Below are 194,783 nucleotides of genomic sequence, written 5' to 3'. Positions count from 1 at the left end.
GGCCTCCCACACATGTCGGATAGGCCGAGCAGGCAGCCCCTGCTCGGTAACCCACGAATCTGTGTGCGTGAGGCCCCGGCCCGCAACCCCGTCACCACGACGGCGTCACGTCATACCGTCTAGCCCCCGCGGCCGGCCTCTTGCGGCGCCCAGGTGGCAACCTGGGCGCCGCAAGGCGTTTCCGCCACAACCACGAAGCCGGCGGGCCCGGAAATCGCTCTCTGAAGGCGATCCGCGCAGTAGCATGCGGTGATGACTGAGCAACCCCAGGCTGGGGGACGGGGCTGGAACCGGTGGCTGACGACCGCGACGGTGGGCGCGGGTCTGCTCGCCGTCGGGCTGGTCAGCTGCGCCCTGGTGTCGGAGGACGAGGGCCGCACAGGCGCCCTGATCGCCCCCACACCGAGCAGTACGCGCGGACCGACGGGGACCCCTGGACCTCTCGGCACGCCGGGACCGACCGGTACGCCGGGACCCCCCGGTACGCCTGGTACGCCCGGTACGCCGACGCCGACGCCCGGCTGTGGCGTCACCGAACTGCTGGTGCCGAAGTGCGGCGTGTGGTTCGGCGCCGCGGCGAACCCGATCGGGAACGAGTCCTGGGACGAGGCGCTGCCCGCCTTCGAAAAGGTGATCGGGCAGCCCGTCGACATCGCGCACTACTACAACTCGAGCCCGGGCCTCTTCCCGTCCGCGAACATGATCAAGCGGGCCCGTGAACCCGGCAAGAAGCGGATCCTGCTGCTCAACTGGAAGCCGGAGATGGGCCGCACCTGGGCCCAGGTCGCCGCGGGCGACCCGGTCGTGGATGCCGCGATCGATGCCGAGGCCTCCTATCTGAAGACCAGCTTCCCGGAGAAGTTCTTCCTCACCATCCACCACGAGCCGGAGGAGGAAGTCCGGCCCGCGGAGGGTTCGGGGATGACGGCCAAGGACTACCGGGCGATGTTCCGGCACGTGGTCGAGCGGCTGCGCTCCAACGGCGTGACCAACGCGGTCTACGTGATGAACTACATGGGGACGCCGCACTGGGGATCCCAGCCGTGGTTCGACGATCTCTACCCCGGCGACGACGTGGTGGACTGGATCGCGGAGGACCCGTACATCTTCAGCGACAACCCGGAGTGGTCCAGCGGGCTGGGCCGCGCGGTCGACCGGACCCAGCGGATCTACCCGAACTGGCCCGGCTTCTACACCTGGGCGGCCGCGAAGCACCCGGACAAGCCGATCATGCTGGCCGAGTGGGGCGTCGACCGGAAACTCGGCGAGCCGAAGCGGAGCGCGGTGTTCGGCACGATGGCGAGCCAGCTGGCGGCCTACCCCCAGCTGAAGGCGCTGGTGTACTGGAACGAGACGGAGTTCCGAACCGTCGGGGAGACCCTGCTCGGACCTGACGACCCGTCCGTGGCGACGCTCCGCAAGGCGATCGACACGCCCCCGCTCAAGCCCCCCGCAGTACCGAAGAAGTAGGCGGCTAGCGCAGGGCGATGAGGAGGTGGCGGCGGCCTGCGCCGACGGCGGTCACCCAGCTCGGCGGCGGCACGCCGTTCTCGACGGTGACCGGCCCGGGCTTGCTCCGGTCGGCGCGATCGCTGGTGGCCAGTTGGCCGCGGCCGTTCGCACCCCAGGTCATGATGGCGCCGTTCTGCAGTACTGCGACGCTGTAGCCCTCACCGGCCACGATGTGCTGCACACCGAGGAGTTTCGGATCCTTGGCGCGGCCCCGGACCGTGGTCGCGAACGCGCGCGTCTTCAGGTTGCCGTCGCCCAGCTGACCGCCGTTGTTGCGACCCCAGCCGACCATCGAGCCGTCCTTGAGCAACGCCAGGGTGTGCTTCTCCGCCGACGAGATCTCGATCGCGTCCGTCAAGGGCCGTCCTGGCCCGATCAGCACCTGCTGGGGCACGTTGCGGCCGGTCGCGGTCCCGTCGCCCAACTGATTGACCTCGTTGCGCCCCCACGCGACGACGTGGCCGTTACCCAGCAATGCGACCGAGTGCTGGCCGCCGATCGCGATGCCCCGGACCCTGGTCAGCGGGGCCTTGCCGGCGCCGGTGATGAGGACGGGCAGCTTCGCCACCGGGGGAGCCGACGTGCCGAGCTGACCGAAGGTGTTGTCGCCCCAGCCGAGCACCGTGCCCTGATCAGTCAGCGCGAGCTCGCTGCCGCCGTCCACCGAGATGGCCCGTACGCCGGTCAGCGGGCCGGTACCGCCCGGGTTCAGGACCACGCTGGGCGTCATCGGATCGGCGGTCGTGTCGGCGTTGCCGCGCTGGCCCGAGTTCGCCCTGCCCCAGACCACGATGGTGCCGTCCTTGCGCAGGGCAACGGATGTGTTGGAGTCCGCGGCGATGTCGATGACACCGCTCAACTCACCGGGTGCGCCGTCGGGTGCCCGGACGAACTGCGGAGAAGCCGACGGAGCCCGGGTGCCGTTGCCGAGCTGGGCGTCATCGTTGGCTCCCCAGGCCAGCACCCGCCCGTCGTGGCTCAGTGCCAGCGAGTGCTGCTCGCCTGCCGCCAGGTCCACCACACCGACCAGGTTCGCCCCGGCGGAGTCCAGGACCGGCCCGAAGCTGGTCCGGATCCCGGTCGGTGCCGAACGGCCCAGCTGGCTCGCGTCCGAGAAGCCGCTGGACAACACCAGACCACCCGTGGTGGCAGGACCCGGCGCGCTGGGTGCAGCGAGCGGCCGCGCCTTGGCGCAGCCAGTCAGCGCTGTCAGGGCCGCCAGAACCAGTACTGCGACGGCCACCCGCGGCCGCCTGGACGAACAAGAGCTCATGACGTCTCTACCGGCTTTGCTTCTGCGGCCGGCAGTACGCCGGCCAGGTCGGGTTTGCGACGGCGGGTCAGCAACGCGGTGAAGGCCGTCAGCGCCAGTTGATCGCGCAGCTTCCACAATGCGGCAACGTACATGACAGCACCCGCCGCTAGAACGGCGACAAGCGGGCCGTCGGTCGGGTCTCCGATGAGCTCCATCAGTTGGGCCGGGACAGCGAAGCACACGAGCGCCAGCCCACCGACGTACACGGACAGCCGGCTGAACGGCAGCCAGTGCAGGGTGGTCGACACCTGGACCATGCCGAGGACGTTGCGCACCAGGATCGCGGACGCCCATGCGATGGCCGCGCCGATGATGCCCAGCGGCGGGATCAGCAGCAGGTTGATGGCCAGGTTCACCCCGAGGGCGACCAGGCTGTTCAGCAGGCTGAGCCCACTACGACCGGCCATCAGCAGGATCAGGTCCACCGGACCACCGGCTGCAGCAAGCAGCGCAGCCACAGCCAGTACTACGACCACGCCGTGCCCGCTGCGGTACGTGGAACCACCGAACAGGTGCAGCAGGAACGGCGCGAGCGACAGGCAGGCCAGGAAGAACGGCCAGGTAAGCGACATCGTCCAAGCGGTGATGGTCTGGAACACCCGCTTGGTGCCCTTGTGGTCGCCGGAGGCGAGAAGGGCACTCGTGTGCGGTGCGGCGACCTGCTGGATCGCCTGCGTCCCCAGTTGGCCGATCACGAACAGCCGCGTCGCGACCGTGTAGACCGCAGCCTCGGCTGGTGAGCGGAGTGCCGCGACCAGCACGATGTCCGCACGCTGCAGGATGCTCTGGCTGATCCGGGAGATCACCCGTGGCCAGGTGTAGAGGGCGTACTCGCGCCAGAGCGCCTTGCGGGACAACGCGGGCCGGCCTGGTCCGCTGCGGGCGACCAGCCGCCGCTCGATCACCAGGAACCAGCCAACGGCAACGATCGCGCCAACGGCGTACGGGACGGCCCAGGCGATCGTCAGCCCACCGAGCCCGGCGCCTGCGGCGACGGCCACGATGATGCAGCCGACCTGCAGCAGAGCGCGGCCGATCTTGTCGACCAGCACGGTCGGCTTGATGGAGGCCAGCCCGCGGGTCGCGGACAGAGCGGTGTTCATCAGGGCGGCCAGGGGGATGCAGATCGCCAGTACTACGACTGCTCCGTTCCCCGCGGTGGGGTCGGCGGCACCCAGCAGGGCATCCGCCACCTCGTCACGAAGCACGATGAGCACGACGGCCACCAAGCCACCACCGCAAAGCGAAACGAGCGCCGCCATTCGGGCGGTGGTCCGGGCATCCGCCAGCCGGTCCTCGACCAGGAAGTGCGGCAGGAACTTCGACAACGACACGTCCGAGCCGAGCTCCGCGACGGCCGCCACGATCAGGAAGACCGAGGTGAGGGCGAACAGACCACCGGCCACGGTCGCGTCGGTGGCACGGGTGACCACCCAGGTGAGCAGTAGCGTCAGGACCGCGCCGCCCGCGGTTCCGACCAGGTTGGCGGAACCACCGCGGGCGATCTTGTTCAGGCTGGGCGGGTGTGCGCCCGCGGTCTCGGTGAGCGGAGCGGCCACTACATCCTTCTCCGCGAGCTCGCGAGGTCGTCGGAGTCGTCCCCGGCATCCTGGAACCATGGCGTCGCAGCCGGTGTGACCGGGTTCGGGCTCGCTGCCGGTGAGCCGTTCGCAGCTGTGCCGTTTGCAGCTGTGCCGTTCGCTGCGGGACCGTTCTTCGGCGTGCCGTTCTGCGCAGTGCCGTTCTGCGCAGTGCTGTTCAGGGCCGTGCTGTTCAGGGCCGTGCCATTGAGGGCCGAGCCGTTGGTGGCCGACGGCAACCGAGCGTCGATCTTGGGCAGCTCCTCGGTCTGGGCGTCCACTGAGACAACCACGGGCGCCGCAGCGGCCGCCGTCGGCGGCGAAGGCACGATCTCGACGACCGCGGGGCTGTCGTTCTGGTCGTGCTTGGACTCGTCGTGCGTGGAGCGGTGGAACAGGCCGTGCTCCTCCGGCGAGTCGAGCACGATGCCGGCGAGCTTGGCGCCGCCTCGGGTGACGGCCTCGGCGGCGTGCTGGAGCTCAACGGAGGTGGTCCGCCCGAGGCTGACCAGGATCGCTACGTCGGTGCACAGGTCGGCCAGGGTCAGGATCTCCGGTGCCGAGGCGATCGGGCCGGCGACCAGCAGCCACCGGGAGCCGGGGACCAGCATGTCCAGGAACGTGCGCATCTGCGGCGACGCGAGCTTGTCGACCGAGCCGCTGTGCTGGATGCCGACCGGGACGAAGCGCAGCCCGGGCTGGTACTCCTTGGCCACCTCATACGCGTGGGCGCCGTCGCTGAGCACCTCGGACAGGCCCTTGATGCTGGTCAGCTGCGCAACCCGGGTCAGTTCGCCGTCCGTGTCGACCAGCGTGACGCTCTGGTCCGCACGGGCCAAAGCGGCCGCGAGAACCAGGGGAGTGGTGGTGTGGGACTCGACAGCACCGGCCGGAACCAGCAGCACCGCGCCGCCGTCGGGGCTGGTGACACCCAGCACGCTGCGGAGCAGTCGAGCGCCTTCCGGCAGCTCCGCGGCGACATCGGAGAGCAGCAGTTCGGGGTGCTCCACAGCCGTCGTGGTGACCGTGCTCAAGACGGGGTAGCCGAGCGCCTTGACGTCGTCGGCGGTCCGCAGGGTGCGGTCGTTCAGCGCCCGCCAGATCGCGAACACGAGACCAAGCAGCAGGCCGAGAGCCGCACCGGCGGCCGGCATGATCCAGTCCGGCAGTCCGGCCGCACCGGTCGGCACCGTGGCGGGCGACAGCACCTGGCCGGGCTCACCCTGGAACAGCCGTAGGTCGCTGATCTGGCTCTCCAGCTTCGAGGCCTCGGTGGTCGCGGCCTGCACCCGCTGCTCGGCCAGCGCCCGGGCGGGCGAGCCGGTCGTGGTCTTCGCCAGCGCGGCGACGTTCCGCTGCAGGGCGGACTGGTTGGCCGTGCGAGCCTTGGTCAGGTTGTTGATCTGTGCCTGCACCGACTGGGCCGCACGCCTCTCCCGCGCGACCAGGTAGGCGTTCGCGAAGGCATTGGCGCCGTTCCGCGCGGCCGTCGGCGTGATGTCGCTGTACGCCACCTCGAGGACCTGGGAGTTCGGCGGGTTGGTGACGGCCAACTGCTCGACCAGGGCTGCGACCGACGCGTTGCTGCGCAGCGTCGTTTTGGCGATCTGCGCGACCGCGTCCGAGCTGACCAGTTGGGCTTCGGTGCCGAGGTTCGCCAGGTTCTGGCCGCGGGTGCCGGGCGCGTACGGGTTGCCGTCGGCCGGCTCGACCAGCACGGTCGCGGTCGCGGTGTAGGTGGCCGGCTGCTGCCTCGCGGCAAGGAAGCCCAGGCCGGTACCGACCACCAGCAGCAGTACTACGACCGGCAGCCTGCGTGCGAGCCCCGACCAGCTGAACCGGCTGATCGGCGCCGGCCCTGTCGTCTCCGTCATCGTGCTGCTCATATTCCTCGCCCTCTCGCGTTCGCCCACTGCAGAACTCTGTTCGCCGGTACGACCCCGGATGCGATCGCCAGCGCGAGATATCCGCGCTTCTCACCAGGTGCCAGCCGGAGGGCTCGCAGAGCCCACCGCGACGAGTCCGAGCGGCGCCGCAACGCCGCGTACGCCACCGCCTTCTGACCGTAGATCCGGGCCAGGCCACGGGGGCTGTTCCGGATCACGGCATGTTTGTCGACCATATAGTCCAGCGCTTCGATGATGACGGCCCAGCGCGCGGTGTAGAAGGAGCCGGGGTGCCAGAGCACCTCGACCAGCGGCTTGCTAACCACTGCCACCTTCTCCGCGGCCAGCGCCCGGAGCATCCAGTCGTAGTCCTCGGCGTACCCGCCGGGCAGGTCCTCGTCGACCCAGCCGATCCGGTCGAACGCCGTCCGTCGGACCAGCACGGTGGAGGGATGAGCCTCCATCACCCGGCGCCGGGCCAGCTCGTCCACGGTCACGTCCGCCGGGGTCGGGACCCGGACGTGGGTCTGGTCCCCGATGGTGATCACGATCCCGCAGACCGACAGTCCGGCGTCCGTTGCCGCCAGCATCGATACCTGGTTCCGCAGCTTGTCCGGCCGCCAGCTGTCGTCGTCGTCGCAGAACGCCAGCAGTTCGCCGGAGGACCCTGCCACGCCGCTGTTGCGGGCACCGGCCAGGCCGGGCGTCCTGGTGTTGGTGATCACCCGCACACTGCGTTCGCCGGCCTGCCCGGTCAGCGGCAGGCCCGCGGCCAGGCCGGACTCGGGTTCGCTCTGGTCGTAGACGACCACCAGCTCCACCGGTCCGTCGTACTCCTGGACCGCGATCGAGGTGAGCGCCTTGCGGAGCAGCTCCGGCCGGTTCCGTGTCGCGACCACGACGCTGACCGCCGGAGCCACAATGCCGGTCGGCACGGGGGATGTACTCATCAGGTGCTCCTTCTCAGCACTGCGGGCACGAACCGGCGCGCCGGTAAGGCGAACCGGGTCAGGAGAACGACTCCTTGAATGGTGGCGCCGACCTCGGCGATCCGGTGCACGGCCTCGGCCAGTGCCCGTTGCCGGGTCCGCGGGGTGACGACCAGGACGACCTGACCGGCCTGGGCAGCGAGCACGGAGCCAGGCTCAGTGGTCACGCCGCCGCTGGTGACGAGCACGGTGTTCGTCCTCGTCCGACCTTGTGTAAGGGCGACCAGGTCTGCGGACAGCGCGGTGTGGTCGACCACGCGTGTCTCCCGCCCATGGACGCGCAGGGCCGCGGACAGCTGGTCCGCGGCGGCGCGTCCGCCCTCGGTCGGTTCGTGGTCGGGGGGTGCGATCATCACCGTCCCGGAACCGCGGTCCAGCACCCCGGCGATGATCGGGTCCCAGGTTGTGCCGGCCGGCCGGCCGATCCAGCGTCTCGGCAGCGTGACGACCGAGCTGCCCGGCACCAACCGGGACACGTCCGAAGCACGACCAAGCCGGGAGGACCGGATCGCGGCCAGCAGCACGCCGGCCAGCCCGCCGAGCATCAGCCCTGCCACCGGTGGCACGAGCGGGTTGAGCCGCTCGGCGGTTGTGGTGCCACCGATCCGCACCTGTTCGCCGGGGTAGGCGCTGGTGGTGCGGACCTGTCGCGACTCCGCCTGCCGCGCCGCGATCTGGCTGGCGATCGCCTGGCGGCTGGCTCGCTGCTCGGCCACCTTGCCGGCGGTCAGGTTGCCCTTGATCACGGTCTCGTCCAGCCGGGCGTTCAGGGTCGCGATCTGCTGACCGATCAGCTCCACCCGGTTGTCGCGGCGCTTCTCGAACTCGTCGCGGCGCAACTGCAGGTAGGTCGCGGTCATCGTCGCCGCGCCCTTCTCGGCGGCCACCTTGCTGGTGGACTGGTACGTCACCTTCAGCACCTTGGTCGTCGGCACAGCGGACAGGTGCACGTGCGCCTCGATGTCCTGCTCGCCGGTCGCAGTCCGGGTCGCGGCCAGGACCGGCGCCGAGACCAGCCGCGCCGCCTCGGTGTCGATGGTGAACCACTTGGCGCTCTCCTCGCCCTGCCGGGCCAGGTAGAGCGGCGCATCCGCGACCAGGACGGCCGAGGTGGACGAATAGACCCGGGGGGTCCGCACGAGCCACCCGATCCCGATCACAGTGCCGACCAGAGCGCAGACGCCGACAGCCACCAGCCCCCTGCGCACCGCGCGCAGGTAGCTGGACAGCTGGATGGCGTCGTCGCGCGCCGGCCGGCCGGGCTTCACCGGCGCCAGCTCGGGGTGGCTCCGAGGAGCCGGGTGAGTTCGGTGTCGGACGACTCGAAGGTGTCCAGCAGGGTGGATCGCAGCGAGTCCGGCATCGGCGCGCTTGGCCGCGCGTTGGCCTGCTCGACCTTGGCAGGGTTGCGGACCGGGAGCCCCAGCCACTCCTGCAGCCGGGCGAACTGCTCGACCGGCTGGTCGAAGAACCGGTTCGCATCGATCACGAACACCTGCTCCGGGGACAGCGCCTCCTGCAGCCGGACGATCTGCTCGGCGTACCGGCCGCGGCCGACGTACGCGTGGTGGCGGTGATGGAAGCTCTGGTACGACGGGTCGGCGTGCATCCGCTCGACCTCACCAGCGAGCCGCTCCGGTTCGAGCGCCAGCGCGGTCTCGAAGTCCTCGGTCTCGAACCCCCGGGCCAGTTCGTGCTTGTACGCCGAGAACGCGCGCTCGACCGGGTCCCGGACCAGGGTGACGACCTTGACGTCGGGCAGGCGCTGCGCGATCCGGCCCGCGGCCAGCGGGTGGAACATGTAGTAGCCGCTGCTGTCGAACGTCATCGGCCGGCCGACCTTCCGGGTCCGGGCCGCGGCCACCGGAGCCACCGGGAAGTGCCCGTGGTACCAGGACCAGGGGTTGTCGTAGCCGACGTCGAAGTACCCGATCCCCTTGTGGAAAAGGGGCCGCACGATCGCCGGGTGTTCCACCAGCAGTCGGTAGAGCGTCGTTGTACCGCAACGCTGGGCGCCCGCAACGATGAAGTCCGGCAGCATTCGCACGCCCGCGGTGGCCCGTCCGACCGCGCGGGTGGCCTTGCGGATCGCCTCCTGCGTGCCGTCGGGCATGACCTCGCGGGTGGAACGCAGTACGGCGGTGCGTTTGGCGGTCAGCCCGGTCTTGGCGGTGGTCATCGGGTGGATCCCTTCGGCGCCCGCGCGCTGATCCGCCGGCTGTGCCGGGTCAGCGCGTCGAGCACGGTTTCGGTCGTCGGACGGAGCACCTCGCCCTGGGCGCCCTGGCTGCCGACCAGGTAACGCGCGGCGATGGACGCCAGGTAGAGGACGGCGAGCAGGTCCTGGGCCGGCGGGGGACAGGCCGGGTGGTGGGTGTGCGGGCTGGCCAGCGCGGCGTCGATCACCTCGGCGGAGAACCCGGCGGCGCGGGTGCTCGTGTGCAGCACGTAGTGAATCCGGTCCAGGCCCGCCGGTACTCCGGTGGCGAACCGCTCCCAGTCCCACAGTTGCAGGCGGCCACCGCGCAGGCCGAGGTTCCACGGCGCGAAGTCACCGTGCCAGGCAGTCAGGCGGACCTCTTCGTCACCGTGACTCTGCGCGAGCCGCGCCAGCGCCTCCTGGTACGCCGTGCGCTGCCGCACGTCGTCGACTTCACCCGCAGTGCTCACCAGATTCTGCCAGTACGCCGATGCGCTGAGCGCGGCCGATCCCTCGTCGAAACGGTCGTACAACTCGTCGAGCGCGTCCAGAGGTGGTTGCAGCAGCGGGCCACCCGCCGGACGGATCGCAGTGTCGACCGCGGAGATCACTAGCAGTTCTAGGCCTTGCCAGTTCCCCAGGTGGAGCAGCGCGGGGATCTCCAGCAGCCGCCAGTCGCGTTTCGCGAGGTCGGCCAGCGCGGCACCTTCCTGTCCGACCAGACCGGCAGTGAGGTCGGAGTCACCCACCTTCACATAGGCGATACACCGTCCACGCTGGTCGAACGCCTGCAGGATCGGCTTCTGGTTGGCCCGAAGGGATCCCACGCCCAGGCCGACCACCACGGCAGTACCGAGGACCTCGGACAGGTGCTGCTCGATCGAGCCCTCGGCGGCAGCCCGCGGCGTCATCCGGATCCGGTCGGTGAGCAGCCCTTCGGCGCCGGCTCGCAGGGCGACCGAACCGACCAGGCGGACGGCACGTTCCTTGGTCGACAGTGCCCGGCTGAACCGGCGCAGCCCACTGGATGCGGCTGCGGGCCGACCTGCCGGCACCAGCAGACGCGGTGAGGACATGGACGGCACGAAGATCAACTCACGCGCGGACCGGTCCCGCCGGCGGTTGCGCAGCAGTTGTACGTCGTGGCCTGGCCAGAGCCGGGCAACCGTCCGCAGCAGGCGGTCGGTGTTCTGCTCCGCTGCGGCCGTCATGGCGCGACCTCTGCCTTCGGGGCGTCGCGATCGGTCCGCCACATCAGGCCGAGCGCGATCATCAGGGTGAACAGTGGAGAGCCCAAGGTGTCGTAAACCACGATCTCGATCAGGAAGAAGATGAGCAGAGCCAGACCGATAATGGTGATCGGCTCGCGACTGCGGACGTGTCTGGCGAAGCGGACCAGGAAGAAGGCGAGGAAAAGTACCGTGCCGAGCAGTCCCTGGGCGAACACCACCAGCCAGAGGTGGCCCTGGGTTCCGAACGGCGGGACGGCACAGGCCGGGCAGCCGAGTGTCGCGCCACCGGCGATCGAGCCGAAGCTGCCTTCCACGTCCCGGGTGTTGCCGAAGCCGATCAGCGGTGAGCCCTTGATGACCGACTCGACCGTCTTGATCGCCAACTCGCCGCGGCGGTCGTTGCTGTGCTGGTGGGAGAACCGCTCGCTGACCATGTTCGGCAGCGGGGACAGCAGCGCGCCGACGATCGCCAGCACCGCGACCGGTGCCAGCCAGGCCACCGCGTTGAAGCCGCGCAACCGGATCACCTGCACGACGGCGTACAGCGCGCCTATGACCAGGACGCCCCACAGTCCGCGGTTCAGCGAGTACACGACCGGGACCGCGGCGATCACCAGGATTGGCCAGCCCGCCAGCCGCCGCCAACCGCCGTCGCGGCCGAACCAGGAGTACAGGAAGAACGGGAGATAGAACGAGAGGTTGGCACCCCAGGAGTTCGCATAGGCGAACGGCGCCCGCGGTCGCGGCTGCGCGAAGCCCAGCACGCTCTGGATGTCCGCGGTGGCCGGATGGATCAGCGCGTGCAGGAAGCGGTTGTCCGCGATCGACTTGGGCAGCACGATCTCGAGCAGCGAACTGAACTCGAAGTGCGGCGCGAGCACACCGAGCAGACCGCCGACCGCGGTGACCACGAACATCCATGCGAGCAACCGGACAACCTTGGCCGTGGGCAGTTCGGCCTTGTCGGTGTTGCCGATGTACAGCAACACGATGGTGGCGACCAGGTACCAGATCAGCCGGTAGGTGAAGGTGAGCAGCGTGCCGCCGAGGGGACCGGTGTTGCTGAACGGCGCGTCGGTGGAAAGCATCGTGCCGCTGAGCAGGACGACGGCCAGGAACCCGAGCCACCAGCCGAAGCCGCGCGGCGCGATCACCGTGCGGCGGCTGATCAGCGACCAGCCCATCGGCACCGCGGCCAGGAAGAACGCGAACTCGGTGATGCCGAGGACCCACCACAGCGGGAAACCCAGGAAGAGAACGGACAGCGGCCACGTCGCCGGCCAACGGCGACGCCGACGCGGCAGGACAGCAGTGGCCGTGCCGACGCCTGCGCCGACAGTGTGTGGCGACAACTGGATTCCCCCACCCGATCTGTGAGCCAAGCGTTCCGCCCCCCGGAAACCGGCTCCCCCCGGGAAGAGAATAGGTGCACGGCCCACGGATCGCCAATGATCGGTGACCAGTTCGCCAGCTGTCCGTGACCACCGGGTGTCCGGCAGGTGTCCGGCAGGCGGCATCGCGATCTCGCATTCCGGTCACTGTCGGTGAGATCCGAGTGGCCGGAGGTTCTCTGTAACGCGACTTCGGGCCCTCGGCAAGCGATTCGTGGACGAATTGGTGCAGGGATTGCTTCCGAGGGTGTTTACTGTCCGACCAAGGGGACCTGCCTTACCACTGGTAAGGCGGGCAAGGGTGTGTCCGGCGGCCTTCTGAGTGCCGCCCGGGCCGGGGAGGAAACAACTGTGCGCAAGTCCGTTGTCTGTCTGCTCGTCGCGCTGGTCACAGCGCTGGCGGGCTTCGTGGTCTTCCTGGCGCCGTCGGCCGATGCCGTGCACGTCAGCCAGGATCATCTCGTCAGCGACGATCCGGCCAACTGGACCCCGAACGTGCTGGACGGATCGGTCAAGTCGATCCAGCAGTTCGGCGATCGGATCATGATCGGCGGTGACTTCTCCCAGATCCAGTCCCGTGACGGCACGACCACCTATGTCCGGCACAACCTGGCCGCGTTCAACGCCACCACCGGCGCGATCGACACCACCTTCGTGCCCGATCCTGACGGTGAGGTCAGCACGATCATCCCGGCCGGCGACGGCACCACGGCGTACGTCGCGGGGTACTTCAACAACATCAGCGGCGGTGGCTCGCCCAGCCTGGCGCGGATCGACGTCACCTCCGGCGCCCGGGTCTCCGGCTTCAAGGCGCCGAAGCTGGACGGCAGGATCAAGGACCTGCGGTTGTCCAACGGACGGCTGTGGATCGCCGGCCTGTTCACCACCGTGGCCGGCAACGCCCAGCCCGCGCTGGCGACCGTGAACCCGACCACCGGCGCCTACGACCCGTTCATGTCCCTGCAGATCGCGGGCGTGCACAACGGCGGCATCACCACCGTGATGAAGATCGACATCACCCCCGACGGCAGCGAGCTCGTTGCCATCGGCAACTTCGACACCATCTCCGCGGTGAAGCACCACCAGGCGTTCATGCTGAACCTGACCGGCGCCTCGGCGGCGGTGGAGAACTGGCAGACGAACTTCTACAACACCGCCTGCTCGAAGAGCTTCGAGACCTACATGCGAGACCTCGACATCTCGCCGGACGGCTCGTACTTCGTCATCTCCACCACCGGCGCGTACGGCGGGTCGATGATCTCGTGCGACTCCACCGCGCGCTGGAACATCGGCGCCCGCGGCTCCGGCCTGGCCGCCAAGTGGATCGACAACACCGGTGGTGACACCACCTACGCGGTCGCCATCACCGGCACGGTCGTGTACACCGGCGGTCACGCCCGCTGGCAGAACAACCCGTTCGCCGCCGACACCCCCGGCCAGGGTGCGGTCTCCCGGCCCGGAATCGCGGCGCTCGACCCGGTCAACGGCCTGCCGCTGTCGTGGAACCCGACCAGGGACCGCGGTGTCGGTGTCTTCGACCTGCTGCCCACTCCGGCCGGTCTGTGGGTCGGCTCGGACACGGACCGGATCGGCGCCTCCGAGTACCACGCCCGGATCGCGTTCTTCCCGTTGAACGGCGGTGGCGTGATCCTGCCGAACAACACCCCGAACCTGCCGAACAACCTGTACGTCGCGGGGCGGCGCAGCGGGAGCATCACCGTCTCCTGGGGCAACACCGTGAGCAGGTCCTCGTACAACGGGACCACCGCGACACCGCTCGCCTCGGTGCCGAACGGGGGACTGACGTGGAGCAACAACCGCGGGGCGTTCATGCTCAACGGCCAGTTGTACGCCGGCTGGTCCGACGGCAGCTTCAACCAGCGCAGCTTCGACGGCACCACCTTCGGTGCGCCGACGCCGGTGAACACCGGTGACCTGCTCACCACCATGTCCACCTGGCACGGCGAGGTGCAGACGATCACCGGCATGTTCTTCGACGCCGGGCGGATCTACTACACCCGCTCCGGCAGCAACTCGCTCTTCTACCGGTACTTCACGCCGCAGAGCAACGTGGTCGGCGCGAACGTCTTCACCGCGACCGGCAACCTCACCGGGATCAACTTCTCCCAGATGAACGGCATGTTCCTGGCCGGCAACACGCTCTACTGGGCCCAGTCGACCGACGGCACCCTGCGCAGGGCCACCTGGAACCCCGTGACCGGCGCTCCGGTGTCCGGCACGGCGCAGACGTTGTCGACGGGGATCGACTGGCGGTCCCGCACGCTCTTCCTCTACCAGGACCCGACCGGCCAGGGACCGAACACGTTGCCGACGGCACAGGCCGCTGTCACCTGCTCGGACCTGAACTGCACGTACTCCTCGACCGGCTCGACCGACCCGGACGGCACCATCGCGTCGTACGCGTGGACCTTCGGTGACGGCGGGACGAGCGCGGACGCCAACCCGTCGCACCGCTACGCGGCGGCCGGCACCTACTCGGTCGGGCTGACCGTCACCGACAACCGCGGTGGCACCAACACGAAGACCGTCAGCAAGGTCGTCACCCACGTCAACACGTTGCCGACGGCCACCTTCGGGGAGTCCTGCAACAGCCTGGCCTGTTCGTACGACGGGTCCGCCTCGAGCGATCCGGACGGGCCGATCACGGGCTATGCATGGAACTTCGGTGACGGCACGACGGGCACCGGGGCGACACCGTCCCACACCTACCCGTCCAGCGGCACCTACACAGTCAGCCTCACGGTGACCGACAACGAGGGCGGCACCAAGACGACCTCCCACCCGGTGACGGTGACCAGGATCAACCAGGGTCCGACGGCGAGCTTCACCAGCAACTGCACCGACCTTTCCTGCAGCACGGACGCCTCGGCGTCGCAGGATCCGGACGGCACACTGACCGGCTATGCCTGGGACTTCGGCGACAGCTCGACCGGCAGCGGCGTGACGGCATCCCATACCTATGCGGTGGCCGGGACGTACACGGTCAGCCTGACCGTGACGGACAACGACGGCGCGACGGCATCCACCACTCGGTCGGTCTCGGTCGTCGACCCGGCCCGATCGGTGGACTTCGTCGGGTCCAGCCGGGTGAACGGCAACGCCTCGACCTTCACCACGACGGTGCCGGCCGCAGTCGCCGCGGGGGACACCCTGCTGCTGTTCTTCGGCGACAACGACCCGGCTCCGACCATCAGCGGTCCTGCTGGCTGGACCCTGGTCGAGACGGTCGGATCCACCAACCAGGCAGCCAGGTTGTGGCAGAAGACCGCCACGGCGGCTGACGCCGGCAGCGCGGTCGTGGTGACCACCTCGGCGCTGACCAAGGCAGATGCGACCCTGCTCGCCTATCGCGGAGCAGCAGCGATCGCCAACTCGGCCACCGGTAGCGAGACGGTCAGTCAGACCGGGCACACGACGCCGACGTTGACCACCTCGACCGTCGGCGGCCGACTGGTCAGCTACTGGTCCGAGAAGTCGTCGGCCACCACGACGATGGCAGCGCCGGGCGGGACCACCTCCAGGGCGAGCAGCACCGGTGCCGGCTCCGGCCGGATCACCGCGCTCGCGGCTGACAGCGACAGCCCGCTGGTTCCGGGGACCGTGGGCGGCCTCACCGCGACCGCCGACACCGCGTCCGCCCGGGCCTTGATGTTCTCGGTCGTGCTCGCACCGAGCTGATCGATCGACACCACAGCCGCCGGCCTCTTCGGGTCGGCGGCTGTGCACTTCGTGCCATTTGTGGATGAGTTGCTGACCGACAGCGCGTTTGGGTGTTTACTCCCCTCTGGGGAGTCGCGCCGAATCCGGGCTGCGACATAGGGGGATGCGTCCGCGGTCGTTGTCGCGGGCAAGTGGAGGATCTGTGCGCAGGAAGTCTTGTGCCGTCATGCTCGCGGTTGCCACGGCGATCACCGTCTGGCTGGTGCCGGTGCAGGCAAGCCAGGCCGTCCAGGTCACGCAGGACCGGGTGGTCAGCGACGACCCGGCGAACTTCACGCCGGGCGGGTACTTCGACAACGTCATCGGGTGAACGCGACTACCGGCGCCTACGACCCGTACATGGGGCTGGCGATCACGGGTGTCCACAACGGTGGCATCCCCACTGCGATCAAGCTGGACGTCAGCCCGAACGGCAACTCCCTGGTTGCCATCGGCAACTTCAATAACACTTCTGCTGGGTTCTCGATGTGCGGATCATCGGTTCGCGGGCACTACGCTTCGGTCAGGAGGTGGCGGATGCCACGCAGGACGAGACGGTGGACAGCCGTCGGTACGACGATGGCTGTCCTGGGCTGCCTGGTCGCCTGTGACTCGGCGGCGGGGGCCCAGATCGAGGGTCCGGACCCGCTGGCACCCACCGCCACGCCACCGCCGGAGCCCCAACTGTTGCTCACCTTCGACGACCAGGAGCCGGGGTCGTCCGAGGGACGCGAGATCCTGGGTGAGGGATCCGCGGCCATCGAGGTCGCCGTGCTCAGCCGGAACAAGCCGAAGACGACCTTCCAGCCGGGCCACGAGGGCGGCATCGCGCTGCGGTTGCCGGCCTACTCGGGCGAGGCCAAGGGCTCGTTCGGGGCACTGCGAGTCGAGCCGGAGGAGTGGCTGTCGCCCGGTGAGTCGGAATTCAGCTTCGGCGCCGACATCCGGCTGGACGCGCAGTCCAGCGGAAGCGCGATCGACAACGGGGACAACGTGATGCAGCGCGGCCTGTTCGCCGATGCCGCCCAGTTCAAGATCCAGGTCGACAAGCACCACGCGTCCTGCGTGGTCCGGGGCACGGACGGTGCGGTGGTGGTGAAGTCGAAGGTCGCACTGGCCGCGGCCAACTGGTACCGCCTGACCTGTCACCGGCTGGACAAGACCGTGACGCTGACGGTCGAGAACCTGGGCTCGACCCAGCAGCCGGCCGTGGTCTCGAAGACCGGGGCGATCGGGCCGCTGGAGCTGACCGGCGCGGAGCCGCTGTCGATCGGCGCGAAGACCGGAGCCGACGGCGAGATCATCAAGTCGTCCACCGATCAGTTCAACGGCTGGATCGACAACATCAGCTACCTGCGGACCTGAAGACCTTCTCGATCAGCCGATCGGACGCGTGCCCGTCGTCCAGGTGGCAGTAGCGCTCCCGGAACGCTTCGTACGCCGCGGCGTACCGGGTGCGCAGACTCTCCGCATCCTTCAGTACTCCGGTCAGCTCGGCGGTCGTCGTCACCAGCGGCCCAGGTGCTTCCGCCTCCAGGTCGAAGTAGAACCCGCGCAACTGATCGCGATAGTCGGCCAGGTCGTAGGTGTAGAAGACCATCGGCCGCCGCGTGACCGCGAAGTCGAACATGGTCGACGAGTAGTCGGTGATCATCACGTCGGAGGCGAGGTAGAGCGCCTGGATGTCGGGGTGATCGCTGACGTCGACGACCCGGGGATGCCGCGGCACGGGTGACGACGCCGCGACCAGGTGATGGAAGCGGAACAGCAGCACGGTCTCGTCAGGCAACCCGCCGAGCACCTGCTCGAAGTCCGCGGCGAGCGGGTTGGGCTCGGCAGTCGCGGTGAGCGCGTCATCGCGCCAGGTCGGCGTGTAGAGGACTGCCCGCACGGACGGCCCGAGTCCCAGCTCGGCCCGCGTCTTGTCCCGCAGCTCCACCGCGCCCGGACCGGACAGTACGTCGTTGCGGGGATAGCCGATCTCCAGCACAGCCCCGTCGTACCGGAAGGCCTGCCGGAACTTCTCAGTGGAGAAGTGGTTCGGCGAGACCAGGTGGTCCCACCGCCGTACGTCCTTCGCGAGCCGCCGCGCGTAGACGTCAGCACCGGCGTACTGCGCCTGCGGTACGTCGAAGCCGATCCGCTTCAGGGGAGTCCCGTGCCACAGCTGCACATACGTCGTCCGGGAGGTCTTGAGCGGGTACCTCGGCATCATGTCGTTGGACAGGAAGTACCGCGCTGTGGCGATCCGCCGGAAGTACGCCGGTGTGTTCCGTACGACGCGTTCGACGTCGTGCGGCAGTTCGACGGACTCGTCCGCGACCACCCAGATGCGGCGGAGCTCGGGCCGGAGTTCCCCGAGCCGTTCGGAGATCGCGCGCGGGCTGTCGGAGTACCTGCCTCGCCAGCTCTCGAAGACCACCGTGTCACCGCTCATCGACCGGCACCTCCTGCATCGTGTCGGGCCGGCCCGCGCTGGTTGGGACCCAGCCGCCGATGGCGAGGTAGTCGGTGATGACCGCGAGGGACTCCGGCAGCGACGTGCCTGTGGTGTCCACCCGCAGCTCGGCGTCGAGCGGTTCGTCGTACGGGTCGCTGATGCCGGTGAACTGGGTGACGACGCCGGCTCGGGCCTTGCGGTAAAGGCCTTTGACATCTCGCCGTTCACACTCGGCCAGCGGCGTCGCGACGTGGACCAGGACCAGGTCACCGACGGCTTCGACCAGCTCGCGGACGGCGGCCCGCGATTCCGCGTACGGCGCGATCGGGGCGCAGACGGCGATGCCCCCATGCCGGGCGACCTCGGCGGCGACGAAGCCGATCCGGCGGACGTTGAGGTCGCGGCCGGCCCGGTCGAAGCCGAGTCCGGACGACAGCATCCGCCGGACGACGTCGCCGTCGAGCAGGGTGACCGCGCGATCTGTGGCGAGGTGATCCGCCAGAGCCTTCGCCAGGGTGGACTTGCCGGAGCCCGAAAGGCCGGTGAAGAAGACCACCAGACCGCGCTGGCGGCGCGGCGGACGCCACCGGGTGAGGATCGGCATCACCTGCTCCAGCAGGGAATCCGGGCTCTGGGCTGGAGCGGTTGTTGCCTGCTGCAAGCTCTCCAGAGTGTCCGCCCAGAGGATGTTGCCTGACTCGGCAGGGAGGCCGCCGCCTGACTCGGCAGCGGAGGTGAGTCGATGCAGGTGGGTTCCGTCGAGGCCGGTCGTGATCGCCCTCGCCACGTCTTCGTCGACGGTCGTGCCGCGCCAGCTCACAGGCAGGGGGACAAGGGTGAAGTCCGACGGTGCTGCCTGCTCCAAGCACTGCCTGAGCACCGCCGCCGGCAGACCGTCCGGGCCGGTGCCTGCGGTCGGAACCACCAGCACGATGTCCTCGATGTCCAGCGCGCGCAGGTGCTCCACATCCGCCGCCGTGAGCGGGCGCGCCGGAGCGACGACGACCCGGGTCTCGCCCTTACGCACAGGCAGCGCGGCAACATCGGGGTCGACCGGCAGCAACGCCCCCTCGATCCAGCCCGCACCCGGCCCCGGCGTACCGGAGACTGTGCGGCCGGAGACTGTGAGGCCGGTGAGTAGGGCGACTGGATTGGACTCGCAGTCGCCGATGACTGTCTCGCCGACGGTCAGTGCCTGGGCGAGCTCCGCCGTCGTGGCGGGGACGCGCACCCGGCCGGCCGCGGGTGGTTCACCGGCCGCGGCATCGCCCAGAACGGCGAACGGCAGCCGGATTCCCAGCAGCGACAGCCTCACGTCGGCCATTGTCCGGTCGCAGGGACACAGCACCGGCGAGGCCGGGCGTGGTTCCCTGACTGCGCGCAGCGGCATACGAGTAACGTCCTCCAGCACGACCAGCCCCCCAGCTGTCAACGCCCGCATTCTCGCAGGCCCCATCGATCTCCCCCTGGTGACCCTGGGTCACCCGCCATAGTCTGACCTATTCGCCGCCCCGATGCCAGCAGACCGGGCGCGAAGGAGCCGCACCGAAGGACCCGCGCCAGGAGCCGGTGGGGAGCCGCGCCAGGAGCCGCAGGGGAGCCGCGCCAGGAGCCGCGGGGGACCCGCAGGGGAACCGCCGGTCAGGGGCGGCGGGCATAGGTGTCGGCGGCGAGGTTGTAGGCGAGGTCCTTGGCGACACGGAAGGCGTCGTCCTCGTCCAGTCGGTGTTCCACCACCAACTTGGCCAGATAGCCGGCATCGATCCGGCGGGCCAGGTCGTGCCGGGCCGGGATCGACAGGAACGCCCGGGTGTCGTCCACGAAGCCGGAGGTGTTGTAGAAGCCGGCCGTCTCGGTGACCAGTTCGCGGAACCGGCGCATGCCGTCCGGGCTGTCCAGGAACCACCAGGGCGCTCCGAGCCGGACGCTCGGGTAGACGCCGGCCAGCGGAGCGAGTTCGCGGGAGTAGACGGTCTCGTCGACGGTGAACAGGACCATCCGGAAGCCCTCGGCGTGACCGAAGCGCTCGAGCACCGGCCGGAGCGACCGGGTGAACTCGGCGGCGACCGGGATGTCATGTCCCTGGTCCGGCCCGTACGTCGCGTGGATCGCGGGGTCGTGGTCCCGCAGTACGCCGGGGTGGAGTTGCATGACCAGGCCGTCGTCGGCCGACATCGCCGCCATCTGGAACAGCATGTGACCCGCGAAGATCTCCGCGTCTGCTGCTGTGACCTCACCACGCAGCGCCGTGTCGTAGATCCGGCGCGCTGTGGCGTCGTCCAGCGGCACAGCCGCCGCACTCAAGTGCCCGTGGTCCGTGGCCCGCGCACCCGCGGCGACGAAAGCCTGTCGCCTCAGTCGCAGGCCTTCCAGATAGCCGTCGTACGCCGAGGTGTCGGTGCCGGCGAGCTCGCCCAGCCGGCGGGTCAGGTCGCTCCACCCGGAACGGGCGAGGTGGACCAGTGCGTCGGGGCGGAAGGTCGGGATCACCCGGCCGGGCAGATCCGCGGCGAGCTTCGCGTGCTGGGCGAGGTCGTCCGTGGCCGCGTCGGTGGTGGAGATGACCTCGATCCCGAACCGGTCGAGCAACGCCCGGGGGCGGAACTCGGGCTCGGCCAGTCGCGCGCAGATCTCGTCGTACAGGACGTCGGCGGTCTCCGCGGAAGGCGCGACCGTCAGCCCGAGCACCTCGGCGAACTCGTGCTCGAGCCAGTAGCGGCTCGGGGTGCCGAGGAAGAGGTGCCAGCGCGAGCAGAACTCCCGCCAGATCTCGCGCGGCTCGGCCGTCCCGGTGCCGTCGAGGCGGGGGAGGCCCAGGCGGTCCGCCGGGACGCCTTGCGAGATCAGCATCCGGGTGACGTAGTGGTCCGGCACGACCAGCAGGTCGGCCGGGTTGCCGAACGCCTCGTCGGTCGCGAAAAGGGCGACGTCGACGTGGCCGTGGAAGCACAACAGCGGAAGGCCCCGGGTGGAGTCGTGGATACGCCGGGCCACCTCCCGAGCCTCGCCGGCGGGCAGCGCACGGTCCGGGTGGGGCTGCAGAGCCTTCGGCATGAGTCCTCCGTGAAGGGGTCGGCTGAAACAGTCGCTGCAAAGGATTGCAGTCATCGCAGCCCCACACAACCCCAAGTAGACAACGAGGATCCTTCAGCGGCATGCCAGTCGGCAGTGCGGCCTTGACACAGGACTGCAATCGATTGCAAACTCAACCGACAGTCCCGCTGCAGGCTGCCGCGACGGAACGATCTGGAGGTGGAGGTGCCCGCAACGATCCGTGATGTCGCCCGGCTCGCAGGCGTGTCCCCGTCGACGGTCTCCCGGGCGCTGTCGATGCCGGCAGTGGTCAACGCCGTCACCCGCGCTCGGGTCCAGGCAGCTGCCGAGCAGCTCGGCTATGCGCCCAACAGGGCCGCCCGCGGGCTGATCACCGGCCGAACGGGCACCATCGGCCTCGTCGTACCCGACCTTGCGAACCCGTTCTTCCCGAGTGTGGTGAAGGGTGTCCAGGCAAGGGCGCGGGCGTCCGACGTGGCGGTGTTCCTTGCCGACACCGACGAGGACGCGACGGCCGAGGTCGGCCTGGTGCGAGCGCTGGCCAAGCAGGTGGACGGCTTGATCTTGTGCTCCCCTCGAGCCGGCCAGGACGAGTTGGTCTCGGTCGCGCAGGAGACCACGGTGGTGCTGGTCAACCGATTGGTCGAGGGCGTCCCCGCGGTCACCTTCGACAACGAGGGCGGCATGCGCCAGGCGATCGCCCACCTGGTCGCGCTCGGCCACCGCAGGATCGCCTGGGTCGGTGGTCCGCAGACCTCCTGGTCCAGCGCGCACCGGAGCCTCGGCCTCAACGCCGCCGCGGCCGAGCATGGAGTGGAACTGGTCGAGGTCGGCCACTTCGCACCGACCTACGACGGGGGTATGGCCGCCGCTGACCAGGCCGTCGCCACGGGTGCCACCGCGGTGGTGACCTACAACGACCTGGTCGCGATCGGGCTGCTGGCCCGCTTGCACGCACGGGGAATCGCGGTGCCGGAGGCGCTCAGCGTGGTCGGCATCGACGACATCGCCATGTCCCGGATGTCTCGTCCCGCCCTGACCACGGTCCGGCTGCCGAAGCAGAAGGCCGGTGAGATGGCGGTCGAGTTGCTGCTCGCCCTGCTCGACGATCCGGACTCCGACTCCCGGACCCAGGGTCAGCTGCTGCTCGGCGAGCTGATCGTGCGGGACTCCACCGGCGTGGCCCAAGACCCCGCAAGACCTTGAAATCAGATGTGGCAGCAGCGTCGCTGTCGGTCGGCGGACTGGGTGGGACGGGCCACGTCGCCACTCTCGAAGAGACCCGGGCTCATGCGGCCCGTGGAACAGCGGAGGTATCGGCATGACCGAGCGACTCAATCTGGCGAATCTTCCGAAGGAGCACGCACCCGCGGTGGATCCGCGCGAGCTGACCGTCGGCATCGTCCACCTGGGACTTGGCGCCTTCCACCGGGCACACCAGGCCGTCTTCACCGAACAGGCCGTGGTGGCGACCGGCGACACCCGCTGGGGAATCTGCGGAGTGAGCCAACGGTCCGCTGCTGTGCGGGACCAGCTCGCACCGCAGGACGGCCTGTACTCCGTGCTGACCAAGGGCCGCGATTCGCCATCTATCCGGGCGATCGGGAGCATCCGCGAGGTGCTCACCGCGCCGGAGGACCCGGACGCGGTGGTCGCGCGGATCGCCGATCCGCAGGTCGCGGTGGTGACGTTGACCGTGACAGAGAAGGGCTATCGGGCTGCCGCGGGGGGCGGGCTCGACCTGACGGATCCGGAGATCCAGGCCGACCTGACCGGGCGATCACCGAGAACGGTCGTCGGTCAGCTTGCGGCCGGACTGGCTCGGCGTACGGAGACCGGCGCCGGGCCTCTCACCGTGCTGTGCTGCGACAACTTGGTTGCCAATGGCTCCTTGCTCCGGCGGCTGATGGAGGAGTACGCGGCTGCTGCCTCGGTGCCAGGGCTCGCGGAGCAACTCGACGCGGCGAAGTTCCCGTCGAGCATGGTGGACCGGATCGTGCCGGCGACCACCGATGCCGATCGGGAGGAGGCCGCCGGGCTGCTCGGCGTACGGGATGAAGCCCTCGTGGTGGCCGAACCGTTCATCCAGTGGGTGATCGAGGACGACTTCGCGGGGCCGCGGCCGGCCTGGGAGCAGGCGGGCGCGGTGCTGACCCATGACGTCGCGCCGTTCGAGCAGGCCAAGCTGCGGATGCTGAACGCGACGCACTCGATGCTGGCCTATCTCGGTGGTCTGCGCGGCTACGAGACGATCGCGGAAGCCGTGCGCGACGAGGAACTGGCCGGACTCGCGCAGGAGTTGATGACCCGCGATGTGGTGCCGACCCTGACGCCACCGGACGGGCTGGATCTCACGGCGTACGGGGCCAGTGTGCTGGAGCGGTTCGCGAATCCGGCCCTGAAGCACCGCACGGCCCAGGTCGCGATGGACGGTTCGGTCAAACTCCCGGTGCGCCTGCTCGGAACGGTCCGCGACCGTCTTGCCGTCGGAGCCGAACCACGCCTTGCCTCGCTCGCGGTCGGGGCGTGGATGGTCTACGTCGCGACCGGACGAGACGTCAACGGACGCGAGTTGCCGCTCGACGACCCACAGGCTTCGCGCGTGCGGGCGGCGGCCGGATCAGCTGCTCCAGGCGCCGCCGGTCTGGTCGATGCCATGCTCTCGATCGACACCATCTTCGACGGCGAACTGGCCGCGGACAAGGTGTTCCGGGCCTTGTTGGTCGATGGGGTGGCGAGGCTGCAGAACCCCTGACGGTGACTGCAGCGTCATGTTGTAGGCATTGCGTAACCGTATCGACGCGGTCCGTGACGGCGTCCCCTGGATCCAGGTCCCTGTCCTAGGCAATCGGTGTAGGCCTGTCCTACTGTCGGAGTTCAGCGTCCGTTCAGTGTCGAGCGGGCGGGGGACGGGCTGGGGGATCAGGTATGAGAATTCTGATCAGCGCGGTCAGGTGTGACCCTGGCGATCGCCGGGGATCCGGAGCCGCGTGGGCCTGGTGCAAGGCCGCGGCGCGCGATCACGACGTCACGCTGATCACCCGCGGCGATTCGGCCGACCGCATCGACAAGGACCTGACGGTGCGCCCTGTCCCGGGCCTGACCGTGGTTCGCCTGGACCTTCCCTGGCGGCGCGACTACTGGTGGTCCGACTCGCTGTGGGTGCGACGCGCGGAACTGACCGCGCAACGACTGCACGCCGAGCAGGAGTTCGACGTGATCCATCACCTCACCGTCGGGCCGGCCGGAGTCCCTGGGGGTGTCGCGCACCAGGGCGTGGTCAAGGTGATCTGGGGACCCGTCGGCCTGTCGACTCCGGTGCCGCTCGGCCTGATGCATTGGCTTGGCGCCGGTGGTCTGCTGGCCGAGTTGGTCCGCCGGGCCGGCGCGGCGGTGACCCGGCGGCGTTTCAACCGGCGGGCGGCACGTCAGGCCGACCTGGTGGTTGCCCAGGACAACGATGCGGCCGCGCTCCTCGACCGCGCGGTGGTCGAGCCGGTCGTTGCCATCCGCCCGGTGACCAGCGGCGGTGGGGCCGGCCACGGATTCGGTGCCTCGGGCACCAGAACCGCGATCTTCGCCGGCCGGCTGGTACCGGACAAGGGACTTCTGCTCGCCATCAGCGCACTCGCCCGGCCGCAGGCTGCGAGGTGGGAGCTGCGCGTGATGGGGGATGGGCCGGACTGGCGACGGGCAGAACGCCTGGCAGACAACCTCGGAGTACGCGACAGGGTCGAGTTCCGCGGCGACGTGCCGCGGGAGCAGGTGCTTTTGGCGTTGCTGCGGGCCGATGCGCTGTTCGCGCCCTGGTTGCAAGCACCGGCGGCCTGGACGATCGCGGAGTCGCTTGCTCGCGGCTGTCCGGTGGTGTGCCTGGATCGCGGTGCGGCGGCGGCGCTGGTCGGGCCGGGGGAGGGCGCGGTCGTGGCGTGGCGTGGCGATGTGGTCGGAGCACTCGCCGATGCCCTCGGCAACGTGACGTCCCGGGTCGAGCCCGTCAAGCGCTGGACGCCGGACCGTCTCCCCGGCATCCTGGCCGGCTGGTACTCCGCCGAACCCGCCCGCCACTGAGCACGTGGTCCGGCACTGGCCCGCTGGAGGGCCGATGCCGGACGTTGCCTTGAGCTAGTCGCGGTTGGAACGGCCCGGTAGGGCCAGCATCCGGTCCAGTGCGATCTTTGCGTACTTCTCGGTCTGGGCGTCGACCTTGATCGGGTTGACCACCGTGCCCGCGACCAGGTTCTCCAGCGTCCAGACGAAGTGCGGCAGGTCGATCCGGTTCATCGTGGCGCAGTAGCAGACGGTCTTGTCCAGGAACACGATGTTCTTGTCGGCGTGCTGCTTCGCCAACCGCTGCACCAGGTTGAGCTCCGTGCCGACCGCCCACGATGTGCCGGGCGCGGCCTCGTCGATGGTCTTGATGATGTACTCCGTCGAGCCGACCAGGTCCGCCTTCAGGACGACCTCGTGCTGGCACTCCGGGTGCACGATCACGTTGACGCCGGGGACCCGGGCGCGCACGTCGTCCACCGAGGCCGCGGTGAACCGGCCGTGCACCGAGCAGTGCCCGCGCCACAGGATCATCTTCGCGTCCGCGAGCTGCTGCTTGGTCAGACCGCCGCCCGGCTTGTGCGGGTCGTACACCACGCACTCCTCCAGGCTGATGCCCAGCTTGAGTACTGCGGTGTTCCGGCCGAGGTGCTGGTCGGGCAGGAAGAGCACCTTCTCGCCCTGCTGGAAGGCCCAGTCGAGCGCGGCGTCCGCGTTGCTCGAAGTACAGACCGCGCCGCCGTTGCGGCCGCAGAACGCCTTGATGTCGGCGCTGGAGTTCATGTAGGTGACGGGGACGGTGACGTCGGCGACACCCGCGTCGGCGAGCGCGTCCCAGGCCGCCTCCACCTGCTGGATGCGCGCCATGTCCGCCATCGAGCACCCCGCGGCGAGGTCCGGCAGGATCACCGTCTGGTTCTCGTTGGTGAGGATGTCCGCGGACTCGGCCATGAAGTGGACCCCGCAGAACACGATGTACGGCGCGTCCGGGCGGCCCGCGGCGTCGCGGGCCAGCTTGAACGAGTCACCCGTGACGTCGGCGAACTGGATCACCTCGTCACGCTGGTAGTGGTGGCCCAGCACGAACACCTGGTCGCCGAGCGCGGCCTTGGCGTTGAGTGCGCGCTCGACCAGGTCGGGATCGGAGGCAGGCGGGAGCGAGCCCGGGCACTCCACCCCGCGCTCCGAGTGCGGGTCGGTGTCGCGGCCGAGGAAAAGCAACGGGAGAGATCTCGAACCCTCTGCGATCGTCGTCACGTCGCCCATCGTGCCACGGCGCGGCGCTCGGACCGCATGGTGCAGGTCACTGCCCGGAATGCGAAATCAACGGGAATTCTCCCAGTCTCGGGGTGGTTCATTCGGGCGGCTCATTCAGGGCGGTTCATTCAGGGCGGTTTCGGGCCGGGCGGTTGAAGTAGGGCTCTTCGGAGCCGTACGCCGTGGGCAGCAGCGGGAGGTGATTCGCGATCAGCGTCAGCCGGGCGGCTTCCTCGGCCGTGAACCAGCCGACCTCGGTGACCTCGTTCGAGAGTCCCGCGGTGCCCGCGACGCACTCCGCGCGGAAGAGCACGCCGACGACCTGCACGCGGTTCCCGTCCGGGTAGACCACCACCACATCGGGGTTCGAGTAGACCCCCAGCAGTTCGGTCACCCGAACCGTCAGCCCGGTCTCCTCGAGCACCTCCCGCTCAGCGGTCTCGGCCGGCCGCTCACCTGGATCGGTCCCGCCGCCCGGCAGACACCACTCGCCGTTGTCGCTCCGCTTGGTCAGGAGCAACCTGTCCCCGTCGAGCACCGCCGCCGTCGCCCCGATCCGGAGCACCGCCGTCGCCCCGATCCGTTCGCCGTACTCGTGCGTCGTGTGCCCGGCCACCCGCGGTGAAGTGTCAGTCATTCGCCCGATCATGCCTCCCGATCGGTTCTCCCATGGCCTGGCGGTGATCAGCCGCCGGTTGTCTCAGGCAGCCGGTACCGCGGGCTCAGGACAAGCGCCATGGCGGTATCCAGGTCGACGCGATGCCCCACCGACACGAGGACGAGCTTTACGTGGTGCTGGGTGCGGAGCCCTGCCCGGTCGGCGGTTGTAGGTGCGGGTGGTTGGGCGCCGGTTGTAGGTGCGGGTGGTTTCCACGCGGGAGTTGTAGGTGCGGGTGGTTGGCGTCCCCGGGCTGCGTGAGTGTGCTAGTCGTGCTGGTGCGCGTCAAGAGCGCCTCCGGCGTCCCTTCGGGATCGAAACGAGTTTCGACTCCTGACCCGCACCACCCCGACCAGGGACAAGGACGCAGCTATCCCGGAGCCGCTCAGAGGTGTGGCACGTGGCGGGGTGATACGTACGGCTCAGGCCCGGGTGGAAATCGGCGACCTTGTGCACGGGCCAGTCGTTTCCCGCGGCGCGAAATGGCTGGGCCGTGCACAAGGTCGCGGGCCGGGGGCCGGTTTGGGGGTTGGGGTGTACCGACGGACAGGACGTGGTCGCCGGCCGAGGCCGGCGTACCGCTTGAGGCGGCGGCGCGAGCGCCGGATCGGGGGACTACGTCCTGTTCGTCGGTACGGCCAGGCCCGCCCCAGGCCCTTGGTCGCCCACTTGGCCGGGTCCAGCCGGCCCGATGCCGGTGCCCCAGGCCAGGCTGGGCTGTCCGGGACGTGGTTCTGGTGGCGCCGGGGGAGCGGGTGGTAGGGGAGGATGTCCGGTATGCGCGTGCTGATTGCTCCGGACAAGTTCGCTGGGACGTTGACCGCTGTGGAAGCCGCGGCTGCCATCGAGGAGGGCTGGCGACGCCGGGATCCCGATGCCGAGGTGCTGGTCGCCCCAATGGCTGACGGCGGGCCCGGGTTCATCGACGTCCTCGAGGCTGTTGTCGACGGCACCCTCCTTTCGGTGACCGTGCGCGGTCCGCTGGGTCACGAGGTGCCCGCGACGGTGCTGCTCGCCGGAGAGACCGCGTACGTCGAGACTGCCCAGGCGTGCGGCTTACACCTGGTCGAGCCGAAGGAACGCCGGCCCGAGGACGCCAGCACGTACGGCGTGGGGCAGTTGATCGCGGCGGCGGTGGACGCCGGGGCCAAGCGGATCGTCCTCGGTCTCGGCGGGTCCGGCACGAACGACGCAGGCGCGGGTCTCCTGGCAGCCCTCGGAGCCACGGCGACCGGGGGTGACCTGGCCGCCGGCGCGGCCGGGCTGGCCGGGTTGAGCGAGGTCGATCTCGAGCCGGCGCGGAGCCGCGCGGCCGGGATCGAGTTCGTGGCCGCCAGTGACGTCGAGAACCCGATGCTCGGGCTGCGCGGCGCCACCAACATCTTCGGCACCCAGAAGGGGATCACCGACGACCGCAAGCCGGAGGTGGACGGCTGGCTGACCCGGTTCGCGGAGCTCGCCGGGCGGAAGACGGCCGACGCCAAGGGTGCGGGGGCCGCGGGCGGTCTCGGGTACGCGTTGCTCCTGCTCGGTGCGGAGCGGGTGTCGGGGATCGACCTGGTGGCGGACCTGACCGGCCTCCGGGACAAGGCGGGGCGGGTGGATCTGGTGCTGTCCGGCGAAGGGGCGTTCGACTTCCAGTCGCGCGACGGCAAGGTGATCGCCGGGGTCGCGAAGGTGGCGAACGACGCGATGCGGCCGTGCGTAGTACTGGCAGGCAAGGTGCTGATCGGGTCCCGCGAGATGCGCACGATGGGGGTGGAGTCGGCGTACTCCCTGGTCGACGCTGTCGGCGAGGAGCGCGCGTTCGCCGACCCCCACGGTTCCCTCGCCGCCGTCGCCGAGCGGGTCGCCCGCACCTGGGCCCGCTGACCCCCGCGCCTGACCACTTGCGTCCGAAGAGGGGTGGGGCGGGACCCTCGCTTCTTCGGACGCAAGGTGGTCAGGGGGTGTCCGGTCGGCGGGTGAGGTGGTTGAAGCTGGGAATTGGTGTGCGACCATGGGAATTGTTCCGGGTCGGCGGTTGTTGGTCCGGATGACAGCGGAACTTCCGCGCGCGGCCTTCTGCCCAAAAAGCGGCCGGGCGCTCAAGCAGATGACTGGAGTCAGGAATGACTGAAGCGCAGACCGAGCAGGCTGTAACCGCGGCCACCGGCATCCTGTTGACCGACGGGGCTGCCGCCAAGGTGAAGGCGCTGCTGGACCAGGAAGGTCGCGACGATCTCGCACTGCGTGTCGCCGTGCAGCCGGGCGGTTGCTCCGGTCTGCGGTACCAGCTGTTCTTCGACGAGCGTCAGCTCGACGGCGACGTGGTGGCGGACTTCGGCGGTGTGAGTGTGGTCACGGACCGGATGAGCGCGCCTTACCTCAAGGGTGCGGCGATCGACTTCGTGGACACGATCGAGAAGCAGGGCTTCACGATCGACAACCCGAACGCGACCGGCTCCTGCGCCTGCGGCGACTCGTTCAACTGAGCTGAAAGCAAAGCCCCGCTCGCCCTGACGGCGAGCGGGGCTTTGTCATGCCCGGACGACACCACTCGGTGTTCTCAAGGCCGGAAACCTGCCCGATCAGGCGCCTCTATGGTCCCGGTCGAAGACTGACCGGAGTTGTCCTGGAATTGCTTGCTGTTCACGATCAAACCTGGCTAATGTTCGGATTGTCAACAAAAGTACGACCTGAGTCCGCGATGTGTGCGAGGCAAGTCAAGTGGGCACCGCCGGACGCAGTACCGATGCTGCCCGCCACCCCGGTCAGACGTCGATTGACAACGAGGAGGACCTCGTGAGCTCTGAGCATCCGCAGCAGCCGACTGTAGAGAACGAACAGCCCCCGGCTGTGCTGAAGAAGGCGATCGCAGCCTCCGCCATCGGGAACGCGACCGAGTGGTTCGACTACGGCATCTATGCCTATGGCGTCACCTACATCTCGGCGGCGATCTTCCCCGGTGACACCGAGAGCGCGACCTTGCTCGCGCTGATGACCTTCGCGGTCTCGTTCCTGGTCCGCCCGCTCGGCGGACTCGTCTGGGGACCGTTGGGGGATCGCCTCGGCCGCAAGCACGTGCTGGCGATCACGATCCTGTTGATGTCCGGAGCCACCTTGTGTGTCGGACTCGTACCGACGTACGACTCGATCGGTATCTGGGCGCCCGTGCTGCTCGTGCTGCTGCGGATGATCCAGGGGTTCTCGACGGGTGGCGAGTACGGCGGTGCCGCGACCTTCATGGCGGAGTACGCGCCGAGCCGCAAGCGCGGCTTCCTCGGCAGCTTCCTGGAGTTCGGCACCTTGTCAGGCTTCGCCCTCGGTGCGTTGCTGATGCTCGGGTTCTCGCTGCTGCTGGGCGACGATGCGATGCATTCGTGGGGTTGGCGGTTGCCGTTCCTGGTCGCCGCGCCGCTCGGCCTGGTTGGTTTCTATCTGCGCTCGCGGCTCGAGGACACCCCGGTGTTCCGCGAGTTGGAGGAGAAGGGCGAGAAGGAGGAGCAGACCAGTTCCCAGTTCAAGGATCTGCTCGCCGGCTACTGGAGGCCGATCCTTCGGTTGGGCGGCATGGTCGTCGCGCTGAACGTGGTGAACTACACGCTGCTGACCTACATGCCGACCTATCTGGAGAACCAGATCGGCCTGTCGTCGGACGAGTCGCTGATGGTGCCCATCATCGGGATGCTCGCGATGATGGTCTTCCTGCCGTTCGCGGGGCGGTTGTCCGACCGGGTGGGCCGCAAGCCGCTGTGGTGGTTCTCGCTGGCCGGGCTGTTCGTCGCCGGGGCGCCGATGTTCCTGCTGATGGGGACGTCGCTGACCGGCGCGATCGTCGGGTTCGCAGTACTGGGGCTGCTCTACGTGCCGCAGTTGGCGACCATCTCCGCGACGTTCCCGGCGATGTTTCCGACGCATGTCCGGTACGCCGGGTTCGCGATCGCGTACAACGTGTCGACCTCGCTCTTCGGCGGCACCGCGCCGGCCATCAACGACTGGCTGACTACGAAGACGGGCAATCCTCTGATGCCTGCCTACTACATGATGGCCGCGTGTGTGGTCGGCGCCATCGCTCTGCTCAAGGTTCCCGAGACGACGCGTTGCCCGTTGAACGGAACGGCTACACCGGGCACCGAGGAAGCGCTGCCGCCGGTGGAGCTGGAGCCCGCTCGCAGCTGACGACGCCCTACTCGATGGGTTCCTGCAGTTCGGTGACCCATCGGCTGAGGTCCTCGGGGCAGTCCAGGTAGAGCTCGCGGGCGGGTCCGCTGGTTCGGTGGCCGTTGTCGTCGATCCAGCGGGCCAACGCCTGCCAGGCAGGCAGTACTTCGTCGATGGCTCCGCGATGAACCACGGTCGCCGCCCGGGTGGCGGGGTGATCGACGACCGTCAGCCCGTTGAGTTCGCCATCGATCTCGACCGAGGCGGCCAGGGCAGCGTGTACGGCGACCTCGTCGCCGGCCGCCTCGTAGTAGCAGGTCAATCGCCCGGCCGGGGTGACTCCAGTTGCCTCAGGCAACCGTCGGCCCAGTTCCGCGCAGAGCGGGCGAATCACCGGCCCGATGTCGTCCGGCGTGAAGCTGGCCGCGGTACTGGACAGCTCGACCATCCGTACTGCCGGGAGTTCCTTCAGGACGACGTCGACGGCCGGTGGCCGGCCTTCCTGCTCGATACTGCGGAGCCGGGACTCGACCTGCACCAACCGGGCAGCACCCTCGGCCAACGCGGACTCGAGCTCGGCCCGCCGGAGCGCCAGCATCGCTCTCACCTCGACCACGCTGACCTCGTCCGCGAGCATCGTGCGCACCTGCTCGAGAGAGAAGCCGAGATCCTTCAGCGCGACGATGCGGTTGAGGTCGGCGAGCTGGCCCGCGTCATAGCTGCGGTAGCCGGTGACGGCATCCACGTGGGCGGGGCGGAGCAGGCCGATGCTGTCGTAGTGCCGCAGCATCCGGACCGACACCCTGCCATGCCTGGCGAAATCGCCGATCGCGAACATCCCCGCTCCCATCGTTGTGAGGCAGAGTCAACCAGCTCTTGGCGTCAGGACGCGACGAGCTCGGCGAAGGTGATCGCGGTGTCGTCCTCGTGCCACGGGCCGATCACCTGCGCGCCGACCGGCAGTCCGCTGGGACTCTGACCGATCGGCAGGTTCAGGGCGGGCAGCCCGGTCAGCGACGCGTGCGAGATCCAGAAGACCTGCGTGTCATATGGCTGCTCTCCCGAGGAAGTCTTGATGGTCCGCTGCTCGAACGGCCGGTCGTCGTGGGGAAAGGCCGTCGTGAAGCTGGTCGGGCAGAGGAACACGTCGACCTCACCGAAGTACTGCTGCCACCTGGCTCGGGCAGCCATCCGCCGCCGCTCCTGCTCGATCACCTCCGCCAGACTGGCGAAATCCGGATCTCCGCCGCCATGCAGTGCGAAGAACAGTCCGAGCTGAAAACCGAAGGCCTCCAGCTGATCCGTCGGCGAGACGCCTTCCGGCCAGCCCGCCACGATCTTGGCGCCGCCGCGACCGAGGGCATCCACGGTGTCGGACAGGGCGGCACCGACCTCGCTCGAAACCGGAGCCCGCTCGTGGTCGAGAACCACGCCGACCCGGAAGTCCGCCAGCCGCTGATGCCGTGGCGGAGCGAGCTTCCACGAGAGGGCTCCGGCCGTCGGGCCGCCGGTGACTCGAAGGGCGGTCCGGAGATCGGCCGCCGACCTGGCCAAGGGCCCGACAGTGGAGGGATTCGGGAACTCGGTTGCCGGTGGCGGCGGGCCCGGGGGCTGGAAACCGTCCAGCGGGACCACGCCTGCGGTGGGCTTGAGGCCGTACACCCCGCAGTAGCCGGCGGGGAGCCGGATCGACCCGACCAGGTCCGAGCCGTACTCCAGGTAGGTCATCCCCGCGGCCAGAGCTGCGGCGCCACCTCCGCTCGAGCCTCCCGGAGTACGGGTGGGATCGTGCGGGTTGTTCGTCCTGCCGTACACCTCGTTGGCGGTCTGTCCGTAGTCGGCGAGCATGGTGTGCACGTTGCTCTTGCCGTAGACGATCGCGCCGGCGCCTGCGAGCCGTCGTACCAGTACTGCGTCCTCGTCGGCCACATAGTCCGCGAACTCCGGGTTACCCCACGTCGTGTGCAGGCCTGCGACGTTGAAGGCTTCCTTGACGGTCATCGGTACGCCGTGCAGCGGGCCCACTTCGGCGCCCGCCGCAATCGCTTCATCGGCCGCGGCGGCTGCCTGCCGGGCGAACTCGGCCCGGATCTCGACCACCGCGTTGACGGTGGAATCCGCCTCGACCCGGGCGAGCAGTACTTCGGTCACCTCGCGCGACGACACCTTGCCCTGCTTGATGTCCGCCGCGATCTCCCCTGCTGTCCTGAACTCGATCTCAGTCATAGCGCCAGGTGTAGGCCCTGACACAGTGTCAGGGTCAACACCGGTCGGCGGCGCATGCGTTCTCGCTGATCGACAGCTACATCTTCGGCTTCGTGCTGCAGGAGGTGAATCTGCCGTTCGACGACTCCTCGCCTCGGACCTGGAGGAGGTCGCCGGGTCGCGGCGTCGGCGTCGGCTCAGGAGGTGACGGCGGCGACTGTGTCGGCCCAGAGGTCGGCGGCTTCGTCGATCTGATCGGCGTCGACCACGAGCGCGGGGATGAAGCGGACCACCTGACTCCACGCGCCGCACGTGAGCAGCAGCAGTCCGCGGCGGGCGGCCTCCTGCTGGGCGGCTGCGGCGGTGATCGGGTCAGGCTTGCCGGCCGCGTCGCGGAACTCGTTGCCGATCATCAGGCCGAGTCCGCGGACGTCGGTGATCTGCTCGTGCTTGTCGGCCACCAGTTGCAGGGCCTGCTTCAGCTGGGCTCCGCGTTCGGCCGAGTTCTCGACCAGGTGCTCGTCCTGGATCACGTCGAGTGTTGCGAGAGCAGCCGCGCAGGCGACCGCGTTCGCGCCGTAGGTGCCGCCCTGGGAACCAGGCCAGGCCTTCTCCATCAGAGCTGACGAAGCGGCGATGGCCGACAGTGGGAAGCCGGAGGCGAGGCCCTTGGCGGTGACGAGGATGTCGGGCCGCGCGTTGAAGTGGTCGCCGCCCCAGAACTTGCCGGTCCGGCCGAAACCGGTCTGCACCTCGTCGACGACCAGCAGGATGCCGTGCTCGTCGGCGCGTTCCCGCAGACCGGCCAGGAAGCGTTCGTTCGCGGGCACGTACCCGCCTTCGCCGAGGACCGGCTCGACGAAGAACGCGGCGGTGTCGGCCGGAGTACTGAGGGTCTGCAGCACGTAGTCGAGCTGGGCCAGCGCGAAGTCCGTCGCCTGCTCGACCGGCCAGCCGAAATGACCGGGGTCCGGGAACGGCGAGACGTGGACGCCTGCCATCAGCGGGCTGAAGCCGGAGCGGAACTTGGTCCCGGAGGTGGTCAGCGAGGCCGCGGCCACGGTTCTGCCGTGGAAGCCGCCGTGGAACACGATCACGTTCGGCCGCCCGGTCGCCTGCCTGCTGAGCCGAAGAGCTGCCTCGATCGCCTCGCTGCCTGAGTTGGCGAAGAACATCCGGTCCAGGCCCTGGGGCAGGACCTCGCCGAGCCGCTCGACCAGATCCAGCAACGGCCTGTGCAGGACGGTCGTGTACTGCGCGTGGATGAGCGTCCCGACCTGGCGCTGGGCCGCCGCGACCACCCGCGGGTGGCAATGACCCGTGCTGGTCACGCCGATCCCCGCGGTGAAGTCGAGGTACCGGCGGTCGTCCTCGTCGTACAGGAATACGCCCTCACCGCGGGCGGCGATCACCCCGGTCGCCTGTTTCAGAACCTGCGAGAGCTCAGCCACGGGCTTCCCCTTGCGCATCAGTTGGTAGATTGTCGACAATCAGCGTATCTCAGGTGTCTGGACTGTCAACGGCCGTCCGTCTGGAGGTTTCCGATGACCGAGCTGGATCTCGCCGCCGAAGCCAAGGTGGTCGATGCCGTCGAGAAGCGGCTGTTCATCGACGGCAAGTGGGTCGAAGCGGCGGACGGCGCGACGTTCGGCGTCGTGGACCCGTCGACCGGCGAGATCGCTTATGCGGCCGAGTTCTGCCGGCACTTCGCGGGCGAGGCGGTCCGGATCGACGGCGGCTACCAGACCGCTCCGGCGGGCAACGCGCGGTTCCTGATCGCCAGGCAGCCGGTAGGCCCGTGCCTGCTGATCACACCGTGGAACTTCCCGATGGCGATGGGGACCCGCAAGCTCGGCCCGGCACTCGCGGCCGGCTGTGCGAGCGTGATCAAGCCGGCGCACCAGACGCCGCTGTCGATGCTCGCGCTGATGGAGATCCTGGCCGAGGTCGGCGTACCGGCCGGTGTGGTCAACTGCGTCACGGCGATGGACGCGGGTGGCGTGATGGAGCCCTTGATCCGTTCGGGGCTGGCTCGCAAGCTGTCCTTCACCGGTTCCACCAGGGTCGGGCGGATGCTGCTCGAGCAGTGCGCCGAGAAGGTGCTCCGGACGTCGCTCGAGCTCGGCGGCAACGCGCCCTTCATCGTGTTCGAGGACGCCGACCTCGACGAGGCCGTGGACGGCGCGATCGCGGCCAAGATGCGCAACATGGGTGAAGCCTGTACTGCGGCCAACCGCCTCTTCGTGCACGAGTCCGTCATCGGCGAGTTCGGGAAGCGCCTGGCCCAGAAGATGTCCGGGTTGTCCGTGGGTCGCGGCACGGGCGACGTCAAGGTCGGGCCGCTGATCGACGAGGCAGCCCTGGCGAAGGTGGAATCGCTGGTCGCGGACGCGGTGGAGCGCGGGGCCACCGTTCTGACCGGGGGAGAAGTTGTGGCCGGCAACGGGTACTTCTACCCGCCGACAGTGCTGACCGGCGTACCGCGGGACGCCCTGATGGCGGACCAGGAGATCTTCGGGCCGATCGCCCCGCTGAACCCCCTTCGCCGACGAGGCGGAGGTGGTTGCCGCGGCCAACGACACGGAGTACGGGCTGGTCGCCTACGTCTTCACCAACGACCTGCGCCGTGCACTCCGTGTCGCCGAGTCGATCGAGACCGGCATGGTCGGTCTCAACCAGGGAGTCGTGTCGAACCCCGCGGCTCCCTTCGGCGGCGTCAAGCAGTCCGGCCTGGGTCGCGAGGGTGGTTCCCTCGGCATCGACGAGTTCCTCGAGACGAAATACATCGGCATCGCCATGGCCTGAACCACGCCATCACACGCCATCACCACCCAACGCGACTGATCCCCGGCATCCTCCTGTCCGGAAACTCCACCGGCCTGATGCGCTGACCGGCTAGAGTCGTTCCCGATGCAAACCAACTCCTGAAGACGTGCGCAGCACCCAGGCACCCCTGCTGATCCGGTAGGGCGCGTGCCGCTGCCCGCATGTCGTGTCGCTTCCCGACCGCATCCGGCGCTCTTCAGGAGTCACCTTCATGTCCCACCCTGCCCTTGGCCTGCCCTCTCTCGACCTCACCCACCCTGTTGAGGACCTCGTCGTCCTCCGGACCGTCCAAGGGGGTGAGGATCTGCTCGTCGGGCTCGACGTCGTCGCCCGGTCCGCCGGCCGCCTGACCTGTCGCGTCAGCGGAACCCTGCAGCAGTTGCACGACCTCAAGCTCTTCACCTCACTCGCCGTACCGCTGATCGATCTGGCTTCGGTACGACGATCTGCCGAGCGCGGGCTCATCTCCGCGCTGCGCTGTGCCGGTCCGCCACGGTTCAGGATCGCCCCCGGTACTCCGGACACGGGCCTGCTGCGGACTGCTCTGGCTTCGGAGCTCGGCTGGATCGAGGATCCGGGCGACTGGGCTGTCAACTTCGTGGTCGCGCCGAACGGGTGGGAGGCGGAGATCGGACCGTTGCACTGGTCCCACCGCTTCGGCCGGCTCGAACGGTTGCCCTGGTCAACCACGCCGGTCGTCGGTGAGATCCTCGCCAGACTCGCGAAGATCCGTTCCGGTCAGCGCGTCGTCGACCCATTCTGCGGGACCGGCACGCTGCTGCTCGCGGCCGCTCGGAGTGCGCCCGACCTGGCTGTGTTCGGGGCCGACCACGACCCGTCGGCGATCGCCCTCGCCAAGGCCAACCTGGACCGCTGCGGTGTGGCTGCGAGCCTGACCGTTGCGTCGGCGGACCAACTGCAGCACGGCGACCAGAGCATCGATCGCGTGCTGGCCAATCTTCCGTTCGGCAAGCTCGTGGGCACCCATACCGGCAACGCCCACCTCTATCCGGCGGCGCTCCGCGAGGTAGGCCGTGTGCTCCACCCTTCCGGTCGGGCAGTCCTGCTCACAGACGACAAGCGCCTCTTTCGTGCCTCGGTTGCCGCCGTGCCCGGTCTGAAGATCGTCAGGGAGCGGAGGCTCAGCTACGGCGGGGTCACTCCGACCGTCTTCTGTCTGGTCCACACCCGCAGCAAAGGACGCGACCCGAGGTGTTGACAAGATTTGCACAGCGTATAAATAATTCGAACTGTGTTAAAGAAGCCGGTGGCGGGGAATTGGCGCGAGGCGCGGCGGGAGAGTGCGCGGGCGGCCGTGCTGGCGACCGCGTGGCAGATGGTGCGCGAGGACGGCCTGGCGGTCTTGTCGCTGCGCGAGCTGGCGCGGCGGGCGGGGATCACGACGCCGACCGTGTATGCGTACTTCGCGTCGAAGAACGCCATCTTCGACGCGATGTTCGCCGAGGCCGCGCAGAGTTTCGTCGACCTCAAGGCGTCGCTGCCCGTCACCGACGACCCGCGCGCGGACCTGCTGACCGAGGCCAGGGCCTTCATCGAGTTCTGTGTGTCCGACGTGGCCCGCTACCAGCTTCTCTTCCAGCACTCGGTGCCCGGCTTCACGCCGTCGCCGCAGTCCTATGAGCTCGCCGTGAGTGCCCTGGAGGTCACTCGCGAGCTCCTCGCACGCAACGGCGTGCACGATCCGCGGTACCTCGACATCTGGACCGCCGTGACGACCGGCCTGGTCGACCAGCAGGTTTCCAACGACCCGGGCGGCGACCGGTGGAGCCGGCTCATCGACGACGTCACCCAGATGTTCCTCGCTCAGTTCGGAAAGGACTGAGCCACCGATCGAAGGGGGCCCATCATGCCCACTGTCACTCAAGCCAGGCTGCACCATCTCGCGCTCACCGTCACCGATCTCGACGCCAGCGTCGAGTGGTACGGCGAGGTCTTCGACGTCCACCCGCTGATGGATGTGCCGCACGCCGGCGGCGTCGGGCGGATCCTCGCCGACGCCGATCGCCAGTTGATGATCGCGCTGCACCGGCACGACACGAACGACGGCGGACTCTGCGCCGAGACGACGACCGGCCTCGATCACGCAGGCTTCGCGGTCGCCACCCGGGCCGACCTCGAGAGCTGGCAGGACCACCTCGAGGCCCACGGCGTCGTCCGCAGCGACACAGCCGACAAGCCACTCACCCAGTCGCCGATCGCCGACGAGCCGTACGCCGCCGTCCTCGTCTTCCGGGACCGCGACAACATCCAGCTCGAGCTATTCGCACCCGCGCAGCACTAGGCACGAGGTCTGGTCCCACGTCCGGACGGACGTAGGACCAGAGCCCCTTCAGTCAGTCGTGCCCTTGAATCAGTCGTGCTTCGGGATCAGTAGCGCGAGTCCTTGCAGATCGAGCGCGGGTCGCTCGTCTTGCAGTCGTTGTCCTTGAACTCGATGTGCCTGCCCTTCCTGTCCCAGTAGATGTCCAGCCGGTTCTTCTTGAACTTGTTGTCGACGACCTTGACGTATGCCGGGTCGCCCCCGCCGAACTTCTTGGAAGTGACCACTGCGAGACCTGATGACCGGAATTCGCCCTGCCTGGACGCCTTGTGCCCGGTGATCTTGTTTTCCTTCACCAGCACATGGTCGGCGCCGGCTACGACGATGCCGTTACCAGACAACTTGGGCACCGGCGGATGCGCCGGGCAGAAGCGGTTGTTGTCCCGCACCTTGTTGTCCACGAGCGCCCAATCGCCACCCTTGACCTTCTCCGCGGTGTCGAGGACGAGCGCACCGACGCAGTTGGCCTTCATCAGGTTGTCCTTCAACAAGCCGTTGCGGGAGTCGCGCATCAACATCCCGAACGTCCAGCCCTTCATCACGTTGTCCGCGACGTAGGCCTTCGCGTTGGCCGTGTCACCGACGTACAGGCCTGCCTCGCCACCGTCGCCGATCTCGGTGTTGTGCGTGAAGACGATCCCCTTCGACTCGAAGGCGGCCGCGCCGTACTCATCGTGCCTCAGACCGGTGTGATGAGACACCTCGACGCCGTGCTTGGCCTGGAAGGCTATGACGCCGAAACCGGGGTGATCGACTGTGGTCAGGTTGCTGACCTTGGCTTTGCGGTCGGGAGCGTTGAAGGCGAACGCCGATACCTCGGCCTCGGTCTGCCAGCAGACGGTCTTCTTGAACTTCTTCGGTGGCTTGATCACGGTCTTGCCCTGGCCCGCGCCGACGAACGTCAGTCCCTTGTGGTTGACACAGACCGCGTCGTGGAACACGCCCCGCTTCAGCTTGATGGTGTCGCCGGACTTGGCCTTGTCGGCGACCTTCTGGATCGAATGGCCCGGCTTGACCTCCCAGGTCCGCGACCTGTGCTTCCCGGTTGCCGACGCTGCTCCCGCGCTGACGGCCATCAGGCCGAGTACAGCGATCAGCGCGACGAGCAACCGCCAGACTCCTCGTCGCGCTCGAACGCTCCCGTGCGAGGTGCGACGTGTACCGATAGTGCCTTGCGACGAACGAATGCTCTGGCTGCCCATGGTTCCTCCCTCAATCGATGGGCATCGTTGTCAACCAGGTCCGAGCCTGGTGACCAGCAGACGGAGCGCCGCGAACGATCGGCTGACGGCGGCCCTGTCGTCGCCCGGCTTCGAGGCCGGGCAGCCGTTGCGGCATCGCAATCGTCGAGGAAGGCAGCAGTGAGGTTGAAGGAAACCGTCCCCCGGCCGTATGCGATGGTCGCCCACCCCCCACCGCGGACACTACGCAGCGAGGTCGCAAAGTCAAGTGGTGAAGGGGATTCGGGCCCCGATGGTGCCGAACGCGACGGGTGTTGTGACTCTGTGCTGGGCCTGCGCGGCACACAGTCATGCCGCGGAAGCTCGAACGGAAGCCCGCCGATCAGCGGGTGGTGAGGCGGGCGATGGCGTCGTCCATGTGGGCGATCAGGAGGTGGTCGGCGAGGGCGGTGTCGCCGGTTTTGATGGCTTCGGCCAGGGCCCGGTGTTCCTCGACGCGGACCTCGGCGGCAGCGTAGGTCTCCTCGAGGGCGTGGATGCACATCCGGGTCTCGGTGATGAAGGTGCGGTGCATCCGGCTGAGGCGCGGGCTGCCGGCCAGCGCGACCAGGCGTTCGTGGAAGGCGATGTCCACCTCACTGACCTCGGCAGGATCGGTCGCCGCCGCCATCTCGGCGACCAGTGCGAGCAGTACTTCGCCGGCCGCCGCGTGATCGCCCTCGATGATCTTCCGGGCGGCCGCGCGTTCGATCGCCTCGCGCGCAAGGTACATGTCGCGCACGTCGTCCGCGGTCATGTCGACGACGAACAGCCCGCGGTTGCGGATCGCGATCAGCAGACCCTCCTGGGTCAGCCGCTGCATGCCTTCGCGCAGCGGTCCGCGGCTGACGCCGAGCTTGCGGGCCAGGTCGGCCTCGCCGAGTTGCATGCCCGGCTTGAGTTCGCCGTGGCCGATGGCCTTGCGCAGTCTGTCGGCGATGATGCTCGGCGTCGACTCCTGGACCAGGGGCTCGATGTAGTTCGTCACTTGCGTTCTCCAGGTGCTGCTGCTGGTGCGGCGAAGAGTGTGCCGAGCGCCTCCAAGGCGGGCACCGGTCCAAGGAGGTGCAGACCCTTCCAGACCGTCACCTGGTTCGCGGTGAGGACCGGCTTGCCGATGGCGGCTTCCAGTTCGTCGACGATCGCCAGCGTGTGCATCGCGGTGTCAGGCACCAGCACCGCCTCGGCGTCCGGGTGATCGGCCGCCTTGACCATCGCGATCACCTGGGCGGTCTCCAGCGTGCCGACCTCGGCTGCTGTGATGATCCCGTGGCTGCCCATCGACACGACCTCGGCGCCACCCGCGGTCAGGAACCGGACGAAGTGCTGCGCTACGTCCTCGGGGTAGGACGCGGCCACCGCGACCCGTCGTACGCCCAGAGCTTTCAGGGCATCGACGAACGCGAGCGACGTGGAAGAAGCTGGTACGCCGAGCGCTGCCGCGACGCCGGAGGCCTGGTCGCGGGCTCCCCGCGGGCCGAACACGAAGCTGCCCGACGTGCACGCCCACATCACGGCGTCGGGCTGGGTGGCGGCGAGTTCGAAGGCACCGTCGGCGAGGCGTTCCGCGCGGCCGAGGTCGAGCAGGGCGTCCACCCGGTGCGCGTCCTCGCCGACCGAGGTGATGACCACCGGCAGCTTGATCGCACCGTCGAGCCGAGCCTCGAGCGCGGGGTAGTCGTCCTCCGCGCTGTGACCGGGGTACAGCAGCCCCACCGTGACCATCTGTCCTCCTGGCTGAGCTTCACCGGCATGGGTAGATTGTCGACAATGCTAACCCCACCCAGGAGCGCCCACCGATGACCGCGGAATCCCGGCACGCGGCCGGGCAGTCTCAGCCGGCTGTACGCCGCGCGGCGGGACCGGAGTACGACGTCGGGCGGCTGGCGGCGGAACTGCAGCGGGAACTGCGCGGGGTGGTTGCGGCGGATGCCGGGAGCCGGGCCCTGTATGCGGTTGACGGGTCGAATTACCGGGTGATGCCGGAGTTGGTGGTCGTGCCGGCGGATCGGGAGGAGCTGGCGGCGGCGGTCGCGCTGGTGGCGGGTGCGGGGGCTCCGGTGACGTTGAGGGGCGGCGGGACCTCGATGGCGGGTAATGCGATCGGCGGTGTCGTCATCGATGCGTCGCGGCACGTGAACCGGATCCTCGACCTCGACGCGGAGGCACGGCAGGCGGTCGTCGAGCCGGGAGTGGTCCTCACGGACCTGCTCGCCGCGGCCAAGCCGTTCGGGCTGGCGTTCGGCGCCGACCCGTCGTCGGGCAGCCGCGCGACGCTCGGCGGGATGATCGCGAACAACGCCTGCGGAGCTCATTCGGTCGCCTGGGGTACCACTGCCGACAATCTCCGCAGCCTCGACCTGATCCTCGCCGACGGCACTACGCTGACCGTCGAAACTCCCGGGACCGAGGAAACCGCGGTCAGGCGGGCCGCGGGCGCCGGGCGGCCGGGGAGGGAAGGGGAGTTGCATCGGGCGCTGCAGGCGTTCGTGGACCGGAACGAACTGCTGATCTCGAGAAGGTTCGGGCAGTTCAGCCGGCAGATCTCCGGCTACGCGTTGCACAGGTTGCTGCCGGAGAACGGCTACGACGTCGCCCGGCTCCTGTGCGGCAGCGAAGGTGGTTTCGCCGCCACCTTGCAGGCGACGGTGGCCCTGACTCCGTTGCCAGCGGCAAAGGTTCTCTGCGTGCTCGGCTTCGGCAACTCGATCACCTCGGCCGACTGCGTGCCCGTCGTCCTGCGCCATCGGCCCCTGACGATGGAGTCGATCAACAGCGACCTGGTCGAACGTCTTCCGGCCGAGGTCCGCGACGCGGCCGTACGAGCGGGTCTCCCCGCAGGCCGCGCTTGGTTGCTGGTCGAGCTCGGTGGCCCCGACCAGGCTTCCGCGGCGATCGCGGCCGAGAAGATGCTGGAGGAACTCCGCGACTCCGGCTCGCCTGCGACTGCCTCATTGGTGACCGAGCCCGCGGCTCAGGGAGTGCTCTGGCGATGCCGGACCGATGCGGCCGGTCTGGCGACCCGCCGTGCCGACGGCGCCGAGGCCTGGGGTGGCTGGGAGGACGCCGCCGTTCCGCCCGAGCGCCTCGGCGCCTACCTGCGCGGGCTCGAGGAAGTCCTCGCGCGGCACGGATTGTCCGGCGCGTCGTACGGGCATTTCGGTGAGGGCTGCATGCACATGCGGATCGATTTCGACCTGCTCAGCCGACGCGGGGTCGCGACGTACCGGGAGTTCGTCGAGCAGGCGACCGACCTCGTCGTCGAACTGGGCGGGTCGGTGTCGGGCGAGCACGGCGATGGACGGGCGCGATCCGAACTGCTCAGTCGCATGTACGGCGCTGACGGTGTGCGGTTGTTCGCCGAGCTGAAGCAGATCTGGGATCCGACCGGAGTGATGAACCCCGGCATGATCGTCGATCCGCCCCGGTTGGACGCGGACCTCAGGCACGACGGCCCGGCCAAGGACCGCAAGCTGCTGACGGTCTTCAGCTATGAGAACGACAACCACGACTTCGCCCAGGCGCAGCGCAGGTGTGTCGGCATCGGCAAGTGCCGGCAGAGCTCCGGGGGAGTGATGTGCCCGAGCTATCAGGTGACGCGCGAGGAGCTGCACTCGACCCGCGGGCGGGCGCATCTGCTCTGGGAGATGCTCGAAGGTGACGTGGTCACCGATGGCTGGCGATCGACCGAGGTACGCGACGCGCTCGATCTCTGTCTGTCTTGCAAGGGGTGCCTGTCGGACTGCCCGGTGAATGTGGACATGGCGACGTACAAGGCCGAGTTCACGCATCACCACTACGCACGCAGGCCGTGGGCGCGTCCACTGTCGCACTGGTCGATGGGCTGGCTGCCGCTGTGGTCGCGACTGGCGAAGCGTGCACCGCGACTCGCCAACAGGTTCTCGCGCTTGAGGCTGGTGAAGCGGTTCGGTGGGATCGCGACGGAGCGCGATGTCCCGGAGTTCGCCACCCAGACCTTCACCGACTGGTTCGTTGCCCGCAGCAAACAAAGTAGGGGCCCGCGCGGCAAGGTCGTGCTCTGGCCGGACACCTTCACGAATCACCTGTCACCGGAAGTCGGACGAGCTGCCGTCGAGGTGCTGGAGGCGGCAGGCTTCGACGTTGTACTGCCGGACAAGCCGGTGTGTTGCGGCCTCACCTGGATCTCGACAGGTCAGCTGGGCGTCGCCAAGCGCGTCATAGAGCGCTCTCTGGCGATCTTGGCGCCGCACCTCGCAGCCGGTACGCCGATCGTCGGTCTGGAGCCGAGTTGCACGGCCGCCTTGAGGCAAGACGCGCCGGACCTGCTGGCGGGAAACCCCCTGGCCACAGCAGCCGCCTCGTCGACGTACACGTTCGCCGAGTTCCTGTCGCGGTCCGGCTGGGAACCACCTCAGGTCGGGGGAGAGGCGCTCGTCCAGACACACTGCCACCAGCACGCCGTGCTCGGTTTCGACGCCGACAAAGCACTGATGGCGGCCGCCGGGATCAACGCCTCGATCCCGGACTCCGGCTGCTGCGGCCTGGCCGGCAACTTCGGCTTCGAACGCGACCACTACGCCATCTCCAAGAGCATCGGCGAGCGCGTCCTTCTCCCCGCCGTACGGGCAGCTTCTCCCGCCACCGCAGTCATCGCCGACGGCTTCAGCTGCCGCACCCAAATAGCCCACGGCACCACCCGCCGCGCCACTCACCTCGCTGAACTCCTCGCAGCAACCCTCCGCGACGCACCGGACCGGCCGCAGCGGGCGCCGGAGTAGGTGCGATCCGCCGCGGACTCAGCCGAGCAGTCGCAGAGCGGTCAGGGCGTAGGCGCGGGCCGCTGTGAGGAGCTCGTCGATGGCTACGGACTCGTCGGCGCGGTGGGCTTGGGTGGTCACTGAGCCGGGGCCTAGGACGACGACTGGTACGCCGAGGTCGCGGGCGATGAATCCGCCGTCGCAGGCTGCGGTCCACCCGGCGAGGGGGAGACCGGGGCCGCCGGCGTCGGCGAGGGCGGTGTCGGTGATGCGGACCAGCTCTGCGTCCGCCGGGGTTTCGAAGGCGGGCATCTCCATCGGCAGCTCGAGGTCGACCGACAGCCCGCGATCTTCCAGCCGTAGCCCGGCCACCCGCGAGCGGAGATCGTCGAGCACGATCTCGGGTGATTCCCCTGGCAGCAACCGTCGATCGGCGATCACGACGCAGTCCGCGGGCACGATCGAGCCGCCGGTGCCGCCGTTGATCTGGCCGACGCTCCAGGTCGCGGGTCCGAGCAGGGGATGGGGTTTCGCGGCCAGTTCAGCGTGAAGGCGTTCGATCTCGGCGACGACCGCGGCGGCTCCGTAGATCGCGTTCGCGCCGTCGTCCGGATTCCCCGCGTGGCAGGCGCGACCGTGGACGGAGACCCGCAGGTAGGAGTCACCGCGAGCGCCGGTGATGGTCTGGAGGTCCGTCGGCTCGGCGGTGATGCAGCCGAGGAACGACCGATCCACCGACCCGACGTACGAGCGGATGCCCTTGCCGGTCTCTTCCTCGTCCACCAGCGCCGCCAGTTCGACAGGTCCGCTCAAGGGCACTCCTCGGAGCGCGGCCAGGGCGACCAGTGCCGCGGCCAGGCCGCCCTTCATGTCGGAGGCGCCTCGGCCGTAGATGCGTCCGTTTTCCACTGACCCACCGAAGGGGTCTTTGGTCCACCCATCACCGATCGGTACGACGTCCGTGTGGCCGAGCAGGAGCAGCCCAGGACCGTTGCCCCCGGCAAGGGTGATGCAGAGGTTGTCGCGTCCGGGCTGCACCGCGCTGCCGACCACGTCCAGTCCGAGCTCGACGGCGGCATCGCTCAGCGCGGTGACGGTGGCAGCCTCCTCGCCGGGCGGGTTCTGGCCTTCTGCCCTCAGCAGGTTCTGGGTCAGCTCGATCAGCCGTTTCTCGTCGATCCGGTCGAGAACGGCCTGCTCGGCGGCGGAGATGGTCACTGGCTGCCCTTTCGCGTCGACGAACCCACGGCCAGGCGACTCCTCCGTGGAGCCGCCCGGCGAGGGGCCAGCCTAGGCGCGGTCGAGGAACGCCCGCCAGCTTCCGAGGTCGGTGATGTCCCGCCCGGGGTCCGCACCGTCAGCCGTGCAGACGAAGCCCAGGACCTGGTCGCCGTCGGACAGTTCCAGCGGACCGAGCGCAAGCGGCGGCGCGATGGTCGCCGCGAACCCGGCGAGCTCGGCCGAGGGCAGGTTCCAGATCTCGACCTCGACTCCGCGCCCGGAGGTCGGCTCGAGCGTCCGCGTCAGACCTGGCCGGGGAAGCGACCCCTCCAACAAGAACATCCGGTAGTCGCCCGCGGTCCGGGCCCCCCGCGCCAGCGTGGCGCCACGGCGTACGAGCTGGTCATTGAGGGGCTGACCACTGAGGTGCGCACCCGCGACCGCGAGCTGGACAACTGCCGCCGGCTCAGGCAAAGCCCTGGACGGTTCTCCACACCAGACGGCCGCCAGTTCGATGACCGCTTCGTCGTGACCGGCGGGCGCGATCAGCTGTACTCCGAACGGCAGGCCGTCGTCGCGAGCCGGTCCCGGGAAGGCGACGGCACAGAGATCCAGCAGGTTGACCATGTTGGTGAAGCGGCCGAGCCTGCTGTTCACGCCGATCGGATCGGCGGCCACCTCCGTCAGCGTCGGATGCGTCTCCGTCACTGGAAGCAACAACGCATCCACCTCGGTCCACAGCGGCTCCGACGCACGGGCCAGCGCAGCCAACCGGTCGAAGCCCGCGAACGCGTCCGAGGCAGTCAGGGCCGCGCCTTTCCGCACGATCGCGCGCACGGTTGGATCAACTTCCCCGACGTCGTCGAGCTTGTCGCCGAAAGCCAGCCACCGCTCAGCGAGCCAGGGCCCCGAGTACAACAAGTCAGCCGCTTCGAGCAGCGGACCGATGTCCACCGGCACCACGGTGCCCAACTTCTGGGCCTGCTCGACGGCCTGCTGCCATGGCTTCTCATACAGCGGATCGAGATCCAGCGGCCGATCCGGCACACCGATCACCACAGCTCCGGACCCTGACCTGGCCCGCGGCAAGGACGAAAGACGCCGGGAGTAGGGATCGTCCGGGTCGAACGCGACCATCACGTCGAACGCCTGACGCGCCACGCTGACCGAGCGAGCCATCACCGTGACGCAGTCGAGTGACCGGCAGGCCGGCACCACGCCGCTCGTCGACACCAGCCCACGGCTCGGCTTGATGCCGACCAGCCCGTTGAACGCGGCAGGCACCCGACCGCTCCCGGCGGTGTCCGTGCCCAGCGCGAAATCGACCTCACCCGTCGCGACCGCCACCGCGCTGCCCGAACTCGAACCGCCCGAGATGTGCTCGTCGGAGAACACCGAATGACAGGCACCGTACGGCGAGCGGGTGCCGACCAGGCCGGTCGCGTACTGGTCGAGGTTCGTCTTGCCCGAAGCAACCGCGCCTGCCTCGATCAACCGGTCGACGACGAAGGCGTTCTTCTCGGCGGGGCGGTCGTTCCGCGGGTCTCCGGCCGTGGTCGGCACCCCGGCGAGATCGATGTTGTCCTTGAGAGCCATGGTCAGTCCGTGCAGTGGTCCCGGCTTGGCCTCGACGGCATCCACCCGGGTGATCCAGACCGTCACGCGCCCCACCTCGCCCGCTCGGCGTCGAAAGCGGCCCGTCTCCTCGCTCGCAGGGCTGCTATGTCCACTGGTGCCTCCTGTTCGATGCGCTGCACATCGGAGATCGAGAATGTCGTTGGTCTGACGGACAGATCCGCTCGCCCCGCTTTGATGTCCGCCCGTTGGCGAGCGAGTTCCATCGCGCTGACCGGGGTGAATCTGAGCAGGTCGAACTGCCTCAGCAGCCAGGGCTGCTCGTCGTGGTCGGACAGCCGCCAGACCGGGACGGTGCGCCCGACGAGTTGGTAGCCGCCCGGCCCCTCCATCCCGTACACACACAGGTACACCCCGCCGATGCCGACGGCGTTCTGTGGGGTCCAAGTACGGGCCGGGTTGTACTTCGTGGTCACCAACCGATGCCGCGGGTCGACGGGCACGGCCACCGGAGCACCGAGGTAGACGTCACCGAGCCCGACGACCAGGTACGTCGCGGCCGTCATGATCTCGAAGACCTCCTCCCGCCGGTCCAGATCGTTGACCCGGCGGATGAACTCCACGTTGTCCGGGCACCACGGGGCGTCCGGCCGTACCGAGGTCGCGTACCGCCGCATCGCCTCATGCGCTTCCGGATGGTCGAACGCGATCGGCAAGGTCACCTCCCGGGCGGGCAGCACCACGGTGGCCGGATCGGCGAGCCCGTCGACCATCCCGACGAGGTGCTTCGCGAGCTCGTCCAGCCCCAGCCTGGCGGAGTCGACCGCGACCAGCAACGACCGCACGCCCTCGACGATCTCGGCCACCCCGTCGAGCCGGTCGAGCCGCAAGGCCTGCGCCAGCAGGTGGATCCAGACCCGCACGGTGAGGTCGAGCTCCGCGGGCCCGGCCTCCACCAGGACGTGACGGTCACCCGCGCACCTGATCGTGTACGCCGGTGCGGTGCCCCCGGCAGCCGCCTCCTGGAGGACCTCGGGACGATCCGGGCCGCTGACCACGAAGGCGGCCGGTGCTGGTTCCTGCCTCAGATCATCCAGCCACGATCGACGGGCCCGGATCGCCTCGGCCGCCAGAGCGGGTGTCACCGGCAACAGCTGGACGGAGTCACCCGGACGCAACTGACCCAAGATCCAGCGATCCGCCTCGATCACCACCGCCGGTACGACGAAGCCACCCAGCGACGGCCCGTCCTTACCGACGATGACCGGCGTATCGCCCGAGAGCATGATCCCGCCGACCGGATAAGCGGAGTCGTGCACGTTGGACGGATGCAAGCCGGCCTCACCGCCATCAGTCCGCGCCCAGCCCGGTACCGGACCAGTCAGCCGTACGCCGGTGCGGTCGGACCGGTGATCCACCACCCAGGCGGTCGCGAAGAACAACTCGACGCCGTCGGCCGTGAGGTGGTCGGGTGCACCGTGCGGGCCGGGAATGACGCGGAGTTGCCAGCTGTCCGACAACGCGGGAAGTTCGACCGGCGTGGGAGCGAGCAGATTCTCCCGTCGACCCAGTGGAAGGAGATCTCCCGTCTCGAGCGGTCGGCCGCCCAGGCCACCGAATCCGCCCAGGATGAAGGTCGAACGGCTGCCCAGCACTCGGGGAACGTCCAGGCCGCCCTCGATCGCGACATAGCCGCGCATACCGGGTCCGTCGAGTGCGCCCACCTCGAGCACAGCGCCGGCCGGCAAGCGCACCACAGTTCCAGGTCGCAGTGGTCGGCCATCGATCGTCGCCCGGGTCGCCGCGCCACCGACGCAGACCAACCGGTCGTCATCGCTGGTCAGCACCGGGCCGATCAGCACGCACTCCAACCCCGCAGCGCTGTCGGGATTCCCGACGGCTGCGTTGACGAGCGCGAAACCGAGCTCGTCGGCGGCACCCGAGGGCGGTACTCCGACGTCCCACAGGCCGGGTCGGCCGGTGAGGTCCTGAACGGTGGTCTGCGCGCCTGCCCTGATGACGGTGATCGCCGCCATCAGCTCCACCAGCCCAGCAGGCCGACAGGAGTGGGGTTCCAGCCGTTGCAGGGGTTGTTCAGCTGTGGGCAGTTGCTGATCAGCACCAGCAGGTCACGGCTGGCCGTGAGCTCGACATATCTGCCCGGCGCGGACAGGCCGTCGTCGAACCTCAGGTTCCCCCGGGAGTCGACGGGGACGTTCATGAAGAAGTTCACGTTGTGCCCCAGTTGCCGCTGCCCGATGCCGGCCTTCGCGCCGTACAACAGGAAGGTCTGGCGGCAGGCGTGCTGGTGCCGGGTGAACTCGCCGTACCGGATCACGTTGCTCTCCTGCGAACACGCGCCGCCGATCGTGTCGTGACGGCCGCAGGTGTCGTCGGTGATCACGGCCAGCTCGTCGAGCCTGTTCGACACCAGGCGCGAACCGGTGGTCAGGTAGACCGCCTGCTGCTCGCGGATCGTGTCGAACGCCGAATAGCGGTTGTCGATGTCGTGGGCGTCGTAGAAGAGCGTGTCCACCGCCTGGTTGCCGTGCAGGTCGACGATCCGCAACCTGCCGCCCGACGGAACCGGGATCAGGGCACCGTCGCCCGGCTCGACGATCCTGTCCAAGGCAGTCAAGCCAGTGTCCAGCGCCGCTTCGGTGGCGCTCATCCGGCCAACCTGCCCGCCTGCTCCAGCGCACGAACCGCCTCGTCACGCAGCTTCAGCTCAGCAACCGTGTCGTGCACAGCCGCAGACGAGATCTCGACTCGTACGCCGCCCGGTGCGTAGGTCTGCTCCGACAGCGGATGCGGTGCGGTGGAGACGAACACCAGCAGGTCCTGCTCGCTCCGCAGCGAGACCTGGTCGCCTGCTGCCGAGTGATCCGGTACGAAGGTCAGCGTCGCCCGCGAGTCGTCGCTGATGCCGACCTTCGAGAAGAAGTTGACGCAGCCGTGCAGGTCGGCCTCGCCGAACCCATGCTTGGTGAGTTCGCTGACCAGCCCCAACCGGGCGGAGCGTCGCCAGCTGTTGCCGTCCTTGGCATAGCTCGACGGGCCGAAGCGCTCCTCCAGTTGCCGGTCGTGGCCGAATCCGGCGAGGCAGTCGTGCCAGTCCAGGCTCGACCGGACGACGGTGGCGAGTGCGGTGCCGCGGTCCGACATGAGCACCATCGCCGGCGCGATACAGGCGGACAGCTGTGATTTGAGGGTGTCGGGGACGTTGAGCCGGTCGAGCCGGTCCGCTCCGATGATCAGCATCGACGCGTTGGCTCCCGCGGCGAGGGTGGTCAGCGTCATCAGGCGACCAGCCCGGATCGGGGCCGACCAGGCGGCACCGCCGGGAATCTCGTGCTGGTAGCTCATGCGCTGGCGCCCTCGACCTCGGGGGCAGCGGGCGCAAGGCCGATCGACGCGTGGTACCGGCTGCGCTGGGTCCGATAGGCCACCGCTCCGCCGATCGCGACGACCGCGAGCGTGATCAACGGAAGATAGTGCAGGTACCAGCCGTCGCCCGCAGGGTCGTAGACGTCGGCTCGTGGCCAGCCCAGGTTGATGGCCATCGCGAGTCCGTAGACCACCGCGACCGCGTTGATGTACAGCCCGGCGCGGCCGAGTGAGAAGAGCTTCCGGCCGTCTTCGTCCGTCCCGGCCGCCACCGGATCGCCTTTGACGCGCTGGATCAGGAGCGGCGTGGTGACCATCAGATACGCGATGTACAGCAACATGATGCAGACGCTCGCCAGCCCGAGGAACAATCCTGCGTTGCCCACGTTGACCACCAAGCAGAGCGCGGCGAGCACGCCTGGTACGACGGTCGCCGTCACCGGAGTTCCGGTCCGGGCGGATACTCGACGCAGCTGCGCCGAGAACGGCAGCACCTCGTCGCGCGCCATCGAGAAGACCATTCGCGCGGCCGCGGTCTGGATCGCCAGGGTGCAGACGCAGACGGCAAGAGCGACATCGAGCAGGAGCAGCTTGCCGGTCGTCGTACCGAGCCGGCTGGTCAGCACGTAGGGCAGCCCCTGGGTCCCGAGGTTCCCGTCGGTGAGCGACGGAGCCGCCATCAGCGCTGCGATGATCAGGAACCCGCCACCGATGCCTGAGGCAACGACTGCGCGGATGATCGTCCGTGGCGTGGTCGCGCGTGGCTTGTGCGTCTCCTCCGACAGTTCGCCCGCGCTGTCGAAGCCGACCAGGACATAGGCGGCCATCAACGCCGAGATCAGCAGCGGCACGACATACCCGGTGCTGCTGTCGAGATTCGTGGTGTGCAGCACGACGGAGGGACCGCGTTCGGCGTGGCTGAAGAGCAGGACGACGATGAGGACGACACCCACGAGTTCGCAGGTGACGCCGACCGAGTTCACGATCGCGGTGACGCGGACGCTGGTCGCGTTGAGCGCGGTGGTCGCCACAAGCAGCAGACAGCCCAGCAGTACTGCGTTCGCAGCGCCGTCACGCGACGCAAGGGATGAATCGGTGCCGACAAGCTGAAAGCCGCTCCAGACCGCGGGAAGCACAACCTGCAAGGCGATCGCGGCAGTGGCGAGGGTGATGGTCTGGGCGATCACCATCGTCCAGCCTGCGAACCACCCGACCACAGTGCCGCCCAGTCTGCGGGCCCACTGATAGATCGCGCCCGAGATCGGATACCGCGCGGCGAGTTCGGCGAAGCAGAGCGCGACTGTGAGTTGACCGACCAGCACGGCAGGCCAGGTCCAGAAGAACGCCGTTCCACCGAAGCTGAACCCCAGCCCGAAGAGCTGGAAGACAGTGGTCAGGATCGAGACGAACGAGAATCCCGCGGCGAACGAGGCATAGCTGCCGACGCGACGGGACAGCTGCTGGGCGTAGCCGAATCCGCTGAGATCGTCGGCACTGGCACCGTCGGTTCCGACCTGGTCAAGGGTTGCTGACATTCCGGCCTCCGAATCGTCGGCCCGGAACGCACACGGCAGCCCGGGGCCATCAAGGCCTCCCGGGCTTTTGTCCCGCCGTGGAACGGCACCGGATCACCGGCGCCGTCTCCCCTCTCGGACCAGGCCTGCCTCACCGGCAACGGAACCCTAGGGGCGCCCCGCTCTGTTGGCGGGTCCAGTTCAGTTCAGGGTCAGCCTGTTTCAGCGACAGGCGATCCTCGTAACAGCCGAGTTAAATCACCGAGCGTCCTTCGCCGGAATCATTTCGCCAGCAGGTCGACCGCGCGCCGCAGTCTGGTGATGCCTTCGTGGATCCGGTCCGGCTTGGTGGATGCGAAACACAGCCGCAGCGCATCGGTGAACCGTCCACTCGGCGAGAACGCGGGCCCCGGGATGAACGCGACCCCTTCGGCCAGCGCCACCTCGAACAGAGCCGCCGTGTCGACCCCGTTCTCCAGCGTCACCCAGAGGAAGAACCCGCCCTCGGGATCGGTCCACCTCGCGATGTCCCCGAAGGACCGCGTCAGCGCCTCGTGCATCGCGACCTTGCGGCGCTTGTACTCCGTGCGCTGCGTGGCGAGGTGGTTGTCCAGGTGCCCGCCGGTCAGGAATCGGGTCAGCAGTCGCTGGGCCGGCAGGTTCGTGCAGGTGTCCATCGCCTGCTTCGCGTTGATCAGCAACGGCTGGAGTTCCGGGTCGGTGTCCACCCACCCCACCCGCAGCCCGGGCGCGACGATCTTCGAGAAGGTGCGCACGGCGAACACCAACGGATCACCGGCGCCGAGTTCACGCACTGTCGGCAGCTGCGCGCCCTCGAACCGGAGCAACCCGTACGGGTCGTCGTCGATCACCATCGAGCCCCATGAGCGCGCGAGCTCCAGCAGCCGGTGCCTCCTCGCCAGCGAAAGCGTCGCACCGGATGGGTTCTGGAAGGTGGGGATCGTGTAGATCGCCTTCGGGAGCCGGCCGGTCGCCTCGACGAGGCGTTCCAGCTCGTCCACGTCCAGGCCGTCCACGTCGACCGGGACCTCGAGCAGCTCGGCACCGTAGGACAGGGCCGTCGCACTGCCGTTCGTGTACGTCGGCGACTCCACCACGACCAGATCGCCGGGATCCACGAAGATCTTGCAGAACAGGTCGAGCCCCTGCATGCCGCCCGCGGTGATCGTCAACCGATCGGCCGTGGTCTCGTCGCTCGTGCCGCGCAGACTCTCCAGCAGCGCCGCGTGCAGTGGGGGATCGCCCTCGGTCGCGGCGTAGTCGTAGGCGTCCGGGCGGCTGAGCTCCACCGCCGCGATCCCCGCGAGGATCTCGGCCGGCACTGCTTCCGCCGCGGGACTACCCATGGCGAACCTGACGATGTCGTGCGTCTGCCGGTGGAGCAGCGCAGTACTCGAGTCGATCACCGAGCCGACCAGCCCGGCCGCGCGTCCGGCGTACGGGAGAGTTCTGACCGTCATGCGGGTTACCTCCTGATCGTCAGTTCCTGGGGCAGGTCGGTGAGGCGTTCTACCCCGGTCGGGGTGACCAGCACGGGCTCCGACAACTCGTAGCCCCAGCCGTCCATCCACATCCCGAGGATCACGTGGAAGGCCATCCCGGCCGCCAGCAGGGTGTGCTCCCCGGCACGCAGGCTGACCGTTCGTTCACCCCAGTCGGGTGGATAGCCGATGCCGATCGAGTACCCGATCCGCGATTCCTTGACCAGGCCGTGGGCGGCGATGACGTCGTTGAACGCCGCGTGCACCGTGTGGCCGGTGACACCCGGCCGGATCGCCGTCAGCGTTACTTGCATGCCCTCGGCAACTACTTTGGCGACCTCGGCGAGTCGTCGAGGTGGATCGCCGAGCATCATTGTGCGGGCCAGCGGCGCGTGATAGCGGCCGAACACCCCGGCCAGCTCGATCGTGGTCGCCTCGCCGACGCGGAAGGGGCGATCCGTCCAGGTCAGGTGCGGCGTACCGGCCGCGTCGCCGGTCGGCAGCATCGGCACGATCGCGGGGTAGTCGCCACCGTGCTCAGGCGTCCCGATCGCCTGCGCGGCGAGGATCTCGGCCACCAGGTCGCACTGACGCCGGCCCGGTTCGAGTTGGTCGAGGGCGATCCGCATCGCCGTCGCGGCGATCGACCCGGCGACCCGGAGCTGAGCGAGCTCGTGCGGGGACTTGACCAGCCGGACCCAGTTGACCAGCTCGCGGGTGTCGACCAGCCGGTTCTGGGGGAGACCGGCCGCGAGGGCCAGGTAGGCGCGGGCCGAGAAGAAGTGGGAGTCACCCTCGATGCCGACCTCCGCGCCGGTCGGGACCAGGTCGCGAGCCGTCGAAGCGATCCAGTCGAACGGGTGTACGTCGGGCCGGTGGACGAGATTCTCCGGGTAACCGTGCACCTGCTCGGCCCGCAGGTTGCAGGAGAACGCCGCGCCGGCCGCGTCCATCGCCCGCGCGAACAGGTGCGGCTCGCCCTCGGCCGGTATGACGAGGCACTGCGGCGTGTAGAACGACCACGCGTCGTACCCGGTCAGGTAGAAGAGGTTCGCAGGGTCGGTGACGACCAGCGCACCGAGGTCCCGCTCGCTCATCGCCTGCCGGACCCGCCGCACCCTGCCGGCGTACTCGTCCGGCTCGACGGCCTGCGCGAGGACATCGCTCACCAGGTCACCTCGTCTCCAGCAGACGCTGTCCCGGGCCGACGGCGTTCCGGCCGGCGATGGTCAGGGCGGCCCACATCGTCACCTGGTTGGCGGTCAGCACCGGTTTGCCGAGATCCGCCTCCAGCTTCGCGATCAGGTCGTAGGTCGGCAGGTTCGTGCAGCTGACGAACACCGCCTGGGCGTCGGGCGTATCGGTGTCGCGGACGAGATCCGAGGTGGTCTTGTAAGGCACCGTCCAGATCTCCGAGCTCAGCCCGAGCCCGGCAGAGGCGACCACCTCGACCCCGGCCTCGGCGAGATAGCCGTCGAGCCCCTCGTTCAGATCCTCCGTGTACGGCGTGACGGCCGCGATCCGGGTGATGCGGAGCTGCCGGAGCGCGATCAGCAACGCCCCGCTGGTGGTCACCGCCGCGGGCGCTCCGGCATCCTCCATCGCCGCCACCAGCGCGGCTTCCCCCACGAGCCCCCCGATGAAGCTCCCCGACGTACAGGCGTAGGCGGTCACCAGCGGCGAGACGGCCAGTACGTCGATGGCGCCACGTGCGACCAAGGCAGGCTCCGAGATGTGGATGGCCAGCTCCACGGTCGCCGCCAGCGGCACGTACGGCATCCGGGTCAGGTAGAGGCTCACGTCATCGGGTACCCAGCGCCACAGTTCCCGATCGAGCGCGAAGTCGTATGGGGCGACGACGCCGATCCCGGTCTGCAGCAGGGGAGGTTGTGCCATCCCGTCAGTCTGCGGGTGAGACTGGATTGTTGACAATCCTACGGCGTGGTTCCTAGCCTCGATGCGTGCCCCAGCCTGTGGACCGACCCGTCATCGCAGTGCTGTGCGAGCGCGCGACCGACCGGCCGCCCGGGCTCGAAGGCCTCGAGGTGGAGTTCCGGTACTGCGCTGCCGACGGCCTGGCCGAGGCGGTTCGCGGGGCGCGGGCGCTGTTGCTCTGGGACTTCTTCGCCACGGCGGTGCCCGACGTCTGGGAGCACGCCGGGACAGTCGAGTGGATCCACGTGACCGCGGCTGGAGTCGACACGCTCCTCTTCGACGGGCTGCGGGACTCGGACGTGGTGGTGACGAATGCCCACGGGGTGTTCGACCGGCCGATGGCGGAATACGTGCTCGGCGCGGTGATCGCGCATGCCAAGGACAGCCGGAACAGCCTCGAGGCGCAGCGCCGGCACGAGTGGCAGCACCGCGAGACCCGCAGCATCCAGGGGGCCACCGCGCTGGTCGTCGGCACGGGTGCGATCGGGCGGGCTACGGCGCGGCTCCTGACAGCGGCCGGTCTGTCGGTGCGCGGCGTCGGCCGGGTCGCCAAGCAGTCGGATCCCGATTTCGGTGAAGTGATCGCGAGTTCGGACCTCGCGCACGAGGTGGGATGGTGTGATCATCTGGTCCTCGCCGCGCCGCTGACGGAGGCGACCCGGGGCCTGGTGAACGCCGAGGTGCTCGCCGCGATGAAGCCCGACGCCCACCTGGTGAATGTTGCCCGAGGCCCCCTTGTTGAGGAGGGTGCGCTGCTGGCGGCCTTGCGGGACAGGCGGATCGGCGGCGCGACCCTCGACGTCTTCGACACCGAGCCGCTGGCTGCCGACCATCCTTTGTGGGATGCGCCGGGTGTCACAATCACAGCGCACATGTCGGGTGATGTGGTCGGCTGGCGGGACACGCTGGCCGCGCAGTTCGCGGACAATGTGCGACGGTGGCTGGCGGGGCTCCCGCTGCTGAACGTGGTGGACAAGAAGCTCGGCTACATCCCCGGAGGCCCGCCTTGATGATGCAAGGTGTCGAACTCGTCGAGGCCTACCGGACCGGCGAGCTGTCCCCGGTCGAGGCCACCCAAGCCTCACTCGAGGCGATCGAGGAGTTCGACGACCAGGTGAACGCCTTCGTGCTGGTGGATGCCGAAGGAGCACTCGCCGCCGCGAAGGAGTCGGAGGCCCGGTGGCACTCAGGGGAGCCACTGGGCCCCACCGACGGGGTACCGATCTCGGTCAAGGACGCGCTGTGGACACGGGGCTGGCCGACGCTGCGCGGCAGCACCCTGATCGACGAGTCGCAACCGTGGGACGAGGACGCTCCGTGCGTCGCGCGGTTGCGGGAGAGCGGGGCGGTGATCCTCGGCAAGACGACCACCCCGGAGTACTCGTGGAAGGGCGTCACCGACTCCTTCCGGTACGGCGTGACGGGGAACCCTTGGGATCCGTCGAAGACCTCGGGTGGCTCGAGTGGCGGTTCGGCGACTGCGGTCGGCCTCGGCATGGGGGCGTGGTCGATCGGCACCGACGGAGGTGGCTCGGTGCGGATCCCGGCAGCCTTCACCGGGACCGTGGCGTTGAAACCGACCTATGGGCTGATCCCGCTGTTTCCGCCGAGCGCGTTCGGCACGCTTTCGCACGTGGGCCCGATGACGCGAACCGTGCGGGACAACGCGGCGATGCTCGACGTGGTCACCGGGTTCGACGCGCGCGACTGGTCCGCCCTGCCGACGCCTGGCCGGTCCTTCCTGGACGGGCTGGACGACGGAGTCGCCGGGCTGCGCGTCGCCTACTCGCGAAACCTCGGGTTCGGGAAGAACGACCCGGAGGTCGAGGCCGCCGTCGATGCCGCGGTCGGGGTGCTGGCAGCGGCGGGCGCTGTCGTGACCGAGGTCGATCCCGGCTTCGCGGATCCGGTCGAGGTGTTCAACGTGCTGTGGTTCTCCGGCGCCGCCAAGGTGCTGCAGGCTTATGGCGACGCGGTGGACGATCGTGTCGATCCCGGCCTGCGGCGATCGGCTGCCGCGGGCGCGCAGTACACCGCGTCGGACTTCCTCGACGCCACCGCCGCCCGGATGGAGCTGGGACTGCTGATGGGACGCTTCCACCTGGACTACGACGTGCTGGTGACTCCCACTTTGCCGCTGGCGGCATTCCCCGTCGGGCAAGACGTGCCGGACGGTTCGGCGTCACCCGAGTGGACCAGCTGGACGCCGTACACGTATGCCTTCAACCTGACCCAGCAGCCGGCCTTGAGCGTGCCGTGCGGGTTCACCTCGGCCAGGCTTCCCGTCGGTCTGCAGGTGGTCGGTCCACGGCACGCCGACGCACTCGTGCTCCGGGTCGGCCAGGCGTACCAGGCCGCCACGGACTGGCATCTGCGGACTCCGACCTTGGCAGCTCGATGAGCAGGGAGATTCGATGAGCAGGTTCGTCACGGTGACTCTGGACAAGCGCGGCGTGAGCTGTGTCGCCCGGCTGCTCGACGAGGAGGCCCCCCGGACCTGTGCGGCTGTCTGGGACGCGCTGCCGTTGTCCGCGCCGGTCTACCACGGGAAGTACGCGCGCAACGAGATCTACACCCTGCTGCCGGCCTTCATACCCGTTGCCCCAGGCAAGGAGAACACCACCATCACCCCGATCCCGGGTGACCTGTGCTATTTCGCCTTTGATTCCGACGATCTGGGCAACCCCGCCTACGGGTATGAGAACACCACGGGCACCGGCACCACCGGCGCGATCGTCGACCTCGCCCTGTTCTACGGGCGCAACAACCTGCTGATCAACGGGGACCAGGGCTGGGTCCCCGGCAACGTCTTCGGCGCCATCACGGAGAACTTCGAGGCCATGGCCGCCGCCTGCCAGGACGTCTGGATGGGCGGCGCCCGCGACGAGACCCTCACCTTCACCCGCCGCTCCTAGCCCACAGGCAGGCCACAGCGTCAGCTGCCACCCACGGGTGACAGAAAAATGACACTGCCGTCATCTTGCCCCGCCGGAGGCAGGCTCCGGTCACTCTTGCGATCGACAGCCGTGATGTCGGGAGGACGCGCGGCTGTAGATGAGTGGGGGAGGGGTCGTGACTTTTCATCGGACAACCGCGCCTCGGTGGCTGCGCGCGCTGGTCGGTCTCAGCTTGATCGCCGCGGTCGTGTCGGCCGGGCAACTGGCCGGACCCGCCGCACCCGCGGCGGCGGCCGGCCCGGGCAGCCTGACGCTGCACGTGGCCAGCGCGAGGTCGGTCAATTCGGGACCCGGATTCGTGCACGAGAACGATCCGGTGCCGCACTACAAATGGCTGATCAACGTCGACGACACAGGGAACCCCGGCACCCGGGCGAACCAGTTGACCGACCAGTGCCTGCCGAGCACCGCAGCAGGCGGCTCGAGCGATCCGAACTACGCGGACACCTGCCCGTGGCCGTCGACCCGGAGCACCTCGGGCTTCGCGCCGATCGTTGCGCAGGGCACCGAGGCGGATCTCAGCGACACCACGGTGCTGGGCAACCTGCCGCCGGGCAAGTACCTCATCTCGGTGACCGCCGACGGGTTCAAGATCGACGGGCAGCATTTCACCGTCACCTCGGGCGAGACCACCCATACCGAAGTACGGATGAATCCGACCCCGTTGCCGCTGACAACCTTGCGCATCCAGGTCTTCAACGACAGCGTGCCCGTCGACGGCACCTATGAGGTCGACGCCGAGCAGGGACTGGCCGGCTTCAGTGCCAACCTGACCGACGTGCTCGGCCTGGTCAGCACCGACTACTACGGCAACCCGCTGTGCACCGTCTACAAGCACGCGAACGCGAACGGCACCGGGGCGATGCTGTTCGACGGCAACAACAAGGCGATCGTCGACACGGCCAAGTCGACCGGCAAGTGCACGAGTGACTCGACCGGTCAGATCGTCATCCCGAACATGGGCCCGAACCGCTACGCCGCGACGGTCACGCCGCCGCCACCGGTGCCGGGTCAGACCTACCAGTGGGTGCAGACCACCACCCTCGAGGGTGGGCACGACCACGACATCTGGCAGCAGGAGGGTGAGACCGGCTACGACACCGAGCAGGTGCGCGGCCGCGAGCTGGTCCCGGCAGTGCAGTTCGGCTTCGTCCGCACCCGGGCTCTCCCCACGCCGGCCGGCACGCCGCCGACAGGCGAGATCAAGGGCGTAGTCATCGCCGGGCTGCCCTACATCGGCGGCCAGAACGGACAGGTCGTTCCCGAGACCGGGTTCGCGGGCGCCAAGTCCGACGGTCCGATCAAGAACCCCTGGATCGCGCTCTCGGACCTCGGCGCCGGAGACGCCGCGGTGTACGTCGGTCGCGGCGCGGCCGACGGCAGCTTCGACATCAAGAACGTGCCGGACGGTACCTACCAGCTGACGCTGTGGGACGACGACCAGGACTACATCCTGTGGAGCTTCAACGTCGAGGTGCGCAACGGTGACGTGACCGACGTCGGCAACAAGATGCTGGTCGGCTGGTTCACCCACATCCACGGCACCGTGTTCGTCGACTCGAACGGCAACGGCAAGCGGGACACCGGTGAGCGCGCCGTTCCGAGCTTCGGCCTGACGGTTCGCGAACGCGACAACTCGCTGATGGACCAGGCGACCAACACGACCACGACCGATGTCAACGGCAACTACGAGATCAAGGAGACCTACCCGCTGGGCAAGTTCCTGATCCTGGAGGGGTTCAACACCCGGTACAAGACGACGGGTATCACCTACAAGGGTGCGAACGAGACCAAGGCGACCACCCAGCTCGGCAGTCTGGTTGACATCAACTTCCTGCCGATCATCGGCCTGCGGGGTCAGATCGACTGGGGTGTGCAGCCCTACGACCCGGGCACCAACGGCGGCATCGTGGGCACCGTGACCTACGACACCACCCGCAACGAGCTCGACCCGGCGAAGGCCGCCACCGAGCCGTACCAGCCGGGCATCCCCGACGTACCGGTGCGGTTGTACGTGCCGAAGGCCTGCACCGACACCACTCCGGCCGACCTGTGCCGGCAGGGCTACGAGACCGAGCCCAAGCAGCTCCCGGACGCGAACGGTGTGCTGCAGGACAACCCGCAGTACGGGGCGTTCGTGAAGGGTCCTGAGGTTCAGGATGCCTACACCTCGGAGAAGTGGAAGGCGCCGCGGGGTTGTACGGCCCGCCAGTACAACGGTCAGCCGCTGACCGATCAGCAGGCCCTGCCCGCATTCGGGCCGGTCGCGAACACGTTGTGTGTCGAGGCGCCGATGATGGGTGTGGCTGTCGGCGCGAGCGACAGCCAGGGTGGTAGCCAAGAGGTGAACGGCAACTACGGCTTCACCACCTCGAAGATCAACCTCTACCCGGCGACGGACGCCGTCCACAACCCCGGCGGTCTCGCGCTCTACGCACCGCTGCCGGACGGCCAGGAGCAGGATCTGCCTGCTCGCGACTACATCGTCTCGGTCGACATACCGAACGACCCAGTCGACGGCAAGCCGATGTACCAGGTGACGAAGGAAGAAGACGTCAACGTCTTCGACGGCGACACCTACCTGCCGCAGGAGAACTACCCGCCGGCCACGCCGGCCGACGCGAGCAACCCGGCCGGACCGCCGGACGCGACACCGACGCCGCCCGACCAGCCGCCATCGCAGCAGGCGGGCATCATCTCGCCCTGTGCCGGACCGCTGCACAAGGTCGACGTGAAGAACGAGGCGTTCAACGCCGGTGGCGGCAGCCCCTTCCAGGGCTACGAGATGCCGCTGTGCAACGACAAGCTGGTGGACCTTCGCGCGAACCAGGCGACGGCGCCGAACTTCAACCTGTTCACCGACGTGCCGATCCCGACGCACTTCTGGGGCCTGACGCTGAACGACCTCGGGCTGACGCTCGACAAGCGCAGCGTGAACTACGGCGAGGCGCAGGGCCTGCCCTTCGTCCCGGTCGGTCTGTACGACTGGTCCGGCCGCCTGGTCGACACCGTGCACACCGACTTCAACGGTCTGTACGAGGCGCTGGAGCCGTCCACGGGCACCTACAACTGCCCGCTGCCGGCCGGTCCCTGCCCGAACATGTACCGGTTCGTCGGTAACGATCCAGGTCAGCCAGGGGCGCTGAATTCGGACTACAACTCCAGGTTCCGGACGATCGCGACCAACTTCCAGGCGTGGCCCGGGCTCTACACCGTGACCGACGAGGCGCCCACCCAGGTCGCCGCGACGGTGCTCGGGCCGGACACGACCACGGCCAACCCGACGATCTGCGATCTGGGTGCGACCGTGCCCCAGTTGCTCGCCGTCAGTCGGCCTTACATCAGGCGAGGGGACGGCGACCGCTCGATCACCGTGACCGGGTTCGGCTTCGGAGCCGCCGGCGACCCCGATCGGCTGAGACTCGACGGTACGGCGATGGCAGTCACCAGCTGGACCGACAAGAGCATCACCTTCACCGTGCCGAACACGTTCGCCCTCGGCTCGGCGGTGCTCTCGATCACCGGCCACAACGGCAAGAGCAGCGTGAACGGCATCACCGTCCAGGTGCTCGCAGCAGCCAACACGCTGACCGCCGGCATGACCGCGAACAACCCGCTGATCACGGAGGTCGGACCTACCAAGACCTACAAGACCGTGCAAGCCGGGCTCGAGGCGGCCACGCCGACGCGACTCAGGCCATACCGACTGGTGGTCGTCTGGCCTAACGCCCCGAGCAGTACCAACCCGCACGGCGACTACAACGAGAACGTCATCGTGCACCACCAGGTCCGTATCCAGGGCGTAGGTCCAGGCGGATTCGACTCCGCGAACACCTGGGTGCCAGGCTCGATCCTCGACGGATCCGGCTTCAATCTGGACAACCCGAACGGCACCGACTGGGTCAACCTGCTGAGCAGCCTGAGGTACTCGGGCAACCCGGCGGTCCCGGACTCGGCCGTGGTCACCGTGCTGGACGACCCAGCCCGGGCCGGATTCGTTCCGAACAGCTGGCCGGTCAGTCTGGACGGACTCAGCATCACCGGTGGCGCCCAAGCTGACCTGCCGGGCAACGTGAACGCACTGACCGGCGCCGTCACCACCCCGTACGGCGCAGCAGGGGCGCTCATCACCCAGGGCGGCGGGGTCTACGCCCACTCGAACGTCAGAAACCTGCAGGTGACCGACAACGTCATCCACGGCAACGGCGGCTCGTACGGTGGCGGCATCCGGATCGGTACGCCGTACGTCGGCAACAACCAGAACTACGGCGCGGTGATCGCCCGGAACCAGATCCGCGACAACGGCGGCACGAACCTGGCCGGCGGGATCGGGCTGTTCACCGGCAGCGACGGCTACCAGGTCGACGACAACGCCATCTGCGGCAACCACTCCGCGGAGTACGGCGGCGCCGTCTCGGCCTTCGGCTACATGGCCAACCCGGGCGGTAGCACAGGCGGCAGCATCACCGACAACCGCATCTGGTTCAACGCCTCGTACGACGAGGGTGGCGGCATCATGATCGCCGGCGAGCTGCCGGCCGTCCCGACGGCGCTGTCGCCGGGATCGGGTCCGGTCACCATCGACGGCAACACGATCCAGGCCAACCTCGCCAACGACGACGGCGGCGGGATCCGGCTGCTGCAGACGAGCGGGTCGCACATCTCCCGGTCCGATCCGCAGACCATCGTGATCACGAACAACACCATCGCCGACAACGTGTCCGCCCACGAGGGTGGCGGTCTGGCCCTGGACGACGCGGCGTTCGTGAACATCGTGAACAACACGGTGACGAAGAACCTGACCACCGCCTCCGCGGTGACCAGCAACGGCGAGCCGGCTCCGGCCGGGTTGTCCACCGCGGCCAACAGCGATCCGCTGCAGGCCAGGCTCCGCAACACCACCGTGTTCCCGGGGTCGCAGACACTGGCCGCCACCGTGTTCAGCAAGCCGACGCTGCTCAACGACGTGTTCTGGGACAACCGGGCCGGCTACTTCAGCGGCGGCTATGTGTACGGCATCGGCGGCAAGTTGCCGGACGGCACCGACAACTCCGTGAACACGTGGGACATGGGCACCACCGACGTCCCCGGGGCGCTGCTGACCCCGACCTACTCGGTGTTGCAGGACGAGACCGGCGTCGCGCCGGACGCGTCCAACTCCACGGTCGACCCCGGCTTCGTCTCGCCGTACGAGGTCTCGGTCAACATCCTGGCGGTCCGGTCCTACCCGGCCTTCCGCGAGGCGGTGATCGTGGCGCAACTCCTGCCACCGGACCTGATGGGCGACTTCCATCTAGCCACGGCGACACCGGCCTCGTCCGCTCGCGGACGAGGGGCGGCCAGCACGAGGGTCGGCTGGGGCAGCACCCCCACCACCGGCTTCTTCTACACCGTGGCGGCCCCCAGCCCGGACATCGACGGCCAGCCCCGGCCGACCGTTACCGGCATCTTCCAACGAAGGTATGACGCCGGGTCGGATCAGATGACGCCGTGAGCCGTGTGGCCTGCCCGCCCCTCCTACGGGCAGGCCACACCATCAGCCCACTCAGACCAGCTACACAACGGGAGATCCCGATGACTGACAGCTCTGCGCCGCGTGGATTGTCGCGGCGTTCATTCCTCAGCGGCGCGGGCGCCGTCGGCGGAGCCGTTCTCGGCGGCCGGCTGCTCACCGCGAGCAGCGCGGCCGCACCCGGCCACGCGACGGCCGCCGCGGCAGCCCATCCGATGAAGCAGGTGCACCTGGCCGGCACGGACGGCTGGGTGGCGATGCCCGACGCTCCACCCGACCCGCCCTTCTTCCCCGACACACTCGCCCCGAGTCCCTTCAACACCTACGTCTTCGGCTTCCGCGACGTCACCGGGATGACCTCGAACCTGGTGGCGGCCCAACGCGGCAAGGCCCAGATCAGCGCACCGATGATGTCCTTCGACGAGGAGGACGACGTCTACCTGACGCTGACCAACCTCGGCCTGTCCGTGCGGCCCGACCTGTTCGACGGCCACACCTTGCACTGGCACGGGTTCGTCAACGCGATCCCGTTGTTCGACGGGGTGCCGGAGCTCTCGCTGGCGGTGCCGATCGGGCGCGACCTGACCTACTTCTACCGGCCGCACGACGCCGGCACGTACATGTACCACTGCCACTTCGAGGACGTCGAGCACGTGCAGATGGGGATGACGGGCATGGTGTTCGTCCGGCCGGCGCAGAACCGGAACCCACTGCACCCGGGGGAGCGGTACGCCTACAACGACGGCGACGGCTCGACTGCCTACGACCGCGAGTTCGCCTTCATGCTCACCGAACTGTGGTCCGCCGCGCACTACCGCGACGCGCACATCCAGGTGAACGACTGGACCGACTACGACCCGAGCTTCTGGCTGCTGAACGGCCGGGGCTATCCCGACACGACAGCGCCCAACGGCGATCCGCTCAGCACCGCGGCCGGCCGGTTGCAATACCAGCCGATCTCGTCGCTGATCCGCTGCAACGCCGGTGATCGGGTGCTGCTGCGGATGTCGAACCTCGGCTACCAGAACCACGCGATGACGGTCGACAACATCGATCTGACCGTCGTCGCCAAGGACGCGAGCCTGCTCAAGGGCCGGGACGGCACCACGAACTACCTCACCACCAACATGGTCGAGGTCGGTCCCGGCGAGAGCCGCGACGCGATCTTCGTGGCACCCGACCCGGGCGAATACCTGCTCTACGACCGCAAATACTCCTACTTGCACAACGGCGGCGGGGCCGGCTACGGCGGCATGATGACCAAGATCATCGTCGGGCCGCCCGGTACCTATCCCGCGCAGACCGCGGCGAACGCGTGACGGGGGCGATGATCCGATGAAACGACTCTCGGTCCAGCGACTGCTGGCCCTGACGGCGGCGGCCGTGCTGGTGATCACTCCTTCGGTGATCTGGACGCAGACGTCCGCCGCGGCGATGTCGGAGGGCCTGCTCTGCGACACCGATGCGAACCAGACCTTCTCGCTGACGGCGACCGACGGCTATGTCTCGACGCCGGACGGCAACTCGATCTACATGTGGAGCTACGCCAACAGCAAGCGCGGTTTCCAGTTCCCCGGCACGACGCTCTGCGTGGAGTCCGGCCGGCAGGTCACCGTGGTCCTGCACAACAAGTTGCCAGAAGCAACCTCCATCGTGTTCCCGGGGCAGAAGGCGGTGAAGGCGAACGGCAACCCGGCCCAGCCCCAGTTCGACTCCGGAGGTTCCTTGACCTCCCTGGTCCAAAGTGCCGCGGCGACGGACGGCTCCGTCACCTACACCTTCACAGCCGGCAGCCCGGGGACCTACCTCTACGAGACCGGCACCGACGTCGACAAGCAACAGCAGATGGGCCTGTACGGCGCGCTGGTGGTCCGGCCCGCGGGTCACGCCAACCAGGTGAACGACCGCGGCGACTCGGCCTTCGCGAACGGCAAGGAGTACGTCTACCTGCTGTCCGAGATCGACCCCGACGTGCACCTTGCGGTCGAGCGGAACCAGCCGGTGAACCTGAACTCCTCGGTGGCGCGCTACTTCATGATCAACGGCCGGAGCATGCCGGACACGCTCGCGCCGAACAACGCACCCTGGCTGCCGACCCAGCCGTACGGCGCCCTGGTCCACATCAAGCCGTACGACGCGGCCACCAACCCGTTGCCGGCCACGATCCGCTATCTGAACGCCGGCAGCGTGAACTACCCGTTCCACCCGCACGGCAGTGACGAACGGGTGATCAACCGGGACGGCCATGCCCTGGCGGGTCCGGAAGGCCAGGACCTGTCCTACCAGAAGTACGACCTCGATGTGGGGCCCGGACAGACACTCGACGTGCTGATGGACTGGCGTGACGTCGAGGGCTGGAACGCGACCACCAACCCGATCCCGACCCAGATCCCGGCCATCACCGATCAGTTGCTGGTGGGCTCGGACACCTGGTTCTCCGAGAGCGGCTACCTCGGCACGAAGAACGCGGTGCCGTCGAACATGACGCAGAACAACGAGTGTGGCGAGTACTACCACATCGCGCACAGCCACGCGCTGGAACAAGCGACCAACTACGGGGCAGCCTTCGGCGGCATGATGACGGTCTTCCGCATCGACCCGCCCGCCGGCTGCGTTAGCCAGTGAGGACTCCGACGATGACGAACAGACTTCGTGTCGCCGCCGCGGTCGTGGCGGCCGCGGCTCTCGGGGTGACCTCCCTGCACGCCTCGGCAACGCCCGCCTCGGTGGTGGGGCAGCAGGCCCCATCCCGTGCATCAGTTGCCGTAGGCAAACTCACGCCGACCGGCTGCACCTTCGGCGCCGGCACGGCCGCCTGCGACCTCTACGCCCTGTCCGGGACGACAACCATCCTGGGTACGTCGGTGCCGATCTGGGGATTCTCCCCGACCGGTGTGGCGGGCTCAGCCACCGCGCCCGGTCCCGTTCTGGTGGTCCACCAGGGCGACCAGGTCAGCGTGACTCTGCACAACGAGTTGGCTGGGCAGACCGTCTCGCTGGCATTCCCGGGGCAGACGCTGCCAACCGGCAGCACCGAGGACTCCACCGGGATCGACTCGGGCACGCGGACCTACAGCTTCACCGCGAGCCGTCCAGGCACGTTCCTCTACGAGGCCGGACACACCTCCGGCGGAGCACGCCAGGTCGCGATGGGCCTGGCCGGCGCGTTCGTCGTGCTGCCTTCGGACGGTACGGCGTACGGGACTCAGCCGGCGGGGTACCCCGCGACCGGGTACGACGATGACGCGGTCCTGGTGCTGAGCGAGCTCGACCCGGCGTTCAACGCGAGCCCGGGGACGTTCGACCTGCGCAAGTTCGCGCCGAAGTACCGGCTGATCAACGGCAAGCCCTACCCGGCCAGCGATCCGATCGCGACCGACCAGGGGCACAAGGTGCTCGTGCGCTACGTCAACGTGGGGTCGATGACCCACCCGATGACGGTGCTCGGCGGTGAGCAGGTCGAGATCGCCCAAGGTGGGCATCCGGCCAGGTACGCCACCACGGTGGCCGCGGAGAGCATCGATCCAGGCCAGACGCTGGACAGTCTGGTCACCATGCCGTCCGGTCCGGAGTCCAAGCTGGCGGTCTACGAGACGGCCAGGCATCTGGACAACAACGGGCAGCACACGGCCGATCCGACCCAGCTGGCCTTCGGTGGCATGCTGACGTTCCTCGACACCAATGCCCCGCCGCCGAGCACCGACGGGGTCGGGCCTGTGTCCACTCACATCGGGTTGAGCCCGAACCCGTCGACCGGCCTGTCGCCGGTGACGGTGACCGCGGATCTGAGTGACGCGACCACCGGTGGCTCTGCCGTCAGCCAGGCGGAGTTCGTCATCGACGACGCGGCGACGACGGGGGTCGGCTTCGGTACGGCGATGACGTTGCCCGGCAGCGGTGTCACCATCGCCGGTGCGACCGGCACCATCACCACGGCCGTGCTGGATGGACTCGACGCCGGGCGGCACACGGTGTTCGTCCGCGCGCTGGACGCAGTCGGCAACTGGGGCGTCGTCGGCTCGGCGATCCTCAACCTGCCGAAGACGGGCCCGCAGACGACCAACGGGTCGATCGCGGATGTGCCGGCCAACGGGACGGCTACCGTCAACGTGTCGGCCACCGGCGACGACACCGAGGCCGGTGGCGTCATCACCGAGGCCGAGTACTTCCTCGACACGGTCGGGACGAGCGGTACCGGTACGCCGATGACGCTGAACCGCAGCGCCTCAGTCGTCTCGGAGGACGCGGACCTGTCGACTGCCGTTCTGGGCGCACTGGCCGAAGGTGTGCACCACGTCTTCGTGCACAGCAAGGACTCGCTGGGGCTGTGGGGTCCGCCGCTCGACATCGAACTGCCGATCGACGTGACCGGGCCGGCGGTCGACGCGGCCAGCGTCGGGCCGAACCCGACGAACGCGGTACTGGCGGACAAGAGCCATCCGGGCAACCTGCTGATCTCGACACAGATCACCGACAAGGACGCCGGTGGTGCGTTGCAGAGCAAGCTCACCGATGCGGAGGCGTTCCTGGACCCGAAGGTGCCCAACCCTGTCGGCGGCACCGGGCTGCAGATGCTCCCGGTCGACGGCAAGCTGGACTCCACCGGTGAGGCGTTCTACGGGCTGATCCCGCTCACGCAGGTGAAGGCCCTTGCCGATGGCACTCACCACGTCTACGTCCGTGGTCAGGACGCGGCCGGAAACTGGGGTCCGCTGTTCGCGGTGAACCTGGTGGTCGACAAGACAGTGCCGGTTCTCGGGGCGCTGACGGCTTCGCCGAGCCCGACCAACGGCGCCGATACGCTCACCCTGACCGCACCGGTCACCGATGCCTCGCTGATCGCGAAGGCGGAGTACTGGCTGGGCGCAACGGATCCGGGCGTGGGCAAGGGGATCTCGCTGCCGGTCAGCGTGGTCGCGGGCAAGGTCCAGGTGACCGTGCCGCTCGCTTCGGTCCCGCAGGGCAACCAGGTGTTCAACCTGCGGGTGCAGGACCTGGCCGGCAACTGGAGCAAGTCCGTCAACACGACGGTCTCGGTGCAACGCCCCAACCGGATCTTCTCCGACGACTTCGAGTCGGGTGGCTTCGGCTTCTGGGGAGGCACCACCGGTGGCGTCCTCAACACACCGTCGGCAGCTCAGCCGGGGCCGATCGAGCCGGGAAGCCTGCGCGGTCTGCAGGTCACCATGCCGGGGGTCGGGTACCTGACTGACAACACGCCTGCCGCGGAGGCGTCGTACCACGCGAGGTTCGTCTTCAACCGGAACGACCTGGTCTCCGGGACCAACGCGTTGAGTCTGCTGCAGGGCAGGACCGCCGGTGGTCAGGCCTTCGCGCTGGACTACCGGTTGACCGGCACCACCCCGCAGGTGCGGATGCTGATGGGTCGCAACACCGGGGCGGCCCTGGTCGGTCCCTGGGTCACGTTGTCCGCAGGAACCCACACCCTGCAGGTCGACTGGACCTCAGGGGGCTCGGGATCGCTGCGGTTGCTGGTGGACGGGACGAGTAAGTCCCAGCAGAACGCCAACAACAGCAACCTCCGGATCGAGACGGCCTGGCTGGGGGTGTCGGCCGGGACGAGTCCGAGCTCCTCCGGGCACGCGTCCTTCGACAGCTTCGCCTCGACGAGATTCACGATGCCGTAGCGGTAAGACAGCCGGGACCCTGGACGCTCAGGGTCCCGGCGACGTCCTTGGGAGGGGACCGCAATGCTCGACACACTGCAGACCGAAGTACTCCGGCCGCCGCGGCGCCGGATCAACCGCCTGGTGATCCTGATCGCCGTCCTGGCGGTCGCCCTGATCGTGGGCGGACTGGTGACCCTCAAGATCGTGTCCTCATCAGACCCCGGCAGCTTCCCGCAGAGCTCCGCCATCGAGGACAAGTACGGCGTGCGCTTCAGCCGGGTCGCCGTCGTCGGTGACGGGGGACTGATCACCTTGACCTACGTCGTCCTCGACAGCGAGAAGGCCACCCGGTTCCAGTCGGACGTCCAGCATCCGCCGGAGCTCCGGAGTGAGGAGCGCGACGGCGGCACGAAGCGGGTGTCCGTCATGAAGCAGGGGCACACCCTACGGGCCGGGCAGACGTACTACCTGGTGTACCAGAACACCAAGGGTGCTCTGCGGCACGGCGAGGACGCCACCATCCGGCTGGGGGATCTGAGCCTGCTCCACGCACCGGTGCTCTGATGTCGCGGCTGCGGCGGATCGGCGCACTGCTGACGATCGTGGCCGCGTTGGTGGTCTGGTCGCCGCAAACCGCCAGCGCCCACGCGTTCCTGACCTCGAGCAGTCCCGGGGACGGTTCGGTCCTGACCGGCCCGCCGACCCAGCTGCGGCTGGACTTCAGCGAAACCGTCGTGCTGGCTGCGACCCAGCTCGACATCGTCGCCGAGAACGGCCGGCACTATGCCGTGTCGAACGTGCGGATCGAGGGGGAGGGCGGAGAGGAGCCATCGCAGGTGCTGGCGGCTCTTCCGAACCTGCCGCGGGGTGCCTATCGGGTGTCCTGGCAGACCCTGTCCGCGGACGACCTGCACCGGACGGCCGGCGTACTGGTCTTCGGAGTGGGACATGCCGTGACGGCGGCCGGACTGGACGAACCCAAACCGGCGGCAGGTGAAGCGGCCTTGCGCTGGATCACCTTCCTCGCGCTGAGTCTGGCGCTTGGCGGTGCCCTGATGCGCAGACTGGTTCGGCGGCAAGGCGGGGCTGCTGCGCCTGCCTGGGCGGGGCTGACGCGTGGGGGCGAGATGCTGGGCGCCTACTTGGGTGCGGCGGCAGCCTTTGCGCTGTTGGCGTATCAGATCGTCGAAGCGGGTTCTACTGACCTGCTCTCGGGTTCCTACGGGGTTCGATGGGGTCTTCGCGAGGTCGGCTTCCTGCTACTGGTCGGCTGCGCCTTCCTGCGTCCTTCGCGAATCCGGGCCTCGGGTGTCGGGCTTGGCGCGGGGTTGGTTGCCATCGGCACCGCGTTGCTCGGCCACTCGGGCGCCGGACCATCGCTCTCGTTGACGAAGGTCCTGGCCGACGCCCTGCATCTCGTCTCAGCCGCCACCTGGGCAGGGGCTCTGGTGTTCGGCCTGCTGATTGTCCTTGGCCGCGACCACCGGCCTGCCGCGCTGGCTGTGTTGAGGTCCTTCGGGCTGCCGGCGGCTGCTTCCATCTCCGTGGTGATCGTCACCGGGCTGTACCTGACCAGCGGGGTGATCGGCTCCGTCGATGCCGCACTGGTCACCTTCTACGGACGTGTGTTGCTGCTCAAGGTCGGCCTCGTGGCGGTGGCCGGGGTACTCGGACTGCTGAATCACTTCCGTCTTCGGCGCAGGAGCGGACCGCTGCTGAGCCATCGGACCTTGATCGGTGAGGCCGCGCTCGGACTGGTGGTGCTAGGTCTGGCAGCGGTGATCACGAGTGGCCAGCCGGCGCTCGAACCACAGCTCGTCAAAGACCCGGCGGCGCAGGTCGTCCCGATCCAGGACGCCCGGGTGGTGGATCTCCAACAGGCGCTGGCCGTCCGGCCGAACCGGCCCGGACAGAACCTCGTCCTGGTCGACGTCTTCGACACCCGCCGTCCCGCGCCGGCCCCGATCCGCCACGTCACGGTCAGCCTGGTCGATGCCGACGGCACCGATTCCGGGCCGGTGCCGGCGGCCCAGCTGGCGGACGGCCGCTGGTCGGCGCCGGTCGCGCTCAACGGCACCGGATTGTCCCGGATCACGGTGACCGTTGAGCGGCCCGGGCTGCCGGACGCCGTGCACGCCTACCACTGGGCGGTCGGTGGCGCGCCCGTGGCCGACCGATCGGTGCTGGTGTCCACCAGGCCGATCCGGAAGGAGCTCCTGATGATCTGGTTCGTGGTGATGTTCCTGGTCACCGTCGGTTGGTGGGCGGCGACGGTGGCCCGCCTGCGCAGGGTGACTGCTCGGCGGACAGTCCAAGCCGCGGAGGTAACAGCTGCCGAGATCAGTCGTCCGCGGAGTCGGGACTCGGCGGACGTGGCAGGGTGAGCTCGAACAACGCGCCACCCTCCGGGGCCGTGGACGCGGTGATCTGACCGCCGAGGGCCCGGACCGTGGCGAGTGCCATCGGCAGGCCCAGACCACTGCCCGTCGGCATGGACGCCGGCCGCCAGTGCCAGAACCGCTCGAACACGTGCGGCAGGTCCTGTGGGCGGATGCCCGGTCCGGAATCGGCGACGCTGATCACGTACCACGGGCCGGAAACCGCACAGGACAAGCGGATCCGGCCGCCGTCAGCGGTGAAGTGCACGGCGTTCTCGATCAGGGCGTCCAAGGCGAGTTCGAGCCACTCCGGGTCGGCCTGCACGGGCATCGTCGGCAGCGGCTCGATCACCCACTCCCGATCGGCACTGTCCCGCCAGTTCTTCCCGACCTCGTGGATGACCTCGGTGAGATCGAGCGCCCGGTTCCGCACCGCCCGGCCCGAGTCCAGCTTGGCCAGCGCCATCAGGCGGGTGGAAAGGGAGGCGAGCCGGTCGACCTGGCGCAGAACGGTGGCGAGATCCTTTCGGGGCTGACTCCCGCTGACAGTGGGCTCGAGCAGTTCGAGGTGGCCGCGCGCGATCGTCACCGGTGTTCGCATCGCGTGGGAGGCGTCCCGGAAGAACTCGCGCTCACGATCGAAGACCGCCAACCGCTCCTCGGCCATCACCTCGACCTGCTGCAGCGCCGCCACCCGTCGCCGGGCGTGCCACACCATCGCCAGGAACAGCATCGGCATCAGCGGTATCTCGGCCCACTCGGCCCGGCTGCTGCCGTCCCGCATCTGGTGATTGACCAGGATCCAGCCCGTCGCCGCCGTGATCACCAAGGTGACCAGCAGGGTCGGCTTCAACGGCCAGACCCGGAAGCCGTAGACGAGCGTGAGTCCCAGGAACAGCAGGTGATACGGAATCACCTCACGCTCGATCATGATCTGCATGAGCACGAGCATCGTGACCGTGTAAACGGCCAGCAGTCCGTCGATCAGCGGGTAGAACCCCGGCCGCAGGCTGCCGTGGCCGGGCCGCGGGAGCTCGGCGGCGACGGCGCGGGGCTCACGCGCTCTGAAGCTGATAACCGACATTGCGGACCGTCTGGATCACGTCGCGGGTCATCTTGGAGCGGAGCCGGCGGACGCAGACGTCGACCACGTTGGTTGCCGGGTCGAAGTCGTAGCCCCACACGGCCGCGAGCAGTTCGCTTCGGGAGCAGACCATGTCGGGTTTGCGCATGAAGTGCTGCATCAGCAGGAATTCCCGCTCGGAGAGCATGGCCTCGGAGCCGTCCACCCGGAGGCGCCGCGCCCTGACGTCGAGCGTGATCGGGCCGACCCGCAGCAGATAGTCGTCCGGGCCTTTCTCGGTCGGCATCCGCAGTCTGGACCGGACCCGCACCAGCAGTTCCTGGATGGCGAACGGCTTCGACAGGATGTCGACCGCGCCCTGCTCCAGGCAGCGGATCCGGGCTTCCACGTCCGCGACGGCCGACAGGATCAAGACCCTGGTCGCCGGTCCACGAGCGAGCACGCCGGCCATCACGGCCTCGCCGTCGACCTCTGGCATCCGCAGGTCGAGCACCATCAGGTCCGGCTTCTTGGTCAGCGCCACCCGCAGGCCCTCGGCGCCGCCGGTTGCCGTGAGCACCTGGTACCCCTCGGCCTCGAGCGCGCGCCGGACGAAGCTCACGAGCTCAGGCTCGTCGTCCACTACCAGAATTGTCGTCATCTGCCCCCCAGACCTGGTCACAGCCAGACCCGTCCCCTAAAGCCCCTTTGATCTGCCCCCACAGACCCCCAAGGACATACTGACTCTCCGTGAACCGGTACGGAAGGGGCTTAGATGACAATTCGTCATATTTCGCGCCTACAGGGCATGGCAGTGCCCCGTTGGCGACGTTCCTTGACCCTGGCGGGGCACTAGGTCGGGCGACGTACGGTGTGACCGTGCCGTCGGAGCAGAAACGGAGCTGGGTGGAGCAGGTGATGGGCCTGCCGGTGAGCGTGCTGGCGCGCGGATCCCAGGCGCGGAGCGTGGCTGCCGACAAGGCGGTGCAGGCGGTTTACGCCGAACTCCGCGAGCTCGACCGCATCTTCTCGCCGTACAAGCCGGACAGCGCGGTCAGCAGGCTGGCCAACGGCGGGCTGGGCTGGGACGACGTGGATCCGATCGTGCGTGAGGTGGCCGAGCGCTGCGAGCAGGCCCGCGACCTCACCGGCGGACTCTTCGACGCCGACACCCCGGCCGGGACGTGGGATCCATCCGGCCTGGTGAAGGGCTGGGCAGCGGAGCGAGCGAGCAGACAGTTGGCCGACGTCAGCGGGCTCGACTGGTGCCTCAATGCCGGAGGCGACGTGGTCGTGTTCTGCCCGAGCGGTGAGCCGTTCGTCGTCGGAATCCAGGACCCCCGCGATCCGGGCCGAGTCGTCACCACCATCGCCTGTACCGCGGGCGCCGTGGCGACCAGCGGAACCGCGGCTAGAGGCGCTCATCTGTACGACCCGCGGACCGGTGGCTCGGCGGCCTCCAACTGGTTGTCGATCACCGTGACGGGACCGTCACTGGAGTCCGCCGACATCCTCGCGACCGCCGCGTTCGTGGCCGGCGACGACTGGCCGCGTGCCGTCTCGGCATTGCCCCGGTACGACGGGCTCGGGGTGCTCGCCGATGGCACCTTGCGGGCTACCGAGGGTTGGCCGCGGACCGGTGAGGCTCGATGACGGCGGTCGGTAGTCCGGCACCGCCCCGGATCCAGCCGGCGCGGCTGCTGCTGGTCGAGGACGACCACGAGTTGGCCGGGTTGCTGGGCCGGGTGCTCACCGACGAGGGCTATGCGGTGACCTGCGCGGGTGACGGCCATCGTGGTCTCCACCTCGCGCTGACCGGTCGGTTCGAGGTGATGATCATCGACCGGGGCCTGCCGGCCGTCGAAGGGCTCGACCTGATCGCCCGCCTGCGCAGCCGGGGAATCACCACGCCGATCCTGGTGCTGTCCGCCCGGGGAACCACCGAGGACCGGGTGGACGGCCTGGACGCCGGCGCCGAGGACTATCTGGCGAAACCGTTCGAGCTGACGGAGTTGCTGGCCCGGATCCGCGCGCTGGTCCGGCGCCACCCGGACCGCGCCGAGCACTTGCCGGTGCCCGGCGGTTCACTGGAACTCGCGGCCCGGACAGTACGGCGTACTGACGGCGAGTGGGTGGAGTTGTCCGAGCGGGAGGCCTCCCTGCTGGCGTTGCTGGCCGCAAGGCCAGGGACTGTCTTCAGTAGGAGCGACCTGCTCGACCGGATCTTCGACGCAGCGGAGTCGGAGACGATCGTCGACACCTACGTCCACTACTTGCGTCGCAAGCTGGGACGCGGCGTGGTCAGCACCGTCCGAGGACTCGGCTACCGGCTCGGTGGTTCATGAGGAGCCGGCCGATCGGTGACGAGGTACTGGTCCGCAGGGCGGCTCGCGAGGTCGCAGTACGGTCCGCGGCGTTGGTCGGGGTCACGATGCTGCTGCTGATCGTGTTGGTCACCATCGTGGTCGTCCGCGGTCAGGCAGGTGCGGCGGACAATCTGCTGCGGTCCACCTTGCGTACTGCCGACGACGTGAGCGATCCACCTCCGGGCGTGTGGTTGGTGATGGACAGGCCGACCGGCGTGGAGATCACGCCAGGGTTGCCGGCGGAGCTCGAGGCAGACCTGGCCGGCCTGCGCCGGAACACCGGCTCCTCGGCGCAGCTGACCAGCGCCAAGCTGGATGACGCCGCGGAGTACCGGGTCGCCACCGGGGTTCGTGACGGGCGGCCGATCCAGGCTGTCCTCGACCTCACCACGTCCCACCAGGAACGGACCAGGTTGTTGCAGGCGATGGGCGTCGCCTCGGCGGCCGGGCTCATCTTCGCCGCGCTGCTCGGCATCCTGCTCGGGCGTCGCGCGGTTCGGCCGTTGGCGCGGGCCCTTGCGTTGCAGCGGGCGTTCGTCGCCGACGCCGGTCATGAGTTGCGGACGCCGTTGACCTTGCTGAGCACCCGCGCGCAGGTGCTGGATCGGGCCTTGCAGGGCAACGGTCTGAGCGACGAACTGCTGCGCGACTCGCGTGGGGTCGTGCAGGACACGCAGCGGCTGGGGGAGGTGGTCGAGGATCTGCTGGTGGCCGCCGACCCCCGAGGCGAGGAAGACCACCAACCGGTCGACCTGGCCCAGATCGTCGAGGCCGTAGCCGACAGCGCCCGCGCGCATGCGACCGAGGTCCGGGTTCGCCTGTCGTGGCAGACGACCGGTGGGGGCTCGACAGTCCTCGGCTCCGCCGGCGCGATCCGGCGCGCGGTTCTCGCCCTGGTCGACAATGCCGTCGATCACACGCCGCGCGACGGCGAAGTACGGATCGAGGTCCGGCGCAGCGGCCAGGACGTGGTGCTGGCTGTGAGCGACACCGGGCCTGGCATCCGGCCAGAAGAGGCAGAGCGAGTACTGCGCCGGTTCGACTCCGGGGGCCACCGGTCCGGCCGGGCACACTACGGTCTCGGGCTCGCGCTCACCCACGACGTCGCCAACCGCCACGGCGGCCAGTTGCGCCTGGTGAACAGCAAGACCGGCGCCACCTTCGAACTCGTTCTGCCCGCCTGGGACCCGTCACGTCCTGTTCGCTGAGCAGAAGCTGAGTGAACGGCCGTGTCATGCTGCATCTCATGAACGGAAACAGGCCCGAACGGCTCACGACGAACGAGCCGGTTCCTGCTGCATGAGGTTGCGGCGGGTTGTGGCGGTAGTGGTGACCACTGTGGTCTGCGCCGGCGTTCTGGCGGCGACTTCAGGGGCCGGCAGGACCGCCCTACGGGAAGCAGTCGCCAGTTTGCCGACCGCGCATCCCGCGCCGCGGTCCGCACCGGCCGAACCGGCAGCGCTGCGAGTGGTCGCCCTCGGCGACTCCGTGACCTCGGGCGGCGCCTGCAACTGCACTGCGTTCCCTGAGGTCTACGGCGGCCTTCTCGGTCAGCGGACCGGATCAAAGGTGATGGTGGACAACCGTGGTGTCGGAGGACTGGATTCCGCCGGGCTGCTGGGGCAACTCGGTCAGCAGGACGACGCAGCCGCGGTGGCGGGTGCGGACGTCGTCCTGCTCACCATCGGGGCGAACGACTTCGGCGATCATCACGACCAGGTCACCGCGGCGAACTGCGCCAACGCAGCCGGCGGTGACTGCGTGAGTCAGGAGATCGGCCAGTTGTCCGGCGACCTGCAGCGGATCCTCGCGAGGATCCGGACGCTGCGGCAGGACAAACCCACCACCGTGCTCGTGACCGGGTACTGGAACGTCTATGAGGACGGAGAGGTCGCGCAGAAGGCCTTTTCGCCGGAGGGCGTTGCCGCCACCGTCGATCTCACCCGGCGGGTCAATGCGGTCGTCGCCTCAGTCACCGGGGCGCAGGGCGCGAAGTACGTCGATCTGTTCGGGCCGTTCGAGAAGCGGGGCAAGGAAGTCACCGGTCTGCTGGCCCCCGACGGCGACCATCCGAACGCCGCCGGGCACCTGCTGATCGCCCAGGTGCTGGTCCAGGCCGGTCTACCCAAGCTGCCGTCCAGCTGACAGCACGGAATGCTTCCTCGGGTGAGGCACCGGCAACGTGTTGCCGACGGGGAGGCCCAGTTGGCCGCAGAGCCAGGGGAAGACGTTGGCGAAGGCGGTCGAACCGAACTGCCAGTTGTGGCCGCCCGGCAGGACGACGACCTGGGACGGGATGTGAACCTTGGCGGCCGCGCCGGCGAGCAGCCGCGCCTGCCTGATGTGCGTGAGTTCCTCTGTGCCGTCCAGGAACCGGCCGGTCAGGGATGGGTAGCGACCGTGCTTGGCCATGACCGTCAACGGATCGTGCGCGGCCCAGGCGGCGGCCGACCCGCCGTACAGGTGGGCGATGGTCTGCGCCTTGTTCCCCGTGTTCGGCGTCAGGTCGCCGGAGATGTCGACGAAGTGCCCGAAGGTGGCCGGATGCTCGGTCGCCAGGCCGATGGCGCAGGTCCCTCCCATCGAGAAGCCGAGCACTGCCCACAACCTCGGACTTCGCGACGCACCGAAGGTCGCGCTCAGGTACGGCGGAACGTCACGAACGAGGTGGTCCTCGGCATTGCCCTGCGGGCCGTTGACGCACTCGGTGTCGTTGGCGAACGAGGCGGTGGGATCGACGAACGCCAGGATCGGCCCGGCGCCGTGATGCTGGGCCGCATAGGCCTGGGCGGTCTTGACCGCGTTGCCGATCCGGACCCAGTTCTCCGGTTTGGAATGCTCGGCGCCGATCATTTCCACCACCGGCAGCGTCGGGCGGTGCGATCCCTTGAACCACACGGGCGGAAGGTAGACCAGTTCCGTGCGGTGGGCGAACCCGCTCGGAGTCGCCGGGATGGTGACGCTGACCAGCGCGCCCGCGACAGCGCCTTGGGGATCCCGGTTGCGGACCTGCGCGATAGACAGCTGTCCGGGTGGCAGCCGTCCCTGTAACCCCGCCACGGCATCGGCGACGGTCGGGAAGTAGCCGACGAAACGGTTGACATCGTTGGCGCAGACCAAGAGGGCGAGGACCGTCGCCAGAACTGCTGTCAGCCGGCGCCACCACGATGTGCTGCTCCAGCCGAGCGCCAGCACGAGCAGAGCGCCGACTGCCGCTGCGAACCAGCTCCAGACGGACAACGGCAACGGGTCGGTGATGCCCAGCGCGGGGGCGCCCACGCTTGCCGCCAGGAAGCCGACCAGGACCGTGGCAGCGGCGATAACCGGTACGCGGCGGGTCCGCCAGCGGAGGTCGCGCCAGCCAATGGCCAGCACCAAGGCGGTCGCCGCGGCCAGTTCCATCACCAGCGGCAGCCAGCCGCCGAGCAGCGATACCTCCGAAACCATCTCGCCTCCGTGGTCGCTTGTCGAGCACAGCCGCGTAGCCCCGGGCCGCGGACGGGCCTGGTGTGGACACCGGCACGACGGACGGGAGCGGCGGAAGGTGCTCCGGTCCGTCGCACCGGCGTCGCCACTATGGACCGGGCCTGCTGATAGCGGGCTGAGGACGACTCACCGTACTGGCCGGCCTGCAGCCGGCACCGGCTGGCTTTGGCTTGCCTGCTTGGGGTGTCGGCCTGTCAGAGGCCCCGGCGGAAGCCTTCGCGCCAGCTGTCGTAGCCGGGTTCCCAGTCGAAGGTGTGCTTGGCCAGGGCGTTCGAGGCGCCGCGGATCTTCGTGAACGCGGAGACGCCGAGCTCGCCGACGGCCAGTTTCGCCAGCCAGGCGGGCACGTGCCGTGGCGGCTTGGCGCCGAGGATCTTGGCCAGCTCAGGGAGCCAGACGGCCGCTGGAGCGGGATCGTCGTCGGCGATCTGGTAGATGCCGGTGGCGGTGCTCTCGACTGCCTTGACGGTCGCCTCGGCCGCGTCATCGTAGTGGATGAACGACCAGATCCCGGAGCCGTCGCCGATCAGCGGAAGTTTGCGCTGCAGGATCAGGTCCACGAGCTCGCCGCCCTTGCCGATCGCGCCGGTCGGGCCGTAGAAGCTCGCGTACCGGAGTACGACGCCTTCGATGCCCTGGGCACCGGTCACCTTGGACTCCAGGTGGCGCAGCGCTTCCATCGTGGTCCGCGACGCCGGCACCGGATGCGGATCCAGCGGTACCTGCTCGGACTTGGTGGCGGAACCACCGCGCTCGAGATTCCAGCCGGCATACCCCTGGACGACGATCCGCCGTACGCCGGCCGCCAGCGAAGCGGCGAGCAGGGTGTCCGTGCCCTCGGTCCGCAGCCGGTTCGTGAGCGCGAAACTCTGGTCGAACCGCTTGAAGTCGATGCCGTTCTTCAGCGCCGTCATCTGGTGGACGACCACCTCCGGGGCGGCCGTCGCAACCGCCGCCTTCACCGCACCCGCGTCGAGGCCGTCGGCGATCACCACCCCGGCGCCTTGCGCGCGCAGACCTGCCGCGCTCGACTCCGAGCGGATCATCCCGGTCACCTCGTGCCCGGCGGCGATCAACTTGGGCACCAGCGTACGTCCGAGCCCGCCGGTCGCGCCTGCTACCAGAACCTTCATGTCATCCTCCGTCTCTGCGTACGACAGGGGGACACGGCGACCGGCGGGTTTGTGACAGTGACCCGCCTCACTTGAGTCAGCTGGAGCGCAGGGTGAACTCCGTGGGGCCGAAGGAGACGTTGAAGTTCACGTCGACCGTCAGGGAATCGCCGTCCGGGCGGCAGGTGAGGGTCGCGACGTACGGAGTCTCCAGATAGCGGAAGGTCGCCACGAAGGCCTCGCCGTCGGCGGAGGCGTTGGTGACGAGTCGCTGCGGTGGATCCTGCAGCTCATCCGTCAGCTCCTGCCACCCTCCGGGCGCGCAGACGACCTCCTGGGTGGTGCCGACCGGGACACTGGTCTCGTAGTTCGCGCCGACCGCGAAGGTGAAGGTTCCTGTGCCGTCCGGGTCCAGCCGCACGGCCGACAGCCCCGCGTCGTTCGGTTCGAATCGGTAGGTCCGGCCGTCGCCGCTGGGAGCCGCTCCGGCCGGAGCTGGGATCTCGAGCTTCTCGGGACGCGCCGTCCCGTCTCCTGGCTTGCCCTCCAGCGCGGGCAACAAGTGCTCCCAGACGACGTCCAGGGTGGCCTGCATGTCCTGCGATGCACTGGTGACGATGAGCGCGGTGTCGTGCTCGGGGAGGATCAGGCAGTACTGCCCGAAGGCACCGTCGCCCCGGTAGGTGTTGTGCCGGCCACGCCAGAACTGGAAGCCGTAGCCCTGCTGCCAGTCCGGGTTGTCCTGGTTGTCGTTCGGGACCTGCTTGGAGGTGGCGGCCTCGATCCACGAGGCCGGGATGAGTTGCTGTCCCTCCCACTGTCCTCGCTGGAGCAGGAGGTGACCGAAGGCGGCGAGCGAATCGGTGTTCAGGCTCAGCCCCCAGCCGCCCTTCGTGATGCCCTCCTTGGAGATCTCCCAGGTCGCCTCGGTCGCACCGAGTGGCTCGAACAGCCGCGGGCGGAGGTAGTCGAGCAGCGTCTCGCCTGTCAGCTTCTGCAAGATCGCCGACAGCGTGTACGTCGCGCCGGTGTTGTAGACGAACACAGTGCCCGGCTGGTGGTCGACGTCGAGGCCGAGGAAGATGCGGACCATCCGGCGGTCCCGCGACAGCGCCTCCATGGTGTCCTGCGAGTGCCCGGTGGTCATCGTCAGCAGGTGCCGGATCTGCATCGCGGCCAGATTGTCGCTGATCTTGTCCGGCAGTTCCTCGTCATCGAAGAACGAGACCACCTTGTCGTCGAGCGAGAGCAGGCCGGCCTCGACGAGCAGGCCGATGCCCATCGAGGTGAAGCTCTTCGAGACCGAGAAGAGCAGGTGCCGGTCCTGCAACCGGTACGGCGACCACTCCTCCTCGAGCACGACGTGACCGTGCCGGACCATCATCAGTGTCTGGATCTCCTGGTCGGACGCGTCGAGCGCCGCGAGGAAGGAGTCCAGCGCGGCGGCGGACAAACCCTGGGTTTCTGGTGTACTACGTGGAAGGCTGCTCACCCCTGCACGTTATCTCCTGGAACGGACAAAACCTTGAGAGCCGCCGTGATCATGAACCCGGTCAAGGTCGCCGACCCCGACGAGTTCCGGGTCAAGGCCGACGCCGCGTTGACCGAGCGGGGCTTCGACGACTCGCTCTGGCTGGAGACGACGGCCGACGACGCAGGGGTCACCATGGCCAAGCGTGCGGTCGAGGAGGCCGTCGACCTCGTCGTGGTCGCAGGTGGGGACGGCACGGTCCGCGTGGTCTGCGCGGAACTGGCCCGCACCGGCATCCCGGTCGCGGTGCTGCCCGCCGGCACGGGCAACCTGCTCGCCCGCAACCTCGGAATCTCGCTGGACCTCGACCTCGCGCTCACCGAGGTGCTGGACGGCACCGACCATCGGATCGACAGCGTGCAGGTCGAAGGTGACGAGCTCGGCACGGACCGGTTCGTGGTGATGGCCGGCCTCGGGCTGGACGCGGCGATCATCGCGGATGCCCCCGACACGTTGAAGAAGCGCGTCGGCTGGGCGGCGTACGTGGTTTCGACCCTGAGGAACCTCAATCACCCGTTCGTCCGGGTCGAGATCACCATCGACGACCGCCCGCCGATCAGCCGCCGCGCCCGGACGGTCGTGATCGGCAACGTCGGCACCCTGCAGGCGAACATCCCGCTGCTGCCCGAGGCGAAACCTGACGACGGCCGGATCAACGGCGTCGTGCTCGCCCCGCGCAGGCTGGGCCACTGGCCCCGACTGGCTCTCAGCCTGGTGATCAGGTCGATCCAAGAAGGCCCCTACATCGAGCGCTTCAGCGGCAAGACCATCCAGCTCAAGACAGTCGACACAGTTCGCCGTGAGCTCGACGGCGACCAGATTCCCGACGGGAAAACCCTCACCGCCTCAGTCGACCCCGGGGCCCTCGTGGTCCGCGTCCCCTGACGGCCGGCGGCGGACGTGCTTGTCCGATTCCACCACGCCGCCACAGCTCGGCACGGTCAGTCGCCTCAGACCGTATCCGAGCATGTCATCATCCTCCGGTACTGATCGAGGACGGCCAACTGGCAGTGTGGTCACCACGGCCATGCCCGGACGTCCAGTCGTGAGGGGAACCCGATGAGCGCGCAAACTGCTTCCGGCACCGACCGGGTGGTGGATCTGGACGACATCCTCGCGGCCGCCGACCGCATCGCCGGGGTCGTTCTGCGCACCCCGGTGATCCCGCTACCGCACCCCGCGCGGCCTGACGAACTGCTCCACTGCAAGGCGGAGTCGCTCCAGCCGACCGGTGCCTTCAAGCTGCGGGGCGCCTACAACGCGATCGCCCAGGTCCTGGACCAGGCGCGCGCCAACGGCATCGTCGCGCAGTCGTCGGGCAACCACGCGCGGGCGGTGGCGTGGCTCGCCCGCCGGCTCGACCTGCACGCCGTCATCGTGATGCCGGATGCGGCGCCGGCGAACAAGGTCGCCGCGGTCCGTGCGCTTGGTGCCGAGGTGGAGCTGGTACCTGCCGCGCGGCGGGACATCCGGCCGCTCGAGCTGGCGGCGGAGGGCTATGTGCATGTGCCGCCGTACGACGACCTACGCGTCATCGCGGGCCAGGGCACGGTCGGGCTGGAGATCCTGGAGCAGGTGCCGGACGTCGAGACCGTCCTCGTCCCGGTCTCCGGCGGTGGGCTGATCTCGGGCGTGGCGACCGCCGTCAAGACGCTGCGACCCGACGTACGAGTGGTCGGGATCGAACCGGAACTGGCAGCCGACGCAGCAGACAGCTTCCGGCAGGGGCGGCGGATCACCTGGGAGCCGGAGCGCACCTACCGCACGGTGGCCGATGGGCTGCGGACGACCGCGCTGGGTGTCCACCCGTGGCAGCACGTCCGCCGCTACGTGGATGACATCCTGACCGTCACCGAAGAGCAGATCCTCGCGGCGATGCGCCAGCTGGCGATCGAAGGGCGACTCGTGGTCGAGCCGGCGGGTGCCGTCGCTGTCGCCGCCTGGATGCATGGGGTCGTGCCTGTTGGCCCCCGCACCGCAGCCGTCGTCTCCGGCGGATCAGTCGACCCGGCCCTCCTGGCGTCCGTACTCCGAGGCTGACAGCCTGCGGTTGATCGATTGGTGCCCGACACCGACGAACTGGTGACTGCCTTGTTCGAGTCAGGGCTGGACTAGAACTGCGACTGTTCGCGCTGGGACGGAGACGGTGCCGTCGGCAGTTGTCCAGGTGGTTTGTTTTACCACCGGGTCCGAGCCGGCGGCTTGGATGGGGGACAGGGACAGCGACTGCCCGGTCAGGGCCGGGAGTTGCTGGCTGACGGTTGCGCTGGTCGTGTTGAAGACGACGACGACTCCGCGCAGAGCTGGGTCGACGTCGGGGCCGACGGTGTCGTCGATGTGCATGACGACGACGCCGGGCTTGGCGGTGGGGGTGCCGCTCAGGGGGAACGAGACCTTCTGGTTGATGAGGTCGGCGGTGCCGAGGCGGAACAGCGGCGTCGAGAAACGCAGCCTCAACAGGTCTGCGGCCTGGGCGCCGGCGGTCGCGACGTCGGCTGCAGCGGGCTTCAACGCAGGGTTGGCCAGGAGCGGCTTCATGAAGGGCCACTTGGTCTCGTTGTCCGGCCTGGGCGGCAGACCGTGACCGAAGCCGTTGTCCGCGCCGGTCCAGTCGAGCGTGTTGAACCAGTCGCCTGAGTCGTAGGAGTTGCGGTCCAGCGACTTGCTCCGCAGCAGGTCTGCGCCCGCATGCCAGAACGACGGCGTCTGAGCCAGGGCAGTCGTTGCCAGCGACAACGTGTTCATCCGGACCCGGTCGGCCATCGGCAGCGAGCTCGGCAGCTTGTAGGTGAGCGAGTCCCACAACGTCTCGTTGTCATGGGCATCGACATAGCTGATCACCTCGACCGGCTGATCCGCGTAACCTGCCGGCGAACCGTTGTAGTCCACCCCATCCCCCCGTACGGCGGTACCGCTGTCGGCGGATCGGAAGGTGAACGAGCGCAGGTTGCCCGCCAGCCCGAGCTGGACGAGATCCGTGTCGTGGGCGAGGCGCTTGGCCTGGTCCGCGGGCGATCCGTTCACGCTCGCGCCGTTCGGGTCGCTCGCGGCTCCCGAGCCGAAGCCCTGGATCCGCGGGTCCTCGTCGAACGGCCCACCACCACGAACAGCATCGCGGAGCCGGTCGGAGAAGGTGCCGATCCCGGTGCCACCGAGATTGCCCTGGGTGGCCTGGACGAACAAAGCGTTGTTCGCGACCTCGCCGAAGTTCCAGCCCTCGCCGTACAGGTAGATCTTCTTGCCGTCCACCCCATCGTGCCCGAGCGTCAGCTTGTCGAGCGCGGCGCGAACCTTGAGCAGGTTCGCCTTGCTGTGATGGCCCATCAGGTCGAACCGGAAGCCGTCGACGCGGTAGTTCTTGGCCCACGAGACTGTCGAGTCCACCATGATCTTCTCGGCCATGGTGTGCTCGGTGGCGATGTTGCTGCAGCAGGTGGAGTTCTCCACGCCGCCGGTCGCGTTGAGACGCTGGTAGTAGCCAGGGACGACCTTGTCGAGCACCGACGTCGGGGCCTGCCCGGCCGCGGGCGTGTGGTTGTAGACCTGGTCCAGCACGACCCGGAGACCGGACTTGTGCAGGCCGCCGACCATCGTGCGGAACTCGGCAACCCGGCCGAGCCCGTCCTTCTGGGTCGCATAGGAACCTTCGGGCGCGAGCCAGTGGTACGGGTCGTAGCCCCAGTTGAAGCCGTCCTTCGCCGCGACGGCCGTCACGCAGGCTTGTTGCTGGTCAGAGTGGGGCGGGTAGGACGTGAGATCGCAGGCGGGATCAGAGTGAGCGCTCTCTGGGATCGAAGCGATGTCGAACGTCGGCAGCAGGTGCACGGTGTTCAGCCCGGCCTGGGCCAGGGCGCGCAGGTGCTTGGTGCCGTTGCCTTCGTCGGCGAAGGCGAGATAGGTCCCGCGGTGCGCTGCCGGAACCGTGGTGTCGCTGATCGAGAAGTCCCGCACGTGTAACTCGTAGATCGTCGAGTCCACCGCCCGCGCGAGCTGGGGCGACGGCGTCCCTGCCCAGACCGCGGGCTTCCCGGCCGGATCGTCGAGATTCACGGCCACCGAGTACGCCGAGTCGGTGGTGAGCGCGAGCGAGTACGGATCGGTCACCACGTTGGTCTCCACCTTGCCGGTGCTCGGCGCGAAGACCTTCACCTGATAGCGGTAGAGAGCGCTCTCCCATGATCTCCGGCCGTTCACGAACCACGAGCCGTCACTGGCGCGCTGCATGGCGATCCGCTGTGAGCCAAGGAGCAACGTGACCTGCTGGGCGGTAGGCGCCCAGAGCGTGAAGCGGGGAACCCAGCCCTGCCACGTCACGCCGTACGAGCGACCCGTTGCCGACGCGCCGTACAGATCGTCGAGGACGCCAGGGATCTGGACACCCGTTGCATCGAGCAGCCGTCCGGCATCGTCGTACTGCGCGAGTCCGAGTTGCCCGGTGAGGATCTTCTTGGCGTCACCATCGTCCAGCCGCAGGGCGGTGTAGCCGGCGAGCTTCGGGAACTTGGCGAGGACCGACGGCGGGATCCCTGCCGGGTCGACCCGCAACCCGGTGGACGAGCCGCCGATGTCGTCGGCGTCCACTGCGAGTGAGCCGGTCTGGGACCAGTGCAACCGCCAGCGGGACCGCTCAGGTTGAGGGACGGCTGGTACGGCGAGCAGGTCCTTGCCGAGCCAGTACGCCTTGGCCTGCTTGAGGTCGGGTTGTGCTCCCGGCTTGGAGGTGGTCACGGTGAGCAAGTGGGTCGAGAGGACGTACGAGAAGGTGACGACCAGTCCGTCGCCCGGCACGGTGATGGGGACGTTGGCGCCGTTCCGAGCGCCGCCGGCACCGTAGTTCTCGTCGAAGGACAGGCCGTGCGCGACCTTTGCCTCATAGCTGCCTGCTCCGATCTCGGTCGTCGACCAGGAGAAGGTGCCGTCCCCGTCCTGGTCGGTCAACCAGGGTCGCATGCAGTCGGCCGCCCAGTCGCCCGGGCATCCCAGCTCCGACTGGAACGTGCCCGGCACCGTGATGATCGGGCCCTCCGCGCTGGAGGTGACGAAGTGCCTGCCGTGCTCGTAGTAGAAGGTGACATCCCCGCCGGGTGCCGTGTAGGAGATGTTGCCGCCGTTGGCGTTGCCACCCGCGCCGTAGTTCTCGTCCCAGCTCTTGTTGATCGCGGCCTTGTAGCCGTGCGCGCCTGCGGCCAGCTGGTAGGTGCCCTTCCAAACCTTGTCCTTCGGGTCGAGCGTGAGCTGCGCCTGGGCGCAGTCCGGCTGCCAGTCGCCGGAGCAGCCCATCTCGCCGTTGTGGTCGCCGGGCACGCTCACGTTGGCGGGCTGGGTGACTGGTCCGGTGCCGCCGCCCCCGCCACCACCCGGCGCCGGCGCCTCACCGACGATCCCGTAGGACCCTGAGACGGAGTAGTTGCCAGACGCATCCTTCACGACCGCGCGGTACTCGAGCAGCGTTCCCTTCGGCAGGCCACTGACGTCATGGAACACCCGGTACGGCGCGTTGTCGTCCGACCCCAGCCGCTGCCAACTCGTAGTACCGACCGGGCGGTAGCCGAACGTCACGGTCGCCGGGGTGTTCTCCGGCACGGCCGCGGCGATCTCGGCCCGGCCGCCGACCGCGGCGCCGGGCTCGGGCGAGCTCAGGTAGACCGCAGGCGCCTTGGAGCGATGCGGCAGCGTCGACGCCGCGCGGTAAACCGTCACGGACAACGGCCCCGCAGTCACAGCTACCCGACCCTCACGGTCGGTCTTGAGCTCGCCGTCACCGCCATAGATCGGCTTGAACCGGCTGTCCTTCAGGTACGTCGGGATGGTCGCCGACTTCGGGGTGGTGGCGTTGTTTGCCACCACCAGGTACTCCGTGCGGTCGTTGCCGAACCGGCTGAACGCGTACAACCCACCGGCGTTCGACGAGTAGCGGTGCACCTGGGTGCCGTCGGCGAGGGCCGGGTACTGCGCCCGCAGCTTCTGCAGCGCGGCGATGTGCTGGTACATCGGCGCGTTGACGTCGAACCGGTCCTTGCTACCGATCGTGGTGGTCCCGGTGCCGTCGACAACCTCGTCGTCGGTGTAGTCGGCGGTCTTGGTGGCGAACATGTCCTGCCGCGCGTCCTTGTCACCGCCCGCTCCGGTGAAGCCCTGCTCGTCGCCGTAGTAGATCACCGGCTGCCCGCGGGTCAGGAACATCAGGGAGTGCGCCAGCTTGTCCCGCTGCAGAAGCTCGCTGCCGCTTGCGCCCGCCTGCTTGAGGAAGGTGCCGACGCGGCCCATGTCGTGGTTCCCGAGGAACGTCGGCAGTTGGTATGCGTTCGAATCGGCGTCCGTGTAGTAGTCGTCGTTCGCGTAGAAGTCGCGCAGTCGGGTGCTCGGCTTGCCCTGCGCGAAGGCGACCGCGTTCTGCTGGAACCCGAAGTCGAGCGTCGCCTGCAGCGCGCCCTTGGTGGTGTAGGTGGACATGAACTTCGGATCGGCGTCGAACACCTCGCCGAACATGAAGAAGTCCTTGGTCCCCTTGGCCTTGGCGGCCGCCAGGATGGCGGGGGAGAACTTCTGCCAGAACTCCAGGTTGACGTGCTTGACGGTGTCGATCCGGAACCCGTCGATGCCGAGCTCGGCCCACGTCTTGTAGACGTCGATCATCCCGTCACGGACCTTGGGCTGCTCGGTGAACAGATCGTCCAGCCCGACGAAGTCGCCGTACTCCGCCGATTCGCCGGCGAAGGTGGAGTCGCCGCGGTTGTGGTAGAGCGTCGGGTCGTTCAGCCAGGCCGGCTGCTTGACGGTCGCGTCTGCCGGGGTCTTGAAGATCGGCACGTTGGGGAAGGACCTGTTGCGGTCCAGCGGCGGGAAGACGTCGCCACCGGCGTACTGCTTGTCGTCGAAGACGTTGCCGGCAGCATCTTTGTAGGGGCTCGTCGACTTCGGGATGTAGCCGTACTGCCCGGACTGGTACGCGATCACGTCCGCGGTGTGGTTGGTGATGATGTCGAAGAAGACCTTCATGCCCTTGCGGTGCGCGAGGTCGATCAGCTTCTGCATGTCCGCGTTCGTGCCCAGGTGCGGGTCGATCTGGGTGAAGTCGGTGATCCAGTAGCCGTGGTACCCGGCGCTGGCGTTCGCGCCCTCGCCCTGCACGGGCCGGTTCTTGAACGACGGCGTCAACCAGATAGACGTAGTACCGAGTGACTTGATGTAGTCGAGCTTCTGCATCACCCCGGCCAGGTCGCCGCCGTGGTAGAAGCCCTTGTCGGTCGGGTCGAGCCCGGTGCTGAGCCGGTCGCCGGTCAGGCCGCCCGCGTCGTTCGACTTGTCCCCGTTGGCGAACCGGTCCGCCATCAGGAAGTAGAACCGCTCCTTGGTGAGGTCCTGCCGCAGACTCGGGCTCGCGAGTGCCTTGTCCGCCGGCGTCAACCCGCCGGCCAGCTCCACCGGCTTCACCGTGACTACGTGGCTCGTGTCGTCGTAGCTGAACTCGAGCTTGGCCGGCCCCTCGAGCCGCAAGGGGATGTTCGCGCCCTTGAGGACGCCGCCCGCGCCGTAGTTCTCGTCCCAACTGCCGTTGACGGTGACCTTGTACTCGTACGCACCCGCCGGCACGTCGAAGACCTTCCCGTACTGCGTGCCTGTGGTGCCCTTGGCGAGTTCGCTCTGCGGGCAGGAGGGTGTCCAGTCGCCGGGGCACCCGAGCTCGCTCTGCAGAGACCCGGCGATGGTGATCACCCGATCGGCGGCGACTCGGGCCGGCGCGGGCGTCGCAGTACCGAGCCCGAGGGCGACCACCGCGACAGCCGCCACCCCCGCGGTGAACCGGACACGGGCACGACGCACAACAGACCTACGCATCACGGAATCCCTCCCCAGGCCAGGACAATGTCCCGGACGCTAACCCGCCCACCCACCCAACGGAAGGCCTCGAAGGTCGCGTTCCGGTCACTGCCGACTCCAGAGCGAGGTCGCGACGGATCAGCTGAAGAGGCTTGGCAGGGTGGATTCGATGGGGGTGGTGAGGACGGCGGTGGCGTCTTCGTCGTACGGGGTGGGGGCGGCGTTGACGATCAGCAAGGGGATGCCGATGGACAGGGCCAGGTCGCAGAGGCCGGCGGCGGGGTAGACCTGGAGTGAGGTGCCGATCGCGATGAAGAGGTCGGCCGAGCGCGTCGCGGCGACCGCGGCGTCGAGGACAGTCTGGTCGAGGGACTGACCGAAGGAGACCGTCGCGGACTTGAGGATGCCGCCGCAGACCAGGCAGGCCGGATCCTCGTCGCCCGCTTCGAGCCGGGGAAGGACCTCGGCCATCGGGATCCGCCGGGCGCAGTTCAGGCAGTCGACGTACCAGACCGTGCCGTGCAGCTCGTGCACGAGCTCCGGCGAGGAACCGGCCTTCTGATGGAGGCCGTCGATGTTCTGCGTGATCAGCCCGGTGAGCCGGCCCTGGCGTTCCAGGTCGACCAGGGCGAGGTGGCCGGCGTTCGGTTCGGCCGTCCAGGCGGGAGCCGCGAGGCGGTGCTTCCAGACCTCCACCCGGACCGCGCGCGACGCGACGTACTCGTCGATGTCGAACAACGCCTCAGCCGCCGGGTTCTTCGTCCAGAGCCCTTGCGGACCGCGGAAGTCCGGGATGCCGGAGGCGGTGGAGATCCCCGCGCCGGTCAGGACGGCGATGTGTCGGGCTGCGGCGACAAGGTCGGTCACGCGTCCGAACGTAACGCAGCCCTCCGTTTCGGAGCCAAGTCCGACCTCAGCTCAGCCGCCGTACGACGTACCGGTCTTCGATGGCGGAGACGAGTTCCTGGGAGCGCAGGCGACACCAGGCGGGGATGTCGGTGGCCGCGGCCGGGTCGTCGGCGAGGACGGTGATGGTGTCTGCGACGGCGACGGTGGGTAGCGCCTTGGCGAGTTTGATCACGGGGAGTGGGCAGAGCAGCCCGCGGCAGTCCAGGTCGAGGTTCACATGCCCACCTCCGCACGAATCCGCTGAACGAGCCTAGGCAACAGTGTGACGAACCTGTCGACCTCTTCGTACGCCGTGGTCCGGCCGAGCGACACCCGCACGTTGCCGTGCGTGAGTACGCCCATCGCGGCGAGCACATGGGACGGCCTCAGCGTGCTCGCAGTACAGGCCGAACCGCTGGAGACGGAGAACCCCTCGGCGTCGAGCGCGGTCACCAGCGCCTCGCCGTCGACGTACAGGCAGGAGAACGTCAGCACGTGCGGCAGCCGATCGTCCGGGTCGCCGACCACCTCGACATCGGGGACGCCGGCGGCCACCCGCTGGCGGAGTTCGTCGATCCAGGCGCGGTGCTGCTTGTCCAGTTCGTCCGCCTCAGCCAACCGCGCCTGCAGAGCGGCCGCCGCAGCCAGCGCCGACGGGATGTTCGGGTGCCCGGGGGAGAGACCGTCCTCCCGCTCATCGACCGGCCACGCCGGCACCAGCCGCGTCCCCTTCCGTACTGCGAGCAGCCCCACGCCCGCGGGTCCACCCCACTTGTGCGCGCTCGCCGTCAACGCGGACCAGCCCGCCGGTACGACGTCGTGCCCGAGCGATGCGGCTCCATCCACGAACAGAGGTACCCCAGCCTCGGCGCAGACCTCAGCCGCCCAGGCGATCGGTTGCCGGGTCCCGACCTCGTGATTCGCCGATTGCAAGGCGGCCAGGGCGACACCCGGCTGCTTCACCTCGGCAAGGAAGAGGTCCGTGTCGATCCGTCCCGAGGAGTCCACGCCCACCTCGTTCGCAGTACCGGCGGCTGCCGCGGCGTGGAGGACGGCGGAATGCTCCACCGCGGAGTGCACGATGGTGGACCCGACGCGGTGCCTGGCAGCGGCGACGGCGGGCAGGCCCGAATGGATCGCGGCCGTCCCGGAGGCGGTCAGATAGAGCTCGTCCGGGCGCACTCCCACCGCGTCCGCGAGGACAGCGCGGGCGTTGTCCAGCAGCAGCCTGGCGGTCCTTCCCTCGTGGTGCAGACGCGCCGGATCGGCCCAGCCGGAATCCAATGCCGACAGCAACACTTCCCGGGCTGCCGGATGGAGTGGTTCGGCCGATGCCGCATCCAAATACGCACGCTGGATCACACGGGAAACGCTAAGCCCTACCTATGCGCAGCAGCCCGGAAGGTGTCCAGTAGTGTTCTGTCGTCAGTCTCACCTGGGAAGGGAAAGGCGCCCCGTGGGTTCGAACGGCACGCCCGGAGTGGTTGAGCGAGCAGCAGGTCCGAGGACCCGCGCCGCCGCACGTCCGGCGAAGCGACGCCTGCTGGTGCCGGCGGCAGTGGTGGTGGGCACGTTGGTGCTGACCGGCTGCACGTCGGAAGAAACCGCGCAGTGGAAACGACTCGGTCTGCCTCCGGGCGCCTCGGACCGAACCGAGGCGATGAAGAGCCTCTGGATCGGCGCCTGGATCGCCGCCCTCATCATCGGCGTGATGGTCTGGGGCCTGATCCTGTTCGCGTCGGTGCGGTACCGCAAGCGCAACGAGAACGCGCCCCGGCAGACGCGGTACAACCTGCCGCTCGAGGTCCTCTACACGCTGGCGCCGTTCGCGATCATCGGCGTGCTGTTCTTCTACACCGTCGAGCACGGAAACAAGATCACCGCGATGTCGGACCACCCGGCGCACACGATCAACGTGGTCGGCCAGCAGTGGCAGTGGACCTTCAACTACAAGGACACGGTCGACGGCCAGGAGGGTGTCTGGGAGACCGGCACCCTGGACAACCCGGCCACGCTGTGGCTGCCGGTGAACGAGTCGGTGCATTTCGACCTGACCTCGCCGGACGTCATCCACTCCTTCTGGGTGCCCTCGTTCTACTTCAAGCTGGACGTCATCCCGGGCCGCACCAACAAGCTCGAGCTGACCCCGACCAAGACCGGCAGCTTCGCGGGCAAGTGCGCGGAGTTGTGCGGCCTCTACCACAGCCGGATGGTGTTCACCGTCAAGGTGGTCTCCGCCGACGAGTACCAGGCGCACCTTCGGGAACTGGCCGCCAAGGGCCAGACCGGCGCCGCGACCGGTGGCCAGGACGCGACCACCATTCCCGGCTCCGGACCGAAGGAGGGCCAGAAGTGACCGACTTCGCCGAGCGCACCAGCATCAGTGCGGCAACCGCACTGCCCAGGCGGCGCAGCAAGGGCCAGATCGCGGTCAAGTGGCTCACCACCACCGACCACAAGCTGATCGGCCACCTCTACCTGATCACGTCGTTCATGTTCTTCCTGATCGGCGGCGTGATGGCGCTGCTGATGCGGGCCGAGCTGGCCCAGCCGGGCCTGCAGATCGTGAACGAAGAGGTCTACAACCAGCTCTTCACGATGCACGGCACGATCATGCTGCTGCTCTTCGCGACGCCGCTGTTCGTCGGGTTCGCGAACGTGATCATGCCGGTCCAGATCGGCGCGCCGGACGTGGCGTTCCCGCGGCTGAACATGTTCAGCTTCTGGCTGTTCCTGTTCGGCGGTCTGATCACCCTCAGCGGCTTCTTCACCCCGGGCGGCGCGGCCGACTTCGGCTGGTTCGCCTATGCCCCGCTGTCCAACGCCGTCCGCTCGCCGGGCGTCGGCGGTGACCTGTGGATCATGGGTCTGTGGATGGCCGGTCTGGGCACCATCCTGGGTGCGGTCAACTTCGTCACCACGGTCATCACCATGCGCGCACCGGGCATGACGATGTTCCGGATGCCGATCTTCACCTGGAACATCCTGGTCACGTCGATCCTGGTGCTGATCGCCTTCCCGATCCTGGCCGGTGCGTTGCTGATGCTGGAGGCGGATCGAGCCTTGGGGGCTCACGTCTTCGACGCGGCCAACGGTGGACCACTGCTGTGGCAACACCTGTTCTGGTTCTTCGGGCATCCCGAGGTCTACATCATCGCGCTGCCGTTCTTCGGCATCATCACCGAGATCCTGCCGGTGTTCAGCCGCAAGCCGGTCTTCGGCTACATCGGGCTGGTCAGCGCGACCCTGGGCATCGCGGTGCTGTCGGTCGCGGTCTGGGCGCACCACATGTTCGTCACCGGCGCGGTGAACCTGCCGTTCTTCTCCTTCATGACGTTCCTGATCGCGGTGCCCACCGGGGTGAAGTTCTTCAACTGGATAGGCACGATGTGGGGCGGCTCGATCTCGTTCGACACCCCGATGCTGTGGGCCGTCGGCTTCCTGACGACCTTCCTGTTCGGTGGTCTGACCGGTGTCATCCTGGCTTCGCCGGCGCTGGACTACCAGCTGTCCGACTCGTACTTCGTGGTGGCGCACTTCCACTACGTGGTGTTCGGCACGGTGGTGTTCGCGATGTTCGCGGGCTTCTACTTCTGGTGGCCGAAGATGACCGGCCGGATGCTCGACGAACGGCTCGGCAAGCTGCACTTCTGGTTGCTGTTCATCGGCTTCCACACCACGTTCCTGGTGCAGCACTGGCTGGGCGTGGAAGGCATGCCGCGCCGCTACGCGTCGTACGGTGCGAACGAAGGCTTCACCACCCTCAATGAGGTGTCCTCTGTCGGCGCCTTCATTCTCGGCCTGTCGATGCTGCCGTTCTTCTACAACGTCTACAAGTCGCGGAAGTCGCCGCTGGTCGGCGTCGACGACCCGTGGGGCTGGGGCCGTTCGCTGGAGTGGGCGACCAGTTCCCCGCCGCCGCGGCACAACTTCGTCAAACTGCCGCGGATCCGCTCCGAGAGCCCGGCGTTCGACCTGCACCACCCGGAGATCGCGATGTCGGAGTACCCGGACAGCGGTGCGCCCAGGGACAACCTGCTGGACGCCGGGGAGGACCAGGGCCGGGTCGAGAACCTGGAACGCAACCAGAACGCCGGCATCGGCACGGACGGGGAGGGTAAGGCATGAAGGTCGAGGCCTGGGTCTTCGGCATCCTGACGCTGTTCGTGCTGATCGTCACCCCGATCTACTGGATCATGTCCGAGGACCCGACCGGCACCACCGCGCTGGTGATGACGTTCTTCCTGTCGCTGCTGGTGGCGTTCTACCTGAGCATCACCGCTCGGCGGATGGACCCCCGGCCGGAGGACCGCAAGGAAGCCGAGATCGTGGAGGGCGCCGGCGAGCTCGGCTTCTTCCCGCCGTACTCGTGGTGGCCGTTGTGGACCGCGGCGACACTCGCTGTAGTCGTACTCGGCGTCGTCTTCGGCTGGTGGCTGTTCATCATCGGCTGCGGAATCGGCATCGTCACGCTGTCGGGCTTCATCTTCGAGTACTACCGCGGAGATCACGCGCACTAGCGTCGAGATCACACGCATTGGTGCGTAGATCACACGCGCCGGCGCCAACTAAACCGTTCTGCAGAACGTCTTCAGTACAGCGGGCCGTGGGGGCCTCGCCGTACTGGAGATTGTGCAGTGCGTGGATATCACCGACGGGCGAGCTAGGCTGGCTCGGCGGCGGACTGTTTTCTCAGGGGAGCTCAGGTGTTGGGTAGTACGGTGCGAAAACACGGCCTGGCCGTGGCGGGCGTATGCGCGATGCTGCTGGTCGGCACCGCTTGCAGCGATACCGGGGCGGCTTCAGGGCCCTCTGGTACGTCGCAGAGCAGCTCCACGCCAGGTGCCTCCAGCACACCGGGCAGCACGGCATCCGCCCAGGACCCGGCCGCTGCGAACGTCCAGGTCGTCCCGGCGAAGGGCGCTACGTCGGTCCGCCCGGACAAGCCCGTCACAGTCGCGACCACGGCCGGAACGCTGCAGGATGTCACCCTCCGTGACAGCAACGGCAACAAGGTCACCGGCACGTTCAACGCCGAGAAGTCGCAGTGGACCTCCGCGCCCGGGTTGAAGCCCGGCGCGTCGTACACGGTTTCTGGCACCGCCCAGGGCAGCGACGGCAAGAGCGTCCCGATCAGCTCCACCTTCAAGACCCTCGGCGCGAACAGCAGCCTGAAGTCATCGGTGGCGCCGCTCAACGGCGAGACCGTCGGGGTCGCGATGCCGATCCTGATCTACTGGAACAAGCCGGTCACCGACCGGGCAGCTGTCGAGAAGCGGCTGACCGTGACGTCTTCGGTGCCGGTCGAGGGCACCTGGCACTGGATGAGCAGCACGGAACTGCACTACCGGCCGAAGAGCTACTGGCCGGCCGGCGCCAAGGTGACGGTGAACATCAACACCCAGGGCGTCAACGCCGGCGGTAACCTCTGGGGCGCGTCGAGCCGCAAGGTCAACTTCACCATCGGCCAGTCCGTCGTCACGAACGTCAATGTGACGAAGCACCAGATGACCGTGGCGATCAACGGCAAACTGGCCCGGACCATCCCGATCACCGCCGGCAAGGACGGCTTCACCACCCGCAGCGGCGTCAAGGTCATCATGGAGAAGTTCCGCACCAAGCGGATGGACGCCGCCACCATCGGGATCAAGCCAGGCGACCCGAACTACTACAACATCAACAACGTGCAGTGGGCCCAGCGCGTGACGAACTCCGGCGAGTTCATCCACGGCGCACCATGGTCCGGCGGCAGCCAGGGCAGCGCCAACGTCAGCCACGGCTGCGTCGGCATGAGCCTCGCCAACGCGTCGTGGTACTACTCGCAGACTCTGCGAGGCGACCCCGTCGTCGTCACCGGCACAGCCCGCAAGATGGAGACCGGCAACGGCTGGACCGACTGGAACCAGTCGTACGCGTCGTACAAGACCGGCTCAGCCCTCGCCTGAAGCACGTCTCGACACCAGCCCTGGCCGAACTGGGATCGCCGGGGGGACCATCCACTTTGTGCATCGCTCAGTCGTTCTGCGGGGCCGAAGATGACTGGACCGTGCACAAAGTCCCCGCTCAATGAGCCACTGGTACGCCGAGCAACCGTGTGCGCTGCTGGTACGCGGGGTGGCCATGTGCGGGCGGTTATCCACAGGTGCTCGCAAACGGGACGTCGCCGGACACGCTCCGCAGGCAGCATCGATGCATGAAGAAGCTCGGCGACGACGTGCACGACGCGGTGCGAGCCGCCATCGACAAGCCGCTGCGGCTCAGGGAGCTCAAGCAGCTGGGCCTTAGCGACAACGACGTCCGGCGACTGCTGCGCAGCAGTTCGCTGCAGCGGTCTCATGCGCACTACATCGACGGTGAGCTGGAGGCGCGGCTTGCCGCTGTCCTTTGTGCCCGCGCCGCGCATCCGAAGTCTGTCATCAGCCACTTCAGCGCCGCCGCACTCAGCGACCTTCGGGTGTGGACGGACAATCAGCGCGACGACAGGCCGTTGACTGAGGCCGTCTGGCTCACCTGTGTGCCTGGCAAGCGCAGACGGAACCAGAAGCGTGACGACGTGGTACTTCGCCGGGCCGGTCTCACGGCTGCGGACCTCCAGCATCATCGGGGGCTGTTGCTGACTTCCGACGCGCGAACGACTGTCGATCTCGCCCGCGAACTACCTCTGCGCGAGGCGATGGTCACGGTAGATCACGCCTTGGCCGCTTCGGTGACGCGGACAGAACTCGAACTGGTTCTGCAACGTCAGCGACGATGGCCGGGTGTCCAACGCGCACGGTTGGCTGTCGAGTTCGGCGATCCGCGGTCGGAGTCGGTTCTCGAGTCGATCGCCCGAGTGGCCTTCGCCGCCGCCGGGCTGCCGGCTCCCGAGTTGCAGGCGCAGTTCTGGGACGGCGCAAGGTGGACTCCGGAGCGGGTCGACTTCTGGTGGCCTCAGTTCGGTACGGTCGCCGAGGCAGACGGTCTGGAAAAGTTCGATGCCCCGACCGCCCGGGAGCGACGCCGGCTACTACGGCGCAACTTCGAGCGCGATCAACGACTTGCTGACCTCGGTCTGGAGCTCTTGCATTTCGGCTGGGAAGACGCGGTCCTGAAGCCCGACGAACTCGCCGAACGCCTGCGGGCCGCCTTCGCCCGCGGCAGCCGTCGTACTGATCACCAGCCGACTTGGCGCACCACCGATCCGACCGATCCCGCACTCTGGCCGACCCGGCTCGATCTCGCCTGAGGCGTCACCCTCCACTCGCGGCGCCCGCAGTACTTCGCCACAGCGCGTCCCCGCAGTACGTCGGCCTTCGCATCTCACAACTTTGTGCACCGTTCGGCCGTTTCCCACTGCCGGAAGTGACTGGGCCGTGCACAAAGTGGGGCTCCATTGGGCGACGCCGTCGACCTTGTGCATCGCTCAGTCGGTGTGGCCCAGGCGAAACGACTGGGCCGTGCACGAAGTCGCGGTGGTCGCGCGCGGGGCCAGCGTCTGGATGGTGGCGGTCAGGTGGTTCGGGTTGTGGGACTTGCTGCGGCCGGTGACGACGACCAGGAGGTCAGCCTGGAGCTCGCGGAGGTGCTCTGGTGAGGGGCGTCGAGGTCTGGTGAAGAAGTCGGCATCCATGTGCGCGAGGATAGCTCACCGAGTGAGGTAAATTCGAGGCGTGAGTACTCATGAAGGTGTCACTTCGGCCGACCCCGGGCGTGCGGCGGCGTTGGCGCTGATCCACCAGTTGCGGGAGGTCGCGCTGCGGTTGGAGTTGGCTGCCGGCGAGTTCGCTCGGTCTACCGGGCTGCATGCGACCGACGTACGGGCGCTGATCCGGCTGCTGGACGCCGAGCGCGCCGGGATAGAGGCGACGCCCACGTGGTTGTCTCAGCAGCTCGGAATGACGTCTCAGGCGACGACGGCCGTGATCCACCGCTTGGAGGCCGCGGGACATGTTGAACGCGTCAGAAGCCCGGCCGACGGGCGGAGCAGCCGGCTGCTCGTGTCGGAGTCGGCGGTCGACCTCGGCTGGAACTTCTTCGGACCTCTGCTCGAACGGCTGATCGAGGTCACCGGCTCCCTCAGCCCTTCCGAGCAAAGCACCGTCAGCAGGTACCTGACGGCGATCACCGCCACCACCTGACCCCGGGGTACAGGGTAAAGCGAAAGGCCCCGGCAGTTTGCCGGGGCCTTTCGTGGTGGTGCTGGGTCAGTGCTCGATGACCTCGCGGGCCTGATCCGGATCGAGCTCGACGGTGCCGAGCGGGGTTTCGACCGAGTCGTCGTGCTCCTCGAGGTGGTGACGGGCCTCTTCGATCTCTTCCAGGGTCGGCTTCTGGATCGCGTCGGCGAAGTAGAAGCGGGAGAGCCTGGCGCGGACCTTGTTCAGCGCGCGGCGCGGGGCCCGGACGCCGTTCTCATCGGTCTCCGGACCGATGTCGAGCGGCAGCAGGCGGTCGCGGGCGGTGAGCTCGTAGGCCTCGTACTCCGAGATCGGCGCGTGCTTCTCGATGTACTCACCGTGCGGCAGCCGCACGATGATGCCGGTCTCGAGACCGTGCAGGAGCCGCTCGGTGTCGGATCGCTGCAACGAGATCGCGATCCGCCGGGCCGCCCAGAAGGCGAACACCGGGCCGAGGAACACCGCGAACCGTAGGAACCAGGTCACGTTGTTCAGCGACACGTTGAAGTGGGTCGCGATCAGGTCGTTACCGCCACCGATCCACAGCAGGCCGTAGAAGGTGATGAACGCGGCGCCGATACCGGTCCGGGTCGGCATGTTGCGCGGCCGGTCCAGCAGGTGGTGCTCACGCTTGTCGCCGGTGATCCAGCCTTCGATGAACGGATACAGGGCGACCAGGGTGACGAAGGCGGGTGGTATCAGCAGGGCCGGGATGATCAGGTTCCAGCTCAGCGTGATGCCCCAGAAATGGGACTCAAATCCCGGCATCAGGCGCACAGAGCCCTCCAGCCAGCCCATGTACCAGTCGGGCTGTGAGCCTGCCGTGACTTCTGCCGGGTTGTACGGGCCGTACAGCCAGACCGGGTTGATCTGCAGCAGCGCACCCATCAGGGCGGTGACGCCGAAGACGACGAAGAAGAAGCCGCCGGCCTTGGCCATGTACACCGGCATCAGCGGGTAGCCGACGACGTTGTTGTTGGTGCGGCCGGGGCCGGGGTACTGGGTGTGCTTGTGGTAGACGACCAGGAACAGGTGCGCGGTCACCAGGGCCAGGATCAACCCCGGAATCAGCAGCACGTGCACGGTGAAGAACCGGGAGACCATGTCGTCACCGGGGAACTCGCCACCGAAGATGAAGAAGGTCAGGTAGGTGCCGATCACCGGGCTGGCCTGGATCATGCCCTGGGTGATCCGCAGGCCGGTGCCGGACAGCAGGTCGTCGGGGAGGCCGTAGCCGATGAAGCCCTCGATGATGCCGAGGAACAGCATCCCGAAGCCGATCACCCAGTTGAGCTCGCGCGGCTTGCGGAACGCGCCGGTGAAGAAGATGCGCAGCAGGTGCACCATCATCGCGGCGACGAACAGGACCGCTGCCCAGTGGTGGATCTGCCGCATCAGCAGACCCCCGCGGACATCGAAGGAGATGTCCAGCGTGGACGCGTACGCCTCCGACATGTGCAGGCCCTTGAGCAGGCTGTAGGAGCCCTGGTACTCGACCGCCGCCATCGACGGCCTGAACCAGAAGGTGAGGAAGGTGCCGGTCAGCAGCAGGATGATGAAGCTGTAGAGCGCGATCTCACCGAGCATGAAGGACCAGTGGTCCGGGAACACCTTGCGGAGGTTCTTCTTACCGATCTTGCCGATGCCGAGGCGGTCATCGAGCCACTTGACCGGTGGGGGGAATTCGTTCGTAGCCACTGGTGTCACCCTCGTTCGAAGAAGCTCGGGCCGACCGGCTCGGTGAAGCCGCTCTGCGCGACGATGTAGCCCTCCGCGTCCACTGCCAACGGTAGCTGCGGCAGCGGTCGCGCGGCAGGGCCGAAGATGACCTTGGCACCGTCGGCCAGGTCGAACGTCGACTGGTGGCACGGGCAGAGCACGTGGTGCGTGGTCTGCTCGTACAGCGAGATCGGGCAGCCGACGTGGGTGCAGATCTTGGAGTAGCAGAGGATCCCGTCGATGCCCCAGTTCTCCCGGCCGGCCGGCGTACGGATCTCGTTCGGGGCGATCCGGACCATGATCACCGCGGCCTTCGCCTTGGCGTTCTGGTACTCGACGTCGCTCTGTGCCTCGATCGGGGCCAGGTTGGCGGGTGCCGCGTTGACCAGCTGACCGACGACCAGGTCGGACGGCTTGATCGGACGCAGCGTGACATCGTTGACGACCCGGATGCCCTTGGCCCAGATGGTGTTGTAGAGGCTCCGGCCGGGCAGCGGACCGAGGTCGCGGAGCAAGACGATGGCAGGCAGGCCGAGCAGGCCCATCGCGCCGATCAGCGAGCGGCGGATCAGCTTGCGGCGGGTGAAGCCGGACTCGGCGACACCGACCTGGAAGCCCTCGATGATCTCGGCCTTCTGCTCCGGCGTGGAGTACGCGGCGTCCCGCTCCTCGGAGATCTCGGTGTCGACCATCAGCTTCTTGGCCCACTGGATCGCACCGGCGCCGATCAGGAACAGCGCGACGCCCAGGCACAGACCGATGGTGAGGTTGTTCGCGTTGCCGGTCAGCGGCCCGACAGTCAGGATGCTGTCCCGCGGGATCGCGAAGTAGGCCACGCAGGCACCCAGTGCGAGCAGGCCCGCCAGGGTGAACATGGCGGCGACCTGGCGCTCGACGCGGTCGGCCGCCTTCGGGTCGATATCGGTGATGCGAGGCTCGTGCGGCTCGATGCCCGGGTCCGGGATCGGCTCGGCCAGCTGAACCTGACCGTGCGCCTCGTCCGCCTGGACGGCGGGCAGGTTCGCCTTCTCGTCGCTCATTCCGCGTCCACTCCCTTGGCCCTGACGCCCTTGGCGCCGATCCAGACCGCTACGCAGACCAGCAGGCCGATCCCGACCAGCCAGCCCCACAGACCCTCCGACACCGGACCGAGCCGGCCGAGGCCGAACCCACCCGGGTCCTTCTGCGTCTCCAGCGTCTTGAGGTAGGCGATGATGTCGCGCTTGTCCTCAGGCTGCAGCACCTGGTCGGAGAAGACCGGCATCTGCTGCGGGCCGGTCAGCATCGCCTCATAGATGTGTTGCTCGCTGACACCCATCAGCGCCGGGGCGTAGCGGCCGTTCGGCAACGCACCACCCTTGCCGGCGAAGTTGTGGCAGGCCGTGCAGTTCGTCCGGAAGAGCTCGCCACCGCGGGTGACCTGCTCGTCGGTCGCCTTGCTCACGTCGTACGACTCCTGGGCCGGAACCGCCGGGCCCGGAGCAAGCGACGCGACGTACGCGGCCAGCGCCTCGATCTCGGCCGGCGTGTAGACCGGGGGCTTCTGCGGGATCTGGGCGTTCGGCTGCATCGCGGGCATCCGGCCGGTGCCGACCTGGAAGTCGACGGCGGCCGCGCCGACGCCGATCAGCGACGGACCGGCCATCTTGCCTTCGCCGTTGTTGCCGCCCTCGGCGTTCAGGCCGTGGCAGCTGGCGCAGCCGACCGCGAAGAGCTTCTTGCCCTCTTCGATCTGCTGGGACTGGGCCGAGTTGTCCGCCACCGCGTTGTCAGGGGCGAACGCGGCGTACGCGGAGCCCACCGCCAGGAGGCCGAACAGGAGCACGACGAGGCCGGCTGACCGGTGCCGTCGTCGCGCGGAGAGGAAGCGCGCGGGTGACAACGAATGTCTCTTCTCACTCATTGGAGCAGGTAGATGGTCGCGAACAGGGCGATCCACACGACGTCGACGAAGTGCCAGTAGTACGACACGACGATCGCGGAGACGGCTTGTTCGTGGGTGAACTTGCGAGCCATGTACGTCCTGGCGAGGACGAACACGAAAGCGATGAGACCACCGGTCACGTGCAGGCCGTGGAACCCGGTGGTCAGGTAGAAGACCGATCCGTACGGCGACGACGAGATCGTCACGCCCTCGTGGACCAGCTTGGCGTACTCCGTGACCTGACCGGCGATGAAGACAGCACCCATCAGGTAGGTCAGGATGAACCACTCACGCATGCCCCAGCCGCGGACGTTCGACACCGAACCGGTGCGGCCGACCCGGCCGTGCTCGGCGGCGAAGACGCCCATCTGGCAGGTGACCGAGGACAGCACCAGGATCGTGGTGTTGACGCCGGCGAACGGCACGTTCAACAGATCCGTGGAGGTCTTCCACAAGGTCTCCGTTCCCGGAGCTGCCGCGGCGGTTGTCACCGACCGGATCGTGAAGTAGGCCGCGAACAGGGCGGCGAAGAACATCAGTTCGCTCGAGAGCCAGACGATCGTGCCGACACTGACCATGCTTGGACGGTCGTGGTGTCCATGTTCACGGGACGCTGGGAGCGCGGTTGCTGTGGCCACGCGGTCATTATGTCGGTCCAGGGATCAGACAGCACGCCCACCCCCATGCATGTCGGCGACTTCTGGTTTCTACTGTTGAACCGTGCTTGCTCTCCACGCCGGACCAGGCGATCAGATCGCCCCGTTCACGCCGCAGCGACTGCTGACCGCGTGGACCTTCGAGCCGGTGTTACTGGCAGTGATCGTTGTCGTCGGGGCCCTTTATCTGTACGGCGTGCACAAGCTCCGCGCGCGCGGAGATCGCTGGTCCCGGAGCAGGACATTCGCCTTCGTCGGCCTCGGCCTGGGCAGTGCGGTGATCGCCACCCAGTCGGCTCTCGGCACCTACGACACGGTGCTGATCAGCGTGCACATGGCTCAGCACATGATCCTTTCGATGCTGACACCGTTGGCGATGGCGCTCGGCGCGCCGGTGACACTTGCCCTGCGCACCCTTCCGGTCGGGCCGCGCCGCTGGTTGCTCTCCGTGTTGCACTCGCGCTTCGCGAAGGTGATCTGCTTCCCGCTGATCGGTTTCACCTTGTTCGTGCTGAGCCCCTGGGCGTTGTATTTCAGCGACTGGTACGACGCGACGCTGCGCTCGGCGGCGCTCCACGATCTCCTGCACCTGCACTTCATTCTGGTCGGCTCGTTGTTCTTCTGGCCCCTGCTCGGGCTGGATCCGGTGCCGGGCCGGGTGATCTACCCGTTCCGGTTGATGCTGACCTTCCTGACGCTGCCGTTCCACGCGTTCCTCGGCATCACGATCATGTCGGCGAACAAACTGATCGCGGAGGACTGGTACACCAGCTTCGGCCGCTCCTGGCCGCCTTCGCCGATCCGCGACCAGTACATCGCGGGCGGTCTGCTGTGGGGCTCCGGCGACATCGTCGGGCTGTTCTTCTTCGGCGTCCTGTTCGTCCAGTGGGTCAAGCAGTCGCAGCGTGAAGCCAGGCGTGAGGACCGCCGGCTGGACCGGTTGGAGGAGCAGGCGCGCAGAGCCGGGCAGGCCCCCCGGTAGCATTCGCCGTGTTGGTTTCCAGTCCACTCGTCACAGACACACAGCTTGGGATGAATCGATGAGCTCAGAGCGTCCGCTGAAGGTGCTGGTCTACAGCGACGACCGTACGACGCGGGAATCCGTCCGGCTGGCGCTGGGCAAGCGTCCCGCCGCCGATCTGCCCGAGCTCGAGTACGTCGAGTGCGCCACCGAGCCGGCCGTGATCGCGGCCGTGGACAAGGGTGGTATCGACATGGCCATCCTCGACGGTGAGGCAGTGCCCGCGGGCGGTCTGGGGATCGCGCGGCAGTTGAAGGACGAGATCTTCCGCTGCCCGCCCGTGCTGGTGATCACCGGTCGTCCCCAGGACGCCTGGCTGGCCACCTGGTCGCGTGCTGAGGCGGCCGTCTCGCATCCGATCGACCCGATCCGACTGGCCGAGGTGAGCGCCGAGCTGCTCCGGCACCGGGTCGCGTCGCTCCCCGCGACCACCTGATCTCCCGGTCATGACATCCGCCGCCTCCTGCTTCCCGGCTGGTCGGTCATGACGGCCGGTGCCACCAGCCACGCCTGGACCTGGCCGCAGGTGCTGAACCCGTTGCTGCGGCGCGAGGATCTCGACGCGTCCGCGACCTCGTGGGCGATGGAGCAGATCCTGTCCGGTGCCGCTTCCCCGGCGCAGTTGGCCGGATTCGTGATCGCGTTGCGCTCCAAGGGCGAGACCGTGACCGAGGTCGAGGGTCTGGTCGCCACGATGCGCGACTTCGCGACCAGGATCGAGGTTCCCGGCCGGACGCTGGACGTGGTCGGTACCGGTGGTGATCAAGCACACACGGTGAACATCTCCACCATGTCGGCGATCGTGGCGGCCGGTGCGGGAGCGAAGGTGCTCAAGCACGGCAACCGCGCGGCCTCATCGGCTTGTGGAGCTGCCGATGTGCTCGAGGAGCTGGGGATCCCGCTCGATCTGACCGCCCCGCAGGTGGCGGCAGTAGGGGAGTTGGCTGGAATCACCTTCTGCTTCGCCCCGGCCTTTCACCCGGCGCTGAGGCATGCCGCAGTACCGCGTCGTGAGCTGGGCGTGCCGACGACCTTCAACTTCCTGGGGCCGCTGGCCAACCCGGGCAATCCGTCGGCTCAGGCGGTCGGCGTGGGCGACGGGCGGATCGCCGGGCTGATGGCCGGCGTACTGGCCCGGCGTGGCATCGACGCGCTGGTGTTCCACGGGGACGACGGGTTGGACGAGCTGACCACGATGACGACGTCACAGGTATGGACGGTCGGGCGCGGGGTCGTCGAAGGGCCCGAGACGCTGGATCCACGGGAGTTGGGGATCCAGCCAGTTCCGGCCGAGGCGCTGAGGGGCGCGGACGCGACGTACAACGCGAAGGTCGTTCGGTCCTTGCTGGACGGCGAGCGCGGCGCAGTACGGGATGTCGTGCTGTTGAACGCGGGAGCCGCGCTGGCTGCTCATGACGCGAGCAGCGGGCCATTGGTCGGGCGGATCCGGGATGGCATGGACCGTGCGACCGAGGCGATCGACTCCGGCGCGGCCAAGAGCGTGCTGGACCGCTGGATCGCAGCCTGCTCCGAGGTCCGCAGCGTGCGCTGAGGGTTGCCGCACTGACTCTGTTGTTGCCGACGGCCCGCCCCCACGTGGAGGCGGGCCGTCGGCTAATTGTTGATCTGGATCTGGGAAACCTTGGTGCGCCAGATCGGCAACCACTGCGGTGTCGAACCGGCGATGTCCCCGATGGCCACGTCCGCGGTACCGTCGCCGCGGTCGATCAGCGTGATCATCAGCGTCGAGAAGGTCTCCTTCAGGTTCGGGACCTTGACCTCCACCCTCGCGGTGATCTCGTGAGCGGGATGCCCGCCCACCGTGATCTGCCGGTGGACGGCCTTGCCGATGAGCTTGGGGTTGTCGGCGTACAAAGCGAACAGCGCGTTGGTGGCCGCCTGGATCGCCGCGTCCTTCCGCCCGGCCGCCGTGTTGGTGTACGGGATCTTCTTGTCCAGAGCGCCGAAGGAGACGTAGTTGCCCCAGTTGCTCTTCTTGCCGTCGTAGTTGTTGTGCACGGTCAACCAGATCGCCACGCCGCCGTACTGGCCGGACTTGTCGTCGGCATCCAGCCAGGCCGAACCCATCAGCGGCATCGTGTCGTTGTTCGAGGCAATCAACTGGCTGCCGACCACCTTGCCGGTCGGCGGTGGCATCGCAGTCGGCTGGATCGACGGGCTGATGGTCTTCAGCGGCGTCGGGTTCGCGGACGGCAGGTCCACTGGAGCAACCGCGTCGGCCTTGGTCCAGATCCAGTTCGCGCTGAGTCCGGTGACGATCAGCGCCACCACCACCAGGATCAACGCACCGATGACCCGCGGCTTCTTGTTTCCGTCACTGCCGCCGCCTGTCGTCTGCCCACTTCCGGATCGGTGAGCCGCGCGTTGCTGCCGTGGTTGCCCGTACGCCGCTCCGTCCTGCAGCGGCTGCTCCTGCCACCCGGGCTGGGCTGCCTCGTAGTGGCCAACCGGTGCACCCTGCAACGCTCCGTACGGCGGCTGTCCGTACTGCCCGCTTAGCGGCGGGCCTTGCTGGGGCATTCCGTATTGCCCTGGGCGCCCGCTTCCGCGCGGAACTTGCTGAGCCTGCCCATACGGGCCCGGTTGCCTGTACTGCGCGGGCGCCTGTCCGTACTGCTGGTTTTGCCCCGGCTGCCCGTGCTGCGCTGGCCCGGGCTGCCCGTGCTGCGTCGGCCCGGGCTGTCCGTGCTGCGTCGGCCCGGGCTGCCCCGGGTGCACCCTGCCCTGCCCTTGGCCTGGTCCACCTTGGGCGGGGTATGGACCGGTGTGCTGCTGCCCGCTCGGCTGCTGCCCCTGCTGCTGCCGCTCAACGTGCGGCCGCCCGGGTTGGCCCGGTGCCCGCTGGCCCTGCAGCGGCTGTGCTGGTGGTTGGCGCTGTGGATGGACTGGTTGGGTTGGGCGTTGTTGTGGTTGAGCCGGCTGGATTAGGCGCGGACCGCCTGCGGCCTGCGGTTGAGGCGGCGTACCGGCTCCGGCCCCGACTGTCGGCTCGAGGCGCGGCCGCGGCGGAGGTGGCGGAGCAGGCGCGCGTGACTGTCCCAGCAACGGATCCGCCGACAGCACTTCCGCCGACAGTGCTTCCGAAGGCAGCCCGGCCGAGGACAGCTGTTCCGGGGGGAGTCGGTCCTCGGCTCGCGGTGCGGCCCAAAGTGGCCCGGCGGGCGGGGTCTGGGGTGCGTGCTCGGATGGATCTGACTGAGGGCGGGCTGGCTTCTGTGGGTGCTCCTGGGTGCGATCGGCAGGGCTGTCGGGCGACGGCTGGCGCGGGGGAGCGCTGTGCCGGGCCGGTGGCCGCTGGGGCGGTTGCGGTGTCTGGTCCTCGTTCTCAGCCAACGTTGATTCCCTTGTAGACCTGGCTTTCGGCCGTCCTCAGATCCGGCCGGTTCGTGGGGATGTCGCTGATGTACGCGACTGCGGTGCCGTCGCCCAGGTCGAAGACGGCGACAGTCAGCGTCAACGCTCGTGCGGCGATGGTCGGCGAGTTCGCTGTGACGGACTGCTGGTAGTACCAGCCCGACTTGCCCGTTCGCTGCACCGGTCCGTTGCGCAACGGCTTGAACGTGGCCGGGACGTCACGGTACATCGCACTGCGGACCTGGATCGACAATTGCGAAGCGGTCGATTGCACGTTGCGGTTAGAGAGCGTGTCGGTGCTGAGCGCGCCGACGAAGATGTCGGCGTACCAGTCTTTGTCGCCGGCGACGTTCTCCTGCAACAGCACGTACTGGCCGCTCGAGTTCAGCAACTGCGGCACCAGCCGCTTCCGGTCCGACCAGGGCGGTTGCTGCCGGGGGAAAGAGATCGCGTCGGATGAGATCCGTGCGCCCTGGTGCAACTCCGGATTCTTCGACTGACCGGGCGAGAAGGTGTCTTGGCCGTTGGACCGCGTGCTCGCCGGCGCGGTCGGAGCCGTACCAGTCGTCGGCGCCGTCGACGAGTTGTCGCTGGGCTCGCCAGACGTAGGTGCGCTGGGCAAACTGCTGGGATCAGCGGTCTGATCGTCGCCTCGGTTGACCACGAAGAAGGCAGCCGCGACAACGATCAGCACCAGCACGCCACCAGCGGCCACGATTGCCGTCGTCCGACTACCACTAGGCCTCGACGGCCCGCTAGTCCCGCCCTTTCCTCCGCCGATCCCTCGCGAATCACGACCGGACCACTGCCCAGCCTGCCCAGCTCCCGCCGGCGGCCCACCACCAGCCGCCTGCCACGGATTCGCCGCGGCCCGCTGCACACTCCCGGCCGGCTGCCAAGCATCCGCGCCGGCCCGCTGCACGCCGCCCGGTGCCTGCTGCGGATTTGCCGCGGCCTGCCACCGGTTTGCGGCTCCTTGTTGCTCGTCACCATCGGCTGGAGACGTTGCGACGATGCTCGGCTTGGTGCTTGCCGGAGGCAAGTTGGTGGGCTCGGTGGTTTCGCCGCCGTTGTCAGGATTCTGCTGCTGCGCCGAAGGGTTGTTGGCCGCGGCCGCCTCAGGCCCTTGCGTCCAGGCTGCCTTGGCTTTCTCCGCGGCGCTGATCGCTACGCCTGCACCAGCGGTCGCCATACCTGAGGCGGCCCCGGCCTCGTCCCCCGCCTCGTCACCGGCCGCCGGCGCCTCGCCCTCGTCGCCGGTCATCTCGCTTGGCGTCGAAGCGGGCTGCGTCCAGAAAGGAACCGCTTGCGCCGCGTCAGCCTCGGGAAAGACTTCCTTCTCGGTCTGGTTGGTCCATTGCGCCCCGTCCCACCACCGGATGGTGTGCGGCTGTCCGGTGGGGTCCGGATACCAGCCCGCGGGAGGGTTGCTCATGGGGTTCACCGTAACTTCAGCACGTGTCAATCAGGCCGCGGATTCCGGCCGTCAGACACCGTCCTCCTGGCCAAGGCTGAAGGCCGCCTCGAGGTCGTGCGTGGAGTACGTCCGGAAGGCGATGTGGGTCTCGGTGCTGAGCACTCCCGGCACCCGGTTCACGTGGTCCGGGATCACGCTGGCGAGGTCGTCGTGGTGGGCGACTCGGACCATCGCGATCAGGTCCAGCGCACCGGTCACGGAGTACACCTCGCTGACGCCGTCGATCGCCGCCACCTGCTCGGCGACCTCGGGGATGCGCGCCACGTCGGCCTTGATGAACACGATCGCGGTGACCATGTCGTCCTCTCCTCGGAAACCCTGCTGCCCGGAACTCTGCCCCGCTGAGCATAATGCGGCCCGCCCTTGCTGATCCTCAGCTGACGCGGGTAGCACCCAGCGGACGCATTCGGCGGCGGCGTTCGCTGGGGTGGTGGTGCTCGTCGGAGTGGGAGTTGTCGAGGCGGCTGATGTGGCGGCCGGCTCCGCTGACCGGGCAGGTCCAGGTGCCGTCCATCTCGACCAGGCGAATGCCCGGGGAGTCGAGCCAGCGCAGTACGAGTTCGATCTCTTCCGGTGAGGCGGCCGCTACCGGTCCGATTCCGGGCAGGACCGTCTCGGCCGAGGCTCGGAGCATCTCCAGGTAGTTGCGGGGATCCGTCCCGCGCGGGCTGATCCCGGCTGCCGCGAGCCGGCCGCGGCGAATCACGTGCAACTCCCAGCCGCCGTCATCGGTACGGCGGGCGGCGCAGATCTCCGCGCACCCGGTGAGCGACGACATCCGCTGCATCTTGGCGCTGCTGCGGACGAAGGCGCTCAGCCGATCGCGATGCACTGCGGCGTCCTCGAACCGCTCGTCCGCCGAGAGCAGGTCGATCCGCCGGTCCAGTGCCTCGACCACCGGCGCCGGGTCGATCGTGAGCGCCGAGCGCAGTGCGGCGACGAATTCGCCGTACGAATCCATGTCGATCCGCCCGTCACAGGGCGCGACACACCGGCCCATCTCGGCCAGCACACACGGAGATATTCGTGGCGAACGCGACATCCGCACCGTGCACTGGCGAATCGGGAAGGCCTCGTGCAGCGCCGCCATCGCGCGCTCGGCCGTCTTCCGGGAGCTGAACGGCCCGAGATACCCCGCGTCGTCGTCGCGCAACTGTTTCACCAGGGACAACCGCGGAAAGGGCTCGACCGTGACCTTCAGCCAGTGCTGCCGTTCGGGGAACTTGGAGCGCCGGTTGTACCGCGGTTTGTGCTCGGCGATCAGGCGGAGCTCGCGGACCTCGGCCTCCAGCGCAGTACCGCATTCGATGCCGCGGACGCCGGACGCGATCCCGATCATCTCGCCGATCCTGGTCCGGGTCTCGGAGGCGGTGAAGTACGACCGGACGCGAGTGCGCAGGTCCTTCGACTTGCCGACGTAGAGCACCTCGCCCCGGTCGTCGGTGAACAGGTACACACCAGGGGCGTGCGGCAACGATTCGGCCAGGTGCCGTTTCGCCCGGACCTGCGGCGCGACCCGGGCGGAGAAGGTCTGCAGATCCTCCAGCGTCTGAACCCCGAGGGAGCCGACCCGTTCGAACAAGCCATGCAGAACGTCGACTGTGGCGCGCGCGTCGGACAGGGCGCGGTGGTTCGGCGTCGTGGTGGCGCGGAAGAGCTTGGCCAGCGTGCCCAGTTTGCAGTTCGGCGCCTCGTCGGGGGTGATCACCCGGCGGGCGAGCAGGGCGGTGTCCACGACGGCGAAATCCGGCCAGTCGTAGCCATGCACCTGGCTGTCGTGTTTCAGGAAGCCCATGTCGAACGGCGCGTTGTGAGCCACCATCACGCAGCCCTTGGCGAACTCCAGGAACGCCGGCAGCACCGATCCGATCCGGGGTGAGGAGGCAACCATCAGGTCGGTGATGCCGGTCAGCACCGCGATGAACGGCGGGATCGGCTCGGACGGATTCACCAGCGACTGGAACTCGCCGACCAGTTCGCCGCCGCGCACCTTGACCGCGCCGATCTCGGTGATGCCCGAATTGCCCGGTGCGCCGCCGGTGGTCTCCAGGTCGACCACGCAGAAGGTGACGTCGCGCAGTGGTGTGCCCAGGTCGTCGAAACTCGGTTGCACACCGCGGATCGGCGAGACCGGTTCGGGCGCCGGGGCAGCGGCGAGATCCGACGAGGGGCTGCTCATGCCGACGACGCTAGAAGGCATCACCGACAATTCCGCTGCTGACACGCTGCCCGGGCGTCCGGTTCGCCGACAAACCACAACGCGAACGGGGCACAACCGACTAGGCTCTCCGTATGCGTACACAAGCGATCACCGCGAATCCGGGCCGCACGCCCGGTCGTTGTGGTCTGCGTCACTGGCTCCGCCAGACCTCCGTTCGGGCCGGACTGCGGACCGGTGACTGAGGCAGGCACCGCCGCGAGCTCCGCTGCCACCACTTTGCCCGAACCAGTGCGGCAGCGGGTTCTCACCCTCGCCGCCCAGGCCCTGGGTCAGCTGCCCGCGACTGACATCCCACCTCCGCTGCGCCGGTTCGCCAGCTTCGCGCCCGGCAAGCGCGCCAAGCTCTCGGCGTCAGTGCTCGGGCCGATCCTTGCGACGGACGAGCACTTCCGCCGTCTGATCGCTTTCGAGGTACGCCGCGAGCACCCCGAGCTGGGTGATGCCGTCGCCGAAGGCGTCCCGGTGCCGGCCGCCGAACCCACCGAGGTGGCGGCGCTGGCCTACCTGCTCCGGCCGGAAGACTGGGAGCAGCGGATCGCCGAAGCGGCCCAGCTGCCGCCCGAGCCGGCCAAGATCGACGACGAGGTGGTCAGCAGGCTCGCGGACCAACTCGATCAGGCCCGCACCGAGACACGTCAAGTACGCGAACGTCTGCGGGAGCAGGTCAGCGAGCTGAAGGCGGAAAATGTCACCCTCCGGCGCAAGCTGAACGAGGCGCGTCAGCGGATCACCGGTCTTCAGAGCGACCTCGAACTCCGCACGGTGGAAGCGAACACGGCCGACGAACGGGTCGAGGCCGCCCGCGCGGAAGTGGAGCGCGAGCTGCGGAAACTCCGCGCCCGCATCACCGAACTGGAAGCAGCCGACTACGCAACCCGCCGTGCTGCTGGGCAGGAGCGCGAGCTGGCATCCACCAGAACGCGACTGCTGCTGGACACCCTCGTCGAAGCCGCAGGTGGGCTCCGTCGCGAGCTGGCGCTGCCGCCTGGGGGAGACCTCCGCCCGGCTGACACCGTCGCAGGTGTGGAGCCTGTCGCCGCACCGGTCGGGCGATCAGCGCCGGACGATGACCCGGCGCTGTTCGACGAACTGCTCGCGCTGCCGCAGGTGCACCTGATCATCGACGGGTACAACGTCACCAAGACGGCCTGGCCGAACTCCCCGCTGCATTCCCAGCGGCAACGGCTCGTCACAGCTCTGGGCGCGTTGGTTGCGCAGCGGCGGATCGAGGTCACCGTGGTGTTCGACGGGGCCGAGTTGTCCGGTCCGGTCCAGCTGAACCCACCGCGCGGTGTCCGGGTCCGCTTCAGCCCGGCCGGCGTGATCGCCGATGAGGTGATCCGGCAACTTGTCCGGGCCGAACCGCCGGGCCGCCCGGTCGTGGTCGTGTCCACCGACCGCGAAGTTGCCGAGAGCACCATCACCATGGGCGCCCGCGCCCTCTCCGCGAACACCCTCATCACTCGCATCACCCGAGCCTGACCCCGTACTACGAGCCGCCTGGCCCGGCGGGGCGTCGTACGGGTCTGGGATGGGTGGTCAGCGAAAACTGTCGGTGGGGGTCCTTAGCGTCCTTCTCAGCCGGATGCAAGTCCGGGTGCTTCCCCACTTTGGAGGACGTTGTGCTGATCGATTGCGACGCGTGTGTGATGAGAGGGCCTGGCTGCCAGGACTGCGTGGTCACCGTGGTGCTCGGGATGTCGGCCGACCAGGGCTCGATCCGGATCGACGACGAGGAGCGGGCCGCCCTGGACGTTCTGGCCCAGTCCGGTCTGGTTCCACCCCTTCGGCTCGTGCACGCCGTCAGCAGTGTGGAGCCGAACACTGCTGCGGAAGGAGACGCGGCGGCCGACGCGGTCTGATTCACGCTCTGGAAGGGCTTTCCCGACGTTAAGTTTGGATCAAACCAGAGGGGCGAATTGCACCGGTCACGAATCGGTTACTACTGTTACCTCTCGTTGCCCCAGGGCGTCGGTCCACCAGACCGACCGGGCAAGTACCAGCCGAGGTGTGACCCGCCGGGTGTTGTAGGAGTTACTCCACTGAGAGCTCCGGCAACGACAGGCGTGTTGACGGGGACGGCGTCGAGCAGAGGAAGGGACCGACCGGGCTGTGTCCACCGGACGCTTCAACCGCACCAAGGGTATTGCCCTCGCCGCTATCACCAGCACCGCAGTCGTCGCGGGGGTGATCTTCGTCCAGCAGTCGGCCGACGCGGATCCCAAGCCCACGTTGGCGCAGGCGAAGGCCCAGGTCGCCGAGCTGCAGCACAAGGCCGAGACGGCCGGTGAGTCCGCCAACGACCTGCGCGGCCAGATCAAGGCCTCCAGTGACCGGGTGAAGGCGCTCCAGTCCGGGATCAAGACCCAGCAGGTCCAGGTCGACGCCGTGAAGCGGCAGATCGGCTCCCTCGCGGTCGCCGGCTACCAGACCTCCGGGATCTCAACGACGGCGCAGTTGCTGCTGTCAACGAACCCCGACCAGTTCCTCAGCCAGGCCTCGACCGCTCAGGCGTTCGCCGGCCAGCAGAACACGGCGCTCCGCCGGTTCCAGGCCGCCCAGGGCAAGCTCACCGACCTGCAGGCCAGCGAGCAGGCTGAGCTGGCCGGGTTGCAGGCCGTGCAGGCCAAGCAGGACAGCCTGAAGAAGGAGATCGAGACCAACCTCAACGCCGCCGAAAAGGTCCTCGGCAAGCTGAGCGACGCCGAGCGCGCGAGGATCCAGGCCGAGAACGCGCAGGAGGCCCAGGCCGCTCGCAACTCGCGCCCGACCCGTGGCAGCAACCGGATGGACAATCTCCCGATCCCGCCGGTCAGCGGCCGCGCCGGCACTGCGGTCCAGGTGGCCTTGGCCCAGATGGGTGACCCGTATGTGTGGGGCGCCGCCGGACCGAGCTCCTTCGACTGCTCCGGCCTGATGATGTACGCCTGGGGCAAGGCGGGCGTCTCGCTGTCGCACTCGTCGAAGGCGCAGGCCGGCGAGGGCCGCCCGGTCAGCAAAAGCCAGCTGCAGCCAGGCGACCTGGTCTTCTACTACTCGCCGATCAGCCACGTCGCCATGTACATCGGCAACGGCCGGATCGTGCACGCCAGCCGCCCGGGCAAGCCGGTCAAGACCGACGACATCGACCTGATGCCCTACAACACCGCGGTCCGCCCGGGCTGACCCGCGGCATTCTCGACATGAAGCTCGGCTCCGGGGCACGACCCCCGGGGCCGAGTTTTTCGCCCCGCCGAGTGATTGACTGGCTGAGGGGGCACCTATAAGTGACTCCCCTGACTGGGGCAGGTGAGCAGCGAGGGGCCGAGGTGATCGACGAACAAGGCGACACCATGCCGATGCCGGTCGTTCCCCCGCGTGATCCGAAGGCGACCGCGTCGTCAGGCCCAGCCTCAAAGCTGCAGTCGGCAGACTCCAACCTGGGCCCGGCGGGGTCCAAGGCGGAGCCGGTGCGCTCGAAGGCGGACCAGGCGCGCTCCAAGGCGGAACCGATGCGCTCCAAGGCGGAGCCGATGCGCTCTGAGGCGGAGCCGGCGGCCCCCAAGGCGGAGCCCGTGGGTCCCAAGGCGGAGCCGGCGGGCTCCATGGCGGAGCTGGCTACCGAGGTCAGGCTGTCTGAGCAGACGACGATCATGATCCCGGCCCAGCACGCCGGCGGGGGGCGGAAGAAGCTGCTCACCGTCGGCGAGGTCGGCGCTTGGGTGTCCGGTCACAGTTCGTTGGTGCGGAAGGTCGCGCTCGGCCTGGCGATCGGCGTGGTCACCGTGGCCGCCTACGCAGGTCTTCAAAGTGTCGCCAACGCGCCCGCAGATCCGGGTGCCCCCGGCAACACCACGCCGGGTCACTCGGCGTCGACCACCCCCGACGAGGCTGCCGACGGCGTCCGCCGGGCCGTCGCGGGCGAGGCGGTTCTGCAACGGATGGCCGACGCGATCAACAGCGACAACCGCGGCAACTTCATGAACACGATCGACCCGCAGGCGGCCGCCTTCGACCAGCAGGCGCGGACGGTCTTCGCCAATCTCGCAAAGTTGCCGTTAGCCACCTTCCAGTTGCGCTACGTGAGCGACGACGCCGGCGCGCTCGAGCCCGACCGCAAGGCCGCGCTCGGCGGCTCCGAGTCCTGGCTGGCCCAGGTCGAGGTCTCCTGGCAGCTGACCGGGTTCGACGCCAAACCGGCGCGCGAGACCCTGCCGGTCACCTTCGTGACGAGGGATAGTACGACGTACGCGGCGTCCTTCTCGGAGCGGTTCGTCGCCGGGCAGCGGCGGCCCATCTGGGCGCTCGGCAGCATCGACGTCGCCAAGGGCGCGCACAGCCTGGTGATCAGCCTGAACTCGCAGGCGAACGCCGAGGACTACGCCGCGGTGACCGACCGCGCGGTCGAGTCCGTGAGCAAGGTCTGGGGCAGGAACTGGCGGCAGAAGGCGGTCATCTACCTGCCGTCCAAGCAGTCCGAGATGGAGTATGTGCTCGGAGCGCAGCAGGGCACCTACACCCAGATCGCCGCGGTCACGATGGCCGAGCTGGACACGCCGCAGGCGGGTGCGCCGGTGCGGATCGTGGCCAATCCGAAGCTGTTCGAGGAGCTCGGCAAGCAGGGCCGCCGGATCGTCCTGACACACGAGACCACCCACGTCGCCTCGACCGCTACCGCCTCGCCGGTACCGTTGTGGCTGGCCGAGGGTTTCGCCGACTACGTCGCCTTCACCACCGTGTCCGTGCAGGACGAATCGGCGGCGAAGGAGTTGTTCAAGGCGATCCGGGCGGGCAAGGTGCCGAAGGCGCTGCCCGGACCGGAGGCGTTCGCCGCATCGTCGACGGAGCTGCCCCAGGCTTACGAGTCGGGCTGGCTGGCCTGTCGGCTGATCAGCGAGCGGGAAGGGCAGAGCAAGTTGGTGAAGTTCTACCGGACCGTGCACGCGTCCAAGAGCCCGACCGGTCTGGCCGACGCTTTCCGCACCGTGCTCGGCACCACCGAGCAGCAGTTCGTCGCGGACTGGCAGAACTACCTCAAGAGGCTCGCGGGTGTCTGAGCGGGCTGCGACGTGGGCCCCTCGGGTGGCCGGTGTCGCGCTCGCGGCCGCGCTGGTGACGGTGATCGTCACGACCACCCCGTGGCACCTGATCGACCTGCCGAAACCGGATCCCACGCTCGACTTCACCGCCGCCGAGATCGACCGGCAGAACCAGTTCCGGCACGAGCTGTTGCCGTGGTCAACGATCTCCTGGGTGTTGTCCGTGCTGGTGCCGCTCGGCATCGGGTTCAGTCCTTTGGGCCGCCGCCTGTACGACGTGCTCAAGCTCCGCCGGTGGTATCTCGCAGTACCGGTTCTGGTTGCTGCGTTGGGATTGCTGGTCAGCGTGATCACTTTGCCGACGGACGCGATGGCCGAGCGGGTGACCAGGAAATACGGGCTGTCCACCGAGAGCTGGGGTCTCTGGCTCCGGGATCGCGGCGTCAACTGGTTGCTCTCGGCAATCGCGTTGACCGCGGTGGCGCTCGGGTTGATCGCGCTGTCCAGGCGTTGGCGGACGTGGTGGTGGGTTCCCGCGGCGATCGCCGGTTCGGTGCTCGTGCTAGGAGTTTCGTTCGGCTATCCGGTGCTGGTGGAGCCGCGGTTCAACGAGTTCACTTCGATGGCGCCGGGGCCGCAGCGTGACCAGTTCATGCAGTTGGCCGCGGAGGACGGCGTGCCGGTCAAGGATGTGCTCGTCGCCGACGCATCCAAGCGGACCACGACTCTCAATGCCTACGTGTCCGGCTTCGGATCGACCCGTCGGCTGGTCGTCTATGACACGTTGCTGAAGGATGTGCCGCCGGCGCAGGTTCGCCTGGTCGTCGCACATGAACTCGGACATGCTGCCGAGAACGACGTCCTGCACGGGACGCTGATCGGTGCACTCGGCACGGCGTTTGCCGTCGTGCTGCTGAAATTGTTGCTCGGGGCCAAGTTGTCCGATCCGCGCCGAACCGCCTTGCTGCTGGCGCTTGTCGTCGCCGGGACAACCCTGGCCGCGCCGGTGCAGAACCTGGTCAGCCGCAAGATCGAGGCCCGCGCGGACTACCACTCGTTGAGGCTCACCGACGATCCGAGAACGTTCATCGAGATGCAGCACGCGTTGGCAGTGGCGAACATCTCCGGCCTCGAGCCCAGCCGGTGGCGGTACTGGATGTTCGCGAATCACCCGACGCCGCCGGAGCGCATCGCGATGGGCCGGGCCTGGGCCGCGCAGCACGGGACGGTGGTTCCACCGCTGGCGAAGCCGTGACGGTTCTGGTCGTCACCAACGATTTCCCGCCGCGCCAGGGCGGGATCGAGACGTTCGTCCGCTCGCTCTGTGACGAACTACCCGCCGAACGCTTGGTCGTGCTGACCTCCCGTATGCCCGGCGACGCGCAGTACGACGCGGCTTTGCCATTCCCGGTGGAGCGCGACCGTACGACGATGCTCCTGCCGACACCACGAGTCACCCGGTACGCCGTACAGGTGATGCGTCAGTACGAGGCGGATCGGGTGGTGTTCGGTGCGGCGGCTCCGCTGGGTCTGATGGGACCGGCTCTCCGCAAGGCGGGGGCGCGGCGGATCGTTGCGCTGACGCATGGGCATGAAACCTGGTGGGCAGGTCTGCCGGGGACACGGCAAGCACTGCGGCGGATCGGCGATGCGGCTGACACCGTGACCACGGTCTCCTCTTGGTGTGCTGAGCAGATCGCGCCGGCGCTCTCCGCGGAGGCGGCTCGGCGGATGCGGCGGTTGACGCCGGGAGTGGACACGTCGCGGTTCTTCCCGGAGTCCGGGGGCGACCAGGTGCGCAAAAGCCTCAAGCTGGAAGGGATTCCGGTGGTTGCCTGCGTGTCGAGGCTCGTCGCGCGCAAGGGCCAGGACACGCTCATCCGCGCCTGGCCCAGGGTGCTCGCCGAGGTGCCGGACGCCGTCTTGCTGCTGGTCGGCGGAGGTCCGATGCGGGATCAGTTGGTGGCGCTTGCCGCAGAACTCGGGGTGGCGCACGCCGTGCGGTTCACCGGCGCAGTGCCTTGGTCCGAGATCCCGCCGTACATGGATGCGGCGGACGTGTTCGCGATGCCGTGCCGGACCAGGCGGTTCGGGCTGGAGCCGGAGGCGCTCGGCATCGTGTCGCTGGAGGCAGCCGCCACCGGGAAACCGGTGGTGATCGGCGACTCGGGCGGGGCAGGCGACACCGTCCGGCATGGCGAGACCGGCTATTTGGTGGATCCGTACAACCCGGTCGCGGTCGCAGTACGGCTGGTTGCCTTGCTGACGGATCCAGCGCGGGCCCGGGCGATGGGTGCGGCGGGTCGCGACTGGGTCGCCGCCGAGTGGACCTGGTCCCGCTCTGGCGCGATCCTGCGGGACCTGCTCGACCTGTGACGGAAACCTCGTGACACCTCTGGGTTCGGAGCGTGTACTCTGGGCGACATGCATCAGACGTCACGCCTCGCAGCAGCCGTACGAGCTTCCCGCTCCCCGGCTGCCGCTGCCTGACATCTGCTGAAAACCACCGGCGACCGGAAACGGTCCGCCGGTTTTTTTGTTGTCGAAACCAGGCTCGCGGTCCTTTCCGGTCAACTCTCCGCAAAGGAAACCGACATGAGCATCGACAAGACCTTCATCGGCTTCTTCACCGACCGCGGCCACATCCCGACCACGGGATCGTCGCTGATCCCACGCCCCGGTGACCCGGTCCTGTTCACGACCTCCGGTATGCATCCGCTGACGCCGTATCTCGAGGGCGAGCCGCATCCACTCGGCCGCAGACTCGTGGGCGTCCAGCGATGCCTGCGAACCACCGATCTCGACGAGGTCGGTGATCCGACCCACCTGACCGTGTTCGAGATGCTCGGGTCGTGGTCCCTCGGCGACTACGGCAGCGAGCAGACCCTGCGCTGGGGGTTCGAACTGCTGCGCGACGGGTTCGGCATAGATCCCGGGCAGATGTATGTCACCGTCTTCGGGGGCGACGACCAGGTCGAGCTGGACCAGGAATCGCTGCGGACCTGGCAGTCCCTGGGCGTTCCGGTCGAGCTGACCACCGACGACAACTGGTGGTCCAACGGCCCGACCGGTCCGTGCGGGCCGGATTCGGAGATCTTCCTCTGGACCGGCGACGGTTCACCGGAGGCGACGCCGACGACGGACGATCGCTGGGTCGAGGTGTGGAACCACGTGATGATGCGCTACCGCCGGCTCGACGACGGATCGCTCGAACCCCTGCAGCAGCTCAACATCGACACCGGTCTCGGCCTGGAGCGGCTGACGATGCTGCTCGAGGGCAAGAGCTCGGTCTACGAGACGGAGCTGTTCGAGCCCTGGATGCGGATCATCCCGGAGCTGTGGAAGCTGGACGAGCAGGACCAGCGGATCGTGATCGACCACCTGCGCTCGAGCATGGTGATCATCGGCGACGGCGTGCATCCCTCGAACACCGGACGCGGCTACGTGCTGCGCCGGCTGATCCGCCGGTTGCTGACCATCCTCTGGCGGGGTGACGACTCGCGGACGCTGTCGAACCTGCCGGAAGAACTGTTCCGGCACACCCTCGACCACTTCCACCAGGGCGAGGTCCTCTCGCTGGTTCGCTGCATCCTGATCGACGAGGAGATCCGGTTCAGCAACCTGCTGGAGCGCGGCCGCAGGATCATCAGCCACGATCGGTTCCAGAAGACGCTCGACCAGAACGACTTCGACTACCTGCACGAGACCCATGGCCTGCCGCGCGAACTCGTCCTGTCGTTGCTGCCCTGACCCCGGGCGGTGCGACTCCTACTGTCCTAGTACGACAGCCGTAGTTCGTGATGATGCCTTTCGGCGGGGGGCCGCGGAAGGCTGGGTGGGGTGGCCCTGACCAAGAGTGGGGACTTGGGACAGGTAGTGGGGACCTTGAACACGTTATTTCGTGTCCGCGGTCGCTGTTGGGTGTTCAAGGTCGCCGCTTCGGAACCGCTGCGCGCCTCACGTCCGGGACCGCCGCGCCACCAGATCACGAACTACGGCTGTCGTACTAGTGCCCCGTGTCCAGCCCGAGCAGTGCGAGTTCGTCGCCGTGCGGGTTCTGCAGCTGCCGGGAGTCCGGGTGATCGAAGGTCATCACAGGCCTCGAGCTCGTGTCGTACTGCGACCAGCCCGGGCTTCCGGTGGTTGCGAAGGAGACCCAGGCGGCGTGCATCCGGTCGGCCAGCTCCTGCGGCGGTTCCGGACCGGACAGCGGGGACGGGGTGAGCGTGTCGAAAACGAAGGGCAGCTCCAACGCGTGGCAGGCGCCCAGCCCGGGGACCGGGCTCCGCCAGCTGAACTCGTACATGTACGCCGCGGCGCCGGCGGCGAGTTGCGCCTCGGCCAGGCGGATCGTCGGGAGCGTGAAGAACGCGTCGCCCGTCAACGCGGTGAGGATCTCGCCGGGGGACTGCCCAGGGCGGTTCGCCGCGTAGGGACCAGCCGCCGCCGGGTCGAGGCCGGCCCGCGCGACCAACAGGGGAAGGGCTTCTGGCGTGATGGCCGCGGCCACTCCGGTCGGAACGGTGAACAGCCGGAACTCCTCGGTCGTGGTTCCGGTCAGCAGTTCGACGTCGCGAGCAGCGCCCGCGGCGAGTGCGTCGAGCGGTCGCTCGTGAATCAGCTCGCCGTCGATCACCGGGAAGAACGGCATGATCCCGCCGCCACCCCGGATCATCGACGGACCCCAGCGGACGGGGTCCGGGTTCTGCCGAAGCTCCAAAGCGACCGCACGTTGCGCCGCCAGGAGGTCGTGGGTCGCCACTGCGCCGAGCGCTTCGGCGCTGACCGGCACGTCCAGTCGCTTCGCCACCTCGGCCACGACCAGCGCCGCGTCACTCGCCAACGCGACCGCCTCGGCCGAACCGCTCTGCACGATCGCGCGCTGGAACAAGCCTTTTGCCGCAGGCATCGACATCAATGTGGCGACGCTCATCCCGCCGGCCGACTGGCCGAAGACCGTGACCCGGCTCGGGTCCCCGCCGAACGCGGCGATGTTCTCCTGCACCCACGTCAGCGCCGCAAGCTGGTCGAGCAGGCCGCGGTTGCTGGGCGCGCCCTCGACAACGCCGAACCCCTGGACGCCGAGCCGATAGTTGGCGCTCACCAGTACGACGCCGTCGCGGGCGAACGCGGTCCCGTCGTACACAGGGGAGGCGTTGGAGCCGTTGCGGAACGCGCCGCCGTGTAACCACACCATCACCGGCAGGCCGGAACCTGCCGCATCCGGCGTCCACACGTTGAGGTTGAGGAATCCCGGACCGAGGTCGATCGGGTTGAGCAGCAACTGGTCGAAGGGTGGCTCGTACGGCGGCTGGGCCGCGGTGGTGCCGAGCTCGGTTGCCTCCCGAACTCCGTCCCAGCTGGGCGCGGGAGCCGGCGCGGCGTACATAGCTCGTCCGACCGGGTCGGCTGCGAAGGGGATCCCGAGGAACGCGGAGATCCCATCGGTTGTCCGGCCGCGGACCTGCCCTGACGTCAACGCAACAATCGGCTCCATACCGCCGAGTTTGTCAGAGGTTGGCGGGGTCGAGGTCCAGGTCTCGCGTCGCGGAGTCCGGGATGGGGAGCTCGGGCGGCACGACCTTGCCGACGGACGACTGGGCCACGAAGGCGCCGAGCAGGACGATCACGCCACCGACGATCTGGGTGGTCGAGAGAGTCTCGTCCAGCAGGATCCAGGCGAACAAGCTCGCCGCCACGACCTCGACGTACGCGACTGCTCCTCCGACCGCCGCGGACAGTCGCTGTACTGCGGCCGCTCCCGCCAGGTAGGCGACCACTGTGCTGACCACGATCAGCCAGGCGGCGAAGAACCAGCCGGGCGCGGAGCGTTGACCGATCGCGATGGTGTCCGTCAGCGTGTGCCAGGGGATACCCCAGGGCACTGCGATTGCCGTCAGCACGACCGCTCCGACGACACTCCCAGCCGCCGTCATCACCAGCGGATCGGCGACCCCGGTCAGCTTGTCGATCAGCAGGAAGTACGTCGCCTGGCAGGCTGCTGCGACGAGCCCCGCGAGCAGACCGATCAGGTCCAGTTGCACGCCGGACCAGATCTCCACCACCGTGGCGAGACCGACCAGCGCGATCGCGACACCGAGGGCGGCGGACCGCGGGACCGCCACCTTCTGGCCGAACTTCAGCCACGCGACGACCAGCACCGGTCCGGAGAACTCCAGCAGGATGGCTACGCCCACCGGCAACCGGCTGGCGGCGATGAAGAACAGCGTCTGGCAGCCGGCGATCCCGGTCAGGCCGTAGAGGACGAGCTGCGGCCAGGAGGCCCGGGCGGCGCGCAGGCCGGCGCTGCCGCGGAAGATCAGGACAAGCGGTACGAGCAGGGCGGCGGCGCCGACGATCCGCAGCCAGGCTGCCTGTTCGGGCGAGAAGCCGGCCCCGATCAGTGCCTTCGCGAACGGTCCGGACCCACCGAACGTGATCGCGGAGAACACCGCGAACCCGAGCCCGACGGACTTGGTCCGGGCCGCACCCTGTGCTCCCTGCATCTCAGCTCCTCCACTGCTCCCGCCCGCCCCCGGCCGGACCCGTGTACATGGGCGTAACTGTTTCACACCCATTACAACGACGTCGAGGGTGTTTCGGCAGGTGGTCTTCAGAGCACGTTGACGGCCCGGGCGGCGACAACGGCGATGGTGAGGAAGGAGATGCTGGACTGGATCCCCATCTGAGTTTTCACGCGGGCGGTGAGCGGCATCGTGTCGGTCGGGCTGAACGCGGTCGCGGCGGTGAACGCGACGAACAGGTAGTCCGTGAAGCCCGGCAGCCAACCTTCCCAGCCCGGGATGTCGGCCGTCATCTGCGGGAACAGCAGGTCCGGACGCTCCATCTCGCGCTCATGCTCGGGTGCCCGGGCGAACGGACCGCCGCGGTCGATCTCCCAGTAGCCGACGGCGAAGGCGACCACATTCGTCACCCAGATCAGCAGCGCCGCCCTCACCAGCACCGCGCCGTTGTTGGCGTTGCCGGTGGTGAGATAGACGATCAGCCCGGTCAGGTAGATGGCGTTGACCAGGATCATCACGGCCAGCAGAGCCAGCGCCACCCACCGCAGCCAGGGCTCATCCCGGCGGAGATGGAAAGGATTCGCCCAGACCAGCGGGACCAGGAGCGCCGCCCCGCAGGCCGGCAGGATCCACCGCGGCGCGTTCAAGATGTCCGCCGGCACTGCGAGTTGAAGGGCGAGCACAGCAACAACCGCCAGCGAGGCCGGCCACCGGCGGGTGTGCCGGCTGCTCGGTGGCGCGGGCTTGGGGACCTTGGTCACCCGAGCATTCTGACCTGCCCATGCCCACCGAGGTGGGACCTCACTCGACGGTGGCGTCGACCCCGCTCACCGCTACCGTCGCGAGATGGCACTCCGAATGCCGGATCAAACGATTCCCGCAGTCGGTTCAATGAGCGAATCTTGCGCCCGTGCGGCCACGATGCCGCTGTTGACGCCGCTCAAGGTGCGGGCGCAGGCTCAGGACAGAAGCAAAGGGGGAAGACCATGCTTCAGTCGATGCGCCTGTCCTCGATCGGGGCCATCTGCGCGATCTCAACAGTGATCTGTTTCGTACTGGGCGGCGTCGCCATGGGGAGCAGCGGGGTCTCGGTGCTCATCCCGGAGACCGGGCAGCAGGGCCGGTCGTGGATCACGGACGTGGACGGCGCCAGCGGGCTCTTCTTCGCGGGCGCGTGGCTCATCGTCTTGATGGGGTTCCTCGCCATCGTGGCTTTCGTGGGGTTCTACGACGTACTTCGCGACGCCGGGCAGGTGCTCGTTCTGGCGCCGATCCTGGCAGCTGTCGGCCTGACGCTCGTCACCGTCTCCCACCTGGTCCCCATCGCGATGGCCTACGAGCTGGTACCGGCGTACACCGCCGCCCAGCCCGCCACGCAGGCGAGTCTGATCGGTACGTTCGAGACGTTCGCCTCGGTCGCTGCCGTCACCAATACTGCCGGGAACTTCCTCGGCTGGGGTGTGGCGATACCGCTGTATGCGCTGGCGATCCTCACGACGCGAGCCCTGCCGCGGTGGATCGGCTGGCTCGGCCTCGTCGTCGCGGTGTTCGCCGGCTGGCTGGGCTTGCTCAGTCCTGCGTCGGACGTGATCAGCGGCATCTCGTCCATCGGCTTCATCGGGTTCTTCGTGTTCATGCTGAGCATGGGCATCAGCTTGCTCCGTCGGCGCGCGCGACCACCGCTGCATCGACATGAACAACTGGCGTGAGGCGCGAAGGCGTCGCGGATCAAGCTGGACTGGGCGGCCTGCAACTACGTCGTGCCCGACATCGACCAGCACCACGCCGAGGCCGTACGGCGTGGGCTGGCTCCGACCGCCGTCGAGGGGAATGCGACTGTATGCCGCTTCTTCACGGTCCGGGACCTCGACGACAACCTGATGCTGATCGTGAATCAGTAAGGCTGAGCCCAGGTTCAGAAGCTGCACGAGTGGCTCGTCGCGAGGCGCCATCGGAGAACAACTGCGCCGAGACGAAGCTCGCCAACCGAGCGCCGCCTCGCGTTGGAATGACTGTGCCGCGTGCCGCCGCCCGACCTGTGGCGGTGATGATTGATCAGCGGGTCTGCTCGTCGCCGCTCACCGTGGTCGCCATGAATACGAAGTACTACCATGCGCTGTTGGCGGCCAACTTCAGGAGCTCTGAGGCGACTCAGATGCGAGGCGGTAGACCGAGACGTGCGACCGGGACTCTGCGGTGAACTCTGCGCCTGCCCAATCCGCGTGCCGGGTCTCCAGTTCGAAGCCGGCAAGCTGTGCCATCAGGTCGAGTTCGGTCGGCCAGATGTAGCGGTGAGGGCTGCGGAAGAGCCGCGCCTCCTTGCCTTCGCCGAATCTGAAGTGGTGTGAGACGACGCGCTGCTGCCGGAGGTCGTAAGTGTCCAAGCCGATGTAGCCCGGTTCGGACTGCCAGACCGTGGCGTGCTGCCCGGGCGGCAGCTTGCGCAGTTCAGGCACCCACAGTTCGATCACGAACCGGCCGCCGGGTGTGAGATGACGCGCCGCGTTGCGGAAGCAGGCGACCTGCTCGGACTGGGTCAGGAGGTTGGAGATCGTGTTGTAGACGAGGTAGACGAGCGTGAACTCGCCCGGAGCACGCGCGGCAGTCATATCTCCGACGACGACGGGGATCGAGTCCGCATCGGCCTTGGTGCGCAGCTCGTCGATCATCGGGGTGGACAGCTCGACTCCGGTGACTGCCACGCCGCGCTCGGACAGAGGGATCGCGACGCGACCAGTGCCGATGGCGAACTCGAGGGCTTGGCCGGTACCCGCGAGCTCCGCCAATCGGTTGACGGTCGGCTCCAGCACCTCCGGAGCGAACATCCCGGTGCCCGGGGTGTCGTAAGTAGTGGCAGCCTCGACGTCCCAGATCTCTTCCTGTCGCATGCCGGCCACTTTGGCAGCGAACGTCCAGGTCGATCCAGCGATTATTCGTGCTCGAGCAAGGGGCCCGCGTGGCCCGCGAGGCAGAGCCAGTCGTCGTTGACGTGGATCCAGGTCTGGGTCATCGGCATGCGGAAGGTCTCGGGGCCGGCGTTGGTGAGCACCTCGTCAACCACGACGCAACGCAGTACGGCGGTCCGGTCCTCGACCGTGACCTCGACGTCGGTCAAGGTCTGGCTGCTCCAGCTCAGGCGCCCGGCGGTATTGGACTCGACGTAACTGTCCCGGTCGAAGCTGTCTCCGCGATGTGAGGTCCACTTGAACTTCGGGTGCAGAAGCGCCGCCAATGCGCGCCCGTCCCCGGCGGTCAAGGCTTCTGCTCGCCGCCGCGCTGCTTCCAGTACTTCGGTTTCAGCATCCACAGGTCACCGCTCCAAGGTCGGCGGAGCTTGCGGGTGATCAGCCGATTGAAGGGGCGGTGACCACGGTGTTTCGGCCCGCGTTCTTGGCTGCATAGAGGGCCGTGTCCGCGGCGAGGAGTACTTCGTCGAGGCTCTTCCCGGCGGCTGGGTAAGTCGCTGCGCCGACGGAGCAGGTGAAGCCGTTGAGTTCGGTGGAGCCCTTGTCAGTGGTGACCTTGATCTTCAGGACCTCGATCCGACGGCGCATCCGTTCTCCGGCCAAGGTCGTATCGCTGGGCGTCGTGTTGGGCAGGAGCACGGCGAATTCCTCGCCGCCCAGCCGGCCGACGAGGTCGTCGGTGCGGAGTTCGCGACGCAGGTCGTCGGCGATCGCGTTGAGGACCTGGTCCCCGGCGAGGTGTCCATGGGTGTCGTTGACGGTCTTGAAGTGGTCGAGGTCCAGGTACAGGACGCCGAGCGGCAGCTGGGTGCGTTCGGCGCGGGCGAGTTCCTTGCCTGCCATCTCGTGCCAGAACATGGTGTTCGCCAGGCCGGTGTTCGGGTCCTTGCGGGCCGCGGCCTGGAACTGGTCCACCAGCAACGCCCGGTGCAGGCCGAGGACCGTGAGCAGCAGTACGACGACCGTCCAGGGCTCGTGCAGCAGGAGCGCGGCAACAGCCACACCGAGACCGAGCGATCCGGCCCCGATGAGCTGGTCGGACAGGCGGCCGAGAGCGTCCTGCGCCTTCCCTTCGGGGTTGGACAGGAGGACGGCGCCCACGACCAGCGTGTAGTTGACGAACCAGTACGCGAGGCCGGCCGTGACGACCGCGACCAGGCCGATCGGTCCGCTCGGATAGCCGGGGTAGTCGTCCGGCGTGATCGTGGCGATTGCGCAAGCGGCAGCTGCGGCGGCAAGGACGATTGTGGCGGCCGAGAAGAACCAGCGGTGCGGGGTGACCCTGCGGAGCCGGAACCACGAGTGCAGGTAGGTGACGGCGATGAGCATGGCGGCCAGTGCCGGCGGCAGGACCAGGGCGCCCGCGAAGGTCCACATGCCTTTCAAGTTGACGTAGGGGATGCCTTCGGCCGCCACTTCGCGCAGCCGCTCGATGCCGCGGGCGGCTTCGATGTGAACCATCGACCCGCCCGCAAGGATCGCCAGGCGGACCCAGTCATGGGCGGCGACCGGCACGGCGATGGTGGTGACCGCGATGACGGCGAAGGCGAGCAGGTCGACGGCAAGCACGTAGCCGAGCACAATCGGAGGAGCTGACCACAGCTTCCACCGGGCCGGCGACCAGGGGGCATCGCTACGGCGGCGACGCCTGGATCGCCAATGTCGGATACTCATCATGAACGTTTCCCCCACACTCGTCCCCAGCAGTAAGGGTAAGCGGAGCACCACCTGGTGTCACCGGCCCGGCTCCCAGGGGCGACCGGATTGCCTGGGAGGAGGTGTCTCGAGATGCGCAACACTGACTGGCACTGAGCACCTACCCAGGCGACAGCTGACCCCGAAACACTATGACGCTGTGCGCTGCGCGCGGTCCAGTCCGCGCGCGGCGCCGGCGGCCAGCAGTACGCCGAAAACCCCCGCTCCCGCTACGACGAAGGCTGGGTCCCACCGGTCCGCTGCGATACCGGCGACCAGCACACCCAGTCCCTGAGACACGATGAGCCCGGTGCGGGCCAGGCCGAACGCCTGGCCCCGCTGCGCGTCCGGGACGTTCTGCACGAACGCTGCGTTCGCCGCCAACTGGTACGCCGAACAAAGCCCGGACACCATCCAGAGCGCGATCGTGACCGCTAGGCCAGGTCGCGCGGCGCAGGCGATCAGCGGAACGCACGATCCGATTGAGAGCGGCCCGAGCAACCGCAGCCGTAGTACCGGCTCCAGGCGAGTGAGCACGAGCATGCCGATCACCTGTCCGGCCGGGTTCGCGGCAAGGAGTAAGCCGACCGCCATTGGCCCGCCACCGACCGCCGCGGCGTACGGGGCTGCGAGACCTTCCACGGTGACGTAGAAGCCGGATACGCAGGCCAGCACGATGAGGTAGCGCAACCGTCGGTCCGCCCAGACCAACCTCGCGCCGGCGACGATCGAGGACAACCAGCCAGGCCGTTCGGCTGCCTCGCTGGCGAGCGCGCGGTCGCGGACGCCGATCCCGATGAAGAGTGCGGAGATCGCGAACGTGAGAGCGTCGACGCCGAGTGCCTGACCGGCGCCGAACAGGGCGACCAGCGTGCCGCCGGTGACGAACCCGGCCAGCTGGGCGAGCTGCGCGGTGACATTCGACACCGAGCTCGCGAGGACATATTTGTCGCCAGTCAGGATTGTGGGCAGCAAGGCCGCCCGGGCAGCCTGGAACGGCGCGGCGAACAACTGGACCACGAACAGCAGACCGCACAACACCCACAACGACTGCCCGGGTATCGCCATCAACCCGACGAGCCCGGCTCGGGCGATGTCGCAGACGATCATCACCTGCCGTCGCGGGAACCGGTCGGCCAGCCCTGACAACAGCGGACCGCCGACAACATCGGGCAGGAACGTCAACGCATACGTGAGAGCAGACAGGCCGGCCGATCCCGTCCGGTCGAACACCAGTACGGCGAGGGCGACCCGGGCAAGCTGATCCCCGATCACCGAGGCCAGCTGGGCGCCCCACAACCACCGGAACTCGCTGACCGCGAAGACCTCGCCGTACGACGCCCGTGACTCGCGCTCCCGTGACTCAGGCTCCCGTGACTCAGGCTCCTGCGCATCACGACGGCTGGTCATCCCCACAAGCTATCCGCCCCACGGCCCATCCGCCTGCCGACCTGGTCCGCCGGCCCGCTGGCGGGTTCTTCGGCCAATGGCGGCAAAATCAGACGCCAGTGGACGAAGAACCTGCTAGTGGGGGAGCGCCGTGCAGAACGCCCACAGCGTTATCGACCGGTCCAGCGCGCCGGTGCTCGCGCTCTGCCGTGAACGCGGCATCGCGTGGGTACCGTTCTTCCCGCTCGGTTCGGCGTTCCGAGCTTGCCGAAAGCAACGACCAATCCCACGGTCGTCGCGATCGCCGATCAGCTAGGGGCCACGCTGGCTCAAGTGGCGCTTGCCTGGCGCGCTGCGGGCCAGGGATACGCGGAAACTAATTTGCATATGGCGACAAAAAGTTTCCGTCTATCCGCCAGACCGCCTTATCCGCCAACCCTCTTATCCCGCCAAGCCGATGGACCACGCGCGGAAGGGTCGGAGTACCGGTCACTTCTGGTAGAGAGCCTCTACCTCCGACTCGTGCTTCTTCATGACGATGTGGCGGCGGAGGGAGAGTTTGAGGGAGAGTTCGCCGTTCTCCTGGGTCCAGTCGGTGGGGAGGATGGCGAACTTCTTGATGCCTTCGGCCTTGGAGACGGCGGTGTTGGCGTCGTCGACGGCTTTCTGGATCTCGGCGATCAGTTCCTCGTCGTCGACCAGGGACGGGACGTCCGTGGGCTTGCCGCGGTCCTTGGCCCAGCCGACGATCGTCTCCGGGTCGATGGTGATGAGGGCGGCGATGAAGGGTTTGCCGTCGCCGACCACCATGCACTGGCTGACCAGGGGGTGCAGACGGATGCGGTCTTCCAGTACGGCGGGGGCGACGTTCTTGCCGCCGGCGGTGACCAGGATCTCCTTCTTACGGCCGGTGATCTTGATGAAGCCGTCGGCGTCGAACTCACCCAGGTCGCCGGTGCGGAACCAGCCGTCGGCATCGATCGCAGCTGCCGTGGCTTCCTCGTTCTTCCAGTAGCCGAGCATCACCTGGCCGCCCTTGAAGCAGAGTTCGCCGTCCTCCGCGACGCCGACGGAGACACCCGGCAGGGGTCGCCCGACAGTGCCGATCCGGAGGTCGTCCGGCAGGTTGACCGCGAGCGCCGCCGTGGTCTCGGTCAGCCCGTAGCCTTCCAGCACCGGAACACCGATGCCTCGGAAGAAGTGGCCGAGGCGGTTGCCGAGCGGGGCGCCACCGGAGACGGCGTAGTCGACCTTGCCGCCGAGGACGTTGCGGAGCTTGGCGTAGACGAGCTTGTCGAAGAGCGCGTGCTTCGCTTTCAGGCCGAAGCCGGGGCCGCCCTTGTCGACGGCCTCGGAGTACGCGATCGCGGTCTCGGCGGCGGCGTCGAAGATCTTGCCCTTGCCGGCCGAGTGCGCGGTCTGGCTCGCGGTGTTGAAGACCTTCTCGAAGACTCGCGGGACGCTGAGGATGAAGGTCGGTTTGAACTCGCCGAGGTCCGCGACCAGGTTCTTCACGTCCGCGGTGTGGCCGAGCTTGACCCGCATCATCACGCAGCCGACCTGGATGATCCGGGCGAACACGTGAGCCAGCGGCAGGAACAGCAGGGTCGAGGCGCCCTCGACAGCGAAGAGGCCGTCGAGCACCTTGACGGCGGTGCCGAGCTCGTCCAGGAAGTTGGCGTGGCTGATCATGCAGCCCTTGGGCCGGCCGGTGGTCCCGGAGGTGTAGATGAGCGTCGCCAGGTCGGACGGCACGACCGCCGTACGGCGCTTGTCGAGCTCGGCGTCGGACACGTCCTGTCCGAGCACGGTGAGCTCGTCGACCGCGCCCGACTCGATCTGCCAGATCTCCTGCAGGGTGGGAGCCTCGGCGCGGGCGGACTCGACCACGGCACTGTGGGCGGCGTTCTCGACGATCGCGACGACGGCCTCGGAGTCGGTCAGGATCCACTGGATCTGCGACGCCGACGAGGTCTCGTAGATCGGCACGGTGGCCGCGCCGATGCTCCAGATCGCGTAGTCGATCAGGGTCCACTCGTACCGGGTGGCGCTGAGCAGGGCGACCCGGTCGCCGTGCTTGACCCCGGCCGCGATCAGGCCCTTCGCCACCCCGCTCACCTGCCGGGCGAACTCGGCTGCGGAGATGTCGAGCCAGCCGCCCGCCACCCGGCGGCTGAAGACGGCGGTGTCAGGATGTGAGGAGGCGTTCGCCCAGACGGCGTCGCTGAGGCCACCGGACACCGGGGCCTCGATCACAGCAGGAACGGTGTACTCACGCATCCGCGTCTCTCCTCAGTCGGTCACGAATTGTCGACTCCGGCGCACGCTACAGTCACCTACCCGGAAGTAGCCAGACAGATGTGACCCAGGGAACTAGGAACAGCGCATGCCATCGCTCGACATCAGTTGCGACGACCTGGTCGTTGCTGATCCAGCCTACGTCGCTGAGCGCCTCGGACAGCACACGCTCTGGCGCGAGTGGTGGCCCGACCTGACCCTGACGCCGTACGAGCGCCGCGGCCTGGAGGGCGTCCGCTGGACGGTGACCGGCGCAGCGATCGGTACTGCGGAGTGGTGGCTCGAGCCGGTCCGCGACGGGGTGGTCGTGCACTGGTACCTCCGGGTGGATCCACAGCGGCGTACCAGCCCCAGGGGGTTGCTGAAGCTGCAGGAGTCGTACGTGAACCGGTACCGCGAGCACCTCTGGCGGTTCAAGGACGAGGTCGAGCACGGCCGCGCCGCGGGCGAACGCAGGCCCGGCTGGGAACCCGCGATAGTCTCCGGTGTGGGCACCGGCGCCCTGCACCCGGACCGGGAACCGGCCCGGCAGAACACGTCCCGGCAGCGAAGAGGTGAATCGATGGCAGAGCAGACCACCTCGACCATCATCGTGAACGCGACCCCGAAGGCGATCATGGCGGTGATCGCGGACTTCGAGGAGTACCCGGAGTGGGCCGACTCGATGCGCGAGACCGAGGTGCTGTCCACCGATGAGGCCGGCCGGCCGAAACAGGTGCGGTTCAAGGTGGATGCCGGGGCGATCTCCGACGAGTACACGCTGGACTACGTGTGGTCCCGCAACGAGGTCACCTGGACGCTGGTGCAGGCCAAGATGGTGAAGGGCATGGACGGTGCCTATGTCCTGCTTGACCTGGGTGACGAGGGCACCGAGGTGACCTACCGGCTGGCGGTCGACGTGGCGATCCCGATGATCGGGATGCTCAAGCGCAAGGCCGAGAAGGTCATCATCGACACAGCCCTGAAGGGGCTCAAGAAGCGCGTCGAGTCCCTCGTTCCGTGACCCGGGTCCTGCTGTACACAGGGAAAGGCGGCGTGGGGAAGACCACGTCCGCGGCCGGCACTGCCACGCTGGCCGCTCTGCGCGGTCTGCGCACGCTGGTGCTGTCCACCGATGCCGCGCACTCGCTGTCGGACGCGTTCGACTCCCGGGTCGGCGGCGAGCCGACCGAGATCGACGACCTGCTGTTCGTCCAGCAGATCGACGCGCAGCGGCGGTTCGAGCGGTCCTGGGGCGACATCCAGGCCTACCTGCGCTCGGTGCTGCACGTGGTCGGGGTCGACCCGATCGAGGCCGAGGAGCTGACCGTGCTGCCGGGCGCGGAGGAGGTGCTCGCGCTGCTCGAGGTGCGGGACCACGTCCGCTCGGGGCGCTGGGACGTGGTCGTGGTCGACTGCGCGCCGACGGCCGAGACGCTGCGGTTGCTCGCGTTGCCCGAGGCACTGAACTGGTACATGGACCGGATCTTCAACGTCGAGCGCAAGGTGGTCCGGACGTTCCGACCGCTGCTGAGCAAGGCGGCCGGGATCCCGATGCCGGACGACAACGTGTTCGACGCCCTGCGCCGACTGCACGGCGACCTCGCCGACATCCGCGCGCTGCTCGCCGGCCCGGACGCGTCGGTGCGGTTGGTGCTCACGCCCGAGGCCGTCGTGGTCGCCGAGGCACGCCGGTCGCTGACCACCCTTTCTCTGTACGGCTACCGCGTCGACGGCGTGGTCGCGAACCGGGTGTTCCCGGCCGCGGGTGCCGACAACTGGCGCCGGCAGTGGGTCGCGGCTCAGCGCGGGATCCTCGAGGACGTCGCGGACTCGTTCCGCCCGCTGCCGATCTGGGAGTCGCCTTACCGCGCGTGCGAACCGGTCGGCGTCGAGGAGCTTGCTGCCTTCGCAGTCGAGATGTACGGGGGGGACGACCCGTTCGCGCGCGCGACCGACGAGACCTCGCTCTGGGTGGATCGCCACATCGACACGGACGGACGCACCTACACGCTGACCATGCCGTTGCCGTTGGCATCAGCTGACGAGCTGGAGCTGGCGCGACACGGTGACGAGCTGATCATCACGGTTGGTTCCTATCGCCGGGTGCTGCCGCTGCCGGCCGCACTGGCTCGTGCCGTGGTCGCCGGAGCCCGGTTGGACGAGGGTCGCTTGCAGGTGCGGTTCGCGCCGCGCGAACCGCACGCCAGTACTCCGGTCACCAGTACTCCGACTGCCGGTGCTCCGGCCGCTAGTTCTCAGACTGCAGGTGCTCAGACTGCCGGTGCTCCGGCTGCCGGTGCTCAAGCCGCCGCGTCGGTATCGGAGGTGCCGACTGGGGCCGCACCATTGGAGTCAGTCGGGGAGTTGGCGCAGGAGATCCGCGAGCAGATGAGCCAGCAGTACGAGGAGCCGGCGGCGATGACGGAGGGCACCAGGTGAGCAAGGAGCCGGTGGGATCAGTCGCGGAAGAGGCCGCGAAGCTGTTCGCCGTACTGCAGCAAGCCGCCGCCGAGGCCAAGGGCGACCACGCGCATCCGAGGAGCGCCGATCACGCACCCGGCGCTGATTCCAGCGAACCGGCCGGGCCGACGCACGGCGTACAAGCCGAGGACGCCGGGGGCGTGCGGGCTGGGGACGCCGGCGGCGTACGGGCTGACGATGCTGAGCATGAGCACCGTACTGCGGATCAGGGCGGCCCTGAGTGCCAGTGGTGTCCTGTGTGCCAGTTGATCTCGAAGGCGCGGAACACGAGCCCCGAGACGATCGAGCAACTGTCGACCGCTGCCGCCGGGGTGCTCGGCTCGGTGCGGTCGTTGCTCGAGGCAGCCGCTGAGGCCGCGCGACAGGCTCGGATGGACGCGGAGTCGCGGACCGCCGGGCAGCAGGACCCGGAACGACCTAGCCGGTCCCGGGTGGACCGGATCGATGTGAGTGAGGACCCCGAACCATGGGACTGACGATCGGTATTGATGTCGGCGGTACGAAGATCGCCGCGGGGGTGGTCGGCACCGACGGCAAGATCGGGGCCCGCGCCTTCCGCGAGACCCCCGCGACCTCCGTGGACGCCACCGCCGCGGCCATCTGCGACGCGGCGGCCGAGCTGATCGCGGACCACGAGGTGGAAGCCGTCGGCATCGGCGCCGCCGGGTTCGTCTCGTCGGACCGCTCGACCGTGCTGTTCGCGCCGAACCTCGCCTGGCGGGACGAGCCGCTGGGCGCGCGGGTGAGCGAAGTACTGAAGGTCCCTGTGGTCGTGGAGAACGACGCCAACGCGGCCGCGTGGGGCGAGTTCGCCTTCGGCGCCGCGAAGGACGTCGAGCACATGGTCTGCGTGACCGTCGGGACCGGTATCGGTGGCGGCGTCGTGGTCGCCGGTGAACTGCTCCGCGGTGCGAACGGAGTGGCCGCCGAGCTCGGGCACATGCGGGTCGTGCCGGGCGGACATCGCTGCGGTTGTGGCGCGCGCGGATGCATCGAGCAGTACGCGTCGGGGAGCGCTCTCGTGCGGGAGGGACGCGCGCAGGCCGAGTCCGGCTCGCTGTCCGCGGCACAGATGCTGAGCGTCTGCGGGATCACCGATCCCGCGGAGCTGACCGGCCCGATGATCACCAAGGCCGCGGCCGACGGGGATCCCTGCGCGGTCGAGTTGCTGGACGATCTCGGGCGCTGGCTGGGCGAGGCGCTGGCGAGCTTCGCGACGCTGTTCGACCCGACCACGATCGTGATCGGCGGCGGGGTGAGCGCGGCGAAGGAGCTGCTGCTGAAGTCGGCGCAGGTCGCGTTCGAGAAGAACCTGCCGGCCAAGTCGAACCGCCCTCACCCGCGGTTCGGCCTTGCCGAGCTCGGCAACGACGCCGGCATCATCGGTGCCGCCGACCTGGCCCGCCGCCCGGCCCCCGCCGCGGAGAAACACCGGTGAGCGCTCTCTCGCGTTCAGAGAACCCAGGGAGCGCTCTCTCCCGTACGCCGGTACGCCGCGTGGTGGCGGCTTGTTCGCCCGGCCGCGAGTTGGCGATCGGTGGTTTCCTGGTGTCAGGTGGTGCTTCGGTGAGCCTGGCAGGCGTACAGGCACCGGCGGAGCTGCCAAGTGGTTCGCTTGATGGGTCAGGGGGTTGGCTGACGGGTGCCGCAGGGGGTTCCGGGGGTACGGCTAGGAGGGTCGTGCGATGGCTCTGACGCAGGCGTTGACGATCGGGATCGACATCGGCGGGACCAAGGTGGCCGCCGGGGTGGTCGACCCGGAGGGCAACATCCTGGACCGGTTGCGCCGGGACACCCCGACGAAGGACCCGCGCGAGACCGAGGACGCGATCGCGGAGATCGTGCACGACCTGGAGTCGCGGCACGACGTGATCGCGGTCGGCATCGGCGCGGCCGGGTTCGTCGACGGCACCCGGTCGTCCGTGCTGTTCGCGCCGCACCTGGCCTGGCGGCATGAACCGCTGCGGGACGCGGTCGAACGCCGGCTCGGGCTGCCCGTGGTGGTGGAGAACGACGCGAACGCGGCCGCGTGGTCGGAGTGGCGGTTCGGCGGTGGGCAGGGCGAGAGCCACCTGGTCTGCGTCACCCTCGGGACCGGGATCGGCGGCGCGATCCTCAACGACGGAGCCCTGCAGCGCGGCAAGTTCGGGATCGCCGGCGAGTTCGGCCACATGCAGGTCGTGCCCGGCGGGCATCGGTGCGAGTGCGGTAACCGCGGTTGCTGGGAGCAGTACGCCTCAGGCAACGCGCTGACCCGCGAGGCCCGCGAGTTGGCGCTCTCCGGTTCTCCCGTCGCGCACAATCTGCTCCGCGCCGCCGACGGCGATCCGCGCACGATCAACGGGCCGATGGTCACCGAGCTGGCCAAGGACGGCGATCCGGTCGCGGTCGAACTGCTCGAGGATGTCGGGCGCTGGCTGGGCATGGGCCTGGCCAACCTGGCCGCGGCGCTTGACCCGGGCACGTTCGTGATCGGCGGCGGCGTCTCGGATGCGGGCGAGTTGCTGCTCGCCCCCGCACGGGAGGCGTTCAAGCGCACTTTGACCGGCCGTGGGTTCCGGCCGGAGGCGCGGATCGTCCGCGCAGTACTGGGCCCGGAAGCAGGCATGGTCGGTGCGGCCGATCTTGCTCGCGAGGAGGCAACCTGGCTTCGCCGGGTCCGGGTGAAGACGACTGCGGTGACGGCGAAGACGGCTGCCCGCAGCGGCCGGTCTGCCCGGCTGGAAAGAGCCGCCCGCAAGTCGGTCGGCCGACGTACGGGGATGCGAACCACTGAGCCCGAGCTCCAAGTGCAGCAGACCGCCGACGCCCAAGGAGAACAAGACGTATGAGCGACGGCCCGGCGCTGCGGGTGCTGTCCTACAACGTGCACCGCTGGGGCGATGATCGCGAGGCGCTGGCTCGGGTGGTGCGTGCCTGCGCACCTGACGTCGCGTTGCTCCAGGAGGCCCCGACCTGGTGGGGGACCCGACGTAAGCGCGAGGTGATGTCGGCCGGCTTCGGACTCCGGTACGTCACGGCGTCCGCGCGCAACGCGATCCTGGTTGCCGATGGCACCGATGTGGTGGATCCGCAGCGCTGGCGGGTCTGGCGGCCCTTCGTCCGCCGTCGCCTGCGCCTGATCGCGACGCAGCTCCCGGGCGGCGCCGTCGGCGCACGCGTCACGCTGGGCGGGGTCGACCTCGCACTGGTTGTGTGCCATCTCGGCCTGCACATCCGTGGTCGTGAGCACGAGGTCGAGCAGGTGCTGAAGGGCTGCCGCTCGTTCGGTACGCCGTACCTCCTCGTCGGCGACCTGAACGAGGAGCCGGGCGGATTCGTGTGGTCGCGCCTGGCCGAGGAAGGGTTGACCGATCTCGGCGTGGACGCCGGTCCCACCTTCCACTCGGACAACCCGGTCAAACGGATCGACGGCGCCCTGCTGTCCCCGGGCCTGACCGGCCGGGTGATCCCGCTCGACTCGATCGAAGGCGTCACCCGGGCCGACCTCGCCGCCGGCTCGGACCACCTCCCGGTGCTCGTCGAGATCAGCCCGGCCGAACCAGCCGGCCCACAGTAACTGGTTCTCGGAGTCGGGAATTGCTTTGCCTGGTTGGGGTTCGGGCGGCAGGATGGGCGGATGAGCGAGCTGGCGAGACCGGTTGCGTTGGTCACGGGAGTCGGCCGGCGGGTCGGGATCGGCGCCGGTATCGCGGAGCGGTTGGCAGCGACCGGCTGGGATGTCGCGTTCACCTACCTCAGTCGGTACGACGACCGGATGCCGTGGGGACCGGATCCGGCCGCGCGCGCTGAGATCACCGAGCTGCTGGCCAAGCATGGCGCTCGGGTCTTCTCGGTGGAGGCCGACTTCGAGGACACCGATGCTCCGGCTGAGGTGTTCCGCGCGACAGGCGAGGCGGTCGGTCCTGTGCAGGCGCTGGTGATGTCGCATTGCGAGAGCGTGAACAGCGGGATCCTCGACACTTCTCTGGAGAGTTTCGACCGGCACTTCGCCGTGAACACCCGCGCCAGTTGGTTGCTGATCAAGGAATTCGCCGGCCAGTACGTCGCGCCGTACGGGACCGGCAGGATCATCGCCCTCACCAGCGACCACACGGTCGACAACCTTCCGTACGGCGCTAGCAAGGGCGCGCTGGACCGCATCACCCTGGCGGCTGCGCGGGAACTGAGGCACCTGGGCGTGACGGCCAACGCCATCAACCCGGGGGCCATCGACACCGGCTGGATGTCGCCGGGCATGGCCGAATCGGGCGCCGCGGAGACACCGCTCGGCAGGCTCGGTACGCCTCGGGACACTGCGAACCTGGTCGCCTTCCTGTGCTCACCCGAGGGCGGCTGGGTGAACGCCCAACTCCTCTACAGCAACGGCGGCGTCCAGTAGTTCTAGTTCTTCTTGCGGTTCAGGAAGGCGAGCATGGCCTCCTGGGCGGCCGGGGAACCGAACAGGCCGGCCGACAGTTCGGCGAGTTCGGTGCCTCGGGCATCGATGTCGGCGAGCAGTTCTCGGTTGAGGAGCTTCTTGGTCTCACGAAGGCCCTGCGGCGCGCCCTTGAGCAGCGACTTCAGGACGCCGTCCAGCGCGGCGTCGAGGTCATCGTCCGGAACCGCGCGGGTGACCAGCCCGAGCCTCGCGGCCTCGGCACCATCGAACCCGTCGCCAGTCAGGAACGTCAGCGATGCCGCCCGATCGGTGAGCCGGGGCACAACCGTCAGCGAGATCGTCGCCGCAGCCAGCCCGAGCCGAACCTCGGTCAACGCGAAGGTCGAGCTCTCACCGGCAACGCTGATGTCGGCAGCGGCAACGATCCCGATCCCGCCGGCCCGAACCGGACCGGCGACGCGGGCGATCACGGGCTTCGGGTTCGCGACGATCGCCCGCTGCACATCCACCATCCGCTGAGCACCGACCCCCATGCCGACGGTCGTAGCCTCCGACAGGTCGGCGCCTGAGCAGAAAACGGTGCCTGCCGACCGGATCACGATCACCCGTACGACGTCGTCGCCACCGGCTGCCTCCAGGTGCGCCAGCAACTCGCTGGTCAACTGCTGGGAGAGCGCGTTCTTGTTGTGCGGCGAATCCAACGTGACCGTCGCGACGCCATCGCTCACCTCGAGGTGCACCAGTTCCGTCATGCGCCCATCCTGCCCCCCACACCGCTGGGTACGCCGTAACCCTCCCCACACCTGGACAAGTCGTCTCCCTCCTCCCTCGGCGCTCGACCCACCCCGCACCGACCGGTCCGCTGGCGGGTCGTTCGTCGACTGACGCCTTGCAGGCCGCTATCGGTCGAAGAACCGGGCATCGGGCCGCCCGGGGACGGGGTCAGTCCAGGTAGAGGCAGAACGGGTGACCTGCCGGGTCGAGCATCACGCGGACCTTCTCCTGTGGCTGGAACGATGCCAGTTCGGCGCCGGCCTCGACGGCATGGGCGACGGCCTCATCCAGATCGTCCACCTGGAGGTCGAGGTGCATCGACATCTGTGGTTTGCCGTCCTCCGCCGGCCAGACCGGTCGCTCGTACTTGTCCTCGCGGGCGAAGGCGAGGTTGTAGCCGGCATCCTCGGAAGGAGCGAGCGTGACCCAGTCGGGCTCGTCGGCGTAGATCCGCCAGCCCAGCAGGCGTTCGTAGAACCTGCCCAGCTCCTGCGGGTCCGGTGCGTTCAGCGCGACTCCGAGCCAATGTGCTTTCGTACGTAATGGCATGGCACCACCCTGCCGCGCCTCTGCGGCACGGTCCAGCCCCGGCTTGTCGCCAGGCTGGCCCGTCGGGCGACCTCGCCCGCCGAGGTCCAGCCCCGGCCTGTCACCCAGGCGGGCGCCGGAACCGGTCGGTGGACTACTTGATGTCGGCGTAGTCAGGGGCGAGTTCGCGGGCCAGGTGCTCGATGAAGAGGCCGACGTCGGTGACGATGCCGCGGGCCTGGGAGGACCCGCGGTCGGCGAGCTTGGTGACGGTGGCCGGATTGATGTCCACGCAGGTGAGCGGGATCGAGGCGGGCAGGATGTTGCCAGTGGCAACCGAGTGGAGCATGGTGGCGGCCATCAGGCAGTAGCCGACGCCGGGCAGCTCGGCGCGCATCGCGCGCTGGCCCTCCAGCACGTCGGTGTAGACGTCCGGCAGCGGGCCGTCGTCGCGGACGGAGCCGACCAGGACGAAGCTCTTCCCGTTCTTGACCAGCGCGTGCATCACGCCGGAGGTGAGGACCCCCTGGGAGACGGCCTCGGCGATCGAGCCGGCCTTGCGGATCGTGTTGATCGCACGGATGTGGTGCTCGTGGCCGTGCTCGACGCCGCGGCCGTGAGCGAGGTCGACACCCAGTGAGGTGCCGTACAGCGACGACTCGATGTCGTGGGTCGCGAGCGCGTTGCCCGCGAACAGGACGTCCACGAAACCGGCTTCGACCAGCGCGACCATCGCGGGCGCGGCGCCGGTGTGCACGATGCCGGGGCCGCCGACCCAGAGCACCTTCTGCCCGTTCGCCTTCGCCTCCCGCATCCCGTCGGCGACCTGCATCACCAGCACCCGCTGCGGCTTCTCGCTGGACACCTCCGACTCCATGAAGCCGAACGACTCCTCGGTGTTCGCGACCAGTGGGGGAGTGACCTTGACGCCCTGGGCGCTGGAGATGATCCTCATCCCGGTCCGGACCTCCGACATCGGGATGGTCCGCACGGCGTCGCCTTCGACGAGCAGGCCGCAGTCCATCTCGGGATTCCGCACCTGGACCCAGCGGCCGTTCAGCCGCACGCTGGTCGGCAGGTTCGTGGTCGAGTAGAACCCGTCCGGGAAGACGCCGTCCTGGGTCACCTCGGAGATCTCCGGCGTGCCGGGGTCGACCAGGTTGGCGCCCTTGGTCTGGATCCGCATCAGCAGCCGCTGCAGGGCTTCCTCGTCCTCCGCGCCGACCGTCATCCGGACCGTGGAGGGGTCGTCCTTGTCGTAGCCCAGGTCGAACTTGTCCAGCGTGTAGTCACCGCCGTACCCGCGAATGTCGTCCAGCACCCGGGACAGCAGTCCCGAATCCATCAGGTGGCCGGTGATCTCGACGGTCTCGGTCTGCACTGAGCGCCTCCGCATCTGGTCGGATTGTCCGACGATCCGAAGCTTAGCGTCCTGCCGGACGCCGGTGTCAGACGACTGCCCCGTCGTCAGGGGTGTCTTCTGGTGGAAGGCGGTCGTTCATCCGGATCACCAGGGTGAGGAAGCCGGCGATGAATCCGACGACGGCGAGCAGGGTGATCCGGCCGGTGCCGAAGTCGAGGAGCGCGGCGAGGATCAGCAGCAGCGGTCCGCCGAGCAGGCCGACCCAGGCGGCCCGGCTGATCCAGTCCAGCCGCGGCCCACGCGGAGGCTCCGGCGGGACGAAGTGGTCGTGTGGGTCCTCGGTCCGCCGGGCCGGCGGCTCCTCGGGCGGATCCTCGTCGGTGTCACCGACGATCAGTCCGGCCGGTATGTCGATGAGTGGTTCGTAGGAGTTCTCGTCCACGTCCTCGCTCGCCGGCCAGCGGGGGACCGGGCTGTCCGAGTGACCCGGGGCCGAGGGAGCGTTGAACTGCTCGACGAGCGACTTCCACTCGGCGTCCTCGGTACTGCGATCGATCACGCCGCGGGCGTCGTCGGTCGAATCGGCGTCGACGAAGATCTCGTCGAGCCCCGCCGCGATCCGCCGCGGCGCCTCGGCCTCCGCCTTGGCCTTGCCCGGGGTCTCGCCCGCAGCAGTGCCGTCGGCAGGAGGACCGTCTGTGGAGTCAACCGCTTCATCTGCCTCCGCGGCAGGCGTTGTGTCGGCAGACGGACCAGGCTCGCCCGGCGTGACGGCGTACGCGGCGATGCCGGCTTCGGCCAGCGCGGCCAGCACCGGTTCGGAGACGAGCGGGTCGATGCCGCCCATCGACGTGTAGGACGAGGCGGTCAGGCCGTTGTCACGCATCAGTGCCCATCCGTTGAGTGCTCAGCCGTCGGATGAAGGCGGTCGAATCCGCGAAGATGCGCGGGGCGTCGTTGTCCAGAGTGGCCACGTGATAGCTGTTCTCGAGCAGGGTCTCGGTCACGTCGCGGGACGAGATCGACGCCAGTACCGCCCGGCCCGAACTCGGCTCCACCACGTGATCGACAGTACTGCGGAACAGAAGCAACGGCTGCGTCACCTTCGGAAGATCCTCGCGGGTGATGCGCCACAACTGCGACAGTGAGTAGAGCGCCCGCAGCGGCATCCGGTCGTACGCGCCTTCGTCGACGCCCGGCTTCTTGATGTCGTTCGAGATCCCCGGGAACGACGGGACGAGGCGCTGCAGTATCGGCAGTAGCGCCAACCGCTTGTCATCGGTCCGTACGGACGGGTTGACCACGATCACGCCGGAGATGTCCGCGCCGTGCTGCTCGGCCAGCCGCAGGACGAGACACCCGCCCATCGACAGCCCGGCCACGAAGACCCTGTCGTGCTCTTTGCGGAGCCGCTCCAGCTCGTTGTCGAGTACGGCGTACCAGTCCTGCCAGCGGGTGGTGTTCATCTCCCGCCAGTCCGTGCCGTGACCGGGCAGCCGCGGTACGGCGACTCCATGGCCCTCGGCGGCCAGGTGTTCCGCGAACGGGCGCATGGACCGGGGCGATCCGGTGAAGCCGTGGCTCAGCAGGATCCCGGTGGCGGCGTTCTCACCGGATCCCGGGCTGCGGAACTCCTCCGCATGAGCTTGCACTGGCACGGGTGCTCCTCGACCTAATCCGTAGTTCCTGAGACGCCATGGTCGCAGCCGGAACGCAACTCGCCCAGTCCGGCTAGGGTGTCAATCGAGTCTCGTGATCGATGTCGCACCCAAGTCTGCAATCTGCTGACAACACGATGTGCAACACCCGCATTCCTGCCGGTGACATTGCCTGAGGGGGAAGCTGGAACGTAGGGTGTCGGCCGAGTGACGGAGGTGAAGGCGTTGCTGTACCTGTTCCTCAGGCGGTTCTTCGTCGGACCGATCGTGAAGCTGCTCTTCCGTCCCAAGGTCGAGGGACTGGAGAACATCCCCGCCAGCGGACCCGCGCTGCTGGTCAGCAATCACCTGGCCTTCTGCGACTCGATCTTCCTGCCGGTGGCGGTGCCGCGGCAGATCGTCTTCCCGGCGAAGTCGGAGTACTTCACCGCGCCCGGGCTGAAGGGTCGTCTGGTCGCGACCTTCTTCCGCTCCGTCGGCCAGATCCCGATCGACCGGTCCGGCGGCCGCGCCTCGCTCGCGGCGCTGAACACCGGGCTGGAGATCCTCCAGAAGGGCGAGCTCTTCGGCATCTACCCCGAAGGCACCCGGTCGCCCGACGGCCGGCTCTACAAGGGCAAGACCGGCGTGGCGCGGATGGCGATCGTGGCCGGCGTGCCGGTGATCCCGGTGGCGATGATCGACACCGAGAAGCTCCAGCCGCCCGGCACCGTGTGGCCGCAGTGGCTGGTCCGCGAGCCGGGCCGGCGGCTGCCGCGGCTGATCCGTGCGAAGGTCGCGATCGGCAAGCCGCTCGACTTCTCCCGCTACGAGGGGATGGAGCGCGACCGCTTCGTGCTGCGCTCGGTGACCGACGAGATCATGTACGCGCTGATGGAGCTGTCCGGCCAGGAGTACGTCGACATGTACGCCGAGAAGGCCAAGGAGCTGATCAAGGCCGGCGAGAGGGTCGACGACCACATCAAGCCCCGCCTCGGCGACACCAAAGCCTCCTGACCTGCCCGATGGACACTGAGCTGAGCGTCCTCGGCGGGCCGCTGGAGGAATGCGGCACCGACCCCGTGACCGGGTTCTTCCGCGACGGCTGCTGCAGCACCGGACCTGAGGATCTGGGCAGCCACACGGTCTGCGCGGTGATGACCGAGGAGTTCCTGGCCCACCAGACCGCCGTGGGCAACGACCTGGTGACGCCCCGGCCGGAGTTCAACTTCGCCGGTCTCCGCCCGGGGGACCGCTGGTGCGTGGTCGCCGCCCGCTGGCTGCAGGCTTTTCACGCGGGCGCGGCGGCTCCCGTAGTACTGGCGTCCACCAACGCCCGCGCGCTCGAAGTGATCCCCCTCGCCGCCCTCCGCAGCAACGCTGTGGACGTTCCTCCGGACCTCAGCTCCCTCACCTGACGACCTGACCGGGCCGAAGAGTTCGCCGCCGGGTCCGTGTGCGGTTTGGAGTGCAGGGGTATTGGTGGATGTCGGGGGCGGACGAGGACGAACGAGGAAGTGACATCGGGGTATGGACCGATGACCGGCACGGCAGTCATCCCGCAGGTGTTCACCCGGCCCCCGACGCTCATCGGGCACCGCGGTCTGGGCAAGGGCGAGGTCCGAGGTCAGCTCGAGAACACGCTGGGATCGTTCCTCGGTGCACTGGAGGCGGGTGTCCAGTGGGTGGAAGTCGACGTACGGCGAACGCTCGATGACGAGCTGTTCGTGGCCCACGACGCCGCCTTCCCCGATGGTGCGTTCCTCGCGGAGATGACCGGTGCGGAGGCGGACCGTCTCGGCGCTCTCCGGATCACCGAGTTGCTGGGCGAGCTGCCCGACCAAGCCGGGGTGATCTTCGACGTCAAGTCGTCGTTGGAGGACGCCACCCGGCCGGCCGATGCGACGACCGCGGCTCTGCTCGCCCGGATCGCCGACAAGTCGCTGCGGCACCGGCCGACCGTCGCCGCCTCCTTCGACCCCGCTGCGTTGCGGCATCTGCGCGAGGAGTCGCCCGACCTGCCCCTCGCGCTGTTGACGTGGCTGCATTTCCCGATCGGTCAAGCCGTCGCCGCTGCGGCGCACCTCGACCTCCAAGTGCTGGCCGTGCACGCCGGCTCGCTCTGGCCCGACACTGCGATCGCGCCGCTGGACGTGCCATCCCTCGAGCGCATCGTCGAGCAGGTTCACCAGTCCCACCGACAGCTCCTGGTCTGGTGTCCGACCGAGGCACAGGCCCTCAACCTGGCAGCGGCCGGCGTCGATGCCCTGGTCGTCGACGCCGTTCCCACTCAGGTGCGCGCCCTGTCCGCGCAGCGGCCCCAGCGGTGAGGTCGCCGGGCGGCTCCAGGGGTGAGGTGAGACGGTTTCGCGGCGGTTGGCGCGGCTGGAATAGGGTTGGGGCATGCAATTCGCGACCCTGAGTAGTGCGCTGGTGCCTGGAGTTCCCAGTTTGGACGAGCTGCGGGCGCTGAAGCCGTTGCAGCAGCCCGCCTGGCCTGACGGCGAGAAGCTGGCGCAGGTGATCACCCAGCTCAGGAAGCTGCCGCCGCTGGTTTTCGCCGGTGAGTGCGACGACCTGACCACCAAGATCGGGGCCGTCGCCCGGGGCGAGGCGTTCCTGCTCCAGGGTGGCGACTGCGCCGAAACCTTCGAAGGCGTCACCGCCGAGAACATCCGGGCCAAGCTCCGGGTGCTGCTGCAGATGGCCGTCGTTCTCCAGTACGCCGCGAGCGTGCCCGTGGTGAAGGTGGGCCGTATCGCCGGGCAGTACGCCAAGCCCCGCAGCAGTGGCGACGAGACCCGCGAAGGGGTCACCCTCCCGTCGTACCGAGGTGACGCGGTGAACGGGCTGGAATTCACGCCCGAGTCGCGGATCCCGGACCCGGAGCGGCTGCGCGGCGTGTACAACGCGGCCGCCGCCACCCTCAACCTGACCCGCGCGTTCACCACGGGTGGGTATGCGGACCTGCACCAGGTGCACGCGTGGAACACCGACTTCGTGAAGTCCTCGCCGGTCGGGCAGAAGTACGAGCAGCTCGCCTCCGAGATCGAGCGCGCGCTCGCCTTCATGCGAGCCTGCGGAGCCACCTCTGACGAGTTCCGGACGGTCGACTTCTACGCCAGCCACGAGGCGCTGATCCTCGAGTACGAGCACGCGCTGACCCGGATCGACTCGCGCACCGACCAGCCGTACGACGTGTCCGGCCACCTGCTCTGGGTGGGGGAGCGGACCCGCCAGCTGGACGGCGCGCATGTGGAGTTCCTCGCGTCGCTGACCAACCCGCTCGGTGTGAAGATCGGCCCGACCACCACCCCGGAGTACATCCGGGCGCTGATCGACAAGCTGAACCCGAAGGGCATCGAGGGTCGGCTGACCTTCATCACGCGGATGGGCGCGGGCAGGATCCGCGACGGGCTGCCGCCGCTGCTGGAGGCGGTCCGTGACTTCGGCTCGCCGGTCGCGTGGGTGTGCGACCCGATGCACGGCAACACCTACGAGACCCCGAACGGGTACAAGACGCGCAACTTCGACGACGTCATCGCCGAGGTGCAGGGGTTCTTCGACGCGCACGAGCAGGTCGGCACCTGGCCCGGCGGCATGCACATCGAGCTGACCGGCGACGACGTCACCGAGTGCCTCGGCGGCGGCGAGGCGCTGGTCGCGGAGGACCTGGTCAACCGGTACGAGACGGCCTGCGACCCGCGGCTGAACCGGCACCAGTCGCTCGAGCTCGCCTTCCTGGTCGCCGCGCGGCTCCGCGCCGCCCGGGCATGACCGAAGGGCGCCCGGACGTGATCGATCTGCGGTCCGACACCGTCACCAGGCCGTCGGCCGGGATGCTCGCCGCGATGACGAGCGCGCCGGTCGGCGACGACGTGTACGGCGAGGATCCGACGATCACCGAGCTCGAGACCGAGGTGGCCGGGCTGCTCGGGCATGAGGCCGGGCTCTTCGTCGCGACGGGCTCCCTCGCCAACATCCTCGGCGTACGCGCACTCGCCGCGCCCGGCACCGAGGTGCTCTGCGAGGCCAGCGCCCACGTCGCCCGCGCCGAGCTCGGGGCACACGCGGTGGTCAGCGGGATCAGCACGCGGACGTGGAGCGCGCCCGGCGGGCAGATCGACCTCGATCAGATCCGCGCCCTGATCGCCCCCGACCTCGGCCCCTACTTCGTGACGACATCCGCCGTGTCGGTCGAGAACACGCACAACTTCGGCGGCGGCACGATCCAGACCTCGTACGACGCGTTGGCCGACGAGCTGGAGGGAATCGGCCTGCCGCTGCACCTGGACGGAGCACGCCTGTGGAACGCCTCAGTGGCGTCCGGTGTACCGCTTGCGGCATATGCGTCCCGGGCGACAGCGGCGAGCGTCTGCCTGTCCAAGGGGCTCGGAGCGCCGGTGGGGTCGGTGCTGGTGGGGTCGGCGGAGCTGATCAAGGAGTCGCGGGTCTGGCGGAAGCTGCTTGGCGCGGGGTGGCGTCAGGCCGGAGTACTGGCGGCTGCCGGGCTGTATGCGGTCCGCAACAACGTGCAACGGCTTGCAGAGGACCACGCGAACGCCGGCCTGATCGCCGAGATCCTCGCCGATGCGGCCCCCGGCTCGGTCAAGCCTGACCAGGTGGACACGAACATCGTCGTCGCGGACCTTGCGGCCACCGGCAAGTCAGTCGCCCAGGTGGTTGCCGGCGCCAAGGCCGAGGGTGTCCTGGTCGGGGGAGTGGGCGTGACGCAGCTTCGCCTCGTCACCCATCTCGACGCATCCGCAGCCGACTGCCGCCAGGCCGCGGAAACCGTCGCACGCCTCCTGCGCTAGTCATTCAGACTGATCAAGAACTCCGACGGGAGGTAGCTGATCTCCCTGCGCGTTCGAGATACGCGCTTTGCGAAGAAACAGTTGGCGAGACTCAGTGGCAAGGCGGGCACTGCAAGGCTCGCACGAGCAGGAGCCTTGGCCGTATGACGGTGAGTAGTGCACGCAGCCGTGAATGGCGCCGCCGTCGGCATGAAAGAGGGGCCACAAGATATCGAAGTACGCCCCGTCCTCCGCCCCCGGTCGATACCGCCGGAAGAGAGCGTATGAGACGAGGTCGGCGACCTGAAGGAGTCTGGTGGCTCGCGAATCAGAGAAGAGGGGAACGTCAGCCAGATTGCGAAGCTGACCGACCTTGCCCGCGGTGGCCCGCCACTCGGAAGTCCAGGTCTGGATGTCTCTCTCAGCTATCACGCGCCTGTCGTGAATCACGAGGCCCCGGTTGGGCAATTCCTCTCGTGTCCGCAGAGTCTTCAGCATCACATCGAACTTGTTCAGCAGAACCTCGTACGCGAACTGCTCCTTCTCGATCGCGTCCCAGTCTGAGCGAAAGTGCGCGTCGACCACAACGCCGAACAGGGCAGGCGGGAGCTTCCTGTTGGTGCATTGGAAGGACGCGACCTTCTTGTATGCGTCCTCGAGAATAGCTAGGCGAGTCTGCCGAGGAACCCGGGCCCAAACGCTGACCGGGCCTTGCTTGTTGGCGGCGGGCTTCTTGGCGTTTCGCAGCTCGGCCGCGTGTAGTTCGTACTCGTCGAGGTTTGGGGGAACACGGTCCAAGTGGTCTATCACCAGTGTGTCCAACGCCTGCTGGAGCCGCGAAGCGTCGTCCTCGTGGATCGCAAGACCGCCGAGAACGAAGGCGTGGCTACCGCCGTGTGTCCCCGACTCGTCAACGAACAAGTAGATACAAGGAATCCCCTCCGACAAACAGTACGAGGCCCGGCGTGAACCGGGCCTCGTTAGATCGTCGAGTCAGCGATGTGGGCACCGCGTTGGCAGTCCCACCCTGCTGATCGGAACCGCGTTGGCAGTCCTCTCGGCTTGCTAAGCCTGACGTGGTGGGGCTCCAGATGTCAAGCCGACGTCACGCCTAGTAGTCATCCTCCTCGTCAGTCGCCGATGAGACAACTTGCCAGAGGCACCAGAGCCTGTTCCGTCGGCTGCTCGGCTCAGTGGCCGGCTGTCCACCGCAGCAAGGCGTCGGCGGATCCTCAGCGATCCCGAGGTAGGCTTCGATTTCGTCGGATCGGGACGTTCGGGGAGAGCCGTGCGAGAGATCGTCGTGTTCAGCGGAAGTGCTCATACCGGTCTTGCCGAACAGATCTGTGCCGATCTCGGCGTGGACCTGTCTCCGGTCGAGATCCATCGGTTCAGCAATGACTGCCTTCAGGTCCAGTTGCAGGTCAACTGCCGTCAGCGGGACGTCTACATCGTGCAGCCGCTGGTGCCGCCGACGCAGGAGCACCTGATGGAGCTGCTCTTGATGATCGACGCCGCACGCGGTGCTTCCGCGGCCCAGATCACCGCTGTCATGCCGCACTACGCCTACGCACGTTCCGACAAGAAGGACTCGTCGCGGATCTCCATCGGCGGCCGCCTGGTCGCGGATCTTCTCGTCGCCGCCGGAGTCGACCGGGTCCTGACGATGGCCCTGCACGCTCCGCAGGTGCACGGGTTCTTCTCGGTGCCGGTGGACCACCTGACCGCGATCGGTGTCTTGGCGGAGCACTTCCGGACCACAGACCTGACGAACACCGTTGTGGTGAGCCCGGACCTGGGGAACGCCAAGACGGCGACCCAGTTCGCGCGGTTGCTCGGGCTGCCGGTCGCGGCGGGCAGCAAGCAGCGGCTGGCCGACGACCGGGTCGTGATCGACGCGATCGTGGGCGACGTGGCCGGCAAGAAGGCGATCGTGCTGGACGACGAGATCGCCACCGGCGGCTCCATCATCGAGTTGCTCGACCGGCTGAAGGACCTCGGCTGCACCGAGGCGGCGGTCGCGACCACGCACGGCCTGTTCGCCGGTCAGGCCGTCGAACGACTCCGGTCGCACCCGTCGATCACCGAGGTGATCAGCACGGACACCGTGCCCCGCCCGGCCGGCTTCCCGGAGCTCCAGGTCAGCTCGGTCTCAGGCCTGTTCGCCGAGGCGATCAAGCGCATCCACGACGGCGAATCGGTCAGCAGCCTCTTCGACGGGGTCGACCCCACTCACGCTCCGCCGCAGCCCAAACTGCCTTTCTGAGCCCTTTACCGTCCGCACGAGGCATGATGCTCGTGTGGCAGAAGAGATCATCGCGCTCGCCCAGGAACTGGCCGAAGTCAGCCGTCTGGTGGAGGACGACGATGTCACCTCGACGCTGGACCGATTCGTCCACCGCATCGTCGCGGTGGTGCCGGACTGCGCCGAGGCCGCGATCGCCGTGCTCGCTGACCGGCGGCCCGACCTCGTCGCCCGCCACCATGCGTCAGCCGATGCGCTCGTCGAGCCCGCCCGGGCAGCGCTCTCTGCCCAGCTCCTGCGGGCGGACGGACCGCTGTTCGACGTGCTCGAGTATGGCGATCCGCACCGGATCGGCGACACGGCGGCCGACCATCGCTGGCCCGAGTTCTCCGCGTCGATGATCAACGCGGGCTACCGAAGTTGCCTGCTGCTGCCGCTGCCAGCCAAGGGTGATGCCGCCGCCGCGTTCGCCCTCTTCTCGGCGACACCGAGCGCCTTCGGCGACACGTCGTACGACATTGTGCTGTTGTTCGCGTTGCACGCCGGGGTGGCGTTCGACAACGTTCAGTTGTTCAAGGACAGCCGGTCCCTGATCGAGCAGTTGCAGACGGCACTCAGCACCCGGACGGTGATCGCGCAAGCCGAGGGGGTGCTGATGCATCGGTACGGCATCGGCCACAAGATCGCGTTCGACGTGCTCAAACGAGGTTCGCAGAACGCCAACCTGAAACTGCGCGACCTGGCCGCCGACCTCGTCAAGGCCCAGGAAGCCGGTGTCCTCGCCGCGGCTCTGACCCGCTACGGCCTGGCCACCGGCCGAGCCGAAGGCTGATTCGAACGCCCTCTGGACCAGGCTTCATGGGGCGCACGTCAGGGAGGTCTGACCCCTGTGACGAACGGCGGCGCTCTATCGTCAGCGCCATGAAATCTGTGCCGCCACGACTGCTTGCCCTCGGCGCCGCCGCGCTCTGTCTGGTGATCGCCCTGGCCGCGGCCCTCGCTGTCGACAGCCGGCTCGACCGGCACTGGGTGATGCGGGGGATCACGCTCGTCCTCGCGTTCGGGTGCGCGGCGGTGCTGGCGGATGACCGAGGCCGTCGGTTCCGGCGCATCATCGGGCTCGTCGGCGTCCTGATGTTCGGCTTCGTGGTCCCGGTCACGTCGACCACCTGGGCCACGCCGCCGGAGGTCGACTTCGCCCTCGCGGTGGCGGACGACGCCAAGGCGACGGCGACGAAGGACGCCCGCGGCGCCGTCACGGTCGACGACGTCCGCGCAGCCACCCAGGCCCGCGGTGGCGCGGTAGGCACTCCCAAGACCGACCGAAGTCCCGAGGTCCGCGGCGCCGACACCTTCCCGCTCATCGTCCGGCCCAAGCCGAGCCAGGGCCGCCCCTGGGCCTGCGTCTCCTTCACCCACGGCCTCGACGCCAAGATCCGCCCCTGCTGACCTTGCGTCCGAACAACTGGGGGCCCTGCCCCACCGCTATTCGGACGCAAGCCGGGTTTCGAGGGAATCTGCTCAGAGTGTGAGAAATCGATTTCCGATCCACCATTCGGGCGGTTGCGGAACTTAGGCTCCCGCCCATGACACTTCCCAACCTGTCCGGACTCAGTGCGGTCGTCGATGTCGAGACCCGCTCCATCAGCGCAGAGAACCCGACCGGCGAGCCCGGCCAGGGAGGCCGTCGTACCGAAGGAACCGGTGCCCACGCCGCGAGGGATCTCGGCCAAGGCTGGAAGGTGTCGCCGTCGATCGAGATCGCGGCGGGTGAGACCGTCACGCTCGCCGACATCACCGGGCCCGGCTGCATCACCCACATCTGGCTGACAACCCACAGCGACAACTGGCGCCGGCTCGTCCTGCGCAGCCACTGGGACGGTGATGAGACACCGGCGATCGAGGTCCCGGTCGGGGACTTCTTCTGCTCGGGCTGGGGACGCTTCGCCCAGGTGAACTCACTGCCGGTCGCGGTGAACCCGAACGGTGGCTTCAACTGCTACTGGGAGATGCCGTTCCGCGCCCAGGCGCGGTTGACGCTCGAGAACACACACGACGAGGCCGTGGTCGTGTACTTCCAGGTCGACTACTGGCTCGGCGCGGTGGCGGAGGAGTCGGCGTACCTGCATGCGCAGTGGCGGCGGAGCAACCCGCTGCCGGCGAAGACGGTGCACACGCTGCTGGACCGCGTGGAGGGCCCGGGCCACTACGTCGGCACGTACATCGCCTGGGGTGTGAACAGCTCCGGCTGGTGGGGCGAGGGTGAGGTGAAGTTCTACGTGGACGACGACGAGGAGTTCCCGACCATCTGCGGTACCGGCACGGAGGACTACTTCGGCGGCGCGTGGAACTTCGACCTCGGCCCAGATCGTGGCGGCTACACCGAGTTCAGTACGCCGTACCTCGGCCTGCCGCAGGTGATCCGCCCGGACGGGCAGTACCAGAGCCAGCAGCGGTTCGGCATGTACCGCTTCCACCTGCCCGACCCGATCCGCTTCCGCTCCAAGCTGCGGGTCGACGTCCAGGCCCTCGGCTGGCGCTCCGGTGGCCGCTACCTGCCCCTGCAGGACGACATCGCCTCAACTGCCTACTTCTACTCAACCGCCACGAGCACAGCGCGCCCCGCCGCCCCGACCCACGACGAAATGGAGATCTGCTGAGGATCACCCCCGGTACTCCGGTCGCTGCCGCGCGAGCTGCCCACGGCCCGGGCGGAAGCACCTGTACGCCGGACGCTCCTGCCGCACGGGCGTGCCTGGGCTCAGGGCGCCGGAACGGGGAGTGGGCGGTCCAGCGCGGTGGCGGTGAGGATGACCAGGGCTGAAGTCCAGCCTAGAGGCGCCTCGCCGGCGGGTCTCAGGTCGCGGTTGACCTTCTCCGGTAGAGCGCCTGAAGGGGTGCGATGGGCGTCCAGCCAGCTGAGCAGGGACTCGGCGGTGTCGCGATCGCCGCGGGCCGCCGCGCTCAAGGCGAAGAGTGCGGTCTGAGGCGTCCAGGCGACCCCGTCCGCTCGCCATTGCTCGCCCGGTGTCACGCCTCCGTTCGGTTGGGTCAGAACGTCCAGGCTCCGCTCGATCGCATCCGTCACCTCGGGCCGAGCCGGGGCGAACGGGGGACCCAGCACTGTCACGATCGCGTCCGCCCCGCCCGGGTCCGTCTCGCCGAACGGCTTGGCCGGTGTCCGCGGATAGGAGGGACCGAAGTCGCGATCCGTTGCCGCCGACAACCGATTGAGCGCATCCAGCCAGGTCGGCACCTCGGCGGTGCGGCCAAGGCCGGCAGCGATGGCGAGCCCGGAGCGAAGGCCCGAGAGCAGCGGCGCGATCGTGCCGAGGGTGACCTCCGGCTCGCGCTTCTCCCAGTAGTCCGGTGACTCGAACGGCAGCCCTTGCGGGCCGAGCTCCGCCACGATCTGATCACCGGACTCCCGCAGCATCGGCCAGTACTTCGTCAGGTCGAGGCCGGTCGAGCAGGACCAGGCTGCCCAAAGCACCCAGCCCGATCCGTCCGACTGCGCCTCCCGGCCGTCTTGCGGGATCGTGCCGTCCGAAGCGGAGTAGCGCGCCGCCCAACGGCCGGAGGTGGGCCTCACCTTGTCGAGGAACGACAGGATCTCGGCGGCCTCGGCGTACTGGCTGACCGAGCAGCGGGCGGCGGCGACGAACGAGGCATCGCGCGGCCAGACGAATCGCCACGGCCCGTCCCAGCCTGCCAGGGTGGCGCCGTTGGGAAGCGTCAGGGAGTCAAGGTCAGCCAGGGCCTGTCGAACCATCCCGCTGTAGCTGGACGGAAGCCGCGCACTGGTTGCCGATGGCACCTGCTGCCCTGGGATGCCGTCGGCGACGAGACCCGGTTGCGGGTTGCGTCGCAGGTTCGAGGCAGTCCCGGCGGCCAGGAACGCGAGCAGTGCGACGATGACCGCGACAGGGAAGAGCCGGATCCGTCGCGCGCTGTCGTCCCGCACTGCCGCCCCCTCATTGCGCTAGATGCTGCACCTCGGCCTCGAACTTGCGGCGTGGTGCCAGCTCGACAAGGTACATCGCCGTCATCACCAGCGCACCGCCGATCAGCATGCGCCCGGTCACACTGTCCGTTCCGAAGAGTACGGCGAACGCCGACGCGAACACCGGCTCCATCGTCATCGCGATCGCCGCGCGCGTCGGCGTGAGGTGCGCCTGCGCCCAGGTCTGCACGATCAGCGCCAACGCGCCCGCGATCAGCGCCATGTAGACCACCGCGGCCCAGTCGCCCCCGCCACTGGGCAGCGTGAACCCCCCGGGGATCGCGCCGACCGCGCAGACCGCCGTGATCACGAGCATCTGCAGCGAGGACAGTCCGAAGGCGTTGGAGGGCGTCGACCAGGCACCGAGACCGATGATGTGCAGGGCGTAGAGGCCGGCCGACGCGAGGGTCAGGAGCTCACCCGTCCCCAGGCTGAAGCCCCGCAGCGACAGGACGCCGAGTCCGATCGTGGCCAGCGCGACCGCGACCCAGGCCCACCGGCCGATCTTGTGCCGCAGGATCACCGCGGCCAGGAGCGGGGTGAACACGACGTACATTCCGGTGACGAAGCCGGAGACGCTGGCCGAGGTATGGCGAAGGCCCTCGGTCTGCACCAGCTGGGCGATGCCGTAGGTGATGCCAAGGGCGACACCACGACCGCGATCCAGTCTGCTGAGCCGTCCGATCGCCGGGGGACGGATCAGGATCAAGGCGACCGAGGCGATCGCGAACCGCAACGCCAGGTAGTCGGCGACGTCCATCCGCGTCAGCAGATCCTTGGTCAGGAAGAACGTCGAGCCCCACGCCGCGGCCACCGCGAGCAGGGCCAGCACGGCGATGCGGGGGTGAGTCACCCGCAAAGCTTCTCAGACACCTGACCGAGCTAGGACGTGTGGTGCTCCACCACGCAGTCCGTGCCCGGGAACACGAGCGACTCGTGGCCGTCGTCGAACCGGATCAGGTAGGGCGGGGCCCCGTTCTCACCACGGACCTCCAGCACCTCGCCCTGGCGTTCGTGTGAGCCGACCGTCCGGCCTCGGACGTGCAGCAGGTCTCCGACCTCGGCATGCATGCTCATCACCTCCGGCTCCTCAGACTAGGCCCGAAGCGGAGCGTCGGGAAGGCTCAGACGACGGTGACGATGACCGTAGTACCGGGCTGCGCCTTCTTGCCGGCGCCGGGGTTCTGCCCCGCGACCAGGTCCAGCCCGAGGTTGAACGGCGCCTTCTCCACCTTCACCTTGAACCCGGCATCGGTGAGGACCTTCTGCGCATCGACCAGCTTCTTGCTCCGGACGTTGGGTACCTCGCGCAGCGGCGGGCCCTTGGACACGACCAGCTTGACCTTGTCCTTGGCGAACAGCGTGCCGTTGTTCGGGGTCTGGCTGACCACCTTGCCCTCGGGCACAGTCTCGTCGTACTGGTCCGTCCGGTCGACCACGAAGCCCGCCTTGCGCAGCGCCCTGGTGGCGTCCTTGACCGGTTTGCCCGTCAGGTCGGGCACGGTGATCGGCCTCTTGCCCAGGCTGACCCAAAGGTTGACGGCTGCGCCCGGCTTCAGCGACGTGTCGAACTTGGGCGTGAACGTGATCACCCGCCCGGCCGGAACCGTCTCGCTGTAGGTGTCGGTCTCCTTGCCGGTGACCAGCTTGACCGACTCCAGCGCACGCTTGGCCGCGTCCAGTCCGAGTCCGGCGAGCTGGGGCACGTTGTAGCGTTCGGGGCCTTTGGAGACGACCAGGCCGATCTCGCCGTTCTTCCGGATCCGGTCGCCCGGTGCCGGGTCGGTCTCCATGACCTGGCCCTTCGGCACGGTCTCCGAGAAGCCCTGCGGAAGCAGCGTGGTGTGCAGCCCCGCCTCACCGGCCTTGGTTGTGGCAGCGGCCGGTGCCATGTTCACCAGCAGGGGCGTGGACGTGTAGCGATGCACCCCGTAGTACCAGGCTGCAGTCCCGACACCGAGCGCTAGCGCCAGCACGGCGATGAACGCGATCAGCCCGCGTGCCTTCGACCGTGGCGGCGCGGGCCGCACAGGATGCGACTGCTGCTCGGCCCTGTACTGCGTGGCGCCGTTCAGCGCCGGCTCGTACGGCGCGGAAAACGGGCGGCCCTCGAACGGTACGACGATGGTGTCGTTGCGAGGTGGCTCGCCCCCGTAGCCGCGGGTGTAGCCGTCGTCGTAGCCGCTGTCCTGGCGGATCTGCTGGAGCGGCACAGTGAGGTCGCCGGTCAGGTCCGGGTCGTCCGGAAGCCCCTCCTCGAGCGCGCTGCGGACCCGGCGCACCTGGCGGCTGAGCACCCGCGCATCGGCCGGCCGGATGTCCCGGTCCCTTGCGGTGGCCCGCTGCACGAGCGCATCGACGTACGGCGGGATGCCGGGCTGGATCTGCGAGGGCGGCGGCACGTCGGCGTGCACGTGTGCGTAGGCGACCTGGATCGGGGTGTCACCGGTGTGCGGTTTGTTGCCCGTCAGCAGCTCGTACAGCAGGATGCCGGCCGAGTACACGTCGGACCGTGCGTCGGCGCTGCCGTCCGTCACCAGCTCCGGCGCGAGGTACGACACCGTGCCCATCAGCAGGCCCTGGGTGGCAGTGTTGCCGGTCGTGGTGACGGCCCGGGCGAGTCCGAAGTCGGCGACCTTCACCGTGCCGTCATTGGAGATCAGCACGTTCTCCGGCTTGATGTCGCGGTGCACGATGCCCGCGTCGTGAGCGGCCGACAGCGCGGACAGCACCGGCGCCAGCAGGTCCAGCGCCCGCGCGGGCGGCAGCGGCGCCTGCTGCCGGATGACGTCACGCAGCGTGCGGCCGGGCACGTACTCCATCGCCAGGAACAGCGTCCCGTCGTCATCGCCCTGGTCGAACACCGCCACGACGTTCGGGTGGGACAACCGGGCGGCGGCCCGCGCCTCGGCCACGAAGCGGCGGCCGAACTCGGCGTCGTCGCCCAGCCCGAGGTGCATCACCTTGAGCGCGACGATCCGGTCCAGCCGCATGTCCAGGGCCTCGTAGACGGTGGCCATCCCGCCCTTGGCGACGCGTGCACCCACGCGGTACCGCCCGTCGAGCACGCGCCCGACAAGGTGGTCGCTGAGCTGGGTGGATACGTCATCCGTCACGTGCCGTGAGCCGCCTCTCGAAGCCTGCCTGCTCTGAGAGTGTAAATAGGCGGTCCTACGGCAGCTTCCCCGCCGCGCCGGATCACCGGTCAGCACCGCGCTGGACCACTGGTCGGCTCAGCGCGCCGGGTTCCACCCACTCTCCAGCTGCGCCTTGATCCTGAGCACGTTCTTCACGTACAGCTTCGTGTCCGGATACATGCCGTTGCGCCGCACCCCGCCGAGGCCCTGGTAGTAGCCCGCGACCGCGAGGTCGAGCTTGGCCGCCGCGGTCAGCCGGTCCAGCAGGACCACTCCGGCGATCACGTTGTCGAGCGGTTTCAGCAGGTTCAGGTCACGCCCGACGATGCTGGACGCGAACCGCCCGGTCGACGGGATCACCTGCATGGCGCCGACGGCGTTGGCCGGGGAGACCACGCGCTGCTTCCAGCCGGACTCCTGCCACGAGACAGCCAGCGCGAGCTCGGGATCGACGCCGTACTTCTTCGCCACGGAGCTGATCAGAGACCGCATCTGGCTGCGCGTCGGCAGTTTGCGGTTCTTCAGGATCGCCCGGTTCTTGTCCGCCTGGGACACGATGTGGTCGGCGTACGTGCGGCCCGCGAAGGTGTTGTTCTTCGTCGTCTTCTTGGGCGCCGGCTTGGGCTTGGGGATCGGCACCGGGACCTGCAGCGGCTTACCGATGAAGATGTGGCTCGTCCGCTTCAGGCCGTTCACCGACAGCAGGTACCCCTGCGACACGTGGTATCGCTTGGCGATCTCGCCGATCGTGTCGCCGGACTTGACGATGTACGTGATCCGGCCGGGCTGCTGCCGCTTGGCCGGTGGCGCCTGCTTCGGCCGGGCCGGCATGCCGGGCAGCGTGAGCAGCTCGCCGGCATAGATGGCGTTGCCGTTGCCGGGCAGATTGTTCAGCTCGACCAGCGTCTTGACAGTCGTCCCGTACCGCGCGGCGATGTGGCTGAGCGTGTCGCCGTTCTTCACCTTGTAGTGGCCGAAGCCCGGCGAACCTGCCGTGATCACCCCGGCCGCGAGCACCGGGACCGCGATCCCGGTCAGCACCCGTACTACGGTCCGTCGCCGGCTCCGCCGGTGATTCTCGATCTCTTGGACGTCTGGTGCGGGTTCAGGTGCTCTTGCGCAAGTGTTGCTCATCATCCATCTCCCCGTGTGAACGTCCCTTGACGGTAAGTGGTGGTACTGATGTGACAACAGATGCGGATGGGTCACTTGTTACGGCTGTTATCCAATGTTTACAGTTGACGCCTGAACTACACGGTTGTGGTTCACAATCGATCGACGCAGAGCGTTTATCCGATCACGCAACCCGTTCCGCGCAAAGCCTCCCGGGCCGGTCACTTGCCGCGGGCAACTGGTGCCTCAGGCATCTACCTGGTCCAGACGATGAAACGGGGGCAGCCGTCGTCAGTACGACAGGCGGCCAGTGATGGGTGAGGAGGCCTGGGCCGAGTGCCAGCGGCGGGGGATCCGGCCGGCGAGTAGAGCGCTGCGGCCCGCGTTCACGGCATCCCGCATCGCGGCGGCCATCAGGGCAGGCCGTTCGGCCCGGGTGACGGCCGTGGCCAGCAGCACGGCGTCGCAGCCTAGCTCCATCGCCAGGGCGGCATCGCTGGCCGTGCCGATCCCTGCATCGAGCACGACCGGCACCTTGGCGGCCTCGACGATCATGCTGATGTTGTGCGGGTTGCGGATGCCCAGGCCCGAGCCGATCGGGGACCCCAGCGGCATCACCGCGGCACACCCGGCCTGTTCCAGCCGGCGCGCCAGGATCGGGTCGTCGTTGGTGTAAGCCAGCACGGAGAACCCGTCGGCGGCCAAGGTCTCGGCAGCATCCAGCAGCTCCACCGGATCGGGCAGCAGAGTGTGGTCGTCGGCAACCACCTCGAGCTTGATCAGGTCCGTCTGCAAGGCCTCTCGGGCCAGCCGAGCCGTCAGGACGGCTTCGCCCGCGGTGAAACAGCCCGCGGTGTTCGGAAGTACGGCGATGGCGTGCTTGCGCAGGACGTCGAGCACCGAGCCCTGCTGGCTCGGGTCCAGCCGTCGCAAGGCCACGGTGGTCAGCTGGGTGCCGGACGCGACCAGCGCCTCCTCCAGTACTTCGAGGCTCGGCGCGCCGCCGGTTCCCATCACCAGCCGGGAGGTGAACTCCCGCCCTGCGATCACCAGGGTGTCGTCACTCATCGGTTCCTCCTCAGCTCATCCGCAAGACACACTCAGCCGCCCTGGACCGCGGTGAGTATCTCCACCCGGTCGCCCTCGGCCAGCGTCGTACCGCTCCACTCGGCCCGCGTCACCACGGCCTCGTTCACCGCGACGGCCACGCCGATCGGGCTGCGCGCCCAGCGGTCAACCACGTCGGCCACTGTGGTTCCCGCGGTGATCTGCTCGGTGGCGCCGTTCACGAGCACGTTCATGGCCTCACTCACCTCGCTACCTTAGGCATCTACTCGCCCGGCCCTTCGGAGCGGTCGGCAAGATGAGACGGGCCGCTGCTGAAGCGGCTTGCCAGGAACGGCTTGGCCAGGTCGGGCAGTCCGCTGCGGATGGTGTCGGCGATGACCTGCGCGGTGATCGGAGTGAGCAGTACTCCGTTGCGGTAGTGGCCGGTGGCCCACATCAGCCCGTCAAGACCACTCGGTCCGAGGATCGGCGCGTTGTCCGGAGTGGCCGGCCGCAGCCCTGCCACGCACTCGACCAGCTCCAGCTCGTCGGTGATAGGCAGAACCATTCGTGCATCGCGAAGGAGAGAGAAGACGCCTCCTGCAAGCACGCGAGTGTCATAGCCGAGCTCGGACGTGGTGGCACCAACCACCAGCTCACCGCCCGGCCGGGGGACCAGGTAGACGGCGAAGCCTCGCGCGGTCGCCCGCACTGTGTGCTGGAGCGCTGGGCGGTACGCCTCGGGGACGCGGAGCCGGAGGATCTCACCCTTGATCGGTCGCACCGGCGGACGGAGTTCTTGTGGGATCCCCTCGAGCTTCGCTGACCATGGGCCTGTCGCTGCGACGATCTGGGACGAGCTGATCGTGCTGCCGTCTTCCAGTTCGACGCCGACGGCCGCAGTACCGGCTGTGAGAACGCGAGTGACTCGCTGGCGGACGAGGCTGACGCCGACCAGCTCAACCGCTTCGAGGAGAGCGGCGACGGTCTCGCGGTTGTTCACCGAGTGATCGCCGGGGACCCAGACTCCGGCGGAGACGCCTGCCGCGAGCAGTGGTTCGCGCTTGCGCGCTTCGCGCCCGGAGAGCTCCTCCACCTCGAGGCCGAGGCGGCGCTGGTAGTCCGCGAGCCGGTGGATCGCGGCCGCGTCGTCCACGTCGTACGCGACCGAGAGGGTTCCAGTGCGGTTCAAGCCAGCCGGTAGGCCGGTGAGTGCCTCGAGCTCTTCGGCGAAGGTCGGCCAGGCCGCCACACTCGCAAGGTTCAACGCCAGCAGTTCGTCCTCGCCGTACTCGACCTCGGTGACCGGGGCCAGCATGCCGGCGGCGACGGAGGAGGTCTGCGTGCCGGGTGTCGGATCGCATACCGTCACCTGGATACCGTCTGCCGCCAGCCGCCAAGCGGTGGCCAAGCCGATCAACCCGGCCCCGATGATGACGACTTCGGAGGTCTGCGCAGGCATGGGCCTAAGACTACGACGGCATACACATGGCAGGCTGTTGCTGTGACTGAGCCCACCGCTACCGAACCCACCGTTGCTGAGCAGACCGTTGCTGAGCAGACCGTTGATGGTGACCTGCGCCGCCGGCTGGACGACGCCCGGCTCTACCTGTGCGTGGATGCACGGGAGAAGCAGGGTGACTTGGAGCAGTTCCTGGATGCCGCGCTGAGTGGTGGCGTCGACATCGTGCAGCTGCGGGACAAGAGCCTGGAGGCTGCTGACGAGCTGGCCGCGCTCGAGGTGTTCGCCGATGCCTGCAAGCGGCACGGCAAGCTGCTGTCGGTCAACGACCGCGCGGACATCGCCTTCGCCGCCGGAGCCGATGTGCTCCACCTGGGCCAGCGAGACCTCCCAGTGCGCGCAGCACGCGCGATCACCGGGCCGGAGCCGGTGATAGGCCGCTCCACTCATACCTTCAGCCAGATCAACGCCGCGCTGATCGAACAGGGCTCGGAGTACTTCTGCGTCGGCCCGGTCTGGGCGACCCCGACCAAGCCCGGCCGGAGTGCCGTCGGCCTGGAACTCATCTCGTACGCCGCCAGCCGTCAACCGGTGAAGCCGTGGTTCGCCATCGGAGGGATCGACCTCGACAGGTTGGACCAGGTGGTTGAAGCCGGGGCCAGCCGCGTCGTCGTAGTACGGGCGATCACTGAGGCGGACGACCCGGCTGCGGCGGCTGCGGAATTCAGCAGGCGGCTGCGGGGTGCCGGGTGATCAACAACCCGAAGGCGGCGAGGATCATCGCCGCAGTGGTGATCGCGATGCTGGTGATCACGCTGGCGGCTTCGCTGTTCGGGTGTAAAGCCGCGAAGCCCGCCAGCACGAGCCCCAAGGATCCCGACAGCGGTCTTGCCTATGTGGCGGTGTCGGACCTCCCGAAGGAGGCGCAGCAGACGCTGCAGCTGATCGACCAGGGCGGGCCGTTCCCGTACAGCCGGGACGGGGTCGTGTTCGGCAACTTCGAGAAGATCCTGCCGAAGCAGGACCGCGGCTACTACCACGAGTACACCGTGAAGACGCCGGGGGAGAGCGACCGCGGGACGCGCCGGATCGTGACCGGGAAGAACAGTGAGCGTTATTTCACCGACGATCACTACAAGTCGTTCCGCCGGATCCAGGCGGACGAGGGGACCAACGGATGACCGACCTGCGCACCCTGCTGGACAACGGTCTGCGCCCGGGCGTTTATCGCTGGCGGGGCAGACAGCCGGCCGACGAGGTACGTCGCGCTGTGGTCGGGTCCGGCTGGAACTTCGTGCTGCTTGACACGACCCGGGTGCACGACAAGGCGGGCTTCCTGGACGTCTGTGCAACGGCGTTCGACCTGCCGCGCTGGTTCGGGCACAACTGGGACGCGCTGGCGGACTCCCTGAGCGACAGGTCGACCGGGGAACCCGAGGTCGTGCTGTGGGAGGGCTGGCGCGAGTTGCTCGACCACGACCGCGACACGGTCGATGTGGCCCTGCAGATCTTCTCCGAGGACGCCAAGGAGTCGGGCCAGCTCCGCGTGTTCCTCCGCGAGGCGGACGACGTGCCTGACCTGGTCAGGGACCTGCCGGTCCTCTAGGCCTGCTGGCAAGCCCCGGCCCCCCGAACTTCGCCGGTACGCCGTCGCTGAACGCCAGGTGGTCCGGCGGCCGGCCGCTGAGCTCGCCCAGCCCCACCGAGGCGAGCAGGCCGTGCTCCTCGAACACAGTGAGCTCAGCGGCACGCAGAACCCAGGCGGGGTGCTCGTTGGGCAGGTACCACGTGCGTCCCGCTCGCCCGACGTGCAAGCCCCAGCGGGCGGTCAGGAAGTGTTCCAGCGGCCCTGGTTCGAGCCTGTCGCCGGCCTGGATGCCGATAGTGCTGGTGGCTCGGGTTCCTGGCCACCGCAGGGCCGACGTGTAGGTGTGCTGGTCGCCCTGCTGCCGGTGGCGCATCCGGGCCCAGCGATAGGGCAGACCGAAGGTAGTCCTGGCCGCTGCGACGACGGCCAGACGATCCGCATCCAGGCTGAGGAACACCACGCCGCGCCGACCCGTCGCGTCTACGGAGTACAAGCGGATATTGGTCTCGAGGAACGTCCCGAGCCACGGGATCGCCGGTCCGCGCGGCAGCCCGGTATCGACCATGCGGAACGGCACCAGGCCGACATAAGTCCGACCTTCGAAGGTGTCTGGTGTCGTTCCCGGCGGGAGGTAGTGCGCGACGGAGGCCCGGTCCACTGCCCAATGCAGGAAGGCGAGATCGCACCAGTTCTGCCTGAGGATGCGCGGCCGCCTGAGTGCCGGCGCTTCCGCGGTCACCGGCTCTACCATGGGCGCAATCTAGTGCAACCGCGCCGCGAAGCTCTCCAGGTCGGGAACGAACCAGATCTGCTTGCCCCTGTTCGTCTCCCGGACCCAGTCGCGGAACGACGCACTGGCCGCGAGGTGGTCCTCGATGTCTCCGACGACGGCCAGGTTCATCCGGTAGTCGACGAACTTCTGCGCGATCGCGCCAGCCTGGCCGGTCCGCAGTACGAAGAACTCGGGGGACAGGTGTTCGACGGGCAGGACGACCCATTCCGCCTGGTGCTCGTAGTGCGCTTGTGCGATGAGGTCGACGGCGTCTCGGTCATTCCGGATGTCCTGCGCGCAGACGTGCACGCCGGTCAACTCTGTCATGCCCCTAAACTACCGCAAAAGACCGTATCGATCGATTTATAGGGAATTCTAAGGAATCAGGGAGGCGGTGACTGATGGCGGGGGAGCTGTACTCGGTCGAGCAGGTCGCGGATCGACTCGGGCTGCATGTGCGCACGATCCGGAACTACGTACGGGACGGCCGGCTGCGGGCGGTCCGGATCGGCAAGCAGTACCGGATCGCGCGAGAGGACCTGGAGGCGTTCACCGGCTCCAGCGCGACCGTGTTCGACCCGGATCCACGACCGCGGCACGTCGAGGTTTCCAGCATCGTTCAGATCGACGCGATCGACCGGGCCGGGGCCGACCGGGTCAGCACCCACGTGGTCGCAGCCCTCAACCAGGACCTCGGCCGCCTGCGGGTCGAGACCGTCTACGACGAGGACCGCGCCACCCTGAAGGTGATCATCCTCGGCGACCCCGACCTCACCGCCGACCTGCTTCGCCTGATCACCATGCTCGCGTCGAGCTGACGAGCTACCACACCACCCGGTAGCGCAGGTGGGTGACATCCTCGGCCGGCAGGACCCGGATGATCGCCAGCTCGACGTGCTCTGCCTCGATGTGCTCGAACAGTTTGCGGCCCTCCCTCAGCAACACCGGCACGAGGTGGATCTGCAGTTCGTCGAGGTGGCCCAGGCGAAGCAGCTCCCTCGCCAACTCCGCGCCATGGACCAGGATGTCCTTGTCCTTGGCGGCCAGCTTCGCCGCGGCGACACCGACCTCGACGCCGTCGGTGACGAAGCTGATGGGCGACGGGCCCTTCGGTACTTCTTGTGGGGCCGCGTGCGTGACGACCACGATCGGTACGCCGTGGTGGTCGCCGCCCCAGCCGTCGACCAGGTCGTAGGTCCGCCGGCCGGTCAGGACCGCTCCGGTCGCCTCGTACTCCGCCCGCATCTCGTCCCGGGCCGGGCCGGGCGTGTCGAACCAGTCGAACAGCCGGTCACCGCCGATGCCGGCCGGATTCGCATGGTCGTCCCCGGGCCCGCTGATGAAGCCGTCCAGCGACATCGACATGAAGAGCACGGTTTTTCCCATGGATCGACTCCTACACGTGGCGTGAGGTGGCGGCAATCGCCAGATCGGCTAGTGCCTTCCGGGCTGCCTCGTCGTCGATGGGGGCACGGTCGAGGGCGTCGAGGGCATCTTCGGTGCGGTCGGTGATCAGGTCCTCGCAGGCCTGCACCGCGCGGCTGTCCTGCAGGATCTCGCGGAGCAGCTGGATCTCGTCGTCGTCGAGGTCGCGCCGGCCGAAGAGCCGGTCGAACTCGGCCAGCTGGACCTCGGAGGCGTGGTCGACGGCGTACGCGGTGAGTACGGTGCGCTTGCCCTCGCGCAGATCGTCACCGGCCGGCTTCCCGGTCAGCGCCGGATCACCGAACACGCCGAGCAGGTCGTCCCGCAACTGGAACGCCTCGCCCAGCGGCAACCCGTACGCCGAGAGCGCGTCGATCAGGTGCTGCCCACCGCCACCGAGGGCGGCGCCGATGTGCAGGGGCCGCTCGACCGTGTAGGTGGCCGCCTTGTACCGGAGGACCCGCAGCGCTCGGTCCATGTCCGCCTCGCCACTGGCCTGTGCGACGAGGTCGAGGTACTGCCCGGCCGTCACCTCGACCCGGACGGCATCGAAGAACTTCGAGGCACGGGCCAGCGCGGCCGCGTCGAACCCGGACGTGTTCAGCATCTCGTCGGCCCAGATCAGGCACAGATCCCCGAGCAGGATCGCAGCGCCGATCCCGAACCCGACGGGATCACCGCCCTTGCCGCTGGCCTCGGAACGCGCCCGCTGCAGTGCTTCGAACCGCCTGTGCGCGGCGGGCGCCCCCCGGCGTACGTCGGAGGAGTCCATCACGTCGTCGTGCACCAGCGCGCTGACGTGCAGCATCTCCAGGCTGGCCGCGGCCCTCAGGATCGGCTGGTCCGCATCACCACCGGCGGCCCGGAAGCCCCAGTAGCAGAAGGAAGGGCGGAGGCGTTTGCCACCACTGGTGGCGTCCCGCGCGGCCTGGACCTGCTCGGCCAGCTCAGGTCCGATCGCGGCGAGCCGCTCCTGCTGGATGTCCAGGAAGCTGGTCAGGGCTCGCTGGATGTCGGTCGGGATGTCTGCGTCGGCATACACGTCTCGGAGGGTAGTCGGTCTGTGCCCGCGCGCCCACGCCCCGGTAGCCTTGGCGGATGGTCAACGGTCTCCCCTCGACGCTTCCCGGCAGCACGCCGACTGTCCGGGAGCTGCTGGCGTCCGGGACCCGGTCCTTCTCGTTCGAGTTCTTCCCGCCGAAGACCCCGGAGGCCGAAGAGGTGCTCTGGCGCTCGATCCGGGAGATCGAGCAGCTGCGGCCGACATTCGTCTCCATCACGTACGGCGCCGGCGGCACCACCCGCGACGGCACGATCCGCGTCACCGAGCGGGTGGCGCAGGACACCTCGCTCACGCCGCTCGGGCATCTCACCTGCGTGGCGCACTCCAAGGACGAGGTCCGCTCGGTGATCGGGGCGTACGCCGGGGCGGGCGTCCGCAACATGCTGGCGCTCCGGGGCGACCCGCCAGGTGGTCCGACACAGCCCTGGGTGGCTCACCCCGAGGGAATGAACCACGCCGTCGAGGTGGTCGAACTGATCAAGTCGCTCGGCGACTTCTGTGTCGGTGTCGCGGCGTTCCCCGACAAGCATCCCGAGGCACCCGATCTCGACGCCGACGCCCGGGTGCTGGCGGAGAAGGCCAGGGCGGGCGCGGACTACGCGATCACCCAGATGTTCTTCGGCGCGGAAGACTACTTCCGGCTGGTCGAGCGGGCTGCGGCGCTGGGCTGCGACATCCCGATCCTGCCGGGCATCATGCCGGTCACGAACATCAAGCAGATCCACCGGATGGCTGAGCTGACCGGGATGGCGCTGCCCACCGCGGTGACGGACCGGCTGCACGCGGTCGAGGACGATCCGGCCGCGGTCCGGGCCGTCGGCATCGAGATCGCCAGCGAGTTGTGCGAAAAACTGCTGTCCGGTGGTGCCCCCGGCATCCACTTCATCACGCTGAACCGCTCGACCGCGACGCGGCAGGTCTTCCTCAACCTGCAAGGCACCACCGTCTGACCTCGCCCACCCCGGACAGTCGCTTACGTCCGAGGAGCTGGGGGGCCTGCCCTACGGTGGTTCGGACGTACGGCGGGGCTGGGGTGCGGGTGGTTGGTTGCGTCCGAGGAGCTGGGGGGTCTGCCCTGCGGTGGTTCGGACGTACGGAGGAACAGCGATGCAGTTGGTGGTTGCGTCCGAGGAGCTGCGGGGTCTGCCCTGCGGTTGTTCGGACGTACGGCGGGGCTGGGGTGCGGGTGGTTGGTTGCGTCCGAGGAGCTGGGGGTCCGCCCTACGGTGGTTCGGACGTACGGAGGAACAGCGATGCAGTTGGTGGTTGCGTCCGAGGAGCTGCGGGGCCTGCCCTACGGTTGTTCGGACGTACGGCGGGGCTGGGGTGCGGGTGGTTGGTTGCGTCCGAGGAGCTGGGGGTCCGCCCTACGGTGGTTCGGACGTACGGAGGAACAGCGATGCAGTTGGTCGTTGCGTCCGAGCAACTGCGGGGCCTGCCCTGCGGTTGTTCGGACGTACGCCGCAACGCGGTGCCGGTGGTTGCTTGCGTCCGAACAACTGCGGGTTCGCCCGCGCTGCAGGACACTGCTGACCGGTTGCCGGACGGCGCCGACCGCTGGTTGATTCCCGCCAGTCTGGGCTGACCCGCGGCCGGGCCCTATCCTGAGCCGATGGCAGACCCGTCGGACCTCTTGATCGACCGCACCCTCGTGCTGCTCAGGCACGCCAAGGCGGTCCCGCCCGAGACGATGCCCGACCTGGAACGTCCGCTCGCAGACCGCGGCCGCGCCGACGCCAAGGCGGCCGGCCGGTATCTGGTTGCCCAAGGCATCGAGGCCGACCTGGTGCTGTGCTCGCCGTCGGTGCGAACGCGCGAGACCTGGCAGTACGCCGCGGAGGGCGGCGCGATCGCGACCGACATCTGGTACGACCGCCGCGTCTACAACGCCGACACCGACGAACTCCTCGACGTGATCCACGACGTTCCCGCGCACGCGCGCACGGTCGTCCTCGTCGGCCACGCGCCCGGAGTCCCTTGGCTGGCTGACGAACTGGCCCTCGACGGAACCAGCCCGGCCCGCACCGAGCTGACCCAGAAATACCCGACCTCCGGCCTGACCGTCCTCCACCTCACCACCCGCTGGTCCGACCTCGCCGCCGACGACGCCGACCTCGTCGACTACGTCATTCCCCGCGGCTGACGGACCCGCTGCTCCGCCGTACGTCCGAACATCCCTGGGGCAGACCCCGCACTTCTTCGGACGCAAGCAACCGCCCGCGATCAGTTCCGTCGTACGTCCGAACAACAGTAGGGCAGACCCCGCACTTCTTCGGACGCAAGCAACCGCCCGCGATCAGTTCCGTCGTACGTCCGAGCACCCGTGGGGCAGACCCCGCGGTTCTTCGGACGCAACGAACCGCCCGCGACCGGTTTCGCCGCTGCCGCCGTACGTCCGAGCACCCGTGGGGCGGACCCCGCGGTTCTTCGGACGCAAGCAATCGCCCGCGCACCCGGTTCCGCCGTTTCCGCCGTACGTCCGAGCACCCGTGGGGCAGACCCCGCACTTCTTCGGACGCAAGCAATCGCCCGCGACCGCTGCCGCGGTTTCCGCCGTGCGTCCGAGCAGCCGTGGGGCAGACCCCGCACTTCTTCGGACGCAAGCAACCGCCCGCGCGCCCGGTTCCGCCGCCCTCGCCCGGTTCCGCCGCCCGCGCCCGGTTCCGCCGCCCTCGCCCGGTTCCGCCGCCCGCGCCCGGTTCCGCCGCCTTCGCCCGGCTCCGCGGTGCGTCCGAAGGACCGTGGGGCAGCCCCCGCGGTCCTTCGGACGCAAGGATGTCTAAGGCAACCAGTGGGTGGTGCTGTTGACGGTGATCATCCTCTGGGTGGCGCGGGTCAGCACCACGTAGAGGGCGCGGACGCCACCTAGCGTGTCGCTGACGATCCGGTCGGGCTCGACGACCACCACGGCGTCGTACTCGAGTCCCTTGGAGTCCAGTGGGCTCAGTGCGACGACGCGCGGGTCGCCGAGTTCGTTGAGGGCCGGGTCGACGATCGGGCGCAGCTTCGGCGGCACGATGACCCCCACGGTTCCCTCGACCAGTTGGAGGAGTTCCCCGGCAGCGTCGGCGGCAGCCTGCCCTACCTTGCCCGCGTCGAAGACCCTGTGCTCCGGCGCCACCCCGGTACGGCGTACCGCGTTCGGCAGGTCCGCATCCGGGATCTGCTGACGGATCACCTCACCGGCGAACGAGTAGATCTCCGCGGAGTTCCGGTAGTTCGTCGACAGCCGGAACGTGTGTCGCTGCAGGTGCGACAGCATCGAGTCCATCGCGGCTCGCGCCTCCGCGGGATCCGGCCACGAGCTCTGCGCGGGATCACCCACGATCGTCCAGCTGGCCTGCGGACCCCGGCGAGTGACCATCCGCCACTGCATGGGGGAGAGGTCCTGCGCCTCGTCGACGAGCACGTGCGCGTACTCGTCGGGCTCGTCCGCCTCCGCCACGGCGGCTCTCCGGGCCTGGCGTTCGGAGGTCGTGAGCACCTCGTTGACGCCGTCCGACAGGCCTTCCAGCCAGTCGAACTCCTCGTCCTTGCCGGCCTCCTGGATCGGCGGCCGACCGAGCAGGTTGCCGAGCTCGTCGAGCAACGCGACGTCGGCGATCGTGAACTCGTCCGTACTGCGGATCGCCGCGGCCAGCCGGTCGATCTCGGCCGGAGCGAAGTCCCCACGGGACCACCGCTGCGCGCGCCGCGCATCGCCGAGCCAGCGCAGTACTGCGCCCGGCGTGAGCACGGGCCACCACGCGGCGAAGAACGACTTGAACGCCGTGAGGTCGCTGACGATGTCCCCGAAGGACTCGCGATCGGCGTACACGCCATTGCGCAGGTCGTCGGGGAACCGTTGCCAGAGCGCGGCGATGAGCCCCTTGCGCGCCTCGGAGCCGGCGCGGTTCCGCGGCGTGCGGCGCAGGGCGTTGCGTCGTACGTTGTCCAGCTGGTTGACGTCCAGCTCGACTGTCGCGCCGCCGACGAAGACCCGCAGCGTGGTCGGAGCGTCGGGCACCCGGTCGCGGGCGGCGCGGGAGAGCAGCCCGCGCATCCGGAGCGAGCCCTTGATCGCGGCCACGTCTGCCTCGTCGACTGCGGTCGCCTTGACCCCGTCGACGAGTTCGCCCACCGCACGCAGGGACACGGTGTTCTCGCCGAGGCTGGGAAGCACCCGCTCGATGTAGGCCATGAACGCGGCCGACGGCCCGACCACCAGCACACCGCCGCGCTCGAACCGCCGACGGTCGCTGTAGAGCAGGTAAGCCGCGCGGTGCAGCGCAACCACGGTCTTGCCGGTCCCGGGACCACCGCCGATGACGGTGACGCCACGGGCCGGCGCCCGGATCGCCTCGTCCTGCTCGGCCTGGATGGTCGCGACGATGTCCCGCATCGTGTGCCCACGGGCCCGCGACAGCGACGCCATCAGCGCGCCCTCACCCATCACCGGCAGGTCCTCCGGTGCCCGTTCCGGCGCCAGCAGGTCGTCCTCGAGGCCGACGATCCGCGGGCCCTTGTTCCGCAGCACCCGGCGCCGTACTACGCGTAGCCGGTCCGTCGCGGTGGCCCGATAGAACGGCTCGGCCGCGGGAGCACGCCAGTCGATCACCAGCGGCTCGTACTCCGCGTCGCGCACGCCGATGCGGCCGACGTACAGCTTCTCCAGCTCGTCGGCAGTCTGTGCCGGCGGCGTGTCGTCGCCGTTGTCGGAGTCAAGCCGGCCGAAGACCAGGCCTTCGTGCTCGGCATCCAGTTCGGCGATCCGGCGAGCTGCCGCGAACACCAGCACGTCCCGCTCGTACAGGCCGGTCTGCTCCTCGTCGCGCACCCGCCCGACGTTCTGCGCCTGACCGCGTTGGTGCCCTTCGACCGCGATCCGGGATGCGGAGCGGGCGGCCTCGTCGACCCGGGTGTACACCCGATCGACGTGAGCTTGCTCGGCCTCCAGCTCAGCCCGTTCAACGTTTTCCAGATCGGTCGACGTGGGGGATTGATCCACCGGGGTCCTCTCTACTGCCGGGCACCTTGTCCGACACGGAACACATGAACGATCAATCCTAGTGCGCCCATTCCGCAGACCCCAGCCCCGCCCCGGTGCAGGAGTCGTGGGTTCGGACACGTACTGGGGACCTCGGACACGGAATAGCATGTCCGAGGTCCCCAGTGCGTGTCCGAGGACCCGAGAACTGGCTGCCGGTTGGCCGTCAGGCTTTGCCGATGGCGTCGGCGACTATGGCGGCGCCCAGGGTCGTCGCCGGGATGCCGGTGCCGGGGTGGGCGCCCGCGCCTACGCAGTACAGGCCCTTGACGGGGGAGATGTTGGCCGCGCGGCGCCGGGCGGTGCGGAAGCCTTCCCAGGCGACTCCGGTCAACCAGGAGGGTGAGACCTGGCGGGAGACGACCTTGTCCCGGATGTGCAGGCCGCGTGCGACCAGGAGGTCCAGTACGTCGTCCGTGGGGTAGCCGTGGACCAGCACCGACCAAGCCTGGTGTCCGGCTGGCGCCTGGCCGCCGGCGCGAACCACTACCGTCGGGCTGCCGTGCAGCACGGTCTCGAAGGGCAGGGTCGGCAGCGGATCGCGCAGTCCCAGGTGTACTACGTAAGCGGCCTGCGCCTGATGGGTGTGCAGCACCTGGCGGCGGACCTTCTTGGCGGCAGGGTCGTCGACGAGTTGGCCGTAAAGCTCGCGGGGATCGATGTCGCTGACCACGATCTCCGCCGGCAGATCCTCGCCATCGGCCAGTCGTACGCCGGTGACCGCGCCGTCTCTGGTGCTGACGCCTACCACCTCCGCGCCGGTCCGGATGTCGATCTTGCGCTCGCTGGCCCGTTGCGCGAGCGCATCCGCGAGTGCGCCGAATCCGCCGTCGATGGTCCAGCGGCCGAACGTGCGCTCGAGGTAGGACCACACGCCGACATACCCGGGGGTGAGTTTCGGCTCTGACCCGTGCTGCGTCGCGTAGTAGCGGAGTACGGAACGGGCGCGAGCGTCGTCGAGGTTGCGCTCGGCGACTCGTTCGAGGGACTGCCAGGGTTTCAGGCCGCGGATCGCGTTGAACGGCAACTTGTCCATCAGCGGAGGTTCCAGCGAGGTCTTCCGCAGGATCTGCCAGGTCTCGCCGTAGCCGTCCACCAGGTCGGTCCATCGCTGCGCGGTCTTCGCCCCCGCGAGATCGGTCCACGCGTCCAGTTGGGCGGCGCGATCCCCGACGGGCAGGTCGAGGACCGTTCCGTCGCCGAACATGTGCCGCCGCGGTTCGGTGATCGGATCCAGCTGGGCCAGGCTCTCGAGCGGCCTGCCGGACTTGCGGAACAGATCGCGCAACGCGGCCGGCAGGGTGGTACTGGCTGCTCCCGCGTCCCATCTGAAGCCGTCGGCCTCGACTCGGCCGATCACGCCGCCGAGCCGTCCGTCCTGCTCGCAGACGGTGACCTGGTGGCCGAGCTTGGCCAACCGTACGGCGGCGGCGAGACCGGCCAGGCCGGCCCCGATGACGATCACGCGAGCCATCAGATCGCGCTGCTCGGTGTCGCAGGACCGACTCGTCGCTCTCGCCAGGCCCTGAATCTGGCCAGGCCGCGACGGATCGCGCGGAACGCGAAGTAGACGGAGATCAGCCCGATCACGAGCAGTACGCCGGCGATGATCAGAGCGGCCGTCGGGTGGAACGCGGCCAGGGTGACGACGCCGGCGACCGCGACGTCCTCGCCCGAGGAGGCGGCGATGTTCGTGACCGGCTCGGGCGAGGTGTTGATCGCCAACCGGAGGCTCGACTTCACCAAGTGCGAAAGCAGCGCGACGACCCCACCGGTGGTCGCGATCACTGCCTGGTTCAGGGTGCTCGCCTGGCCGGACAGCAGGGCCGCGACGATGGCGCCGACGGTCGGCCGGATCACGGTGGAGATCGCGTCCCAGGCCGAGTCGATATACGGGATCTTGTCGGCGACGAACTCGAAGGCGAACAGCGCGCCGGCCGCGATCAGCACGCCGTTGCCGGTCAGCGAACTGGGGATCTCCGCGACATCGGCGAACCGGCCGAGCAGACCGAGGATGAGGACGCACGCATAGGCGTTGATCCCGCTCGCCCAGCCCGTCGTGAACGCCAACGGCAACGCTTCCATGGTCGTACTCCGTAACCCTCTGTTGCCAGCCCGTCGGAACGCTGTGTCACTCCTGACCTCACTCCACCATCCGGTCAGGTCGCCGTCAGAATCGAACCTTCTGACCCCAATTTTGGTTAACCGTTGACATCGAGATCTCCACGACTCAAAGTAAACGGGCTGCTGGTCTGTGTGACCAACGGCCCGGGCAACCCCAGACGGGTCAGGGAGATCAAATCATGCGTCGTCGTTCGAAGATTCTCGCCGCACTGGCAGCGGTAGCGCTGCCCATCTCAGTGACCGGCGTGTCGTCCGGCGGTCCACCTGTCGCGGTCGCCTCCGCGCCGGGACCGTCGTCCGCGGCTGCCGCCTCAGCATTCGAGGCGGCGTCGCAACAGTACGGAGTACCGGAGTCGGTGCTGCTTGCTGTGTCCTACGCCGAGACCCGGTGGGACGACCACCAGGGCAAGGCGAGCACGTCGGGCGGCTATGGCCCGATGCACCTCACGGCTGTCGACCCGACTGCCGCCGTTGACCTGTCGGGCGGCCGCAAGCTGGCCAAGGCCGATTCGCTCCGCACCCTCTACAAGGCCGCCGAGCTGACCGGGCTGGACGCGGTTGCGCTGCGCAACGACGCCAGCGCGAACATCGCCGGTGGTGCCGCACTGCTGGCTTCCTACCAGCGTTCGCTGGGATTGCCGGTCGGTGCAAACACCTCCGCTGCTGACTGGTACGGCGCTGTGGGCTCGTACGCCGGGGCCTCCGACCGGACAGGAGCTTCGGGCTTCGCAGACGACGTCTACGCGATCCTCGCGCAGGGCGCGGCCCGTACTACGAACACGGGCCAGCAGATCGTCATGCCGGCACTGAAGGTGACTCCGGCGAAGGCGCAACTGGCTCGAACTGGTTTGCCGGCCGCGCCCAAGTCGGCAGCAGCGACGGAGTGCCCGGCCGACCTCGGCTGCGAGTCGCTGCCGGCGCCCTACCAAGATCTGGGTGGCGGTGACTACGGCAACCACGACCTGGCGAACCGGCCGAAGACCGGCAAGATCGACTACATCCTCATCCACGACACCGAGGGTGGTTGGCAGGGCACCCTCAATCTGGTGCAGGACCCGACGTACGTGAGCTGGCAGTACACGATGCGCTCGTCCGACGGGCACGTCTGGCAGCACGTGGCTGCGAAGGACGTCGCCTGGCACGCCGGCAACTGGTACGTGAACATGCACAGCATCGGGATCGAGCACGAGGGCTTCGCGGCCCAGGGCGCGACCTGGTACACCGAGGCGCTCTACCGCAACTCGGCGCGGCTGGTCCGCTATCTGGCCAAGGAGAACAACATCCCGCTGGACCGTGCGCACATCATCGGCCACGACCAGGTGCCTGGGACGATTCCCTCGACGGTCAAGGGCATGCACTGGGATCCGGGACCGTACTGGGACTGGGAGCACTACTTCGACCTGCTGGGCGCGCCGATCTACGGGCACAGCGTCTTCCCGGTCAAGGAAGGCACGATCGTCACGGTGAAGCCGGGCTTCTCCGACAACGTGCAGGTCGTCACCGGCTGCAACACGGACGGCACCTGCGCTCCGCAGGGCACGAACTTCGTCTACCTCCGGCAGGCTCCGGACGACGCGGCTCCGCTGGTCAAGGACATCGGACTGCGGCCTGGGTCGACCTCCAGCACCACCGGCGTGTCGGACATCGGGGCACGCGCTGCGGCCGGTTCGCAGTACGTGGTCGCGCAGCGGTCGGGTGACTGGGTAGCCGTCTGGTACTTGGGCGCTCTTGCCTGGTTCAAGAGTCCTGCCTCTGCGCCGGACGCCTTCGCCAAGCCGGGGCTGGTGGTGAAGCCGAAGGCGGGCAAGACCACTGTGCCGGTCTATGGACGGGCCTACCCGGAGCAGGCCGCTTACCCGGCGGGTATTCCGTACCAGACGGTGACACCGCTGCAGTACACGATCGGTGCGGGCCAGGCTTACCCAGTGGGTGACGCCAACATCGAGACCGACTACTACCGGGCTGTGTCGTTCGACGGTCAGCCGCCGGCGGACCACGTCCAGGTGCTCGGCAAGGACCGCTACTACCAGATCTGGTTCGGCCACCGGATGGCTTACGTCCGCGCTGCCGACGTAGACCTCAAGCTGGCCTACTAGCATCCACCGCAGGTCAGACGAAGCCGTCCAGCAGTTTGCTGGACGGCTTCGTCAGCTGCCCGACACCGCTGTACCGGCGTTCTAGCGGAGTTGACCGGAGTCGCCGCTGCCGAAGAACTGCGCCACCATCTCGGCCCGGCTGCACACGTCGAGCTTCGTGAAGATGCGGCGCATGTGCGTCGACACGGTCCAGGGACTGATGTCGAGCGAGCTCGCGATGGCGCGGTTGGTGGCGCCGTCCGCGACCAGCCGGGCGATCTGCAGCTCGCGCGGGCTGAGCGCGTGCCGGGGTACCTGCGGGGAGATGACGAGCACGCACCGGACGTTGTCGTGCTCCAACATCACGGATACGCCGTTCTCGGTCGTCGTCGCGTCGATGGCGCACAGCTCGACCTGGATGGTCATCGCCCGCAGCGCGGCGATGACGCGCTGCCGGAGGAGTGCTGTGTCCGCAGGCTCCGCGGTTCTCGCGGCCAGGGGTTCCAGGGGCGGGTCGCCGGGAGGGCTGTCTCGCCCGGTTGACGTCGGAACGGCTGTCGCGGTCATCATTCCTCCCCCTCGATGCGCGCCAGGGGAGCGCCGGAGCGAACCCATCGGCTCCCCTTATGGTGATCGCTTTGGAGCCGCGCGGATACAGGACCGGCACGAATTGAGGGTGCCAGTGCGGAAAGCAGTGCCGCGGACGTGTCGACGCCGGCCGCCCAGCCGGCCAGATCCATCGCCTCGTCCGGTCCGTGCGCGTTACCGCCGGGGGTCCCGAAACCCAGCAGGAGCGGGCGAATCCCGAAGGTGCGGGCCATCATGCCCACCGCGGGAATGGTGCCGCCGGACCGCACGTAAGCCGGTGGGCGCCCGAAGCCCACCGCGCACGCCTCCTCCGCTGCCCGCCGGGTAAGCGCATCCGGCATCGTCTCCAGCCCCGGTGTCGCGGCGATGACATGCAGCCGCACGGTCGTCCCGCGCGGGGCGAGCCCGTCGAGCAGCCGGCGCGCGCGGAGCAGCACATCGGCCGGGTCCGCCCGCGGCGGCACCCGGAGGTCGATCCGCGCCGCACTCCGAGCCGGTATTGCGCTGCCCTGCGCGCCGGCGGTGAGCCGGGTGACGCTGAGCGCGCCGCGCGTTGTGATCCGCTCATCCATCCCAGGTCCGGTCATGGCCCGCCCGCCCGCAGCCCGCGCCACAGCCGCATCCGTGCGAGTGCGTGGCTGTACGCCGTCCGTCCGCATGCGCGGCTGTGCGCCGAGGGCGTCCGCAGGGCGGGCGCCGAGGGTGGGGAGGAGCTCGTCGTGCAGTGTCAGCAGCGCCTTGGCCAGCACCAGGCCGGGATCCACCACGGCGCCGCCCAGCCGACCGGGGTGCACGTCCGGTCCACCGGTGTCGACCTCGAGCCGGGCGACGAGGTGGCCGCGCTGGCTCACAGTCACGGTGGGCGCGCCGTCGTCGTCCCGCTCGGTGTCGGAGACGACCACGGCCACCGGCCGAACCCGCCGGGCGAGCGGGCGCAGTACGGCATCGAACCCCGGGCTGCCCACCTCCTCGGCGCCCTCCGCGATCACCAGCACCTGCACCGGAGGGACGCCAGCTTGCCGCCACGCGTCCAGGGCGCAGAGGTGGGCGAAGAGCTGTCCCTTGTCATCACCGGCGCCGCGGGCGTAGAGCACGCCGGAGCGGACCACGGAACTGAAGGGGTCGGACGACCACCTCGGCCCGGCGGGCTGCACGTCGTAGTGGCCGTATATCACTACTAGCGGCGCGCCCGGCGGTGCCGGCCAGTACCCCAGGACGACGTCCCGACCTCCGGCGGTTGGCCGGACGTCCACCCTCGCGCCGTGGGCACTCTGCCACGACGCGAGCCACCGGGCCGCGTGGGCAACGTCCGCGGCCCGCGCCGGGTCAGCGCTGACGGACGGGATCGCGAGCCAGGCACGCAGTTCGGTCAGCCGGTCGGTCCTCCACCGCCGAGCGGCGGCGAGCACCGAGGGCGACGTCACCTCTCACCGGCGCGGCCGGGCGGGGACGCCGCCTCGCCCGCCGCGGTAGGTCCCCAGGCCGTTGCGGCGCGGGTAGATCGGACCGCCGCCGCGCGCGGCAGGCGGCATCTGCGCGGGCGACCGCTCGCCGTACCGAGCGGCGACGCCTGCTTGGCCCAGCTGCTCCCACGGCATGACCCGGTCGGTGCCCGTTCGCTTGGCCAGGCTCATCGCCTGCGCCGACGTGAGCCATTCCTCGGCCGGTTCCGCGATCTCCATGAGCAGCGACTCGAACTGCCCGCGGCCGGTCTCCATCACGTGGTTGCCGGACAGCCAGCGCAGTACCTCGCGCCCGTTGACCGCCATCCGCTGCCGTGGGCTGCTCTGCAGCCGCACGTCGAAGTACCGGATCAGGACCTCGTCGACCACGTCCCACGCGTTGGCCGCGCCGAACAGGTCCTTGACGTCCTTGGACCCGAGGATGCCGAAGCACTCCTCCAGCAGTTGCATGACCTCGACCCGCAACACGTTCAGGTGGCCGTAGGACGTGAACTTCAGGTTGTTCCGCAGGTCGAGCCCGGCCCGGCGGACCACGGCGATCGATCCGAAGCTCGGGTCCAGCGCCCGCTCCCGGATCACGTCGCTGATCCGCTTGTCCCGCCAGAACAGCGTCACCTGGTTGACGAAGTGCGAGAACAGCATGTGGAAGTCGGTGTTCGGCCGGCTCTGCCCCGCGCCGAGGCCGCTACCGTAGCCGAGCACCCGGCGGTAAGCGGCGACCCGGTCGTTCTTCGTGTAGCGCAGTACGTCGCGTCGGTCGAACTGGTAGAGCTTGTAGGCACCCTCGCCGCCGGACAGCCGGATCGCGCCGCCCTCGAAGAGCTCCTTGAGCTTCTGTACGACTCGGAACACGCCGATCCGCTCGTGCTGGTAGATGTAGTAGAGATCTCCGACCGCGACGACCCGCTCGGAGTTGACGTTCTCGTCGTACTCCATGACCCCCTGCGGGATCTTGACGTCGCCGAACTGCTGCGCGGCATCGGGACCGACGCCGACCAGCTCGGCGAGGCCACGGTCCGGCGGCTTCGGTCCGGCGGCATCCGCGGCGCGCGCCGCCTGGACGAGATCCTCGAGTTGGCGGTTGATCTCCTCGGCAAGGGCCGGATTCGACACCAGGCTTCCCGAGAGACGCTCGGATACCTGACTCCGCAACGCCTGCATGCGATCCAGCAGATCCTGATAATCCCGTTCGGAAAGCATGTCACTGCTCCTTCTCGTCCGAGCGGTCGCTGCCGTCAGCTTGCGCCTCTTCATCCGCACGCAGTGCCGCTACGACGAAACGACGGACCTCTTGGCTGGTCTGGATCTGCTTGACCCGCATCTCCTTCGTGCCGGGCAGTTGGTCGATGAGCGCACGCAGCCGATCCAACGCAGACAGCTCCCGTTCGGATCTGGCGTACACCGGCTCTTCATCACCGGGCCCTTCCCCTTCGATCGGTTCCATCTCGGTCTGCTCTGCCTCGGTCTGCTCTGCCTCGGTCTGCTCTGCCTCGGTCTGCTCTGCCTCGGCCTGCTCTGCCTCGGCCTGCTCGGCTTGGGTCTGCTCTGCTTGGGTGGGCGGGGTCTCGGTCGGCTTCTGCCAGGTCTGCTCGGGCCAGGTCTGCTCCGGCTCGCCGGCAGAGGTTTCGGCCCCTGCGGCGAGTTGCCCGGAGCGCAGTTCCTCGCGTCGGGCGACCGCCTCGGCCTGGACCTTCCTCGCACGTTCGGCAGCATCCGCCGCCGCATCCGCGCGGGCCTCCGCAACCTCGGCTGCCTCGTTCGCTTCGGCCTCGGCGCGAGCGGCGCGGGTCTCGGCTGCCTCGGTCTCGGCGTAGTGCCGATCGGCGGCGAGTACGGCGTCGATGAGGTTGGTGAGTTTGTCGCCCTCCAGCACCGACCGCAGGGTCTGGGGCGTGCTGCTACGGGAGCTACTCAGATCCTTGCCGACGTCGCTCGCCCTGGCCTGCACGTCCCTGTCCTTGACGATCCCGCGGAGGCGGGAGAGGCCCGATTTGGCGACCTTGAGCAGGTGGCAGCCGCAGTCACAGTCCTCGCAGTCGTCGCCGCAGTCGGCCAGGCACCTGTCCACGACCTCGGGGTCCACGGGGTCGGCCGGGGACTGCGGGAGGAACCGCTGGTTCGGCGGGATGTCGTCCCAGTCGTCCGGACCGTTGTCACCGGCGACCACGCCCGCCGGCTGCAGCTTCGGCCACGTCGTCACGGTTGGGCCCTGGATCAGACGCCCGAGCTCGCCGTCGATGATCGCCAGGGGCACATCGCTCGCGGCCATCAGGACGCCCCGCCCGCCCGCCCCATCCAGCAGGGTCTGAAGCGCGCTCGGCAGCGCCTTTCGCTGGAAGACTCCCGACAGATGGTCGTCGTCCGCGCTCGCGCTGCCCTGCAGCGGGAGCACCAGGGACGCGAGGTTCGCCGGGTTGCCGTCGTCGGCGACGAACGCCGGTATGTAGGTCGGGCGCAGGTGCAGGCCGCGCACCTCGGCCCGGACGAATCTGTCGTCGGAGTCGGTGTCGTCGTCGAACGGCACTACGGAGAGGTCCAGCAGCACGACTCCGGCGAATCGACCGATCCGGATCGCCTTGGCCGTCAACCGTTCCACCAGTCCGCAGAGCGTTGACACGGCGATCTTTACTCGTCCCGCGTACATCCCCGGAGGTAGCGGTGTGCAGCAGCCCAGGGGGATGCACGTGACCTGCCCGCGCGAGCCGCAGTGGCAGCCACTGGCGCACGACGCACTGCCGCAGGGCACCAGCCGACGTACCAGCTTGTCGCGCAGGTTGATCAGCAGTGCGGCGGCTGTCGGGGTGAACGACGAGACGAGCCCGTCGCGGCCGGTGTCCCGGATGATGTTCGGGCCGTCCTCGGTGAAGAAGACCCGCAGCCACTGCACGAGGTCGTCGAGCGTGAGCCCGGTGCCCCGGTCGAGGACGACGGTCTGGCGCTCGGCCGAGGAGACGAGCACGGAGTCGAGCACCGCTTCGAACTCGTCGACCTGCTCCGAGGCCGCCGCGAGCAGCCGGCTGATCTGCACGAGGTCCGTGCCCAGGAAGCCGCTTCCAGCGCCGAGGGTGAAGTCCTGCCGCCGGGTGTCCCACGACCGCTGCAGGTCCGTGATGAGTTCGACGAGCGTCCAGAAGCTCGTCCGTTGCTTCTCCTCGTCCACGGTGTTCACGTGGTCATCGTCCAGGCCGAAGCGGTCGCGAAGCGCGCCCAGTTGGCCGGGCACGCTGTCCGGGTCGATCTCGGCGAAGGCCGTGGGCACTGAGCCCACCGCTGTGCCGGAGGTCGAGACCGATGACGTCGGCCAGAAGATCGCGGAGAGCGTGGGGGGCCCAGCCGTCGCAGGAGTCGGCGTGGACCCGCCGGCAGCCCTCCGCCTCGGAGTGGCCGACGGGGACATCGACGGGGTCCTTGGAGTGGCCGCCGGGATCGGGGCGGTCGCGGTGGTCGGTTGGAAGCCGGTCAGGACGGAGAACGCGGAGTCCACCAGCGGGACCCGTGGGCCGCCCTCGCGACCGAGCTCAAGGACTATCCGGCGGACCGAGTCACGGACCAGGCCGCGGTAGGCCTCGCAGTCCTGCGGATCGGCGTCCGTCCGCAGCGGCTGCAGGCTGTCCAGCATCCGCGTGATCTGCTCGTGCGCCGCCTTCGCCCGCAAGTACAAGGAGGCTTGGCCGCCCGTAACACCGCCGAGGTCAGCCTGGACGGCGACGCCGCGCGGCACGTATTTGGCGACGACGTGGTCCTCGACGACCGACAGCTCGAAGGACGCCGCGAGTGCGGCCGAGAAGGCCTTGGGGTCCTGGACGCGGGGCCGCCAGCCCAGCACGTCCCGGATCGCCGCACTCACGGCCGGCCCCTGGTCGCCTGTGATCCCGGTCGAGGTCGACGGGCGGGCCACCCCGTCCGTCGTCATCAGCGGGAAGGCCTGGTCGACCTCGACGACCGGGAGCCCTTGCTGCAACTTGTCGTTCGTCACGACGACCTCCTGGAGATGTTCGTCCTGGTCGTATCGGTGGGCGGTGGGGTCACGAGCTCGTGCCATGCGGCGCCGACCGCCTGGCCGGCGGCGACGAGCGGCTCCTCGCAGCGTTCGAGGCTCTGCTCGACGCCGGACCACCATGAGGGCCAGGCGCCGCCCCGACGCCTGGTGGAGCCGCGCAATTGGGAGACGGGGCCGTGCGCACGCAGGTCCCGCCAGTAGATGAGGCCGGCCTCGCGGACGAGCCGCTCGACGTCGCACAGCTCGCGCATTGCCTCTTCCACGCTCGCGGGTGGGCTGCCGTCGAATCGGGCGAGTGCCTCCGCGAGCCGGCCCTGGATCTCGACGGCGAGCTGCGCGACGTGCTCGGCGGAGGCGAGGTCGCTCTCCTCCGGCTGGTCGTCGTTGGTGTTCAGGACGAGCTCCGCCACCGCAAGCCAGAGGTCCCGCAGTGCGACCTGCAGCGCCGCGCGGCTGTCGTCGACGGTCACGGCGATCACCGCCTGGCCAATTGGACGTAGAAGTTGCGCATCAGCTTGTCAGGCTCCGCTTGGCCCTGGTCCAGCGCCGAGCGCACAGCGCCGATCAGGAACCGCTCCGGCACGACGCCGGGGTCGACGCCCTTCGCAAGCCGGCGCCCTGCCTCCTCGATCATCGTCTGGTGCCGCGGCTCGAAGAAGATGACGTCGCGCAGCGCCTTGCCGCCGAGGCCGGGGAAGGGCGTGTAGCAGACGGCCTCCACGACCGCGGGGATCGCGCTGTCCGCGGTGGCGAGCAGCTTCGGGGGCAGCGCCGACCCGTGGGTGGACGGGTACAGCTGCGACCACGCCCGCCGGAACTCCGCGGCGCGCTCCGGGAACCCCATCCGCCGCAACAGCTCGCAGGAGAGGAACGTGCGCAAGTACGGCGTCGGGTGCACGCTGCGTGGCGAATAGCCGAGGCTCTGCGCCGGCGTCCGGCCGATCACGTCCATCAGCGAGGCGACGAAGGCCTCGCCGCCGAGCAGACAGCCGACCATGTCGCCGAAGATCTCGCGGTTCCAGCGCACCCACACCGCGGCCACCGGCTCGGGAAGGCCGGCCGCGCGCAACCGCCGCGCGATCGACGAGGGCACCGCCTGCTCGAGCTGCAGTTCGTTCTGCAGGTTGTGACTGACCTCGTGCAGGATCGCGCCCATCGTCCAGGGGTTGACCATCCGGTGGTAAGGCAGCTGGACGAGCGGAAACGGGTTGAGCTGCCTGCCGAGCCGACGCAGCGGAATGCCGCGGCGGAACGTGGCCGGCGAGAAGCCGGTCCGCATGTAGCAGAACGGCGGCGGCGAAGGAATGCTGCGCTCGTTGCCCAGATGCATGAACACGTGCTGGTAGCAGTCGAGCGTGATCCGGTCGCAGGCGTCCAGCCACTCGCCGAACGCGCTCTGCCGCTGCCCGAACAGCTCGAAGTAGAAGTCCCAGACCCGCTCGGTGGCGCGGACCAGGTCGTGCGCCTGGGTCTTCAGCTCCATCGCGAGACCCATCCGGGTCTCGGATGGCCGCGCCTGGGCGGCATCCGAGGCGCGATCCAGCCGCTCGACCACGGTCTTCAGCGGCCCCCGCAGGGTGGTGAGAAGTGCGTTCACCGCCTGCACGTGACCCTCGCTCGGCCGCGCCGGCTGCGTGCCGAACTCGTCCCGGCGGAAGTCGCGCAGAGCATTCAGGTGCCGGCGGACGTTGAGCGCCTGGCCGGACAGGTAGACCGGGAGAACGTCCTGCCGGGCGCGCGCGGCGCCTGGCCGCACGACCGGAGTGGCCCCGCTGGCGCCGTTCAGGAATTCGCCCTCGAACCATGGCAGCGACGGGAGCCAGGTCGGCCAGGACGACGTCGACGTCGGCGCCGGCGCTGGCGCCGGTGCGGGAGTCGGCGCGGGGGGAGGCGTGCCGCCGATCGCGCTGACCCGTGCGCGGAACTCGGCCATGTCGAAGTTGGGGTCGATCTTCCGGCCGGGTGGATCGGCGACCTCCTTGTGCCCGAGCACGGCCGAGACGCCCAGCCCGAAGTGGTCGATGAGCACGCGGCAGAGCTGGGCGAAAGCGGCCACCTGGACCTCGGGCCAGGTCGCGTCGGTGCCCGTCGCCTCCGCCTCGATCCCGATGGCATGGCTGTTGCTCCACGACGGGTTCTGCACCGTCCCGGCGTGATTGCAGCGGCCGGCGGCGATGACGTAGACCTTCCCGGAGCGGGACAGCCCGAAGTGGGAGAGCGGCCCGCTGAGGTCCGGGCGTCCGTTGATGAGGGTGTCGAGTGAGGGCATGTCGGCGGTGCGGTTCAGCGTCGCCGTGTGGTGGCAGACCACCACGCGGACGTCGCTCATCTCGCCGCGACCCCGGGTCTCCCAGGCGGGCACCTCGATCACCTCGAGGCTGGTCTTGCGGGCGACGCCCGCGAGGTCCGTCAGGTACGGCATCGTCCCCTCCCCTCCGGGATCCCGGTGTCTGCCGGTCGTCAGCGCCGCGCCGGGCGGCGCCGCGCGGTTCGTGGTGGGGCCTGCCGGCGCCGACGGCGGGGCGAGGTCGCTCCAGGGGACTGGCTGCGGCTGCGCCGGCGGTAGCGACGGTCGAACGTGCTCACCGCGCGCACAGCACGGTCCCGCTCGGGGGGCGTGCGCAGTACCCGGCCTGCGATGCGGGTCATCGTCGCGATCGCCGTGTCGGCCGTGACAGGCCGCCCCGCCGCCGTCTGGTCCGCCAGGCTCTGCGCAGTCCGCTGGAGGATCACCGGCATCGCCACGACGTACTTGCGCGTCGCCGGGTTGCGCCGCAGCCGGCGGCCCAGAGCCGACGTGCCGCGGATCAGCGCAGGGGCGTTGCGGGCCAGGACGCCCGCGGCTCGCGGGATGAGCTTGGACATGATCGGGACCATCGCGCCGAAGAACGCCTCGGCCTCGGCCTCGTTCGAGGTCTGCGCCGCCTTCGTCGAGAGGTATGCCATCAGCTCGGCGTCGGGGTAGATCCGGCGTACTGGGTTGACGAACGCCTCGTCCTCGTACTCCTCCTCCGCCTCCTCCTCGGTCTCCGCCTCGACCTCGAACTCGAACTCCACCTCGTACTCGCCGTCGCCACCGCCGCCGAGCAGGCCGCTCAGCGCCTTGCCGATGCCGCCCATCGCGCCGAGGAAGTCCTCGTCCTCGTCCTCCGCCTCGAACTCGCTCTCGTCCTCGGTCTCGAATTCGGCCTCGAACTCGTCTTCGGTGTCGAACTCGTCCTCCAGTTCGAACTCGCCCTGGATCTCGGGGTAGTTGCGGTTCAGTGCGGACGCCATGGTCGTCCCTCCACTCGGTTCGGACGTCGATGTGCTGGTGGGCGCCGGGCTATCGGGCACGGCGGCCGGCGGCGCTCGTAGGCCGGCCGGCGGGGACGGCGCCGCGGGGAACCCGGACGTCGCTGACCACTCGGACCACGCGGGCCGGCCGGCCGGCCTTCGGCGGGACCCGCAGCGGGGTGGTGATCCGCACGAACCCGGGCCTCGGGCGGGGCACGCGGCCGCCGCCGACGGTGCGGCTGCGGACGGGCTGGCGCCGAACGGTCCTCGCGCGGCCCACGCCGTACCGGCCACCTGCGGTCTGCGGGCGGCGTGGGTAGCGCCCACCGCTCGTACGGCCCCTGTACCCGCGGCGGCCCTGACCGTGATAGCGCCGGCGGCTGCGGGCGAGACCCCGGGCGTGCCTACGCATTACGGCCTGCCGTGCGGTGCCCGGCATCAGCGCCTGCGTCGTCGCGGCGCCCATCACCTGGCCGAGCTCGACCGGGCCGACAGGCTCGCCCGCTGCGATCCGCTTCGCGATCGTCCGGGCCGCGCCGTCGGCGATCCCCGGGACCATCCGCACCGCGGGGCGTGTGCTCCGGTTGCCGTGGAGCATCCGGGTGATCGTCGCCGCGCCGCGTAGCAGGTGAGGCAGGAGTCGCTCGAGCTCGCGCCGGTCGTCGGGGCTGATCGCCGCGTACGCCGCGGCGCCACCGAGGGCCTCGGCCTCGGCCTCGGACTCGGTGGCCGCGGCCTGGGCCGCCAGGTACTCCGCGAAGGTCTGTGAGGGCGCCAGCGGCGCCACTGCCATCTCCTCGAACTCGACCTCGAGTTCCATCTCGAACTCGCCCTCGAGCTGCGAGGTGACGGCGCGGGCGACCGCGCCCGCGGCGGGCCCACCGATCGCGGTCGCGACGAGCGGGCCGGCTGTCTTCGCGAGCGTCTTGAGGAACGGTGCCGCCTTGCGGAAGACGCCCCTCAGCCTCTTGAAGAACTCCTCGGCCTCGGCCTCCGCCTCGTCCTCGAATTCGTACTCGCCGTCACCACCCCCGCCGTCACCACCGCCACCCCCTCCGAGCAGGCCGCCGGCGATCTTGGCGATAGGTCCGAGCAGCCCGAGGAACGCCTCGTCCTCGGACTCCTCCTCGCCTTCGTCCTCCCACTCGCCCTCCTCCTCGCCGAGCAGTCCGCCGATCGCGTTGACGACGCCGCCCAGGCCGGGGAAGAACTCCTCGGACTCGTACTCGGACTCGGACTCCTCCTCCCACTCGTCCTCCCACTCGGACTCGGACTCGGTCTCGAATTCGGACTCGGTCTCGAATTCGGACTCGGTCTCGAACTCGTCCTCGAGGTCCGCGGTCTGACGCGCCATGGTGGCCCTCCTCGATCGGCCGGGACAGCTTCTGCCCTCCATGGCACCCCGGATCGCCCGTTCCCGGTCAGTCGCTTCTGGGGGTGACGCACGTCGGTGGTCGACAGCCTGGGCGACCCGGTCCGGGGTAGCCCATCCGCACTACCCCGATATTCGAGATTCAGTTGACCGCGATCGGGGTGCCGTTGGTGATGCGGAGGAGTTCCTTGTAGGTGGTCGGGAAGACCGAGTGCGGGATGCCGCCGGCGGCCCAGACCTCGGCGTACTCCTCCAGCATGGTGTCGACCAGCGTGCGGACCGGCGCGGGGTGCCCGACCGGCGCGACCCCGCCGATCGACTGGCCGGTGTGCTCCTTGACGAACTCCGGGGTGGCGCGCCGGAGCTTGCCGATGCCGTGCTCGGTGGCGACCTTCACGGTGTCGACGCGGTGCGCGCCGGACGTGAGGATCAGCACCGGCGAACCGTCACCGTCGAAGATCAGGCTGTTCGCGATCGCGCCGACCTCACAGCCGAGTTCGGCCGCCGCGGCCGCCGCGGTCGGGACCGCCTCGTCGAGGATCCGGATCTCGCCGGTGGCGCCGGCCGCGGCCAGGGCATCGGCTACCCGCTGGACATTGGGATGAGTACTCACGCGGTGGAACCCTACTTCTGGTAGATCGCGATCAGTTTCGTGTAGACCGCGGGATTGCTGAGCAGATCGGTGTTGTCCGCGAACTGGTCGATCGAGCCCACCAGTTCGAGCTCTCGAAGCCAGGGATCCTCGACGGTCGCACGACAAGCCGCCACGAACCGCCCTGCATCGAGGACCATCGCCGGCCGGTCGAAGTACTGCCTGGGCTCGGGGTCGACGTACTCCGTGATGCCCAGCGCGTTGTGCCTGCGCGCAACCTTCTCGTACGCCGTGGTCAGCGCGTGCTCGCGATCCTTTGGAGTGCCTGCGGCGAGCGCGTTCCGCAGTTCCACGTCGAGCCCATCGTCATGCCCGAGCCGCGCGAACGCAGTACCAAGCCATTTCGTGTACGGCGCGTAGGCACGTTCCATCAGCAGGGCGAGTCGCATCACGTCGCGAACCAGGCGTGCGGCGACGATGCGCGAGCCGAGGTGGTCGCCGACTTCCGCGGTGCGCTGAACGAATGCCTCCTCCTGGGCGATCCGCGACCACTGGCAGGTGAGCATCCAGCGCCAGACGTCGTCCGGATACCAGCTCAGCTCATCGCGGACTCGCTGCAGGCGCCCGTCGTCGGCGTACACGGGTCCCGCGACGACGCCGAGCAGTTGCTGTTGCGGGGTGATCAGCCAGTCCTCGGCGGTCATGCCTTGGTTGACGTCCCTGCCGACCTGATCATTGAGCCAGTCACCCACGGTCCTCACCGTGATGTGGTGGACCGGCTCCTGGGCGTCCCAGCCGAATCGGACTGGGTGACCTTGGTATTGCTCGGGCAAGTTGTCGTCGATCAGCTTGGTGATCCGCTCGACCTGATCGGCATCGACAAGGACATGCAGACGCGGTCCCCAGCCATGGTCCGTGGACCGCGCGGTGTCGTAGCCGAGGACGTCGGAGCCCCAACCCAGCAACCCGGCTGCGTAAGGAACTTCGCTGAGCAGCGGGCGGATGACATCGTCGTGGAACCCGGCGCTCAGTTGCCGCGCCGAGACGAAGCCATGATCTGCTGACATGGCCCGACCCTAGTTCGGGCGAGTTCTGGTTGCCTGCTGCCGGGGTCGCCGGAAATTGTCGGTGGCACCGGTGAGGATGAAGTCATGGACATGCCACCGGCGCCTGGAAGCGCTTCATCGACGACTTCGTCGGTGAAGCGCCGCTACGGCTGGAACAGCGGCAGCGGCAGCGGCAGCGCTGCGGCCACGGCGGTCGGCGGATCAGCCGGCTGGTTCGGGGCTGTTCGGTCAGTGTGTCCCGAGGAGCGGCCGGCGGAAACCCGCCCGGTCCGACGGCCCGTTGACGTTTGTCGGCGGGCAACGCTACGCTTCCATTGTTCGAACAGATGTTCGATTGCCTTCGGCCCGGCTTCGTCGGGAGGCCGGCCGACGGCGAGCGGAGCAGCTGGACGGCTCCGGTGCGGAGTTGCGGCCGCATCGGTAACCGGTGGTCCCGGTGGGCCGGGCGCCGTGGTGGACCTCGACCCCCACCCGGCACCCACCCACCGGGCCGCTGACCAGGGGAAGAAGTTCGCGCACCGGAGGCGATGGAGCATGTGGGAGTTCGATGAAGCCGTTGAGGTGCGTTCAGGCGTCGTGGACGGCATCGAGACTCCAGAGCAGTTCCTGTGGCGCGGCCGGCTGTGGCGGGTCTGCTCCGTCGAGGCTCAGTGGGTGGAGACCGCCGCCTGGTGGGAGCGCGGCGTGATCGGCTCCGGTGTCGGCGTGGCGACTGCGACGGCGGTGGCGGGATCCTCCGCGGCAGTTGGGTTGCTGGATGGGGATTGGGGGCCGCAGCGGGCGGTCTTCCGAGTGGAGGCCGGATGCGGCCGGCACGGTCGGCGGGAGATGTTCGATCTCGCTCACGACCCGGATTCCGGTCGCTGGCAACTGGAGAGGGTGACGGACCGATGACAGTTTCACCGGTTTCACCGGCAGCCGCTGGTTCGGCAAGCCGCGAGCTGTCCCGCGCACGTGCTGCGCTGGCCGAGGCGCGCGAGGCTGACGACCACCTGATCAGGTACTCGAGTGCCCACGTGGCTGCGCTTCGCGTGGCCGCCGCGGTTCTCGCGGTGCGGGCTCGTCCGGTGCGCTCCGGGCCGCGGCGACGGATCCAGCGCAATGCCTGGGTGCTGCTCGCCGAGGTTGCTCCGGAGTTCGGCGAGTGGGCGACCTTCTTCGCCGCGGGTGCCACCCAGCGAGCCGCCGCCGAGGCCGGCCTCGAGCGGGCCGTCAGCACCCGCGAGGCCGACGACCTCGTCCGCGCCGTCGAGACCTTCTACGACCTGGTGGAGTCCAGCCTCCGCCTGACGAACCAGCCAGTCCTGCCGGCATCCTCCGACCCCCAATCAGTCCTCGCCCAGCCCTGGATGCAAGCCAGCTGACCACCTGGCGCTCCTGCGGTCGCGGACGTGGCGTCGTCTTGTTCGGGGTGGGAAGTAGGGTGTTGCCCGCAGCGGACTTGTAGCCGAGGAGGGCATTCACGATGGTCGACCGACGTCGTCGCTCGGTACGTACGGCGCTGGTCGCCGAGGCCCTGCGATTAGCACTGGCCGGCCGAGCGCGCACGGACCCCGGGGCCGGACTCGACATCCTCGACCTCGGTGGCGGCACCGGGGGATTCGCCGTGCCGTTGGCGGTCGAGGGCCATCGCGTCACCGTGGTGGATCCCAGCCCTGATGCGCTCGCGTCGCTCGATCGACGCGCCAGTGACGAAGGCGTCAGCAAGCTCATCCACGGTGTGCAAGGCGATGCTGCTGAGCTTCCCGGTCTGGCGGGGGAGTCCAGTGCGGATGCTCTGCTCTGCCACGGAGTCCTCGAGGTGGTCGACGATCCCGCCCAGGCGCTCCAGGCGATGGCGTCGGTCCTGCGTGAGGGCGGCGTACTCAGTCTGTTGGTTGCCCAGCGCAACGCTGTGGTGCTGGCGCGAGCTCTCGCGGGACACCTTGCCGAGGCGCGAGTGGCGCTGCAGGATGCGGATGGCCGGTGGGGCCCGTCCGATCCGATGCCGCGCCGTTTCGACGAGGCCGGCATCACCGCGCTCCTCGCAGAGGCCGGCTTCATGGTCCACACCATCCACGGCGTCCGCACCTTCACCGACCTCGTCCCCTCGGCCTTCGTCGACTCCGAGCCAGGCGCCGCCGAAGCCTTGGCTGACCTCGAACGAGCCGCCAGCCAGCACCCCGCCTTCCGAGCCGTAGCCACCCAACTCCACATCCTCGCCACCCGCTGACCGCGTCGCATCCCGCGAGACCGGCCCTCCGAAACCGGGCCTGCGAAACCGGCCCTCCGAAACCGGGCCTGCGAAACCGGGCCTGCGAAACCGGCGCCGGACCCGACCTTGTTCGCGGCCTTGGTGCGCGTGGCGCGGGGTGTCCGTGGCAGCGGCGTGTCGGCGCTGGGGTGGTTACGGGCAGTGGTGCGGGGTGGCGGCCGGGGCGGTGGTGCGGGGTGGCGGCCGGAGCGGTGGTGCGGGGTGGCGGCTGGGGCGGTGGTGCGGGGTGGCGGTCAGGGCGGTGGTGACGAAATGCGGGATCGGGCGTGGCGTGCGGTGATCGGGTGGGGATTACGCGGTGGTGACGGTGTGGCGGGGGTGGAATCAGGGTGAGTCGGGGGTGTCGAGCGGGGTTTCAGGGGCGATTACAGCGCGGAGTTGCCGTACCGTGACGCGCGGGACAGGCAGTCAGGGTTTCGTGCGCGGCAACGGCGGCCTAGACTGAAGACGGCCTATCGAGATCGCGCTCACCATGGAGGGATCGACGGTGCCCCTCTCGGAAGAAGAGCAGCGCCAGTTCGAACAGCTCGAACGCGCCCTCGCTGCGGAAGACCCGAAGTTTGTTTCCGCCATGCGAGGGACCAATGTGCGCTTGTATTACAAGCGCCGGGCAATTCTTGCCGGCGTCGGATTCGTGCTGGGCATCGTCATACTGATGGCCGGCGCGATCATCCCCAACACCATCATCGGAGTCATCGGCTTCGTCGTGATGGTCGCCTGCCTCTACATAGCCGCGCTGAGCATGAAGCGGATCAGCAACGCAGGCGACGCCGACGACATCCCGCCGCCTCCGCCGCAGTCCAAACGCCACCGGACCAGACACGAGTCATCGGGCAGCTTCATGGAGCGGATGGAAGATCGCTGGCGCAGGCGCCGCGACGAGGACCTCTGACGGGTCCCCACCGCTGATCTGACCACGCACCGAACCACACCCACGCCCTAGGCGCCGGGTGTGGTTCTGGTTTTGCCCGACGCCCTTTGCCCGACGCCCTTTGTTTGCCCGGCGATCTTTCCAGGCGCCCTTTGTCAGGCGCCTTGGCTTCACCGAGCTGTCCGTCCTGGCTGCTCACATCGTTCTGGCCGCCTCAGGAGCAGAGTGCCCATAGGGATCACGCCGCTCAGGCGAGCGAGGACTACAGCCGGAGTTTGTGATGTTGCGGGGACGGGCTGTCAACGGTCCCGAAGCGGCGACCTTGAACACCAAACAGGGACCGCGGACACGAAATAACGTGTTCAAGGTCCCGACTACCTGTCCCAGGTCCCCACTCTTGGTCAGGGCCACACCCCACCCAGCCCTCCGCGGCCCCTGCCGAAAGGCATCATCACGAACTACGGCTGTCGCACTAGTTCGCCTGAGAGGTGGTGAGACCGTTGTGGTTCAGCTGCTTCACAGGCAGCGGGATGGCAAACTCCCCGCCACTTCGGAGGTGACGGGGAGCTGCTGGGTATCGGCTGCGGCGAGGCGGGGCTTGCTGGTACCGACCTGGGCTAGTTGGCGTGGCGGCCCGAGCGGTGGGGGAGTACGAACGAGCGCAGGCGGGCCAAGGCCAGGTCGAACTCGTCCAGGAGGTCCGAGGCTTCGGTGCTGCCTCGGTTGAGGTACCAGCGCCAGGAGGGCGGAAGCAGCCGGGCCCGCCAGCGACGCGTGAGTTTCGTCTGGTTCCACAAGGCTTTGCGGACCGTCGCGGCCTCGGCTCGAAGGTCCACCTGCAGATCGGAGAGTCCGGCGTACCGGACTGCTTCCACGCCTCGGGCCAGCCTCAGCGCCTGCGACTGGGCGTCTTCGGGCACCTTCGACAGCAGCCACTCGCCGAGCTGGCGCGGGGTCGCGGTGTCGGACCAGTCGAGGCCGAGGTCGCGTGCCGTGTCTCGGATCTCGGCCCACAGGCCTTCGACCCCTGCTCGTCCTGGTGCGCGGGCGAACCGCTTGCGTCGGATCAGAGCTCGGATCAGCCACGGGATGCAGAGCAGCAGGATCACGCCGGCCGTCACGCCGATCGCCTTGCCGCCCCCGTTGGTGAACCAGTTGCCGGTGTCGATCACGGCACCGCTGTCGCCGCCCGGCAGGTCGCGCGGGTTCTGCGGCTTGCTGATGTCCGGCGACTCGGCCGCGCCCGGGGTGGTCGGCGCAGTGGTCGGGGCGGTGGTCGGCGCTTCGGTGACCGTGCCGGCCGAGTCGGTCCAGGTCGGCGTGCTCGCGACGCGGGCTGACGGGGTCGGTTCGAAGCGGACCCAGCCGACACCCTGGAAGTACAGCTCGGGCCAGGCGTGCATGTCGTGCATCCGGACGATGTGCTCGCCGTTCTTGCCGGCCTGACCGGGCAGGAAGCCGATCGCGACGCGGGACGGGATGTTCAGGGTGCGTGCCATCAGGGCCATCCCGGTGGCGAACTGCTCGCAGTAGCCGGTCTTGTTGTCGAACAGGAAGGCACTTAATGCCCTCATGCCGCTCTGCGGACTGGCATCAGTGCTGTAGGTGAATCCGCCGTCGTTGCGGAACCACTTCTGCAGCATCGCGGCCTGCTCGAAGTGGTTGCCCTTGGCATCTTTAGTGAGGGCGTTGGCGAGCGCGGTGATCCGCTTGTCGATCGACCGCGGGATCTGGCTCGTGTACTGGTCCGGCTCACCGCCGGGAACGCTGTCGAACAACTGCTGCGGCGTCGGCTGCAGGTCGTACGCCGTCAGGCTGTACTTCTGGCCGCCGACGACCTGGCCGTTGGAGGAGACGACGTCCAGCGCGCTCACGTCGTACCGCCAGCGGTTCTTCAGGGAGATCGAGTGCAGCGGATACGGCACCGGCGCGAACTGGGACCGGAAGCTGCGGCTCACGTCGATCTGCATCTTGGTGGTCTGGACCTTGCCCAGATCGCCGGTGAACCCCGGCGGCGGGGTCAGGTCGCCGGTGATCTTGCGGCCGTCCTGCCGGGGCGAGATCCGCCAGGTGTTGCCGTCGAAGAGATCGAGCGCGGTCAGTCGCAGGTAGACGCCCTTGTCGGGGCCGCCCGTGTAGGTCAGCGCGGTCACGTTGTCGCCGCGCTTGAGGTTCTTGCCCATGTCGAGCATCGGATCGGTCGCCGAGATCGACGCGCCGGCGCCGTCGCCGACTCCGGACCCTGCCAGCCCGTTGCCGAGCACGCCTTCTGGCAGGGCGGGGAGGAGGGCCGGCAGCAGCGCGGCCAGCGCGACGACGCTGAGTCCGATCCGGCGGCCGGCCTGTCCCAGCGCAGATGCCTCGACCGGTTCAGCGGCGTCCAGGTGCGAGACCCCCGAGATCCGGCGGCCCCAACGGCTGAGCCTGGTCCGTCCCTCGGCCGACAGCAGCACGATGTAGCCGATGGCCGGAGGGATGAACAGCAGCGCCGGCAACCCACCGTGCACGGTCGCCGCCGGCACTGTGTACATGATCAGCAACAGCAGCCCGGCCCACGCGGCCTGGGAAATCTGTACTGCGATCACGTGGATGAGCAGCCCGGTGGCCGCGATCACCGACACCGCGAACAACGTCAGATGCGAGTCGGGGGGCAGCGGTGCGCTGAAGCGGTTGATCGAGTCCATCGCGTTCACCATCTGCTGGTTGAACTCGAGGGCGGTCTCGCGCCACGGCACCAGCCCGAACTTCAGGGTGTCGCGCAGGAAGAAGAACGAGATCAGCTCGACCAGCACGGCCAGCTGCACGAACGGGATGAGGAACCGCGGGGTGCGCAGGTTCTGCAGCAGGATCCCGACACCGGTGATGGCGCCACACAGGAAGGCGCTGATGAACAGGAACGGACCGGAGAAGACCGGCGTGAGCACGAGCGACCCCAGTACGGTCGCTCCCCAGGCGGCGAGGGAGATCCTGACGTGGCCGGTCATGCGATCCTTCCGCTCCGCAGCCCGAGAGTGGACCACGCGGTGGGGAGATGGTCACCGCGCCGCACTCTGGCGACCCGCCAGCCGTTGCGACGCAGCTCGTTCTCGGTGGCGTCCGTGGCCGCGGTCAGCCGCGCGGACTTCTCGGTGCCCTCGGCGCCGACCGCCCAGCTGGCCGCGTCGAGGAGCAAGGCCACCCCGGTCGCCTGGCTGGTCCGCCAGCGGTTGAGCGCGGTGATGTCCTCGGAGTTGCAGGCTCCGACGATCGCGACCACGAGACTCGGCTCCTGGATGTGCCGGTCGACGGTCAGCAGCGGACCGATCTCGGCGTACTTGTGCTCCTCCACCGTCGCGCACTCGGTCAGCAGCTGCTGGTTGGTGAGTGGCTGATGGATCGCGGTGGAACTGCGGTGACTGATCGCGGACAGCGTGGTCGGTCCGCCCAGCAGGGTGGTGACATACCCGCGGCGGATCCGGTCGATGCCGACCGAGGCGGCCGCGCTGACGGCCCACTCGAGGCTGGACGACGGCCCGTGCCCGTGGTGCGAAATGGTGCGGGCGTCCAGGAAGATCGCGCAGCGGCTCTGCCAGGGCTGCTCCTCCCGGCGGACCATCAGCGATCCACGCCGCGCGGTCGATCGCCAGTGCACCCGGCGGAGGTCGTCGCCGTCGCGATACTCCCGCACGGTGGCGTCCTCCTCACCAGCGGAGGCGATGGCCCGCGGACGGTTCTCCCCGGACCCCGCCCGGTCGGCGCCGAGGCGGACCTCGGGCAGCCTGAAGACCCGCGGAGTCACGAGCAGATGCTGGCTCCGGGCAAAGGTCCGGCTGGTTTCCACCAGTCCGAACGGATCCGCCACAGTCAGCATCAACGGCCCGACCTGGAACAGCCCTCGTACGTCGGACTTCACCGGATAGGTGACCGTACGCCGCCAGTTGGGGCTGACGCGGTCCACCACGAACCGTGGCCGGTGCCCCAACACGTAAGGAATGCGGTCTTCCAACAGCAGCAGCCCGGCCGGCATCCGGCCCTGGTTGCTGAGGGCCAGTTCAACAGTTGCGGGTGCGCCGACCGGCACCTGGTCCGGAGCCAGGCTGCGCCGGACCTGCAGCCTCAACCTGGTCCTGCCGACCACCAGTGCCGCCACGATCGGCAGTGCGACCAGCAGGATGCCGACGCGCAGCAGGTCCTTCTGGCCGAGCAGCAACGCGCACAAGGAAGCAGTGATCCCGGCTGCGACGAAGGCCCGCCCTCTGGTGGTCAGCCCGCGCAGTGCCTGCCGCATGTCTCAGTCCCGACGGTTACGGGGGAGCGGCACCGAGGCCACGAGCCCGGAGATGATGTCAGCTGCCCCGCGCCCACCGAGGTGAGCTTCGGCTGCAGGCAGCACTCTGTGAGCTAGCACCGGCACGGCGAGCTCCTGGATGTCGTCCGGCAGGACGAACTCGCGAGCGTCCAGCGCGGCAGCGGCCCGGGCGGCCCGGATGAGGTGCAGCGTCGCTCGTGGGCTCGCACCCAGCCGCAGCTCCTGCGACCGACGGGTGGCGCCGACCAGCGCAACGGCATACTCCTTCACTGATTCCGACACGTGCACCGAGTGCACTGTCTTCACCAGCCGCAGGATCTGCTGTCCGTCGGTCACTGGCTGGAGCGCCTCGAGCGGCTCGGCTGCGGCGTGCCCGTCGAGCATCCGCAGTTCCGCGGCCGGCTCCGGGTAGCCCATCGACAGCCGGGCCATGAAGCGGTCGCGCTGTGCCTCGGGGAGGGGATAGGTGCCCTCCATCTCGATCGGGTTCTGCGTCGCGATCACCATGAACGGCGCCTCGAGCTGGTAGGTGGTGGTGTCGACGGTGACCTGGCGCTCCTCCATCGACTCCAGCAGTGCGGCCTGGGTCTTCGGCGACGCGCGGTTGATCTCGTCACCGACCACGATGTTCGCGAACACCGCGCCCGGCTTGAACTCGAAGTCGCGGACCTCCTGGTTGAAGACCGACACGCCGGTGATGTCGGACGGCAACAGGTCCGGCGTGAACTGGATCCGTCGGACTGTGCAGTCGATCGACCGGGCCAGCGCCTTCGCAAGCATGGTCTTGCCCACGCCCGGCACGTCCTCGATCAGCAGATGTCCTTCGGCCAGCAGCACTGTGACGGCTACTTCAACCACATCGGGTTTGCCTTCGATCACTGTCTCGATGGCTCGGCGGACCCGTCCCGCCACCTC

Annotated in this window: 165 protein-coding genes, 1 pseudogene and 1 riboswitch (1 of these 167 running past the window's edge); of the genes and pseudogenes, 77 read left to right on the top strand and 89 right to left on the bottom strand. The window is 68.6% G+C overall.

The window, feature by feature from the left end; all coding sequences use genetic code 11:
* Window positions 1-252: 252 nt before the first annotated feature.
* Window positions 253-1,470, top strand: coding sequence for a glycoside hydrolase family 26 protein (locus ABD210_RS27160; RefSeq protein ID WP_344115096.1), 1,218 nt, complete (start codon window positions 253-255; stop codon window positions 1,468-1,470).
* 4 nt (window positions 1,471-1,474) lie between these two features.
* Here the strand turns inward: ABD210_RS27160 and ABD210_RS27155 are convergent, their stop codons facing one another.
* From ABD210_RS27155 to ABD210_RS27120, 8 genes are read right to left on the bottom strand one after another with little or no spacing between them, the layout of a single operon-like run.
* Window positions 1,475-2,785, bottom strand: coding sequence for an RCC1 domain-containing protein (locus ABD210_RS27155; RefSeq protein ID WP_344115094.1), 1,311 nt, complete (start codon window positions 2,783-2,785; stop codon window positions 1,475-1,477).
* Window positions 2,782-4,386 carry an oligosaccharide flippase family protein gene (locus ABD210_RS27150; RefSeq protein WP_344115092.1) on the bottom strand — a complete coding sequence of 535 codons (1,605 nt, stop codon included), beginning with the start codon at window positions 4,384-4,386 and terminating at the stop codon, window positions 2,782-2,784. The genes ABD210_RS27155 and ABD210_RS27150 overlap by 4 nt, the downstream gene beginning before the upstream one ends.
* The gene (locus ABD210_RS27145; RefSeq protein ID WP_344115090.1) at window positions 4,386-6,281 is read right to left on the bottom strand and encodes a hypothetical protein; all 1,896 of its coding nucleotides are present in this window, start codon (window positions 6,279-6,281) and stop codon (window positions 4,386-4,388) included. Before ABD210_RS27145 ends, ABD210_RS27150 begins: the two co-directional genes overlap by 1 nt.
* An 8-nt stretch (window positions 6,282-6,289) precedes the next feature.
* Complete coding sequence (locus ABD210_RS27140) at window positions 6,290-7,243, bottom strand: glycosyltransferase family 2 protein (protein WP_344115088.1); 954 nt, start codon at window positions 7,241-7,243, stop codon at window positions 6,290-6,292.
* On the bottom strand, window positions 7,243-8,550 hold the full coding sequence (locus tag ABD210_RS27135; protein ID WP_344115087.1) for a GumC domain-containing protein: 1,308 nt from the start codon (window positions 8,548-8,550) through the stop codon (window positions 7,243-7,245). The genes ABD210_RS27140 and ABD210_RS27135 overlap by 1 nt, the downstream gene beginning before the upstream one ends.
* Window positions 8,547-9,461, bottom strand: a complete 915-nt coding sequence (locus ABD210_RS27130; RefSeq protein ID WP_344115086.1) for a sulfotransferase family protein — start codon at window positions 9,459-9,461, stop codon at window positions 8,547-8,549. The genes ABD210_RS27135 and ABD210_RS27130 overlap by 4 nt, the downstream gene beginning before the upstream one ends.
* Window positions 9,458-10,693, bottom strand: a complete 1,236-nt coding sequence (locus ABD210_RS27125) for a hypothetical protein (RefSeq protein WP_344115084.1) — start codon at window positions 10,691-10,693, stop codon at window positions 9,458-9,460. The genes ABD210_RS27130 and ABD210_RS27125 overlap by 4 nt, the downstream gene beginning before the upstream one ends.
* Complete coding sequence (locus ABD210_RS27120; protein ID WP_344115082.1) at window positions 10,690-12,066, bottom strand: O-antigen ligase family protein; 1,377 nt, start codon at window positions 12,064-12,066, stop codon at window positions 10,690-10,692. The genes ABD210_RS27125 and ABD210_RS27120 overlap by 4 nt, the downstream gene beginning before the upstream one ends.
* Window positions 12,067-12,456: 390 nt before the next feature.
* Between ABD210_RS27120 and ABD210_RS27115 the strand changes: the two genes are divergently transcribed.
* The 3 genes from ABD210_RS27115 to ABD210_RS27105 all read left to right on the top strand — a co-directional run bounded on the left by ABD210_RS27115 (window position 12,457) and on the right by ABD210_RS27105 (window position 17,190).
* Complete coding sequence (locus tag ABD210_RS27115; protein ID WP_344115080.1) at window positions 12,457-15,804, top strand: PKD domain-containing protein; 3,348 nt, start codon at window positions 12,457-12,459, stop codon at window positions 15,802-15,804.
* A gap of 184 nt (window positions 15,805-15,988) precedes the next feature.
* Window positions 15,989-16,156 carry a hypothetical protein gene (locus ABD210_RS27110; protein ID WP_344115078.1) on the top strand — a complete coding sequence of 56 codons (168 nt, stop codon included), beginning with the start codon at window positions 15,989-15,991 and terminating at the stop codon, window positions 16,154-16,156.
* On the top strand, window positions 16,153-17,190 hold the full coding sequence (locus ABD210_RS27105; RefSeq protein ID WP_344115076.1) for a LamG domain-containing protein: 1,038 nt from the start codon (window positions 16,153-16,155) through the stop codon (window positions 17,188-17,190). The genes ABD210_RS27110 and ABD210_RS27105 overlap by 4 nt, the downstream gene beginning before the upstream one ends.
* Here ABD210_RS27105 and ABD210_RS27100 read toward each other — a convergent pair.
* The 3 genes from ABD210_RS27100 to uxaC form a co-directional block, all read right to left on the bottom strand.
* A complete protein-coding gene (locus ABD210_RS27100; protein ID WP_344115074.1) occupies window positions 17,171-18,262 on the bottom strand; it encodes a CDP-glycerol glycerophosphotransferase family protein in 1,092 nt (363 codons plus the stop codon). The two genes, ABD210_RS27105 and ABD210_RS27100, sit on opposite strands and share 20 nt — an antisense overlap.
* Window positions 18,252-19,580 (bottom strand): adenylyl-sulfate kinase, encoded by a 1,329-nt coding sequence (cysC, locus tag ABD210_RS27095; protein WP_344115072.1) that lies wholly within the window; start codon window positions 19,578-19,580, stop codon window positions 18,252-18,254. The genes ABD210_RS27100 and cysC overlap by 11 nt, the downstream gene beginning before the upstream one ends.
* A gap of 326 nt (window positions 19,581-19,906) precedes the next feature.
* A complete protein-coding gene (gene uxaC, locus ABD210_RS27090) occupies window positions 19,907-21,319 on the bottom strand; it encodes a glucuronate isomerase (protein WP_344115071.1) in 1,413 nt (470 codons plus the stop codon).
* 204 nt (window positions 21,320-21,523) lie between these two features.
* Between uxaC and ABD210_RS27085 the strand changes: the two genes are divergently transcribed.
* The 3 genes from ABD210_RS27085 to ABD210_RS27075 all read left to right on the top strand — a co-directional run bounded on the left by ABD210_RS27085 (window position 21,524) and on the right by ABD210_RS27075 (window position 25,390).
* Window positions 21,524-22,525 carry a LacI family DNA-binding transcriptional regulator gene (locus ABD210_RS27085; RefSeq protein WP_344115069.1) on the top strand — a complete coding sequence of 334 codons (1,002 nt, stop codon included), beginning with the start codon at window positions 21,524-21,526 and terminating at the stop codon, window positions 22,523-22,525.
* 115 nt (window positions 22,526-22,640) lie between these two features.
* On the top strand, window positions 22,641-24,074 hold the full coding sequence (locus ABD210_RS27080) for a mannitol dehydrogenase family protein (RefSeq protein WP_344115068.1): 1,434 nt from the start codon (window positions 22,641-22,643) through the stop codon (window positions 24,072-24,074).
* A gap of 173 nt (window positions 24,075-24,247) precedes the next feature.
* Complete coding sequence (locus tag ABD210_RS27075; protein ID WP_344115067.1) at window positions 24,248-25,390, top strand: glycosyltransferase; 1,143 nt, start codon at window positions 24,248-24,250, stop codon at window positions 25,388-25,390.
* A gap of 54 nt (window positions 25,391-25,444) precedes the next feature.
* Here the strand turns inward: ABD210_RS27075 and nadA are convergent, their stop codons facing one another.
* From nadA to ABD210_RS32550, 3 genes and pseudogenes are all read right to left on the bottom strand, one after another.
* Window positions 25,445-26,635, bottom strand: a complete 1,191-nt coding sequence (gene nadA / locus ABD210_RS27070) for a quinolinate synthase NadA (protein ID WP_344115065.1) — start codon at window positions 26,633-26,635, stop codon at window positions 25,445-25,447.
* A 115-nt stretch (window positions 26,636-26,750) separates the two neighbouring features.
* Complete coding sequence (locus ABD210_RS27065; RefSeq protein WP_344115063.1) at window positions 26,751-27,263, bottom strand: NUDIX domain-containing protein; 513 nt, start codon at window positions 27,261-27,263, stop codon at window positions 26,751-26,753.
* Between the two features lie 47 nt (window positions 27,264-27,310).
* Window positions 27,311-27,424: pseudogene (locus ABD210_RS32550) on the bottom strand (endonuclease V); the annotation flags it as partial.
* A gap of 637 nt (window positions 27,425-28,061) precedes the next feature.
* Here ABD210_RS32550 and ABD210_RS27060 point away from each other — a divergent pair.
* From ABD210_RS27060 to ABD210_RS27050, 3 genes are all read left to right on the top strand, one after another.
* On the top strand, window positions 28,062-29,156 hold the full coding sequence (locus ABD210_RS27060; protein WP_344115062.1) for a glycerate kinase family protein: 1,095 nt from the start codon (window positions 28,062-28,064) through the stop codon (window positions 29,154-29,156).
* 239 nt (window positions 29,157-29,395) lie between these two features.
* Window positions 29,396-29,758 carry a HesB/IscA family protein gene (locus ABD210_RS27055; RefSeq protein ID WP_344115060.1) on the top strand — a complete coding sequence of 121 codons (363 nt, stop codon included), beginning with the start codon at window positions 29,396-29,398 and terminating at the stop codon, window positions 29,756-29,758.
* 310 nt (window positions 29,759-30,068) lie between these two features.
* On the top strand, window positions 30,069-31,445 hold the full coding sequence (locus ABD210_RS27050; RefSeq protein ID WP_344115059.1) for an MFS transporter: 1,377 nt from the start codon (window positions 30,069-30,071) through the stop codon (window positions 31,443-31,445).
* Window positions 31,446-31,452: 7 nt separating this feature from the next.
* On the opposite strand, the gene ABD210_RS27045 is transcribed toward ABD210_RS27050, so the two are convergent.
* The 3 genes from ABD210_RS27045 to ABD210_RS27035 form a co-directional block, all read right to left on the bottom strand.
* Entirely contained in the window at window positions 31,453-32,265 is an 813-nt protein-coding gene (locus ABD210_RS27045; RefSeq protein ID WP_344115057.1) for a MerR family transcriptional regulator, read from the bottom strand.
* 44 nt (window positions 32,266-32,309) lie between these two features.
* A complete protein-coding gene (locus tag ABD210_RS27040) occupies window positions 32,310-33,653 on the bottom strand; it encodes an amidase family protein (RefSeq protein ID WP_344115055.1) in 1,344 nt (447 codons plus the stop codon).
* Between the two features lie 176 nt (window positions 33,654-33,829).
* The gene (locus tag ABD210_RS27035) at window positions 33,830-35,083 is read right to left on the bottom strand and encodes an aspartate aminotransferase family protein (RefSeq protein ID WP_344115053.1); all 1,254 of its coding nucleotides are present in this window, start codon (window positions 35,081-35,083) and stop codon (window positions 33,830-33,832) included.
* A 93-nt stretch (window positions 35,084-35,176) separates the two neighbouring features.
* Here ABD210_RS27035 and ABD210_RS27030 point away from each other — a divergent pair, with 93 nt between their 5' ends.
* The 4 genes from ABD210_RS27030 (at window position 35,177) to ABD210_RS27010 (ending at window position 38,760) form a co-directional block, all read left to right on the top strand.
* Entirely contained in the window at window positions 35,177-36,523 is a 1,347-nt protein-coding gene (locus ABD210_RS27030; protein ID WP_425552743.1) for an aldehyde dehydrogenase family protein, read from the top strand.
* A gap of 146 nt (window positions 36,524-36,669) precedes the next feature.
* Window positions 36,670-37,677, top strand: a complete 1,008-nt coding sequence (locus ABD210_RS27020; protein WP_344115051.1) for a TRM11 family SAM-dependent methyltransferase — start codon at window positions 36,670-36,672, stop codon at window positions 37,675-37,677.
* Between the two features lie 33 nt (window positions 37,678-37,710).
* Window positions 37,711-38,301 (top strand): TetR/AcrR family transcriptional regulator, encoded by a 591-nt coding sequence (locus ABD210_RS27015; RefSeq protein WP_344115050.1) that lies wholly within the window; start codon window positions 37,711-37,713, stop codon window positions 38,299-38,301.
* A 24-nt stretch (window positions 38,302-38,325) separates the two neighbouring features.
* The gene (locus ABD210_RS27010) at window positions 38,326-38,760 is read left to right on the top strand and encodes a VOC family protein (protein ID WP_344115048.1); all 435 of its coding nucleotides are present in this window, start codon (window positions 38,326-38,328) and stop codon (window positions 38,758-38,760) included.
* Window positions 38,761-38,846: 86 nt separating this feature from the next.
* On the opposite strand, the gene ABD210_RS27005 is transcribed toward ABD210_RS27010, so the two are convergent.
* From ABD210_RS27005 to ABD210_RS26995, 3 genes are all read right to left on the bottom strand, one after another.
* A complete protein-coding gene (locus tag ABD210_RS27005) occupies window positions 38,847-39,908 on the bottom strand; it encodes a right-handed parallel beta-helix repeat-containing protein (RefSeq protein WP_344115046.1) in 1,062 nt (353 codons plus the stop codon).
* A 454-nt stretch (window positions 39,909-40,362) separates the two neighbouring features.
* Entirely contained in the window at window positions 40,363-41,007 is a 645-nt protein-coding gene (locus tag ABD210_RS27000; protein ID WP_344115044.1) for a GntR family transcriptional regulator, read from the bottom strand.
* On the bottom strand, window positions 41,004-41,744 hold the full coding sequence (locus ABD210_RS26995; protein ID WP_344115043.1) for a maleate cis-trans isomerase family protein: 741 nt from the start codon (window positions 41,742-41,744) through the stop codon (window positions 41,004-41,006). The genes ABD210_RS27000 and ABD210_RS26995 overlap by 4 nt, the downstream gene beginning before the upstream one ends.
* A gap of 74 nt (window positions 41,745-41,818) precedes the next feature.
* On the opposite strand from ABD210_RS26995, the gene ABD210_RS26990 reads away from it, so the two are divergent.
* Window positions 41,819-44,779, top strand: coding sequence for an FAD-binding and (Fe-S)-binding domain-containing protein (locus ABD210_RS26990; protein WP_344115041.1), 2,961 nt, complete (start codon window positions 41,819-41,821; stop codon window positions 44,777-44,779).
* An 18-nt stretch (window positions 44,780-44,797) separates the two neighbouring features.
* Here the strand turns inward: ABD210_RS26990 and ABD210_RS26985 are convergent, their stop codons facing one another.
* The 9 genes from ABD210_RS26985 to ABD210_RS26945 all read right to left on the bottom strand — a co-directional run bounded on the left by ABD210_RS26985 (window position 44,798) and on the right by ABD210_RS26945 (window position 55,853).
* Window positions 44,798-45,976 (bottom strand): M20 family metallopeptidase, encoded by a 1,179-nt coding sequence (locus tag ABD210_RS26985; RefSeq protein WP_344115039.1) that lies wholly within the window; start codon window positions 45,974-45,976, stop codon window positions 44,798-44,800.
* Between the two features lie 72 nt (window positions 45,977-46,048).
* A complete protein-coding gene (gene atzF / locus ABD210_RS26980; protein ID WP_344115037.1) occupies window positions 46,049-47,641 on the bottom strand; it encodes an allophanate hydrolase in 1,593 nt (530 codons plus the stop codon).
* Window positions 47,638-49,590 (bottom strand): 5-oxoprolinase/urea amidolyase family protein, encoded by a 1,953-nt coding sequence (locus ABD210_RS26975; RefSeq protein WP_344115035.1) that lies wholly within the window; start codon window positions 49,588-49,590, stop codon window positions 47,638-47,640. The genes atzF and ABD210_RS26975 overlap by 4 nt, the downstream gene beginning before the upstream one ends.
* Entirely contained in the window at window positions 49,590-50,225 is a 636-nt protein-coding gene (locus tag ABD210_RS26970; RefSeq protein ID WP_344115033.1) for an urea amidolyase associated protein UAAP2, read from the bottom strand. The genes ABD210_RS26975 and ABD210_RS26970 overlap by 1 nt, the downstream gene beginning before the upstream one ends.
* A complete protein-coding gene (locus tag ABD210_RS26965) occupies window positions 50,222-50,920 on the bottom strand; it encodes a DUF1989 domain-containing protein (RefSeq protein ID WP_344115031.1) in 699 nt (232 codons plus the stop codon). Before ABD210_RS26965 ends, ABD210_RS26970 begins: the two co-directional genes overlap by 4 nt.
* Window positions 50,917-52,476: an amino acid permease gene (locus tag ABD210_RS26960; protein WP_344115029.1), complete on the bottom strand. Its 1,560-nt coding sequence runs from the start codon at window positions 52,474-52,476 to the stop codon at window positions 50,917-50,919. Before ABD210_RS26960 ends, ABD210_RS26965 begins: the two co-directional genes overlap by 4 nt.
* Window positions 52,477-52,530: 54 nt before the next feature.
* Window positions 52,531-52,638: riboswitch (guanidine-I (ykkC/yxkD leader) on the bottom strand.
* Between the two features lie 98 nt (window positions 52,639-52,736).
* Window positions 52,737-53,936: an aminotransferase-like domain-containing protein gene (locus tag ABD210_RS26955; RefSeq protein ID WP_344115027.1), complete on the bottom strand. Its 1,200-nt coding sequence runs from the start codon at window positions 53,934-53,936 to the stop codon at window positions 52,737-52,739.
* 5 nt (window positions 53,937-53,941) lie between these two features.
* Window positions 53,942-55,126: a M24 family metallopeptidase gene (locus ABD210_RS26950; protein ID WP_344115025.1), complete on the bottom strand. Its 1,185-nt coding sequence runs from the start codon at window positions 55,124-55,126 to the stop codon at window positions 53,942-53,944.
* A gap of 4 nt (window positions 55,127-55,130) precedes the next feature.
* Window positions 55,131-55,853, bottom strand: coding sequence for a maleate cis-trans isomerase family protein (locus ABD210_RS26945; protein ID WP_344115023.1), 723 nt, complete (start codon window positions 55,851-55,853; stop codon window positions 55,131-55,133).
* Between the two features lie 65 nt (window positions 55,854-55,918).
* Here ABD210_RS26945 and ABD210_RS26940 point away from each other — a divergent pair, with 65 nt between their 5' ends.
* From ABD210_RS26940 to ABD210_RS26900, 9 genes are all read left to right on the top strand, one after another.
* Window positions 55,919-56,902, top strand: a complete 984-nt coding sequence (locus ABD210_RS26940; RefSeq protein ID WP_344115022.1) for a D-2-hydroxyacid dehydrogenase — start codon at window positions 55,919-55,921, stop codon at window positions 56,900-56,902.
* Window positions 56,902-58,293: an amidase gene (locus tag ABD210_RS26935; RefSeq protein WP_344115021.1), complete on the top strand. Its 1,392-nt coding sequence runs from the start codon at window positions 56,902-56,904 to the stop codon at window positions 58,291-58,293. The genes ABD210_RS26940 and ABD210_RS26935 overlap by 1 nt, the downstream gene beginning before the upstream one ends.
* 13 nt (window positions 58,294-58,306) lie before the next feature.
* Window positions 58,307-58,807, top strand: coding sequence for a DUF3830 family protein (locus tag ABD210_RS26930; RefSeq protein WP_344115019.1), 501 nt, complete (start codon window positions 58,307-58,309; stop codon window positions 58,805-58,807).
* Window positions 58,808-58,964: 157 nt separating this feature from the next.
* Window positions 58,965-64,343, top strand: a complete 5,379-nt coding sequence (locus ABD210_RS26925) for a hypothetical protein (protein ID WP_344115017.1) — start codon at window positions 58,965-58,967, stop codon at window positions 64,341-64,343.
* 80 nt (window positions 64,344-64,423) lie between these two features.
* The gene (locus ABD210_RS26920) at window positions 64,424-65,680 is read left to right on the top strand and encodes a multicopper oxidase domain-containing protein (RefSeq protein ID WP_344115016.1); all 1,257 of its coding nucleotides are present in this window, start codon (window positions 64,424-64,426) and stop codon (window positions 65,678-65,680) included.
* Window positions 65,681-65,696: 16 nt separating this feature from the next.
* Window positions 65,697-66,986: a multicopper oxidase domain-containing protein gene (locus ABD210_RS26915; protein ID WP_344115015.1), complete on the top strand. Its 1,290-nt coding sequence runs from the start codon at window positions 65,697-65,699 to the stop codon at window positions 66,984-66,986.
* A gap of 11 nt (window positions 66,987-66,997) precedes the next feature.
* Window positions 66,998-70,009 (top strand): multicopper oxidase domain-containing protein, encoded by a 3,012-nt coding sequence (locus tag ABD210_RS26910; protein WP_344115014.1) that lies wholly within the window; start codon window positions 66,998-67,000, stop codon window positions 70,007-70,009.
* A gap of 63 nt (window positions 70,010-70,072) precedes the next feature.
* A complete protein-coding gene (locus tag ABD210_RS26905) occupies window positions 70,073-70,555 on the top strand; it encodes a hypothetical protein (RefSeq protein WP_344115011.1) in 483 nt (160 codons plus the stop codon).
* Window positions 70,555-72,375, top strand: coding sequence for a copper resistance CopC/CopD family protein (locus ABD210_RS26900; RefSeq protein ID WP_344115009.1), 1,821 nt, complete (start codon window positions 70,555-70,557; stop codon window positions 72,373-72,375). Before ABD210_RS26905 ends, ABD210_RS26900 begins: the two co-directional genes overlap by 1 nt.
* Here ABD210_RS26900 and ABD210_RS26895 read toward each other — a convergent pair.
* Complete coding sequence (locus ABD210_RS26895) at window positions 72,332-73,453, bottom strand: sensor histidine kinase (protein WP_344115007.1); 1,122 nt, start codon at window positions 73,451-73,453, stop codon at window positions 72,332-72,334. The genes ABD210_RS26900 and ABD210_RS26895 overlap by 44 nt on opposite strands.
* Window positions 73,425-74,093 (bottom strand): response regulator transcription factor, encoded by a 669-nt coding sequence (locus tag ABD210_RS26890; protein ID WP_344115005.1) that lies wholly within the window; start codon window positions 74,091-74,093, stop codon window positions 73,425-73,427. Before ABD210_RS26890 ends, ABD210_RS26895 begins: the two co-directional genes overlap by 29 nt.
* A 218-nt stretch (window positions 74,094-74,311) precedes the next feature.
* Here ABD210_RS26890 and ABD210_RS26885 point away from each other — a divergent pair, with 218 nt between their 5' ends.
* The 4 genes from ABD210_RS26885 (at window position 74,312) to ABD210_RS26870 (ending at window position 77,943) form a co-directional block, all read left to right on the top strand.
* The gene (locus ABD210_RS26885; RefSeq protein ID WP_344115003.1) at window positions 74,312-75,085 is read left to right on the top strand and encodes an FAD:protein FMN transferase; all 774 of its coding nucleotides are present in this window, start codon (window positions 74,312-74,314) and stop codon (window positions 75,083-75,085) included.
* Complete coding sequence (locus ABD210_RS26880) at window positions 75,082-75,777, top strand: response regulator transcription factor (protein WP_344115001.1); 696 nt, start codon at window positions 75,082-75,084, stop codon at window positions 75,775-75,777. Before ABD210_RS26885 ends, ABD210_RS26880 begins: the two co-directional genes overlap by 4 nt.
* Window positions 75,774-77,006 (top strand): sensor histidine kinase, encoded by a 1,233-nt coding sequence (locus ABD210_RS26875; protein WP_344114999.1) that lies wholly within the window; start codon window positions 75,774-75,776, stop codon window positions 77,004-77,006. The genes ABD210_RS26880 and ABD210_RS26875 overlap by 4 nt, the downstream gene beginning before the upstream one ends.
* A 109-nt stretch (window positions 77,007-77,115) precedes the next feature.
* Window positions 77,116-77,943 carry an SGNH/GDSL hydrolase family protein gene (locus ABD210_RS26870; protein WP_344114997.1) on the top strand — a complete coding sequence of 276 codons (828 nt, stop codon included), beginning with the start codon at window positions 77,116-77,118 and terminating at the stop codon, window positions 77,941-77,943.
* Here the strand turns inward: ABD210_RS26870 and ABD210_RS26865 are convergent.
* The 3 genes from ABD210_RS26865 to ABD210_RS26855 form a co-directional block, all read right to left on the bottom strand.
* Window positions 77,920-79,245 carry an alpha/beta hydrolase gene (locus ABD210_RS26865; protein ID WP_344114995.1) on the bottom strand — a complete coding sequence of 442 codons (1,326 nt, stop codon included), beginning with the start codon at window positions 79,243-79,245 and terminating at the stop codon, window positions 77,920-77,922. The two genes, ABD210_RS26870 and ABD210_RS26865, sit on opposite strands and share 24 nt — an antisense overlap.
* A 233-nt stretch (window positions 79,246-79,478) precedes the next feature.
* Window positions 79,479-80,417, bottom strand: a complete 939-nt coding sequence (locus tag ABD210_RS26860) for an NAD-dependent epimerase/dehydratase family protein (RefSeq protein WP_344114993.1) — start codon at window positions 80,415-80,417, stop codon at window positions 79,479-79,481.
* A gap of 76 nt (window positions 80,418-80,493) precedes the next feature.
* Complete coding sequence (locus ABD210_RS26855; protein ID WP_344114991.1) at window positions 80,494-81,888, bottom strand: serine hydrolase domain-containing protein; 1,395 nt, start codon at window positions 81,886-81,888, stop codon at window positions 80,494-80,496.
* Window positions 81,889-81,921: 33 nt separating this feature from the next.
* Between ABD210_RS26855 and ABD210_RS26850 the strand changes: the two genes are divergently transcribed.
* Window positions 81,922-82,812, top strand: coding sequence for a diacylglycerol/lipid kinase family protein (locus tag ABD210_RS26850; RefSeq protein WP_344114989.1), 891 nt, complete (start codon window positions 81,922-81,924; stop codon window positions 82,810-82,812).
* Window positions 82,813-82,986: 174 nt separating this feature from the next.
* Complete coding sequence (locus ABD210_RS26845; RefSeq protein WP_344114987.1) at window positions 82,987-83,967, top strand: threonine ammonia-lyase; 981 nt, start codon at window positions 82,987-82,989, stop codon at window positions 83,965-83,967.
* 60 nt (window positions 83,968-84,027) lie between these two features.
* On the opposite strand, the gene pulA is transcribed toward ABD210_RS26845, so the two are convergent.
* From pulA to ABD210_RS26825, 4 genes are all read right to left on the bottom strand, one after another.
* Window positions 84,028-89,766, bottom strand: a complete 5,739-nt coding sequence (gene pulA, locus ABD210_RS26840; RefSeq protein ID WP_344114985.1) for a pullulanase-type alpha-1,6-glucosidase — start codon at window positions 89,764-89,766, stop codon at window positions 84,028-84,030.
* Between the two features lie 120 nt (window positions 89,767-89,886).
* On the bottom strand, window positions 89,887-90,615 hold the full coding sequence (locus ABD210_RS26835; RefSeq protein ID WP_344114983.1) for an SIR2 family NAD-dependent protein deacylase: 729 nt from the start codon (window positions 90,613-90,615) through the stop codon (window positions 89,887-89,889).
* Between the two features lie 46 nt (window positions 90,616-90,661).
* Complete coding sequence (locus ABD210_RS26830; RefSeq protein WP_344114981.1) at window positions 90,662-90,874, bottom strand: sulfurtransferase TusA family protein; 213 nt, start codon at window positions 90,872-90,874, stop codon at window positions 90,662-90,664.
* Complete coding sequence (locus tag ABD210_RS26825) at window positions 90,871-91,998, bottom strand: cysteine desulfurase family protein (protein ID WP_344114979.1); 1,128 nt, start codon at window positions 91,996-91,998, stop codon at window positions 90,871-90,873. Before ABD210_RS26825 ends, ABD210_RS26830 begins: the two co-directional genes overlap by 4 nt.
* Window positions 91,999-92,092: 94 nt before the next feature.
* Here ABD210_RS26825 and ctaC point away from each other — a divergent pair, with 94 nt between their 5' ends.
* The 5 genes from ctaC to ABD210_RS26800 all read left to right on the top strand — a co-directional run bounded on the left by ctaC (window position 92,093) and on the right by ABD210_RS26800 (window position 97,861).
* Window positions 92,093-92,992 (top strand): aa3-type cytochrome oxidase subunit II, encoded by a 900-nt coding sequence (gene ctaC / locus ABD210_RS26820; protein WP_344114977.1) that lies wholly within the window; start codon window positions 92,093-92,095, stop codon window positions 92,990-92,992.
* Window positions 92,989-94,764: an aa3-type cytochrome oxidase subunit I gene (gene ctaD, locus ABD210_RS26815; protein ID WP_425552742.1), complete on the top strand. Its 1,776-nt coding sequence runs from the start codon at window positions 92,989-92,991 to the stop codon at window positions 94,762-94,764. Before ctaC ends, ctaD begins: the two co-directional genes overlap by 4 nt.
* On the top strand, window positions 94,761-95,156 hold the full coding sequence (locus ABD210_RS26810) for a cytochrome c oxidase subunit 4 (protein WP_344114976.1): 396 nt from the start codon (window positions 94,761-94,763) through the stop codon (window positions 95,154-95,156). The genes ctaD and ABD210_RS26810 overlap by 4 nt, the downstream gene beginning before the upstream one ends.
* Before the next feature lie 201 nt (window positions 95,157-95,357).
* The gene (locus ABD210_RS26805) at window positions 95,358-96,581 is read left to right on the top strand and encodes a L,D-transpeptidase (RefSeq protein WP_344114975.1); all 1,224 of its coding nucleotides are present in this window, start codon (window positions 95,358-95,360) and stop codon (window positions 96,579-96,581) included.
* 248 nt (window positions 96,582-96,829) lie between these two features.
* Entirely contained in the window at window positions 96,830-97,861 is a 1,032-nt protein-coding gene (locus tag ABD210_RS26800; protein WP_344114974.1) for a hypothetical protein, read from the top strand.
* A gap of 177 nt (window positions 97,862-98,038) precedes the next feature.
* Here ABD210_RS26800 and ABD210_RS26795 read toward each other — a convergent pair whose 3' ends face one another.
* Window positions 98,039-98,245 carry a hypothetical protein gene (locus tag ABD210_RS26795; RefSeq protein ID WP_344114972.1) on the bottom strand — a complete coding sequence of 69 codons (207 nt, stop codon included), beginning with the start codon at window positions 98,243-98,245 and terminating at the stop codon, window positions 98,039-98,041.
* Between the two features lie 40 nt (window positions 98,246-98,285).
* On the opposite strand from ABD210_RS26795, the gene ABD210_RS26790 reads away from it, so the two are divergent.
* A complete protein-coding gene (locus tag ABD210_RS26790) occupies window positions 98,286-98,753 on the top strand; it encodes a MarR family winged helix-turn-helix transcriptional regulator (protein ID WP_344114970.1) in 468 nt (155 codons plus the stop codon).
* 66 nt (window positions 98,754-98,819) lie between these two features.
* Here ABD210_RS26790 and qcrB read toward each other — a convergent pair whose 3' ends face one another.
* Genes qcrB through ctaE form a run of 4 tightly spaced genes read right to left on the bottom strand, consistent with a single transcriptional unit; the run spans window position 98,820 to window position 103,073 of the window.
* A complete protein-coding gene (gene qcrB, locus ABD210_RS26785; RefSeq protein ID WP_344114968.1) occupies window positions 98,820-100,490 on the bottom strand; it encodes a cytochrome bc1 complex cytochrome b subunit in 1,671 nt (556 codons plus the stop codon).
* Between the two features lie 5 nt (window positions 100,491-100,495).
* Window positions 100,496-101,551, bottom strand: coding sequence for a cytochrome bc1 complex Rieske iron-sulfur subunit (gene qcrA, locus ABD210_RS26780; RefSeq protein ID WP_344114966.1), 1,056 nt, complete (start codon window positions 101,549-101,551; stop codon window positions 100,496-100,498).
* On the bottom strand, window positions 101,548-102,414 hold the full coding sequence (qcrC, locus tag ABD210_RS26775) for a cytochrome bc1 complex diheme cytochrome c subunit (RefSeq protein WP_344114964.1): 867 nt from the start codon (window positions 102,412-102,414) through the stop codon (window positions 101,548-101,550). Before qcrC ends, qcrA begins: the two co-directional genes overlap by 4 nt.
* Complete coding sequence (gene ctaE / locus ABD210_RS26770; protein WP_344114962.1) at window positions 102,411-103,073, bottom strand: aa3-type cytochrome oxidase subunit III; 663 nt, start codon at window positions 103,071-103,073, stop codon at window positions 102,411-102,413. Before ctaE ends, qcrC begins: the two co-directional genes overlap by 4 nt.
* Window positions 103,074-103,155: 82 nt before the next feature.
* Here ctaE and ABD210_RS26765 point away from each other — a divergent pair, with 82 nt between their 5' ends.
* The 3 genes from ABD210_RS26765 to trpD are packed head-to-tail and all read left to right on the top strand — an operon-like array spanning window position 103,156 to window position 105,664.
* The gene (locus ABD210_RS26765; protein ID WP_344114961.1) at window positions 103,156-104,073 is read left to right on the top strand and encodes a cytochrome c oxidase assembly protein; all 918 of its coding nucleotides are present in this window, start codon (window positions 103,156-103,158) and stop codon (window positions 104,071-104,073) included.
* A gap of 58 nt (window positions 104,074-104,131) precedes the next feature.
* A complete protein-coding gene (locus ABD210_RS26760; protein WP_344114960.1) occupies window positions 104,132-104,548 on the top strand; it encodes an Rv3143 family two-component system response regulator in 417 nt (138 codons plus the stop codon).
* A gap of 48 nt (window positions 104,549-104,596) precedes the next feature.
* Window positions 104,597-105,664: an anthranilate phosphoribosyltransferase gene (gene trpD, locus ABD210_RS26755; protein ID WP_344114959.1), complete on the top strand. Its 1,068-nt coding sequence runs from the start codon at window positions 104,597-104,599 to the stop codon at window positions 105,662-105,664.
* 62 nt (window positions 105,665-105,726) lie between these two features.
* Here trpD and ABD210_RS26750 read toward each other — a convergent pair whose 3' ends face one another.
* Window positions 105,727-106,653, bottom strand: a complete 927-nt coding sequence (locus tag ABD210_RS26750) for a hypothetical protein (RefSeq protein ID WP_344114958.1) — start codon at window positions 106,651-106,653, stop codon at window positions 105,727-105,729.
* Between the two features lie 63 nt (window positions 106,654-106,716).
* On the opposite strand from ABD210_RS26750, the gene ABD210_RS26745 reads away from it, so the two are divergent.
* Window positions 106,717-107,061: a hypothetical protein gene (locus ABD210_RS26745; RefSeq protein ID WP_344114956.1), complete on the top strand. Its 345-nt coding sequence runs from the start codon at window positions 106,717-106,719 to the stop codon at window positions 107,059-107,061.
* Window positions 107,062-107,458: 397 nt separating this feature from the next.
* Here the strand turns inward: ABD210_RS26745 and ABD210_RS26740 are convergent, their stop codons facing one another.
* The 3 genes from ABD210_RS26740 to ABD210_RS26730 form a co-directional block, all read right to left on the bottom strand.
* Complete coding sequence (locus ABD210_RS26740; protein WP_344114955.1) at window positions 107,459-108,922, bottom strand: DUF2510 domain-containing protein; 1,464 nt, start codon at window positions 108,920-108,922, stop codon at window positions 107,459-107,461.
* Between the two features lie 51 nt (window positions 108,923-108,973).
* Window positions 108,974-109,261, bottom strand: coding sequence for an Lrp/AsnC family transcriptional regulator (locus ABD210_RS26735; protein WP_344114953.1), 288 nt, complete (start codon window positions 109,259-109,261; stop codon window positions 108,974-108,976).
* Window positions 109,262-109,337: 76 nt separating this feature from the next.
* On the bottom strand, window positions 109,338-111,143 hold the full coding sequence (locus ABD210_RS26730; protein WP_344114951.1) for a DEDD exonuclease domain-containing protein: 1,806 nt from the start codon (window positions 111,141-111,143) through the stop codon (window positions 109,338-109,340).
* Window positions 111,144-111,359: 216 nt separating this feature from the next.
* Between ABD210_RS26730 and ABD210_RS26725 the strand changes: the two genes are divergently transcribed.
* The 7 genes from ABD210_RS26725 to ABD210_RS26695 all read left to right on the top strand — a co-directional run bounded on the left by ABD210_RS26725 (window position 111,360) and on the right by ABD210_RS26695 (window position 119,953).
* On the top strand, window positions 111,360-112,667 hold the full coding sequence (locus tag ABD210_RS26725; RefSeq protein WP_344114949.1) for an NYN domain-containing protein: 1,308 nt from the start codon (window positions 111,360-111,362) through the stop codon (window positions 112,665-112,667).
* Between the two features lie 140 nt (window positions 112,668-112,807).
* Window positions 112,808-113,047: a hypothetical protein gene (locus tag ABD210_RS26720; RefSeq protein WP_344114947.1), complete on the top strand. Its 240-nt coding sequence runs from the start codon at window positions 112,808-112,810 to the stop codon at window positions 113,045-113,047.
* A gap of 250 nt (window positions 113,048-113,297) precedes the next feature.
* Window positions 113,298-114,350, top strand: a complete 1,053-nt coding sequence (locus ABD210_RS26715; protein ID WP_344114945.1) for a C40 family peptidase — start codon at window positions 113,298-113,300, stop codon at window positions 114,348-114,350.
* A 101-nt stretch (window positions 114,351-114,451) separates the two neighbouring features.
* Complete coding sequence (locus ABD210_RS26710; RefSeq protein ID WP_344114943.1) at window positions 114,452-116,221, top strand: hypothetical protein; 1,770 nt, start codon at window positions 114,452-114,454, stop codon at window positions 116,219-116,221.
* Entirely contained in the window at window positions 116,214-117,458 is a 1,245-nt protein-coding gene (locus tag ABD210_RS26705; RefSeq protein WP_344114941.1) for a M48 family metallopeptidase, read from the top strand. The genes ABD210_RS26710 and ABD210_RS26705 overlap by 8 nt, the downstream gene beginning before the upstream one ends.
* Window positions 117,455-118,579: a glycosyltransferase family 4 protein gene (locus ABD210_RS26700; RefSeq protein ID WP_344114939.1), complete on the top strand. Its 1,125-nt coding sequence runs from the start codon at window positions 117,455-117,457 to the stop codon at window positions 118,577-118,579. Before ABD210_RS26705 ends, ABD210_RS26700 begins: the two co-directional genes overlap by 4 nt.
* Before the next feature lie 219 nt (window positions 118,580-118,798).
* On the top strand, window positions 118,799-119,953 hold the full coding sequence (locus ABD210_RS26695; RefSeq protein ID WP_344114937.1) for an alanine--tRNA ligase-related protein: 1,155 nt from the start codon (window positions 118,799-118,801) through the stop codon (window positions 119,951-119,953).
* Window positions 119,954-120,209: 256 nt separating this feature from the next.
* Here the strand turns inward: ABD210_RS26695 and ABD210_RS26690 are convergent, their stop codons facing one another.
* From ABD210_RS26690 to ABD210_RS26680, 3 genes are all read right to left on the bottom strand, one after another.
* Complete coding sequence (locus ABD210_RS26690) at window positions 120,210-121,700, bottom strand: carboxylesterase/lipase family protein (RefSeq protein ID WP_344114935.1); 1,491 nt, start codon at window positions 121,698-121,700, stop codon at window positions 120,210-120,212.
* A 13-nt stretch (window positions 121,701-121,713) separates the two neighbouring features.
* Window positions 121,714-122,709 (bottom strand): EamA family transporter, encoded by a 996-nt coding sequence (locus tag ABD210_RS26685; protein WP_344114933.1) that lies wholly within the window; start codon window positions 122,707-122,709, stop codon window positions 121,714-121,716.
* A gap of 107 nt (window positions 122,710-122,816) precedes the next feature.
* Window positions 122,817-123,488, bottom strand: coding sequence for a hypothetical protein (locus tag ABD210_RS26680; RefSeq protein ID WP_344114931.1), 672 nt, complete (start codon window positions 123,486-123,488; stop codon window positions 122,817-122,819).
* A 237-nt stretch (window positions 123,489-123,725) separates the two neighbouring features.
* Between ABD210_RS26680 and ABD210_RS26675 the strand changes: the two genes are divergently transcribed.
* Window positions 123,726-124,436, top strand: coding sequence for a DUF4386 family protein (locus tag ABD210_RS26675; RefSeq protein WP_344114929.1), 711 nt, complete (start codon window positions 123,726-123,728; stop codon window positions 124,434-124,436).
* Between the two features lie 51 nt (window positions 124,437-124,487).
* Window positions 124,488-124,628, top strand: a complete 141-nt coding sequence (locus ABD210_RS26670) for a hypothetical protein (RefSeq protein ID WP_344114927.1) — start codon at window positions 124,488-124,490, stop codon at window positions 124,626-124,628.
* Window positions 124,629-124,859: 231 nt separating this feature from the next.
* Here ABD210_RS26670 and ABD210_RS26665 read toward each other — a convergent pair whose 3' ends face one another.
* The 5 genes from ABD210_RS26665 to ABD210_RS26645 all read right to left on the bottom strand — a co-directional run bounded on the left by ABD210_RS26665 (window position 124,860) and on the right by ABD210_RS26645 (window position 131,057).
* Window positions 124,860-125,615, bottom strand: coding sequence for a class I SAM-dependent methyltransferase (locus ABD210_RS26665; protein ID WP_344114925.1), 756 nt, complete (start codon window positions 125,613-125,615; stop codon window positions 124,860-124,862).
* Between the two features lie 41 nt (window positions 125,616-125,656).
* The gene (locus ABD210_RS26660) at window positions 125,657-126,034 is read right to left on the bottom strand and encodes a nuclear transport factor 2 family protein (RefSeq protein ID WP_344114923.1); all 378 of its coding nucleotides are present in this window, start codon (window positions 126,032-126,034) and stop codon (window positions 125,657-125,659) included.
* Window positions 126,035-126,071: 37 nt separating this feature from the next.
* Window positions 126,072-127,274 (bottom strand): GGDEF domain-containing protein, encoded by a 1,203-nt coding sequence (locus tag ABD210_RS26655; protein ID WP_344114921.1) that lies wholly within the window; start codon window positions 127,272-127,274, stop codon window positions 126,072-126,074.
* A 264-nt stretch (window positions 127,275-127,538) separates the two neighbouring features.
* Window positions 127,539-128,798 (bottom strand): MFS transporter, encoded by a 1,260-nt coding sequence (locus tag ABD210_RS26650; protein ID WP_344114920.1) that lies wholly within the window; start codon window positions 128,796-128,798, stop codon window positions 127,539-127,541.
* 468 nt (window positions 128,799-129,266) lie between these two features.
* Entirely contained in the window at window positions 129,267-131,057 is a 1,791-nt protein-coding gene (locus ABD210_RS26645) for an AMP-dependent synthetase/ligase (RefSeq protein ID WP_344114919.1), read from the bottom strand.
* Window positions 131,058-131,163: 106 nt separating this feature from the next.
* On the opposite strand from ABD210_RS26645, the gene ABD210_RS26640 reads away from it, so the two are divergent.
* The 7 genes from ABD210_RS26640 to ABD210_RS26610 all read left to right on the top strand — a co-directional run bounded on the left by ABD210_RS26640 (window position 131,164) and on the right by ABD210_RS26610 (window position 137,919).
* The gene (locus tag ABD210_RS26640; protein ID WP_344114918.1) at window positions 131,164-132,078 is read left to right on the top strand and encodes an SRPBCC family protein; all 915 of its coding nucleotides are present in this window, start codon (window positions 131,164-131,166) and stop codon (window positions 132,076-132,078) included.
* The gene (locus ABD210_RS26635; RefSeq protein ID WP_344114916.1) at window positions 132,075-133,496 is read left to right on the top strand and encodes an ArsA family ATPase; all 1,422 of its coding nucleotides are present in this window, start codon (window positions 132,075-132,077) and stop codon (window positions 133,494-133,496) included. The genes ABD210_RS26640 and ABD210_RS26635 overlap by 4 nt, the downstream gene beginning before the upstream one ends.
* On the top strand, window positions 133,493-134,014 hold the full coding sequence (locus ABD210_RS26630; RefSeq protein ID WP_344114915.1) for a hypothetical protein: 522 nt from the start codon (window positions 133,493-133,495) through the stop codon (window positions 134,012-134,014). Before ABD210_RS26635 ends, ABD210_RS26630 begins: the two co-directional genes overlap by 4 nt.
* The gene (locus tag ABD210_RS26625; protein ID WP_344114913.1) at window positions 134,005-134,976 is read left to right on the top strand and encodes an ROK family glucokinase; all 972 of its coding nucleotides are present in this window, start codon (window positions 134,005-134,007) and stop codon (window positions 134,974-134,976) included. The genes ABD210_RS26630 and ABD210_RS26625 overlap by 10 nt, the downstream gene beginning before the upstream one ends.
* A gap of 247 nt (window positions 134,977-135,223) precedes the next feature.
* Window positions 135,224-136,369 carry an ROK family glucokinase gene (locus ABD210_RS26620; protein ID WP_344114911.1) on the top strand — a complete coding sequence of 382 codons (1,146 nt, stop codon included), beginning with the start codon at window positions 135,224-135,226 and terminating at the stop codon, window positions 136,367-136,369.
* A complete protein-coding gene (locus ABD210_RS26615; protein WP_344114909.1) occupies window positions 136,366-137,097 on the top strand; it encodes an endonuclease/exonuclease/phosphatase family protein in 732 nt (243 codons plus the stop codon). Before ABD210_RS26620 ends, ABD210_RS26615 begins: the two co-directional genes overlap by 4 nt.
* Window positions 137,098-137,157: 60 nt before the next feature.
* The gene (locus ABD210_RS26610; RefSeq protein ID WP_344114908.1) at window positions 137,158-137,919 is read left to right on the top strand and encodes an SDR family oxidoreductase; all 762 of its coding nucleotides are present in this window, start codon (window positions 137,158-137,160) and stop codon (window positions 137,917-137,919) included.
* A gap of 2 nt (window positions 137,920-137,921) precedes the next feature.
* On the opposite strand, the gene ABD210_RS26605 is transcribed toward ABD210_RS26610, so the two are convergent.
* The 5 genes from ABD210_RS26605 to ABD210_RS26585 form a co-directional block, all read right to left on the bottom strand.
* The gene (locus ABD210_RS26605) at window positions 137,922-138,671 is read right to left on the bottom strand and encodes an enoyl-CoA hydratase family protein (RefSeq protein WP_344114906.1); all 750 of its coding nucleotides are present in this window, start codon (window positions 138,669-138,671) and stop codon (window positions 137,922-137,924) included.
* Between the two features lie 190 nt (window positions 138,672-138,861).
* Complete coding sequence (locus tag ABD210_RS26600; protein ID WP_344114905.1) at window positions 138,862-139,242, bottom strand: VOC family protein; 381 nt, start codon at window positions 139,240-139,242, stop codon at window positions 138,862-138,864.
* Between the two features lie 133 nt (window positions 139,243-139,375).
* Window positions 139,376-140,617: an ornithine cyclodeaminase, nickel-pincer nucleotide-dependent gene (locus ABD210_RS26595; RefSeq protein WP_344114904.1), complete on the bottom strand. Its 1,242-nt coding sequence runs from the start codon at window positions 140,615-140,617 to the stop codon at window positions 139,376-139,378.
* Window positions 140,618-140,669: 52 nt separating this feature from the next.
* Window positions 140,670-141,470, bottom strand: a complete 801-nt coding sequence (locus ABD210_RS26590; RefSeq protein ID WP_344114902.1) for a hypothetical protein — start codon at window positions 141,468-141,470, stop codon at window positions 140,670-140,672.
* Complete coding sequence (locus ABD210_RS26585; protein ID WP_344114901.1) at window positions 141,463-142,242, bottom strand: alpha/beta hydrolase; 780 nt, start codon at window positions 142,240-142,242, stop codon at window positions 141,463-141,465. Before ABD210_RS26585 ends, ABD210_RS26590 begins: the two co-directional genes overlap by 8 nt.
* Before the next feature lie 207 nt (window positions 142,243-142,449).
* On the opposite strand from ABD210_RS26585, the gene ABD210_RS26580 reads away from it, so the two are divergent.
* From ABD210_RS26580 to ABD210_RS26560, 5 genes are all read left to right on the top strand, one after another.
* Window positions 142,450-143,238 (top strand): lysophospholipid acyltransferase family protein, encoded by a 789-nt coding sequence (locus ABD210_RS26580; protein WP_344114900.1) that lies wholly within the window; start codon window positions 142,450-142,452, stop codon window positions 143,236-143,238.
* Between the two features lie 8 nt (window positions 143,239-143,246).
* Window positions 143,247-143,639, top strand: coding sequence for a DUF2237 family protein (locus ABD210_RS26575; RefSeq protein ID WP_344114898.1), 393 nt, complete (start codon window positions 143,247-143,249; stop codon window positions 143,637-143,639).
* A gap of 120 nt (window positions 143,640-143,759) precedes the next feature.
* Window positions 143,760-144,551: a glycerophosphodiester phosphodiesterase gene (locus tag ABD210_RS26570; protein WP_344114897.1), complete on the top strand. Its 792-nt coding sequence runs from the start codon at window positions 143,760-143,762 to the stop codon at window positions 144,549-144,551.
* 73 nt (window positions 144,552-144,624) lie between these two features.
* Window positions 144,625-145,998 carry a class II 3-deoxy-7-phosphoheptulonate synthase gene (locus tag ABD210_RS26565; RefSeq protein WP_344114896.1) on the top strand — a complete coding sequence of 458 codons (1,374 nt, stop codon included), beginning with the start codon at window positions 144,625-144,627 and terminating at the stop codon, window positions 145,996-145,998.
* Window positions 145,995-147,038, top strand: a complete 1,044-nt coding sequence (locus tag ABD210_RS26560; RefSeq protein ID WP_344114895.1) for a threonine aldolase family protein — start codon at window positions 145,995-145,997, stop codon at window positions 147,036-147,038. The genes ABD210_RS26565 and ABD210_RS26560 overlap by 4 nt, the downstream gene beginning before the upstream one ends.
* Here ABD210_RS26560 and ABD210_RS26555 read toward each other — a convergent pair whose 3' ends face one another.
* Window positions 147,039-147,938, bottom strand: coding sequence for a DUF3800 domain-containing protein (locus ABD210_RS26555; RefSeq protein WP_344114894.1), 900 nt, complete (start codon window positions 147,936-147,938; stop codon window positions 147,039-147,041). It abuts the gene before it with no gap.
* 367 nt (window positions 147,939-148,305) lie between these two features.
* Between ABD210_RS26555 and ABD210_RS26550 the strand changes: the two genes are divergently transcribed.
* From ABD210_RS26550 to ABD210_RS26535, 4 genes are all read left to right on the top strand, one after another.
* Complete coding sequence (locus tag ABD210_RS26550) at window positions 148,306-149,283, top strand: ribose-phosphate diphosphokinase (protein ID WP_344114893.1); 978 nt, start codon at window positions 148,306-148,308, stop codon at window positions 149,281-149,283.
* A 34-nt stretch (window positions 149,284-149,317) separates the two neighbouring features.
* On the top strand, window positions 149,318-150,094 hold the full coding sequence (locus ABD210_RS26545; RefSeq protein WP_344114891.1) for an ANTAR domain-containing protein: 777 nt from the start codon (window positions 149,318-149,320) through the stop codon (window positions 150,092-150,094).
* An 89-nt stretch (window positions 150,095-150,183) separates the two neighbouring features.
* Entirely contained in the window at window positions 150,184-150,711 is a 528-nt protein-coding gene (locus ABD210_RS26540) for a hypothetical protein (protein ID WP_344114889.1), read from the top strand.
* 137 nt (window positions 150,712-150,848) lie between these two features.
* Window positions 150,849-151,922: a glycoside hydrolase family 172 protein gene (locus tag ABD210_RS26535; RefSeq protein ID WP_344114887.1), complete on the top strand. Its 1,074-nt coding sequence runs from the start codon at window positions 150,849-150,851 to the stop codon at window positions 151,920-151,922.
* Between the two features lie 101 nt (window positions 151,923-152,023).
* On the opposite strand, the gene ABD210_RS26530 is transcribed toward ABD210_RS26535, so the two are convergent.
* From ABD210_RS26530 to thiO, 8 genes are all read right to left on the bottom strand, one after another.
* Window positions 152,024-153,226 carry a glycoside hydrolase family 15 protein gene (locus tag ABD210_RS26530; RefSeq protein ID WP_344114885.1) on the bottom strand — a complete coding sequence of 401 codons (1,203 nt, stop codon included), beginning with the start codon at window positions 153,224-153,226 and terminating at the stop codon, window positions 152,024-152,026.
* 10 nt (window positions 153,227-153,236) lie between these two features.
* Window positions 153,237-154,118: a DMT family transporter gene (locus ABD210_RS26525; RefSeq protein ID WP_344114883.1), complete on the bottom strand. Its 882-nt coding sequence runs from the start codon at window positions 154,116-154,118 to the stop codon at window positions 153,237-153,239.
* Window positions 154,119-154,147: 29 nt separating this feature from the next.
* Entirely contained in the window at window positions 154,148-154,342 is a 195-nt protein-coding gene (locus ABD210_RS26520; protein ID WP_344114881.1) for a DUF1918 domain-containing protein, read from the bottom strand.
* A gap of 47 nt (window positions 154,343-154,389) precedes the next feature.
* Window positions 154,390-156,381: a Stk1 family PASTA domain-containing Ser/Thr kinase gene (gene pknB, locus ABD210_RS26515; protein WP_344114879.1), complete on the bottom strand. Its 1,992-nt coding sequence runs from the start codon at window positions 156,379-156,381 to the stop codon at window positions 154,390-154,392.
* A 117-nt stretch (window positions 156,382-156,498) separates the two neighbouring features.
* Window positions 156,499-157,536 carry a LysM peptidoglycan-binding domain-containing protein gene (locus ABD210_RS26510; RefSeq protein WP_344114877.1) on the bottom strand — a complete coding sequence of 346 codons (1,038 nt, stop codon included), beginning with the start codon at window positions 157,534-157,536 and terminating at the stop codon, window positions 156,499-156,501.
* Window positions 157,537-157,806: 270 nt separating this feature from the next.
* Window positions 157,807-158,583 carry a thiazole synthase gene (locus ABD210_RS26505; protein ID WP_344114874.1) on the bottom strand — a complete coding sequence of 259 codons (777 nt, stop codon included), beginning with the start codon at window positions 158,581-158,583 and terminating at the stop codon, window positions 157,807-157,809.
* Between the two features lie 32 nt (window positions 158,584-158,615).
* Window positions 158,616-158,828, bottom strand: coding sequence for a sulfur carrier protein ThiS (gene thiS / locus ABD210_RS26500; protein WP_344114873.1), 213 nt, complete (start codon window positions 158,826-158,828; stop codon window positions 158,616-158,618).
* 17 nt (window positions 158,829-158,845) lie between these two features.
* On the bottom strand, window positions 158,846-160,024 hold the full coding sequence (thiO, locus tag ABD210_RS26495) for a glycine oxidase ThiO (protein WP_344114872.1): 1,179 nt from the start codon (window positions 160,022-160,024) through the stop codon (window positions 158,846-158,848).
* A 42-nt stretch (window positions 160,025-160,066) separates the two neighbouring features.
* On the opposite strand from thiO, the gene thiE reads away from it, so the two are divergent.
* Genes thiE through ABD210_RS26480 form a run of 3 tightly spaced genes read left to right on the top strand, consistent with a single transcriptional unit; the run spans window position 160,067 to window position 161,630 of the window.
* Window positions 160,067-160,777: a thiamine phosphate synthase gene (gene thiE / locus ABD210_RS26490; protein WP_344114870.1), complete on the top strand. Its 711-nt coding sequence runs from the start codon at window positions 160,067-160,069 to the stop codon at window positions 160,775-160,777.
* Window positions 160,774-161,205 (top strand): guanyl-specific ribonuclease, encoded by a 432-nt coding sequence (locus tag ABD210_RS26485; RefSeq protein WP_344114868.1) that lies wholly within the window; start codon window positions 160,774-160,776, stop codon window positions 161,203-161,205. Before thiE ends, ABD210_RS26485 begins: the two co-directional genes overlap by 4 nt.
* Window positions 161,202-161,630: a barstar family protein gene (locus tag ABD210_RS26480; RefSeq protein ID WP_344114866.1), complete on the top strand. Its 429-nt coding sequence runs from the start codon at window positions 161,202-161,204 to the stop codon at window positions 161,628-161,630. Before ABD210_RS26485 ends, ABD210_RS26480 begins: the two co-directional genes overlap by 4 nt.
* Here ABD210_RS26480 and ABD210_RS26475 read toward each other — a convergent pair.
* Window positions 161,608-162,363 carry a YqjF family protein gene (locus ABD210_RS26475; RefSeq protein WP_344114864.1) on the bottom strand — a complete coding sequence of 252 codons (756 nt, stop codon included), beginning with the start codon at window positions 162,361-162,363 and terminating at the stop codon, window positions 161,608-161,610. The two genes, ABD210_RS26480 and ABD210_RS26475, sit on opposite strands and share 23 nt — an antisense overlap.
* A gap of 9 nt (window positions 162,364-162,372) precedes the next feature.
* The gene (locus tag ABD210_RS26470) at window positions 162,373-162,711 is read right to left on the bottom strand and encodes a DUF4180 domain-containing protein (protein ID WP_344114862.1); all 339 of its coding nucleotides are present in this window, start codon (window positions 162,709-162,711) and stop codon (window positions 162,373-162,375) included.
* Window positions 162,712-162,785: 74 nt separating this feature from the next.
* Between ABD210_RS26470 and ABD210_RS26465 the strand changes: the two genes are divergently transcribed.
* Window positions 162,786-163,202, top strand: coding sequence for a helix-turn-helix domain-containing protein (locus ABD210_RS26465; RefSeq protein WP_344114861.1), 417 nt, complete (start codon window positions 162,786-162,788; stop codon window positions 163,200-163,202).
* A 4-nt stretch (window positions 163,203-163,206) separates the two neighbouring features.
* Here the strand turns inward: ABD210_RS26465 and ABD210_RS26460 are convergent, their stop codons facing one another.
* Together ABD210_RS26460 and ABD210_RS26455 are read right to left on the bottom strand one after the other, a co-directional pair.
* Window positions 163,207-163,770, bottom strand: coding sequence for a dihydrofolate reductase family protein (locus ABD210_RS26460; protein ID WP_344114860.1), 564 nt, complete (start codon window positions 163,768-163,770; stop codon window positions 163,207-163,209).
* A gap of 10 nt (window positions 163,771-163,780) precedes the next feature.
* Window positions 163,781-164,851 (bottom strand): polyprenyl synthetase family protein, encoded by a 1,071-nt coding sequence (locus tag ABD210_RS26455; RefSeq protein ID WP_344114858.1) that lies wholly within the window; start codon window positions 164,849-164,851, stop codon window positions 163,781-163,783.
* A 56-nt stretch (window positions 164,852-164,907) separates the two neighbouring features.
* On the opposite strand from ABD210_RS26455, the gene metF reads away from it, so the two are divergent.
* The 3 genes from metF to ABD210_RS26440 all read left to right on the top strand — a co-directional run bounded on the left by metF (window position 164,908) and on the right by ABD210_RS26440 (window position 167,015).
* Window positions 164,908-165,822 (top strand): methylenetetrahydrofolate reductase [NAD(P)H], encoded by a 915-nt coding sequence (gene metF, locus ABD210_RS26450; RefSeq protein WP_344114856.1) that lies wholly within the window; start codon window positions 164,908-164,910, stop codon window positions 165,820-165,822.
* 449 nt (window positions 165,823-166,271) lie between these two features.
* On the top strand, window positions 166,272-166,457 hold the full coding sequence (locus ABD210_RS26445) for a hypothetical protein (RefSeq protein WP_344114854.1): 186 nt from the start codon (window positions 166,272-166,274) through the stop codon (window positions 166,455-166,457).
* A 27-nt stretch (window positions 166,458-166,484) separates the two neighbouring features.
* Window positions 166,485-167,015: a SixA phosphatase family protein gene (locus ABD210_RS26440; protein ID WP_344114852.1), complete on the top strand. Its 531-nt coding sequence runs from the start codon at window positions 166,485-166,487 to the stop codon at window positions 167,013-167,015.
* A gap of 636 nt (window positions 167,016-167,651) precedes the next feature.
* Here the strand turns inward: ABD210_RS26440 and ABD210_RS26435 are convergent.
* The 3 genes from ABD210_RS26435 to ABD210_RS26425 form a co-directional block, all read right to left on the bottom strand.
* Window positions 167,652-169,859, bottom strand: a complete 2,208-nt coding sequence (locus ABD210_RS26435; protein ID WP_344114850.1) for a HelD family protein — start codon at window positions 169,857-169,859, stop codon at window positions 167,652-167,654.
* A 205-nt stretch (window positions 169,860-170,064) separates the two neighbouring features.
* Complete coding sequence (locus ABD210_RS26430; RefSeq protein WP_344114848.1) at window positions 170,065-171,372, bottom strand: phytoene desaturase family protein; 1,308 nt, start codon at window positions 171,370-171,372, stop codon at window positions 170,065-170,067.
* Window positions 171,372-171,983: a DUF4126 domain-containing protein gene (locus ABD210_RS26425; protein ID WP_344114846.1), complete on the bottom strand. Its 612-nt coding sequence runs from the start codon at window positions 171,981-171,983 to the stop codon at window positions 171,372-171,374. The genes ABD210_RS26430 and ABD210_RS26425 overlap by 1 nt, the downstream gene beginning before the upstream one ends.
* Before the next feature lie 218 nt (window positions 171,984-172,201).
* Here ABD210_RS26425 and ABD210_RS26420 point away from each other — a divergent pair, with 218 nt between their 5' ends.
* Window positions 172,202-174,118, top strand: coding sequence for an N-acetylmuramoyl-L-alanine amidase (locus ABD210_RS26420; RefSeq protein WP_344114844.1), 1,917 nt, complete (start codon window positions 172,202-172,204; stop codon window positions 174,116-174,118).
* Window positions 174,119-174,199: 81 nt separating this feature from the next.
* Here ABD210_RS26420 and ABD210_RS26415 read toward each other — a convergent pair whose 3' ends face one another.
* The 10 genes from ABD210_RS26415 to ABD210_RS26370 form a co-directional block, all read right to left on the bottom strand.
* On the bottom strand, window positions 174,200-174,664 hold the full coding sequence (locus ABD210_RS26415) for a helix-turn-helix transcriptional regulator (protein WP_344114842.1): 465 nt from the start codon (window positions 174,662-174,664) through the stop codon (window positions 174,200-174,202).
* On the bottom strand, window positions 174,664-176,109 hold the full coding sequence (locus tag ABD210_RS26410) for a M20/M25/M40 family metallo-hydrolase (protein ID WP_344114840.1): 1,446 nt from the start codon (window positions 176,107-176,109) through the stop codon (window positions 174,664-174,666). Before ABD210_RS26410 ends, ABD210_RS26415 begins: the two co-directional genes overlap by 1 nt.
* A 3-nt stretch (window positions 176,110-176,112) precedes the next feature.
* Window positions 176,113-177,348, bottom strand: a complete 1,236-nt coding sequence (locus ABD210_RS26405; RefSeq protein WP_344114838.1) for a hypothetical protein — start codon at window positions 177,346-177,348, stop codon at window positions 176,113-176,115.
* A gap of 1 nt (window position 177,349) precedes the next feature.
* Entirely contained in the window at window positions 177,350-180,124 is a 2,775-nt protein-coding gene (locus ABD210_RS26400; protein ID WP_344114836.1) for a hypothetical protein, read from the bottom strand.
* Window positions 180,121-180,618 carry a hypothetical protein gene (locus ABD210_RS26395; protein ID WP_344114834.1) on the bottom strand — a complete coding sequence of 166 codons (498 nt, stop codon included), beginning with the start codon at window positions 180,616-180,618 and terminating at the stop codon, window positions 180,121-180,123. Before ABD210_RS26395 ends, ABD210_RS26400 begins: the two co-directional genes overlap by 4 nt.
* Window positions 180,619-180,623: 5 nt before the next feature.
* Window positions 180,624-182,570, bottom strand: a complete 1,947-nt coding sequence (locus ABD210_RS26390) for an N-acetylmuramoyl-L-alanine amidase (RefSeq protein ID WP_344114832.1) — start codon at window positions 182,568-182,570, stop codon at window positions 180,624-180,626.
* A 38-nt stretch (window positions 182,571-182,608) separates the two neighbouring features.
* Window positions 182,609-183,424, bottom strand: a complete 816-nt coding sequence (locus ABD210_RS26385; protein WP_344114830.1) for a hypothetical protein — start codon at window positions 183,422-183,424, stop codon at window positions 182,609-182,611.
* Between the two features lie 49 nt (window positions 183,425-183,473).
* Window positions 183,474-184,778: a hypothetical protein gene (locus ABD210_RS26380; RefSeq protein ID WP_344114828.1), complete on the bottom strand. Its 1,305-nt coding sequence runs from the start codon at window positions 184,776-184,778 to the stop codon at window positions 183,474-183,476.
* A 160-nt stretch (window positions 184,779-184,938) separates the two neighbouring features.
* The gene (locus tag ABD210_RS26375; RefSeq protein ID WP_344114826.1) at window positions 184,939-185,409 is read right to left on the bottom strand and encodes a YbaK/EbsC family protein; all 471 of its coding nucleotides are present in this window, start codon (window positions 185,407-185,409) and stop codon (window positions 184,939-184,941) included.
* Window positions 185,410-185,420: 11 nt separating this feature from the next.
* Entirely contained in the window at window positions 185,421-186,455 is a 1,035-nt protein-coding gene (locus ABD210_RS26370) for a DUF4037 domain-containing protein (RefSeq protein WP_344114824.1), read from the bottom strand.
* Between the two features lie 534 nt (window positions 186,456-186,989).
* On the opposite strand from ABD210_RS26370, the gene ABD210_RS26365 reads away from it, so the two are divergent.
* From ABD210_RS26365 to ABD210_RS26350, 4 genes are all read left to right on the top strand, one after another.
* Entirely contained in the window at window positions 186,990-187,349 is a 360-nt protein-coding gene (locus ABD210_RS26365) for a DUF6504 family protein (protein ID WP_344114822.1), read from the top strand.
* Complete coding sequence (locus ABD210_RS26360) at window positions 187,346-187,819, top strand: SAV_6107 family HEPN domain-containing protein (protein ID WP_344114820.1); 474 nt, start codon at window positions 187,346-187,348, stop codon at window positions 187,817-187,819. Before ABD210_RS26365 ends, ABD210_RS26360 begins: the two co-directional genes overlap by 4 nt.
* A gap of 101 nt (window positions 187,820-187,920) precedes the next feature.
* Window positions 187,921-188,667, top strand: coding sequence for a class I SAM-dependent methyltransferase (locus ABD210_RS26355; protein WP_344114818.1), 747 nt, complete (start codon window positions 187,921-187,923; stop codon window positions 188,665-188,667).
* A 529-nt stretch (window positions 188,668-189,196) separates the two neighbouring features.
* Window positions 189,197-189,601, top strand: coding sequence for a DUF3040 domain-containing protein (locus ABD210_RS26350; protein ID WP_344114816.1), 405 nt, complete (start codon window positions 189,197-189,199; stop codon window positions 189,599-189,601).
* A 596-nt stretch (window positions 189,602-190,197) separates the two neighbouring features.
* Here the strand turns inward: ABD210_RS26350 and ABD210_RS26345 are convergent.
* The 3 genes in view from ABD210_RS26345 to ABD210_RS26335 are tightly spaced (at most 3 nt apart) and all read right to left on the bottom strand, a layout consistent with a single transcriptional unit that may run on beyond the window.
* A complete protein-coding gene (locus ABD210_RS26345; protein ID WP_344114814.1) occupies window positions 190,198-192,564 on the bottom strand; it encodes a transglutaminase TgpA family protein in 2,367 nt (788 codons plus the stop codon).
* On the bottom strand, window positions 192,561-193,847 hold the full coding sequence (locus ABD210_RS26340) for a DUF58 domain-containing protein (RefSeq protein ID WP_344114812.1): 1,287 nt from the start codon (window positions 193,845-193,847) through the stop codon (window positions 192,561-192,563). The genes ABD210_RS26345 and ABD210_RS26340 overlap by 4 nt, the downstream gene beginning before the upstream one ends.
* A 3-nt stretch (window positions 193,848-193,850) precedes the next feature.
* A protein-coding gene (locus ABD210_RS26335) for an AAA family ATPase (protein WP_344115110.1) crosses the window boundary here: on the bottom strand, window positions 193,851-194,783 show its 3' portion. 21 nt of this gene lie beyond the right edge of the window; only the last 933 of its 954 coding nucleotides appear in the window; the start codon falls outside the window, past its right edge; it ends in the stop codon at window positions 193,851-193,853.

This window comes from Kribbella alba (genome assembly GCF_039529635.1).
In the GTDB taxonomy this organism is placed as follows: Bacteria; Actinomycetota; Actinomycetes; order Propionibacteriales; family Kribbellaceae; genus Kribbella; species Kribbella alba.
The sequence above is the reverse complement of the archived record's forward strand: the minus strand, read 5'-3'. Positions and strand labels throughout refer to the sequence as shown.

What these genes read in the sequence shown, in the direction of transcription:
- ABD210_RS27160 (WP_344115096.1), top strand. Translation starts at nt 253, where the DNA reads ATGACTGAGCAACCCCAGGCTGGGGGACGGGGCTGGAACCGGTGGCTG.
- ABD210_RS27155 (WP_344115094.1), bottom strand. Translation starts at nt 2,785, where the DNA reads ATGAGCTCTTGTTCGTCCAGGCGGCCGCGGGTGGCCGTCGCAGTACTG.
- ABD210_RS27145 (WP_344115090.1), bottom strand. Translation starts at nt 6,281, where the DNA reads ATGACGGAGACGACAGGGCCGGCGCCGATCAGCCGGTTCAGCTGGTCG.
- ABD210_RS27140 (WP_344115088.1), bottom strand. Translation starts at nt 7,243, where the DNA reads ATGAGTACATCCCCCGTGCCGACCGGCATTGTGGCTCCGGCGGTCAGC.
- ABD210_RS27130 (WP_344115086.1), bottom strand. Translation starts at nt 9,461, where the DNA reads ATGACCACCGCCAAGACCGGGCTGACCGCCAAACGCACCGCCGTACTG.
- ABD210_RS27125 (WP_344115084.1), bottom strand. Translation starts at nt 10,693, where the DNA reads ATGACGGCCGCAGCGGAGCAGAACACCGACCGCCTGCTGCGGACGGTT.
- ABD210_RS27100 (WP_344115074.1), bottom strand. Translation starts at nt 18,262, where the DNA reads ATGAGCGGTGACACGGTGGTCTTCGAGAGCTGGCGAGGCAGGTACTCC.
- uxaC (WP_344115071.1), bottom strand. Translation starts at nt 21,319, where the DNA reads ATGCCGAAGGCTCTGCAGCCCCACCCGGACCGTGCGCTGCCCGCCGGC.
- ABD210_RS27080 (WP_344115068.1), top strand. Translation starts at nt 22,641, where the DNA reads ATGACCGAGCGACTCAATCTGGCGAATCTTCCGAAGGAGCACGCACCC.
- ABD210_RS27075 (WP_344115067.1), top strand. Translation starts at nt 24,248, where the DNA reads ATGAGAATTCTGATCAGCGCGGTCAGGTGTGACCCTGGCGATCGCCGG.
- nadA (WP_344115065.1), bottom strand. Translation starts at nt 26,635, where the DNA reads ATGGGCGACGTGACGACGATCGCAGAGGGTTCGAGATCTCTCCCGTTG.
- ABD210_RS27065 (WP_344115063.1), bottom strand. Translation starts at nt 27,263, where the DNA reads ATGACTGACACTTCACCGCGGGTGGCCGGGCACACGACGCACGAGTAC.
- ABD210_RS27060 (WP_344115062.1), top strand. Translation starts at nt 28,062, where the DNA reads ATGCGCGTGCTGATTGCTCCGGACAAGTTCGCTGGGACGTTGACCGCT.
- ABD210_RS27055 (WP_344115060.1), top strand. Translation starts at nt 29,396, where the DNA reads ATGACTGAAGCGCAGACCGAGCAGGCTGTAACCGCGGCCACCGGCATC.
- ABD210_RS27045 (WP_344115057.1), bottom strand. Translation starts at nt 32,265, where the DNA reads ATGTTCGCGATCGGCGATTTCGCCAGGCATGGCAGGGTGTCGGTCCGG.
- ABD210_RS27040 (WP_344115055.1), bottom strand. Translation starts at nt 33,653, where the DNA reads ATGACTGAGATCGAGTTCAGGACAGCAGGGGAGATCGCGGCGGACATC.
- ABD210_RS27030 (WP_425552743.1), top strand. Translation starts at nt 35,177, where the DNA reads ATGACCGAGCTGGATCTCGCCGCCGAAGCCAAGGTGGTCGATGCCGTC.
- ABD210_RS27020 (WP_344115051.1), top strand. Translation starts at nt 36,670, where the DNA reads ATGTCCCACCCTGCCCTTGGCCTGCCCTCTCTCGACCTCACCCACCCT.
- ABD210_RS27010 (WP_344115048.1), top strand. Translation starts at nt 38,326, where the DNA reads ATGCCCACTGTCACTCAAGCCAGGCTGCACCATCTCGCGCTCACCGTC.
- ABD210_RS26995 (WP_344115043.1), bottom strand. Translation starts at nt 41,744, where the DNA reads ATGGTCACGGTGGGGCTGCTGTACCCCGGTCACAGCGCGGAGGACGAC.
- ABD210_RS26990 (WP_344115041.1), top strand. Translation starts at nt 41,819, where the DNA reads ATGACCGCGGAATCCCGGCACGCGGCCGGGCAGTCTCAGCCGGCTGTA.
- ABD210_RS26975 (WP_344115035.1), bottom strand. Translation starts at nt 49,590, where the DNA reads ATGGCGGCGATCACCGTCATCAGGGCAGGCGCGCAGACCACCGTTCAG.
- ABD210_RS26970 (WP_344115033.1), bottom strand. Translation starts at nt 50,225, where the DNA reads ATGAGCGCCACCGAAGCGGCGCTGGACACTGGCTTGACTGCCTTGGAC.
- ABD210_RS26965 (WP_344115031.1), bottom strand. Translation starts at nt 50,920, where the DNA reads ATGAGCTACCAGCACGAGATTCCCGGCGGTGCCGCCTGGTCGGCCCCG.
- ABD210_RS26960 (WP_344115029.1), bottom strand. Translation starts at nt 52,476, where the DNA reads ATGTCAGCAACCCTTGACCAGGTCGGAACCGACGGTGCCAGTGCCGAC.
- ABD210_RS26955 (WP_344115027.1), bottom strand. Translation starts at nt 53,936, where the DNA reads ATGACGGTCAGAACTCTCCCGTACGCCGGACGCGCGGCCGGGCTGGTC.
- ABD210_RS26945 (WP_344115023.1), bottom strand. Translation starts at nt 55,853, where the DNA reads ATGGCACAACCTCCCCTGCTGCAGACCGGGATCGGCGTCGTCGCCCCA.
- ABD210_RS26935 (WP_344115021.1), top strand. Translation starts at nt 56,902, where the DNA reads ATGATGCAAGGTGTCGAACTCGTCGAGGCCTACCGGACCGGCGAGCTG.
- ABD210_RS26930 (WP_344115019.1), top strand. Translation starts at nt 58,307, where the DNA reads ATGAGCAGGTTCGTCACGGTGACTCTGGACAAGCGCGGCGTGAGCTGT.
- ABD210_RS26920 (WP_344115016.1), top strand. Translation starts at nt 64,424, where the DNA reads ATGACTGACAGCTCTGCGCCGCGTGGATTGTCGCGGCGTTCATTCCTC.
- ABD210_RS26915 (WP_344115015.1), top strand. Translation starts at nt 65,697, where the DNA reads ATGAAACGACTCTCGGTCCAGCGACTGCTGGCCCTGACGGCGGCGGCC.
- ABD210_RS26910 (WP_344115014.1), top strand. Translation starts at nt 66,998, where the DNA reads ATGACGAACAGACTTCGTGTCGCCGCCGCGGTCGTGGCGGCCGCGGCT.
- ABD210_RS26905 (WP_344115011.1), top strand. Translation starts at nt 70,073, where the DNA reads ATGCTCGACACACTGCAGACCGAAGTACTCCGGCCGCCGCGGCGCCGG.
- ABD210_RS26900 (WP_344115009.1), top strand. Translation starts at nt 70,555, where the DNA reads ATGTCGCGGCTGCGGCGGATCGGCGCACTGCTGACGATCGTGGCCGCG.
- ABD210_RS26895 (WP_344115007.1), bottom strand. Translation starts at nt 73,453, where the DNA reads ATGTCGGTTATCAGCTTCAGAGCGCGTGAGCCCCGCGCCGTCGCCGCC.
- ABD210_RS26890 (WP_344115005.1), bottom strand. Translation starts at nt 74,093, where the DNA reads ATGACGACAATTCTGGTAGTGGACGACGAGCCTGAGCTCGTGAGCTTC.
- ABD210_RS26880 (WP_344115001.1), top strand. Translation starts at nt 75,082, where the DNA reads ATGACGGCGGTCGGTAGTCCGGCACCGCCCCGGATCCAGCCGGCGCGG.
- ABD210_RS26875 (WP_344114999.1), top strand. Translation starts at nt 75,774, where the DNA reads ATGAGGAGCCGGCCGATCGGTGACGAGGTACTGGTCCGCAGGGCGGCT.
- ABD210_RS26865 (WP_344114995.1), bottom strand. Translation starts at nt 79,245, where the DNA reads ATGGTTTCGGAGGTATCGCTGCTCGGCGGCTGGCTGCCGCTGGTGATG.
- ABD210_RS26860 (WP_344114993.1), bottom strand. Translation starts at nt 80,417, where the DNA reads ATGAAGGTTCTGGTAGCAGGCGCGACCGGCGGGCTCGGACGTACGCTG.
- ABD210_RS26845 (WP_344114987.1), top strand. Translation starts at nt 82,987, where the DNA reads ATGAGCGCGCAAACTGCTTCCGGCACCGACCGGGTGGTGGATCTGGAC.
- pulA (WP_344114985.1), bottom strand. Translation starts at nt 89,766, where the DNA reads ATGCGTAGGTCTGTTGTGCGTCGTGCCCGTGTCCGGTTCACCGCGGGG.
- ABD210_RS26810 (WP_344114976.1), top strand. Translation starts at nt 94,761, where the DNA reads ATGAAGGTCGAGGCCTGGGTCTTCGGCATCCTGACGCTGTTCGTGCTG.
- ABD210_RS26800 (WP_344114974.1), top strand. Translation starts at nt 96,830, where the DNA reads ATGAAGAAGCTCGGCGACGACGTGCACGACGCGGTGCGAGCCGCCATC.
- ABD210_RS26795 (WP_344114972.1), bottom strand. Translation starts at nt 98,245, where the DNA reads ATGGATGCCGACTTCTTCACCAGACCTCGACGCCCCTCACCAGAGCAC.
- qcrA (WP_344114966.1), bottom strand. Translation starts at nt 101,551, where the DNA reads ATGAGCGACGAGAAGGCGAACCTGCCCGCCGTCCAGGCGGACGAGGCG.
- qcrC (WP_344114964.1), bottom strand. Translation starts at nt 102,414, where the DNA reads ATGAGTGAGAAGAGACATTCGTTGTCACCCGCGCGCTTCCTCTCCGCG.
- ABD210_RS26760 (WP_344114960.1), top strand. Translation starts at nt 104,132, where the DNA reads ATGAGCTCAGAGCGTCCGCTGAAGGTGCTGGTCTACAGCGACGACCGT.
- trpD (WP_344114959.1), top strand. Translation starts at nt 104,597, where the DNA reads ATGACGGCCGGTGCCACCAGCCACGCCTGGACCTGGCCGCAGGTGCTG.
- ABD210_RS26750 (WP_344114958.1), bottom strand. Translation starts at nt 106,653, where the DNA reads ATGCCCCAGCAAGGCCCGCCGCTAAGCGGGCAGTACGGACAGCCGCCG.
- ABD210_RS26740 (WP_344114955.1), bottom strand. Translation starts at nt 108,922, where the DNA reads ATGAGCAACCCTCCCGCGGGCTGGTATCCGGACCCCACCGGACAGCCG.
- ABD210_RS26735 (WP_344114953.1), bottom strand. Translation starts at nt 109,261, where the DNA reads ATGGTCACCGCGATCGTGTTCATCAAGGCCGACGTGGCGCGCATCCCC.
- ABD210_RS26730 (WP_344114951.1), bottom strand. Translation starts at nt 111,143, where the DNA reads ATGAGCAGCCCCTCGTCGGATCTCGCCGCTGCCCCGGCGCCCGAACCG.
- ABD210_RS26695 (WP_344114937.1), top strand. Translation starts at nt 118,799, where the DNA reads ATGAGCATCGACAAGACCTTCATCGGCTTCTTCACCGACCGCGGCCAC.
- ABD210_RS26690 (WP_344114935.1), bottom strand. Translation starts at nt 121,700, where the DNA reads ATGGAGCCGATTGTTGCGTTGACGTCAGGGCAGGTCCGCGGCCGGACA.
- ABD210_RS26685 (WP_344114933.1), bottom strand. Translation starts at nt 122,709, where the DNA reads ATGCAGGGAGCACAGGGTGCGGCCCGGACCAAGTCCGTCGGGCTCGGG.
- ABD210_RS26675 (WP_344114929.1), top strand. Translation starts at nt 123,726, where the DNA reads ATGCGCCTGTCCTCGATCGGGGCCATCTGCGCGATCTCAACAGTGATC.
- ABD210_RS26665 (WP_344114925.1), bottom strand. Translation starts at nt 125,615, where the DNA reads ATGCGACAGGAAGAGATCTGGGACGTCGAGGCTGCCACTACTTACGAC.
- ABD210_RS26650 (WP_344114920.1), bottom strand. Translation starts at nt 128,798, where the DNA reads ATGACCAGCCGTCGTGATGCGCAGGAGCCTGAGTCACGGGAGCCTGAG.
- ABD210_RS26645 (WP_344114919.1), bottom strand. Translation starts at nt 131,057, where the DNA reads ATGCGTGAGTACACCGTTCCTGCTGTGATCGAGGCCCCGGTGTCCGGT.
- ABD210_RS26640 (WP_344114918.1), top strand. Translation starts at nt 131,164, where the DNA reads ATGCCATCGCTCGACATCAGTTGCGACGACCTGGTCGTTGCTGATCCA.
- ABD210_RS26625 (WP_344114913.1), top strand. Translation starts at nt 134,005, where the DNA reads ATGGGACTGACGATCGGTATTGATGTCGGCGGTACGAAGATCGCCGCG.
- ABD210_RS26620 (WP_344114911.1), top strand. Translation starts at nt 135,224, where the DNA reads ATGGCTCTGACGCAGGCGTTGACGATCGGGATCGACATCGGCGGGACC.
- ABD210_RS26615 (WP_344114909.1), top strand. Translation starts at nt 136,366, where the DNA reads ATGAGCGACGGCCCGGCGCTGCGGGTGCTGTCCTACAACGTGCACCGC.
- ABD210_RS26610 (WP_344114908.1), top strand. Translation starts at nt 137,158, where the DNA reads ATGAGCGAGCTGGCGAGACCGGTTGCGTTGGTCACGGGAGTCGGCCGG.
- ABD210_RS26605 (WP_344114906.1), bottom strand. Translation starts at nt 138,671, where the DNA reads ATGACGGAACTGGTGCACCTCGAGGTGAGCGATGGCGTCGCGACGGTC.
- ABD210_RS26600 (WP_344114905.1), bottom strand. Translation starts at nt 139,242, where the DNA reads ATGCCATTACGTACGAAAGCACATTGGCTCGGAGTCGCGCTGAACGCA.
- ABD210_RS26595 (WP_344114904.1), bottom strand. Translation starts at nt 140,617, where the DNA reads ATGCGGAGGCGCTCAGTGCAGACCGAGACCGTCGAGATCACCGGCCAC.
- ABD210_RS26590 (WP_344114902.1), bottom strand. Translation starts at nt 141,470, where the DNA reads ATGCGTGACAACGGCCTGACCGCCTCGTCCTACACGTCGATGGGCGGC.
- ABD210_RS26575 (WP_344114898.1), top strand. Translation starts at nt 143,247, where the DNA reads ATGGACACTGAGCTGAGCGTCCTCGGCGGGCCGCTGGAGGAATGCGGC.
- ABD210_RS26570 (WP_344114897.1), top strand. Translation starts at nt 143,760, where the DNA reads ATGACCGGCACGGCAGTCATCCCGCAGGTGTTCACCCGGCCCCCGACG.
- ABD210_RS26565 (WP_344114896.1), top strand. Translation starts at nt 144,625, where the DNA reads ATGCAATTCGCGACCCTGAGTAGTGCGCTGGTGCCTGGAGTTCCCAGT.
- ABD210_RS26560 (WP_344114895.1), top strand. Translation starts at nt 145,995, where the DNA reads ATGACCGAAGGGCGCCCGGACGTGATCGATCTGCGGTCCGACACCGTC.
- ABD210_RS26540 (WP_344114889.1), top strand. Translation starts at nt 150,184, where the DNA reads ATGAAATCTGTGCCGCCACGACTGCTTGCCCTCGGCGCCGCCGCGCTC.
- ABD210_RS26535 (WP_344114887.1), top strand. Translation starts at nt 150,849, where the DNA reads ATGACACTTCCCAACCTGTCCGGACTCAGTGCGGTCGTCGATGTCGAG.
- ABD210_RS26520 (WP_344114881.1), bottom strand. Translation starts at nt 154,342, where the DNA reads ATGAGCATGCATGCCGAGGTCGGAGACCTGCTGCACGTCCGAGGCCGG.
- ABD210_RS26510 (WP_344114877.1), bottom strand. Translation starts at nt 157,536, where the DNA reads ATGAGCAACACTTGCGCAAGAGCACCTGAACCCGCACCAGACGTCCAA.
- ABD210_RS26505 (WP_344114874.1), bottom strand. Translation starts at nt 158,583, where the DNA reads ATGAGTGACGACACCCTGGTGATCGCAGGGCGGGAGTTCACCTCCCGG.
- thiO (WP_344114872.1), bottom strand. Translation starts at nt 160,024, where the DNA reads ATGCCTGCGCAGACCTCCGAAGTCGTCATCATCGGGGCCGGGTTGATC.
- ABD210_RS26480 (WP_344114866.1), top strand. Translation starts at nt 161,202, where the DNA reads ATGACCGACCTGCGCACCCTGCTGGACAACGGTCTGCGCCCGGGCGTT.
- ABD210_RS26475 (WP_344114864.1), bottom strand. Translation starts at nt 162,363, where the DNA reads ATGGTAGAGCCGGTGACCGCGGAAGCGCCGGCACTCAGGCGGCCGCGC.
- ABD210_RS26470 (WP_344114862.1), bottom strand. Translation starts at nt 162,711, where the DNA reads ATGACAGAGTTGACCGGCGTGCACGTCTGCGCGCAGGACATCCGGAAT.
- ABD210_RS26465 (WP_344114861.1), top strand. Translation starts at nt 162,786, where the DNA reads ATGGCGGGGGAGCTGTACTCGGTCGAGCAGGTCGCGGATCGACTCGGG.
- ABD210_RS26460 (WP_344114860.1), bottom strand. Translation starts at nt 163,770, where the DNA reads ATGGGAAAAACCGTGCTCTTCATGTCGATGTCGCTGGACGGCTTCATC.
- metF (WP_344114856.1), top strand. Translation starts at nt 164,908, where the DNA reads ATGGTCAACGGTCTCCCCTCGACGCTTCCCGGCAGCACGCCGACTGTC.
- ABD210_RS26445 (WP_344114854.1), top strand. Translation starts at nt 166,272, where the DNA reads ATGCAGTTGGTCGTTGCGTCCGAGCAACTGCGGGGCCTGCCCTGCGGT.
- ABD210_RS26440 (WP_344114852.1), top strand. Translation starts at nt 166,485, where the DNA reads ATGGCAGACCCGTCGGACCTCTTGATCGACCGCACCCTCGTGCTGCTC.
- ABD210_RS26430 (WP_344114848.1), bottom strand. Translation starts at nt 171,372, where the DNA reads ATGGCTCGCGTGATCGTCATCGGGGCCGGCCTGGCCGGTCTCGCCGCC.
- ABD210_RS26425 (WP_344114846.1), bottom strand. Translation starts at nt 171,983, where the DNA reads ATGGAAGCGTTGCCGTTGGCGTTCACGACGGGCTGGGCGAGCGGGATC.
- ABD210_RS26420 (WP_344114844.1), top strand. Translation starts at nt 172,202, where the DNA reads ATGCGTCGTCGTTCGAAGATTCTCGCCGCACTGGCAGCGGTAGCGCTG.
- ABD210_RS26415 (WP_344114842.1), bottom strand. Translation starts at nt 174,664, where the DNA reads ATGACCGCGACAGCCGTTCCGACGTCAACCGGGCGAGACAGCCCTCCC.
- ABD210_RS26405 (WP_344114838.1), bottom strand. Translation starts at nt 177,348, where the DNA reads ATGCTTTCCGAACGGGATTATCAGGATCTGCTGGATCGCATGCAGGCG.
- ABD210_RS26390 (WP_344114832.1), bottom strand. Translation starts at nt 182,570, where the DNA reads ATGCCGTACCTGACGGACCTCGCGGGCGTCGCCCGCAAGACCAGCCTC.
- ABD210_RS26385 (WP_344114830.1), bottom strand. Translation starts at nt 183,424, where the DNA reads ATGGCGTCCGCACTGAACCGCAACTACCCCGAGATCCAGGGCGAGTTC.
- ABD210_RS26380 (WP_344114828.1), bottom strand. Translation starts at nt 184,778, where the DNA reads ATGGCGCGTCAGACCGCGGACCTCGAGGACGAGTTCGAGACCGAGTCC.
- ABD210_RS26370 (WP_344114824.1), bottom strand. Translation starts at nt 186,455, where the DNA reads ATGTCAGCAGATCATGGCTTCGTCTCGGCGCGGCAACTGAGCGCCGGG.
- ABD210_RS26365 (WP_344114822.1), top strand. Translation starts at nt 186,990, where the DNA reads ATGTGGGAGTTCGATGAAGCCGTTGAGGTGCGTTCAGGCGTCGTGGAC.
- ABD210_RS26360 (WP_344114820.1), top strand. Translation starts at nt 187,346, where the DNA reads ATGACAGTTTCACCGGTTTCACCGGCAGCCGCTGGTTCGGCAAGCCGC.
- ABD210_RS26355 (WP_344114818.1), top strand. Translation starts at nt 187,921, where the DNA reads ATGGTCGACCGACGTCGTCGCTCGGTACGTACGGCGCTGGTCGCCGAG.
- ABD210_RS26345 (WP_344114814.1), bottom strand. Translation starts at nt 192,564, where the DNA reads ATGACCGGCCACGTCAGGATCTCCCTCGCCGCCTGGGGAGCGACCGTA.
- ABD210_RS26340 (WP_344114812.1), bottom strand. Translation starts at nt 193,847, where the DNA reads ATGCGGCAGGCACTGCGCGGGCTGACCACCAGAGGGCGGGCCTTCGTC.